Origin of the sequence: Halorussus vallis (assembly GCF_024138165.1) — an archaeon.
GTDB classification, from domain to species: domain Archaea; phylum Halobacteriota; class Halobacteria; order Halobacteriales; family Haladaptataceae; genus Halorussus; species Halorussus vallis.
In genome coordinates, this window is the sequence record NZ_CP100000.1 from 105,962 (window position 1) to 329,476 (window position 223,515).

A 223,515-nucleotide genomic window follows, 5' to 3' on the forward strand; every position below is an offset into this window, starting at 1 on the left:
AACACGAACGCGTTCGGCACGTCGTGGACCTCGAGTTCCTTGTCGGGGTACCGGTTGGTGAGGTCGTGGTCGAACTCGGACGTCGGAATCAGTTCGCCGTCCTCCTCGATGACCCCGCGGAGGATGTTCGTCTCCTCCTCGTCGTACTCGTCGCGGTCGCCGACGACCTCCACGCGCTGGAGGTGCCGGTAGCCGACGGCCACGCCGCCCTGGTGTTTGGCGTGGTCCTTCCCCGACGAGAGGACGGCGTCGGCCTCGAGTTCGAGGCGCTGGTCGTCCTTCAGGTCGATGATGGGGACGTTGTCGTCGGCGGGCCGGACCATCTCGTCGGAACTGACGAGGTCGCCCGAATAGGCGGTCCCCGGCCCCTTCACGTCGAGGCTCAGGGTCACCGTGTCGCCCTCCTCGAACTCGCCCAGCGGCGTCGTCAGCGGCACGAGGCCGAGACGAAGGCCGATTTGCTCGTCGAACATCACCGACGAGTTTTCGACGAACCGGACGGTGTCGATCGACAGCGTCGGCACGTCGGCGACCATCGCCCGGCGGATGCCGTTGGCGAACGCCGGGGTGGCACCCCGGACGAGGAACCGGGACTCCCGGTCCCCGCGTTCGATGAACTCAACTTCGAACTGTTCGGTCATTGTGTGTTAGAATCCGCCCTTACCCTTCGGAGCGCGGGTGCCGTCGTGCGGGATGGGGGTCACGTCTTCGATGCGACCGATCTCCAGACCGGCGCGGGCGAGCGCGCGAATCGTCGCCTGCGCACCCGGGCCCGGGTTCTGCTGGAGGTTCCCGCCGGGGCCTCGCACGCGAACGTGGACGCCCTCGATTCCGGCGGCCTTGACCTCCTCGGCGACCGTCTCGGCCATCTGCATGGCCGCGTACGGCGAGGACTCGTCGCGGTTCTGCTTGACGACGGTCCCGCCGGAGGACTTCGCGATGGTCTCGGCGCCGGTCAGGTCGGTGACCGTGATGATGGTGTTGTTGAACGATGCGTGTACGTGGGCGACGCCCCACTTGTCGTCTTGCGTTTCGCTCATTCGTTACCCTCCGCTCGTTCCGGGTGCAGTTCGTCCGCCAGCGGGCTGTTCTCGTCGAAGGCGACGCTGTCCTGCTCGGCGACCTCGACCTTGTACGAGGGCGCCTGGACGCGCTGACCGTCGACTGTGACGTGGCCGTGGACGACGAACTGGCGGGCCTGATTCGGCGTGTGGCCCAGGCCTTTGCGGTAGGCGACCGTCTGGAGACGGCGCTCCAGCACGTCGGTGACGTCCAGCAGCAGGACGTCGTCGAGTTCGTCGCCGTCGTCGAGCACGCCGATGCGCTTGAGTCGCGCGACGAACTCCCGGTCCTCGCCCTCGGCTTCCTCGCCCTGCGCTCGCTCGGCGAGTAGATTCCGGGCTTCGCGGCGGTAGCCGCGAAGTTCGGACTGGGCGCGCCAGAGCTCTTCTTTGTTCTGGAGGCCGTAGCGGTCCAGCAGACTGGACTCCTCGGCGATGCGCTCGCCCTGGAAGGGGTGGTTCGGCGTCTCGTAGAACTTGGTGTTGCTACCGAGCGCCATTATTCCTCACCACCTTCTTCGGCCTCTTCGGCGGCCTGTTCTTCTTTGATCTCCTCGACGTTGACGCCGATGGTGCCCTCCGTGCGGCCGGTCGAACGGGTTCGCTGCCCGCGGACCTTCTGGCCGCGCTTGTGGCGGACGCCCTTGTAGGAGTTGATCATCTTCATCCGGTTGATGTCCTGCCGACGGGTCATCTGCAGGTCGTTGCCCGTCTCATGGGTGGTTTCACCGGTGAAGTAGTCGTTGCGGTGGTTCGCGAGCCAATCGGGGACCTCCTCGGCGAAGTTCTCGACGGCCTCGACGACGTCGTCGATGACGTCGTCGTCGAGCCGACCGAACGTCGCCGTGCGGTCGACGCCCGCCTTTTCGGCGATGAGGCGCGCCGCTCGGCGGCCGATCCCGTTCATCTCGGAGAGGGACCGTTCGACGGACTTCGTCCCATCGAGGTCGGTTTGCCCGATGCGGACGAAGTATCGAAGGTCCTCGTCGTCCTCCTGTGGTTCTTCCGTGCTCATGTTTTGTGTGTTGGAAAGCGTCGAGGGAGGGATTCGAACCCTCGAGGCTTGACGCCACAGAGTTAGCAACCCTGCGCCGTGGGCCAGACTAGGCTACCTCGACACTGCTTTCATTTACTGTCGCCCTTCCGGACTCGGGACCCGACGCCCCTACAGGTGTTCGCAACTCAACGTACCGGGGGCGGATATATAAACGTCACGAAACCCGGACACGGCCACTGGACCGCGCGAGCAAGGACGAGGCGGGAGAAAGCGGCGAATCGAGACGACGCCTACGCCGGTTCGTCGGTGACCGTCGCATCCTCGACGGTACCGAGTTCCTCCCAGTCGGCGTTCGGTTCGTCGACGGCGACCCGCCGAACCGCCAGTTCGTCCCACCCGCCGTCGTACTCGCTCCGTATCTCGTAGCGCTCAGTCGGTTTGTCCGGGGGTCGGATTTCTAGTCGCAGCGACTCCTCGGGGTCGTAGTCGATGGGGTCGGCCTGCCCCTCGAACGTCGTCCCGTCGGTCAGCGTCACTCGAACGTAGTCGTTGACGTCCATCCCTCCGAGCATCTCGGCGAGGTCGGTCATAGCGTCGATGCTTCGGCACAGATTCGAATAAGCGTGCGGGCCGACCGACGGCGAACCGGGGGAGCGAGTCGGTCAACTGTGGAAGACGCACGCCGGCCGACTCGCGGGAAGTCGACGGTTCGCGGAAGCCTTCTCAAACTTCACCCGCCGTGGTCGTCGTCCATCTCCTGGCTCGTTTCCTCGGCGCCCGCGGTTTCCCCCTGTATCTCGCCGCCGGACCCTCGAATTTCGACGCTCCGGACGGTCCCGACGTCCTCCCACTGCGCGTCCGGGGCGTCCGCCACGACGTGGCGCACCGTCACGTCGCTCCACCCCTCGTCGTACGTCGCCCTGAGTTCGTATCGGTCGTTCTCCCCCTGCGGTCGGACCTCGATGCGCAGGGAGTCCTCAGGGTCGTAATCGACCGGACTTGCCCGACCCTCGAACTCCGTTCCGTCTTCGAGCGCGACCCGGAGCCTGTCGTCGACTTCCACCGCTTCGAGATTCTCGACCACTTGGTTCACGCCGGTACAGTTCGGCTAGCGACCGGTTAAGCGTGCGGGCCGTCCGCTCACGGCCCGGTCGAAGCGAAGCTGAGTCCGCCGATTCGAGAAAACGTGGGTCAGGCGACCCGCGAAAGATGCGTCATACCTCCGCGTAGTCTTCGTCCGGATTCACGTAATCGTCGTTGATCTCCCACTCGCCGTCCTCGCCCTTCACCATGTACTCGCCGTAGTACGGGACCCGGTTTTCGACCGTCTCGCGGAACGCCTCGCGAATCTCGTCCTTCGTCATCTCGCCCATCGACCGGAGGTCGTCGTTGCGATTCAGACATCCCTTGAGATATCCCTCGTGCGTGACGCGCACGCGATGGCAGTTCGCGCAGAAGTTCGCGTTCTCCACCGGGTCGACGATTTCGACCATCCCCTCCGAGCCCTCGTCGCCGACCCAGTAGCGCCGCCGGCCATGCATCTCCCGAATCTCCACGCGGTTTGCCTGCTCCTCCAGCCAATCGTGGACGCGCTGGATGTCGATGTTCCACTCGGGCTTGCCGGTCAGTTCGGGCATGTACTCGATGAGTTGGAGTTGGAGTCCGTCGTTGTCGGCGACGTGGTCGACCATCTGGGGGACGTACCCGGCGGTCTTCTCGAAGACGACCATGTTGAGCTTCACCGGGTCGAGTCCCGCGTCGAGAGCGGCCTCGACGCCCTCCATCACCCTATCGTACGCGCCGCTCTTGGTGACCTCCGCGAACGCTTCCGGGTCCAAGGCGTCCTGGGAAACGTTGACTCGCTCGAGTCCGGCGTCCACGAGGTCCTCGGCGCGACCGGGCAGGAAAGTCCCGTTCGTGGTCAGCGACACCTCCATCTCGTCGGGGGTGCGCCGGATGATCTCCTCCAAGTCGCCCCGGAGCATCGGTTCGCCGCCGGTGAACTTCACCTTCTCGACGTCGAACTCGCGGGCGACCTCCAGGAACCGGACGACCTCGTCGGCGGTCATCTCGTCGTCCTGAGGGTCCATCGGACCGCGCGTGTCCCCCAGTCCCTCGTTGTGGCAGTACACGCAGTCGAAGTTACACCGGTCGGTGAGCGAAATCCGAACCCCCGAGACTTCGCGCCCGAACTCATCCTCCAGCATAATTCGTGGGTTTCGCGCGGGTGCCCTTAAAATCGCGGTCGCGAACGACTCGCGCGAAACCGAATTCGGTTACGCCACGACCCCGCGCCCCCGATGTGGGGGCCGCGTTCGACCCCGACGCCTCGGGCCGCCGGCCGCTTCGAAGGACTCGGGTAACCGCCGCCAGTTACCGACTCGTTTCCCGTTCACAAGGCTTATCGCCGCCTCGGGCCGTATCCGAAGACATGGACGAATCCGCGGTACGAGACCTGTTACGGGAAGTCGAGGACCCCGACCTCGGCGAGGACATCGTCTCGCTGAACCTCGTCAACGACATCTCGGTCGAGGGCGATACCGCCGACGTTTCGCTCGCACTCGGCGCGCCGTACTCGCCACACGAAACCCAAATCGCCGACCGCGTCCGCGAGGTGCTCGGCGACAACGGCATCGAGGCGAACCTCTCGGCGCGAATCCCCTCCGACCGGTCGACGGAGGACGAAGTACTGCCGAACGTCAAGAACATCATCGCCGTCGCCTCCGGGAAGGGCGGCGTCGGCAAGTCGACCGTCGCGGTCAACATCGCGGCGGGACTCTCGCAACTCGGTGCCCGCGTCGGACTCTTCGACGCCGACGTGTACGGCCCGAACGTCCCCCGGATGGTCGACGCCGACGAGGTTCCCAAGGCGACGAAGGACGAGACGATGATTCCGCCCGAGAAGTTCGGCGTGAAGCTCATGAGCATGGCGTTCCTCGTCGGCGAGGACGACCCCGTCATCTGGCGGGGTCCGATGGTCCACAAGGTGCTCACCCAACTTTGGGAGGACGTCGAGTGGGGCCACCTCGACTATATGGTCGTCGACCTGCCGCCGGGCACCGGTGACGCTCAACTCACGCTCCTCCAGAGCGTTCCGGTCACCGGCGCCGTCGTCGTTACGACGCCCCAGGAAGTTGCCATCGACGACGCCCGCAAGGGGCTACGGATGTTCGGCCGCCACGATACCAACGTCCTCGGCATCGCCGAGAACATGGCCACCTTCAAATGCCCGGACTGCGGTTCGGAACACGACATCTTCGGCCACGGCGGCGGTGCGCGCTTCGCCGAGCAGAACGACATGCCGTTCCTCGGGTCGGTCCCCATCGACCCCTCGGTCCGAACCGGCGGCGACGAGGGCAAGCCCATCGTACTGGACGAGGACAGCGACACCGGCGACGCGTTCCGCGTGCTGACCGAGAACGTCGCCAACAACGTCGGCATTGTCAAGCGCCGAATGCAACAGTAACCATGTCGCACGACGAAGGCACCTACGGACCGGACATGGAACGCGCGAAGACGCTGCGAGAGATCGCCGAGGACGTGCGAGGCCGCGGTGAGGGTTCAGAGAGCGAGCAGGTCGCCGCGATGCTCTACCGCGTGAGCGACCTCTACGACCCTGACGAGGAGACGACGCCTCGGGACATCTACGTCAACATGCGCGAAATCCTCCGGACGAGGGAGTCGTAATCATCTCTACCGTCTCGTCATCTATTCTTGAGGATTTAGTTCAATTTTAAGAAACCATAAGTAGATGGACTGTAGTCCATTCCTCATATGTCCGGAAAGGAAGAGGAAGGGATTGGAAAATTCATAGATGATTACTATTCTTAATTTGCAGTGATGGGGATATTTGGGACCGTATCTGTGTTCCTTATTGACAACTTCCCGGGATCAAGCCAATTGCTAAAAAGAATCGGTATCACAGCAAGTCTCGCAATATTTGGGTTAGTTGCGCTTTGGATAGCAATTCGTGCTTTTGGTGAATTAGTCGAAAATCACGGTGAAAAGCAATTCCTAACGGAAATTGGATTTGCTGGAATTATTCTCTGTACAGTATCTTTAGCTGTTACAATCCTTGTCCCTGTCTCAAAATATACGGAAGCTACAGAACTTCTTGGGAAGTCCTTCTTGGTTATGATTTTCATCATCGGATATGCCCGGGTCTACGAAAAGAAACGGTATTCGGAAGGACTTCTCTCACCGGACACTGCTCCGCTAGCGTCGGCCTACGCTACGATGGTTCTTTATACATATCTTAGTACAGGCATTGAGCACGCTATCGTGAATCTTCTGAACTTCCCGATGAATAAGCTAGTGGGGATGTTACTGGCACTGGCACTTTTCCATTTAGGCTTTAGTGAGATTTCTCGCTCTTTCGGGGCGTTTTTCAGCATCAATCCAACCAAAGATTGGGAGATTAAAGGTATCTGGAGAAAAGAACCCTCTATTCTCATAGGGTCCTTTTCATTGGCTATACTAACTGTAGCTGTTCACCTCTTAGCCCGAAGTCCTCCCCAAGGATACTACGCTATTTTTGGTTGGTACTGGAAATCATTCCTCTTCTTCAATTGGGTGATAGCCTTCTTTGTTATTCTTCTAACACCACTTGTTGAAGCAAAACTAGAAGAAAAGGAGATTGTGCAGGGCACCCTTATGGGAATAGTAGCTTTTTGCTTGATATATACGGTGTCTATTTTGATTTTCTTACATAGAGTTGACAGTCACGTTATTCCGATGTGACGACCAACCCCTTTCTTACAATCTATCGTTGGGTGGCAGATTATCTGCTCATTGCCACAGTTAATCTTCAAGAATTCCGCCGTTTCCCGGTGTCTGTCATGAACATTCCTTGTTAATCTATAGCAAAGGCTTTACTGACTCCCCCACCAATTTCGAACCACTGGGCCTAACGGCCGTGAGCTACGAATATGACTGACGACGAACTCATCTGGCGAATCGCGGGCGGTTCCGGCGACGGAATCGACTCGACGAGCCAGAACTTCGCGAAGGCCCTGATGCGGTCGGGGCTGAACGTCTTCACGCATCGTCACTACCCGTCGCGCATCCGAGGCGGCCACACGTACGTGGAAATTCGGGCCAGCGATAAGCCCGTAAAGTCGCGCGGGGACAACTACAACTTCCTGCTGGCGCTGGGCGACAGTTTCGCCCGGAACCCCCAGGAGGAAGCTTACTACGGCAACGAGGAGATCAAGCCGCTGTCGGAGAACCTCGACGAACTCCGCGAAGGCGGGGTCATCGTCTACGACGCCGGCCTGCTCGACACCGACGAGATCGAGAACTTCGACGAGCGCGTCGAGGAGAACGACTGGCACGTCTACGACCTCGACCTTCGTGGGCTGGCGAAGGAACACGGTCGGGAGGTCATGCGGAACACCGCGGGCGTCGGCGCGACCGCCGCCCTGCTGGACATGGACCTCCAGTACATCGAGGAGTTGATGGAGGACGCGATGAGCGGCGACGTGCTCGAAGCGAACCTCCAGATCCTCGAGGAGGCCTACGAGTCAGTGAAGAACGACTACGACCACACCCACGACCTGCGCGCCCCGACCGGCGACCACGACGAGGAGCAGGTCCTCGTCTCCGGTTCGCACGGCATCTCGTACGGCGCGCTCGACGAGGGCTGTCGGTTCATCGCGGGCTACCCGATGACCCCGTGGACCGACGTGTTCACCATCATGACCCAGCACCTGCCGGACATGGGCGGCATCTCCGAGCAGGTCGAGGACGAGATCGCCGCCGCGTCGCTCGCCATCGGCGCGAGCCACGCGGGCGCGAAGGCGATGTCTGGGTCCTCGGGCGGCGGGTTCGCGCTGATGTCCGAACCGCTCGGCCTCGCCGAGATGACCGAGACGCCCATCGTGCTCGTCGAGTCGATGCGCGCCGGCGGTTCGACCGGGATGCCGACCAAGCCCGAGCAGGGCGACCTCGAACACGTCCTGTACACGAGCCAGGGCGACTCCAACCGCGTGGTGTTCGCGCCGGGCGACCCCGCGGAGTGTTACGAACAGACCCGCAAGGCGTTCGAGATCGCCTACAACTACCAGATTCCGTCCATCGTCCTGTACGACCAGAAGCTCTCGGGCGGCCACCAGACAATTCCGGAGGCCGTCTTCGACGAGGAGCCGAACCCGGACCTCGGCAGCATCGTCACCGAGCAGGACCTCGAGGAGGCCGCCCACGAGGCCGGCCGATTCAAGCGGTACATGTACGACGCCGAGGGCGACCGGGAGGGCGTCAGCCCGCGGTCGCTGCCCGGCCAGAAGGGCGGTAACTACCTCGCGTCCGGCAACGAGCACAACGAGGTCGGCCACATCAGCGAGGACCCGACGAACCGCGTCCTCCAGATGGAGCGTCGGATGGCCAAGCTCGACTCCATCCGCGAGGAGCTCGACGAGACCACCGACCACCAGCCGGTCTACGGTCCGGAGGACGCCGACTACGGCATCCTCAGCTTCGGTTCGACGAAGGGCGTCGTCGAGGAGGCCGTCGACATCCTCAACGAGGAGGGCCACTCGGTGAAGGCGATGAACGTCAGCGACATCATGCCGTTCGCCAAGGCCGACGTGACCGAGTTCCTCGAAGGCGTCGACGAGGCGCTGGTCGTCGAGATGAACGCGACCGCGCAGTTCCGCCGGCACATCCAGGGCCAGCTCGGCCGCTTCGGCGAGAAGCTGTACAGCCTGCTCAAGTACGACGGCAACCCGTTCGAGCCGTCCGAAGTCGTCTCCGGCTTCCAGACTCACCTCGAAGGGAACGCCGACGTGAGCGACTACAACGTCCGCATCGAATCCGCGACGGGTGACTAACCATGAGTGCATTCAACGCAATCGGCGAGGAGCGAGACATCGACAGAGACGAGTTCACTCCGGCCATCGAACCCCAGGCGACCTGGTGTCCCGGCTGCGGTGACTTCGGCGTCCTGAAGGCGCTGAAGCAGGCGATGCCCGAGGTCGGGCGCACGCCCGAAGAGACCCTGCTGGTCACGGGCATCGGCTGTTCGGGGAAGCTCTCGAGCTACTTCAAGAGCTACGGTTTCCACTCCATCCACGGGCGCGCGCTGCCCGTGGCTCGCGCCGCCAAGCTCGCCAACCCCGGCCTCGAGGTCATCGCGGCCGGCGGCGACGGCGACGGCTACGGCATCGGCGGGAACCACTTCATGCACACCGCCCGCGAGAACCACGACATGACCTACATCGTCTTCGACAACGAGATCTTCGGGCTGACGAAGGGACAGACCTCCCCGACCAGCCCCAAGGGTCACAAGTCGAAGACCCAGCCCCATGGGAGCGCCAAGAGCCCGATTCGACCGCTCTCGCTCGGCCTGACCTCCGGCGCGACTTACGTCGCTCGCACGGCCGCGGTCAACCCGAACCAGGCCAAGGAGATCCTCGCGGAGGCGATGGAGCACGACGGCTTCGCGCACGTCGACTTCCTGACCCAGTGTCCGACGTGGAACAAGGACGCCAAGCAGTACGTGCCCTACATCGACGTCCAGGACAGCGACGACTACGACTTCGACATCCACGACCGCCGCGAGGCGGCCGAGATGATGTACGAGGCCGAGGACGCCCTCTACGAGGGCACCGTCCTCACGGGTCGGTTCTACGTCGACGACGAGCGCCCGTCCTACCAGCAGGAGAAGCAGCAGTCCGGCGACATGCCCGAGGAACCGCTGGCCGAGCGGTACTTCGACGAGGACTACGAGTGGGAGCGTAGCTACGACCTGCTCGAACGCCACAAGTAATCGGTCCGCGGTCCGTCGGTTTCGGCCACGCTCGTTTTCCGGCCGCATCGCCGTCGTCGACGGCGGTGCGGCCGTCCCATTTTGCGCGGAGATTCATCCGTCGCAGTTGTGCGTAGCGACGCGCACGAAGAAACCGGATGGCCGGAGGGCGGCGCAAAGCGCCGCCCTTCGGCCGACTGTCCTCAATTTCCGTCGGGACCGAGCGGCGCGGCGCTCCTGTCGTCGCCACCTTCTCCGCCTTCGCCTCCTCCACCTTCTCCACCCTCGCCTCCTCCTCCGCCTTCGCCACCTTCTCCGCCCTCCCCACCTTCGCCTCCTCCACCCTCACCGCCTTCTCCGCCTTCTCCGCCTTCGCCGCCCTCGCCGCCACCGCCCGGCATCCCGCACCCCGCGAGGGCCGTGGCTCCGACCGTGAGTGCGCCGCACAGGAACCGTCGCCGCGACTTGTTACGACTCATGGCGGAGACGAGGACGCGCGGCTCCGAAAAGGCGACGGCCGGGTCGGTCGCGGACGGCCGGACCGGTTACGGAAGGGCGAACCGGGTGAACGCCGGGCGGTGTCCGCCCGCCGGGACGCGCTCGTCGACCGGCGCCGTGAGAGCGCCGGAGAGGTCCCGAGAGCCGCGAACGCGGGGCTCTCCGACTTCGTTGCATCAGCGAACAAAGCGTTTACCGATTCGGAAGGTATTTTTTCGTGTAACCGAAATAGTTCGGTAATGAGCGCCCAGTCGACCGAGGATAGGATACTTTCGGTCCTCGAGGAGGACGCCCAAGCATCGTACGCCGAGATCGCCGACCGGGCGAACGTCTCGAAGCCCACGGTCCGAAAGTACATCGAGAAGCTCGAAGACGAGGGGGTCATCGTGGGCTACTCCGCCGAAATCGACCCGAAGAAGCTCTCGAGCCAGAGCATCGCGCTCGTCGGCATCGACGTGACCAGCGAGGAGTACGTCGAGGCGACCCGCGGCCTCAAGGCCCTCGACGAGATAGAGACGCTCTACACCTCCAGCGGCGACCACATGCTGATGGCGGAGGTCCGGGCGGCCGACGGCGACGCGGTCGGCGAGGTCATCAGCGAGAAGATTCTCGAAATCGACGGCGTGACCGCCGCCCACCCCTCGTTCCTCCAGGAACGACTGAAGTAGTCGACACCGTCGCCCTTCTCACTCCGTCGCCGCGAGAACCTCGTTGGCGTCCGCCTCGAAGCGTCTCTATGTAGAACGGTTCGCTCGACGCGGTCGACCGGAGCATCCTATTTCTGCTCCAGCGCGACGTGAGACACAGCATCATCGACATCGCCGAGGAAAACGAACCGTCGGGGCTGTCGGTAACCTGCAACTATCTGACTTGCGAGAACGACCGGAAGGTCACCTTCTGACCGCCTCGGCCTCTCGTTCGCCGGACGGGCGTCGAGTGTCGCGGCCGAAACGACGGCCCTCGACTCAGTCGGCGGCCGACAGTTCGACCGATTCGAGCGCCTGCTGAATCCGCTCGGAGGCCTTCTCCAGTTGTTCGGCGCTGTTCGCGTACGACACCCGCAGGCAGTCGCGGGCGTTCGACCCGAAGTCCGGACCGGGGGTCATCGCCACGCCCGCCTCCTCCAGGAAGAAGTCGGCGGCGTCGAAGGCGTCTCCGGGCAGTTCGCTCACGTCGATGAGCAGGTAGTACGCGCCGCCGGGCGTGTAGCCCATGCTCATCCCCCAGTCCTCGACCGCGTCGACCAGGTAGTCCCGGCGCTCGCGGTACGTGTCGCGCACGTCGTCCAGCGTGTCCGTGGCTTCCTCCAGGGCGGCCACGCCGCCGGACTGGACGAAGTTCGGCGCGCAGATGAGCGTGTTCTGGGCGATGCGGTTGACGTACTCGGCGTACTCCGGCGGCGTGACCATCCAGCCGAGTCGCCATCCGGTCATGGCGAACCGCTTGGAGAAGCCGTCGAGCACGAACGCGTCGTCGGTGTACTCCAGCACGGAGTGGTCCTCGCCCTCGTAGGTCAGGCCGTGGTAGACCTCGTCGGAGACGACCGTCGCGTCGGCGGCGTCGGCCAGGTCGACGAGTCGTTCGAGCGTCTTGCCGTCGTACACCGCGCCGGTCGGGTTCGACGGCGAGTTGAGCAGCAGTGCCTCGGTGTCGGCGTCGACGGTCCGGGCGAAGGCGTCGACGCTCGGCCGGAACCCCTCGTCGGCCGACAGCGACACGGTGGAAACGGTGCCGTCGGCCTGCCGGACGAAGTTCGGGTAACAGGCGTAGTAGGGGTCGGTCAGCACCACCTCGTCGCCGGGGTCGACCAGCACGCTGAACGCGAGCCAGAGCGCGGGCGACGAACCGGAGGTCACGATGATGCGCTCGGGCGGCACGTCGACGCCGTACTGGCGGTCGTAGTACGCCGAGATGGCGTCCCGGAGTTCGGGCTTGCCCTTCGAGGAGGTGTAGCTCGTCTCGCCTGCTCGGAGCGCCGCGATTGCCGCCTCAGTGACCGCTGTCGGCGTCTCGAAGTCGGGTTCGCCCACTTCGAGGTGTACCACGTCGTCCATGCGGTTGGCCCGTTCGAGCACGTCCATCGCGGTGAACGGGGTCGTCCTGGTCGCGCGCTCCGAAACCATGTACGAATGCACGTGGGGACGGGGATATAAACGTTCGATGTGACAGTCAGTATTTGCCGTCGAAACGTGGCACCCGGTCGGGGTGTTCTGGTGGCTGGACGACAGATTAGTTAGCACGAAACCATAACTAACGTACGTTATCTTCCTCTCACCTCGCGGCGTCGATGCTAATCTTACGTGCCAGATGTTGACACTGGCCGTGGGCATTAACAACGATGACCTCGTATCCGGTTGCGGGTTGGGGAATCCATGCAAGAGACACGCAGAAGCTTTTTGAAAGCGACAGGAGCAGCGGGTGTGGCCGGCGTCGCGGGTAGCGCGTCCGCGCTGGCACAGAACAAGTCCATCACGTTCTACAACGCCGGGAGCCTACAGTACGACCCCGGGACAGAGAAGAACATCCAGCGGTTCGAAGATCAGACCGGTATCACGGTCAACGTCAACGAGGTGCCGTGGTCGAACCTCAAGACGACGCTCATCACCCAGTGGCGCAACCAGGGGAGCAAGGTCGACGCGTTCAACGGCCCGACCTGGTGGCTCGCCGACTTCGTTGCGGCCGACTGGATCGTGCCGCTCGACCTGCCGAAGAACCACGTTTCGAAGTATCCGCAGAACCTGCAGGAACTCATCCAGTTCGACGGGAAGGCGTACATGGCCCCGCAACTGGGCAAGTGGGGAACCTTCCTGTACGACAGGCAGGCGCTCCAGCAGAACAACATCCAGCAACCGCCGCAGAACTGGGACGAGATCATCCAGAAGGGCAAGAAGCTGAGCACAGGCAACCAGTCTGGGTTCGCGTTCACGTGGGCGAACAAGGACGTGTTCACGTTCAAGCAGTTCCTCTATCAGGCCGGCGGCCAGCTGTTCAACGAGCAGAACGAACCGACGTTCGTCAACAAGGGCGTCGACGTGTTCAACAACCTGCTGTTGCCGCTCCGCAAGCAGAACGTCGTCCCCGACGGCATCTCGACGATGGGCGAGGGGCCGGTCGGCGACGCCTTCATCGGCGGGAGCGTGGCGACCGTCGAATCGTGGACGCCGCTGGCGAGCCGCGCGTGGGAGTCGAAGGACTGGAGTCAGCAGCGCCTCGGCGTCGCCAAGCCGCCGAAGGGACCCCAGAGCCGCGCGACGTTCCAGGACACCAACGGCATCGGGGTTTCGAAGTTCTCGAAGAACCAGCAGGCCGCCAAGCGGTTCGCCCAGTTCATGTCGACCACTCAGTCGCTGAAGACCGACATGCTCACCGAGGGCAACCCCGCGCCGGTGCCGGACGTCTACGAGATGTCCGAGGTCAAAAACCAGTTCCCGCAGAAGTGGCTTGACGTCCAGAAGTACAACCTGCAACACGCCAAGAGCGAAACCTACCGGGCCCAGCCGCAGGTCGACAACTACCTCTCGAACCAGATTACGCCGGCGCTCCTGGGCAAGAAGCCGCCGAAGCAGGCGCTCCAGACCGCCGCGCAGAACATCCGCCAGCTCTACAAGAACCTCGGCATCCTCTAAACTGAGCGTCCATGTCCACCTCGACGGATTCGTTGCGCCGAACGCTCGACCGGCTGTTCGTCCCGCTGACGGTCGGGCCGACGCTGCTGTGGATAGCCGGCATCATCGTCTACCCGACGGCTCAGCTGTTCTGGTCCAGCCTGTTCTGGACCAACCCCATCACGGGCGCCAGGGAGTTCGTCGGCCTCCGGAACTTCAAGGACCTGCTGGTGGGCGACGCCGGGGGCTGGCTCGGCGTGGTGAATCCGACGTTCGTGAACTTCACGTGGAACACCATCGTCTACGTCGGGTTCAGCGTCACCATCTCGTTCCTGCTCGGCCTCGGCGTCGCGCTCCTGCTGAACAAGGACCTCGCGGGTCGGGGGTGGCTCAGAACCGCGGTGATCGTGCCGTGGATTCTGCCGTACGTGATGAGCGGGCTGATGTGGCGCTGGATGTTCCAGGCCCAGTACGGTGCGATAAACGGCGTGCTCGCCCAGTCGGGGCTGATAGAGAGCAAGATCGCGTTCCTCTCGGACGGGACGCTCGCGATGATGGCGCTCATCATCGCCGACGTGTGGGTGTTCACGCCGTTCATCATCATCATCCTGCTGGCGGGCCTGCAGAACGTGCCCGAGCAGTTGTACGACGCCGCCGAGGTCGACGGTGCGAGCCGATGGTCGCGGTTCCGGAACGTCACGTACCCGTTCCTGAAACCGTCGATTCTGGTCGCGCTGACCATCCGCATCATCTTCGATATCCGCGCGCTCGACCTCGTCTGGGTCATGACCCAGGGCGGACCGGGTAAAGCGACCGAGGTGTGGGCCTCCTGGCTGTATCGAACCGCGATGGTGTTCGGCCGACCCGGCGAGGGCGCCGCGCTCGGCGTGGTGCTGCTGGCGGTGACGTTCGCCATCGTCGCGGTGCTGTACAAGGTATTCGGCGAAACCCCCTACGCAACATGAGCACCGAAACGTCCTACTTCGACCGAATCGTCGACGGGTTCGGCCTCGACACCGACAACGAGTGGCCGAGCGTGGTCCGCGAGCGCCTGGTGGCCTACGGCTTGCTGGGGGTGTACGTGTTCGTGGTGTGGTTCCCGATCTACTACATCCTCATCACGAGCATCCAGCCGGCGTCGGAGGTGCTCTCGCTCCCGATCAACTTCATCCCGCAGCAGATCACGGCGAGCAACTACGTCGACATCTTCGCCAACCGGCCGTTCGAACTGTACACGTTCAACAGCCTGGTGGTCGCGAGCGTCACGACGCTCATCTGCGTCACCCTCGGGACCGTGACCGGCTACACGTTCTCCCGCCACGACTTCCTGGGGAACAAGGCGCTGTTGCTCTCGATCGTCGGCGCGCGGATGATTCCGCCCATCGCGCTCATCGTGCCGTTCTTCTCGATCATGAGCAACCCGCCGCTCATCGGCTGGCTGACCGGGAGTCTGTACGACACGAAGATCGCACTGATCCTGACGTACACGTTCTTCAACCTCCCGTTCGCGGTGTGGATAATGAAGAACTACTTCGACGGCGTGCCCGAGAGCCTCGACGAGCAGGCCCAGGTCGACGGCTGTTCGCAGTGGGAGGGGTTCGTGAAGGTCATCCTCCCGGTCGCCAAGCCCGGCATTGCCGCCACCGCCATCCTGGCGTTCATCTTCTCGTGGAACGAGTTCGTGTTCGCGCTCGTGCTCACGTCCTCCGAGCAGGCCCAGACGTTACCGATCGCGGTGTCGCTGTTCGTGGCCGACGACTTCGTCGACTGGGCCCACCTGGCGGCCGGCGGGATGATCGCGGCGCTGCCGGGCATCCTGTTCGGCCTGTTCTTCCAGCGCTACATCGTCAGCGGACTCACTCAAGGAGCTGTCAAGGAATGACGAACGAAACGATTCACCGCCGACGGAGGTACGGGCGATGGCGCAAGTAAGGCTCGACGATCTGGTCAAGGAGTTCGAGGACGTGGTCGCGGTCGACCACGTCTCGCTCGACATCCCCGACGAGAGCTTCACGGTGCTGGTCGGACCGTCGGGCTGTGGCAAGACCACCACCCTGCGACTGGTGGCGGGGCTCGAACGCGCGACCGACGGCACCATCTCGATCGGCGACGAGGTGGTCAACGACCGGCGGGCGTACGAGCGCAACATCGCGATGGTGTTCCAGAACTATGCACTGTACCCCCACAAGACGGTCGAGGAGAACATGCGCTTCGGCCTCGAACAGCAAGGCACCGACGAGGACGTCATCGAGGAGCGGGTGGCCGACGCGGCCGAACTCCTCCAGATAGAGGAGTTGCTCGACCGGCGACCCTCGGAACTCTCGGGCGGTCAACAACAGCGGGTCGCGCTCGGCCGCGCCATCGTCCGGGACCCCGACGTGTTCCTGATGGACGAACCGCTGAGCAATCTGGACGCCAAACTTCGTGTCCAGATGCGCGCCGAACTCAACAAACTCCACGACGAACTCGACACTACGACGGTGTACGTCACGCACGACCAGATCGAGGCGATGACGCTGGCCGACCAGATCGCGGTGATGGACGCCGGGGAGATACAGCAGGTCGGCCCGCCCACGTTCGTCTACGCGAATCCCCGGAACATGTTCGTCGCCGACTTCCTCGGCAGTCCCTCGATGAACTTCCTCGAAGGCAAGTTGCGGCGAGGCGAATCCGGCCTCGTCATCGACTACGGCACCTTCGAACACGACGTCCCGGAGGCCCACCGCTCGGCGGTCGAGGGTCACATCGGCGAGTCGCTCACCCTCGGCGTCCGGCCCGAGAACGTCTCGGTCGCACGGACGGGGTATCCCGCGACCGTCGAGGTGGTCGAACCCCAGGGCGAGAAGACCGTCCTCGAACTCACGCTGGGCGAGGACCGCTCGCTGAACGCCTCGGTCGAACCTGACGTGGACGTGAGCGTCGGCGAGGAGATCGGCGTGGAGTTCGACCGGTCGAAGCTCCACTACTTCGACCCGGACACCGGCGAGTCGCTGACGTTCTCCGAACGGGCGGTCGACACGACCGACGCGACCGACCCGATGGCGACCGAGCGATGAGGACGAGCGCGTTCGTCCGGCGACTCCGAACCGGCGCGTCGCCGCTGCTGGTCCTGGCGGTCGCGCTCGCTGCGGTCGCCGCGTACGGCTACCTCCGGGGCGCGTACGCCATCGCCATCCCGGTCGGCGTCGGCGCGATACTGGCGAGCCTATTCGTCCTGCTGACCCGCGAGTGACGCGGTTTCGACTCCGGCCCGACCCCGGCGGCGCGCCGCCGGGGTCGGGCCACCGCAAGGATTGACCCGCTGGAAGCCGAACCTTCGGTCGATGCCGACGTACCAGCGCGAGACGCGAGTCCGCGCGCCGCTCGACGACGTGGTGGCGTTCCACGCCCGAATCGAGGGCCTAGAGGCGGTCACGCCCGCGTGGCTGAACCTGCGCGTCGAGGCGGTGCGCGGTCCCGCGGGGGAAGCCGACCCCGAAACGTTGGAGGTCGGAGCCGAAGTTCGACTCTCCCTCCGACCGTTCGGCGTCGGTCCCCGCCAACGGTGGGTGTCGCGAATCACCCGCCGCGAGGAGGGCGACGGGTCGGCCGTCCTGGAGGACGCGATGGTCGACGGTCCGTTTCCGACGTGGCGACATTCCCACCAGTTCTACGCCGTCTCCACCGACGAAACCGTCGTCAGAGACCGCGTGGAGTACGAACTCCCGGTGGTCGGCGGGTCACTCGGACCGCTCGGGTGGCTCGGCTTCGAACCGATGTTCCGCGAGCGCCACCGCCGGACGAGGCGAATCCTGGAGGGCGACGAGCGGGACGCCGCCGGTGGCTCACGCGCCGACTATCAGCGGTCCGAGTAACACCCCCATCAGGTGGACGCGGCGCGCGCCGAACTGCGCGGGGACGAGGCCGACCAGCGCCGCGACGCCGAAGACGGCGACGCCGACGACCCCGGCGAACAGCCAGCTTACTCCGACCAACAGACAGAGGACGCCGACCGACAGCCGTCGGTTGTCCAGCGCCCCGACGGTCCGGAGGTAGCGGTCGCCGACGCCGACCACGAGCAGGAACCCCGCCACGCCGGCGAGCGCGGTGCTGGCGAGCAACAGCGGGAGGGCCACGGGTGCGCCCGCTTCCTGCAATGCGACCATCACGCCGGTCCGGGGCGTTCCCAGCGTCGCGAGCGCGAACAGCGCGAAGACGGTGTTGGCGGTGTTGACGCCGCTCGTCGCGACGACGAAGCCCCGCGTGTCGGTGTCGCTCGGCACGAGGACGAGCGCGAGTACCGCCGCGATGGCGCCCGAGACGCCCGGCAGGTAGCCCACGACCGCTCCGGCGAGCGCGCCGGCGAAGGCGGTAACCGCGACGGTGCGGGGGTGCGACGCTATCGTCGGGTCGTCCTGGCGCGGAACGCCCGCACCGCCGAGCGCTTCGATGAGAACGGGCGCGCCGAACAGGCCGGCGAACAGCGGGGTGAGCATCCCGCCCGCGTCGAGCGGCGCGACCGGGGTCAGGTCCAGCGTCGCGTGGCCGAGCGCTGCGCTTCCCAGGAATCCGGCCGCGCCACCGAGGGCGCTCCGGCACGTCCCCTCCGTGAGCAGGAGGAAAGCCACCACGCCGCCGAGGACGAGCGGGAGGTGGGCGCGCAGGACGGGGTAGGCGGTCGTCATCGCGCGGGTAACCGGCACCGCCAGCGGGACGGCGAAACAGACCGCGAGTCCGCTTCCGAGCGCCGAGAGTCGAACCGCCTCCCGGCCGCGCCCGGCGAGGACGAGTCGGTGGCCGGGGAGCGCGGCCGCGGCCATCGCCGGGTCGGGGACGCCGAGCGCGAGCGACGGCACCACGTCCAGAAACGAGTGGACGACGCCAGCGGCGAGCATCGCCGCGCCGACGAACCGGGGCGGGCCGGGCACCGCGGGTGCGGCGGCCGCCAGCAGCAACGCCAGGTTGTTGACGTGGAGGCCGGGGGTGAGTCCGCTGAGCGCGCCGAGGGCCACGCCGCCGAGGACGAACGCGAGCGCCGTCGCTGACGCCGCGGGTTCGAACGCGACTCGCACACCGAGCGCCTCCATCGACCCGGTTTGGTCCCGGTTTCGGACTTAAACGTTCGGCACGAGTCGTCGGTCTGCGGACCGCGATGCTGTCGCAGCCGGCGACCGGCGACCGCCCGCGCCGACCGTGCGGCGTGGTGGCAATCCGAATCGTATACTACTTTCGAGCACGTCGGCTCTCGATATGGTTCGGTGGTCGCGTCCGCTCCCCACGAACGGAGGGGCACGCGCGATACTCGCGCTCGGCGGGGCGCTCTTGGCGTCCGCGGTCGGACGGGCGGCGTTCGCCGTCGCCGCCGGCCGGTCCCCCATCGGCGTGCTGATCAACTTCGTCCTCGTCGCCGTGCCGGGTGCGGCGATACTGTACGGCGGTTACAGACTCCCCCGGTCCGGACTCGACCCCGACGTCTACCCCCGAATCGTCGGCTGGTGTTTCGGCGGGTTCGCGTCGCTGCTGGCGGTCGTCGGACTGCTCGTCGCCCATCCCGACGTGGACGTCAGCCAACTGTTCTGGTCGGCCACGCTCGCGTCGGCCATCGGCGCGCTCGGCGGCCTCGCCATCGGGACGAACGAGGCGAGGGCCGTCAGCCGCGCACGGGAGGCCGAACGCCACGAGCGGAAACTCCAGCGCCAGAACGAACGCCTCGAATCGTTCGCCGGCATGCTCGCCCACGAACTCCGGAATCCGCTCTCCATCGCCCAGATATACCTCCAGTTCGCCGCCGACGGCGACGAGGAGGCGGCCGAGGAGGTCGAGACCGCGCTCTCGCGCATCGAGGAGATGATCGACGTCCTGCTCATCACCGCCCGGAACGCAGACGCCCACGTCGAACGGGAGGCGAGCGCCCTCGCCGACATCGCCGCCGAGGCGTGGGACGAGGTCGCCCCCGAGTCGGCGACCCTCGTCGTCGAGTCGAAGCCGGTGGTCCACACCGACCCGGTCCACCTCCGGCACCTGCTGGAGAACGTCTTCCGGAACGCCGTGGAGCACGGCGGTTCCGGCGTGACAGTCAGAATCGGTCGCCTGCCGACCGGGTTCTACGTGGCCGACGACGGGCAGGGGATTCCGGCCGACCAGCGCGGTCGGGTGTTCGACGCGGGCTACACGACGGAGGCGAGGGGTATCGGCCTCGGCCTCACCTTCGTCGCCCGACTCGTCGAAACCTACGACTGGAACTGCGAAGTGACCGAGAGCGAGGCGGGCGGCGCGCGCTTCGAGTTCACCGAAACCGAGGTCGTCACCCGCGACGATGGGCGCGTGCGCGAGTCGGTCGAGTGAGGCGGTCTGGTGCGCGCCGAACGCCCGAACGGCGGCGAGTCGGTCGCGTCCTCGGAAACGGTCGTTTCGACCGGCCACAACGGCTTTGCTGACTTGAACTGTGGTCGTTGTGGGGGAAATGATGACACAACAACAAGTACTGGCTCTCGTACTGGGGGGAATCGTGGCGGTCAGCTTCGCCGGCGGCGCGGTGTTCGGTGTTGCAGCGACCGCCTCCGGCGATAGACACTCCGTAGTCGGGTCTGACGACTCGGCGGCTATCCAAGACGGGACGACGAACCAGACGACGCAGGGGACCCAGACCACGCAAGCGGGACAGGCGACCACGACGACGCAGGCGGGTCAAGTGAACCGGACGGTTCCGATAACGGCGGCGTTGAACGCCGCGGCGAACGCGACGAACGGAACTCCGGTCGGTGGGTCGCTCGGACAGCAGGACGGCGGTCTCCTGGGTGACGGCGGTTCTCTCGTGTACACCGTCGACGTGCTCCTGGACAACGGGACGCACATCGAGGCCCAAGTCAACGCGACGAACGGGTCGGTCGTCCAGACCCAGCAGACCGAGGGATTCCTGCAAGGCATCTTCGGACAGGACAACGTCCCCGACGAACCGCTCAACCTGAGCTCGTACTACAACGCGAGCGAGGCGGTTCAGCTCGTCCAGAACCAGTCGAACGTCGACGGGACGGTCACACAGGTCAACCTGAACTCCAGAGACGGCGACCTCGTCTACGAGGTGCAGGTGAACGCAACCGGCGGACAGCAGACCACCTACGTCGTCGACGCCCGTAGAGACGGCCAGGGAATCATCCGACCGCCGGGCGGAACCACCGGCACCGCCACGACGACCGGCGCCGGAACGGCCACGACGACCGCCGCGCGCACCACCGCTGCGACCGGGGGTTGAGAGGCCACCGAAACCGTCGAGGTCACCGAAACCGTCGGGGCCGTTCGAACGCGCGAGACGGACTGGACCGGCCATGTTCGCGTACTGCGGAATCGATACTTTTCGTCTCCGTCGGATAGTTCGTGTCTGACTTCCGGCGTTCGCCAGACGACTCCCCGAATCGAGTCACGCCGTAGCCGTCGCTGACCGACTTGCGTCCGAAAGAAAATCGACTCGAGTGGAGTGCGGATTTAACCGAAGAGTTCGCCGAGGCCCTCGCCGCTGGCCTCGTCGTCCTCGTCTTCTTCTTCTTCCTCGGCGGCCTCTTCCTCTTCGGCTTCCTCTTCGCCGCCTTCCTCGGCAGCGCCACCCTCGGCGGCCGCGCCGCCCGCAGCGGCACCGCCCGCGGGGACGGCCGCGGCCTGTTCGACGGCCTCGTCGATGTCGACGTCCTCCAGCGCGGCGACGAGCGCCTTGACGCGGGATTCCTCGACGTCGACGCCGGCGGCGTCGAGCACGTTGGTGAGGTTGTCTTCGTTGATCTCTTCGCCCGATTCGTTCAGGATGAGTGCGGCGTAAACGTATTCCATTGGTAGCAGTTTGTGAGTTGGTGGTTATCCGAACATCGCGCCGAGGCCCTCGGCACCGCCGTCGTCGTCGTCTTCGTCGTCATCGTCGTCTTCGGCTTCGGCCTCGTCGGCTTCGGATTCGGTGTCTTCGTCGGTCGGTTCGTCCTCGGCGCCGCCCGCGGCCGGAGCCTCGATGTCACGAAGTTCCTCGGGCAGCGCCTCCTCGTCGTCGATCTGCGCGGCGAGCGCGCGGACCTGCGCGTCGGCCTTGCTCACAAGGTCGTCGGCGAGGTCCGGGCTCTCGATGGCCGCGGACAGGCCGAGACTCTTGGCCTCGCCGGTCGCCTTCTGGAGAAGGGTCGGCGTGGTCTGGGCGGTCGGGAAGACCGCGTTGACCGAGAGGTTGCGCGCGCGGGCCGCGGCGGCCTCGACGTCGGCGCGGTACTCCTCGACGTCGATGGCCAGTTCGTCGGCCTCGAAGAGGACGCCGTCGGAGTAGACGCCCTTGAGGTCAAGGCCCACTTCCTTGGGCTCCACGCCGAGTTCCGCTAGAACGTTCGCGACGTCGGCGGAAACCTCCTCGCCTTCCTCGGCGACGAGGCTGTCCTCGGTCACTTGGATGGAGCCTTCCATGATGCGGGCCTGCGCTCCGATGCTCTGGAGTTCGCCCACGAACGGACCCGGGTCGACGCCCGTGTCACCCTCGGGGATAACGATGTCGTTGGGCGCGATCTCCCCCTCGCTGATGGGGGCCGGGCTCTTGGACTCCTCGAGCTGTTTGTACAGTCCGAAGGGGTTGTCGTTCGTGCCGATGAGGCCGACTTCGCCTTCGACGTACTGGGTCAGCTCCTCGACGCCCTCGTCGACTTCTTCGAGGGCGCGGTGGAGGAGCGTGTTCCGGCTGATCCGGAGTTCGGCGCTCCCGTGGAGGTTGCGACGCATCGTCTGGAGCTGGCGCGACGGGATGCCCGTCACGTTGACGATGCCGACGCTGCTGTAACCGCTGATGAGGTCGACCAGTTCGTCGACCTCCTCTTGCTTCCACTGGGGAATCGTTTCGGTCTTGCGTTCGGCTTCTGCCGACATGTTAGGCTACCTCCACGGACGGTCCCATTGTCGTCTTGACGTAGACGCTGTCGACGTTGAGCGGCCCCTTCTCGAGGTTCGCTTCGAGACGACGGAGGATGACGTCGATGTTGTCGGCGATCTCCTCCGCGCTCATGTCTTCGGCGCCGACGCGAGTGTGGAAGGTCCGCCGGTCGCCGCTCCGAAGCTGGACCGTGTTCTTCATCCGGTTGACGGTCTCGACGACGTCGTCGTCGGGCTGGAGCGGTTCGGGCATCTTCCCGCGAGGGCCGAGGATGGTACCGAGATACCGACCGATGTCTTGCATCATCGACGCTTCGGCGATGAAGAAGTCGGTATCGTCGGCCAGGTCCTTGGCCTCGTCGTCGTCGTCCCCGAGGTCTTCGAGGGCGTCGCCGTCGAAGACTTCGTCGGCGACTTCTTCGGCGCGCAGGGCGGTTTCGCCCTCCGCGAACACGACGATCTTCGTCTCCTGGCCGGTGCCGGCCGGGAGAACGACACTCTCGTCTACACGATTCGACGGTTCGTTAAGATCTAGATCGCGCAAATTGATCGCGAGGTCCACCGTTTCGCGGAAGTTCCGCTCAGGGGAGTCCTCGAGTGCGCTGGATACTGCTTGCTCTATCTCCTGATCTGCCATTGTTCACCTCCGTAGTACGCAGGATGCTCCTACGGGTCAGTGAAACAGGCTACGCCTGTCTCGTCCGAAACGACGGCCATGCCAAACTTAAACCCGTCGAAGCAGTACGAGTCCGGCGACAGGTCGCCCGAATCGGGCGTTCGCGACCGGGCGTCACTCAGCCGTCGCGTCGCTCCGGCGGTCCGTCGCCGCCATCTCGAATGTCGCTCGCGGCGTGACGTGGCCGTAACCCGTTTTGACGGATGTGCCGAAACGACGGGTATCCGTGGCAACTTCGTTTCCCCTGGTCGTCGCCGCGTCGGGTCTGGCGCTGGCCGCCGTTCACGCGGCCGCGGGAAGGCTCCGGTTCCGGACCATCCCGCGTAGCTACTGGCTCTCCGGAGCGGGCGGCGTCTCGGTCGCGTACGTGTTCATCCACATCCTTCCCGAACTCGACGCGGGTCAGGCGGCCATCGAAGCGTCCGTGCTCGGCTTCCTCGAACACCACGTCTACCTCCTCGCGCTGTCGGGGTTCGCGCTGTACTACGGCGTCGAACGCCTCGCACAGCGGTCGACCGACGACGGGGAGGGCGGCGAGCGCCCGGACCTCGAAGAATCCGACGGCGTCTTCTGGGTGCACGTCGGGTCGTTCGCGGCGTACAACCTCATCATCGGCTACCTGCTGGTCCACCGCGAGCGCCCGGGCCTGGACAGCCTCCTCTTCTACGCCTTCGCGGTCGGACTCCACTTCCTGGTCAACGACCACGGCCTCCGCGAGCACCACCACGACGCCTACGACCGGGTCGGTCGGTGGGTTCTGGCGGCGGCCGTCCTGACGGGGGTCGGCGTAGGACTGTTGACCTCCGTCGGGGAGCCGCTGGTGATGTCGCTGTTCGCGTTCCTCGCCGGCGGTATCATCCTCAACGTCATCAAGGAGGAACTCCCCAAGGAGCGCCGGAGCAACTTCTGGGCGTTCGGCGTCGGCACGGCGGGGTACGCCGCGCTGTTGCTGTTGGTGTAGGTTCCGCTCGCGACCGCCGACGCCTGCAGGCGTCGGCGGTCGCGTCGGTTCGGTCAGGTGGTCGCGTCGGTTCGGTCCGATTCGGCCGACTCACGCGCACGCGCTAGAAACAGCAAGCAGGTGTCCCGTCGGAGTACAGCCAATCGGTACGCCTACTCGGAGTTCGAGCGGTCGCTCACACCGAGCGATGCCGCTGTCGGTCGTGGAAAGCAGTGAGAGAAAATCGCGTTCAGGCCGCCGCTTCTTCTTCGCCGAGCACGTCGTCGTACTCGCCGGCATCGACCTTTTCCTTGAACTCGCGAGCGTCGACACCTTCGATGGTGACGCCGAGCGAGGCGCAGGTGCCGACGACTTCCTTCGCGGCGTTGCGCGTGTCGTAGGCGAGCAGGTCGGGGGCCTTCTGCTCTGCGATGGTCTTCACTTGTTCGATGGAGAGGTCGGCGACGAAATCCTTCTGGGGTTCGCCGCTCCCGGTGTCGAAACCGGCCTCGTCCTTGATGAGCGCCGCCGTCGGCGGCACGCCAACTTCGATCTCGTAGCTCCCGTCCTCTTCGACGGTGATGGTCACGGGGACCTCGGTGCCGTCGAAGGCTTCGGTCTGCTCGTTGATGTCATTGACGACCTCCTGCACGTTGACCGGGGTCGGTCCCAGTTCCGGACCGAGTGGCGGGCCGGGGTTGGCCTGACCGCCGGGTACGAGCACTTCTATCGTCTCAGCCATACCTAAACGAACCCCCGCGTCGGTTTTAAGGCTTGCTAAGTCGCCCGCCGGCGTGCGAGGGCGTCTCGGTGTTCGATGACGCCCACCGCTCGGACCGGAGCGGACCCGCTCGGGGAGAGGACTCGCTCAGGGAAGGCTCACGCCGCGGCGCGCGAGGAAGTCGCTGGCGGCCTTGATCTCGACCGGACTGCCGATGATGCGGACGTGGTCCTCGTCCATCCCGAAAATCGTCAGCGTGAACTCGGCTTCGAGTTCGTCGCGGACCTCCTCTAGTTCGTCCACCGGGAGGACGATCTGCGTGCTGTCTCTGAGTTTCGAGGGGTCCGGCATCCGTCTGGTTTATCCGTGCCGATTACCCGCACATTAACGTATCGAAGTCGTTCCCCGGGCGTTCCCGGCGGTAGCGGCCGCGAACGGACGTTCGAAGGCGTCCGGCGACTCCTGGGTGACGCGGCGATGGGCAACGAAAGGGTTTTTCGGCGCGCACGCCCCACGAACGGGTAATGGGACTGGAGGAAGAAATCGAGGACCTCCGCGAGGAGATAGCCAACACGCCCTACAACAAGTCCACCGAGAGTCACATCGGACGGCTGAAGGCCAAGCTCGCGGAGAAGAAGGAGAAACTCGAGAACCAGTCCTCGGCCGGCGGCGGCGAAGGCTACCACGTCGAGAAGTCCGGCGACGCCACCGTCGCGTTCGTCGGCTTCCCGAGCGTGGGGAAGTCGACCCTGCTCAACTCGCTCACCGCGGCCGAGAGCGAGGTCGGCGCCTACGAGTTCACCACGCTGAACGTCAACCCGGGGATGCTCCAGTACAACGGCGCGAACATCCAGTTGCTCGACGTCCCGGGGCTCATCGAGGGCGCGGCCCAGGGCCGGGGCGGCGGTCAGGAAGTCCTGTCGGTCGTGCGCGCGGCCGACCTCGTGGTGTTCGTGCTCTCGGTGTTCGAGATCGAGCAGTACGACCGCCTCCGCAAGGAACTCTACGAGAACAAGATTCGCCTCGACCAGACGCCCCCGAGCGTCAAGATTGCGAAGAAGGGCAAGGGCGGCATCCGGGTCACCTCCAGCGTCGACCTCGAACTCTCCGAGGACGTCGTCAAGGAGGTCCTCCGGGAGTACGGCTACGTCAACGCCGACGTGACCATCCGCGAACAACTGAACGTCGACCGCCTCGTCGACGGCGTGATGGACAACCGGGTCTACCTCCCTTCCATCGTCTCGGTCAACAAGGTCGACCTCATCGAACCCGACTACGTCGAGACGGTCAACGAGGACCTCCGCGAACACGGCATCGACCCCGAGGAGGCCATCTTCATCTCCGCCGAGAAGGAGAAGGGCCTGGAGTCGCTCAAGGAGACCATCTGGAAGGAACTCGGCCTGATGCGCATCTACATGGACAAACCCGGCCGCGGGGTCGACTACGAGGAACCGCTCATCCTCCAAAAGGGTAGCACCATCGAGGACGCTGCGGAGAAACTCGGCGGCGACCTCAAACAGCGGTTCCGCTTCGCCCGGGTGTCGGGGCCCAGCGCCAAGCACGACGAACAGCAGGTCGGCATGGGTCACGAACTCTCCGACGAGGACGTGCTCCGACTCGTCGTCCGGAAGTAACCCGATGGGCGACGCCCGGCGTCGAACTTCGATTTTCGCACTCCTCGCAACTCTCGCGCTACTCTTCGTCCCGTGGACTATTCTGGGCGGCCGGGACTTCGTGTTCCTCTGGGGATTGGCTACCCTCGACCCGGTCCACGTGACCACCATCACCGACTACCTGTTCGTCTACACCGCGGGGCTTCCCCGGCGACTGCTCGCGTGGCCGGTGAGTTCGTTGCTGTACCTGCTGGCCGTCGGGAGCGCCGCCGGCGGTTTGCTGGTCGGCCGAGAGGACCGCCGGGTCACCGCCGGACTGCTGGTGCTCTCGGGGGTGAGCCACCTCTGGTTCGCGCTCGGAATGGTCCGGCGGTCTACTCTGGTGGCGATTCCGCTCGGAACGGTGCTGGTCTGGGCGGTCGCGTGGTGGTTCTACTGGCCCGACCTCCGTGCGATGGTCGTTTTCGACGATTCGCGGGCGTGAGGGTTCCGGGTTTCGTGAAGGCGAGGAGTTCCGTCTCACGGACGACCACGACTGCATCTCGTACGAACCGCCGACCGCTACTTACACGGTACACCGAGTATCCTACGAGGAACTGTGCCGAGAGAACGACCGAACTGCAGACCGCCGCTCGCACGAATCAACTGAAGACCGCACCGCGACCGCCGTCGGACCGAAGGTCCGACGAGCCTGCACTCGCTTCGCTCGCGCAGACGCAGGCCACGTCCTCCCCAGACGACTGCGCGCGCCGGGGTGGCTACGTCGATGCGGGAACTGGCCTTCGGTTACGGTACGCGCTGGTACGACCTTCTGTCTCGCCCCCGCGCGTGCGAGGGGAAAACCTGAGCGACCGGAGTCTTCGTGAGCGGAGCGAACGAAGTCGTTCCAAAGGCGGTGTCTTTCGTGATGCGAAAGACGTGGCTCGATTGTGACGTGATTCATGCCGTTCTCCGTCTCTCGCCTCCTCTTGTCCTCTTCCGCCGCGGAGGAGTCTATTCTCCAACTTAGTCCACGACGTCCGCCGCCATGCTAATCTGTCCGAGTGTCCCCTCTTCGTTGACCTCGACGCCGTAGACGACCGGCGTTCCGTTCACGTCCGACGGGTACTCGAAGTCGAACCGGAGTTCCGAACCCCGAACCACGACGTCCAGGCCGTACGCCCCCTGTTCGTCCAGCACGCCGGAGAACGTCCGCGACTCGCCCGCTTCGAGGGAGACGGTCGCGGTCGCCTCGACTTCTCCGCCGCGTTCGGTCGTCTCGCTTTCGGTCGCTCCGTCTTCGGTTCGTTCACCTTCGGTCGTCTCGCTCGCACTGCCGAGGTACCGCAGGGTCCACCCGACGTCGTGCGGGAGCGAGTCGCTGTTCCGGAAGACGAGCGCTCTCGTCCCGACCTTCGCTTCGTCGTCGCTCCGAGATCGACTGCACCCGCTCAGGGACACGGCCATCAGGGCGCTCGTCGTCAGTAGCGTTCGTCTCCGCATTTCCCAAATATCCGCTCGAATCGGCGCGATATTTATCTTCCTGTCGAAGGTCGGAACTTTCACGGCGCCGTTCGCACCCTCCGCTTTCCGCGAACCGTAGCCTTTTCGCGCGCAATCACCAATAACGCGAACGCCATGAACGCGACGCTCGACCACGTGATGATGCGCGTAGAGGACCTCGAGGAAACCCTCGACTGGTATCAGGGCCACCTCGACTACGAGGAGAAGGGCCGCTGGGAGGCCGACACCTTCACGAACGTCTACCTCGGCCCAGAGGACCTCCACGAGGAGGGCGCGATGCTCGAAATCACGTACAATCACGACGACCGGAGCTACGAGATGGGCGACGCGTGGGGCCACATCGCCGTGCGCGTCGACGACGTCTACGACGCCTACGAGGAGTTGATGGACGAGGGCGTCGAGGACTACCGCGACCCCGACTCCTGCGGCGGAAGCTACGCCTTCGTCAAGGACCCCGACGGCCACGAGGTCGAGATCGTCGAGCGCGACCACGGTGCACGCTGGAGCCTCGACCACACGATGATCCGGGTCGAGGACGCCGACGAGGCGCTCGGGTGGTACACCCGAAAACTGGAGTACGAGCACACCGGCCGCTGGGAGTCCGACACCTTCGCCAACTACTTCATGAAACCCGAGGGCGCGGCCGACGAGGCGATGGCGGTCGAACTCACCTACAACTACGACGGTCGCGAGTACACGCTGGGCGACGCGTGGGGCCACCTCTGCATCCGCGCCGACGACCTCGACGAGGCCTGGGAGACGCTGATGGAGCGCGACGCCGAGGACTACCGCGACCCCGAATCCTGCGACCACCGCTACGCGTTCACAAAAGACATGGACGGCCACGAAATCGAGGTGCTCGTCCCCGACGAGTGAGGGGGGCGACGACCGAAACGGAGCGACGGAAGGAAATCGAACGACCGCCCGACCATTTCTCGCATCGTTCGACCGCGATTTCTCGACCGGTGATGGGACGTTTCGAGTTCGAGCGGACGCAGTAAGCTACCTTTCGGGGCACCGTTCCGAACGCGAAACCGAGTATACCGTCGTTTCAGGCCCTGAAACCCTGCGTTTCTACACAAGGCATATCACCGAGGCGACTGTGTATCCGGTGGTCTTGGCGCAGTGAGAAACCTGCGTTTCGAGGAGGTGTGGGGCACCGACGGGGCGTCGGCGTAGACGGAGAGCGTATCCATGATTCGAACAAACAGAACTCTGAGCGTACTGACCGTAGTCTTGCTAGTCGCATCGACCGTCACGGGGAGCGTCGCGTTCGTCGATCGCGCGAACGGGCGTCAAGCGCAAGCGCAACCCGATGCAGCCACAGTCGTCCCGCTCGATTCGGGCGAGACGTACTGGCAGGGACAGATTATTCGCGCCTCGGCCGACCAGACCAACGCCAGCGCGACGTGGCAGCTTCGGGAGTGGTCGAACGGGAACGTCGGGTCGCTCGTGACCGAGTTCACGTTCAACAACACCGGCGTCGCGCGGTTGCAGACGAGTAACCTGCAGGGCCAGTACGTCGTCGTCAACCAGAACGGGAACCCGGTCGTCTTCCGGAACGGGACGGCGGTCGGCGTAGGAACGGAAGCCAGCCCGAGCTTCGAGATCAACGCCCAGGAGCTGAACGCGAGCTTCGTCGACGAGACGGTGACGAGCGGAATCGGCGAGGGCGCGGTGACCGACCTCGAACTCCGGTCGAACAGGGGTTCGTACCGAGTCGCACTCCGGTCGGACAACCTGAGCGCGTCCCAGTTGACGGACATCTTCGCCGCGACGCGGACCGACATCGACGGCGACGGCCAGCCCGAAGTCGTGCTAAACCGAACCGTGACCGGACCGCGGGACGCGCTCGACGCCAACTTTAGCGGCGTCTCCCCGGGCCAGTACGAGATCGTCGTGAGCCCAGTGAGCGCGGCCGTGACCGCCCGGGCGACCATCCAGGTTCGGGAAGCCGGGCCGCAGAGCGCCAACCTCGCCCAGAGCGTCGTCAGCGAACAGCAAGGTGACAACGCCACCTTCACCGTCGACCTGCAGAACACGCAGAACGCGACCCTGACCGTCGGTTCGCAGGACGTAAACTACTTGGCCCAGGTCGGGGTCCGGGACGCCGACGGTGACGGGCAGGTGACGCTCCGACTCAACACGTACGTCGCCGGGCGCAACGTGGCCCCCAACGGCGGGTTCACGGCGGTCGGCGAGGACCGCATCACGTCGTACACGCTCCAGACCGACCCGCTCCAGACGCCGCTCGACACCGGCCAGTACCCCGTGACGGTGCTGCTCGACGGGGAGACAGCCGACGTCGGCAGTCTGGTGCTCAGCGAGCCGTCGATCGGGTCGGCGCAGGTATGGACCGCGCCCGACGCGGCTCAGCCAACCGACGAGAACCTGCTCGACGTGGTCAGCCAGTCCTCCACCGTCGCGCGCGAGGACTGGGCCATCGTGCAGGTCGAGGCGTCCGGCCTCTACGGGTACATCAACTCCTCGGCCGACCTCGACAACTCGACGTTCGGCCTCTCGCTGAACATCTCCCGGACGGACGTCGGCCCGAACGCGGAGGCCGAAACGATTCCGCTGAACGAGGTCGAGTTCGTCCCCGACCCCGAGAACAACCAGTTCTTCCTCGTGATGGACACCAACGGGTTGGAGACGGGAGCGCAATACCGCGTCAACTTCACCGCGACGGAGGAGAACCCGTACTTCGCGCAGAACCAGTCGGCGTCCGCGAACTTCTCCATCGTCGAGCGGCAGGTGACCCTGCAGAACGCCACCGGCGACCAGCCGCTCCAGCTCTCGACCGGTAACGCCACCGTCCGTGGTGATTCGACGCTCGCACCCGGGAGTCAGTTCCTCCTCCAGGTCCGCAACCGAGGCGGCGAACCGTTCTTCGAGGAAACCGAAGTGACCGTCGGTGACAACGGCACGTGGACCGCGAATCTGGACATCCCGAGCGTCTCGAACCGGACCAACGCCACGGTCCAGATTCGGGACTACAACGTGAGCAGCGACGCGGTCATCGTCACGGGCGCGCAGACCGGCGGCGCCCAGCAGACGACGGCGGCGGGCGGCGCACAGCAGACCGAGACGACCGCAGCGACCGAGACGACCGTTGCAGAGACGACGCCTGCTGAGACGACCACGGTCGCCGGGGAGACGACTACGACGACCACCACTACTACGACGCCCACGACCACCACGGAAGGCGGCGGTGGCGGGGGCGACGGCGGCATCCCCGGGTTCGGAATCGCCGTGACGCTCGTCGCGCTCCTCGCGGCGGCGTTCCTGGCGATTCGCCGAGGACAGAATCGGTAGTTAGTCGGTCGCATCGCCGCGAAAACGCCCGATTTCTTTTATAAGCGATACGGCACGGCAGAGTGTCGGCTGGGTCGAAAATCGTCAACTGCCGTATTTCCTGCCTTGAGGGCGCCTCTGTCCAATTTACTGTGTTGGTTGGGGAAGCCATCAACCCATTATACTGTTTTCTCCCCGAGGCGTTCATCGGGTGTTTCGAGGCTTCAACGCTCCGTTTATCGAGGGATGGCAATCGTTGGCGAAGCGGATACCAGACCACAAAGCACTTATAATCGGGCCCTAAGTTTTCGTCTGTACCCCTACCCATGGTGGCAGCAGTGAATACACGCGGTTCGCACCCGGAAATACCGGGTTACGGTAACGGAATCGCGGCGAAAGGTGCTGTCGCCGACCGAATAAACAACCCAATCAAACCATGACAAACGATAAACTTCGCAGCGTCTCCCTCGCTGCACTCGTCGTCCTCTCGGTGTTCGCAGGCAGCATCGCCTTCGCTGGCTCGGCTGCCGCCGCGAACCTCGACGACGGCGAGCGCTACTGGCAGGGACAGACTGTGACGGCAGACTCGCTGACCACGGAAGGTGGCGACACAATCGGAAGCGGCGTCAAGCTTGAAGTGATGAACGTCGTTAACGACGGTTCCAACACCCTCGCGAAAGAGGTTTTCACTGGCGACAACGGTGGCCTCACGCTCGAAACCACGAACCTCGAGGGTAACTACGTCCTTCAGCGCGCCTCGGACGATGCGAAGATCGCTTCGTTCTCGGTTGCGTCCCAGGACCTGAGCGCGTCGTTCGACCCCGCTACGGTCGACAACAAGTTCAGCACGACCTCGGACCTCAAGCTGGACTCGAAGCGCGCAGGCTACGACATTACCGTCTCGGCTGACGGCCTCAGCCAGAGCGAACTCAGCAACATCTTCGGCAAGGACGACCAGGACCCGAACACTGACGGCTATCAGCTTACGGGCATCACGTCCGACACGATCTCGACCGACTTCGAGAAGGTCAACGCCGGTAACTACACGGTCGAACTCGAAGTCGTCGACACTGGCGCCACCGCCGAAGCCACCATCAACGTCACCAAGGGCGGCGACGCGACCGCGTCCTTCGAGGACAGCGATGTTGTCGCCCAGGAACGCGGTGACGTCGCGAACTTCACGGTCGACCTCGACAACAGCAACCAGGGCACCGTGACCATCGGTAGCTCGGAAGTCAACTGGGTCACGAACTTCACGGTTCACGACGACAACGACGACGGCAACGTCACGATTGACTTCAACACCTACCAGACTGGCAGCAGCACCTGGAGTGAGGACCCTGAGTCGCTGAGCGCGAAGCAGAAGGTCCAGAAGTTCATCACCGTCGAAGAGGGCGACAGCATCTCCCTCTCGTCGGTCGATGACGACAGCAACAGTAACAACGCCAACAACGACCAGGGCGTCCACTACGGTAGCAACCTGGTCGCGGGCACCACGAACAACCCGATCGCTGACGGCGACTACGAACTGACCGTCGGCGTCGGCGGTGAGGAGACTGACGTCAACCAGCTCGTGCTCAGCAAGGGCTCGGTCGACGGTGCTCAGTCCTGGACGTACCCCGAAACCGCCACCAACATCGACGGCCTCAACACCCTCCTGGACAACGTTGCCCAGGACAACTCGGTTGCGATGGACGACCTCGCGGTCGTTCAGATCGACGCGTCCGGCCTCTACGGCCACCTCGGCGCGAGCAACGCGAACGGCATGCTCGACCAGGCCGCTGGCAACAGCCAGGACTACTACTCGCTGAACTTCACCCAGACGAACGCCGGTGCGAACGCCGACGGTAACTCGTTCGACGGTAGCAGCGACGACGTCGAGACGTACTTCGACGCGCAGAACAACACGTTCTTCGCTGTCGTCAACACCGCCGGTAGCAACGCTGGCATCCAGGCTGGCGACGAGTACAACGCGACGTTCACGCTCCACAAGGGTAGCCCGGTCACGAAGAAGGCTCAGTCGGCTACCACTGAGTTCAGCGTCGAACAGCGCACCCTCGAATTCACGGGTCTGAACGAGAGCGACGTGCTCGAACTCGGTGCTGGCAACGCCACCGTCAAGGGCGACACCAGCATGGCCGCAGGCAGCGAGTTCTCCGTGAAGGTCAAGTCCGACAGCTTCGTCCGAACCTCGACCGCCACGGTCAACGAGAACGGCACGTTCACGGCTGACTTCGACTTCAGTAACGTCAACGTCGGCACGAACGTCGAGGTTTCCGCGTCGAACGGCGACGCCAGCGACACGGTCGAAGGCGTCATCGTCGAGTCCACTGGCGGCAGCCAGGAGACGACGACGGCCACGACCAACGGCACCTCGACCATCACGACCACCACCACCACCACGACGTCGGTTGGTGGCACGGAAACCACGACCACGACGACCGAGACCACGACGACGGACACGACCACCACGAACGGTGGCAGCAGTGGCATCCCCGGCTTCGGTGTCAGCGTCTCGCTGGTCGCGCTCGTGGCTGGTGCGCTCCTCGCGCTCCGCCGCAGCAACTAGATAGCGAAGTAACCATCGGGACTCCCCCGATTCGACATTCCCTTTCTTTCGAAACACCGACCCACCAGCGGCGGCCACGCCCCCCGCAGAAACGCCGCGTTTCCGTACCGATAAGCCGACGATAACCCCCTCGACCGGAGGCGTCAACTCTTTGTACGGGGGACGCTTGCTTCCCCATAACCGTGACCAGTGCCCTGACAGACGGACTCGCGTGGCTCACCGTCGGCGTCTTCGCCGGGAGCCTCGTCCTCGACTGGTACGACCGCGATTTGGCCCGCTACCTCGCGGCGGGCGCGTGGGGTGTCTTCGGCGTCTTCTGGCTGGCGCTGTTCCCACACTTCGCGTTCGAACAGAAGAGCCTCATCGAGGGCGTGCTCAGCCTCGCGGCGTTCCCCGCCAGCCTGTACGCCGCCTACCTCCTCGTGCAGGGACGGGAAACCCTGTTCGTCCTCTCGCGGGCGGTGGCGCTGATGGGACTCATCTACCTGCCGTTCACCATGATTCCGACCGCGAAGGAACTCCTCATCGAAACCGTCGCCGCGCAGGGGCACCTCGTGTTCCAGATGACCGGTCAGGACATCGCCCTGGTCGAGCGCGAGGGCGGTATCTTGGGGACGTACTCCTACATGCACCCCCAGAAAGGGGAGTTCACCACGAACGTCCTGCTCGCCTGCACCGGCCTCGGGAGTATGGCCATCTTCGGCGGCCTCATCGGCGCGGTCCGCGCGCCGCTCGGCCGCAAACTCCGGGCGCTCGCGGTCGCCATCCCGATCATCTGGGTGCTCAATCTCGGACGCGTCGTGTTCATCACGATGGCGTTCAGCTACCAGTGGTTCCAGGTGTTCGTCGACCCCATCTCGGGGCTGGTCGGCTACCAGAACCCCAACATGGTGTCGTACTTCATCTCCGACCGCGTGCTCGCCCAGAGCCTCTCGGTGGTCGCGCTGGTCGGCATCGCGTGGGCGGTCGCCCGCGTGCTCCCCGAACTCCTGACCGTCGCCGAGGACGTGATGTTCATCGCGACCGGCGACGAGTATGACCTCCACGGCGCGGTGGGGACCGACCGGCCGATTCGCGCCGACGGCGAGGGCGAGACGCGATAAAGCGGAGAACGAGCGTTTCTATTCTACTTCGAGCAGTTCTCGGGGCGCGTCCGCCAGTTCGGCGAGCGCGTCGGCCTCGATGTGATGGAGGTCGCCGGGCACCACCAGCAGGTGGAGCAGGTCGCCGAAGTCGCGGTCGGCGAGCGCCGACACGCGGTCGGCCGCCACGAGCGGGTCGGGACTTCCCGCCCGCGCGACGACGACGGCGAGTGCGTCGCCGTAATCGTCGCTGAGCAGTTCCGCCGCGTGATCGGCGGTCATGTACTCGTCGTTCTGGACCTTGATGTCGAGGTAGACGAGCGTGTGGAGGCCGCGCTCGCGGTTCTCGTCTATCGCGTTCGTGACGCTGGCAGGCACGCCGTCGGCGCCGTGGGCGTAGTCGAACGGGAGCGTCGTCGCCTTGCCGAACCGGTAGTTCTGGAGGCCGGTGAGTCCGCTGGCCGCGGATTCGGCGGTCGGCGCGTGAATCACACGGGTGTCGATGCCGCGCTCCTCGGCGCGCAGACGCAGGTCGACGTGGGTGGTCGAAATCATCGTATCGCCGGCCGTGAGGAAGACGGCGTCGCCGTCCTCGGCGGCCCGCAGAATGTCCTCGGGGTCCTGTTCGACGCCCGCGCGGTCCCGCACTTCGATCTCGATTTCGTGGTAGGCTTCGAGGTCCGCGACGCTCGCGCCGAGCAGTTTGCTGGTGTAGAACTCCGCGAACGCGCGGTCGGCGTCGCGCAGGGCGTCCCGGCCCTCGACGGTGATGGACCGCTCGTCGTAGAGGCCGAGGCCGACGAATGTGAGCATGGGCGAGTGTAGGTTCCGGACCGGGGTAGAACCTTTCGAGTCCGAGTCGCTCTCGCCCCGGCGCGTCCAGTCGAACGTAGTTGGCTCGACGCACCATCGAGGGATGCGGACGCGAAATACGCCAGTGGACCTATAGGAGAAAACGCAGTACGAACTACCGTGGCGACCTACGAACTCGTCCAGATACTCGTCGGTATCGCCATCCTTGGAGCGGCCGTGCTCCCCCGAGTCCTCTCGGACAAGCCGATGTCGTTTCCGATGATATACGTCGCCGCGGGGGTCGTCCTCTTCTCGCTCCCGTTGGGCGTCGAGATACCGGACCCGGTGAAGCACTCGGACCTCGCCGAACGGTTCACGGAGTTCGTCGTCATCATCGCACTGATGGGCGCGGGTTTGAAACTCGACCGCCCGTTCGACCTGCTCTCGTGGACGCCGACGTGGCGACTACTCGGCGTCACGATGACGCTGACCATCGCACTCACCGCGCTGGCCGGGTGGGGCGTCCTCGGCGTGCTCCCGCCGACCGCGATTCTCCTCGGAGCGGTCGTCGCTCCGACCGACCCCGTGCTCGCCTCGGACGTCCAGGCGTCGCCGCCAACCGAGGCCATCGACGAGGAGGTCGACCCGACGGACCAGGAGGGCGAGATCCGGTTCGCGCTCACCTCCGAGGCGGGCCTGAACGACGGGCTGGCGTTTCCGTTCACGTACCTCGCCATCGCCGCGGCCGCGGCGAGCGGGTCCTCGCTCGCGTGGCTCGGCGAGTGGTTCCTCGTCCACGTCGTCTACGAGATCGTCGTCGGCGTCGCGGTCGGGTACGCGGGCGGACAACTGCTCGCCCGGTTCATCTTCAACGCTCCGGCCACCACCGGCCTCGGCCGAGTCATGGCGGGCACCGAGGCGCTGGCGGCCACGCTCATCACGTACGGCGTGGCCGAACTCGCCCACGGGTACGGCTTCCTCGCAGTGTTCGTGGCCGCGCTCGTCCTCCGTCACTACGAGTGGAGCCACGACTACTACATCCAACTCCACGACTACGCCGTCATGGTCGAGCGAATCGTGATGGCGGGGGTGCTGGTGCTGTTCGGCGGGACGCTCGTCGGGGGCTTGCTCGCCCCGCTGACGCTCGTCGACGCCGCGCTCGGCCTCGTGCTCGTCCTCGTCGTCCGACCGCTGGCCGGACTCGTCGGCCTGCTCGGCACCTCGATACCGTGGGTCGAACGGGTGATCATCTCGTCGTTCGGCATCCGCGGCGTCGGGTCGTTCTACTACCTCGCCTACGGTCTCAACGAGGCGTCGTCCGGCGAGTGGGAGCTCCTGATCGCCGCCGACAAGCTCTGGGCGCTGGTCGGCTTCGTCGTGCTCACGTCGATAGTCGTCCACGGCGTCGCCGGCAATCCGGTGATGAGCTCGCTGGACAGAATCCGCGGATTCGGCGACGCCCCGGGCGAGTCGCCCGAAACGTCGTAGGCGGACGACGCCGACGGCACGTGGGAATTTGGACAGCTGGGGCGGCCGGGGCGGCCATGACGGCCGCGACGGGCGCCCCGAACGACTCCGCCGGAAACGTGTTCCGCGAGGCCGCCGTCGGTGGACTCGATGGTCGTCGAACGTCGAGGGTCCTCCCCGTTCGCCGTCGGCGCGCTGGTGGTCGCCAACTTCGTGCCGCTCGTCGGCGTCCTGTGGTGGGGGTGGAGCGTCTTCGAGGTGCTGGTACTCTACTGGGTCGAGAGCGGCGTCGTCGGCGCGTACAACGTCCCGAAGATACTGCTGGCCGCGGGAGACGACTTCGGAGTAGACGGGGAAGTCGACGACTTCGGTGTCGCGCCGGGTGCCGATGGACGTACGGGCGGGGCGGGCGAAGCGGGCGAGGCGACCGACGGGCGACGGACGTCGCCGTCGGTCGCCTGGCAGGCCGGGGACCTCCCGTCGTGGCTCACCGAGGCGGGCGGCCGGGCGGACAACCTCGGCGTCGCGGCGTTCTTCGTCCTCCACTACGGCATCTTCTGGGTGGTCCACGGCGTCTTCGTCTTCGCACTCCCGCTATTCGCGTGGGGGTTCGGCCTCGGCGCGGGGACGACGGTCACCCCGGGCGGTCCGTTCGCACCCGTCGGGGCGTTCGGGTGGGGGTTCCGGCCGCCGGGCCTCGCGTTCGGGGTCGACTTCGGTGGGGCGTGACGGCCCGGCGCTTCCGTTCGGTCCCGCCGCCGCGCCGAAGCGTCACGGTTAACGCCGCACCGCCACAATCGGCGGGTATGGAAGTGCCGTGCGTCCGCGTCGAGCGCGAGCGCGGCGAGGAGATCCGCCGGCGACTGGCGGACGCCGACCTCGTCAGCGACGAGTACGAGATCGAAGTCGAGGACGGCTGGCTGTACATCCCCGTCGAGGACGCCGGCGCCGTCCCCGACGACCTGTCGCTCGTCGACCGCGAGGCCGACGAGCGCGCCACCCGGGACACGCCCGCCGACCTACTGGGGTTCGAACCCACCTACGAGCGACTCGGCGACGTCGTCATCGTCGACGAGGACGACCCCGACCGCGCCCGCGAGATCGCCGACGCCGTGATGGCCTCGGACCTCCCGGTCCGGACGGTGGTGAACCGCGCCTCGAAGGTCAAGGGCGAACTCCGGGTGCGCGACTGGGAGGTGCTGGCGGGCGACGGAACCGACGTCGTCCACCGCGAGTACGGCAACGAGTTCGCGCTCGACCTCGCGGAGGTGTACTTCTCCCCGCGCCTCGCCACCGAGCGCCACCGCGTCGCCGAGCAGGTCGAGTCTGGCGAGCGCGCCTTCGACATGTTCGCTGGCGTCGGCCCGTTCGCGATTCCGTTCGCCGAGCGCGGCGCCGAGGTCGTCGGCGTCGACCTGAACGAGCGTGCCGTCGAATTCCTCCGGGAGAACGCCCGGCGCAACGGCGTCGAGGACCGCGTCACCGCGATTCACGGCGACGTCCATGAAATCGCCCCCGACTACGCCGACTGGGCCGACCGGGTGGTGATGAACCTCCCCCACAGCGCCAACGAGTTCCTCGATTCGGCCGTCCTGGTGGCCGGCGACGACTGCGTCCTCCACTACTACGACATCCAGCACGACGAGGACCCCTTCGGCCCGGGCGAGGAAGCGATTCGCGCCGCGGCCGAGCCGGAGTACGACGTCGAAGTGGAGACGCGCCGCGTCGTCCGGTCGTACGCGCCCCACGAACTCAACGTCTGTCTCGACGTGCGACTGACTCGCTAACGGCGTGCGATTTCGCAACCCTTATGCCGGTGCTGGCGGGTATATTTGATTGCAGCACGACGGCAGACCGCCGCCTGCCGGTGTCTTACCGAGTGAAGCGAGGTAAGGCTTGGCAGACGAGCGAAGTGAGTCTGCCGGTGTAGCTCAGACTGGCTAGAGCGATTCCTTCGTAAGGAATAGGCCGAGGGTTCAAATCCCTCCACCGGCTCTTTCTACCGAACGCAACGAGGCCGAGAGCGTTCAGTACCTAACTTCTACGGGACGAGTCGCGTACCTCAACGGACTAGCGAGACAGTCGGGTACTCTATAGCCGAACCGAATCGAGGCTCTCCGGTAGGGCCGTGTTCGCGAACCCCATACTAAAATTTACTTTTCACCTTTCGCAACTGTTTTACTACCCAGACATAAATATGCGCAACGAACATGGTACGAATACACCGCTCAGCGGTCCTCGTAGCGATTCTCCTCGTTGCAGCGACTACCCCGGTCGCTGGCGCCTCCCCGGACGCGACGTTCGAGTCCGAGCGAGTCGTCGTAACGGCCGGCGAAACGGCGAACGTCACCGTCGAACTCTCTGACACCGACACCGCGACCGTCACGGTCGGTTCCGAAGAGGTCAACTACATCGCGACTGTCCTCGCCCGAGACGGAAACGGCGACGGCACCGTCACGGTACGGTACAACACGACCGCCGCGGGACACGGCGGCGCGTTCGCCGCCGCCGGCGATGCGGACAACGTGACCGTCGAGAGCGAAAGCGAGTTCGACGCCGACCACCTGCTCGCGGCGGGGGCGTACGACCTCTCGGTCGCTCCGGGTACGAACGCGAGTAACGCGACCGACGCCGGAACGCTCGTCGTCGAAGCGCCGCCGGAGACGTCGACCGAACCCGTCACCGAAACGTCGACTCCGAGTCCGTACGTGGGGCACGTCGACGACATCGAGAACGGAGTCGTCGTGGCGCCCGCGCGGAACCAGACCATCACCGGCACGCTCAACGTGAGCGAGGGAACCGAGATCGTGGTCACTGCCAAGAAGAGCGGCGAGTTCCTGAAGACGCAGGCGACGACCGTGGGGAAGGACGGGCAGTTCCGCGCCTCGTTCGACTTCGACGACGTTTCGACCGAGGACCCCGAGTTTACCGTCGAAATTCGGGCGAACGACGAAGAAGTGGCCGAGATAAACGGAGTCCTCCAGACGCCGCCGACCACGTCTACGACGACCGAGCAGGCGTTGCAGGACGGGACGACCGGAGAGACGACGGACGCCCCTCAGAGCGGCGACATCCCCGGCTTCGGCCTGTCGACCGGCGTACTCGCACTCGCGGCGTCCGGACTGCTCCTGTTCCGGCGGCGCTGAACTCCGCAGTTCACCTTCTCGCGGTCGAATCAAAGGCGAATCGTCACCCGACTGCTTTTCAGACGCCGAGGCTCCGCCCGGCGCAGATGACGCTCGTCGCTGGCCACTTCCGGACGTAGCGGAAGCCGAGCGTCTGACGTATCTTCAAGGACCCGGCTACCGTCAGCAGTGTCGATGGCACCACGTGCGTCGCGTGGCGGGGGTTCCCTACGACAGTGCTATGAGGAGACGCTCCTCCCGCCCGGACTCCGACCCGACCTCTCTCGCGACAGACTGCGAACCGCGCTCGTCTCGCTCTCGCCGATCCACTACCGCGACGGCGACATGCGCCGGGACTACGGCTGGACTCGGGCCATCTGCTCGGCGCTGCTGGTCGCCGGGGCGCTCGCGCTCGGCGTCCGCCTCGTGTTGACGTTGCTGTTCGTCGCGCTGGTCACGACCGACGCGCCGGTGGTCGCGCTGTTCAACTTCTGTCTCAGCCTCGTCGTCGGTCGCCTGCTCCTCGACGAACACGCGTTCCGACCGAACGAACCGCGCCGAAGCCGCCGTGACGTCTGGCGAGCGAGCGCGGTCGCGCTCGCTCGCCGCGTTCGTTCGCGCGCGGCGTCGGCCGAGCGAGAGCGACTCTGACGGCGACTCAGAGTCGAATCACGGCTCTACAGACGGCATCGGCGCTCTCTGCGGGACGATTTTGCGGAAACGGCGTCGGTGGCCGGTGTCCACCGGCCACCGACGACCCCGTCAGTACCAGCGGAGGTGCAGATACCCTAGAAGCAGACAGAGCGAGAGCGCCACGACCACCCACCCGACCATCAGTCGTCGCTCCCGTTTCGTCGATTCCAGCGACATTATTTTCTCGTACCGTTTCGGAAAGGGGCCGTCGTTCTAAAGATTACGTATGACGGCAAGTTACAAACGCGAGGTGCATGACTACGAGTGGTTAGATTTCGAAACGCGTCGGGGAGGGCGGCCCGGACCGACGAACGCGGCGCGAGCGACCCACCGACGACGCCGTCAGTCCAGCGCCGCTTCGAGCGCGTCCATCGTCCGCTCGACGCGTTCCGGGTCGGCGTTGTAGCCCATGTGACCCACGCGGAGCACGTCGTCTGCCCGGTCGCCCAGACCGGTCGCCAGCACCACGCCATGGTCCGCTTCGAGTCGGTCGCGCAACTCGCCCGCTCGGCCGTCGACCTCGAAGGCGGTCACCGTCGGCGAGGAGCGCGCCTCGTCGTCGGCGAACGGTTCCAAACCCAGTTCGCGCCCGCGTTCGCGGCACCGCCGCGCGACCGACTCGTGGCGGTCGTAGACGCTCTCGAGTCCCTCATCGAGCAGTCGGTCGAGCGACGCCTCAAGCGCGTAGAGGTTCGATACCGAGTGGGTGTACGGGAGGAACAGCGGTTCGCCCGCGGACGCGCTCTCGGCAGCGTCGGCGGCCGCGTTCCGCCAGGGTTCGAGGCTGGTGTAGAAGGTGTCCTGGTCGGTGTCCTCGACGGCCGCCCACGCCCGGTCGCTCACCGAGAGCGTGGTGAGTCCCGGCGGCGAACTGAAACACTTCTGGGAGGCACCGAGACAGACGTCGATTCGGTCGACGGGGACGGGCGTCCCGCCCAGCGAGGAGACGGCGTCGACGATGGTGAGCGCGCCGGCGTCCTGGAGTATCGCCAGAACCTCGTCCAACTCGTTCAGCACGCCGGTCGGGGTTTCGCAGTGGACCATCGTCGCCGCGGCGAACTCCCCGTCCTCGACCAGCGACTTCACCGCCTCGGGGTCGAACGTCTCCTCGGGCGGGACGGCGTGGACCGTCGGGTCGCCGCCGTGCATCTCCACGAAGTCGGCGAACCCCTCGCCGAAGAGGCCGTTGGCCAGACAGAGCACCTCGTCGCCCTCGGAGAGCAGCGACGCGACGCTGGCTTCGAGGCCGAGCATCCCCTCGCCGGCGAGCACCGCCACGTCGTCGTCGTCGGTCCCGTAGACGGCGGCCAGTTTCTCCAGCAGGGAGTCGTAGAACGTCGCGAACTCGGCCTGCACGTCCGGGTTCGAAATCCGTCGACCCGCCGCCTCGCGCACGTCGGGCGGAAGCGCGGTCGGGCCGGGCGTCATGAGCAGTTCGTCGCGGTCGTCCATGGAGGGGTCTTCGCGACCCCGGTCCTAAAACTGACCGAAGCGGCGTCTCGGACGGTCGCCCGCGAAAAGTGTCGGCCGGAGATGTCGGCTCGCGTCGAGTTCCGACGCCGGACGGCGTCCATCGGAGAATCGCGCACTGCTCCCCACCTCGGCGCGTCTCCCGCCGTCGCTCGGACCGCTCCGAGGGGTAACAGGAACTACCGCCGGAAGTCCAACCACCTACCACTCGGGCCAATGAGCGTGTGCGTTTCGCGTAGGTCTGTCCGGACCCGGTCGGTAGCGGCGTCGACCTGCGCCCCGTAGCGGGTTTCCCGGCGTCGGGTGATAGTTCCTCAGCGGACATATGCAAGCAATTTAAGTGATAGACCGTAACCGACGTCGACGCGCCGGCGACGCCGCGCTCGTCACTCGGAATCGCGCGACGCGCTCATCCGGGCCGCGAGCGTCCGGGAGACGCCCGCGAGGTACGCCCCGCCCCAGATGGCGACGACGACGCCGCCCACCGCGTCGAAGACGATGTCGGACATCGTGTTCGCGAGGCTGTACTGGGAGAGCACGCTCTCCGTGCCCATCCACGACGCGAGGCCGTCGAACCCGAACTCCAGCAGTTCCCACAGCACGCCGAACGCCAGCGTGAACAGCAGGATGAACCCGGCGACGAACCGTCGCGGGAGGTAGACCTCCGCGTCGTGGACGTCGAACGCCCGGACCGTCGTGTAGCCGACCGCCGCGACGAGCGACGACGACAGCGCGTGGGTGAGGTTGTCCCAGAGGCCGACCGACCGGTAGAGTCCGAGCGTCCCCACGGCGTGGAGGAACACGGGCACGCAGATCCACAGCGTCAGTCGAGCGTCGATCGGCAGTTTGTAGTTGCGCTCCAGCAGGCCGGGCAGTTCCATCACGACCAGCGCGACGGCCGCGTTGACGATGACGCCGATACTCCGCTCGTAGAGTCCGAGAAGCAGCACCACGACGACCGCGGCCTGGAGCCCACGGACGAGCAGGTTTCGCTGTCGCTCGGAGAGGTGAAGCCAGTCGCCCGAGTCGGTTTCGCCGGCGGTCTTGTGGTCGCTCGCGGCCGTCGCCCGGCGAGCGCGCGCTCCGTCTCCGGTCGACCGGAAGCCGAGCCGTCTGGCGTCGACCCGGCGGAAGTACGCGACGAACAGCAGCGCGGCGACGACGCCGATGCCGGTCGCGTACGCCATCGACCACATCACCGGCTGGAGTCCGCGGAGCATCCGCGTCCCGAGCAGGGAGTCGGACAGCCACTGGACGACCGCCCACGTCCCCGCGGTCGCCATCGTCGCCATGAACACGAACGAGACCGCGAACGCCGGCGACATCTCGACCTCGGTGAAGGCGTCGAACTCCACCGCCAGCGCGAGCGCCAGCGCCGGCACCACGAAGAACGTCGCCACCGGTCGGGCCAGCAGGTCGAACGACTGGCCGACGAACGGCACCGCCGCGAACAGCACCACCTCCCACGGGAGCATCGCCTCGGGTTCGCGATAGGCCGCCACCGGGACGAGCGCGACGACGACCGCCGCACCGCCGAGGCAGGCCCACAGGAAGTCCCCGTCGGCGGCGCTCCGCGCGACGCCGACGGCGACGACGGCGACCAGCGCCCACGCGGCCACGGCGTTGGTTCGTCGCCGGACGATGCTCTCGTCGCTCCGCGTCTCCGTCCCCCCGGACATGCCAGCGTCTACGCGCGGCGCACACAAAACGTGGACGGGCGAAGGGACGCGGAACCCCGCCGCGTCAGTCGCGCCGCCGCCGGACGAGTCCCGCCTCGACCCGGGCGAACGTCTCGCTCTTGCGGTCGTAGCCGTCGAGGTCGACGCCGAGTCGGTCGGCGGTTTCGACTACGACGGGGAGCGGGTCGGGGTCGGCCTTCTTCCAGACGGTGCGGAGTTCCCGGAGGAAGATGTTGGTCGTGACCGGGCCGACGCCGTAGAAGTCGTCGACCCTGGCTTCGAGGTCGTCGGAGTCGCTCGCGGCGTCGTGGAGGGCGTTCAGGCTCCCGCCGTACTCGGCCTCGAGCGTCTCGCAGTCCCGGAGGACCTGGCGCGAGCGCCGGTTGTCGTACCGGACGTAGCCGCCCTCGCGCATCACGGGGTCGACCAGGAACTCGAAGCCCGCGTCCGAGATTCGCTCGGGCGAGAGCAGACCGTGGCGCTCGAACGCCCGGTAGGTGTTCCGGGCGATCTCCTCGGAGATGCGCGCGCCGAAGAGCAGACTCGCCAGGAACCACGCGAACAGCGCGTCGTCCTCCCCGGTCGAGAGGTCGATGTCGAGTTCCTCCGAGTAGAGTTCGGTCCGCTCTAACTCCGCGACGTCGATGCTCATGGTTCGGGGACGGCCCGCGCGCGGGTGGCTCTTTCGGCGGTCGCTCTCCCGAGAAGGGTCGACGAGCCACGACGGCCGACCCGGCGGGTCGGCCGTCGTGGCTCCGACCGTCCTCAGTCGGCGCTCGCGTCCTCTTCGTCGGTTCCCGCGGCTTCGGCGTCGGTCGCTTCGCCTTCGCCGGACTCCTCGGAGTCGGCGGCCGTCTCGACCTCGTCGGTATCGGCCACGTCGCGCTGGTCGACGTCCTCGGCGTCGACGTCGCTGTCGACTTCCGGCGCGGTGTCGCTCTCGTCGATGTCGGCGTCGGTGGTGTCGACGACCTCCTCGCCGGTCGCGTGGTCGGTGTCGCGCTCGCGGGATTCGACGTTCTCGTAGTCCGGGCCGGTGTCGACCACGTCGGACATCTCGGTCCCCGACGGCCCCGAGTTCCCGCGGCGCTGGGCCACCGCGACGCCCACCCAGAAGAGTCCGGCGAGCGCCTGGAGGAGGCCGCGCTTGCGGTTGCCTTTCAGGAAGGTTCGGCCCGCCCGGAGCAGCGAGACGACGCCCGTCGCCGCCGTCAGCGTCCCCGACTTCGAGTGGCGGGTGACGCGGGGTTCGAGCGCCGACAGCAGTCGGGCGGCGCGGCCCTTCGCTTTCTCGGCGTCGATGCTCTCTGTCGCGTCGGAGGCGACGTCGGTGGGATTCATGCGTCGGAACGACGGCGCGAACGTAAAAAGTAGTGGTGGGCGCGCACGAGAGCCGCGGGAGTCGGTCGCGGGTGGACCGCGGCGACCGACCGTCGGGTCGGTCGCCCGGCGACGGCGTTCGCCTCGTGGGCGCTTCTGGCCGCCGATACCGGCCTTACCGGCCGCCTACCTAAGTGCGTCCGGGGCGTCTCCCGTGGTATGAACGTCCGAGACGCCTTCTTCGCGCTGTTGCTGGGCGCGCTGGCCGTGCTCGCGGCGCTCGTCGTTCGGCCGTTTCTGAGTTACGTGCTCGCGGCGGGACTGCTGGCGTTCGTCCTCCACCCCGCCCACCGACGAATCGCCCCGCGAATCGGCGAGCGCCCTGCCGCGCTGGGACTCACGACGCTCGCGGTCGCGGCGATGACCGTTCCCTTCGCGCTCCTCACGATGAGCGTCCTGCCCGACGCCGCTGAAACCGCCGAGGAGGTGACCCGCCGTCCGATTCTCGACCGGGTCGAGCGACTGTTCCGGTCGGTCGGCGTCCAGGTGGAACTGGGCGACGTGAACTCGCTGTCCCGGCAGTTCGCCGACCTGTTCGTCGGCAACATCTCCGAACTCCTCGGCGCGACCGTGAAGGTGGTGCTGGGGCTGTCGCTGCTGGTGTTCGTGCTCTACTACCTGCTGGTCGACGGCGAGCGGTTCGTCCGGTGGGTCCGGGACCTCACTCCGCTTCCGCCGGAGGTCCAGGACCGGCTCTACGACGAGACGTACGAGGTGACGTGGGCGGTGCTGAAAGGCCACGTCTTCGTCGGTGTCGCCCAAGGACTGCTCTGCGGCGTGGGCTTCTTCGCGGTCGGACTGCCCGACGCGCTGTTCTGGACCGTCGCGACGGTGCTGTTCGCGTTCGTGCCCGTCGTCGGCGTGGCCGCCGTCTGGGTTCCCGCCGGAGTCTACCTCCTCGCGGTCGGGAACGTCGTCGGCGGCGCGGCCCTGATAGTCTACGGCGCGACGGTCGTCAGCTGGGTCGACAACTACCTCCGGGCGTACCTGGTCGACCTCGGCGCCGGCCTGCACCCCGCGGTCGTCCTCGTCGGGGTGGTCGGCGGCGTCTACTTCGTGGGCGCGCTCGGCCTGTTCGTCGGCCCCATCGTGCTGGCGGTGTTCAAGGCGACCGCGACAGTCGTCGACGACTACTACGGGCTTTGAGCGGCCGAAGACCGGTCCCGAACTCGGCTTCGTCGGTCGGCCGTGACCGCTCGCGGGCGCTCCGCGGCGGGGTCGTATCACCCGAAGAACTAACACGTCAGCCGAACGACTAGCGGGCGATGTCCTCCACGGCTTCCACCGTCCTGTTCGGCAGACGGCGAATCGACCGGCGTCCATCCGTCCCGTTGATTCTCGCCGTCGGCGTCTTCGCACTCACCTTCGTGGGGTACGCGCTCGGCGTCTTCTCCGTTTCGGGCGGCGTCGTCTTCGTCCCGTACTACGCCGCCGTCGTCGGGATGGTCGCCGCTGGCGCCGCCGGGTACTCGCAGAACGGGGTCGCACTCGCATGGTTGTTCACCTACGCGTCACTGCTCGGATTCGACGCCGACCACGTCTTCCTCGGCCTGTCGGGGCGGTCGCTCGGGTCCCGACTCGCGGCCTTCCTCCAACCCGACGGACTGGCGTTCTTCGCCGTCCTCGCACTCGTGCTGGGGACGCTCGCGTTCGGTTTCGGCTCCCTCGCACGACTCGGCGTCGAGTTCGCCCGGCGGTGAGCGCTCGACGCGACTCGACCGACTCGGCTTGACCAGGCAGGCGACGTTCCCGGAAGACGCTTACCGGAGCGACTCGTCGCAGTTGGTACACCGCACTTCCTTCTTCCCGGTCGGCGCGCGTTCGACGGTGAGCGCGCCGCCGGTGTTGCAGTTCGGGCACGCGCCGTTGCCGGTTTCGGCGGCCTGGTGGCGGGCCATCCAGGTGACGTTCCCTTCGAGGTCCGAGAGGCGCCGGGTCAACGTCTCGACGGTCTCTTCGAGGGACTCGACGCGCGCTCGGAGCGCTTCGGAGTCGCCGCCGGATTCCTCGCGGTCGGTGCGGTCGACGGACACGTTTGCGTCGTCGGACATGGTGGAAACGAGCTTGCGCTTCGTTACCGAATGACGGTGTCGAGCGGCAAAAAGGTGTCTGCGCCGAGGGGTCGGCGCGACGACGGGTTCGCCGAGTCGGGGGTCGCCGGAACGCGGCCGCTCGACCCCACCGATGGACGCTCGGACCGTCTCGTTCAGCGGCGCCAACAATTAACATCGTGGGTGGCGTACCCGGTTTGGCGCGGAGTCGCCGTACGGCCGGACTCGCGGACATCGGGGGATTCCATGGTCACCGACCGACAGCTACGACGGAGCAAGACGATTCAGCAGCGGACGGGTAGAACCTTCTACTTCGCCACGCGGCTCCTTCCCCGGCGGGTGCGTCGACCGACGTACGTGCTGTACGCGTTCTTCCGGGTCGCCGACGAGGTGGTCGACAGCGCGGACAGCGGGCCGCCGCCGGAGCAACGCGAGCGACTGGAGCGACTGCGCGCGGAGGCGCTGGGACGTGTCGAGACGGACGACCCCGTGCTCGCGGCCTTTCAGGACGTGAAAGTCGAGTACGAGATGCCGGACGCCGAAATCGAGCGGTTCGTGGACGCGATGGAGGCCGACATCGACAAGAGCCGGTACGACACCTACGACGAACTGGAGTCGTACATGCGCGGCTCGGCCGCCGCGGTCGGACTGATGATGCAGGCGATAATGGACGTCGAGAACCCCGAACGGGCGCGACCCCACGCGGTCGCGCTCGGGGAAGCGTTCCAGTTGACGAACTTCCTGCGCGACGTGCGCGAGGACGTTCGCGACCGCGACCGCATCTACCTGCCCGCCACGACCCGAGAGCGACACGGCGTGACCGAAGCGCAGATTCGGCGTTGCGAACCGACCGAGGGCTTCCGGGCCGCGCTGGCCGAGGAGATTCGGCGCGCGGAGCGACTCTACCGCAGAGGCGTCGCGGGCATCCAGCACTTGCCCGCGGACTGCCGGTTCGCGGTGCTGTACGCCGCGGTACTGTACGCCGAACACCACCGACTCATCCGAGCCCGCGACTACGACGTGCTCTCGACGACGCCAGAACTCGGCGCGGCGCGGGCGGCGTGGCTGTTCGCCAGGACTCGGTGGCACTGGCAGTGGTCCCGCGACCCGGTGACGGTGTTTCGCAGGGTCAGCGCGATACCCGACCGCGAGGAGTCGCGGGTGAGCGCCGACCCCGAGCGCCCCGGTCGCGCTCCGCACGTGGAGTAGTCCCGTACTCCGCCGGGACGCTCCGCGGCGCGATTCGCCCGAGTTTTCGAACGGACCGCGGCCGAAGCGAGGCCGCCGGACACCGCAGACCGCAGACCTCCGAAGCGGTGGCTTCAAATTGGCCACCCGACTTTTCTGTCCGGCGGTGTTGTCTGTATTCGTCCCCGAGGGACAACCATGTCGGATTACGAGAACACCGAAGAGCGGCACGAGGGTGAATCGACGCGACGATCGGTCTTGAAGAAGGGTGCGCTCGCAACGGTCGCGAGCGGAATCGCGGGCTCTGCGGTCAGTTCGGTCGCGGCGCAGGACGACGGTGGCGCCGGCGACGGCGACCAGTTCGACGACGACCTGTACGTCGAAGCGGAGGGGATGAAGGGGCTGATGTGGCGCGACCACTGGCACCCCGACGACCTCTTCACCGTCGCCTCGCCGATCATCGAAACCAACCCGGACATCGAGGAGGTCAACGACAACATCTGGAGCGGGTACAACACTCGGATCGTCCGGTACCTCGACTCCGACGAACACGTCCTGATGTTCGTGGCCAACGAGGCCGAACTCGGCCCGTACGACGACAACTTCGGCTACGTCGTCGACGACGACTTCGTCGACAACGACGAGATCGTGCTCGACGGGTCGCCCATCGGCGACGACGGCGGCGTCGACGACCAGGAACTCAGCCAGCTCCGCCCGACCATCTTCGCGCTGAACCGCGAGAACAACCTGTTCGGCGACACCGAGAACCTCGTCACCGTCCAGTTCAGTCCGATTCCGGAGGACCAGGAGCAGGCGGTCTGGAACGAGTACGGCGACGAGTTCGGCGTCTGACCCGCGGGGGTGAGACGCAGACTCGAGGGAGCGGAAGTTCGCGTTTTCTCTTCTTTCGGCCTAACTCGACCGTCGGCGGCCGAACACGTCGAAGTCGAATCGCTCGGTCCGGACCAGACCGACGAACAGCGCGAGCGCCAGCGCGACGGGCACCCAATTGCGGAAGTAGGCGTTCATCGCGCCCCACAGGACGATGAAGCTCACCAAATCGTCGAGCATGAACGGGCAGTCGGCGAGTCGCCCGAACAGCGCCCGGCGGTCGAACGCGAACTCGACCAGCGACACCGCGACGAGGCCGCTGAGGAGCCAGCCGAGGTAGTTCGACACCGGCACCCCGTAGTAGGCCCCGGCGGCCTCGTAGCGCCAGAACCCAAGCGCGACCGCCGCGGGGTCGAGGACGAGGTCGACCACCAGCACCACCCCGAGCGCGGCGAGTGCGCGACGCGCCCGCAATGCGGGCGCGTCGCGCGGGCCGACGAACAGCAGGACGAGCAGGTAGCTATTGAGCACCAGCGGGAGGAAGAACACGGGGAGTCCGACCGGCACGCCCGCCAGCATCGGCCCGAGTTCGAGGAGGTAGCGAAAGTCGCCGTAGGGAATCCCGTAGGTGACGCCGACGTACTCGATGGCGTAGGTGTAGGCGGTGAGGACGGCCAGGCCCGCGGCCGCCCGCCGGGTCACCAACGGCGCGAACCCCGCGACCAGCGGTAGGCGCATCACCAGCGTCCCGAACAGCACCAGCAGGGGATTCATCGCCAACCACCCGGGGAGCACCCCCTCGTGGCTGGCGACGAACAGCGCCGCGCCCACCAGCGGGAAGACGACCGCGATGGTGAAGCGGTTCTCCTCGACCGCCGCGTCCAGGCGGGCCTCGACCGCGCGCCTGACCGACCCCGACGACCGCCCGCCGGCCCGGGCCGGCGGGCGGTCGTCGCGGCCGGTTCCTCGGTCGGAATCGCTCGCTTCGCCGCGTTCGCCTCCGTCACCCCGCTCGCTTTCCTCACCGCACACTTCGTCTCCCTCCGGCGAATCCGTCGGACTACCCATGCATCAGCCTCCACAGCCCACCGAACGTCAGCGCCATCCCGACGAGGCCGTTGATCGCCGGGAACCACCAGTAGGCTCGTTCGACGTTGACGCCGGCCGCGGCGATTCCGACCGCGAAGACGGGATAGAGCCCGAGCAGGAGGCCGGCCCGAACGTCGAGCAGGCCGAACGCGACGGCGGCGAGGCCCCAACAGGACGCGCAGTACGCGAGGGTACGGCGCTCGCTCAGGACGGTCGCGGTCGTCCGAATCCCGGCCCGGCGGTCGGGTTCGACGTCGGGAATCGCCGAGAACGTGTGCATCGCCATCGTCCAGAGCCACCCGGCGACCAGCGCGAGCGCCGGCGGCTGACGCCCGGCGAGCGCGACGTAGGCCGCCGCGCCCGGCAGGACGTAGAGGCCGTTCGAGACGGAGTCCAGCGGCGGCGTCGTCTTCAGGCGGAACGGCGGCGCGCTGTAGGCGTAGCCGAGGACGAGGAAGCCCGTGACCCACAAACCCGCCGCGGGCGCGAGCGCGGCGGCGAGCGCCGCGCCCGCAAGACCACAAACGACGACGATAGCGAGGACGGTTCTGCCGCCGCGGTAGCGCGCCTCTCGGCCCTCTTTCTTGGGATTCTCGGCGTCAATGCCGGCGTCGAAGACGTCGTTGACGCCGTAGAGGTAGACGTTCGCGGGGACCAGGAAATACGCGAACAGCGCGAGCGCGGGCGGGGCGAACAGTTCGGCGACCGACGACGCGCCGTAGGCGACCCCGACCAGCACCGGCCCGGCGAGGTAGAGCCAGAACCGGGGTCGCGAGAGCGTCAGGAGGTAGCCCAGCGCGGTGTCGGTGCCGACGCCGACCGCCTCCCCGACGTCGTCGAACATGTTATCGGTCGAAGCCCAGTCGCGCGAGCGCGGCGGCGGCCCAGCGGCGGGTCGTCTCTCGCGCGCGAGTCCGACCGCGGCCGCGGTCGGACCCGCCACTCCCTCGGTCGGTACCGCCGTCTCCCCGCTCGAAACCGCCGCCTCCCCGGTCGGGAACCGGACCGTCGCCGTAGTCCTCCAACACGGCGTCGGCGGTGTGTTGGCCGGCGATGAGACACATCGGCACGCCGATGCCGGGCGTCGTGTACGACCCGGTGAAGTAGAGGCCGTCGACCTTCGGCGAGCGGCGACTCGGCCGGAGCGGGCCGGTCTGGCGCAGGGTGTGAGCGAGGCCGAGCGCGGTCCCCCGCATGCTGTTGTACCGCGAGGCGAAGTCCGACACCGAGAACGTCTCCTCGAAGACGATGCGGTCGCGCAGGTCGACGCCGGTGTTCTCCGCGACGTCCGCCAGTACGTGGTCGCGGTAGCGCCGGCGGGTTTCCTCGTCGTCGTCCAGGCCGGGCGCGACGGGCACCAGCGCGAAGAGGTTGCTGTGGCCCTCGGGCGCGACGGCGTCGTCAGTTTGGCTGGGCGCGCAGAGGTAGTAGGCGGGGTCGTCGGGCCAGGCGGGTTCGTCGAAGATGCGCTCGAAGTGGCGGTCCCAGTCGGTCGGCAGGACGAGGGTGTGGTGGGCCAGCGGGTCGACGTCGCCCTCGACGCCCAGGTACAGCAGGAACGCCGAGGGTGCGTAGGTCCGGGATTCCCAGTAGTCGGCGTCGTGGGCGCGGTGCTCCGGCGGGAGGAGGTGCTGTTCGGTGTGGGCGTAGTCGGCGTCGCTGACCACGAGGTCCGCCCCGATTCGCTCCTCGCCGACGTGGACGAAGAAGTCGCCCGCCGACCCGGTGATGGCGGTCACCTCGCTGTCGGTGCAGTATCCGACGCCGAGTTCGGTGCCCAGTTCGGCGATGCCGTCGACGACCGCACCCATGCCGCCGGCCGACGAGTCCGAATCGTCGGCCGGGACCGGGTAGTGGACGCCGAGGTTGAAGTCGACGTGGCTCATCAGGTTGTAGAGCGCGGGGGTGTTCCGCGGCGACCCGCCGAGGAACACGAGGGTGTACTGCATCACCTGGCGGAGTTTCGGGTGCTCGAAGTACCCCGAAACGTGGTCGCGCATCGACCCGAGGAACGTCAGCCCGCGGGCGTGGCGGGCGACGTCCCGTGAAACGTAGTCGCGGAACCGCGGCCGGTCCTCGTAGACGAAGTGCTCCATGCCGATCTCGTATGTTTCCTCGGACTCGGCGAGGTACTCGTCGAGTTTCGCGCCCGCGCCGGCCTCGTACTCCTCGAAGACCTCCTTGGTCGCCTCGCGGTCGGCCGTGACGGTGACCCGGTCACCGTCCTTGAAGAAGATGCGGTAGTGGGGGTCGAGGTGCTCCAGTCCGTAGTACTCCTCGGGGGACCGGTCGAAGTGACCGAAGAACCGCTCGAACACGTCGGGCATCAGGTACCACGACGGTCCCATGTCGAACCGGAAGCCCTCGGCTTCGAGGACGCTCGCCCGGCCGCCCAGTTGCTCGTTCTTCTCGACCACGGTGACGTCGGCGCCCGCGTCGGCGAGGTAGCAGGCCGTCGCCAGCCCCCCGAAGCCGCTCCCGACGACGACCACCGACCGGCCCGCGAGTGTCATGTCGTCGTTTCGGGCCGCTATCGACATAAAACGCCTCGCCGAACGGCGGTTCACCGCGGCGACGATCTTCGGGAGGCGCGCCGACCGAGACGGCGTACGGCCCGCCCGCGTTCCGTTCGCGCCGCGTCCGAATCATGTAAAAATCAGAACCTATCATCGGTAGGTTTATATCCGTCTGCTTACCTTCTCCGGGCGAAAGCGATGAACGTGGCGAAGTTCGCGCTGTTGCTCGGTGTCGGTCTTCTGTCGTTCCTGTTCGTGACGGCACTCTACGTCGTCTGGACCAGAATCGTTGGGCTCGACCCGACGCTGGCCCAGCGGTGTGCGAAGTTCTCCCGCCCCGTCCGGTTCTGCATCGCGGTGGGTTCGGGGGCGCTCCTCGGCACCGGAAGCCTGGCCGCGCCCTCGGTCGAACTGGGCGTCGCGGGGGCCGTGATGCTCGCCGCCAGCACGTTCGCGGCGCTGATGGCGTTCGAACTGGTCCAGCACCGCCAACACGCCCGAGCCTAATCGAACCCGTCGCGTTCGGTTTCTTCGACTTCCGACTCCCCGACTTTCGACTCCTCGACTCCCGATTCCTCGACCGCGTCTTCCACGGCCGACAGCACGCCGTCCGGACCGACGACCCGGCCGCGCTCGCACAGTTCGCGGTACAGCACCGCGGCCTCGCTGCCGGCGAAGTTCCGTTCCTCGAAGGGGCGCTCCTCGACCACCACCACCGAGTCGGCCTCGCGGGCGACCCGGAGGTTCGCCACGTTGCCCGCGCCGACCTCCACGTCGGCCAGCACCGTCGCGTCGGCCGCCCGGACGCGCTCGGCCGCCTCGCGCCGGGCGGCGTCGCCGACCGGCGCGAACGGTTCCTCGGCGACCGCGTCGAGGCCGAGCGAGCGCGCGGTTTCGAGGTCCGAGTCGCCCTCGTTGAGCACGCCGACCGACACGTCGTAGCCCGCCGCCGACAGCAGGTAGAGGATGCGCGAGACGGTGCCCCCGCCGCCGACGACGTGGACGCGCCCGGAGCGTTCCGTCGGGCGCTCGGGGAGCGCGGTGACGTAGGTCGCGCCGGTGACGGGGTGGCTGGTGACGACCGCGCGGGTGTCGAACGCCGATTCGAGGTGTTCCTCGGCGAGCACCGCCGCGGGGTCGCCGGCGGCGGCGATACCGCCGCCGGCGAGCAACAGCAGTTCGTCGCAGTAGTGGGCCGCGAGGTTCAGGTCGTGGATTGCCGCCACCACGGTCTTGCCGTCCTCGTCGACCAGTTCCCGGACCAGTTCGAGCGTCCGGACCTGGTGGTTGATGTCGAGGCTGGCGGTGGGTTCGTCGAGCAGTAGAACGGGCGTGTCCTGCGCGAGCGCTCGCGCAAGCAGGACGCGCTGGCGCTCGCCGCCCGAAACCGCGGTGACCGAGCGGTCTGCGAACGCCGCGACCTCGGTGCGCGCCATCGCCGCCTCGACGTGGTCGGCGGTCGACCCGGGCGCGTCGGGTGCGGCCTCGTCGGCGCGAGCGCCGACGAGGCCGCCTCGCGCGGCGGAGTCGTCGCGGCCCAGACCGCCGCTGAACCGCGACCGGTAGGGGTGGCGGCCCATCGCCACGACCTCGCGCACGTCGAAGTCGAACGACAGCGAGGTGTCCTGGGGGACCACCGCGACGCGCCTGCTCACCTGCTTCGAGGAGAGGTCGGCGACCGAGTCGCCGCCGACCCGGACCTCCCCGGAGTCGGGCGCGAGGACGCCGCTGATCGTCCGGAGGAGGGTGGTCTTGCCCGCGCCGTTCGGCCCGACGAGTCCGACGAATCTCCCCGCGTCGACGGTGGTGGACACGTCTTCGAGGATTCGATTATCGCCGAGTTCGACGGTGACTCCGTCTATCTCTATCATCGTTTTCGGGCCTCCGTTGATTCGCTATTTCTGGGGTGAGTCGAGTGTCTGTGTTCGCCTCGAACGCTCCTGCCCGCTCGCCACGGAACACTGCAACGATCGTGACTGCGAACACCTCGAAAGCCCCCGCCCGCTCGCGGTCGCTCTGCAGGATATTCGGTTCGCGCCTGTCGGCGCTCACCGAACAGTGGCCTGCAGAGGCGACCACGTAAACGCGAGCGGGCGGCCCCTTTCAGTCCCACCCTGTCGGACGTTTCACCGGGCTCTATGTCGGTCGGTTGGCCGAGCGCGTCCCGCTTCCGAATCGTTTTCACAGCGAACGCACCTCCCGTTTCCGGAGGAGGTAGAGGAAGAACGGCGCGCCGAGGAACGCCGTGACGACGCCGACTGGGAGTTCCGCCGGGCCGGAACGGGCCACCGTGTCGGTCGCGACCAGGAAGGTCGCGCCGGCGAGCGCCGAGGTCGGCAAGAGGATTCTGTGGTCCGGGCCGACCAGCAGGCGCATCACGTGCGGGACGACCAGGCCGACGAAGCCGATGACGCCCGAGACGGCCACCGCCGCGCCGGTGACGACGCTGGCGACCGCCAGCAGGAGTCGCTTCGTGCGCTCGACTTCGACGCCGAGCGTGTGGGCGTCCTCCTCGCCGAGCAGGAGGACGTTGAGGTCGCTCGCGTAGGCGTAGAGTATCGCGAATCCGACGGCGGTGACCGGGAGCGCGAGTTCCACGTCGTCCCACCCCGCGAGGTGGAGGTGGCCCATCAGCCAGTAGACCGCCCGGCGGAGGCTCTCGCCGCTCTGGAGCAGGAGGAACGACACCACCGCCCCGAGGAACGTCTGGACCGCAACGCCCGCGAGCAGGAGGGTCGCGACCGGGGTCCGGCCCTCCTCGGTGGCGAGCAGGTAGACCCCGAACGCGGCGACCATCGCGCCGAGGAACGCCGCGACGGGGAGCGAGAGCGGCATGAGAGTCGGGAGTGCGATGGTCGCGACCGCCCCGACCGCCGCGCCCGACGACACGCCGATGATGGAGGGGTCGGCCATCGGATTCCGGAAGAAGCCCTGCATCACGACGCCCGCGGTGGCGAGTCCGAAGCCGACGACCGCCCCGAGCGCGATGCGCGGGAGCCGGAGCGAGGTGACGATGGTCCGGGCGGTGTCCGGGACCGCGAAGTGGAAGAGGGGCGCGAACTCGACCGTCGGCGCGGGGACCGACACGGCCGCGCCCGCGAGGTGGACGGTCCGCTCCGCGAGGCCGAGGCCGACGGGCACCGCCAGCGCGTTCAACAGCACCTTGGCGACGACGACGTAGCCGAGGCTCACGGGACCGACCGCGGCGCTTCCGACGACGACGGCGAGCAGGGCCGCCGTCAACCCGACCGACCAGACGGCGACCCGCGCGTTCGCGCTTCGCTGCACGGTCGAAAGCTAACTTGCTTTAGGCAAATACTTATTGGATACGGTCGGACGTGGAGACGCATGAGACGCAAGGCAGTTCTCCTCGCGGTCCTCCTGGTCGTCGCGGCGACCCCTGCGGGCGTCGCCGCGACCGCCGGTGGCGCGGGGAGCGCAGGTGTGGCGAGTGGCACAGATGCGGCGAGTAGTACAGGTGCGACGGGGAGCGCGGCGAGCGTCGCCGGAACGGCGGCGACGCTCCAGACGAACTGTTCGTTCCCGGTCACCGAGACGGACGCGACCGGAACCGAGGTCACGGTCGAGCAGAAACCCGAGCGCGTCACCACCCTGGGTCCGAGCGCGGCCCAGACGATGTGGGAGATCGGCGGCAAGGCCCAGGTCGTCGGCGTCACCCAGTACGCCGACTACCTCGACGGCGCGCAGTCCCGGACGAACGTCTCGGCGGCGGGCCAGGGCTTCGTCAACGTCGAGAAGGTCGTCGGCACGAACCCCGACCTCGTGCTCGCGCCCAACATCATCCCGAACGAGACGGTCCGAAAGCTCCGGGACGCCGGCCTGACCGTCTACAGGTTCGAGGACGCGGCCTCGGTCGAGGACATCTACGCGAAGACGAACCTCACCGGCCGACTCACGGGCAACTGCGCGGGCGCGGCCGAGACGGTTTCGTGGATGCAAGACCGCATCGGCACGGTCCGGGAGGCCGTCGAAGGCGAGCCGAAACCCCGCGTGCTCATCTCGCAGGGCGGCGGCTGGACCGCCGGCAACGGCACCTTCCTCGGCAACCTGGTCGAACTCGCGGGCGGGACGAACGTCGCCGCCGAGGCCAACGTCTCGGGCTACCAGAAGATAAGCGGCGAGGTCGTCGTGAAGCAGAACCCCGAGTACATCGTCCAGGTCGGCCAGTTCGGCGTCTACCCGAAGACCGACGCCTACAACGCCACCGACGCGGTGAAGCAGGGCAACGTGGTCACCATCGACGACAACTACGCCAGCCAGCCCGCGCCCCGGGTCGTCTACCCCATCGTGAAGATGGCCAAGGCGTTCCACCCCGAGGCGTACGCCGCGGCGAACGCCACCACGACCGCCAGCGGAACCACCGCGGCGGCCATGAACGAGTCGACCGAAACCGCCACCGCGGGCGGTGCCGCCGGCTCGATTCCGGGCTTCGGCGTCGGCGCGGCGCTGGCGGCGCTCTCGGGCGCGGCGCTGTTGGCCGGCCGGCGGTAACCCCTCCTCTTTTCGAGCATTCTAACTGAAAAGGTGTTTAACGGGCCGGGACGCACCGTGGAGTATGGTCGAGAAGGTGCTCTGGCCCGCGTACTTCGACGCGGCCAAAACCCGCAGCGATGGACGTCGGGTCGCGACGGAGATGGCCGTCGAGGAACCGACGGTCGACGAGATAGCGAAGGCGGTCCAGCAGGTCGGCTACGACGCCGTCATCGAGCGGGACAAGGCCTACTCCCGCGAAGGCTGGGAGGAGTCCGGCCGCGTGCTGGTGAAGAACGCCGACGACTCCTCGAAGAACGACCTCATCCAGGCCGTGGCGGCCTACGTCGCCGCGCTCCGCGAATAATGCCGATGCAGCGACTCGGCGAGGTCGTCCGGACCGCCCAGGGCCTGGCCATCGTCCGGACGCCGGACGACGCCCACCCGGACATCGGGACGATGGCGGTCGACGAACAACTCGCGACCGTCGGCCGGGTCGTCGACGTGTTCGGCCCGGTCGCCCGGCCCTACGTCGCGGTCACCCCCGACGAGGGAACGAACCTGGCGACGCTCCTGGGCAAGAAACTCTACGCGCGATAGCGAAAATCGAAATCGGAATCGAATTCTGTGGGCCGAGTTCCGGGGCGGGCGAGCGCTCAGCGCCGCGCCGAGCGCCCGACCAGCAGGGCCGCGCCGGCGAACGCGGCGACCGGCCCGGCGCGAAGCGGTCCCGCACGGGTCGGACTCGCGTTACTCGAATCGCCGCGGTCGCCAACGACGGTCGGGAGCGTCGTCCCGGTGACCGTCTCCGTCGCCTGCCCCTCGAACGCCACGACGGCCGCGTCGAAGATCGGCCGGCCGGTTTCGTTCACGTACGGCGTGTCGGCCTGCCCGCCGCTCTCGACGAACTCGAACGACTGGTCGCCGTCGGTGTCGCGGTGGGGCACCGCCACCAGCAGTTGCTGGCCGGACGGCGACGCGTTCAGCGTCACGGTCACGTCCTCGTACTGGCCGGGTTCGAAGTAGTCCGAGACGCCGACGAAGCTCCCGTTCTGGTCGTAGACGGCCACGAAGCCGCCTTCGGGCAGCGTCGCCGACGAGACGGTGACGTTGTCGCCGTCGGAGGCCTGGTCGTCGAAGGTGACGTTCGCCGCCGCGGCCGTCTCGGTCGTGGTGGTGGTAGTCGTGGTCGGTTCTTCGGTCGTCGTGGTGGCCGGTTCCTCGGTGGTGGTCGTGGTGGTCGGCTCCTCGGCCGTGGTCATCGTGGTCGGCGCGACCGCCTCGGTCGCAGTTTCCTCGGTCGTCGTCACCGCGTCCACGACGGTCGTCTCACCGACCGCGACCGTGGTCTCCGGTTCAACCGCGGTCGTCTCCTCACCCGCGGCGGCCGTGGTCCCGGGCGCCCGGACGTAGACGGCCGCACCGTCGGCGACAGCGTTGCCGTCGGTCGTGTAGAGAGTGTCCACTTCCCCGCCCGTGAACTCGAAGCTCTCGTCGTCGTTCGTGTCGCGGTAGGCTATCGCGTACAGCGCCTGGCTCTGGGAGATGGGTTCGTCGAGCGTGACGGTGACGTTCTCGTAGGTGCCGGCTTCGAGGTACTCCGAGGCCCCGACGACGCTCCCCGTGAGGTCGCCCTCGATGACGCCCCCGTCGTGGATGACGACGAAACCGCCGTCGGGCAGGGTCACCGAGGAGACGTTGACGGTCGCGCCCTCGGTGCTCTGGTTCACGAACGTGAGGTTCGCCTCGCCCTCGACGGTCGTCGTGGTCGGTTCCGCGGTCGTGGTTTCCTCGACCGCCGCGGTCGTCGTCGGTTCGACGGTCGTCGTTTCGGCCGCGGTCGTCGTGGTCGGCTCCGCGGTCGTGGTTTCCGGTTCCGCGGTGGTCGTCTCCGGTTCCGCGGTCGTCGTCGCTTCGACGGTCGTGGGTTCGGGTTCCGCAGTTGTCGTCTCGGCGGCCGTGGTGGTCGCCACCGCCTCGATGGTCACGACCGCGTTCTCGGCGACCGCCTGCTCGTCGACCGCGTACGCGGGGTCGGCCTCGCCGTTGGTTTCGAGGTAGTCGAAGCTCTCGTTGTCGTTCGTGTCGCGGTGGGCGACGGCGACCAGCGCCTGGGTTTCGGAAACCGGTTCGTCGAGCGCGACCGTGACGTTCTCGTAGGTGCCGGCTTCGAGGTACTCCGAGACGCCGACGACGTTCTGCGGTTCGGTCGCGTTGCCCGCCGGGACGCTCTCGTTACGGACGACGACGAAGCCGCCCTCGGGCAGTGTCACCGACGCGACGGTGACGTTCTCGCCCGCGGAGGTCTGATTCCGGAAGGTGACGTTCGCGGCCGCGGGTTCGGCGGTCGTGGTTTCGGCCGCCGTGGTCGTCTCGGCTTCCGTCGTGGTTTCCTGGTCGCCGTCTCCATCCGCTTCTTCGGTCGTCTCCTCGACCGTGACCTCCTCGACGGTCGTGGTTTCGGGGACGGTCGTCTCCGTGGCGGTTTCCTCGACCGTCGTCTCCACTTCGATGGTGGAGGCGACGTCCGTGGCGATGTCGCGGAGTTCGTCCGGGTCGAGGTCGGGATTCTCGTTGATCGCCTCGACCGCCTGAACCGCCCCGCTTTCGGCCGCGTCGGCTATCTCGCTCGCGTCGGTGACGTTCTGCGCCGCCGCGGCGCCAGCGGCACCTGCGGCCGCGCCCTCCGTGGCGGCGAGCGTCTGTTCGAGGGTCGCGTTCTCGACCGCCGCGACTCTGTCGACCCCGCCGGCGGCCGCGCCGGTCGCGGCGGCCTGTATCTGGGTGACCGACGCGACCTGACTCTGGGAAACCGCGCCGCTGGCGGCGCCTTCCGCGATTATCTGTATCTGTGTGACGTTGACCTCCTGGCGCTGGACGACCCGCACCGCGCCTTCGCACGCGCCGCGCGCGGCCGCCTGAATCTGTTCGACGCTGGCCTCCTGGGACTGGTCGAGCGCGCCGCCCGCGGCCCCCTGGCAGGCCGCCTGAATCTGCTTGACGTTGACGACCTGCGTCTGGGTGACGCCGCCCCGGGCCGCGCCGTGGGCGGCCGCCTGGACCTGCCTGACGTTGACGACCTGGTTCTGCACCGCGCCGTAGGCCGCCCCGGCGGCCGCGCCCTCGGCGATGTACTGTATCTGGACGACGTTGACGACCTGAATCTGGACGACGGTCAACTGGGCGAGCACGCCGCTGGCGGCGCCGCGACAGGCCGACTGTATCTGCTCGACGTTCACCTCCTGGACCTGGATCAGACCGCCCTTCGCGGCACCCTCGGCGGCGAGTTGGATCTGTTCGACCGACACCTTCTGCACCTGGCGAACCGAAATCCGCTGAATCTGGGAAACCGCGCCGGCCGCCGCGCCCTTACAGGCCGCCTGGACCTGCTCGACGTCGACTTCCTGGACCTGGGTGACGCCGCCCTTGGCCGCGCCGAGCGCGGCGACCTGAACCTGCTTGATGTTCACGCGCTGGACCTGGGTCAGCGCCCCGTCGGCGGCGCCGCGCGCGGCGGCCTGGACCTGCTTGACGTTCACTTCCTGTAGCTGAGTGAGCGCGCCGTAGGCGCTACCCTGGGCGGCCTCCTGGACCTTTCCGGGGACGGTCACGTCGTTCCGGACCGCCGACTTCGCTGCGCCGGTCGCCGCGCCGAGCGCGGCGACCTGGATCTGGCGGACGTTCACCTTCTGGCGCTGGGCGAGCGCGCCGTGGGCCGCACCGTAGGCCGACCCCTCGGAGGCGACCTGCGTCTGCTGGACGTCCGCCTCCTGTATCTGGGTGATGCCGCCGCCGGTCGCGCCGCGGACCGCCGCCTGAATCTGGTTGATGGTGACCTGCTGGGACTGGATGAGCGCGCCGTGGGCCGCCCCGCGAGCCGCGAACAGGATCTGGCCGACGTTCGCGGCCTGGCGCTGGTTGACGGCCGTGACGGCGGCCCGGACCGCGGCCTGCCGTTCCCGTTCGCTCACGCTCGCGCCCTGTATCTCGGCGAGTTGCGCGCCCTGCCTCGCGCCGAGTTCGGCCGCCTCTCGCGGCGTGAGGCCCTGTACCCCCGCGACCGAGGCGTTCACGTCCGCGGGACCGAGCCCGGCGACGCGATAGGGCGTCTTCGCGTCGATGCGAGCGGGCGACGGCGTCCGGAGGACCTCGGGCGCGTCGAGGCTCGCGGCCGACGCGTCAGTCGAGGACCCGTCGCGGGCGGCGGTCGAGGGGGCCGCTCCGACGGTCGAACCCGCGGCGCTGGTGAGCAGTACGACGACGAGAATGACGGTTTCGAGGCGCTGGAGGTTCCGCATGGCTGGTGTCCCACCCACGCCGAGGCCGCCTTTGAACCCCGAGAACGGTTGAATTCCGTTCGCCGGCACCGGCCGATTACAACGTCCCGTGTCGGCGGTCCGCGGTCGGGCCTAGGCCGACCTTACTCGCGGTAACGCTCGTTACGGACGCGGAATCCACAACCGCAAAGGCCCCCCACACCCACGTGCCCGACATGGAAGACCGAACGCGCGTGTTCGCGGCGGCCGGGTTCACCGTCGCGCTGTTCCTGCTCGTCCAACTCGGGGCGCTGGCGCTGGTCGAACCGTTCCAGCGGGCGGGCTACCAGCAGACGCCGGACCCCTCGGACCCGACCAACAGCCTCGTCTACGTCGGGGCGGTGCTGGTCCTGACCGGCGTGATGCTCGCCATCATCAAACTCGAAGTCGAGTGGATACTCCGGGCGATGATCATCCTCACCAGCGGCCTGCTGTCGTGGTACGTCTTCTCGGTCGTGATTCCACCCGCCGCGACCGTCGAAATCGGCGGCACCGCGTTCAACGTCGTCGCCCTGGCGGCCGCGGCGCTCGTCTCGCTCGCGCTGGCGGTCCACCCGGAGTGGTACGTCATCGACGGTGCGGGCGTCGTGATGGGCGCGGGCGCGGCCGGCCTGTTCGGCATCAGTTTCGGCCTGTTGCCGGCCATCCTGTTGCTTGCGGTGCTGGCGGTGTATGACGCCATCAGCGTCTACGGCACCGAACACATGCTGACGCTGGCCTCCGGCGTGATGGACCTGAAGATTCCGGTCATCCTCGTGATTCCGCTCACGCTCTCGTACTCGTTCCTCGACGGGGGCGAGGAGGTCGGCGAGTCCGGGGGCGACGAACCGGCCAGTGCGAGCGCCGAGGCGAGCGCGCCCGACGGCGGCGAGTCGCTCGAAGACGCGGTGGGCGACGGCGAAGCTACCGCCGGGGACGCAGCCGAGCGCCCCGGCATCACCGACCGTGACGCTTTCTTCATCGGCCTCGGCGACGCGGTGATGCCGACGGTGATGGTCGCCAGCGCGGCCTTCTTCGCGCCCCCCGAGCCGCTGATTTCCGGGTTCGCGATGAACCTGCCCGCGCTGACCTCGATGGTCGGCACCCTCCTCGGACTGCTCGTGCTCCTCTGGATGGTGCTGAAAGGTCGCGCCCACGCCGGCCTGCCCCTGCTGAACGGCGGCGCCATCGGCGGTTACCTGCTCGGCGCGCTCGCAAGCGGGATGACGCTGATGCAGGCGCTGGGGCTGTGAGCGAGGCGTAGGCCCCTTTTCCCGCGGTTGCTCAGAACCACTCTCGGACCGGCGGGACGAGTTCGAGTATCACCGCGCCGAGGTAGAGTCCGAAGAGAGCGACGCCCGCTCCCAGCGCCATCCCCAGCAAGTTGGTCGCTCGCATCAGCACCGTCGCGCCGCCCCAGGTGACGGCGAGCGAGACGCCGACGAGCAACAGCGTCCCGATGACGCCGAGGATGGCGTCCTCGACCGCCTCCCGAACGACGCCGTAGAGGGCGGCCTCGTCGAATTCGGCGGTCGCTCCGCCGTCGGTCATCGTGGCGGTTTCGGTCCTGGTTTCGGTATCGGAGGGGCGTGGAGAGCTGTCGGAATTGGAGACCATACGTACTCCCCGGGACGCCGTGATAGAAAAGTGTCGGTGGTTCTGAACGAGGGCGTTCCCGACCCGAATCGCCCCTGTCGCGGTTTTTCCGCAGTTTTTGGCCACGTTCCGTTCGTCCCCCGTTAGACCGTGCTTCCGTTCTCCGTCCGTCCTCGACTCGCCAGTCTTCCGTTCTTCGTTCGTCTCCACCGTCTCACCTCGACCCGGAACCGCCGACCGCTCAGTGCGCAACGCTTAACTACTGGGTCATAACACTAGGTGATATGTCGTTCGACGGATTCAGCGACGTGGACGAGGCACAGGTCACGAACGCCATCGCGAGCGAGTGGAGCGAGGAGTTCCTCGGTCGGACCGACACCGACGTCATCGTCGTCGGCGGCGGTCCATCGGGACTGATGGCGGCGAAGGAACTCGCCGAGCGCGACGTCGACGTGACGGTCGTCGAGAAGAACAACTACCTCGGCGGCGGGTTCTGGCTCGGCGGCTTCCTGATGAACAAACTCACCGTCCGGGACCCCGCCCACGAGGTGCTCGACGAACTCGACGTCCCCTACGAGGAGAGCGACGAGGCCGAGGGCCTCTACGTCGCCGACGGTCCTCACGCCTGCTCGGCGCTCATCAAGGCGGCCTGCGACGCCGGAGCCGAGGTGCAGAACATGACCGAGTTCACCGACGTGGTGGTCCGGGAGAACCACCGGGTCGCGGGCATCGTGATGAACTGGACGCCGGTCCACGCCCTGCCCCGGGAGTTGACCTGCGTCGACCCCATCTGCGTCGAGTCCGACCTCGTGCTGGACGCGACGGGCCACGACGCCGTGGTCGTCTCGAAGCTCCAGGAGCGCGGGGTTCTCTCGGCGCCCGGCATCGAACACGCCGAAGAGCACAACACGGGGATGGACAAGACCGAGGAGGGCCAGTACGGCGCGCCGGGCCACGACTCGCCGGGCCACGACTCGATGTGGGTCAAAGAGAGCGAGGACGCCGTGGTCGAGGAGACGGGCAAGGTCCACGACGGCCTCGTCGCCACCGGCCTCGCCACCGCGACCACCCACGGCCTGCCCCGGATGGGACCGACCTTCGGCGCGATGCTGCTGTCGGGCAAGCGGGCGGCCCAGGTCGCGCTCGACGAACTCGGCTCGGACGCGCCGGACGTGCCGCTGACCCGGTCGCCCGTCGTCTCCGACGACGACTGAGATGGCGCCCGAGATGCCGGTCGCGCTGACCGTCGCCGGTTCGGACAGCGGCGGCGGCGCGGGAATCCAGGCCGACCTCGCGACGATGGCCGCCCGCGGGGTCCACGGGACCAGCGCGCTCACCGCCATCACCGCGCAGAACACGACTGGCGTCGCCGCGAGCGAACTGCTCGACGAGGACCTCGTGACGACCCAGATTCGGACCGTCTTCGAGGACTTCGACGTGGGCGCGGTCAAGACGGGGATGCTCGGCGACGAGCAGACCGTCCGGGCCGTCGTGGGCGCGCTCGCGGACGCGAGCGCGCCCGCGGGAGAAAGCAAGAGTGCGCTCGCGAGAGAACGCGAGAGTGCGCCTGCGGAAGAGGAGAGCGGGACGGCGGGCATGCCCGCCGTCCCGCTCGTCGCGGACCCCGTGGTTGTCGCCGAGAGCGGCGACCGCCTGCTCTCGCCCGAGGGCGTCGCGGCCGTCCGCGAGGAACTGCTCCCGCTCGCGACGCTGGTGACGCCCAACGTCCCCGAGGCCGAACTCCTCGCCGACGCCGAAATCGACGGTCCCGCGGCGGCCCGCGAGGCGGGCCGCCGCCTCTGCGAACTCGGGGCCGACGCCGCGCTCGTGACCGGCGGGCACTTCCGGGGCGACCCCGCGGACGTGTTGGTCGTCTCCGACGGCGCGGGTTCCCGCGCCGTCGGAGACGCGGGCGAGGGCGAGGACGACGGAGACGGCGTCCGAGTCGAAACCTTCCGGAGTCGTCGCGTGCCGGACGCGAACACCCACGGGAGCGGCTGCACGCTCTCGGCCGCGGTCGCCGCCGAACTGGCGAAGGGCGCGCCGGTCGCCGAAGCGGTCGCGCGCGCGACCGACCACGTCGAACGCGCGATTCGCCGGGGCCGGTCGGTCGGGCGAGGAACCGGACCGGTCGACCACCTCGCGCCGACGAAGGCCCGAGCGGGGACCGTCACGGCCTGCGAGGCGGTCCGCGAGGTCGTCCGAACGTTCGAGCGCGAGGACGTCTCGCGCCTGGTGCCCGAGGTCGGGACGAACGTCGCGGTCGCGCCCGCGTACGCCGTCGACCCCGCGGACGTGGCCGCGGTCGCCGGGCGACTCCACCGAGTTCCCGGCGGCGTCCGCGCGACCGGCGGCGTCTACCCGGGCGCGTCGAGCCACGTCGCGCGGTTCCTGCTCGGCGTTCGGGAGGCGAGCGACCGCGCCGGAGCAACCGATGTATCCGACGAGAGCGTCGCCGCGGCCTGCAACGTCCGCGCCGACGAGGAGACGGTCGCCGCGGTCGAGGAACGGTTGGATACCGCGACCGTCGACCGCGCCGACGAACCCGAAGACGCGCCGGGAACGATGGACTGGGTCGCGAGCGAGGCGATGGCGGGCCGGGCGAGCGCACCCGGCGCGGTGGTCGACCGGGGCGCTGTCGGCAAGGAGCCGATGATTCGACTGCTGGCCGCCGACGCCGAGGCGCTGGCCGTGACGGTGCTGGAACTCGACGCGGCGCTGGCGTGACTCGGCGGCGTCTCCGCACCGCGAGACGACGTCCGCCGAGGCCCCCGTGCCACGTCATCACGAGTGATTTGCGAACCGTTCACGACCTCTTGCCGAGACGACATACTCAAGTGCGAGTAAATATTTAGTAGAGGTATGAACTGGGAACACCGACGCGACCTCCCTAAGGCACAGCGCAAGAAACAGGAAGCGAAGGCCGGCACCGACTCGAACTTCATCGCCGCGATGCTCATCGCGGCCTGAGAACGGTTCGAGAACGCGAACCTCGATTCTCGCCCGCCGATTTCTGCGCGGACGACCGGCGACGCGTCGCCGGTCGTCCGCGCCGTCTTTTCCGCCGCTCGTACGCTACTCGCCCGTGAGCGCCTCGCTCGCGGGTGCGAACGACACCGTCGAGCCGAGGCCCTTCTCCTCGGCCCGTTCGTAGAGCATGTGAGCGGCCGCCACCGTCTCGATGGCGGTGCCACCGCTGTCGAACAGCGTGATTTCGTCGTCGGACTCCCGTCCGGGGGCGTTGCCCGCGACGACGTCGCCGAGTTCGGCGTGGACGTGGTCTTCGGTTATCGCGCCCGCTTCGAGCGCCGCGATGAACGACCCGGCGTCCTGCGCGACCCGCGCCCGGAGGTCGGGGACGTACTTCGCTCGCTCGACGGTGGTCGCGTCGAGTTCGCGCTTCTCGGGGTGGTACTGTCCCATTGCGGTGACGTGCGCGCCCGGCGCCAGCAGGTCGCCGTCGAAGACGGGGTCGCTCGCGGTCGTCGCCGTGACGACGATGTCGGCCTCCTCGACCGCGGCGGCGCTGGACGCGACCGCCGCGACCGAGGCGTCGAGGCGCTCGTTCATCTCGGCCGCGAAGTTCTCGCGGTTCTCCTTGGTCGGCGAGTAGACCCAGACGCTGTCGAGGTCCCGGACCGTCGCGGCCGCTCGGAGCTGTCCGCGAGCCTGCGAGCCGGTGCCGATGAGCGCCAGCGTCGCGGCGTCCTCGCGGGCCAGCGCGTCGACGCCGACCGCGCCCGCCGCGCCGGTCTTGAACGGGTTCATGCTCGCGCCGTCGATGAGCGCGAGGGGTTCGCCGCTCTCGGCGTCGTACAGCGGCGTCACGAACCAGGCGTCCTTCTCGCCGAAACCGGCGGCGTACATGTACCCGCCCATCGCGCCCGTCTCGGGCAGGATGGCGGTGTAGCCCGTGAGCATCCCGGGCGGGTCGGCGTTCGTGAGCTTCGTACGGGGTTCGGCGGGTGCGCCTTCGCCGCGCTGGCGGTAGCCGTCGCGGACGACCTCGACGTACTCCGCCGGCGAGGCCAGTCCGGACACGTCGTCGCTGGTGAGGAATCGCGCGTCGGTCATGCGCGTGACAACGAAGTCCAGCCCCAAAAGCCCAGCCCCGATCCTGGCGAGGCGACGGAACGTCGGCCGACGACCCGGCGGTCCCGATCGCGGAACACTGCAGCAGGAGGGGACGAGAATCGGGAGCGAAAACGCAGAAGAGAGGCGGAGAGCCGTCGTATCAGAAGGGCGTTCAGTCGGCCGCTTCGAAGGAAGGAGAGTCGACAGCCTCGGTCGTAGACTGGGTATCCTCGACCGGACTGTTGACGAACAGGGCGTGGCCGATGAGCGCGACGGGAACGGCGGCGGCCAGCGGGACGGCCGACGTGATGGAGAACCCGGCGACGCTCAGCACGGCGGTTGCACCTATCAGTGAAAGCGGAATGAGTCCGAGGATGAGGTCGTAGTACCCAGTCATAATCCATTACAATCTATGCGGCGTGGGTATATAGTTCTTTCTCATAGTTGAAGGAGCCGATATCGATAGGCGTGTTCTATGAACGTAGTTACATCCCCATAACTTATGAGAACCCAATGGATATACATCCGCAGTTCTCAGGGGTGAAAGGAGCCTGTACGGGCGGCTCAGCGCGGTTTCCGATATTCACGTCGGTAATCCCGATTCTCGTCTGACGGGCGGCGAGTCGGCACGTCCGTTGATTTCGACACGACCGAACGACAGGCGTTAGAGCGAATGGCGAATCGGCGGTCGTGGTGGGTCGTCGCCGCCGCGACCGCGCGGTCGCGCTCGTGCCGTCAGGTTCGCACCGTCGTGCTCGACGCCCCGTCCATGTACGCAGCACGCTTATACCGAGAGCGTGTCAAGGTACGACTATGTCCCTCCGACGCAGCTACGCGGTCGGTATCGCGCTGGTGGCGCTCGCGGCGGCCGCCAGCGCCCTCGCCGCCTCCGAGATGCCCGCCCGAATGGTGACGACCTGGAACGGCGCCGGCGAGGCGACCGGCACGACCTCCCGGACCGTCGGCCTCGTCGCCGCCCCCGCGCTGTCGGCGCTGGTGCTCGTGCTGTTCGCGTTCCTGCCGAGAATCGACCCGCTCGGCGAGAACGTCCGGCGGTTCCGCCGCCAGTACGACACCTTCGTCGCGCTGTTCGTCGGCTTCCTCGTCTACCTCCACCTGCTGGTGCTGGCCTGGAACGCGGGCTACCGCTTCGAGATGGTTCAGGCGCTCGCGCCCGCGGTCGGGGTGCTGTTCTACTACGTCGGCGTGGTGGTCGAACACGCCGAGCAGAACTGGTTCGTCGGCGTCCGCACGCCGTGGACCCTCTCGAACGAGGAGGTCTGGAAGCGGACCCACCGGCGGGTCGGCCCGCTGTTCAAACTCGCGGGGCTGGTCGCCGCGCTGGGGGCGCTGGTCCCGGCGTACGCCGAGTTCCTCATCGCCGCGCCCGCCGCCGCCATCGCGATTTACTCGTTCGTCTACTCGTTCGTCGAGTACCGGCGCGTGACCGCCTGAAAACCGTCGAGCTACCGGACCGCCGAAACCGCGACGCGCCACGCGACGAGGCTGACGACGCCGATGCCCGTCACGACGAGCGCGAACGTCCACGGCGACTCGCCGTGGAACAGCGAGGTAGCGCGCAAGGCGAGTCCGATCGCGGCGGCCCCGACCCAGGCCCCGGCCGCGCGCACGGCCGCAACCCGGGACGACCGCATCGCGCCGGGCGCGTACGCGCCGACCGCCAGCGAGGCGACGACCCATCCGAGGAGGAACGGCGCGACGGTGTCGGCGACGACCAACGGCTGGGTCACCGGGTTCACGCCGTGGCGGAGTTCGCCGACGGTCAGGAACGCCAGGATGACCAGCAGGTCGCCCACGGCGAGCAGTCCCGCGTCCGGCGAGCGCTCGAACCGAGAGCCGAGGAACCCTTCGGCGTTGCTCATGATTTCCGATTGGAACCCGGCCGTCATGAGTGGCGCGGTCCGTCGCGGGTGAGCGAGTCCGTCGCGAGTGTCCCGGCGTGCGACCGCGCCGGGGCGCGGTCGCACGCCAGAAAATTTGCCGTCGAATCGCCGGCGGGCACTCACTCGCTCGGGACGCGTCCGACCGCGGTGTACCCCGACCCCGACCCGCGGACGAAGCCCTCCAGTCCGGCATCGGTGAGCATCCCGAGAATCTCCTCGCGCGAGAAGAAGGTGGAGTCGAAGCCGAAGAGGCGCTCGCCGGCCTGTGCGAACCGACCGGCGAGTCCGGTCGGGTCGAAGTCCCGAATCACGAGGACGCCGCCCGGGCGGAGGACGCGGGCCGCCTCCGCTATCGCACCCGCGGGGTCGCCGAAGTGGTGGAGTGCGTCCACGACCAGTACCGCGTCGGTCGACCCGTCCCCGAACGGCAGGGTCGCGGCGTCGGCCCGGACCGCCTCGTAGCCCTTTCGGCGAGCCTCGCGGGTCATCCCCTCGGCGGCGTCGACGACCACGCGGTCGGCCCCCTCGACCGCGCTCGCGCCGCGGCCCGCGCCCCCGCCCACGTCGAACACGCGTTCGACGTCGCGCTCGGCGAGGTCGAGTCCGGCCCGTAGCTCCGCGGCGTCCGGTCCCGGCCCGAGCAGGCCGTAGACGCGAGCGATTCGGTCGAAGAACGCGGTGTCGCCGACGCTCTGGCTCATGGGGGATTCGACGGTTCGAAGGCCCAAAAAGCCGGCCGCGTATCGGGCGAAGGACAGTTGTCGGGCCGGTCCCAAGCGGACTCATGGAGTTCGAACTCCTCGGCTGGCCCGAGGACGGCCCCCAACTCAGACTCGACCACCGCGAGTTCAGCTACGCCGGGAAGTTCGTGATGTCCAACACGGGGAAGGCGGTCGTGCGGGAATCCGAAGCGACGTCCGGAGGCGGAGCGCCGGAAGACGCGACCGAGTCACCGGAGGCGGATTCGCCGCACGGTGAATCCGCCTCCGGCGAAGACGGCGAAACCCCCGACTACGCCGACGACGTCGTCGCCGCCGTCGCGTTCAACGAGGACCGCACGGACCCGGCGACGGCGTGGCTCCGGTACGTGACCGTTCGGACCGGCCGCCGCGGCGACGGCATCGGCGCGCGACTCACGGCCTTCGCGGCCGACCGCCTCGAATCGACGGGGTACGACCGGGTGAAGATCGCGGTCAACAACCCCTTCGCCTACCGGGCGCTCCACAAGGCCGGGTTCGGCTACACCGGCGAGGAAACCGGCCTCGCGGAACTGGTGCTCGCCCGCCCCGGAGACCGCTCGCCCGAACGCTACCGGGCCGGCCTCGACGCCTACCGCGAGCGCGACGACCTCGCGCCGGAGGAGCGGTCGTTCCTGGACGAGCAGTCGGGTGCGGGACCGCCCGAACGAATCGACCCGCCGTCGGGGTGACCGATTCCCGGAGGCGGGGCGGCCACCGCGGTTAAGCGAGGCGGCGTCGAACCCGTATCGGATTGGGGGTTCGGGGAATGAGCGAACGAGAATCACCGGAGGGCCAACACGAATCGATCTGGACGGACACGACGCCGCGGACCGACTACCCGGCGCTCGACGGCGACCTGGCGGTGGACACCGCGATAGTCGGCGGCGGCATCGTCGGCGTGACCGCGGCGCTCCACTGCAAGGAGGCCGGCCGAGACGTGGTGCTCGTCGAGTCGGACCGAATCGTCGAGGGCGTCACCGGCAAGACGACGGCGAAGCTCACCGCCCAGCACGCGATGAAGTACCACCAGTTGGTCGAGAACTTCGGGACCGAACCGGCCCGGCGGTACGCCGCCGCCAATGCCGCCGCCATCGAGGAGGTCGCCTCGCGGGTCGAGGAACACGACATCGACTGCGACTTCGGCCGGACGCCGGCGTACACCTACGTGCCCGACCGCCGGAAGATGAAGCGCGAGGCCTCGGCCGCGAAGTCGGTCGGCCTGCCGGCGTCGTTCGAGGCCGACGCACCGTACCCCGCCGACGACACCGGCGCGGTCAAGTTCGAAGACCAGGCCCGGTTCCACCCGCGGAAGTACCTCCTCGACCTCGCCGACGAGATTCCCGGCGACGGCTCGCACGTCTTCGAGGAGACGAAGGCGAACGACATCGAGGACGGGACGCCCTGTCGGGTCGAAACCGACCGCGGCACGGTGACCGCCGAGAACGTCGTCGTCGCCACCCACTTCCCCATTCAGGACCCGGCGTTCTACTTCGCCCGGATGTACCCCAAGCGGTCGTACGTCCTCGCGGTCGAACTCGCCGACGAACCGCCGGAGGGGATGTTCTACCGGAACGAGTCGCCGTACTTCTCGGTGCGGCCGCACCCGCTGGGTCCCGACGGAATGACGCTCGTCGGCGGGCAGAACCACAAGACCGGACAGGGCGGTAGCACGGCCGACCGCTACCGGAAACTCGAACGGCAGGCCCGCGGGCACTTCGACGTGGAGTCGGTCGAGTACCGGTGGTCGACCCAGGACTACACGTCGGCCGACCAGGTCCCGTTCGTCGGGAAACTCGGCCCCGGCGCCGAACACGTCTACGGCGCGACCGGGTTCGGCGGGTGGGGGATGACCAACGGAATCGCGGCCGGGATGATGCTGGCCGACATGGTCCAAGGGAAGTCGAACCCGTGGGCCGACGTGTTCGACCCCGAGCGCGTGACGCCGAAGGCCTCCGGGAAGAAGTTCCTCAAGGAGAACGTCAACGTCGGCAAGGAGTTCACGAAGGACTGGGCGGAGGCGCTGCTGGCCGAGGAGGGCCACACCATCGCGCCCGGCGAGGGGATGGTCGTCCGACGAGGCGGCAAACCGCTGGCGGTGTCCCGGGGCGACGACGGCGAGATTCACGCCGTCTCGGCGGTCTGCACCCACATGGACTGCATCGTCCACTGGAACGACGGCGAGCGGTCGTGGGACTGCCCGTGTCACGGCTCGCGGTTTTCGATGGACGGCGAGGTGCTGGACGGCCCGGCGGTCGAGAACCTGCCGAAGCGCGGCGAGTGAAACTCGAATCTTCACAGTCCGCGGTCGGCGCGCGCTGGCGTGACCCGGCGGTCACGCGAGCGAACGCGAGGCGGCGAAGCCGCCTCGGAATAGCGAACGGCGGAGCCGTGAGCGACGCGAGGGTGACCTCGGAAGATGCGGTTTGTCTTCCGGCGGTTTCGGGTCGCGCCCTCATGCGCGAGGGACGAGGACCGCAGTCGGTTGGGGAGGGTGTGGCGCTGTGCTGTCACGGGGGTGGACTGAAAGGGGCCGCCCGCTCGCGCCCGGAGGGCGTGGTCGCTTCCGACGGGCCACTATTCGACGCTCGCCGATGGCGAGCGTCGAATATCCCGCGGAACGACCGCGAGCGGGCGGGGGCTTTCGAAGCGGTCCCGTTTTTCGAGGCGGTCACGTTAGTAGATTCGTGGGGAGAACCAGAGTTTCCGTCCTCCTTCGGGGCATCTCCATCTATCGTATCCCCTTCGATACTCTAGCACGGACGCGAAAGCAGTAGCTTTCAAACCCTCGGAACGCCTACGCCCCGACAGTAATGGGAAACGCCGACCTACGCCAACTCGCGGTCATCTCGGAGGTCCCCTTCGAGGAACTCGACGGGACCACCGTCGCCGTCGACGCCCACAACTGGCTCTACAAGTACCTCACGACCACGGTCAAGTGGACGAAGGACGCCGCCTACACCACCGACGACGGCACCGAGGTCGCCAACCTCGTCGGGGTCGTCCAGGGGTTGCCGAAGTTCTTCGAGAACGACCTCACGCCGGTGTTCGTCTTCGACGGCGCGGTCACCGACCACAAGTCGGCGGAGATCGAACAGCGCCGCGAGGAGCGAAAGAAGCGCGAGGAGCAACTGGAGGAGGCCCGCGAGGAGGGTGACGCCATCGAAATCGCTCGCCTCGAAGCCCACACCCAGCGGCTCACCGACACGATTCAGGAGACCACCCGCGAACTGTTCGACCTGCTGGACGTGCCCTACATCGAGGCCCCCGCCGAGGGCGAGGCCCAGGCCGCCCACATGAACCGGACCGGCGCGGTGGACTACTGCGGGACCGAGGACTACGACGCGCTGTTGCTGGGCGCGCCCTGCACCCTGCGACAGCTAACCAGCAAGGGTGACCCCGAACTGATGGATTTCGAGGCGACGCTCGAGAAACACGACGTGACCTGGGAGCAGTTGGTCGACGTGGCCATCCTCTGTGGCACCGACTTCAACCCCGGTATCTCCGGCATCGGGCCGAAGACCGCGCTGAAGCTGGTCAAAGAGCACGGCGACATCTGGGCCGTCCTCGAAGCCGAGGGCGAGAGCGTCGAGAAGGACCTCGACGTGATTCGGGAACTGTTCTTGAACCCGACCGTCAGCGACGACTACGAGTTCGACGCCGCGATGGACCCCGACGTGGCCGCGGCCCGCGAGTACGTCGTCGAGGAGTGGGGCGTCCACGCGGACGAGGTCGAGCGCGGCTTCGAGCGCATCGAGGAGTCGGTCGTTCAGACCGGCCTCGACCAGTGGACCTGAGAGCCGAACGAAGCGAAAAGGGACCGCGGCGATTCCGTTTCTACTCGCCGTCGAAGTCGACTTCCGCGATTCGCGTGGCGTAGGGGTCGCGGCGTTCGGCACTCGGCGGTACTTCCACGTCGGGCGAGTACTGCGCGACGGTCCAGAAGCGTCCCGAGAGCGGGTCGACCGAAACGCCGTTGTAGTCGCCCCAGCGCATCACCGTCGAGCCCTCGCCGTAGTCGTAACTGGACTCACCCTCCTGGACCACGACCGAGTCTTCGAGTCGCCCGCGCGGGAAGTCGGCGGTCCGGCCGGCCACGTCCATCCGGGGGTACGTCTCGGGACCCGAGACGTTGTGCGCGAGGACGGTACGGCCGTCGTCGGCGCCGACGGTCGGGATGAAGTACGACGTGCCGGGCGCGCCGTAGACGCCGCTCTGGACGAGCGTCTTCGTCTCGACGTCGATCTCGTACCACCGGACCGCCGCGACGGGGGTGCCGTCGCCGTTCCAGTCGTACAGCACCGAGTGGGCGGTCCAGAGCGACCCGTCGTCGTAGTCGGCGTTCATCAGTCGCGTGCCGAGGGTGTCGACGAGCGCGTCGGTTCCGGGTTGGCGGGCCGCGGGCGGGTAGCTGTACGGGCCGACTTCAACGGTGTGGCAGGTGAGGCTCGGGTCACTGACCGGGTCGGTCAGTTCCCAGAGGGTGAGCGCCGACGAGTCGAAGCCGCTGTTGACGAGGTAGAAGCGCCCCGAACTCCCGCCGGAGAACGGCTGGAGCGCCGGCTGAGCGGTGAACGTGAACGGCGCGTCCGCGTCGGGGTTGTTCATCTTCGTGAAGTGGTGGGCGGTCACGTCCTCGCCGGCGTACAGCGCCGCCTTGTCGAGGGTGGCCATCGTCACCTCGAAGTTATCGCCGAAGAAGTTCTGGGTGAGGTAGACCGCGTCGCGGTCGAGTCCGAGCGCGGGGTAGTCGACCAGCCCCTCGTTGTCGAGCGGCGGGACCCGGTAGACGTGCCAGTTCCCGTTCGGGTTGCTCGTCGCGGAAACGGCGATCATCCACCAGCCGCGGGGCGGGCGACGGAGTTGGGTTTCGGCGGCGGTGTCGCCGGACCCGCCCTCCTCGCCGGGTTCGGCGCCCTCCTCCATCTCCTCGCGGTCGACGAGTTCGCCGTCGGTCGTGATGCCGGGTTCGTACTGGACCGCACAGAGCACGAAGCGGTCGGCCGCGCGGTCGTAGCGCGCTCGGGGGTCGAACACGAACGGGTAGCCGTAGGCGAATCCTCCCTCGGGTTCGGGGATGACCGGTTCCCAGAGCCGTTCGAGGTCGAACATGTGCTGGCGGACTCCCGCCCGCTTGTCGAAGAACGCCACCTGCTGGTTGAGCGCGTGGACGACGTGACCGCTCCCGGCGGCGACCTGCGAGTCCGAGGGGACGCCCCCGCGGGTTTCGGCGGCGCCGACGCCGTCGTACTCCGCGTGGACCGAGAGGGGACCCTCCTCGCCGACGTTCGACTCCTGGGCCGCCTTCCGCGGCGGTTGGCGGCCGCTTCGGGTCGTCGCGGCGCCCTTAGGGGTCGCCGCGCTTACGTCGTCGGGCGTTCCGCTCCGGGCCTGGTCGGCGCGAATTTCGCCGGTGTTGACGGTCGCGCCCGAGTAGGTTCGCTCGAACGGGCCGTCGGCGCAGTCGCTCGCGGCGGTGGCGACGTCGCCGCCGAATCCGACCAGCGAGAGGCCGCCGAGGCCCGCGCCGGTCGCCTGCAGCAGGCGGCGTCGCTCCATCGAGAGCAGGTCGGCGGCGTTCTCCGGTTCGCCTTCGCGTTCGCGGTCCGTGTCTTCTGTTGGGGGAGTCATGGGACGTTCCGGGTTAGTACTGCTACCGTCGAAGGTTAGTTAATGAGATACTACGAGAGAATACACTGGTGAAAGAACATGCAATTTTATCACGGAGGCCGGGGGATGCTTTCGAAGTCACGGTGGCAGAATCGGCCGAGCGCGACCGACCGCGTGCGGCCGAAGTCTTGAGGGCCGACGACGACCACGTTCGAGCCGTGTCCGACACCATCCGACCGAACGACGTGGAGGAGGAGACGACGGTTCGACTCGAATGGTCGCCGCGCGGCGGGCCGGGGAACGGCGACAGCGCCGAGGGCCGGGTCACGCGGGTCTGGCGCCCCGACGACGTCCAGCAGTTCACCGTCGAGGCCGACGACTCCCTGTTGAACGTCTACGCCGACTACCGGAACCCGGTGGTCGAACGCGTCGCGAATCCGGACGCCGAGGACCCCGACACCGAGACGGTCGGCCGCCTCGACGCCATCACGCCCGTCGACGGCGCGTAGCCGACGCCCGACGCGTCGCGTCGGGCGTCGGCTCGGGCGAGAAACAGCCGACCAGCCGCCGGCGACGCTCTGTGACACACACCACTGGAAGCGCTCGGTCGACCGGCCGGCGAGGCGCTCGGTGAGACACACCACCGGGTGGTTCTCGTGAGCGAAGTCGTTCGAAAGGCGAAGCTTTTCGTGGTTCGAGAGAGCGAGGCTCTCTCGAACCACGAACGAGAGCTCGTCGGACCTTCGGTCCGACGGTGGACTGAAAGGGGCCGCTCGGTCGCGGCCGCAGGCCGTGGTCGTCTCAGCAACCCCTGTTCCGTGAGCGGCGGAGCCGCGAACCGAATATGTCGCTGAGCGACCGCGACCCAGCGGGGCTTTCGAGGCGGTTCCAGTAGCTCTGTATCTTCGGTCTATTGGAACGAATAGTCGTTTTCGAAGCGGTCGCGCACATCCACGAAGCAATACGACCGAACTTTCCACACGCATTTTACGCCCGCCCGCCAACGGTGGCCCATGAACGCCGACGAAGTGAAGCGACTCATCGAGGAGAACCTCGACGGCGCCGAGGCGACGGTCACCCACCCGCGCGGGGAGCACGACGAAGACCACCTCGCGGCCACCGTCGTCTCGCCCGCGTTCGAGGGCGAGACGCTGGTCCAGCAACACCAGTTGGTCTACGACGCGCTCGGCGACCACATGACGACCGACATCCACGCGCTCGAACTCAAGACGTACACGCCCGAGGAGTACGAGGAACGCGGCGAGTAGCCGCTTCTCGAAGAGTTACCGACCGGACTCTAGGGCGGCCGCCACGTCCTCGACGGCGGATATCGGTACGCCGTGAGCCTCGGCGAGTTCCTCGGCCCGGGCGGGCGAGAGGCCGTCGACCTCCGTCCTGTTCCCGTTCGCCGTCGCCCCGCTTGCGCGTTCGCCCCGACCGACGTGAGCACCGTCGCCCGAACCGCCGTGGCCGTGACCGTGGACCGGTTCCAGCGTCGCGTCGCTGAGTTCGAGGTTTACGGCGTCCCACCGCGAGTAGTGGCCCATCGCGTCGAAGTAGGCCTTCACGGCCCGGCGCTCGTCGCGGTCGAACTCGGCGGTCAGCAGGGTCTCCTCGCCGACCGCGGGGCCGGCCTTCACCACGCCCGCGGGGTTGACCAGCATGCTCCCGCCAGCCCCGAGGTCGTAGCCGAGTTCCTCGTCGTACTCCGCTGGCGGGTCGCCCATGTAGGCCGAGCAGGAGACGACGAACGACTGGGTCTCGAAGGCGTACTCGCGCATCGCGGGGTAGATGTCGCAGGTGTCCCGGTCGGCCGCCGACTCGGCCCGCGACTTATCGCCCGGGTGGTCGTTCTGACTCCAGAACCCCGGCCAGGCGGCGACGTGAATCTCCTCGCCCATCGCGGTCAGCGCCGCCTTCGAGAGGGTCATGTGGTTCTCGTAGCAGACGAGTCCGCCGAGCGTCCCCAAATCGGTTTCGTGGGTCGTCAGACTCGACGGGTCGCCCCGGCCCCAGATGGAGCGCTCGCCGTGAGTCGGCATGAGTTTCCGGTGGCGCCGCACCAGTCGCCCCTCGCGGTCGAAGAAGAAGATGGCGTTGTACAGCGTCTCGCTCCCCGGCCGGTCGTCGAGTTCGTTGGTACCGAGCGCGACGTGTAGATTCGCGTCTCGAATCGCGTCGCCCAGCACGTCCAGCGCGTCGTCGCCGACCGAGAGGCTGTTCTTCTGGAGTTCGACCATCAGTTCGGTCCACCGCGGGATGGAAACCTTTCTGCGCCAGTACGGGTAGCCGGGGAAGTACGTCTCGGGGAACACCAGCAGGTCGACGTCCTCGCGGCCCGCGCGCTCTATCCAGCGACACGTCTTGTCGAGGGTCGCCTCCTTGTCGTGGTAGACCGGTTCGACCTGCGCCGCGCCGACGGTGAACGATTCTGCTGGCGCGTCCGGCGAGTCGGTTGGCATCGGCGAACCGTGAGATACGGAAACACATAACTTGGCGGGTCGCCCCCGCCGCGTGCCGGTTTCGTGTTCTGACACCCGAGTTGACTCGTCGTCCATCGTCGGTCGGTAGCTAAATCGTCAGCAGAATCGACGCTACTTATTTTCGAGATGAGCGGAACAGTTATCCTCCGTGCAACCTTGGATTCATCGTGAACACCACGACAAGTGAACGACGTGCGAGCGGCGAAGCGGACTACGAGTACAAGGTCGTCGACGCGCCGACCAGCCTTCTGTGGTTCCGAATCAAGCGCGATGAAACCGAACGACTGTTGAACGACCTCGCGGCGGACGGATGGGAACTCGACGAGGTCGTCGTCAACTGGTGGGGCGGTGCCGAACTGTTCCTTCGACGGTCCCGCTGAGCGACGACGGTTCGTCGTTCACTAGCACGATTCGATCCACCGCCCAGCAGTCCGCCTGCACACGTTTCGCGGTAGATGGCACGAAGTCCCGCGAGAAATTCGCATCACGTACCGAGCGAAACCTGACCGGGTCCGGAATATAGACTAGGCACAGAGACTGTATTCCTAACAACGGAAAAGAGCGCACCGAAAGCCGAGGTTCGCCGCTCGAACGCCGAACCGTCGCTCAGACGTTCGGCGTCTCGACTTCCAGGGTTTCGAGGACGCGATTCCGGAGCGCCTCGCCCGTGTCGGCGTCGAAGACGTGAATCGTGTCCTCGGGAATTCGGGCCACGACGCGCTGGCCCTCCTCGACGCTCCGCATGCCCGAGATGGTGGCGACGAAGGTGCCTTCGCCCGTCCCCTCCGCGGTTTCGCTCGCCTCGTCGAAGGTGAGGTAGACGTTGTTCTCGTCGCCCATCGGTTCGACCACGTCGACGGTCGTCGGGAAGTCGTGGTCGGAATCGGGGTCGGCGGCGCCGACCAGTTCGACGTCCTCGGGTCGGACCCCGAGGACGAGGCGGTCGGTGCCCTCCACGGCCCCCAGCGTCTCCTCCGAGAGCGGGTACTCGAAGCCGTCGCCGACGAGCGTCCCGTTCTCCAGGGTGACGTCGAAGAAGTTCATCGACGGTTCGCCGATGAACCCCGCGACGAACTGGTTGGCGGGTTCGTGGTAGCACTCCAGGGGCGTGCCCACCTGCTGGAGTTCGCCGTCGTTCAGGATGGCGATTCGGTCGCCCATCGTCATCGCCTCGGTCTGGTCGTGGGTGACGTACACCGTCGTCACGCCCAGGTCCTCCTGGAGGCGCTGGAGTTCGGTCCGCATCTGGGACCGGAGTTTGGCGTCGAGGTTCGACAGCGGTTCGTCCATCAGGAACACCTCGGGATCTCGGACGATGGCGCGGCCGAGCGCGACCCGCTGTTGCTGACCGCCCGAGAGTTCGCGCGGCTTGCGTTCGAGCAGGTCCTCGATGCCCATCATCGCGGCGGTCTCCTCGACCCGGTCGCGGATTTCGGCGTCGGCCATGTCGGTCGACTCCTCCAGTCCGAAGCTCATGTTCTCCCGCACCGTCATGTGGGGGTAGAGCGCGTAGGACTGGAACACCATCGCGATGTCCCGGGTCGTCGGGGGTTCGTCGCGAATCGAGTGTTCGCCCAGGCGGATGTCGCCCCGCGAGACGGTTTCGAGGCCCGCGATCATCCGGAGCGTGGTGGACTTCCCGCAACCGGACGGACCGACCAGCACGAGGAACTCCCCGTCGTCGATTTCGACGTTGGCGTCGTCGACCGCGACGATGCGGTCACCGTCGTCGTCGAACCACTTGGTGACCCCGTCGAGCGTCAGTTCGGCCATCAGCTGTACCTCCGAGTTCGAGTTGCATACACTTTCCTCATGGTTACGAAGCCACTCCTTTCGCGAACTGTTCGCCGAACAGCACGTAGACGATCAGCGTCGGCAGCGCCGCGACGAACGCGCCCGCCATCTGGGTGTTGAACGTCGTGATCATCCCGCCGGTGAGGCTGTTGAGCGCCAGCGTGATGGGGGCGGCCGCGCCGCCGCCCGACGGCAGGATGACCAGCGCGAACAGCAGGTCGTTCCAGATCTGGGTGAACTGGTAGATGAGCGTCACCGCGAACATCGGCTTCGACAGCGGCAGGACGATGTTGCGGTAGATGCTGAACACGCTCGCGCCGTCGAGTCGCGCGGCCTCGATCATCTCCTCGGAGAACGACTGGTAGTAGCCGCGGAACAGCAGGAACGTGATGGGAATCCCGTAGGCGACGTGGGCCACGATGAGGTTGATGATGGACGCGTAGTGTTCGTGCATCAGCGGCAGGCCCCACAGGAACGACAGCAGTTCCGGGGTGTTGACGATGGCGAACAGCCGCGAGAGGGGCACCAGCACCGCCTGGTACGGGATGAAGATGCCCGCGACGAACAGCGCGACGATGGGCATCTGGTACTTCCAGTCGATGGTCGTCAGCCCGTAGGCCGCGATGCTCCCCAGGCCGGCCGACAGTATCGTCGCCGGAATCGCCAGCAGCATGCTGTTGATGAAGCCGTTCCAGAGCGTCTCGAACGCGATTATCCACGGCTCGATGGTGAACCCGCCGGTTATCGGCGGGAGGAACGGAATCGTCCGGTTGAACGCGTCGGTCGTCTTGAAGGCCGTCATCAGTCCGGCCTCCAGCGGCGCGAGGTAGAACGCGACCAGACCGGCGAGGACGGCGTACAGCGCCACTCGACTGCGGTCTGCGTTCACCACGGCGTAGCGGAACCGCTCGCGCCGCGACTGCTGTTCGGGGGTCGGATTCGCCGGCGGACTGCTCATAGTTCACCTCGTCTGTATTCGCTGTAGAGGTACGGCGCGACCACCGCGAGCGCCATCCCGAAGAGGACGATGGCGATGGCCGACCCGTACGCCCAGTTGTTCGACCCGAACGCCTCGCGGAACATCATGGTCGCGAGGATGTCGGCCGCCGGGCCGGGGTTGTTGCCGAACATCACGTAGAGGAAGTCGAACGCCTTGAGCGCGAACACCATCAGCACCACCGCCGCGCCCATCGTCGACGCCCGGAGTTGGGGCAGGATGACCCGCCAGTACATTTTCAGCGTGCTCGCGCCGTCGACCCGGGCAGCCTCGTAGTGTTCGGTCGGAATCGCGCGCAGTCCCGCGAGGTAGACGACCATCGCGTATCCCGAGAACTGCCAGATGAGCGCGAAGATGACCGCCGCCAGTTTCGTCTGAGGGTTCGAAATCCACTGGGTCGTCAGGAAGTCGAGTCCTAACTGGCGGAGCGTGACGTTGACGATGCCGTACTGGGCGTTGTACATCCACGCCCAGAACTTCGCGGTCACCACGAACGAGAGGCTCATCGGGAGCAGGTAGATGGTTCGGAAGGTGTTCTCGAACCGGATGTCCTGGTCGACCAGGATGGCGAGCAGGAGCCCGAACACCAGACAGATTCCCGTGAACGCCACGAGCAACACGAAGGTGTTTCGCGCGGCCGTCCAGAACGAGGGGTCGCCGAACGCCTGTCGGTACATCTCGAAGTCGAACGCCGATAGCTTGTACTCCGGCAGGAGCAGGCCCTCGAAGTCGGTCAACGAGATGACGAAGTTCCACCCGATGGCCCCGTAGACGAAAAAGCCCATCAGCAGGAACGGCGGGAGCCAAAACGGGAGGCTCTGGACGAAGTCGCTCGAGAGGAGCGACCCGCGGGTGCCCGTCTCGGATTCGGCGCGTTCTCCCGTCACCGTCGCGCCGCCGTCGGTGCGGGCCTCGCCGTCCGCACGATTCTCGTCGCGGACTTCGCCGCCGTCGGCGCGGAGTCCCCTCCCGGGTTCGCGTTCGCCGGGTCGTATCCGTCGAAGTACGTCTTTGAGTCGTTGCATGTCGAAAAGGAACGTGGGGAACTGCTTCAGTTGAACGCCTGTTCGAGCTGCGAGTAGGTGTCGTCGACGTTCCAGTTCGAGATGAAACTGGACATCGCGTCACTCACCGCAGTCTTCTGCTCCGGCGGAATCGCCAGTCCGTGTTCGATGGACTGGACCTGCGACTTCGAGTTCTTGAAGTCGTCCATCTGCCGGCTGAGGAACGGCCCGAAGTTCTCCTTCGAGACGTCGGTCCGGGGCGGAATCGACCCCTTCTTCGGGTTGAACCGCGCCTGGGCGTCCTTGCTGCCGACGTACTGCAGGAACTTCTCGGCCGCCTTCGGCGACGGGTTGTTCTTCGGCATCGGGAACGAGTCCATGTTGAGCGCGTAGACGCCCTTCGTGCCGGGGAACGGCACGTGGCCCCACTGCTTTTCGAACTCGAAGCTCTTCGCGCTGCGGTACATGCCCGCCGCCCAGTCGCCCTGGTGGAAGAACGCGGCCTTGCCGTTGATGACCTTCTTGTTGGCGTCGGTCCAGCCGAGCGAACCGGCGTCCTTGTTGAAGTGGGCCTTGTACTCCTTGACGATGCTGAGCGAGTTCTTGATGGCCTTCTTGTTCTGCGAAACCTTCCCCTGCGTGAAGGCGTCGTAGGTGCTCTTGCCGTGCTCGCCGAGCAGCACCTGCGCCCAGAGCTGGGTCGTCGACCACGCCGACTTGGTCTGCTGGGCCATGCCGACGGCGTCGGTCTTCGACTCGACCTTCTTCATCGCCGCGGTGAGGTCGCTGGGCTTCTTGATGGAGGCGGGGTCGACGCCGGCCTTCTCGACGACCTCGACGTTGTAGAAGAGGTTGTTGAGCCGGTGGATGTTCAGCGGCACCGTGACGAACTTCCCGCCGGGTTTGGCGGCGTCCTTCGGACCCTGTTTGTAGGCGTCCTTCATCCCGTTCTTGGACCAGACCGACTCGCCGATGTCCTTGAGTTTGTTCGCTTCGACGTAGGGCTGGAGGTTCGCGCCGGGCCACGCCTGCCAGGTGCTCGGCGGGTTGTTGTTCAGTACGCGCTTCTTGATGACGGTCTGGAGGTTCTGTCCCGCGCCGCCCGAGACGGGGTTCTCGTTGACCTTGATGTCGGGGTGCTTCTGCTTGAAGCCCTCGAACAGCGCCTTGATGGCGGGTCCGCCGTCGCCGCCGGTCCACCAGTGCTGGACCTCCAGCGTCTCGTAGTTGGTAGAAGAGTCGCCCGACTGAGTCGTCCCCTCGCCGCCGGACTCGGTCGTGCTGTCGCCGCCGGATTCGGTCGTCCCCTGGTCGCCGTCGTTCCCGCCCATGCACCCGGCCAGTCCGGTGATGCCGATTGTTCCTGCACCGGCCACTTTCAGATAATCGCGCCGCGAAACGTCGTCGTTAGCTCCTGTCATGCTCTGTGACCTACGGTAAACCTTCTCAACTGCGCACTTAAACGTTTGTGATATTAATCCGTTACCGAGTAAAATGCTAACCACTGTCGTAGTGGTTCGGAACCCGCATTGACCCCTCCGCCTTCCTGTGGTTTCGGCAAAACAAGTAAAAACTTCTCAGGAGTTTATTTCCGGCATTTATACGTCGCACCGATTCCCGCCGTCGGTCGAGTTCGGGGCGACCGACGGCGTCCGTCGGCCCGCCGGTTCCGAGGGCGTTTCGGTGGGTTTTACGCCCGGCCTCGCGAACTTCCAGGCGCATGAGCGACGACGAGGACTACCGGATCGAGGAGGACAGCCTCGGAGAGATGCGGGTGCCGACCGACGCCTACTGGGGCGCCCAGACCCAGCGCGCGGTCGAGAACTTCCCCATCAGCGGCATCACGTTCGGACGTCGGTTCGTCCGAGCGCTCGGCGTCGTCAAGAAGGCGGCCGCCCAGGCCAACAAGGACCTCGGCATGATCCCCGAGGACAAGGCCGACGCCATCGTCGAGGCGGCCGACGAGGTCATCGCGGGCGAGCACGACGACCAGTTCCCCGTGGACGTGTTCCAGACCGGGTCGGGCACGTCCTCGAACATGAACGCGAACGAGGTGGTCGCCAACCGCGCGACCGAGATATACGGGGGAGAGATGGGGAGCCGCGAGATTCACCCCAACGACCACGTCAACTTCGGCCAGTCGTCCAACGACGTGATTCCGACCGCGATGCACGTCGCCAGCCTCGAAGCCGTCGAGAAGGACCTGCTCCCGGCGCTCGACACGCTCCGGGAAGCGCTCGAAGCCAAGGAGGAGGAGTTCGACGGCGTGGTCAAGACCGGCCGGACCCACCTTCAGGACGCCACGCCCATCCGCCTCGGCCAGGAGTTCTCGGGCTACCGCACGCAGGTCGAGAAGGGTCTGGCGCGTGTCGACCACGTCCGCGACCACCTCTCGGAACTCGCGCTCGGCGGCACCGCGGTCGGCACGGGGCTGAACACCCACCCGGAGTTCCCGGAGAAGGCGGCCGAGTACATCTCCGAGGAGACCGGCGTGTCGTTCCGCGAGGCCGACAACCACTTCGAGGCCCAGGCGGCCCACGACGCCATGTCGGAGGCCCACGGCGCGCTCCGGACCATCGCGGGGTCGCTCAACAAGATCGCCAACGACCTGCGCCTGCTGGCGTCGGGTCCCCGGAACGGCCTCGGCGAACTCGAACAGCCCGAGAACCAGCCCGGCAGTTCCATCATGCCCGGCAAGATCAACCCGGTGGTCGCCGAGGCGGTCAACCAGGTCCACAAGCAGGTCGTCGGTAACGACGCCGCCGTGAGCGCGGGCGCCGCCGAGGGCCAGATCGACCTCAACCTTTACAAACCCGTCCTCGCGCACAACTTCCTCCAGTCGTCCGAACTGCTCGCGAACTCCTCGGAGGTGTTCGCCGAGAAGTTCGTCGCCAAACTCGAAGCCAACGAGGAGCACTGCGAGGAGCAGGTCGAACAGAGCATGGCGCTGGCCACCGCGCTCAACCCCCACATCGGCTACGACAAGGCGAGCAAGGCCGCCAAAGCCGCCCTCGCGGAGGGCAAGACGGTCCGGCAGGTCGTCGTCGAGAAGGGTTACCTCACCGAGGAGGAGGCCGACGAGGTCATCGACCCCGAGGCGATGACCCACCGCGGCATCCTGGGCGACGACGAGTAAGCCGACTCGGATTCTACCTTCTTCTCTCGATGTACGCAGACGCCGGCCTGCCGCCAAGCCGGCGGGAGCGCTCGGTGATACAGACCACCTAAAACGGCCGGCGAACCCAGCTACCGCAAACGCTCGGCGAACCAACCGCTGGGTGGGACTGAAAGGGGCCGCCCGCTCGCGGGCCGGAGGCCCATGGTCGTCTGGGCGGGCTACTATTCGGGGAGGGCCGCAGGCCCGACCCGGATATCCCGGCCAGCGACCGCGAGCGGGCGGGGGCTTTCGAGAACACGTCGTTCGATGTGGTCGTCGGTGCCACGTTCGTAGTTTCTGATGAGCGGACAACCGCTTCCAAAGCGATTCCAGCACCTAGTTCGCCCATCACACGTTTCAGGCGGGCGACCGTAATCGTTCGGCGAAGGACCATGGACGACCGAGACACCGATGCGAGCGACACCGCGACGTTCGACCTGTCGAGAGCCGAGGCGCGCGAGGTCATCGCCGCGCTCTCGGACGCCGAGATGACGGCGTCCGGCGACCGAGAACGCCACTACCGCAACGTGGCGAGCCACCTCGCCGCCGAGTTCGACTTCGACGAATACCGCGGCCCCGAGAAGGGCGAGATGGCCGCCGGCGACGACGAGGGGTGGATAGACAACGACGCCATCTTCGGGAGCGACGACGAGGACGACGAGGAGACCATAGAGCTCTCTCGGCGCGAGGCCGACGAGGTGACCGACGCGCTCGCCCACCACGAACCGGGGGCCGACGAGAACGCCGGACAGGTCGAGGACGTGCGCCGGCGAATCGAGGACGCGTTCGGCGACTGAGGCGGCGACGCGGTGGGCGGTCCTGCCCGCTCCGGGCGCACTGCGGCAACGGCCGCGACCGAACCGCCCGAACTTTTCGGGTTGCGGATAGTTCACCCGCACATGGAGACACTGAACCCGCGAGTTCGACTCGTCTGGGCGGTCAGTTCGGTGGTCGTCGCCGTCCTGCTGGGCGTCGGCGCGGCCGTCGCCGACCGCTTCGCGCTCGGCGTCGGCGTCTGGGTCGCGGTCGGCGTCGCGGCGCTCGCGTTCGCGCTCGGCGTCGGCTACGTCGCGCTCAAGTACCGGGTCTGGCGGTTCGAGGTCCGCGACGACGACCTCTACCTCGAACGGGGCGTCCTCACCCGGGTCAAGACCGTCGTGCCGTTCGTCCGGGTCCAGCACGTCGACACCCAGCGCGGACCGGTCGAGCGCGCGGTCGGACTGGCGAGCGTCGTCGTCTACACCGCCGGGTCGCGGGGCGCCGACGTGACGATTCCGGGCCTCACCCCCGAGCGGGCCGACGCACTCCAGGAGCGCCTGCGCCGCCTCGCCATCGAGAGCGAGAGCGAGCACGACGCGGTATGAGACTTCACCCGCTCTCTGTTCCCTATCGGGCGGCGGCCCGCGGCCTGAGCCTCGGGACCACGCTGTTATTCCTCGGCCTGACGCTGGCCGGCACCGAGGCGCTCCCGATTCCGCTGACCCGACCGGTCCTCGTCGCGGCCGCCCTCGCCGGGTTCTTGCTGGCGGCGCTCTGGCAGGTCGCCTACTACCGGCGGTTCGACTACGGACTCTCGGACGACGGCCTCGAAATCGCCTCGGGGGTAATCTCGCGGCGTCACCGCGAGATTCCGCTCCGGCGGGTCCAGAACGTCGACATCTCGCGAAACGTAATCCAGCGCGCGCTGGGGCTGGCGGCGCTCGACCTCGAAACCGCCGGCGGGGGCGGTACCGAGGCGAGTCTTCGGTACGTCTCCTACGAGGAGGCCAAGCGCCTCCAGCGCGAGATACAGCGCCGAAAGCGCGGCGCGGCCACCGAGTTCAGGGGCGCCGAAGGGGTCGGGGAACGCGACACCGACGCGGAGGGCGAGCGACCCGCCGGCGGCGGGTCGCTCGCCGACGAGGGAATCGCGGAGCGCGGGGAGGAACTGTTCGCGCTCTCGGCCGGCGAACTCGCGCTGGTGAGCGTGCTGTCCTTCGACCTGCGGTACTTCTCGCTGCTGGCGTTCGGGCCGGCGCTGTTCCCGTTCGTCCCCGGCGTCGCCGAACTCGCGGTGTTCGGCGGCGTGGTGCTGGCCGCCATGCTGGGCGTCGGCCTCTGGGCGCTGAGCGCCGCGGTGACGTTCGCCCGGTACTACGGCTTCCGACTCGCGCAGGTCGGCGACGAACTCCGCTACGAGCGGGGCCTGCTCGAACGCTACGACGGGTCGATTCCGATGGCGAAGGTCCAGACGCTCTCGATGGGCGAGAACGTCCTGATGCGGCGATTCGGCTACGCCACGCTCGCGGTCGAAACCGCGGGCTACGGTCCGGGCCAGTCGCCCTCCCAGGGGTCGGAGGCGGCGGTTCCGCTGGCGGCGCGCGAGCGCGTCGTCTCGCTCGCGCGCGAGATAGAACCGTTCGACGGGGCCGAGTTCTCCCGACCGCCGAAGCGCGCGCGGACGCGGTACGCCTTCCGGTACGTCGGCGGGTCGGCGCTGCTCGTCGCAGTACTGTACATCGCCTGGTCGCTCGCCGGCCGACCCCTCGTCTGGTACGCGCCGTTCGCTCCGCTGGCGTTCGTCGCCGTGGCGCCGCTGGCGGCCCACCTAAAGTGGGCCAACCGCGGGTACGCGACCGGAGAGAACCACGTCTTCACCCGCAACGGGTTCTGGAATCGGACGACGAAGGTCGTCCCCTACTACCGGGTCCAGAACGTCATCGAGACCCAGACCGTCTTCCAGCGCCGCCGGCGACTCGCCAGCGTGCTGGTCGACACCGCGAGTTCGGCCGGCATCGGCGGGCGGGTCGCGGCGGCGGTCGACCTGGACGCCGAGGACGCCGCGGAATTGCGGGAGTTGGTGGGCGAGAAGTTGCAGGCGAGTCTGGCGGCGCGGCGGCCCGACGACGGCAGTCGGCGACCCGACTCGGCGAGTTGATGGCGGAAGTCGGAGAAGTCGGGAGTTCCCGAGCGCCGGGCGCTCGGGAACTCCCAACCTCGCCGCCGAGGCCAGACTGAACGGTTTTTTACCCTTCGCGGTCTGACCTTCGAGCAATGACCGACCACGATTACGAGGAACTCGGCCTCGTCGCGGGGCTGGAGATTCACCAGCAACTCGACACCGAGTCCAAGTTGTTCTGCGCCTGTCCAACCGAGTTGCGGGAACCCGAGGACGCCGACCGGCGGTTCACGCGCTACCTCCACCCGACCAAGAGTGAACTCGGCGAGATAGACGAGGCGGCCCTCGAAGAGAGCCAGGTCGAACGCGAGTTCGAGTACCTCGCCTACGACACCACCTGCCTGGTCGAGGAGGACGACGAACCGCCCCACCGACTCGACGACGAGGCCCAGGAGGTTGCGCTCGAAATCGCCCAGTTGCTCGACATGGACCCCGTCGACCAGGCCCACGTCATGCGCAAGATCGTCGTCGACGGCTCGAACACCTCGGGCTTCCAGCGCTCCATCCTGTTCGCCAACGACGGCGAGATAGACACCGGCGAAGGGTCGGTCGGCATCGAGGACCTGATGCTCGAAGAGGAGAGCGCCCAGCGCATCGAGGAGCGAGAGGAGGGCGTCCTCTACAGCCTCGACCGCCTGGGCATCCCGCTGGTCGAGATCGGCACCAAGCCCGACATCCGCTCGCCCGCCCAGGCCCGCGAGGCCGCAGAGACCATCGGGATGCTCCTGCGCTCGACGGGCAAGGTCAAACGAGGCCTCGGCACCATCCGTCAGGACGTCAACATCTCCATCGAGGAGGGCGCCCGGGTCGAGGTCAAGGGCGTCCAGAGCCTCGACGACATCGACGACCTGGTGCGAAACGAGGTCCACCGGCAGGTCCGCCTGCTCGAACTCCGAGACGAACTCCGCGAGCGCGGCGCCGAGGTCGGCGACGTGCTGGACGCGACCGAGGTGTTCGCCGACACCGACTCGGGGGTCATCCGCGGCGCGCTCGATTCGGGCGGGAAGGTCACGGCGGTCCCGCTCTACGGCTTCGACGGCCTCGTCGGCGCCGAAATCCAGCCCGACCGCCGCCTCGGCACCGAACTCTCCGACCACGCCAAGCGACACGGCGCGGGCGGCATCTTCCACACCGACGAACTCCCCGCCTACGGCGTCACCGAGGACGAGGTCGCCGCGCTCCGCGACGCCGCGGGCGCGGGCGACGACGACGCGGTCGCCATCGTCGCCGCGAGTCCGGAGGTCGCCGACGGCGCCATCGAGGCCGCCGCCGAGCGCGCCCGAACCGCCCTCGAAGGGGCCCCCGAGGAGACTCGCGGCGCGAACGAGGAGGGGACCACGCGCTACCTCCGACCGCTGCCCGGCGCGGCCCGGATGTACCCCGAAACCGACGTGCCCCCGGTCGACCCCGACCCGAGCGAGGTCGAGATACCCGAACTGCTCACCGAGAAGGTCGAGCGCTACCAGTCGGAGTTCGGCCTCGATTCGGGACTGGCCGAGCAGGTCGCCTACGGCCAGCGGTGGGACGTGTTCGAGGAGGCGGTCGACTCGGGCGTCGACGCCACGCTCGCGGCCCAGACCGTCGAGAGCACCGTCACGGAACTCCGCCGGGACGACGTGCCGGTCGAGAACCTGACCGACGAGCACTTCCTGCAGACGCTCGACCGAGTCACCGAGGGCGAGACGGCGAAGGGCAACGTCGGCGAACTCCTGACCGCGCTCGCCGAGCACCCCGACTGGACCGCCGCGGAGGCCATCGAGCGCGAGGACCTCGGCAGCGCGGGCGAAGACGAAGTCCGCGACGCCATCGTCGAAGTCGTCGAGCGCAACGAGGCTCAGGTTCAGGAAGAGGGGATGCAGGCGTTCTCCGGGTTGATGGGCGAGGCCATGGGCGCGCTCGGTGGGAAGGCCGACGGCGACCAGGTGAGCCAACTGCTCCGCGAGGAGATTCAGAAGCGAGCGTAGACCGTCTCGGACGAGCGCCCTCCTCGAACTAGTCGTCCTCGGTTATGTGGAAGTTTGGGGACTCCGACCGCGGGGCCGCCACTTCGAGGAACCGCACCGACGGACTCGCACCGAACGCGACGAGCGCCGCGAGGAACACGGGGGTGATGCTCGCCCCGTCGGTGAGCGCGATGGCGATGAGCGCGGAGGAGAGCGGCGTCCCGGTCACCACCGAATTGAAGGCGGCCATCCCGGCGATCATCGCCAGCGCGGGCGGAAGGCCCGGAACGACCAGCGCCGTCAGTTGGCCGACCACTGCGCCCATGAACATGTGCGGGACGATGAGACCGCCGATCCAGTTGCCGTGAATCGTGAACGCGGCGGCGACCATGACCGCCCCGAGGGTCACCAACAGCGTCTCCAGCGAGAAACTCCCCGCCAGCAGGACGCTCATCTTCGCCCCGCCGTAGAAGTACGACAGCGGGACCAGCCACCCGAGAACCCCGATGACGGCGCCGGCGACGGTCGTTCGAACGTAGACGGCCGGCGACAGTCGGCGAAACGCCCGCCCGACGAACGAGAACGTCCGGGAGTACACGATACCGAACGGGATGCAGACGAAGCCGATGCCGACGGCCCACCCAAGTTTTCCGGGCGTCGGGGGAACGAGCGACGCCGTCTCCCAGACGGGAAACAGGCTCATGCCGCCCAACGCGACCTCGGTGAGGTAGCCGGCGAACGACGCGACGAACGTCGGCACGACGGCCTCGTAATATTCGAGTCCGCGCTCGTGGGGTAGCTCCAACCAGAGGAGCGCTCCGCCGATGGGGGCGCCCAGAATCGTCCCGAACCCGGCGCCCATGCCCGCGAGCGTCAGCAGTTTCGTGGAGTTCTCGAACTCGAACAGTTCGGAGACGTACGTCCCGAACGACCCGCCGACGATGGACATCACGCCCTCCGGACCCGCGTTCTGTCCGGCGATCAGTCCGAGCAGGCCGACCGGGACGACCGGGACGTTCTCTTCGAGTTCGACGCGTCCCTCGGCGTGGAACTGCTGGACCAGCGCCGAGAGCGCCCCGGGGTAGAACGTCGCGTAGAGGATGGCGCCGATGAGGATGCCCGCTCCGATGCTGACCGGAACCCGCCAGTACGGCGCGGCCAGCGCCTCCCACAGGTGGTGTTTGAGAAAGAGCCAGACGACTCGGAAGGCCGTGGCGACGAGGCCGACGCCGACGCCCAGGATGGCGGCGACCACCAGCATGTGGTGGAACTGCCGTTCGTTCAAACGGACGGTGTTCATCAGGTAGAGGTATGGGTGAGAGCGGGACGTGATTTACGTTCCTCCTGTCGCGTCGTCCGTTCGGAAGGCGTTATACTGGACTCGTCCGAGACGTTCGGACTCGAAACGGGTCATGTTCGGCGTCCGAACTCACTCGCTGGAGTTCTCTGTTTCGAACTCGACGTCGTGTTCTTCCCCCGCCAGCGCGACGTGACCGTAGTTCAGCAGGGCGACGAACACGCTCCCGCCGAGGACGTTCCCCAGCGTCGTCCACGCGATGAAGTGGCCGTAGTCGCCGAACGTGACTCCCTGCCCCAGGAGCATCGCCGAGAGTAGCTCCGTCGTGCCGAGGATGCTGTGATGGAACGGTCCACTACCGATGACCGCCGTCACGAGGACGACGAAGAAGATTCGGCTGACCGTGTCGCGGCTGGCGGCCGAAAGCCACGTCACCAGTCCCATCAACCAGCCGGCGACCACGCCGCTGAGGAGTATCAGCCACCACCGAAAGGGGATCAGCGCGGAGGCCAACACCCCGAACGCGTCCGGGTCGACGATTCCCATCGGCGGACCGATGGCAACGATGAGGCCGGCGAACAGCGCACAGCCGAGCAGATTCGAGACGTACGTCACTCCCCACACGCGGGCGAGGTCGCCCACCGACGCGCGCCCGTCGAGAACGGGGAGGACCGCCATCGTCGAGTGGGCGGTGAACAGTTCCGTCTGGCCGATGACCACCAGCAGGAACGCGATGGAGGAGACGCCGCCGAGCAACGCCTGCTGGACGAGCTTCGACTCGAATCCGCCGGAGAAGGTCAACACCATCGCCATGAGCAACGCGCCGTAACTCAGATTGAGGCCCGCCGTCAGTCCCGAGAGGAACACGCCCTTCGGCGGTCGGTGGATCTCCTTCAACGCGTTCTCTATCTCGCGCTCCAGGATGCGCCGGTAAGAGAGCGACGCGCCGGACGGCTCGGTTCTCGACTCGGAACTCATGTTCTATCTTCATCGTCTCGTCGCCTGAACGTTAACTCCGGTGGGCGAACGGTGCGACGACGGACCGAAAGCAAAGTCCTCCGGAGAAGTCGATTCACCGCTGGACCGCGAGCACGGGGATGTCCCCGTCGCGGATGACCTTCTCGGTCACGCTTCCCATCAGGAACCGCCCGACGCCCGACCGACCGTGGGTACTCATCACGATGACGTCGATATCGTGGTCGGCGGCGTACCGGAGTATCGTCCGGTCCGGATTTCCGACCTCGACCGCTCCAACCGCGTCGACGTCCCGGGCCAGCGCTTCGTCGACGATGCGCCGCGTCGATTCGGTCCCCTCCTCGCGGAGCGTCCCGAGTTTCTCCTCGCCCTGCCCGACGATGGAGGCGCTCTCGCTCTTCTCGACGACCGACAGGACGTGAACGGTGGCCTCGTACCGCTCTCCGAGGCTGTAGGCGTGTTTCGCCGCGTCGGTCGCGGCCTCGCTGCCGTCGGTCGGAATGAGGATTCGGTCGTACATCGTCTACCTGGAATCGTTCACCGACGACTATGCTATCAGTCCTCATGTAATTTCGCCCCGCGCTCGCTAGTGGGGGACGGTGTCGTCCGGCAGGGCGGCCGCGGTGGGCGGTCGTAGCGGGCGGTGAAGGAGAGGGCAGTTCGGGGGACCGAAGCGCCGACGTCACCGACTCGCGTACCGGCGGACGCCCGAGCGCACGCCCGACAGCAGTTCGCGCGAGACGACCGACCAGCGGGGTTCGCTGACCCGTCGCGAGAGGTGGTAGGCGAGTCCGACCAGCAGGACCGCGAACACGGCGTCGGTCATCCAGTGGACGCCGAGGTAGAGCGTCGAGAGGACGATGGCGACCGCGAGCGCCCCGACGGTGTAGGAGTAGCGCGTGTCGGCCTTCCGGGCGTAGAGCGCCGCCAGCACCGACAGACCGGTGTGGAGACTCGGGAACGCCTTGACGAGCGTGTCGGTCGAGTAGATGCCGTAGTGGATGGCCGGACTGAGGTTGTACATCAGCCCCTCGACGCTGGAGAGGTACAGCGACGACACCTTCACCGGGAAGAGGACGAAGAACGGCACCGCGAACACGACCAGGCAGATGTACGCCAGTGCGTAGCGGTGGGCCTCCTCCTCGTCGTGGGCCTTCAGCTTGAAGTAGGTGAACAGCACCACGAACGGGAATCCGACGAGGTAGACGCCGGTCGCGAGCAGGGTCAGCGGCGTGGCCACGACTGCCTGGAACACCGCGACTGTCGCGCCCTCGATGGCGTAGATGGCGTCGGTGAACGTCCGGGAGGCGTGGAAGTGGAAGGCGAGTTTGTTCACGATTTCGGTGACGACCCAGGCGACGCCGAGGTACTTCCAGTCGGTCCGCAGGAAGTCCTTGAACAGCGTTCGGAACCGCTCGTCGGGGATGAACAGCCGCTTGCCGACGAGTAGGGCCGCGATGCTCGGAATCGCTACGAGGAGGGTAAACTGCGTACCCAGAGGGAGGGAGGGGAACATAGGCGTACGTTGTTGTCCGTTACGGGCTCATCTTATTAACTATTTGACTATCGGTTCGCGCTGTGCCACTGAAACGCACGACCGGTGCGGTGGCGAAGGCGTTCGACACGCTTCTGGACACCCCGTTCGTCACGTCGCGCCGGAAGCCGACCGACGGGCCGCACCCATGGCCCGCCCGTCCGGTCCGCGACGTGTTCGCTTCGTGCGAAACACTTCCCCGGCGTTCCGTAAAACGGTTCCGGCGGCCAGCGGTTTCGTCACTTCGAGGAGCGGTCGGCCGTCGCCTCTCGCCCCGCGCTACTCGCGGGTCGTGTTTCGCTTCGCCCGCCCGCTTTCGCGGAATCCGCGAACGCTTCCACTTACTCCTGCGGAATTCGCCGAGTCGCCGATGGCAACTCGGCGAGTCCCGTTGCTCGCGGCTTCGCCGTTCGCGTCAGAGGGTCGCTCGGCTTGCGCCTCACGACCCTCGCTATTCGCGGCTCCCGCCGCCCGTATTCCGCGGTTCCTCCGGGGTTTCGTTGGCGTGATAGCTGGCCCGCCGAAGCACGCCCCGGAGCGTCCGGACCTCCCGCACCGTCGGGTGCGCACGGCCGACCAGTCGACGCATCAGTCGGACCGTCTTGTCGCGCTTCTCGACGGGATGGTCGATGTCGCCCAGGAACTCCGCGAAGTGGTCGTAGAAGCCCTCGATTTCGGACTCGGCGGCGCGCTCGCGCTCGACGTCCGGGTGCTGGGTTTCCTCGAGGGTGAGTTCCCGGAGTTCGTAGAGCGTGACGGTGGCGGCCTGCCCGAGGTTCAGTGAGGAGTACTCGGCGCTGGCGGGGATGGAACACACCTCGTCGACGCGGGCCATCTCGTCGTTGGTCAGGCCATTGTCCTCGCGACCGAATATCAGGCAGGTGTCGGCCTCGACGTCCCGGAGGCTGTCGGCCAGTTCCACGGGCGTCTTGAACGGGAACCGGCGGTGTTTCCGGGCGTCCTCGTTCGTCGTCGCGGTGCAGCCGACAGTGTGGTAGTTCGCGACGAGTTCGTCGAAGGTCACTTCGTCGGCGTTGGGCAGTACGTCCTCGCGGGCCTGGCCGGCGAAGCCGTAGGCCTCGCTGTCCCGGCCGAACTCGGGCGGGTCGACCAGTTTCAGGTCGTCCATGCCGAAGTTCTTCATCGCCCGCGCGATGGTTCCGATGTTGCCCGGCGTCTTCGGTTCGACGACGGCGACGGCGGGCTTCATTTCGAGGGGTAGTCCCGGCTCAGGTCGAGGTCGGGGTCGTCGGCCGCCTCGTCCGACTCCTCGCGCCGGCGGTCGGCCTCGGCGACCTCCTCGCCCTCCTGAATCTCCATGTTCCGGAGGTCGATGCGCTTTCGCTCCTCCTCGGGCACCTCGACGTCCAGCGCGTACTGGTCCGGTTCCGGCGGTTCCGGCAGGTCGTCGGGGTCGGTGTCGACGTGTTCGAGGCCGCCGTAGCCGTCGGGGGCGCGCCCGCCGTCGGCGAACCACTCGTGGAACTCGTCCTGGAGTCGGTCCTGGCCCTTGAACCGGTCGCCGCCCGCCTCGGCGAACCAGTAGAGGAAGTCGGCCTCGTGTTCCCGGCAGAGGCCGACCTCCGCGAGCGGTTCGCCGTAGACGACCTCCGAGACGTTGCACGCCGGCAGGTCGTCGTCGCCGTGAATCAACCAGCAGGCGTCGCAGGGTGACCCGACGAGCGCCGACAGACGGACGAGTCGATTGCGCGTGTCGGCGGGCATCTCGTCCATCGGTCGGAAGTCGCCGTCCTCGGTGAACACTTCCTCCTCGTCGAAGCGCCAGCCGCGAAGCCCGATGCTGACCTTTCCCATATCTGTCGGGTGTAGTCGTTCGGGAGTGAAAAAGAGCGCGTTCCGGGGTTCGGTGTTCGGAGTTCCCGATGCGCCGACGCGTTTCGGTCGGAGGTGGCGAACGACGCCACCTCCATCCGGAGCAAAGACGGACGGACAAGGACTCCCGTAAGAGGGCGAGTAGCAGCATGAAAGCTTATTACCGATTTAGCACATCCGAATACTACGAATGAACCGTAGGAAATATTTGGCGTGTCTCGGGGGAGGACTCTCGCTGAGCGGCTGTCTCGGGTTCGGCGGTGCCCTCGGTACGGGAGGCGGTGCGCGAGTGGAGCGGAGATACACGTTCGTCTCCGCGAAGTCGTTCATCGCAGAACAGCCCTCCTTGGATAGTCCGATCGGCACGACGTACGGCGCAGTCGCAACGACCACGGAGGAGGCCGAGCGCCTCTTCGATTGGAAGCGATGGAACGATTCCGGCCACTCGAAACCCTATCGGATTCTCGAAGAAGGCGAAGCGTGTCTGTGTACGCTCGTGGTGGTCGTCCATCCGGAGGAGCGGCTCGCGACCGAGGAGTCTGCCATCGAAAACGGAAGCGCGGAGTACACCGTCAAAATCGAACGGAAAGACCAGACGCCCGACCCTGACCTCCCCGACCCGGTCTTCTCCTACGCGCTCGACAAGTGGGAACTGAACGGAGCGAAGCCGCCGAGCGACGTGTCCATCACGACCGAGTGAACCGGCGTGCAACCACCGCTACCGTAGCGGTTTCCGTCCGCCCACTGAACCTATCGGGCGTCCCGAAGTGCAATCGTCGGGCGACGACCAAACCTTGATTACGTGCGGCCGTCCCGTCCCACACGGTACATGTCGAACGGTTTCGGGGCGGGCGGCGACGAGGACCTTCCGCGAGCGCTCGCCGGCGCCGACCCCCGTCGGGGCGTCGCGGTCCTCGTCGGAACGGCCGTGGCGCTGGTTGCGACCACGGCGTGGGCGATTCCCGGCTACTCCGCGACGGCCCTGGTGGTGGCGCTCTGGCTACTCGGCCCGGCGGCGGTCGTCGCGACGACTGCCGCCGTCCTCGTCTGGACGTTCGGGAACGAGCGGGTCGCCGCGCACGTGCTTCACGTCTCGGAGTGGTCGGTCGCGGGCACGATAATCCTCGGACTCTCCGGCGGACTCGCGATGTACGTCCAGCACCTCAGCGGACTCCTCCTGCGGTTCACCTTGATAGAGCCCATCGAGTGGGCGTGCGGCGGGTTCGTCATCGGCTCGCTCGTCGGCGTCTACAGCGCTGGGCGCCGAGTGCAGGAACGGCGTCTCGGCGACGCGCGTCGAGAGGCCGAGAACCTCGCCGAGACGCTGAGCGTCCTGAACCGCGTCCTCCGTCACGACATCCGGAACGACGTGAACGTCATCGAGGGGTACGTCGACCTCATCGCGGCCGACGCCGACGGCGACGCCGACGAGCACGTCGAGGTGGTCCGCGACCACACCTCGCGAATCGTCCAACTCGCCGACTACGCCCGTGATACCGAACGACTGGTCGCGGAGGGCGGCTCGAACGTTGAGCGGATGGACGTCGTCGAGCGACTCGACGCCGTTTGCCGCGACGTTCGGGCGGCGTTTCCGGACGCGACCGTCGTCACCGACTTCCCCGACCGCGCGGAGGTGCGGGCCAACCGACTCGTCGGCTCGGCCTTCGAGAACCTCGTCGAGAACGCGATAGAACACCACCCCGACCCCGACCCGCGCGTACGGGTTTCGGTCGACCCCGGAGAGGACGCGACGGCGGTCGTCGTCGCCGACGACGGGCCAGGCATCCCCGACGACGAGGTGGCCGTGCTCGAATCGGGAGCCGAGTCGGCGCTCGACCACAGCGACGGGATGGGGCTGTGGCTGGTCAACTGGATCGTCACCTACTCCGGGGGCGACGTCGAGTTCGCCGAGAATGACCCGACGGGGAGCGAGATCACGGTCCGACTCCCCGCCGCGGCCGACGAGTGAACTCGGTCGTTTCCTTGGTCTTCGTTCTCCCCCTTCCCCGTCGTCCTCTCCCTTCGTTCTCCTTCTCCCTCGACTTTCGCACTCTTCCCGCCTTCGCGCGGCTCTCGGCCGACGTTTCGTCGCCCCGTCGCGACTCGGGGGAGCCGCTCCGCCCAACCTACTTATGAGTTAAAGCTATAGCATTTGAATGTGAGCGGGCGTCCGTACCATGGATACGGCACGCGACGCGCGGACGCTGGCGGTTCTCGGACTCCTCGCAATCCTGACGGTCGCCGCGGTGGCCCCGACTGCCGGGACGGCGAGCGACGGAGCAAACCCGAAATCGAGTTTGGCCGGGTCGGCGGGACCGGCGACCACCTGGGTCCCGTCCGGTCCGACGACGACCGCCGACTGGACTACCATCGAGACGGCGACGGGGTGGACGACGACCCGAACGACCGCCGTCCGAACGACCGACGAAACGACGGCATGGGAGACGACCGAATGGACGACTGCGGAGTGGACGACCGCAGAATGGACGGCGGCGACGGCGACCGCGACGACTGCGCCGTCGCGGTCGCAGTCGCCGGGCGAGGCGGCGTCCCCGTCCGAAGGCTCCTCGGCGACGACGGTTCGTCCCGCGACCACCGCTCGACCGGTCGACGACTCCGACGACGCGACGACGCGGGCCGGAGCGCTTCCGGCGACCGGAACGCCGTCCGAGTCGACGGCGACCGCCGAAGCCACTGCGACCCGAACGGCCGGCGGCGAAACCGCCGACGAGTCTGCCAGGGCGGCACAGTCGACCGCCGAGAGCGAGAACGGAACCGCGGACTCGCGCACCGACGGCTCGGAGCGTCGAAACGACGCGTCCCAACCGGGGTTCACCGCGTTCGCTGCGGTCCTCGCACTCTTGCTCGCGCTGGTCGCAGGACGGCGTCGGGCCTGAGGCTGGCGACCGAGTGGGTGCGACCCTCGCTCGACGAACCTTTTGGTTGAGGGAACCGTAGCTCGGGTATGGCCGACCGCGGACGCGCCGACCCGGTCTCCGTCGAGAGCGAGGTCGACCCGCCGACCGGAACCGAGTATCTCCCCCGCGATCACGCCGTCCGATACGTCGCGGTCCGAGCCGCCGGCGATTCGGACCCGCCGGAGCGCGAGTCGGCGTACGACACGGTCGCGTTCGAAGACTGGGCGCGGGGCAAGTGCGGTAAAGCGGCGACCCGCCGCGTCCGGGAGGTACTCGGCGAGCGACTGGGCGAGGAGCACACCCCCGGAACCGCCTGGAGTCGGCGAGACGACGGTTTCGCGGTCGAGGTGTCGTTGACGACGACGTACGACCGAGACGGAAACCGCCTCTCGGAACCGACGGTCGAGTACGAGGAGGTTCTCGACGCCGCGCCGAGCGAAGTGACGGCGACCGTGCGATACGCCGGACAGGAACATTCGGAGACGTTTCCCGTGTGTGTAGACACGAGGGAGAGCCACCTGCTGTGAGCGCCGGTCCGGCCGACGAACTCGCCGAGAGCGGTCGGCCGCGACGGAGTGTGGAAGCCGGACCTATCGCCAATCGACCCCATTTTTATCCCTCGGGCACCGGCGTCCGAACATGCAGAACGTCACCGCCGCGGGGTTGGGCATCGGCGACGACTACCCGCCGCGAATCATGGGGGTGTTGAACGTCAGCGAGGAGTCCCCCTACGACCCGAGCGTCTACGACGACCCGGGCGAGGCGGCCGAGTACGTCGACTCGGCGCTCGTCTCCGAGGGCGCCGACATCGTGGACGTGGGTCTGGAGTCCGCGAACAAGCGCTTCGAAGTTCTCTCCGCCGAGCAGGAACTCGACCGCCTCGACACCGCCGTCGAGGCCATCGAGAGCGTCTCGGGCGACGCCGTCTTCTCCATCGAGACGCGCTACGCCGAGGTGGCGGACGAGGCGCTCTCGCGCGGGTTCGACATGGTCAACGACATCTGCGGGTTCGCCGACCCCGAGATGCCCGCGGTCTGCCGGGACCACGACGCCGCGGTGGTGAAGATGGCGAGTCCGCCCGACCTGAACCGGCCGGGCGCAGTCGAGGACGTCGACGACATCTACGAGGCGCTGAAACGCGAGGGCCTGACCGACAAGACCATCGTCGACCCCGCGTTCGGCGGGTGGTCCGAGGCCAAGACCCTCGACGACGACCGCGAGACGTTCCGGCGCCTCCGGGAGTTCCGCGGCCTCGACCGGCCGATTCTGGTCTCCATCAACCGCAAGAACTTCCTCCGGGACCTCGCGGGCCGGTCGACCGAGGAGGCCCTGCCGGTTTCGCTGGCGGCGACCTCGATGGCGGTCGAACGCGGCGCGCACGTGATTCGAACCCACGACGTGGCCGAGACGAAGGACGCCGCGACCGTCGGCGCGGCGTTCGCCCGCGAGCGGGTTCGCGACGCCGACCTCGGCGTCGAGGAACTCGACGTGACGACCCCCCGCGAGGCGGCCCGGCACCTCGACCGAATCGACGCGGCGGCCGCCGACCGCGAGCGCGACGCGCTGGCGGCACGGACGACGACCCGGACCTTCGAACTCTCCGGACTGACCGCCGCCGAGCGCGACGCGCTGGCGGCCGCCGCGGCCGACGCCGCTGTCGTCTTCGCCGCCGGGCGCGACGCCGCGCTCCTCTCTGGGTCGCCGGCCGCGCTCGCCCGACTCCGGGACGTCGTGGCGGGCGGTTCGAAGGCAGAATCGGGCGAACTCGACCGCCTCGCGGCCGTCTGCCGGAAGCTGTCTCCGGACGAGGAGTAAGAGAAAGCTTATGCCGGGTGAGCGATAAATCGGTCCTGGGAAGCCGGGAGGGCGCCACGCCGGGTAGGGGTACTTGGCGGCGTACTTCCGGCTCGAACGGTTCTTATATGAACTACGAAACGTGGAGTCCCGTCTATCGGGCGATACTTCGAGACTTCGGCTTCGACCGCGCCGCCGACGAACGAGCGCGGGACGTCCTCGCCGACCTCGCGGGGTCCGACGAGGAGACGCCGGCGTTCGACTCAGACCGCCTGGACGTCTCGGGCGAGACGGTCGCCGTCGCGGGCGCCGGGCCGTCGCTCGTGGGGGAGAGCGACCCGGACGCCCGGTCGGCGGCCCTCGCCGCGGCGAGGGCCGCCGACGGCGTGTTCGCGGCCTCGACCGCCGCCGACGCCCTCCGGGAGGCGGGCGTCGAGGTAGACTGCATGGTAACCGACCTCGACAAGAATCCCGGGACCGCCAGGGAACTCACCCGCGAGGGGACGCCGGTCGCGGCCCACGCCCACGGCGACAACGTGGCGGCGGTCCGGGAGTGGATTCCGCGGTTCGACCTCGAACATATGCTCCCGACAACCCAGGCCGAACCGGTCGCCCGCGTCCGGAACTTCGGCGGGTTCACCGACGGCGACCGGGCGGCGTTCCTCGCCGACCACTTCGGGGCCGACGAACTGGTGTTCGTCGGCTGGGACTTCGACGACCCGAGCGTCGACGCGATGAAGGCGAAGAAGCTCCGGTGGGCCGAGCGCCTGCTCCGCTGGCTGGAGGTTCGTCGGGGTGAACGGTTCCCGGTACTCGACGGACGGCGCGAGTCGCTCGACGTGGACGCGTTTCCCGAGTGAGAATTTTTCCGGCGAGCAGAGTCTCGACGACGCCTCCGGACGCCGAGCAACGTTAAGGAACGGCGGAACGTAGCGGGTGCGATGGGACGCCTCCTCGAACTGCCGCCGCCGGACGGCGACGTCGACCTCGCGAGCGGGTCGATATTCTTCGTCGGGAACGCCACCGTGATACTCCGCTACGCCGGATTCACGGTTCTGACCGACCCCAACTTCCTCCACGCCGGCGACCACGCCCACCTGGGATACGGCATCACGACCGAACGGCTGACCGACCCGGCCATCGACGTCGAGGACCTGCCGCCGGTCGACTTCGTGGTGCTGTCGCACTACCACGGCGACCACTTCGACCACGTCGTCGAGGAGAAACTCGACAGAGACCTCCCCGTCGTGACGACGCGGCACGCCGCCGAGAAACTCGCCGAGAAGGGGTTCCGCAGGACCTACCCGCTGGAGACGTGGGACGAGATTCGAATCCGCAAGGGCGACGCCGAACTCGCCGTCACCGCGACGCCGGGGACCCACGCGCCGGGCGTCCTCTCGAAGGCGCTCCCGCCGGTGATGGGGAGCGTTCTGGAGTTCCGTCGGGGGGACGCACGCCCGCTGGTCCGACTCTACGTGACCGGAGACACCCTACTGTTCGAGGAACTCGCGGAGATTCCGAATCGGTACCCGGACATCGACGTCGCGCTCGTCCACCTCGGCGGGACGAAACTCTTCGGCGTCCTGCTCACGATGGACGCCGAGCAGGGCGTCGAAGCCGTGAAGCTATTCGACGCCGACACCTCGATTCCAATCCACTACGACGACTACGACGTGTTCGCGTCGCCGCTGTCGGACTTCCAGCGGGCGGTCGCCGAGGCCGGCCTCGGCGACCGGGTCGCGTACCTGGACCGCGGCGACACCTACCGGTTCGAGGTGCCCGCGGAGCGCCGGCGGTAGCTCGAACGCCGCCGGACGGCGTTCACGGCTTCAACACGACCTTGCCGACCGTCTCGCGGTTCTCGACGGCCTCGTGGGCCGCGGCGGCGTCTTCGAGCGGGAACGTCTCGCCGACGACCACTTCGAGGTCGCCCGCCGCCAGCATCTCCTGGAGTTCGGGCACCGCGGCCATCACGCGCTCGGGGTGGCGCGCGACGGCGTTGCCGAGGTGGAAGCCGACGACCGACTTGTTCTCGAACAGCAGGCGGTCGGTGGTCGCCGTGCCGGGTTCGCCGCTGGCCGCGCCGTAGGCGACCACGCGGCCGAAGTGCGCCAGCGCGTCGACGGTCCGCGAGAACGTCTCGCCGCCGACGCCGTCGAGCGCGAGGTCGACGCCCTCCTCGGCCGTCTCGTCCGAGACGACTCCGCGGAAGTCCTGCTTCTCGTAGTTGATGGGATAGTCGCAGCCGAGTCGCTCCGCGAGGTCGAGTTTCTCCCGGGTGCTCGCCGTGCCGAACACCTCCGCGCCCGCGGCGGCGGCGAGTTGGACCGCGGCGGTGCCGACCCCGCCAGCGGCGGCGTGGACGAGCACCGACTCGCCCTCCTCCAGGCCGCCCCACTCGTGGAGCACCGAGTGGGCGGTCAGGAACTGGACCGGGAAGCCCGCCGCCTCCTCGAACGACATCGCCTCGGGCACGTCGAACAGCGACGCGGCGTCGGCGACGACGTACTCCGAGTAAGCGCCCCTCCCGGTCATCGCGACGACGCGGTCGCCCACCTCGCGGTCGACGTCCTCGCCCACGGCGTCGACGGTCCCCGCGGCCTCCATGCCGGGCACGTAGGTCGGCTGGGGGCCGCCGTGGTAGTGGCCCCGGCGCTGCATGATGTCGGCGAAGTTGAGCCCCGCGGCCTTGACCCGAATGCGGACCTGCCCCGGTCCGGGTTCCGGCGCATCCGCGTCGATGACTTCGAGCACGTCGCTGTCGCCGAATTTCTGGACTTCGATTGCTCGCATGAGCGACCCTACGCGTCCCGGTCCCAAAAGTGGCGGTTCCTCGGCAGCCGATGCGGCGGCGCCCCGGCTCTCGGTCGCGAGGTCGCGCGGACGCCGGTTCGTGACTCGCTACCGCGACTCGACAACTTTCAAGGGCCTCCCGAAATTACCACCGTCGACTCGCGGGAGAACCATGAGGGGGAACGAGGACGCACTGTTCGAACTCGGCGTACTGCTCGGTCGCGTCGGCGCCGAACTCAATGCCCAGCACGACGACACCGGCGGCCGAACACTGTTCGGAACGGCGCTGCTCGCACTCTCGGTGGCGACGCTGGCGCTGGAGTCGGCGCGGAACGGAGAGCGAGAGTCTGAGCTCTCGACGCCGATCGTCGGCCGATAGCTCGCCGTTTCGGCGTTCCACCGACGTGAACCTCCGGCGCGGTGAACGCGGTTCCTCGACTCCAAAGTTGACACCGGAACTATGGTGGGCGACTCCGTTGGGAGTCGCATGGCCGAACGAACCGTACACCTGCCGGTCGCCGCACAGCCGAGCATCGACGACATCGTGGCGCTCGCCCAGCGGAGCGAACGACGGGGGTACCGCCGGGCGTGGCTCCCCGAGACGTGGGGACGGGACGCCACGACGGTGCTCTCGGCCATCGCCGAGCGCACCGACGACATCGGCATCGGGCCGAGCATCTTCAACGTCTACTCGCGCTCGCCCGCGCTCGTGGGGCAGACCGCCGCGACCCTCCAGGAGCTATCGGACGGCCGGATGCGACTCGGCCTCGGGCCGTCGGGGCCGGCCGTGATTCGGGGCTGGCACGGCCAGGACTTCGACCGACCGCTCCGCCGAACCCGCGAGTACGTCGATATCGTCCGGAAGGTCGTCTCGGGCGAGACCGTCGACTACGACGGCGAGGTGTTCACGCTCGGGGGCTTCCGCCTGCGGAGCGACCCGCCCGAGACGCCGGTGCCCGTCGACGTCGCGGGGATGGGTCCGAAGTCGGTCGAACTCGCCGGTCGGTTCGCCGACGGCTGGCACGCACTGATGCTCACGCCCGAGGGCCTCCGCGAGCGCCTGGACGACCTGCGCCGCGGCGCGGAGTTGGGCGAGCGCGACCCCGCAGACGTGCGGGTCACGCTCTCGCTGAACTGCTGTGCGCTCGGAGACGGCGAGCGCGCCCGCGAACTCGCCCGCGGCCACCTCGCGTTCTACGTCGGCGCGATGGGCACCTTCTACCGGGACTCGCTGGCCCGCCAGGGCTACGAGGAAACCGCCCACAAGATAGCCTCGGCGTGGGGCAACGGCGACACAGAAGGCGCGCTCGCGGCCATCGGCGACGACCTGCTCGACGACCTCGGCGCGGCCGGCACGCCCGAGGAGGCCCGCGAGGAACTCCGGAAGTTCGAGGACATCGACGGCGTCGACCGGGTCGCGGTGTCGTTCCCACGTGGGGCCGACCGCGAGGAGATAGAGGCGACCATCGACGCGCTCGCACCCGAGTCGTGAAATCTAACTCAGTCGTTCGTGGCGCTCTCCGCGAGGCCGGCAAGCAACCCGACGAAGCCGACCGGTAGTCCGACTCAGACAAACTGTCCGAGACTCGAACTCCATTCGTGATCTACGACACCGCCGAAGAGGACGAGCAGGATGCCGAACTGCAGAATCGGGTACGAGTCGGTACATCCTCGCCGACAGAGGCGGTGGAAACACCGAAAGCGACCGCGGTGGGCGAGCGCCGCCGTCATCAGGCAGAATCGAGGTGTGCTCCGACCGCCCAGAGGAACCCGAAGACGCCGAAGAACAGGCCGACCCAGACCAGTCCGCTCATCCACGCGATTTCGCTCAGGGTGCCGACCAACGCGAGCAAGATTGCGAACGACTGCATCGAAATCGCGAGCATCTCGTGAGACATCTTTCTCTCGTCTGTCGTAACGGTGCCGAAATAAATACTTCGTCTCGGGCGACTCCGCCCACGCCAACAACTAACACGCTCGGCCGCACACACCGTTACCATGGCCGAACTACCCGACGTTCGCGTCGACCACGTCGGCATCGCCGTCGAGTCCGTCGCCGACGCCGAACCGCTGCTCGAACTCCTCGGCGCGGAGCGACTCGTCTACGAGGACGACCCCACCGGCGCGTTCCGGTGGGCGTACTACCTGCTTGGGGACGCCTCGCGCGTCGAACTCGTCGAACCGGTTCCGGGCGAGGAGTCGTTCCTGACCGACTTCCTCGACGCTCGCGGCCCGGGGTTGCACCACGTCACGCTCGAAGTCGCGGACATCGACGCGACCATCGAGGCGCTCGAAGCCGAGGGAATCGGGGTCGTCGACCGGACCGAGTACGACGCCTGGGTCGAGGCGTTCGTCTCGCCGCGGAACCCGACCGGCGTCCTCTTCCAGTTGATGGAGTACCGCGCACCGTTCGAAGAGGGCCGAGTCGGCCCAGAGCGACTGTACGTCGGCGGCGAGCGATTGAGCGCCGAGGAGTGACCGCCGAGAAGAGACGCTAAGGAGTGACCACCAAGGGCTGACCTCCGAGGGCTGACCCCCGAGGAGCGACGGCCGACGTCCGAGGCGAACGCGGCCGACCCGCCGCTCCGAAACGGGAGGGACGGACTGGCCGCAAAAACGGCTAAGGGTGCGGCGATGCTACGTTCTCCGGGGGCATCTATGAGCGACTCGGAGGCACACAGTCGGGCGACGACCGACCACGAAACCATCCGGGAGTGGGTCGAGGACCGGGGCGGCGACCCGGCGACGGTCGCCGAGACGGCGACCGACGGCGAACCGGGCGTACTCAGACTCCAATTCCCGGACACGAAGGACGACCACGACCGCATCGAACAAATCGACTGGGACGACTTCTTCCGGAAGTTCGAGCGCGAGCACCTCGCGTTCGTCTACCAGGAGCGGACCGAGGACGGCAACACGAGTCGCTTCTACAAGTTCGTCGACCGGACGACCGTCGGCCGCGTGTAGCGGTCGAAGCGCGGGTCGTTCGTGCACCGTCCGGAACGTAACTCCTATCGGTTTCGTAATCCGCTCACATACCCGGTTTCGGTTTCTCAGTAAACCTAAGTCGGTTACCGCCGAGTTAGTCTCGTATGGAGCTTCCGGTCGTCGGTGCGACGGCGCGACGGGTCAAGTTCTCCGTCGACGAGGTCACCGGCGCCGTCGGCGACTCGGTGACGGTCCTGCCGGTCGTGGTCGCCGCCTCGGCGCTCACCGACCTCCGACTGCCGGTGCTGTTGGTCTGGTTCGGCGCGTTCCAGGTCGTCTGGGGACTTCGGTAAGGCGCACCGATTTCGGTCGAACCGATGAAGGCGCTCGCCGCGCTGGTCGTCGCCGGGTCGCTGTCGGTGGCCGAACTCGCGGCGGCCGGGACGCTCGTGGGCGGGGTCCTGCTCGCGCTCGGCGCCGCGGGCGCGCTCGGCGCGCTCGCGGCGCGAATCGACGTCGCCGTCGTCCGCGGGGTCCAGTTGGCAGTAGCGCTCGTCCTCGCCCGGACCGGCCTCGAACTCGCGGCGGGCGCGCCCGGGACCGCGCTGGCGGCGGCGCTCGTCGGGGGTGTCGCCGTCGCGGTCGGGTATCGCCGCGCGAGCGCGCTGGCCGTCCTCGCCGTCGGCGTCGGACTCGCGGCGACCGAAACCGGCGCGTCGACCGTCGCGGTGCCGGCGTTCGGGGCCGCGGTCGCGTTCGACGGCGGCCTCGCGGCGGGGTTCGCGCCGACCTCGGACGCGCTCGCCGCGGCGTGGGCGCAACTGGCGATGACGGTCGGCAACGCCGCGGTGGCGACCTCGCTGTTGCTGGACGACCTCTACGACGTCGACGCCTCGCCGGACGACCTGGCGACCAGCATGGGCACGATGAACCTCCTGGCGGTTCCGCTCGGGGCGTTCCCGATGTGTCACGGGAGCGGCGGCGTCGCGGGCAAGCACGCCTTCGGGGCGAAGACGGCGGGCGCGAATCTCGTCCTCGGGGTGCTCTACGTCGCGGCCGCGCTGTTCGGCGCGGGACTGGTCGCGGCGTTCCCGATGGCCGCGCTCGGCGTCGTGCTCGCGCTGGTCGCCGCCGAACTGGGCCGGGCCGCCCTCGACACCGACACGCTCTGGCTGACCGCGGGCGTCGGCGTCCTCGGCGTCGCGACGAACGTCGGCATCGCGTTCGCCGCGGGGGTCGTCGCGTCCGTCGCGCTGGCGCAGGTCCGCGACGCGGAGTGAGACGAGTTCCCGACCCGGATATTTCGGTAAGCTATAACGTCCCACGCCGCCACCGACGAACCATGGACGACCCCTCCGAAGCCTACGGCCCGAACCGCCAGCGCGAAGTGTACGCCTCGGGGATGCTCGCCGACCTCCGTCCGGACCTGCCGATTTCGCCCGACGAACTCCGCGAGGCGGCGATGGCGGCACTGTCAGAGGAGGCCTACGCCTACGTCGTTGGGAGCGCAGGCGGCGAGGACACCGCCGCGCGAAACCACGAGGCGTTCGGTCGCTGGCGCATCGTCCCGCGGATGCTACGGGGCGTCGCCGAGCGCGACCTCTCGGTCGAACTGCTCGGCCAGGAACTCCCGGTGCCGGTGGCCCTCGCGCCCGTCGGCGTCCAGTCCATCATCCACGAGGGCGGCGAACTCGCCTCCGCGCGCGCCGCAAAGGACCTCGAGGTCCCCTTCGTCTCCAGTTCCGCCGCTTCGGCGACGATGGAGGAGGTGGCCGAGGAACTCGGCGACGCGACCGGCTGGTTCCAACTGTATCCGAGTAAGGACTCCGACGTGACCGCGAGCTTCCTCGACCGGGCCGAGAACGCGGGCTACGAGGCGGTGGTGATGACCCTCGATACGCCCACGATGGGATGGCGAGAACGCGACGTGCAGAACGCCTACCTCCCGTTCCTCGACGGCGAGGGCGTGGCGAACTACCTGTCGGACCCGGCGTTCCGCGACTCGCTCGACGCGCCGCCCGAGGAGGACGAACGGGGCGCACTCTGGCGGTTCGTCGAACAGTTCGGCGACCTCGGGATGGACTGGGAAACCGTCGAGTTCGTCCGGGAGCACACCGACCTCCCGGTCGTGCTGAAGGGAATCCTCCACCCCGCCGACGCCCGCGAGGCGGTCGAACGCGGTGTCGACGGAATCGTCGTCTCGAACCACGGCGGCAGGCAGGTCGACGGGGCGATTTCGGCCATCGAGGCGCTCCCGAGAGTGGTTTCGGCCGTCGAAGACGAGACGGCGACCGGCGACGACTTCGCCGTCCTCTTCGACAGCGGAATTCGCCGAGGTGCGGATGCGATAAAGGCGATGGCGCTCGGGGCCGACGCGGTGCTCCTCGGACGGCCGTACGTCTACGGCCTCGCCATTGACGGCGAGGACGGCGTGCGTGAGGTCGTGCAGAACTTCCTGGCCGACCTGGACCTGACGCTGGCGCTCTCTGGGCTGGATTCGGTGGCGGAGTTGGACGAGTCGGTGCTGGTCGATACCGCGGCGTCGAACTGAGGGTTCGATTCGCTCGTGGCTCGGTGAGGATCGACTCCGCGCGTGACGATTCCCCGATTCCTACCGACTGTGTGAACTTCCACTAGCCTCGCCGGGACCTCGGGTCGCGTCCATGCTCGACGCCCTCGAATCACTTCGGAGCGATTGCTGCGAACTCGGCGGTGACCTGCTGGCGGCTTGCGGTAACCCCCGCGAGGAACTCTCCCGTATCGCCGAGGCGTTCGGTGCCAATGCAGTCCTCTTGCACCGCGACTACTCGGGTTTCGCCGCCGAACGCGAGGCGGTCGGGCCAGACGATCGGTTCGACGGTGGACCGCCCTACCGGCAGAACCCGCCGTCTCTCCGCGAACGGGCATATCGAGGTTTCGACCACTGGCTTAACGCTTAACAACGGTGGCGTTGTCGAGGGTGACGGGGGTACCAGTAATGGCAACTTACGAGCTACCGGAACTACCGTACGACTACGACGCACTCGAACCGGTCATCGACCAGCGCATCATGGAACTGCACCACGACAAGCACCACCAGGGCTACGTGGACGGCGCCAACAGCGCGCTCCAGCAGTTAGAGGAGATGCGCGGTTCGGGCGACTTCGGCGACACCCGCGCGGTCAAGCGGAGTCTCGCGTTCAACCTCTCGGGCCACGTCAACCACACCGTCTTCTGGCAGAACATGCACCCGGACGGCGGCGGCGAACCCAGCGGCGACCTCGCCGACGCCCTGAGCGAGAGCTTCGGCGGGTTCGACCAGTTCAAGCAGGACTTCTCGCAGGCCGCCAAGAACGTCGAGGGCTCCGGGTGGGGGATGCTGGTCTACGACCACATCTCCGACCAGCCCATCGTCGCGGCCGCCGAGAACCACCAGAACCAGCACCCGCAGGGCGCCACGCCGCTGCTCGTACTCGACGTGTGGGAGCACGCCTACTACCTGCAGTACGAGAACAACCGCGGCGACTACGTCGACAGCTTCTGGGACGTCGTCAACTGGGACGACGTCGAACAGCGCTACCAGCAGGCCCAGCAGGCCGACACCATCCCGAAGGACACGGGAACGCACTGACGGGACTCTGACTGGCCGGAACCGTTCGTGCACGCACGAGCGGCGCGTCGAACGAGCGACGAGCGACCGACGCGACGCGACTCCGCGCTCGCACCGCCGGAGGCGACGAAGCCCGAACTTAACACTTTCCTTACTGTAAAAAATTTCACCGACGGGTTTCCGAAGCCTGCGCGGAGACGGTCGGAGAAGGGCGTTTTCCGGCCCACCCTAGAGCCGTGCTACCGAACGACTTCTCAAACTTTAACACCGATTAGTGACACGTGTTAGACGGAGGAACCTACCAATGCCCGAGCGATCCAACCCCGAACTGCCACCGCTTCCGTACGATTACGACGCACTCGAGCCCCACATCAGCGAACAGGTGCTGACCTGGCACCACGACACCCACCACCAGGGCTACGTCAACGGGCTCGACAGCGCCGAGGAGACGCTCGCCGAGAACCGCGAGAGCGGCGACTTCGGCAGCACCGCGGGCGCGCTCGGTAACGTGACCCACAACGGTTCGGGTCACTACCTGCACACGCTGTTCTGGGAGAACATGGACCCCAACGGCGGCGGCGAGCCGTCCGGTGACCTCGCCGACCGCATCGAGGAGGACTTCGGCTCCTACGACGCCTGGAAGGGCGAGTTCGAGGCCGCGGCGTCGGCCGCCGGCGGCTGGGCGCTGCTGGTCTACGACTCGACGGCGAACCAGCTCCGCAACCTCGCGGTCGACAAGCACGACCAGGGCGCGCTCTGGGGCAGTCACCCCATCCTCGCGCTCGACGTCTGGGAGCACTCGTACTACTACGACTACGGCCCGGACCGCGGCGACTTCGTCAGCAACTTCTTCGAGGTCGTCGACTGGGACGCCGCGGCCGCCCAGTACGAAGACACCGTGTCGACGTTCGAGTAAGTCGGCTCCCGCGCCGTTCGACGTCGTTTCGGAATCACTCTTCTTTGGACGTTCGGCCGGTAGCGACGGCCGTGTCTCTCGTCCATCTCCGTGCTGATATGTCGGGGTCAGAGCAGTACGGTCGTCAATGGTTACCAAAGCGTACCGAATCCCTGCCAACGTGTCCCAATCGAGAGCACTATATAGAAAATAGAATAATATATATTTTCTTCGACACCTTTATGAGCAGGTCGCGGGTTCGTTCAGGTGATGGCACAGAAATCGACGCGCCGGAAGTTCCTGACCGCTGCGGGTGCGAGCGGAGCACTCGCGCTCGCCGGTTGTACGGGTGGCAACGACGGGCAAGAGACGACCGAGGGCGGCGGTGGCGCCGGCACCACCGAGAAGGACATGCAGGAGACGACCGGGACGAAAACCGAGAGCGGGAGCCAGTCCCAGAGCTCCGGTCCCCTGAAGGGCGGCGGTTCCTCGACCGTCTACCCCATCGCCAGCACGGCCGCGTCCGTCTGGTCGTCGAACCCGCCCGCCGACGACAAGGAGTACTGGGGTCCGGGCCAGTACGGCATCGACACGAGCAAGGCGCTCGCCGACTACTGGGCCGGCCTCTACGGCTTCGAGAGCGGCCAGGGCGGCGACCCGCCGTTTCGCGTCTCCATCGGTCTGAGTCACTCGGGGACCGGCCTGGAGAAGCTCAAGAAGGGCCTGCTCGACATGGGCAACGCTAGCGCGCCCGTCGATGCCGAACTCCCCGACGCGAGCCAGTCGGAACTGAACAAGTTCAAGGACCACGTCGTGGGCGTCGACGCCCAACCCATCGTCGTCAGCAAGGAGATCTACGAGGCGGGCGTGAAGAAACTCACCGCCGACCAAGTCCGGAAAATCTATACGGGCAAGATCAAGAACTGGTCCGAGATCAGCTCCTACAGCGGCGAGGAAAAGGAGATTCAGGCGGTCGGTCGCGCCCAGGGTTCGGGTACCGACACCGCGTTCAGGCTCAACATGCTCGGGTCGGCCGACGCGAAGATGCCGGGCGTCGACGTCCGGAAGGGCCAGAACCAGCAGGTCAAGACGCTGGTCAGCAAGTCCAACAACGCCATCGCCTACATGGCCCTCGCATTCGTGACCGGCGATGTGCCGGCCATCAAACTCGAGTTCGACGGCAAGACATACGCGCCCGGCAAGAACCTCGCCGACGAGAACTATCCGCTGTCGCGCGACCTCCACATGTACACCTACGAGGGCACCTCGAAGAAGGAGGCCGCCTTCCTCCGGATGGTCGTCAGCAAGTTCGGCCAGGAGAACTACGTCAAGACCCAGGGCTACGCCGCGCTCACCAAGGCGCGCCGCCAGGAAGAACTGAACAAACTGCCGAGCACGAATTGAGTCGCCGGTCGCGCCCCGGCACCACTGTCATCCGACCTCGCCCTCGTTTTCGTCGGCTCCGCCCGCGTTCTACCGACTTTCCCGTCGATTTCGACCGCGTTGAGTAACACAGACACTGCCGCGGTCAGTTCGGCGTTGGCCCGGCCGGATTCACTCGCCGTCCGGCGCGAACGCCGCGTCCGGATGGTCGGCGACGACGGTTTCGACGTCGGCGTAGAGCCTCGCGAAGTCGTAGCCGCCGTCTCGTCGGTCGAAACTGGCGAACACGCCGACCTTGCGGTCGTCCTCCGCGAGGAACGTTCGGAACTGTTCGTAGCCGTCGAACCCCCGGACGGTGTACTCGTAGGACGTGTAGTAGAGGTCGCCGTAGGTCTGGCGGGTGACGTAGCCGTACCGCTCGTTGTCGACGAACCGCTCGACGTCGAGGTCGGCCACCTTCTCGGCCACGTCGTCCCGGAGGTACATCGACTCGTGGTCGTCCCGGTCGAACAGCCACACGTCGCGCAGCGCCTCGCCCCCGAACGTCGAAAACGCCTCGACGAGGGCCGCCTTCGCACCCCGTCGGGACTCCTCGGTAGCGTCACCCATGAGATACGGTAGCTCCGGAGCCATATCACATAAAAATTAGGACTCGTTTCGCGGGGAACGTCCGGGACGCGCGGCATCACGAGCGGGCGTCCGACCCGCGCCTCGGCCATCGCCGCCGACTCGCCTTCGTCCGACCGGGACCGACGCGGCCGAGACGAACGATTTACCCCGCGGTCCCGCGTAGTTCAGCGCATGCCCCGACCGAAGGAAACCTTCGAACAGCTCTACCCCTGCGACTTCTACGAACCCGACGAACTGCTCGACCCCGAGGAGATGTACACCGTCTACGAGATCGCGCGACTCCTCCAGGGGCTCGACCCCGACGAGGAGATAGACGTCGAAACCGAGGAGATCCTGCTCGATTGGGCCATCCCGTGGGTCATCGTCAACGCCGAGGACCTCGTCGTGGGCGAACCGGAGAGCGACGACGAACCGGGCTACTACGGACTGAAGACCGACGAATGACGCTGCTGGTCGCCGGCGGCGACCGGGTCGACGCCGGAAAGACGACGTTCACCACGGGACTGCTGGCGCGCCTCGGCGGCGTCGGCTTCAAGCCGCGGGCGGGCAACGACTACTGGTTCGACCACGACGACTACCGCCGGGCGGTCGACGCGGGGAGACTGTACGGGAAGGACGCGATGCGCCTCGCGGCCGCGAGCGCTGGCGACCTCTCGCCCGAGGAGATAAACTCCGTCCACCGACTCTGGCGGCCCTCGCCCGGTCCCGACGCCGGTCTGGTCGGCCAGAGTCGCCGGGAGTTCGTCTGCGACCGCGTCGGCGAGGCGTTCGTGGTGAACGCCCGGGCCGACGTGCCAGCCTCGGCCCGCGAGAACCTCCCGCTGGACGACGCCGACCGCGTCCGGACCGTCGACGAACTCGACGAGGCGACCCGACGGCTCCACCTGCCGGCGTTCGAGCGACTCGGCGAGCGAATCGAGGCCGCCGACGCGGCGGTCGTGGAGTCCTACGGCGACGTCGCGGTGCCGATTCGCGGCGTCGAGTTCGACGCCGTGGCGGTCGTCGAACCCGGTCGGATGCGGGTCTACCGCGGCGACCGCTACTTGAAAGCCCGGAGCGTCGCCTCGGGGAGCGCCCGAGACGGCCGACTCGAAGAGCGGGTCGCCGACGTGGTCGAACTCCTCGACCCCGAGGCGACCGCCGCGCTCCCGGCGCTCGGGAGCGCGGCGCGGACCGACCCCGACGCGGTCGCCGAGGCCTACGCCGACGCCTACGACGCGCTCCTGGACGTCGCCTGAAACCCAGGACGACGGAGCATCAACCCATCCGGGCCGCCTTGGCGGCGAGTTCGACGTCGTGGTACGGGTTCGTCTCCACGCTCGGGCCGTGGCCGGTGTGCATCGCCCGGAGGCCGTCGGCGCCGCCGACGACCTCGCGCACGCGGTCGATGCTCTCGATGAGGGTGGGCCGGTCGCCCTCTTCGAGGTCGGTCCGGCCGAAGCTTCCGTTCTGGAAGATGAGGTCGCCCGCGAACAGCACGCCCGCGTCCGACGAGTAGAAGCAGAGGTGGTCGTCCTTGTGGCCGGGCGTGTGGAGCGCGACGTACTCGTGGTCGCCCATCCGGACGGCGTCGCCGTCCGCGATGGCACGGTCGACGCCCGGTTGGTCGGTGTCGAAACCCCACGCCTCGACGTCGAAGGCGTCCGTGACGGTCTGGAGGTTGCCGACGTGGTCGGGATGCGTGTGGGTCAGGATGACCGCGTCGAGGTCGGCGTCCCGGTCGCGGACGGCCGACACCGCGTCGAAGTTCGACCCGGTGTCGACCAGCACGGTCCGGTCGCCCTCCACCAGGAACGCGTTGCTCGTGAACGCTTGGACGCCGCGCGCGATGTTGAGTATCATGACTGGGAGTACGGCCGGGGGTGGTTTGTGGGTGTCGTTGTGGGCGAATCCGGCGATGAGGACGATTTATGTAGCCGGGCGCTACTCGTCACACCAATGGAAGTCGAACTACTGCGAGCGACGGAGGACCCGGAGGAGGTCATCTGCATGGGGGCCAGGAACGACTACATGAGCGACTTCGTGGGCGAGAAGTCGTTCGAAGAGATCATGGCGTCCATCGAGGGCGACACCTTGGAGGACAAGAAGCGGACGCTCATCGGCCACCTGATGAGCCACGGCCACTTCGGCCCGTTCGAGCACGTCCAGGCGACCTTCGCGGTGAAGGGCATCAGCCGTTCCTGCATGGCCCAAATAACGCGGCACCGACACGTCAGCTTCGACGTGCAATCGATGCGCTACGTCTCCTTCGACGACGTGGACCCCGAGAGCGTCGCCGCGGGCGAACTGGTCGTCACGCCGCCCTCCGCGAGCGACCCCGACTGGATCGGCCGGAACCAGAAGGGAGGCGCGGTCGACGAGGGGACCGTCGAGAAGCGCGAGGAGGTGTTCCGGCGCTCCGTGAAGCGGTCGGTCGAGGACTACCAGGAACTGCTCGACCTCGGCATGCCGCCCGAGGACGCCCGGTTCGTCCTCCCCATCGGCACCGGCGTCAACATGGTGATGTCACTCAACGCCCGGATGCTGATGCACGTCGCCGACATGCGAGCGGCCGCCGACGCCCAGTGGGAGATTCGGGAGATGACCGAGGAGATTCTGGACCTGGCGGCCGAGTGGTGTCCCGTCACATTCGACTACTACGAGGAACACATGAAGAACCGGAAGAACCGCCTCGCGCCCTGACCTGTCGACCGCCGGCTCTGACCCCGTCCGACCACGACAGAACCCGCGGAAACCCGGCGTTCGCGCGGATTATTCTCCCCCTACGGGCGTTACCCTCCGTCTAGGAACGAACTTACGCCGTGCGAAATCGCGGTCGGCGAGTCTCGCCGACCGCGATTTCGCTTCCGCCTCGGCCTCGAAACGAGCCACCGTTTCGCATCTGCCTGCAACGGAGACAACCGTCGGGAGCGCCGGCCGCCTTTAGCACCGCTGACGTCCTCTATTCGAGTATGTCCGGAATCAGCACCTCTCCGACCGACGACACGGGTCCCTCCGCTTCCGCGCTCGACTTCGAGACGCGGTTCGACCTGCTGAGCAGTTCTATCCGCCGCCGGATCGTGGTCCTGCTCGACGAGTCCGGGACGCTCGCCCGCGAGGAGTTGACGGCGAACCTCGCGCCGAGTTCCGAGGACTCGGAAACCGACGTCGGGGCGGAGAACGAAACCGCGGGGACGCGGCGGGTACGCATCTCGCTCGAGTACAACCACCTCCCGCGATTGGCCGAGGCCGGCGTCGTCGAGTACGACGACGAAACCGTGACCGCCACGCCTCAGCTCGCGTCGCTCGCCGAGGCGCTGAAGGGCACCGCGACGGCCGGCGCGAACGCCGGCGTCGAACCGGCCGGCAAATCGGCCGACGACTGACCGTGGTGTACCACTCGCTGCGGTGCGCCAAGTGCGGCGAGAAGCGGGTCGGGCGGGACACCGCCGACGGCCTCGAACCGATTCGGCGGTCGTGTCAGGACTGCGGGGAGACGGAGTTCGTTCGACCGTCGGCCGTATCCGCCGATTGAGCGCCGCCTGACGTGTCTATCGCCGTATCTGTCGGTTTCGAAAAGCACAAAGTACTCAAGGCGGCCGCCGAGCGAAAGCAGTATGGTCCCGGCCGACGCTCGTGCTTCGACTCCTCACTCGTCCCGAACGCCTCGAACCGCTCGACTCCGCCGACGGAGGACGTCACCGTGAACTTCGACCGCGGGATGCTCCACCAGTTGGGCGGGGTGACCGGCCTCGGATGGACGACGTCGATGCTGGGCTACGCGAGCGCGGTGCTCGGCGTCGGCGGCGGCTACCTCGCGCGGTTCTCGACCGACCCCCAGTCGTTCCTCTACGCCGGCGGCGTCCTCTTTCTGGCGACGCTGGGCCTCGACAGACTCGCCCGGTCGGCGTCGGACGACTGACCGCCGGACACTGAAAGTTTAACTGTGTCGCCCGCGGCATTCGACGTAGTGCCGACTGCATCAGGCGACTTCGAAACCGACTCGGTCGTCGAGGTCGAATTTCAGGTCGAAGACCGGCGCTACCCGCTGGTTTCGATTCCCGCTCGCGCGGGATGCCGGACGCAGGTCGAGCAGATAGTTCCCCAGAGCGACGACACCTACACGATATTCCACCGCTTCACCGGCGCCGACCCCGAGCGCGTCCGCTCGCTGGTGAACGAGTACGACGGCCTCCACGCCGAGTTGCTCGCGACCGACGACGACGGCGGGACCGCGAAAGTCCACGTCTCGAACCCGCGGGACCACTTCGTGGTGACGCTCACCGACGCGGGCGCCATCCCGCGCCACCTCTGGAGCGAGGACGGAACCGCACACATCACCGCGGAGGTTCCGGGGACGTACTCGGTCGGGGCCGTCGTCGCGCGGTTCCACGAAACTCACCCGTCGGCCACGGTCGCCGCGAAGCGACAGCGCGACCACGAGGTGCCGCTGTTCACCCGCCGCGAGTTCCAGGACGCCATCGAGGCCCTGCTCACGTGCCGCCAGCGCGAGGTGCTCGCGACGGCGTACACCGCGGGCTACTACGCCTCGCCGCGCGAGGCCACCGGCGAGCAGGTCGCGGCCGACCTCGACATCTCGCCCGCGACGTTCTCTCAGCACCTCCGCCGGGCGGAGTACAAGATCCTCTCGGTCCTGTTCGACGACCGACTCCTGGACCCGTAGCGGCGTCGGCTCACTCGTCGACCAGTTCTTCGACGAGCGTCTCTAAACTGTAACTCTCCAGCGGTCGGACCGCGTCCCGGAGCGTCGAGATGACGAACGTCGAGTTGGTGCGCTCGACCTCGTCGATGGCCTCGAACTCGCTGATGAGTCGCTCGACCGCGTCGCTATCGGGGAGTCGCGCGACGACGATGAAGTCGGTTTCGCCCATCGTGAAGTGCGCCTGGGTGACCCCCTCGATGTCCAGCAGTTTCTCGCCGAAGTCCTCGTAGGACCCGCTGTAGTCGACGAGGACCTCGACCAGCACCGTGACGCCCAGGCCCGCCTTCTCCAGGTCGACGTCGTAGAGGTCGTTCTCGATGATGCCCTCCTCGCGGAGGTTGTTGAGTCGGTAGTGGATGGTCGAAACCGGGATGCCGGTTTCCTCGCTCAGTTTCTCGGGGCTCCCGGTCGCGAGGTCCGAGATGGCCTTCAGGATGGTCACGTCGCGCTCGTCCATTTCCGCGTACGTTCGGCGGTCGCACTAATTAATCTCGGTGACTGGCGCGTCGCCAGGCGACGCTGGCCTCGCCGACCGACCCCGCGTCGACCGACGCGGGCGTGGAGGACCACTCGCGGCACCGGTTCCGACCGCCGCCGGACTCTCGTTCGGACTTCATCCGGACACGTCTCGTGACAAACAGACACAAACGGGAAATTGGGAAAATCCTGCAACCATTTCCACTCAACACCGAGTAGTTAGAGAAACCTTTAACACACCGTCGGCCACTCGTTTGAAACAGAATCATGATTCCGTCTCTAATCCGGAGTTATCTCTCACGGACTTCGGTACTGTTCGTTCTATTAGCAACGTTCTGGGGTGGGTCGTTCGTCGCCATCGAAGTCGGCCTCCACCACTTCCCACCGCTGTACTTCGCGGGGATACGCTACGCGGTCGCCGGCGCGGTGGTGCTCGGCTACGCCGCGGTCACGACCGACCGGTGGCGACCGGCCCACCGCGAAGACTGGCTCTCGGTGACCGTCGTCGGCGCGCTCATCATCGCGGCGTACCACGGCCTCCTCTACGTCGGCGAACTGCACGTCTCGGGCACCGTCGCCGCAGTCGTCGTCAGCCTCTCGCCGGTGTTGACCGCGGCGTTCGCGGCGGCGCTGCTCGACGAACGACTCACGCTCGTGAAGGTCGCCGGGTTCGGCCTCGGCGTCGCGGGCGTCGCGGTGGTGGCGGGCTTCTCGCCGTCCAACCTGCTCGCGACCGACGCCGTCGGCGTCGGCCTCGTCTTCCTCGGCGGCGCGTGCTTCGCGCTCGGCGCGGTCCTGATTCGGCCGCTCCGGACCGACTTCTCGCTGGCCGCGATGGAAGGGTGGGGGATGGTCGGCGGCGCCGCCGCGCTGCTGGTCGGGGGCGCGTTCCGCGGCGAGTCGCTGGCGGCCATCGACCCGACGCCGACCGCGCTGGCGTCGCTGGCTTACCTCACGCTGGTTTCGGGCGTCGTGGCGTTCCTCGTCTACTTCGCGCTGTTGGACCGCGTGGGCGCGACCCAGATCAACCTCGTCGGCTACGCCGAACCCGTGGTGGCGACCCTGGTCAGTTGGGCCCTGCTGGGGCAGTTCGTCGGCGCACGGACCGCCGCGGGCTTCCTCGTCATCTTCGCCGGGTTCGCGCTGGTCGAGGGCGACGCGCTCGCCGGCCTCGTCCGGTCGGCGCTCCCAATCGGCGACGCCGAGGACTCCGCGGCGTGGTCGGGCGACGCCGGGCCGGCCGACGACTGACGGCGAACCGTCTCTTCTCTTCGGCTCCGTCGAAACCTTCGGGCCTGACAGTAGCCGATTTTCGCTTCACCCGCGTTTCCGAGGCACGTAAATTTATAATCACGTTCACCCTCGTCGAAGACGAGAGCATCGATGGCGAGAGACCGATTTCACATCTGGGACTCCGAGTGCGATACGTCGTTCGACGACGACTTCTCGGACTTCCTCCACCTCCTCAACGAACTGAAAGCCATCGGCTGTAACATCCTGGTGGTCGGCGAGGCGCCCCGGTGCGTGTTCACGCGCGCGAGCGCCCACCTCCTCGGCGGGCCGGAGACGGTCCGCCACCACCTCCTGGCCGTGACCGACGTGGCCGCCCGGAGCGTCGCCGACCGACTCCCCGACCCCGAGTCGACGCCGCGACCGCTCGGCGAGACGACCCACGTCGTCAACTACGCCGCCTCGGTCCGGTCGGTCACGTCACCGACCGACCCCGCGACCCCGCCGGAGGTCGCGGGCGTCCCCGAGACGCGAATCGAGGAGTCGGACCTCGAACGCCTCGAAGCGACGCTCGTCGAGTCGATAGACGAGTTTACCGCCCGCGCGGTGAGTCCCCGCTCGGCGGAACTCCGGGTGGCCGTCGACTCGCTCGAACCGCTGGTGGCCCGACACGGCGAGGCGGCGGTCGGGCGTCTCCTCCGAGCGGTCGGCGCGTCGGTCTGCGAGGCGAACGCGATGGCCCACTACGTCCTCCCCGAACCGTACGACAGCGAAACCGTCCGAGCGCTGGCCGAGGAGGTCGACGCCGTCGCCGAACTCCGCGCGGTCGACCCCGCCGAGTACGGCCACGACGCCCAAGAGCGGTGGCACGTCCCGGGTCGAGACCTCACGATGGACTGGACGCCGCTCTGAAACCTGGACAGAGTTATGTTCCGGAAGAGACAACCCGACGGACGAACCGTGCGAGGAATCCGCGACCGACCCTCGTCGGCGACGACTCTGTCGACCGGCGGCGTGACACCATGAACCCCGCGTTCCGTCCGCTGCCGGACGACTCCGGCCTCGAAGTGGTCGACCCCATCGAGACTCGACGAGTCGCGATGGTCACCGACGACCCCGTGACGCCGACGCCGACGTCCGCCGAGGCGTTCCCGGCGCCGGTCGACGCCGCCTGTCGAATCAGCACCGACGGGTTCGCGATCTCCGGCGGCATCCGGGTCGACGTTCGCAGGCCCGACTTCGCACACCGGGACACCCTCATCTCGTGCGGAACTCGGACGTTCCCGGCGGCCGAGCACGTCGTCGAACTCCACCTGCCCGTCAAAGTGTACCTGCGGGTCGACGGTCGGCTGACGGTGGAGTCGAGGACGAGCTCGGTTCGGTTAGACTTCGGGGCGCCGACCGACGTGCGGGTCGGCGCCCGGTCGTACCACAGTTCGCCCGCCGGAACCGTCACGGTCCCCGACGACCCGGAGGCGGTCATGCGGGCGGTTTCGACGTTCTCCTCGGCACTGAAGACCACCTCGCCGGAGCGGTCGTGGGCGACGTTGCGGGGCCATCCGCCCAGGGTCGAGCGGGGGGACTCCCTCCGCGTTCCGGACGGCCTCGAACCGCCCGAAACCGGCGTCACGATTCGCGTGCCGCCGGACTACGGCTCGATTTACGCGGTGACGCCGCTGTCGTACTACCTCGGCGCGGCGGTCCGTCCGGGCGAAACGGCGGCCGTGACCGCCGACGCCGGCGTCGAGTTCCGTCTCGGCGACGACCCGACCGAGGTGGCCGACGCCGCGAGACGACTCCTCGAACGCGCGTTCGTCCTCGACTGCGTGACGCGAACCGAAGGACTGTACCCTGACAACTTCCACGAGCGCGAGGTGCTCGAACGGTACGTCGACCTCGACTTCGCGGCGCTGTACGACGCGTCGCTCGCCGAGCGACTCGCCGCGTACCTGTCGGTGCCCGACGAGGCGGTCGACGCCGTCAGGCCGACGTGGCACCGGGTCACCTACGTCCGGCCCGACCCGCAGGCGGTCGAACTCCTCCCCTACGCCGTCGACGCCCTCTCGCACGTCCTGGTGAAAGACACGAGCGAGACGACGTGGTCGGCCACGGAGAGCCAGGTTCGCACCGAGAACCTCCTCGGCGAATTCAAGCGCGACCCCGAATCGGTCGACGACGGAGACGCCGACTCGAACGGGGCGTCGATTCGGTTGAAGTCGGGCGCCGAATCGTCGGAGCGGGGGACCCGCGACGACGCCGCGTTCGTCCCGCTCCCCGACGAGGACGCGCTGGTCGGCGCGTGGATCGGCGACGAGACGCCGCTGAACGGCGCGAAACTGCTTCCGGCCGCGTTCGAGCGCGACGCGACGCCCTCGACCGACGGCGTCGTCGACATCGCGGTGGTCTGCAACGACACCGAGATGCGCGAAGAGTGGGCGGCCGTCACGGAGATATACCAGAGCCGCGACGACGTCCGGGTGAACGTGGACTGCGAGTTCGACGTCTCGCGCGACCGCCTGCGCGACGTCCTCGGTCGGGAAACCGACCTCCTCCACTTCGTCGGGCACATCGACGGTCGGGGGCTGAAGTGCGACGACGGCGTGCTCGACGCCGAGACGCTGGACGACGTCGGCGCGACGACCGTCCTGTTGAACGGCTGTCGCTCGCACGACCAGGGGGTCGCGCTCGTCGAGGCCGGCACGAACGCCGCCGTCGTGAGCCTCGCCGACCTCTGGAACGCCGGCGCGGTCGAGGTCGGTGAGACGTTCGCGCGCCTCCTCCGCTTCGGCTTCGACGTGGGGAGCGCGATGGCGGTCGTCCGCGAGTACACGTCGCTCGGCCGCGACTACGTGGTCGTCGGCGACCCCGGCGTCATGGTCGCCCAGTCCCGGTCCGGCGTCGTCACCGTCGTTCACCTGCTCGACGCTTCGGACTGCGGTGGCGAGTCGTGGGACGGCACGTCGTTGGAGGGCGAGGTGACCATCGAGTTGTGCGCCTACCCGACGAGCCAAATGGGACTCGGCGGGACCAGCCGCCCGAACGTGCCGGAGGCCACCGCCCAGCACCTCAGCGTCGGGCGGTGCGGTCGGACCACCACGACCGCGGCGTCGCTCCGCGAGGCGGTCGCCGACGACCCGACGCCGATGGTCGTCGACGGCGAGTTGGTGTGGAGCGACGAGTGGTTCGCCGACGGGTGACTCAGAAGCCGCTGAACTTGTCGCGCCGGTAGATGTCGAGTTCGCTCACGGTCGAGTTCGTCTGGCGGGCCGCGAACGCGACCGCATCGGCGACCTCCTCGGGTTCGGTGACTTCGCCCTCCTCGAACCGCTCGGCGAAGGACTCGCCGTCGGCCGACCCGAACTCGCTCCGGACCTCGCTGGGGTTGACGACGGTGACCGCCACGCCGTCGGACCCGACGTTGCCCTCGACGCTGTGGGCGAACCCCCGGAGCCACCACTTGGTGGCGGCGTAGACCGGGTTGAACGGTCGGGGGAACTTCCCGGCGAAGCTTCCGACGAAGACGAGGTTGCCCTCGGCTTCTCGGAGGTGCGGGAGGGCGGCCCGGGTCGCGTAGAAGACGCCGTCGACGTTCGTCTCCATCATCGTCCGGTACTGCTCGGTCGACAGTCCTTCGACCGACTCGCCGCGGGCGAGTCCCGCGTTGTTGACCAGCGCGTCCAGGCCGCCGAATTCCGAGACGACCGCGTCGACGGCCTCCTCGACCGAGTCTTCGTCGCGCACGTTCGTCGGGACGACCAGCGTCTCGGCGTCCCACTCGCTCTCGACCTTCGTCGCCACGTCGTTCAACACCTTCTCGCGCCGGGCCGCGAGCGCGACGGCCGCGCCGTCGCGCGCCAGCGCGTGTGCGGTGGCCTCGCCGATACCCGAACTCGCGCCCGTGACGAGCGCGACCTTCCCGTCGAGCGGAGTGTCTTCCATGTCCTCGTCCGCGACGGGAATCGGGATGGTTCTTTCGCCGGGTCGCGGGCGAAACCGAGTGCGGAGCGATGGCCGACGGCCATCGCTCTGCGGGCGCTCAGTGACGCCGATTGGTGGAAACGCTCGGCGAACCGTATCATCGGAAGCGCCTGGCGGACCGTACCACCGGAAACGCTCGACCGACCCGCCGACGATAACGCCCGGCGAACCGACCGACGGGAGCGCCTGTCGATACGTGGGCAGTCGCGCGAGCGTAGCGACCGGGAGTTTTCGAGACGTGTTGCTCCCCGTCGTCGAGGTTCCGGCGAGAGAGGGACTCCGAGGTGGCCGCAGTCGTATCTCTCCGACGAGCGTCGTACCGACACGCGACCGGTCCCACCGACGGAACCCCGAAACTTAGGACCTGGACCGTGAAGAGATACCGATGCACGTACAGCGACGCGGGACGGTGACCGGCGGAGACGGTTCACGTAAGTCGAATTCGGGGAGAGCGTCTGTCGGGTTCAGGGCCGGCCGCCTCGTTCCGGACGCGAACCCGCTCGGAACCGTTCGAGCGTGTCATTCGCCAGCACGGGTCGTGCCTACTGGGACCGTGACCCGGTGACAAAGCCACGTCAAAAGGACTTTTATACCGGACAATGGAGGAATAACGTACATGAGACGGCTGCTGGCAGTCGGTCTGGTGGTCGCCTTGCTCGTCGGTACGGTGCCCGTAACGTCTGTTTCCGGGACACCGACGGCGCGCGACGCGACCGCGGCGCCGAAGACACTGGGTGCCGCCGAGGACTTCGACAGCGTCGAGTTCCACGTCACGGTCTACGAGAACGGGACCGCCGAGTGGACGTTTATGTACCAGCGGACGCTGAACAACGAGTCCGAACGCCAGCAGTTCCATCGGTTCGCCAACGAGTTCAACAACAACTCGACGAAGCTCTACACGCAGTTCAAAGCGCAGGCTCAGCGACTGACGAGCGCCGGCCAGAACGTCACCGGACGCGCGATGAAGGCCGAGAGCTTCTCGAAGAACGCCGAGGTCGGCGGACTGGTCAACAACAACCGCGGCATCGTGCAGATGTCGTTCCAGTGGACCGGGTTCGCCAGCGCCGACGGCGACACCCTCGTCATCGGCGACGTGTTCGAGGGCGGCCTCTACATCGGCCCGAACCAGTCGATGGTCGTCCACTCCGGCCCGCAACTGCGGTTCCAGTCGGTTTCCCCGAACGTCTCGTCGATGGCCGGCGACGACCTGGCTTCGAGCGAGTCGGTCACGTGGCAGGGCGAGCGCGACTTCACCGACCGCCGGCCGCGCGTGAAGTTCGAACCCGTCAAGACGACCCCCACCGTGACGACCGAGACGGGGGACGCGAACGAGACGACGCCGGGCAACGCGTCCCAACCGCCGGCCAACGGCGGGTCGCCGCTGTTCCTGTTCGTCGCCGCCGTCGTCGTCCTTCTGGGACTGGCGGCGGCGTTCGCGTGGCGGCAGGGCGACTTCGGCTCGCTCGGCGGGACGAGCGACAACCCCGGAAGCGGCGGGGCGGGCGGCGCCGGCGCAGCCGCGGTCCAACAGCGAGACGACCCCGCACCGGAACCGTCGGTCAGCGACGAGGAACTGCTGACCGACGAGGCCCGGGTGAAGAAGCTACTAGACGAGAATGGCGGCCGGATGAAGCAGGTCAACATCGTCGACGAAACCGGCTGGTCGAAGTCGAAGGTGAGTATGCTCCTCTCGGAGATGGAGGAGGAAGGCGACATCAGCAAGCTCCGGGTCGGCCGCGAGAACATCATCAGCCTCGAAGGTCACGAACCCGACGCCGCCGGGTCGCCGCTTGAAGGCGAGTGACGGTTCCGTAAACTATCGGTTTTCTTTTACGTAACTCGCTCTATCGCGTTCTAGAACGGTGGAAAGGCCGTCTTTCCGTCGTGTGAACCGTTCATGTGATAGTTCGTGAACGTGATACCGGTCGGCACGGAGGCTTTGAAACGCAATCCTTAAACGGTGCCTGGCACTACGAATGAGTGCAGGCGCTCCGTTGGTGTAGTCCGGCCAATCATCTTGCCCTCTCACGGCAAGGACCAGGGTTCGAATCCCTGACGGAGCATTTTCACATTCTCAAGCCTTCTACCGGCGATTTTCTCACCTCAAAATCCACTATCTTTGCCCTCCTGAGCAACGGGACTCGTTCCTATTCATTGGGTTCTCCAAGCCACGAAATCGGATTCAATCACTATAGGGATTAGCAGAAGTTCCTATACATTCGATCGACATACTTCCCTGTGACTGATCGGTGGGTCGTCCTGAATACAGGGCGTGTATCGGGCATGGACACTATCCTAGCCTGTACCGCCAGAATCGACACGAACAAATGATGAAACGCGACCAAACGAGAACACCCAGTTCATGTACGTTGCAGTGTCTTCATGAACGCGGCCACGTTAGAAGGCTCACAGTTTATGACTGAACAGAAAGTCGCAGTCGTTACCGCTGCGGGAAGCGGTATCGGGGAAGCCTGTGCGCGGCGATTACACGAAGATGGATACACGCCGGTTCTGTTATCACGGTCAGGGAGCGCTGTTGAGGTTGCGAAGGAACTCGGCGGAGACGGGTTCGAAGGGTCAGTGACGAATCCCGATGACTTGGCGGCGCTCGTCGAGACGACATACGATCGCTACGGGCGTATCGACGCGGTGGTGAACAACACGGGCCACCCGGCGTCCGGCGGCCTGCTCGAAATTTCGGACGAGGAGTGGCACGAGGGAATAGACCTCGTGCTTTTGAATACGGTTCGGATGGCGCGACTCATCACGCCTCTCATGGACGAACAGGGTGGCGGGGCGTTCGTGAACATCTCCACGTTCTCGGCGTTTGAGCCGTCGGCTGAGTTCCCGGTGTCGTCAGTGCTTCGGGCCGGACTTGGGAGTTTCACCAAACTCTACGCCGACCAGTACGCCGCCAGCGGCATCCGGATGAATACAGTGCAGCCGGGATTCGTCGATAGTTACGAGGTAGACGAGGAGACACGATCGCAAATCCCAATGGGACGACCGGCACAAACCGAGGAGATCGCGGACGCAGTTGCGTACCTGCTCTCCCCCAAGTCAAGTTACATCACTGGACAGAACATCCGTGTCGATGGCGGTCTTACAGAGTCCATCTAGCCAGTAGAGGCACTTTTTATGTCCTATTTGTCGGTGAGATTCCCCCTGCTGTACTCACCCTCTGTATCTGGCACGACGATTTGACCAGTTCGGCCATCCGTGATATTGGTGAGTACGAAGACTTTCACTGATCTCTATATTTGACCGTCCCCCGGACTAGGAAATCTTGTTCAGGTCTCAAACTGACGTAACAGATTTCGTCCACTTTGCCGCTTCTGGAGATTCCTGCCACCTTTTTCGATTCAATAGCAAATGAACATCGGAACCATAATCGTGCCCCCGAGAGGACTATCTCTAGTTGATGGCTGGTTACAAAAATACGTTCGACAAGTTCGCCGATGTCGAAGCTCGCGGTTCCTCTCCTCTCTACGAATCGCTCTCACACGGTATTGCTGACGACGAAGAACTCCTCACCCTTGCTGAGGAAGTTCCCGATGACCAGCCTGCACCGAATCTACTCTTCGCCGCAGTACAGTACCTCCTCTTTGAACGCCCTGATGAGGTTCTTGCAGACTACTTCTCAAGCATTACTGCATCCCCGAAATCCGCGAGAGAAGGAGCGTATGGAGCGTTTCGGAGATTCTGTCTCTCCAATCGAGATGACATCATTTCCCTCCTACAGTCGCGGCGTGTCCAAACGAACGTGATTAGACGGAGTTCCATTTTACTCCCCATATTTGAGTACCTCTCCCGCCGATGCAATCGGATTCCTCTCGGGGTCGTCGAAATCGGCCCGAGTGCAGGTCTGAATCTCCTGTTGGACAAGTATGGCTATCAGTACGGACAATACGGGCAGTACGGCGACTCGAAGTCCCCTGTACAACTCTCGTCTGAAATTCGTGGTGATGAGGAACCACCACTACCGGAAGAACTACCGCCAGTAGGAAAGCGACTCGGAATCGACCTCACCATACTTGACGTTCGGAATGAAGACGATGTTCGCTGGCTTCGCGCTCTCATCTGGCCCGAACACGAAGAGCGACGGAGTCTCATCGAAGGTGCCGTTTCTGTGGCGCGTGAGTCACCGCCAGAACTCATCGAAGGAAATGCGCTGACTGACCTAGAGAACGTTTGTAGCGAAGTTCCCGAGAAGGAACAGCTGTTCATCTTCAACACGCACGTTCTCTATCAATTTACAGTCGAACAGCAAGAGGAGTTCGCGGAGTTAGTTGACGGAATCGGACAGTCTCGTGACCTGTTCTGGGCGAACTGTGAGTGGCATGGAGACGAACCAGAGGTGCGACTCGTGGAGTACAAAGATGGAGTCAAATCAACCGATACGGTCGCGCTGTACGACTCACACGGACAGTGGATAGAGTGGTGTCAGTAGTAGTCGACTATAATATGAGGATTTCCAGCTAGATTGTTAAGGTTTCAAACTGACTAACAGATTTCGTCTACTTTGCCGGTTTGTTTGTCGCCCACCGGTGAGAGACTGGTCGGCGGGGCGATTTAAAGATGAAACCTCTACGCGCCCGTCCGCCACTCGTCTTCCAAGACGCTCATCTGAACCAGCGTCCAGTACTCGTCTTCGTACCGTCGTGCCTCCCGGAGTGTACCCTCACGGGTGAAACCGACCTTCTCATAACACGTAATTGCAGACTCGTTGAAGTCGAAGACACGTAGTTCGATACGGTGGAGACCAAGTTCCTCGAAGCCGATTTCGAGCAGACGGTGGAGCATCGACGTTCCGTGACCGCGCCCGCGTTCAACCGGGCTCACGATGACCCGAGAGACGCTCGCTGAGAGATTTCGTCGGTCAATCGTGTTCAGTTCGACGTACCCGACCATCTGTTCCGTCGAATCGACGGCTTTGAACGCCAGTCGACTTGGTTCAGGGTCGTTCGTAGCTTCGAGATGTTCTCGGAGTTGCGACTCGTCGAGCGGATACGAAAATATCGGGCCCGCCCACTGGAGGAGAAACGACGGAGAGTCCACCCAATCGATTAGCTTGTCGAAGTAGTCTTCAGTGAAGGGACGAAGAGTGATGTCGGCAGTCACGTCCCGAAGGAGAAAGCGTCGGAGAATAGCTCTTCTGAAGTTCCTTCCAAGAACAGTTCGCTCACCTTTTGTTTGAAGCGCGACGGAATGCCGATTTCACCGACTCTCCCGTTTCTCAACCTTCTTCAGTGTGGGAGCTGCGAAATCGCTGCGGGTGCTAGAGCCTCTACTGCCGGATTTGCCTTTACACGGCCCATTGAGAAACATAAAATACCCGAAAATATCAGTAGGGTGCTGAGGTTTAAGTCAGCCCGTTCAACAACCAAACTTGCCGGTCGGCAACACAAGAACGCGCCGACCGTCGAGAATACATGAAGGACCACGACAAACCAGTCATCATCACAGAACCGGCTGCAAAACTCTTGAACTCCCGCGAACAGAGCCTCTACCATACCCACCGTGAAGACATGGCCGAATGGCTCCGCAGTCGCGGAAAATACCCGGATAACTACGAGGGGTACAGCTCTCGCACGGTCAAACAGACCCTCTACCGCCTCGACCACTTCTACCGTTGGGTGTGGCAAAACCTGACCAACGGATACACCACTCACATCACTCACGATCACGCGGATGCTTTCGTGGATTTCCTCAAACGGGACGATGATCGCGGTAACGCGGACAAAAAGAAGCACGTCATGGTCCTCAAACGCCTGTTCAAATGGCGGAACCATGAACACGACTTCGATCTGTGGGACACGGACGCCACCTTCAGAACTCCCACGTCGAACCCGCAAGACAAACTTGACGAAGAAGAACGGCGTAAAAGTTGGTGGGTGAATCAAAACGGAGAACCAGCATACAGTTTGGAGGTCGGCAATGAGTGAGTTGGACGATTTGACGCTCATGACCGAACCGGCAAAGGAACAACTGAATCAGCGCCAACTTGTCGACTACGAGTCCCAGCGGACCGACTGTTTACAGTGGCTGTTGCACTTCGGAAAGAACCCAGACAAGGTAGAGGGATACGCGTTCGAGACAGTCCGAGCACGGGCAAGCCGCATGGATATGTTCTATCGCTGGGTGTGGGACCAAGAGGAGCGGTACGTCGCGGATGTAACGCACGACCAAGCTAACGAGTACATGAAGTATTTGGCGTATCGCGACACGAGTAACGTCGACAAGGCCAATCACCAGAAGGCAGTAAAGATGCTGTTCAAGTGGCGGGAACACGAACACGGGTTGGACCCGTGGTCCCCGTCAATCACCTTTTCGACTGACAACGGAGCGAGCCAGCCGCGTGACTTCTTTACCCTTCCAGAACGCCGGAAGCTCCGCGAAGCAGCATTGGAATACGGCAGTATTGGGTGAGATTTGAATAGACCGACCTGTACTCCTCGTTTGGGACTTCCGCCACAGGTACACCCTCTTCCTCTGCGACAATCTGTTTAGCCAGCTCCCGAGCAGTGACGGTTTCATTGAAGTCCACTTGGGACATACACCTGATGACCTGCTGCCGCCGTTTAGAGCTAAGTAGGTGAAACTCCTCGGCGAGATTGCCGTTGTGAACACTTTCCTCGTCCACATTCGGTGAGACGGACACAGTCACCCCTTCTCACCTCCAAGTATGATGCCACAGCGTTCAATACAGGTGCGTGCGTTTTCTTTCATGGGTTGATCAGGTATTGCTGAGAAACCCAGGGCAGGTGCTGGCATACCTGTCCATCCTTCGAATGGTAGTTCTGGGCTTCTACAGGTCAAGCGACTCAGCCTTCGGATATAAAACTAAAGACCAGAACAGTGAATAGAGACGTTGTTCTCTGAGGTTCAAAATTGAACCATAGTCTCAGGTCTGAGAAAGCGGTGTCAGTGGAGTGTGAATTAGACCGTTAGAGCTGTGCAGACTGGTGTCCGAGTGAGAACGACAGGATGGCGATTGTGCCGATGCATACGGTGAGGAGGGTGCTGCGGGTGGTGAGTGAGTCGGTAAGTCCCATGTATCCGATGGCGATCATGGTGGCGCTGAGGATGAGTAGACCGAATTGACGGACCCCGAGAGCTTTATTCATGGTCGATTCTTTCCCCAGGTTTTCATCTTTCGGTGGAGGAACCGGGACAGGGATGGTGCCTTCCATTTCTGGACAGTATTTGACCGGATATGGGCGTCTTTAGTCGTTGGAGTCGGTGTGTCGCTGTCATCCATAGATATGGTATTGTCTGGCAATGTCAATAAGAGTGTGTGCAGGACTGCCTGGAATCGGTGAACTTGCTTCCACTATGATCATAACGGTGGGTAATCTAAGTTGCCGTCCCAATTGATTGCACCCCACCGATAGGTGCATTCACCTTCGCTGATGGCTACCTGGAAGAGGTAGTCGGTAGAGCATCTTCCGTCTGATTATCCATATTGTTCAGGTAGCTGAAATCCGTAACACATCTTCGGGATACAAACTCATTCTTGAGGACTCAGACCCCCGAAAACAACCGATATAGGCACTCATCTGCCCCCGCATATAAGGGACTGAGTGAGTATACTGATGGTTTCTGGTCAGGGAGTTTCCACCATCCGTCGGTGTTGTCCGAACGTTGATTGACCTGGCCGCCTTCCTCGAAGCATGGCCGAACTTCCTGACGAACGCCACCTCGTCGTACGGGCGCGTTCCCAGTTGGACGACTGGACGAGAAGTGCCCGGACAGAGGCGTACACTGAACTGTTTGAGGGTGCCGATTCGATCCTCTCCCCCGAGGAGGTGCGACTCCTCGATGCACTTGACTCCGAACTAGAGCGACAGGGCGGCGATGGGGTCTGGGGGACGGACCAGTACGGCATCCACACTGCCGGGGCTACGAGTGCAGACACTTCACTCGGAGTCGTCTGCGTGTATCACCCACAGATTACCACCGACTCCGTGCTTCGAGGGGCCGACGATTTAGACGACGAGACCGAGGAGCGACTCAACGCGGCACTCTGGCAATACAGCGAGCGTGTCGCAACCCTCGTCGAAGCAAAACTCGATGAGTTCGTCCGCCAGACGCAGGACTAACCGCTCATTCACGTGCACTGAACGGATGTTTCACAAGGAATTATCTGAACGCTACCTCTTTACAAGGCCAGCGGGTTCTGAGTCCACCAGACGGTGTTTCTTTGGCAACGTCTCCACTAATCCCCACCACGGACGACGTGGCCGTACTTCAACAGCGAAACGAACACGACTCCACCGACTGCATTTCCCATCGTCGCCAGTGTGATGAACGTTACGTAGTCCAATACTGACACCATGGGCGAGAGAAAGACGCCGAACAGTACCTCAACGTTACCCGCGATCGAGTGCGGGAGGTGGAGGATACCGATTGCAGCCGTGACGATCCAGATGATAAGCAGACGGCTTGTCGTCTCCTGCGCAGCGGTAACCAGCCACGCGAGTAGTCCCATCAACCAGCCCGCAAGCACGCCAGCGACGAACAGCCACGTGAGATCGTGGTCAACTAGTGAGAGGGCGATAGTTTCGAACGCTTCCGGTGAAGCAACGCCCAAATCGGGCAGCAGCGTGACCACGAGCGCGGCGAACGTCGCACCGCCGACGATGTTACTGGCGTAGACCAGGCCCCAAAGACGGGCTAGTTCCCCGAGTGACGCCTGTCTATCGAGAACAGGCATCACAGCTATGGTCGTATGTTCAGTGAACAGCTCTAATCGCCCCAAGATGACGAACATGAACCCGACGGAGTAGGTACTTGCGAGCAGCAACTCTGTCCCCAGATCGCCGTAACCACCCGGTGAGAGGGTGAGCATCACTGCCATCAATAACGGTCCGAACCCAATATCGAGACCGGCTGAGAATCCAGAAAGTAACAATCCGTTCGTCTCGCGGTTGATTTCGTGGAGCCCGCCTTCGATCAACGAATTGAGGACATCCGTTGCTCTCATCGGGTCAACCGTGTTCGCACTCTCCGATCCTGATTCGTTCACGTTACCTCCCCTATGTATCCGTCGCTCCAAAGGCATGTTGACAGAGGCCAACCAGACACGGCCAAGACTCACGCGCGACGATGCGGTATTGCCAGCACAGTGGAGAGGAATTCCTGCCGCGCAAGGAATGGTGACGTACCGCATCCCCAAAGAGCCCCGGTTTCACATCCGCCGTTCATACCCGACTAACTGCGAGTACAGGAAAAAGACACCGCTGACGGACCGAACCATTCATTTCGCATTATATGTATGTTCTATTATGTTTAGGGTGGCCCTCATTGGCGGAGTCAGATATACCGTTATCAGATGGGACGAGGACGTACTCGACGGATTTTGAATCGTCTGTAAATTCGGCCTACGGGAGCAGGATACGATTGTCAGTCATCGTGTGGAACGCTGGTGTTTCTTAGTGCCCCACCACACTTGGGACACGCACTCGTATTTTCGGGATTCTCGACACCCTGTCCACATTCTCGGCACGCGTATACGGTCGCGTCAGCGCTATCCGGGGCTGGTTCAACCATTTACAATCATTAAGGACGGGGAGGGATAAGGTACGTGGCCGCTGCCATCACTACGGCCACCGCAGAAACCTAGCTACGCTCCGACCGTAACATCGTGTCGAACGTGACCTACGCCTAACGATCGCAGGAGGCAAAGCCACCGGAGAGAATAGGTCCGGGTTGGGTCACAGCAGACGGTGACAAGGTTCGCCACTGGTTAGGCCGACTGTGCAGCGAGGACCGTCGACAAACGATCTACGAACGAGACTATCGATACGGAGTAAGTCAGTAAGCGTATACGGGGTTATATGAACGAGGGGCGTAGACACCGGCATGACCGACTCGGACAGCGATGAGTTCGATTCGACAGCACGTGAACAGCGCGAAATCGGGCGCGAGATGGTCGACCAGAGTACGGGTCTCGGCTCGGTGATGGCCCACGCCTACCGGGGCGAGATGGACGAGGCAACCACGTGGCGGCAACGTCTCGATCAGGCGACCACGTGGGCGGTGACGGTCATCGCAGCAATTCTCACGTGGGCGTTCTCGAATGCGGACAACCCGCATTACATTCTGCTTATCGGGATCGTGATTGTCACTATCTTCCTGGGCATCGAAGCCCGACGGTACCGGAATTACGACGTCTATCGATCGCGCGTTCGATTGCTCCAGCAGAACCTGTTCGCAAACGCCCTCGATCCATCACAGGGCGTCGAACATCCCAACTGGCGAGCGGAACTCAGCAAGGACTACCGGACGCCGACGCTGAAAGTCACCTTCGGCGAGGCACTGGCAAACCGACTTCGACGCATCTACCTCGCCTTGCTCGGGGTGCTCCTCGCCGCCTGGACCTTCCGGATTACGGCATTCACGCCTCGGCAAGACTGGCTTGCGACTGCTGGAATCGCTGCCGTTCCCGGTCCCGTTGTGGTCGGCGCTGTCGCGACGTTCACCGTGGCCGCATTCGGAATCGCGTTCTGGCCCCGGGAACGACATGCAAAGGGAGAGTTTCGTGAAGGTGACCCGGAGACGTGGAAGGATTCCGAGAGCGAATAGTTTCGTTCGCGTGAGATGCCTAGAAATGACGGCGCGCATCGATGAGCTCGTTGAGTTGGTCGCCCCATATGTGATTGACTTCGGCGGTGGTGACACCATCTGTCCACACATCGGTCGTTCAGCTCGATAACTCACGTAATACGAGTTCGTGCATTTTTCGCTTCCTCTCTGAGTCTGTGACAATTATCTTGCGGAAGACGTGTACGGTTTCGTTCTCGGTTACCATATCGTTCAGAACGATTCCCTGTCACCGGCAAGGTCCACTCTCCAGTTGGGGAGACGAGGTTCGGCAGCGACTGACTCAAAGGGCTGGACGACTAGTCGGTGTCTATGGCCATCGAAGCCTCCTTCACTATCGATGAGGCCGATTTCCCGCTAAGCGCCGTTTTTGCCCAATTGACTGACGCCACCATCGACCTCGACCGAATCGTCCCCACGAGTAAGGCCGTCATCCCCTACTTCTGGATTTACGCCGATGACACCGCCAACCTCACCACCGACTTGAGCGACGATATCGGGATTGATCAGGTGTCGGTAATCGACGAAGTAGAGGGACAAATGTTCGTTCGTGTCGATTGGAACCTCGACCACGAGAGCGTTCTCACAGCAATCGTCAACACCGATGTCACGCTCCTCTCCGGGATGGGAAATCAGGAACAGTGGACATTCGAAGTGCGCGCGAACGAACAACAGGAACTCTCCGAGTTCCAAACGTACTGCCAAGACCACGACATTCCGATCGAACTCACCCAGCTTCACGCGATTTCGTCACTCAAATCGGATCGGGAGTACGACCTAACGGAGGGCCAACGTAAAGCGTTAGTCCTGGCGTATTCCAAAGGCTACTTCGACGCGCCGCGCACCGCCTCTCAAGATGATCTTGCAGACGAACTGGGAATCACCCGGCAGGCGGTCTCCTCACGGTTACAGCGCGGCCTTCGACGACTCGTGGCAAGTACACTCATTACCCCACAGGAGTGACCACTTAAACGCTGCATAAAGGAATGTTGCGCACGCAATAGCCACCCTCAACCAGTTGTGAGCCCTGTACTAGGGTAATGAGATCACCTCAAGATACACGCGGATGTCTCGAAATCGTAGACTCAATGTCGACCGTTGAATTCGATGTGGATCGAGAACTGTTCCAGGCTGAGTACGACAGACATCAAGATCCAGTAAGTCTAGCAGTGGTTGCACTGGTAGCGACCGTCCTCGACAAAGAACCGGACCATCTGGCTCCACTGTATTCCTCAATTGATGTAGATGAATTTGAGGGACTATCCCAAGAGACAACCAACACTCGGCGGGGACAGGGACACATTTCATTCAACTATGAGGGGTTCGAGGTGACCGTGTTCGGTGACGGAAAGATGGAGGCTGACCCACTGGAGACCACGTAGGTGGCATCGATGGAGAGAATGAGGAAGACTGAGCGGGAAACAACGAGTGACGGAGACTTCGAGATGGCTCTCCAAGAACAACAACAACGAGTGTTAGCTGGGTTGGACAAGGAGAAGACGCTGGACGCGACACCAATCGTCCGGCGATGAGAGCCTGAGTTGCGAGGAGTAGCTCACTCTTGTCTACGAACTCCACCATGTCCATCTTCCCGAGCTACAATCAAATGGGCTTGGTTGAGTTTGACCGACAAGAGGACGAGGTGACACGAGGCGCCAAATTCAAGAAAAAACGCCTATCCCTCAAATCTGGGGTCAAAAGATGAAAAGGAATCCGATCTGGATGTCGGGACGCAAGAGGTCTACTCACTCGATCTATCAGTACAGATCGTATAGTTATCATCCCAGGTGATAGTCACGTATCCATCTCTGGGATTTCACTCTTGGCTTGTCTGTACGGACGCCAGCCCTTTACTGACGGAGCGAGACAGACCGACAATGGCTGCCGAAGCGACGTTTACGGTCCCGTCCGACCAGTTCCCCCTCGGTACCGTGTTCGAACAATTACCGGGCGTGACAGTTGAACTCGAACGAATCATCCCGGCCCAAGACGTTGTGATTCCTTATTTCTGGGTGCACGGGACCGAAGTCGACGACATCGAGGGTGCGTTTCTGGACCATCCGGGCGTGGCGACCATCCAGTTTGTCGATTCCGTCGAAGACGAGTACCTGTTGCGCGTTGAGTGGACACTGGAGTATGACGGCGTACTGAGCACGCTCATGGAAACGCAGGTGCCTCTCATTGAGGCCGTCGGCACGAACGAACAGTGGACGTTCGATATTCGGGGCGACGACCGACGCGACATCGCGGCGTTTCAAGACCGCTGTCGGGAGTTAGATATCCCGATTACGCTCACCAAATTGCACGCGCTCACACCCATCGAGTCGGAGGCCCAAGCTGAACTCACCGACACCCAACAGGAGGCACTGGTACTCGCCTACGAGCGGGGCTACTTCAATACCCCACGCGACGTGACGATGGCCGACCTCGGCGACGAACTCGGCATCTCACAGCAGGCGGTCGCATCCCGACTTCGACGCGGAATCAGTTCGATTCTCGGCAATACATTGGCCGAACTCCGCCCAACAGAGTGAACACTCCTTAAAAACGGGTTGTCTACCCAAAAGCAGCGGTGAACCATGTAGGCAGATTCTAGAAGCGTATGGGTGGGACACCTGAACTCGACACGGCTCTTGACGTCTGTGAACACAAGCTCGAAACTGAACTTGAGGGTGCTTGCTCATGACGACTAACGAGGAACGTGAGGTGGTTAAGCAGGTAGAGCAGGTGATTATTACGACGGAGGCAAAACACGGTGACGACAGCTATTACCACCTCCTGAACGAGGGGGAGACTGGGAGTATCTGTGGGGCGGTCAAAACGGAGAGTCTGTTCAGCGGAAACGACCATGCGAACGAGATTCTCTCACGAGCCGAGGCCGAACAGCGCAGTCTCCAATCGTGTGAGCACTGCATGACCTACACTGGCGAGCGATAAGGAGTACGGAACGATGGCCCAAAGACACGCAGTTCAGTGTATCGAGTGTAAGCACGTGTACGCGGCGAAAGTCTCCGAGGAGGCAATTCTTCTCCCAACGGATACTGGGGCGTGCCCCTGTGGAACAGCTCAGTTCTGGGATTTAACCACGGAGACGCATATTGAGTCCAGAGAGTCGGCCACTGTCGCTGAACGGGGAAAGAGCAGACAGACCCAGTAAGGTCGTTCAATTCGCTCACCAAATTGCACGCGTCCATACCCATCGAGTCAGAGTCCGAGATTGCACTCACCGACGCCCAACAGGAGGCACTGGTACTCGCCTACGAGCAGGGCTACTTCTACACCCCACACGTGACGATGGCCGACCTCGGCGACGAACTCGGCATCTCACAGCAAGCGGTCGCATCCCGGCTCCGACCCGGGATTAGTTTGATTCTCGGTAGTACGCTGGCCGAACTTCAGCCACTAGAGTGAGAGCCGCTTATAAACGGCTTGTACACCCAAAAGTAGGGGTGAACCGCTTAGGCAATTTACAGAAGCATATGGTTGGGACACCCGAGCTGGACACGGTTCTTGACGTCTGTGAACACGAGCATCGTCGCATCGTCCTCGCGGCACTCGCAAATCAGCACCAGTCGCTCTCGATAGATGACCTTACAAACGCAATCGTCAAACACAATCACCACACGCCACCGGCAGAGGCCAGTGACGAGACAGTCACACAGATTCAGACCGGCCTGCATCAGGTCCATCTTCCGAAGTTAGCCGAGGCCGGACTTATCCAATACGACTCCGAGCGACAGTTGGTGGAGCCAACAGCCCAGCTTGGTCAAGCAGAGTCCCACCTGTCGGCGATTCTCGCTGTCGATTCCGAGCTTCCAACACCACTTGAAGGACGCTAACCAGCACACGATGTCGACCAACGACCCCACACGCGTCGATGGCACGCACGTAATCGAACAGAAACGAGCGGTCGAAGCACTCACCAAGGCACTCGAAACCGAAGATCTGGGCGAAAAGGACTACCAGATTCGAGAAGCACTCCAGCTACTCGCATTGAAGAAAGAGTAGAGTAGTATCGGTGATAGATCCGCATCATGTACCCTGCGATTCAGAGCGTATATTGCAAAAGGGTTGTTCCTTCTGTAGTCTCGAATTAGTTCAGTAGCATCGAGAACCAACCATCGATTGCAATGATCGAATCGAGTAAAAAATCACGGGAGGAACAAGGAGCAATTCAACATCTCGAAGAGGGATTGAAAGCAGAGGAACTGGACGAGGTTCACTATCATATTTGTCAGACGCTCCAGCTCCTTGGTGTAGAATAAACACCACGTACTGAGCGATGTAGAGGAACTATCTAACGGACTCAACGGTCGGACTCAGATTTCACCATTGGTGGAGTTCCAGTCCCATCTTTTCGTCATTTCTTCTGGTCTGAGACAGACGTCATACCTAGCGGCGTGCCAAAATGGCCCCCAGACAGGCCGTTGATTACTCCGCTCACAACTGCTACCCGGGAAGAAAGATGCTAATGACCGCAACGACGATACCAGCAAGTCCCATTCGGATTCCAGCAATGTACCACCGTTGGCGCGAAATTGACGCCATATACGCACCGAAGGCGAACAGCACGCCGACCGCGACGGCGACCGACAGGATGGTGGCCTGAAACAGCGAAAGTAGCCCACCCTCAAAGAGAAACGGCACGAGTGGTAACACGAGCCCGAACAGAGGCCCAAGCCCGCTCATAAGTGCGTTCACGACCTGTGTACTGGTTTTCTCACGCTCAACCTGGGTCCCACTCAAGTCGGTGAGCATTGTATCCTCAATCTCGTGCAGTTCGGCCTGCATCTCGGCGCGTTCGATCTCCCAGACACTCCACACGCCGGAAGTCGTGAGGCCAACAGCACCCCCGAGACCGATCTTGATGACGGTGAGCCCGTCCGGTACCCCAGACAGGTACGCACCGACGGTGATTCCGACACCGGTGAGAGCACCGTCGAACCCGTTCGAGACGAAGTACCGCCGTGCAATCGGCCCAATTTTGTCAACCCCGATTCGCTCGAGAATCGATTCCGAGTCAGATTTCGCTCCCATCAGTCCTGTGGGGTTGGTGCATCCTCAACGATGTATTCGCCACACGCAACCTGGTCGACTGAGTGAATCGTTCCGCCTGCATCCTGTATAATCGCCTCTACGGCATCGTAGTCGATCGATTCGCCTTCGAGAGTGAGCTTCACGTTCTGAACCTCTTTATCCAGTTCGATGAGCGTCGCGTTGATTCCGGCGACGCTTTCAGCTTCCGCCACCTGTTGAGTGAAGGTCAGCGTGGTTGGTTCGTGGGGTTTCAACACGTCGACAACCAAACGTCGTATCTGGGCCATAGGTCTGTCTACTCTTGGTTGCTCCAAAGTAGTGATGGTAGGACTCACAGAGGGGAGCGCCGACGATACCTGACCGATAGATTCGCACCACGAATTGAGTGCTGGTAATCCTCTCAACCGACCAAACTTCTCAGGAATTGAGGCGGTCAATGCAGAGCGTCAATTGAGCGATAGACCGATTTTCGTTGCGCTGGTAGTGAGGATATGGTTGACAGGCAACTCGCATTCAGCATCCTGCAATTAGTGGCGCTCTCACTCCCTGCGTTCGCCATCCTCCTACAGATAGTGGTAGAAACGGAGATGGCATATACGCACTGGGCAGTTCCGATAACGACCGCCGGACTGGGGCTAGTTCTCATCAGCGGTGCTGTCGTTATCGGGGAACTCATACTTGCCACGACGACAACCACCATGATGATTGCATTGGGGTTCCTCTTCCTTGGGGTACTCAGTATGCTTATCGGAGCCAGTCTTATCGGTTTGCAAACCGGAGCGAAACAACGCCGGCTTCGAGACGGTGAGGACTGACCGAAGGAGTTCACTGAGCAATTTGCACCACGCATCTATTACGCCCAGCAGTGCCGCAGAAGTACCTATTTGGAAAATGACTGTTCGATACAGAGCGTATATTGCTCGGAAGTCACTACCATGAGTTTGCGGTGGTACCCTGCCACCATACTTAGCTAGTCGAGACTGGTACCCTGTTGGGTATGGCTTCCAACGAGCCGCCCGGCTGGGAGTATCGCGTCGTCGAACCGCCACGCGAACCCTCGCAGAAAGAAGCGCGTGACCCGACGAGTCTGCTCGACGAGGTTGCCGACGACGGCTGGGAACTCGACGAGACCATCGACTACGTCGGCGGTGGGACCAAGTTCCTCGTCTTCAGGCGACCCACTGCCGAGGCCGACACGGAGGGCTACCATGAGTGATTCCGGCGGGTCGAACGAGGTTCGGACCGCGAACACGCTTCGGGAACGCATCGAGTTGAATCGGCCATATAGCTGGTTCCTGTTCGGCGGCCATCGGCTAGTCGTCGCCAGCCTCGTCGCAGTGAGCGTCTTCGTCGCCTTCATTCTCATTAGCATCGTCACCTTCCCCTCGTTTCGGGTCCTGCTTCGGTCGGCAGACACCATCGAAACCATGTTCGCAGCCACGATCGGCACCATCGTCACCGGGACGACCCTCGTGGTCACGATCAGCCAGCTCGTCATCTCGCAAGAGAACGGACCGTTGGGCGACCAGCGCCAGCGGATGAGCGACGCGATGGATTTCCGGACCTACGCCGCCAACCTCTTCGAGGACCCGCCCGAAGCCAACCCGGCGCAGTTCCTCGGGCAACTCCTCGAAGCGACCGAGCGTCGGGCCGACGCCCTCGAAGCTCAACTTGCCGACAACGACGACGAGGACCTCCGCCAGCAGGTCGCGGAGTTCCTCGACAGCCTCCGGAACAACGTGGACACAGTCGTGGACGAACTCGACGAGGCGCAGTTCGGCACGTTCGACGTGGTGGCGTCGGCGCTCGACTTTAACTACGACTGGAAGCTCTACCAGATCGAACGCCTCACCGACGAGTTCGCCGACAGCCTCGATGGGGACGACCAGGAGGCGTTCCACAACCTGGAGACGGCGCTGACCATGTTCGGGCCAGCCCGCGAGCAGATCAAGACGTTGTACTTTCAGTGGGAGTTGATCGACCTCTCGCGGTACATCCTCTACGCGGCGGTCCCGGCGCTGGTCGTGGCCGGGTCGATGACCGCGTTCGTCGGCGGCGAAACGGTTCCGGGTGTGACGCTCGGTGTCCCGAATATTACATGGGTGGTTGGAGCGGCCTTTACCATCACGCTCGTGCCCTTCTTTACGTTCCTCTCGTACATTCTCCGCATCGTGTTCGTCGCCAAGCACACGCTTGCGGTCGGCCCGTTTGTCCTCAGGCAATCGTATACGAGCGATTGAGGAATCGACGCCGGAAGTAACAGATTTCAACGGTTCAAAAGACGGCGAAATCGAGGGGATACTGTCGTCCCATCACCACTCACAGGTCAGTTAGTCTTGGACAACCGTTTTCGCATTCTATTACGCATAATACGCACCACGCATCTATTACGCCCAACAGTGTCGCAGAAGGACCCTGTTTGAGAACCGACTGTTCGATACAGAGCGTGTATATCTCATTGCCACCGACGACTTAACCTACAGCTATCAGAAGTGACGTGCTGGATAGAAAGCGCGCATCTTGCAGGAATGATGCTGCGCCCGTTTTACTCTCCGTCAACTGCTGAGCCCCCGGAGCGGTCCGAGACTGTTACCCAGCCGTCCGCCCCGACGCTTATTTTGTAGTCGTTGTACCGAAACTCGACCGTCGAGTTCGTGCCGTTTCGGTTGGCCTCTGGCCGGTCGAACAAGGTGTCGTCGATGCCTGCAATGTCTATCACGTCAGTATACCCCATATCTGTAAGGAAGTTTTCTGCAGATGGCGTCGCCTGAAACGTGACGAACGACCCGTCAATATTGCTCTTCAAATAGATCCCTGAGCCATCTGCGTAATCGTGTACAACGGGCATCATCACTCGGATGCTAAGGAAATCCTATAATTGTTTCTAAGAACATGTGTCGTTCTAGCGGTCTTACTTGGTGAAGCCGGTTAGACAGACCAAACAACACTACTCAGATGAGCGGCGATAAACTGTCTGTCACTCGGTGAAACCCTCTCCAAGGACTCTCCTCGCACTCCAGGCTAACCCTGCGCCGAATATGAACGGAGCAATCGCTATTGGCGAGCAAGTAAGAATACGAAGGAATTCCGTCTATCGAGGTATCTCCCCCGGCGATTCAGTTAAAGGCCCGCAAGCAACGAGTCGCTCTCAACCTCGGCCGTCGACCGATTGGTTGCCGTGTCTTGCTCGACTGCTATGCGCTCGTCCGCAGAGTCCACGATCTCGCGCGAGTGACTGACGACAATTTGTCTGATCGACACCGAGTTCGCGCATCCGCTGTGCGAGGTCGCTGATGCGGCCAACATGGGTTTCATCGAGATGGACGGTCGGCTCGTCAAGGATGAGTGGCGGGAGTGGCGCCTCCCCGTCGATGCCCTCCGCGAGAAGCTGGTAGATCGCACAGCGGAGGGCGAGATTGAACAGCGCCTGTTCACCACCGGAAAGTTCGTCCGGGTCAAGGGTCTCACCGCTTTTCTCGTGGATGGTCACCGCATAGTTGCGGTCGAGTTCGATGCGGGCATACGAGTCGTTCTCGTAGACGAGGCTGAAAACATCGTTCACAAGCTGCTCTAAGTGGACGACGTTCGCCTCGCGCAGGCTGGCACGCAACCCACCGTACATCTGTTCGACCGCCTCGCATTGCTCGACGGCAGTCATGAGCTGCTTTCCCTCTGCCTCGAGAGTCTCCTGCTCCTCACGGAGTACCTCAAGTCGCTCGAGGTCGCCCTCGATCTGGCCCTTCATCCGCTGTTGCTTGTTGCGCTCAGTTTCAAGCTCGGCCTTTTCGGACTCTATATCTTCCACTTCGTTCTGTGCCTTGTCACGCTGCTGTTCGAGGTCGCTAATCCGCTCTTCATCGATAGCGTCCTCGAGCTGCGCCTGCTCGTCGATGAGGCGATCAACACGTGATTTGCGGTCCTCCTTTAGCGCCTCAGCCGGGCTGAGGTTGGACTCTGTCTGGGCCAGGGTCTGGTGTGCATCACTGAGATCGTCAGTCGCCTCGCCAACGGCTTCGAGGTCGGCGATTGTTTGCTCGCTAGCCTCAAGTGTCGCATTTCCTCGTTCGACAGCGAGATGGCAGTCCCGGCAGAGACAGACGAGATTCTCGAGTGTGTGGGCGTCACGTGGATCCTCGAACGTCCGGACTGGCCGGATGTGATGGACGTCGGGATTCTGGCTGAGCGTATCTCGGTCAGCACCACATTGCTGGCAGGCGTGTCCATCCCGTTCAAGTGTTCGACGTCGTGCTCGTGGCCAGCCGTCGCCGTAGAACTCCTCACTGTCCACACCGCCGTTCCAGTTGGGGTTGTCTGAGCCACACCATTTGTCGTCTGCTCGTTGCATAGCCGAGAGCCAAGCACGGTAACAGGTGCGGTCACAGAAGTGGTCCGTCTGCGCATCGGCTTCGGAGGCGAACACGTGCTGGGACTCCCCGCAGCGCGAGCAGGAGACGGTCACCTGCTTCGTCGAGTTGAGATGGACGGTGCACGAGATCGCTTCGTCAGCGACGCAGTCGGGACAGTAGTGGCCGGCCTTCTCCGAGGCGTAGTATGTGAACGTGGCATCGTAAATGAGACAGACACTGGTGGTATTTCCGCGCGTTGAATCGCGGGGACTACTCCACTGTGGACGATTACAGTCGTCACAGCGAGTTCGGTCTTGGTACGGTGCATAAAACGGAATCTCGCAGACTGCACACTGCTTGTTCGGAAGTCGTTCATCGTGAACGGTCGTGTGGTGGACGCGCATCCCTCGTGGAGAAGCGAATTCCCGGTTACAGGTTGGACAGACGTTACTCTCGGGGAGTAGTTCCGTAGTGGACATGGCCCTCGCCCGTCAGGGCCAGAAAAAACGGCAAGCTGATTACACTCCTGTATCCACCGCCGATGCTGACGAATCGAAGTCGTCGGTGTTCCTCGGCGAATCAATTCGAGGTCCGTCAAGCGTCAGCTCAATCCTCGATGGACGAACGAGCGGGAGAATCCAGTTGACGGGCGCTTCTACACCCCCACTTCCTGGCGATTCCCCGTCACCGTAATAGATTTGCGGCAGCAAACAGCAGATACAGAAGCAGCGTCTTTCCGGGAGAGTGACTGAGTAAGGGGGTGTAGAATCCCGAATTCGGAAAGAGGGATATCGGGGCAAAGCGGCGTATCGCGAGAAATCGCTCCGCGCCCGAAAACGGGCGCGGAGCGAGGGTGTGCACGCAGTTTCGGTGACTGGGATAGCGAGCGAGCCCGTTGACTGGGGCGTTCAGTGAGCTCAATCGTAAGCGCCGGAATCCAGATTCGACGGTACATCCCCGTTTTCTATGTCGAATATCGGGGTTTCACCGATTTCATACCTGGGTTCGAGACGGCGAATTGAACCGGCTGTACCCCGCTCTGAAGTCCGCAGAGCGTGATGAAAGCAGAATATGATCATATTCTCGCTGCGAACCGGTACGACCGCACGTCCGAGTTGAAATGCGAAAACGCTGGATACACCCACGTTCCTACGTCGAATTCGGTGATTCAGGCGATGACTCACGCGACACGCTTAGATTCCAGACGTCGTTTCCAAGTGCTCTCTGTAGTGTTTTCGACCTCCTCTCAAGCCATGCCGTGCGCCTGATGGCGCACTCTCCCCCTCGTTTTTCTACACCCGTCTACCACAACCGTTCTCCCGGAAATATTCGAGGGTGTAGCGGAATCCTGTTCGAACGAGGAAGTCTCTCGTCGGTTCTGAGCGCCCGAAACGATGTCGGAAGGGGTGTAGCCGACTCGGCTTGTCGAGCCGAGTCGTCCGGCATTTCCGCTTGTGGCTTCCTCACCAGCGTCCTCGCCCAAGTGCTTTCTCGCACCTCCAAGTAATCGGACTACTGGTGGACTGTCTACAGGGCCACAGAGTTCGTTGTTCCGGTCCATACTCACTAAAGAGGGTTCGGGGTGGCAAATCTCCTAGTGAATGGCAGATTGTTACGGGGCTCAGCCTCTATCGTTCGCCTGTATCGCCAGAGAACAGGCTACGTCGTAGAAAAGACGAGTAGCCGTCCGCTTAGATACGTGAAGTGCAGAATCACGAGGTAAGCTCACCCGCTGGTCGAACAGCCGATTAACCGCTTTCAGTAGTTAAGTATAGATTCACGTTTCTTCTCTCGCTGCTTTGAGCGAGCAACTAAATCGACCACTATCACACCAACCACTTTCGAGCGCCTTGATCCCAGCGACTCCTAACTGGCCTTACGAAGGACGAGACAAATGTCATCGCCGTAGTTGCAGGAATGTCGAAAAAACCTGTAAGCCACAGTCGGGCGATTACCGTGTATGAACAAACATTCCAGACACGGTAACGACGAGTCCGAACCGCACGACAGAACTCGTGGCTACGGACCCGCCGAACACGCTACGTTGGGCGGGCTGACGGTGGCGTCCGACGGACTCCGTCTTGAACCCGATTTCACTCGCGTAGACTCGGGAGTGGAGTTGGAGTGGACGTATCAAATACATGGTGAGCAAGGGGTCGTCACGGAGTTCGAGGAAACCCACGACCAACTCGCTCACCTGATACTCGTCCGTCGGGACCTCACCCGGTTTCAGCACCTGCATCCAAAACTCGACCAGGACGGAGCGTGGTCGGCGGAGTTTACCCTTCCCAATCCAGGCGTCTATCGCGCGTTCGTCGACGTACTCGTCGACGGTCAGCCGACGACCTTAGGGGTCGACCTCCTCGCGTCGGGAAACGCTGAATACGAACCGAACCCCGGGTCGACGCACGAAGCCACCGTTGAGGGGTACGACGTTACGCTGGACCCGGTGAGCGTGTTTCCCGGCGAGAGGACCACCCTCGAATTCGAGGTCCGTCGCGATGGTGAGCGTGTTCGTCTCGATCCGTATCTTGGGGCGCTTGGTCACTTGGTCTCGTTACGCGACGGCGATCTCGCCTACCTCCACGTCCATCCCGAAGAGACCGACCCCGCAGACGGGAACGTTCGGTTCGCGGTCCAGTTTCCGACTTCCGGTCGGTATCGACTCTTCATTCAAGCGAAGCCAAGAGGCGAACTGATCACCGCATCGTTCGACGTCATCTCGGGGAACTGTGAATAGCGTATTTCCACTGTAACAAACGATAACGGGGAGCACGAAACCGCTCTTACTCTATCGGCATACCACCTCGTGTCGGTAGAACGAGGTGATTTCAGTTCGCTCTCACCGACGGGTTCTTCGGTCGAGCGGTCGGCTCGCAGTGGTGGGCCACCGTCATGAGGTTGTAGACTGCCGACCGCCCCGCAGACTCCTCGATGTATCGAAAATCGTCCTCGTCGAGATTGCCCGCGACCTTGAACTCTACTTGGAGGTCACCGAACATGTCCACTGGTTCGCCGTCCTCACCCTCAATGGCTCTCGAAGTCGAACAACGCTATCGTTAAGCCCATCCTCGGTACGGTCGGTGTCTGTACACCGAGACGGATTTTGCGGAGGGCTGCACGCTCTCCACGGGAGGCGAACAGCGACACGTAAAATCCGGCAGGAGTGATCGACGCGACGCACGTAATTGCCTTGAGAGCGAAGAAAACCTATGGCATATCAAACGACGATCGGATGGTCGCTCGTTACGTCTGGAATCGTGAGCCTCGTTCTCTGGTTGATTCCCGGCGACTCGGTCTGGTGGGGAGTCGGCCTTCTCATCCTTGGAATTGTAGTCCTCTATATTCGCCGTGACGACGTCTCTGAGGCTATCTCGGCACTGACTGGTTCGTGAGCGTATTGCGTAGGCCCTGGTATCACGCGACTTGTAGACAATTCTCCCTGAAATCTCTGCGCACTCGGACGAACTGAGTCACGCCGGCTCCGTTCGCTTCGGAATCTGTCGTACCGCCGGTTATGTGAACGAGGGGCGTAGACACCGGCATGACCGACTCGGACAGCGACGAGTTCGATCCGACAGCACGCGAACAGCGCGAAATCGGACACGAGATGGTCGACCAGAGTACGGGCCTCGGCTCGGTGATGGCGCACGCCTACCGTGGCGAGATGGACGAGGCGACCACATGGCGGCAGCGTCTCGGTCAGGCTACCACGTGGGCGGTGACGGTCATCGCAGCGATTCTCACGTGGGCGTTCTCGAACGCGGACAACCCTCATTACATTCTACTCATTGGAATCGTAATCGTCACCATCTTCCTGGGCATCGAAGCCCGGCGGTACCGAAACTACGACGTCTATCGTTTGCGCATTCGACTGCTTCAGCAGAACCTGTTCGCGAACGCCCTCGATCCGTCGCAGGGCGTCGAACATCCGAACTGGCGAGCGGAACTCAGCGAGGACTACCGGACACCGACGCTGAAAGTCACGCTCGGCGAGGCGCTCGCGAATCGGCTTCGGCGTATCTACCTCGCCTTGCTCGGCGTGCTTCTCGCCGCCTGAATATTCCGAATCACCGCATTTACGCCCCGGCAGGACTGGTTCGGGGCTGCCGGAATCGCTGCCGTTCCCGGTTCCGTCGTGGTCGGCGCTGTCGCGACGTTCGCCGTGGCGGTACTCGGAATCGCGTACTGACCCCGGGAACGACACGCGAAGGGAGAGTTTCGCGAAGGTGACCCGGGGACGTGGAAGGACTCTGATGGCGAGTAGACCCGTGCGATCGAGAAGGTGAAACGACGACGAAATCGCTACCGTCCGTGCGGCAGTTCTTGCAGTCCAGTACTGAGGCCTCGTCAATACGGGACGGTGCTCGCGCGTCGTCTGTCATGCGGTCGTCGCGTTTCGGACGAGTGCGGTCACTGTGATTCCTCGTTCTTCTCCACTTCGGTGACGATTCCGTTCCAGTCCGGATGTTCGGCACCATTCCGACACTCCCAGCCTCCTTCGACGTCGATTCCGTTGGCGTACGCCCGCCGAAGGAGCACTTTCAGCTCCGCGTACAATGCATCGTCGGACGTGAGCGGGGTTTCTTCGGTCACCTCCCGAAACTGGACGCGTGTGGGGTGATCGTCTACGATACCGAAACGGAGCAGGTCCGAAACGTGACCGATGAACTGGGCCAGGAACTACTGGCGCTGATTCAATGGTTCTCAAAAGCAAGTCGGACTATTAGCATCTAGTTCCGCAGAGGCGGTTTTGGTCGATGGTACCGCACAATTAGGCGGGCTTAAACGAGGGCAAGCACGCTTAATGTCTTCCGAACCATGATTGCGTATCCACGTGGTAATCCATGCTATTGTCCCGCCTGATTCAGTCGTCGGACTTCAGGTGAGTTTGGAGCCGCTCATGCCGTTACAAGCCACGGGAGGTGTGCGGTTCCTGTACACGCTCGTTGGTATTGGTGTTCTCCTGGTCACGACGATCGACGTCTTTTGGACCATCTTGTGGACCAACGGCGGTGCAGGTCTGCTCACCTCACCGCTGATGAAAGGGACGTGGCGCGGGCTCAGAACGGTAGACCGTCAGGAGTCCCTGGTACTTACGCTGGCCGGACCGCTCATCCTCGCGTTCACGCTCACGATGTGGGTCGTACTGCTCTGGGCGGGGTGGACGTTACTCTTCGCTGGCGATGTGAACGCGCTCAACTACACGCGCGGTCCCGGACCCGTCCGATGGGTCGGACGGGGGTACTTTGTAGCGTACACCATGTTCACGATGGGCAACGGAGACTTCAGTCCGACCAGTCCAATCTGGCGGATAGTCACTGCATTCACGAACGCAAGCGGCATGATATTGATCACGCTCATCGTGACGTACGTCGTCTCCGTCCTGCGAGCCGTCGTCAACAAGCAATCGTTTGCGAGCAGCGTTATGGGAGTGGGCGAGACGAGCGAAGCGTTCGTCCGTTCGGGATGGGACGGTGACACCCTCCGGCAACACGACCTCCCGTTAGAGTCGTTCGCGTCGAGTCTGAGTACCCTGGCGGCCCAGCACAAGGCGTATCCGATCCTTCACTACTACCGTAGCGAACGGAAACAACACGCTGCCCCGGTCGCAGTCGCCGTCTTCGACGACGCACTGACTATCATCCGCTTCGGCGTCGACCCTGAGCGACGTCCTAACGAACCCGTTATCGAAACCGCTCGATCGGCTACTGAAGACTACGTCCGGACGGCCATGAGTCCACCCGCCGGTCACACGCCGCCACCGCCGAACCTTAATCGCCTCCGCGACGCGGACATCCCCGTCGCATCCGACGAGGAGTTCACCGACAAGTTAGCCGACCTGGCGGAACAGCGCCGTGAACTACTCGGTGTGGTCGAGGCCCAAGAGTGGGAATGGCCCTCAGAGCGACAGCAGTGAACGAATCTCGTTCCTCGGAGATCGTTTTGTTGCCAGTCCAGTCAGACACTCGACCCTCAAACGTTAACCCCGTTGGTGTTTTGATTTTCTGAAGAGTATCTTCCTTAACCTTCTACTACCGTCCTCCCGGGTAAACTCGAAGGTGTAGCGGAATCTCGATTCCACTAGAACGCCTTTCGTCGATTCTGTGCGCTCGAAACGTGTTTCGACGAGGCGTAGCTGACCAACCCCTTGTGAGTTAGTCCGTCGTTCTGTCAGTCAACACGACCCCTCCCAGCCAGTCGGAACTATCGACTCGCTCCTCGGGTTTGTTATATGCTAGCAAACCTTATAGTGGTCACGGTCATATCCTCACGACAGACGCATCGGTATGTCGACGCACACCCAATCGTCACGGTCGATAAGGCTGGCGCTTCCGCCGGACGAACAGTGGACGCTCCACCACGTCCTCCTGCACCGAATCGAGCGAGAACGAACCGCCGAGAACCCGACGGGAATCGACCCGCCGCCGCTCGAAGTCTACCGGGCGTTCGAAACGCTCGACGCCGGCGAGTCGCGCTTCACCGCCGGGCAACTGGAAGCGGTGCAGGACGTCCTCGGGACGTACCAGCGGTCGACCGACTGGTGGGAACTCGAACGGTCGACGCTCGAACAACTGCTACACCGCGTCGCGACGGCGCTCGAACACGCGGACGGCGACACATCCCGATAGGCCGCGACCGCGGTCGGCGTCGTTTACTCCGTCCTGCTCGACTGAAGTTCGGCACGTGCGCCGACATCGCTTGGCTCCCCACTGCCCGAAAGGGATACCCCGCTCGACGGTCTAGGTCCCGCCTCCGGACGGGGACTGGCCACGTGATACCGAGAATACTCGACGGCGCGCTCGAAACCGGTCGCGGCATCGGCGTCACCGAACTGCTCCACGCGCAGGCGGGTTGGCCGCTGGTCGTGGTGTTCGCGGTCGTCACCCAGTTGGGCGACGTGTGGTTCCTCTTCCTGCTCGGGAGCGTCCTCTACGTCGCGGGCGACGAACTGCCCCGGTGGGGAATCGACCGGCGGCGTGGGCTGTTCGTGCTGTCGCTCGTGGTCGTGTACGTGGCGCTCATCGGCGTACTCAAGACCGTCTTCGTGCTTCCGCGACCACCGGGAGCGGGTAACCCGCCGGCGCTACGGTGGATTCCGTCGGCGTTCGGCGGGCTGTTCACCAGTATCACGACCGCGGACGGTCCGGGGTTCCCGAGCGGCCACGCCCTCGGGACGACGATGGTCTGGGGCGGACTCGCGCTCGTCCTCGACCGAGGCACGTCCCGGACCCGCGCAGTCGTGGCCGGAGCGGTCGTGACGCTGGTTTCGCTCGCGCGCCTCGTTCTCGGCGTCCACTACCTCGTCGACGTGCTCGTCGGTGCCGTCGTCGGCCTGGCGGTCCTCGCGGGACTCTACTGGCTGGCCGACCGGGGGACGACGCCCGGTCTGGCCCTCCTCGCCGCAGTCGCAGTCGGACTTCCCGGACTGGTCCAACACGTTACCTTCGACAGCGTGGCCGCCGTCGGAAGCGCGGTCGGCGGCTGGGTCGTGTGGCGCGGGGTCACGGATTCGACGGCCGCCCATCCGACGAACGGCCGGGAGGTGTTCGCCGGATTCGCCGTGGTCGGGGTCGCCGGAGCGCTCTTCGGGGCGGTGTACACGTTCGAACCGTCCTATCCGCTCACGTTCGTGGGGAGCGCGCTCACCACCGGCGTCGTCGTGGCGGCGCCGCTGCTGGGCGAGCGACTGGCCTGAAAGAAATCGAGAACGATGCCTCCGGGACGGTGGACGGTATCGGACGACCGGAACCGGTCGACGGCGGAGGGAGTCGGGGTTCGAACTAGTCCTGTTCGGTCGTCGGTTCGTCGGCGGCACCCGTCGCGGCGGCGCGGCGGCGCCGGCCGACGAACCATCGCAGTTCGAAGCCGCCCCAGGCGAGGAGGGCGACCAGACCGAGCGCAATGGCGAAGACCTCGGGGACGCCCATCCAGATGGGCGTGATGTACATCAGCCCGTTCAGGTACTTGCCCGGAATGAGCCCCTTCGCGTTGATCCAGAACCGGTTGACGAGACTTCCCGACCGCGAGGCGATGTTGGCCGAGCGTGCGCTCGGACCGTTCGTCGACTCGTCGCCGGTTTCCAGTCGCTCGACCTCGTACGGGAACGCGATGTTGAGACTCCAGACGACATCGCCGTTCTCGTCGACCTCGAACACGCGGTTCCCGTTGGAGTCCGCGATCAGGGTGTGGCCGTTCGGCAGACGGTCGGCGTCGCGGGGCCACTGCATCCGGGCGTCCCGCCAGATCCACGACTGGGTCCAGTTCCCGTCGCTACGCTGGTACTCGACGACGCGGTTGTTCTCGCTGTCGGCGACGATCGCCGCGGGGCCGCCGTTCGACGCGTTGACGAAGTCGGGGTTGTGCTGCTCGTAGAGGATGCCGTAGTTGTCCTCCTTCCCGAGGGTCTGGGCCTTCTGGACGGTGTGGTCGTCGGACGACAGGAAGAGCACGCGGTCGAGGTTGCGAGCGCTCACCATGATTCGACCGTCCTTCAGCACCTCGACGTCGTTGATGTGCGTCCAGTCTTCGGGGAACGGGCCGCCGGTCTTCCCGGGGTCGTAGGCGTCGGTGGCGTTCCAGCGCCAGACGAGTTCGTCGGACGTGGTGTTGACCACGAACACCCCGTCGAGGAAGATGTCGGCGACGGCGAGGTGCGTGTCGTTGATGCGGTCGACGTCGTGGTACCGCGTCGCCTCCTTGCCCGGCGTGAGGTGGCCCCACACCTTCTCGACCGTCCCGGTCGTGAGGTTCACGCGCTCGACGCCGTTGTACGTACACGCGTTCGCGTCGGCGTGGACCTCGTAGTAGGTTTGCCATGTTTCGTTGGAGACGCCGTACTGGCTCGCGTTCCACTCGCCGGCGTCGGGACACTCGTCGCCGCTCCGGTGGTCGGCGTACGAGTACTCGACGGTCGCGCGGGTTCCCGGGACGGGGTCGACGTCCCAGTACCGCGTGTGGGTGTCGTTGTAGTAGCGGACCGTCCCGTTCGGGTTGAACGCGACGAGTTCGGCCCGTGCGCGCGGACCCTCGCTGGCCTGTCCGCGCCAGGAGTTCGAGTCGGTCGCGACGACGGTGATGCCGTCCGCTTCCGGTGCAATCTTTGCGCTCCGGTTTTCGACCCCGTCGCTACCGAGGTGGGACTCGAACGTCGTGTCGGTCACCGACGTCGCGAATCCGTATCCGACCGATACGACGGAGAGCGTCAGGAGCGCGGCGAAGAGAATCCGGACGTGCCGCTTCGAGAGCGACGTCATCGGTTCGAAAGCCCTCGCACGTGAAGCCTGCAGTTAGCGGCTACGAGTCCGATATGTCTATGGAGGAGACACATATCGTCGTCGACGAACATACCTACACTTCACCGTTCCCGAGCAAATAGGTTTTCCTCGACGGCGTCGCACGTGGAGTTCGAGAAACCGTCGGTATGCCGGACCGACGTCTCACTCTGCGGGGTATTCGACTCGGTGGCGTCTTCCGCTCGCCGAGGAACCGTGTTCCGCTTCGCGGACGTCGCTATCGTTCACGAAGGGCTGGAGTAACATCGTCGAAGGGAGTCGGTGTACGTTATCGAGCCACGTTCTGCCATTCGGCTTTTGAGTGTCGACACGCAACTGTGAAGTTACAATGGGCGGGGAATCTCCGGAGAACACGGCGACGACAGGAGGACAGGCCGAAGGTGGTGGAGGAGACGTGGAAGCGGAACTGTCGCGGGACATGAGCCTCTCCGACGTGACCTTCATCGGCGTCGGCGCGATGATCGGCGCGGGCGTGTTCGCATTGACCGGGTTCGCCGCCGGCCTGGCCGGTCCGGCGCTCACGCTCGCGTTCCTGCTCAACGGTTTCGTGGCGATGTTCACAGCGGTGTCGTACGCCGAACTCGGCGCGGCGTTCCCCGAAGCCGGCGGGGGTTACCTCTGGGTGAAAGAAGCACTGGTCGACCCGAACGGTTTCTACGCGGGGTGGATGAGCTGGTTCGCCCACGCCGTTGCGTGTTCGCTCTACGCGGTCACCTTCGGGGCGTTCCTGCTCGAACTGATTCACTACGCGGGATTCCTTCCCGCACCCGGTCCCGGCGGCAGTCACATCCAGCTTCTCGGGTTCATCAACGGTCACATGCTCGAGAAGTTGTTCGCGGTCGGGATGATCAGTCTGTTCGCGTACATCAACTACCGCGGGGCCGAAGAGACGGGAACCATCGGTATCGTCGTCACTGGCATCAAAGTCATCGTCCTCGGCGTCTTCGTCGCGTTCGGCATCCTCGCCACGCTCAACACGCCCAACTGGCCCTCGCAGTTCCTCGCCAGTCCGACGTTCGCGCCGAACGGCCTGTTCGGCATTGCGGGCGCGATGGGCTTTACGTACATCGCGTTCGAGGGCTACGAGATCATCGTCCAGTCCGGTGAAGAGGTCGTCGACCCCGGTTCGAACATCCCCAAGGCGGTGTTCTACTCGATGGCCATCGTCGTTCCTATCTACATTCTGGTCGCGTTCGCGTCCATCGGCGGCATCGACGTGACCCAGAACCTCGTCGCGGCCGCCGGCCTCGGCGGTCAGGAGGCCGTCTACACGTGGGAACTGATGGGCGCACTCGGCGAGATGGGCATCATTCGAGCCGCGGGGCAGTTCGTTCCGTACGGCGTGCCGCTATTGTTGTTCGCGGGGCTGGCGGCGACGATGAGCGCGCTCAACGCGACGGTGTACTCGTCGAGTCGGGTGTCGTTCGCGATGGGCCGCGACCGCGCGCTCCCACAGATATTCGAGAAGATCGACGACGACCAGAAGACGCCGTACTTCGCCATCTTCGCCTCGGCGGTCATCATCGCGGTGATGGCGGTCGCGCTCCCGATCGAAGCGGTTGCCGCCGCCGCCGACATCATGTTCATCCTGCTGTTCGTGCAGGTCAACTGGACGGTGGTGCGAATGCGCCAGACCCACCCCGACCTGCCGCGGACCTACAAGGTGCCGTTCATGCCGTGGCCGCCGCTCATCGGCATCGGCCTCCAGATGCTACTGACGCCCTTCCTCATCTACACCCTCGGACTGGAGGCGTTCGGCATCGGGACCAGCAACCACGGCCTCATCGCGCTTGTGACGGCGGCCGTCTGGATGGGCCTCGGTCTGGTGGTGTACTACGGCTACTCCAAACAGCAGGAGGCCGAGCAGATCGAAGAGGAGACGCCGACGCTAATCAGCGAAGAGACGCCTCGGGAGAGCGAGAACCAGATCGTCGTCCCGGTTTCGAACACGGAGAACACCGAGCAACTGATGCGGTCGGCGGTCGACATCGCCCGGGAGAACGACGGCGAGATCCTGGTGATGAGCGTCGTCACCGTTCCGCACCAGACGCCGCTCTCGCAGGGCCGCCAGTACGTCGACCAGGAACGTGACGTCGTGGACGCGGCGATGGAGATCGCGGAAGCCGAGGACGTACCCGTAAGCGGCGTCGTCCGGGTCGGCCACGACGTCTCGGACGCGATTCTCAACACGGTCGAGCAGTACGACAGCGAGACGGTGTTGATGGGCTGGGAGGGCCAGCACAAGAGCCAGCGCCGCGACATCGTCCTCGGAAGCAACGTCGACGAAGTGGCGACCGAGGCCGAGGCGGACGTGCTGGTCGAGCGAATCGGTCGGGACGCGACCGGGGAGGCCGACGACATCCTCGTCCCGGTCGCCGGCGGCGACCACTCGAAGTTCGCCGCGGAACTGGCCGACGACATCGCCAAACAGCACGACGGGCGCATCGATATCGTCCACGTCGTCGACCCCGACGCTGACGAATCGAAGCGGCGGGAGGCCCGAGAGATGTTCGAGGAGGTCACGGCCGACCTCGAAACCGAGAACGTCGACACCGAGGTAATCGAACACGACGACGTGGTCGACGCCGTCGTCGAGCGCTCGGGCGAGTACGACGTGTTGCTCGCGGGCGCGACCCGCGAGGGACTGCTCCAGCAGTTCGTGTTCGGTTCCATCCCCGAGAAGATCGGCTGGGGCTCGAACGGGACGGTCATCATGGCGAAGAAGAACCGCGGTATCACCTCGAAGGCCAAGGGATGGTTCGGTAGCTAAGCCCGCGTTTCCCCCTTCGACGAAGGAGCCGCGAACGCCGCTCGGACCGAATCGAACCGCGTCGAATCGATGTCGTTCGAGTTTCCACGGGGTTCACCGCGATTTCCCTTTCCGGTCGCTCTCCGATTTCTCCGAGTCGTAACCTACTAATGATACACCGTCAACCCGTTCGTATGTCAAACGGTTTTCTGAAAGAGGCGGCGGGGACGTTCGGTGCCGCGTTCGCCATTCTCGGACTCTTCTACGTCACCCAGGTCGGGTTCGAGTTGAGCGAACGTCTTCGCGCCGCGTCGTTCGCACTTCTGTTGTTCGCCGGGATTCTGGCGCCGCTGCTCTGGGTAACCGTTAACAAGCGGCGGCGGTCCTGAGCAACAACCGGGAAACATCGCGCTGGTACTTCGCATCGCCGACTCGCTGTAACTACCCTCCGGAGTCACTCCCCGATGACGAGTCCGCCGACTACGCCGATGAATCCGAAGAAGACGCATGCGTACCCCAGAAGCAGGGACGTCGACCACAGCGGTGCAATCGCCAGCAGTATCCCGACGAGTGTCAATTGGATGCCGAGTAACATCGTTTTGATGCCACGAACGTCTTCCGAGCGCATGCATTCCTATTTTGGATATGCGAGAAATATCTTCCTATAGTTACAGAACACCGGACGAAGGGAGGACCATCGAACGGTAACCGATACTCCTTCGGCCACTGTCTCGTTATCGAAAGTGGAATAATAAGCGTAATAGCGATTCGAATCGGTAGCGGGTTCAAGTAGGGGGATTGCGGTAGCAGGTTCTTTTATTACCTCAGAATCTGTACGTTGGTGCAATGGCAGAGGACTCGTCGCACGACGTAGCGGCCGGTGAGGGAACCGGGGAAGGTGAAGTCGAGACGGAACTGTCGCGGGACATGAGTCTGTTCGACATCACCTTCATCGGCGTTGGCGCGATGATCGGCGCGGGCGTGTTCGCGCTGACCGGCTTCGCCGCCGGCCTCGCCGGTCCGGCGCTCACCCTCGCGTTCCTACTCAACGGTTTCGTGGCGATGTTCACGGCGGTGTCGTACGCCGAACTCGGCGCGGCGTTCCCCGAAGCCGGAGGCGGCTACCTCTGGGTGAAGGAGGCGCTCGTCGACCCCAACGGCTTCTACGCGGGGTGGATGAGTTGGTTCGCCCACGCCGTCGCGTGTTCGCTTTACGCGGTCACCTTCGGGGTGTTCTTGGTCGAGTTGATCATCTACGCTACCGGCCTACCGCATGAGTTCCACCTCCTCGGATTCATCACGCCGATAATGGCCGAGAAGGGGCTCTCGGTCGTCATGGTCGCGGCGTTCGCGTACATCAACTACCGCGGGGCCGAGGAAACCGGGAAAGCGGGCGTCATCGTCACCGGCATCAAGGTCGTCATTCTCGGTGCGTTCATCGCGTTCGGCGTCTATGCCACCGTCACCGCGCCCCAGTGGACGGACAAGTTCTTCAACAGCCCATCGTTCGCGCCGAACGGCCTGTTCGGCATCATCGGCGCGATGGGCTTTACGTACATCGCGTTCGAGGGCTACGAGATCATCGTCCAGTCCGGCGAGGAGGTCGTCGACCCCGGCAAGAACGTCCCGAAGGCCGTTTTCTACTCGATGGCCATCGTCGTGCCCATCTACATTCTGGTCGCGTTCGCGTCCATCGGCGGCATCGACGTGACCCAACGTATCATCGGCCTCGCGGAGGTGAGCGGCCAGCAGAACATCTACACGTGGGAGCTACTGGGCGAACTCGGCGAACTCGGCATCATCCGGGCGGCGGGCCAGTTCATGCCCTACGGCGTGCCGCTGTTGTTGTTCGCGGGGCTGGCGGCGACGATGAGTGCGCTGAACGCGACGGTGTACTCGTCGAGTCGGGTGTCGTTCGCGATGGGCCGCGACCGCGCGCTCCCCGGGTCCTTCGACAAGATTCACCCCGAGAAGCGGACGCCCCACTGGGCGATCTTCGTCTCTGCGATCCTGATCGCGGCGATGGCGGTCGTCCTTCCCATCGAGGCCGTCGCGGCCTCCGCCGACATCATGTTCATCCTACTGTTCGTGCAGGTCAACTGGACGGTGGTACGGATGCGCCAGACCCATCCGGACCTGCCACGCACCTACGAGGTACCGTTCATGCCGTGGCCGCCGCTCATCGGTATCGGCCTCCAGATACTGCTGACGCCCTTCCTCATCTACACGTTGGGCCTCGAAGCGTTCGGCATCGGCGAGAGCAACCACGGCCTCATCGCGCTGGTCGCCACGGCCGTCTGGATGGGCCTCGGTCTGGTGGTGTACTACGGCTACTCCAAACAGCAGGAGGCCGAGCAGATCGAAGAGGATACCCCGACGCTCCTGACGGAGGCGACCCCGTCGAACGCGGAGAACCAGATCGTCGTCCCCATCGCGAACCCCGAGAACGCAGACCAGTTGATGCGGACGGCGGTCGACCTCGCGAAGGACAGGGACGGAGAGATTCTCGCGATGAGCGTCGTCACCGTCCCCCAGCAGACGCCCACCAGCGAAGGGCGGAAGTTCGTCACCGACGAGCGCGAAACCCTCGACCACGCGATGGACATCGCCAGAGAAGCCAACGTCCCCGTCAGCGGGACGATCCGCATCGGCCACGACATCGCGGAGGCGATCCTCAACACCGCCAATCAGTACGACAGCGACGCGATACTGATGGGGTGGAAGGGTCAACACAAATCCCAGCGACGCGACATCATCCTCGGGAGTAACGTCGACAGGGTCGTCCAGGAGGCGCACTGCGACGTGATGGTCGAGCGAGTCGCTCCCGACGCGACCGGCGAAGTCGACCGGATTCTCGTCCCGACCGCCGGCGGCCCGCACGCCGAGTACGCCGAGGAGATAGCGGACGCCATCGCCTACGCACAGAACGCCGAGGTCGACGTGGTCCACGTGATCGAACCGGGTGCCAGCGAGCAGGACCGAAACGACGCCCAGGCGCTCGTCGACGACGCCGCCGACACGTTCCGGGAGGACGTGACGGTGACCGGCGAGGTCGTCGAAGGGTCCAACGTCGTGGATACCATCATCGAACGGTCGGCGAGTTACAATCTCGTCGTCGTCGGCGCGACTCGCGAAGGCCTGCTCGACCAATTCGTCTTCGGTGCGATTCCGGAGCAAATCGGACGCCAGGCGCAGGACACGGTCATCATGGCCAAGCGGAACTTGGGCATCACGTCGAAGGTGCGCAGGTGGTTCGGAAGCAAGTAGAACCTAACTTCTCCGCGTCCCTGTCCGTCGTCCGTTCGTCTTTCTCGACGAGTACTCCGTGTGCTTCCGTCACGTCATGCGGAAGGAGTTGAGAACCGATGCCGCCCGCACTAACGATAAGCAGGCCGGGCACAGTTTATGATTAGGAAGTAAATAGGAGGTAGAATTTCGGAACCCGTGGTTCTAAATAGATGGCTGAAACATATACTACGAGATGACGCCGAGTGCCGAGGACGGTGCGGAGGAAGTAGCCTCGCCCGACGCTGAACTTCCGGGCGAGTTGACTTCCCGATTGAACGACCTCGACGAGGAGTCCCTCCGCGCGGTTATCGTGTACGCCCAGTCGCTGTTACCGTCACCGCCCACGGTGACAGATTTGCTCGCCGAACGAGCGGAAGACGACCTCGTCGAGATAATCGAACACGAGGGGTACACGACCGTGAAGAAGATGCAACCGTGCGCCGAAGGCTGCGAAGACTGTCCGCACGGTCCCTACCTCTATCGCGTCCGTGCCGAGCGGTCCCCCGAAGACGGCGCACCGTCGTTGCGCTGGGACTTTCTCGGAAGGGTGAACGAGTAGATTCGCCGGACGGGTCGGCCGCAGAACGAGCGCGGCCGTGAGGGGTCGTCGAGACGCGAAACCGCCGAAGCTCGTCTCCGCGGGAACCGGGATGATTTTCGGGGTTCGCCGCCCGAAACGGGATCTGACGACTGCGAACCCCAACGCTGCTGAAACCGGTCGTTTTAAACCGCTCGTCTCCATCCGCGTACGTAATGCCCTTTTGCCGTTTGGAGACTCCCAGAGGTGGATAACGGATGCCGAAATCGCTGGAGCGCGACCTCGGACTGTACGCGACGATCACCATCAGCATCGGCGCGATGGTCGGCAGTGGTATCTTCGTCCTTCCGGGACTGGCGGCCGGGAAAGCCGGACCCGCCGCGATATTCGGGTATCTCCTCGCCGGATTCATCGTCCTCCCGGCGGCGCTGTCGAAGGCGGAGATGGCGACGGCGATTCCGGAGTCGGGGGGAACGTACCTCTACATCGACCGCGCGATGGGGCCGCTTCCCGGAACGATAGCCGGAATCGGCGCGTGGTTCTCGCTGGTATTCAAGAGCGCGTTCGCGCTGGTCGGCCTCGGCGCGTATCTCCTCCTCTTCGTCCCCGTTTCGGAAGGTTCGCTCGTGTTCGTGAGTCTCGGCCTCGGTCTGCTTCTCGTCGTCGTCAACGTGCTCGGCGCGAAACTCACCGGCGGACTCCAGGCCGCAGTCGTGAGTCTGGTCCTTCTTGTGCTGTTGCTGTTCGTCGGAGACGGGATGATCTCCGTCGATAGCAGTCAGTACCACCCGTTCTTCACCCACGGAGTCGACGGACTGTTCGCCGCGACGGGACTCGTCTTCGTCTCCTACGCCGGGGTGACCAAGATCGCCAGCGTCGCCGAGGAGGTAGAGAACCCCGGCCGGAACATTCCCATCGCCATCCTCACCTCCATCGTCGTGATGATGGCGGTGTACACGCTGACCGTCTACGTGATCATCGGCGTCTCGCCGACGGACGCGCTCACGGCCAAGGACATGCTGACCCCGATGGCGCTGGCGGCCGGCGGTACTCTGGGTCGCGTCGGAGTGATCGGTATCTCCGTCGTGGCGGTTCTCGCGCTGACGAGCATGGCGAACGCGGGCATCCTGTCGTCGTCGCGGTATCCCCTCGCGATGAGCCGAGACGACCTCGCACCGGAGTCCGTCGGGAGCGTCAGCGAGCGGTTCAAGACGCCCGTCGCTTCGATTCTGTTCACCGGGACGATTCTCCTGGTCCTCGTCGCGTTCGTCCCGGTGCTCGAACTCGCCAAACTGGCCAGCGCATTCCAGATACTCGTGTTCGCGTTCATCAACGTCGCGCTGATCGCGTTCCGGGAGAGTTCGCTGGACTGGTACGACCCGGAGTTCACGGCTCCGGGGTATCCGTTCGTCCAGATCGGCGGCTTCCTGGCGAGTCTGCTCCTCCTCACCCAGATGGGGGCGATTCCGCTGGTCGGCGCGTTCGGCCTCGTCGTACTGGGTGCGGTCTGGTACCGGGTGTACGGGCGCGAACGGACGAAACGCGAAGGAGCGGCGGTGGACGCCGTTCGCCGGTCGACCGATAGCCGGTCGCTAGAGCAGACCGAGCGGACCTTGACCAGCGAGTCGAAGCGCAACATCCTCGTTGCGATGGGCGAAGACACCTCCACGGAGCGAGAGCGGACGTTGCTCACCATCGCCGCGTACGTCGCCGCGTCGACCGACGCGCGAGTGTACGCGGTCCGATTCGAGGAAGTCCCCGAACAACTGACGCTATCGTCGGCGACTTCGATGGACGAGGACGACCGGGAGTTCGAAGCCGCGACCGAGCAACTGGCCGAAGAACTGCCGGCCCGAATCGAACCCCGGGAGATCGTCTCGCACAACACCGGCCGGGCGGTCGTCAACTTCGCGACCGACATCGACGCGAGCCTCCTCCTCGGGGAATGGCGATCCGAGGGACTCCGGGCCGAGTTGCTCGACCGCGACGTCGACTGGTACATGAACCGTGCGCCGTGCGACGTCACCTTCGTCCGCGACCGCGGCTTCGGTTCCATCGACGAGATCACGGTGTTGACCCAGCGGGGACCGTACGGCCCGACCAAGGTTCGACTCGCCAACGCGTTCGCGGAGCAAGCGGGCGCTTCGCTGCGGTTCGTCACCGCGGTCGGACCCGACCCGACGCAGGAACAGATCGACACGACGGAGGAGTTCCACGAGGAACTCGCCGACCTCTGTACGGTACCGGTCGAGCTAGATATCGTTCGGAGCGAAGATCGGCTCTCGGGGGTTATCGATGCCGCGGTGGGGAGCGACTTCGCGGTAGTGGGGGCGGTCGCGCACTCGAAACTCCACGACATCTTCCTCGGCGATCCGGCCGTGACCATCAGTTCGGGCCTCGACTGTTCGGTTCTCTTGGTCCATCCCCAGGACTCGCGCGGCCAGTCGTTCCTGAACGCCCTCATCAAGCGAGTCGCCTACTGAATCCGGTTTCCCGTCGTCGACTCTCCCGAACGACATCGCCGGTCCGTCGTCAGCGTCGAGACGAGGCGGAGTCGGCAGTCCGACGGAGCGTCGACGCGCCGTCGCCGTGCGACGGCCCCGTCGCGGAGTTCAGTTTCCCCCGACGGCCTCACCGACGAACGGACTCGTGGTCCTCGTAGTGACCGAACGCGTCGGTGACGTCGGGCGTCGCGCCGGACGCCGAATAGACGGTGAGAACGTCGCCGGCTTCGATTCGGGTCTTACCCTTCGGGGTGAGGGGCGGTTCGTCTCCGGGTTGTTCGATGGCGACGATCAGCGTATCTTCGCCGAGCAAATTCTGCTCGTCGGCTTCCTGGATTGTCTTGCCCGCGATGGCGGCGTCTTCGGCGACGGCGATTTCGAAGACCTCCGCGTCGCCGCCGAGGTGCATGAAGTCGATGATCGCCGGTCGCTTGACCGCGCGGTAGAGGTAGTCGGCGATGAGCCGTTGCGGGTTCTCGATAGTGTGGACCCCGATCTGGCGAAAGAGGCTCATGTGGTCGGGGTTGTGGACGACGGAGACGATTTCGGGAATCTCTATCTCCTTGGCGAGCAGACAGACCATCGTGTTGGTAGCGTCCTGGTCGGTCGTGCTAATGATGGCGTCGGCCCGCTCGGCGCCGGCGTCGTAGAGCGTTTCTTTGACAGTGGCGTCGTCGTTGATTACGAGAGCGTCGAACGCGGTCGCGGCCCTGTTCGCACGTTCCTCGTCGTACTCTATGACGGCGACGTCGTTACCCTCCCGCGTAGCCGCCTCGATGAGCGGCGTACCGATCTGGCCGGCGCCGACGATGATGATGTACATACTGATTCAGTACGGCGCTACCCCCTTGAGACGTGCGGCTCGACACCCGGTCGTCCGAGGAGTGTAACGTTGTTCAGCGCACATCATTGCAGAGCACGTGTATGATGAAAGACGGGATGCAGTGCCCGGTAATCATCGACCTTGCCGACACTTCGGCGGCCTAATCGTTGTCTACGCGAGTCTGACGGTTTCAGGGACCGAGTTAGCGAGGCGCCGTTCCCCGCGAGTGATACGTCGAGAAGACGTTCGGGAACGGAATCACAGACAGCCCCTCTCCGAACGCGGACGCCGGAGCTAGGACCGCCAGTACGTCGGCGTCAGCAGGACGAGAACGGGCAGAATCTCCAGTCGGCCGATCCACATGAGAAACACCATGAACAGCTTCGTGGTCGACGGGAACGGGAGGTAACTGTTCATCGGGCCGACGATGCCGAAGCCCGGCCCCACGTTACCGAGGGTCGCCGCGACCGCGCTCATCGCGTCGAGCGCGATCAGGTCCATGCCCGTCCGGGCGGCGTCGACGTAGACGACCAACGCCGCGACGAAGAAGATGACCAGGTACAGCAGGGTGAACGCGTAGATACCCCGGACCGCCTGTTCGTCCAGGGCGCGACCGCCGAGGCGGACCGGCCGGACCGCCTCCGGGTGGACCGTCGTGAACAGTTCGCGCTTGATGGACTTGAGGACGACCAGCCAGCGGACGATCTTGACGGCACCGCCGGTCGACCCCGCAGAACCGCCCACGAACAGCATCACGAACAGCACGTACTGGGCCGGTGTGCCCCAGGTGTTGAAGTCCATGCTGGCGTACCCCGTCGTCGTCACCAGCGAGACGACCTGGAATATCGCGTGGCGCAGCGCCTTCTCGACCTCGCCGCCGATGGGGCCGACGGCAGTCTGTTCGGCCGTTCCGCCAGCGAACAGCAGCACCGTGACGAGCGCCGAGAACGTCGCCAACACGCCGACGTAGAACCGGAACTCGGTGTCCTCGCCGAACACTTCGACTTCGCCGTTCAGCGCGTGCCAGAACAGCGCGAAGTTGGTCCCCGCGGCCACCATGAACGGAATGATGAGCCACTGAACCGCCGCCGAGAAGGCCTCGATGCTGCGCGCGGCGGGCGAGAAGCCGCCGGTGGCCATCGTGGTGAAACCGTGTGCGACCGACTGGTAGAGGGTCATGTCCGGCGCGAGGCCGGCGAGGTGAAGGCCGTACAACAGGGCCATCTCCACGGCGGTGATTCCGAGGTACGCCTTCCAGAGCGCTCGCGCGGTTTCCGCGATGCGCGGCGTGAGCTTTTGGATGCCGGGACCCGGCGCTTCGGCGTCCATCAGTTGCGCGCCGCCGACGGAGAGTTCGGGCAGGATGGCGACGGCGAGGACGACGATTCCCATCCCACCGAGCCACTGGGTCTGCTGGCGCCACATCATCAGCGCCCGCGAGTGTCGCTCGAAGCCGATGCTCCCCATCACGGTCGCCCCGGTGGTCGTGAATCCGCTCATCGACTCGAAGATGGCGTTGACCGGCTGTGCGACCGTTCCCTCTCCGGCGATGACGTAGGGGACCGCGCCGACGAGCGAGACGGCGAGCCACGTCAGCGCGACCATCAGAAAGCCCTCGCGTGCGCCCAGGTCGGGGTCGTCGTCCAGTTGTTCGAGCCCCCAGCCGATGGCGACCGCGATTACCATCGACGCGATGAACGTCGTGACTCCATCGCCGTAGTACGCGGCGAGCGCGAGCGGAAACGCCATCGCCACGGAGAGCCACTTGACGACCGTCCCGACGAGGCTACAGCTCGCTCGCCAGTCCACGCGGAGTTTCTCGCTCAGCACGGTTCGTCACCGTTCGCGGGCGATGTGCTCGCTCGCACTCCAACTCGACTCGTCATAGTTTCGCACTTACGTCCGTCAGGGCGCCTCGTTCGACGAACGCGACGACGTGGTCGCCCGGTTCGACCACGGTGTCACCGCGCGGGACGACGAACTCACCGTCGCGGGTGATGGCGCCGAGGACGAACCCTTCGGGCATGTCCGCGACGGCTTCGCGAATCGGTCGGCCGACCAGCACGCTCTCGCCGTCCACCTCTATCTCGAGGACCTCCGCCCTGTCGTTCTCGATGAGCGCGACGTTCTCGGTGTGAAGCTCGCGGGTGAACCGAGTGATCTCCTCGGCGGTGACCTCGCGGGGGTTGATGCCGACGTCCACGCCGACCGTCTCGAAGAGGCTGACGTACTCGGTCGTCTCGACCACGGCGACGGTCCGGCGCGCGCCCAGCTGTTTCGCGAGAATCGACACCAGCAAGTTCTTCTCGTCGTTCTCGAGGGTGGCGACCACGGCGTCGGCCTCGCCGACGTGTTCGCGGGCGAGGAACTCGGCGTCAGTCGCGTCGCTCTCCATGACGACCGTGTTCGGCAGTTGCTCGGCGAGTTCGCGCGCGCGTTCGGCGTCGCGTTCGATGAGCCGCGGGTGGAGTCCGCGCTCTTCGAGCAGGCGGGCGGTGTGATACCCGATCTCGCTCCCGCCGATGATGACGAGGTCCTCGTTTTGGGAGGGCGTCTCGGTGGGCGCGACTTCGCGGGCAAATCCCTGGACGCTCTCCGGACTCCCGATGACGATGACCTTGTCGCCGGCCGCGATTCGCGTCTCGCCGCGGGGAATCGTCACGTCGTCGTCCCGGAGGATGGCCGCGAACGTGAGCGAGTCGAAACGGTCGGCGTCCCGGACGGTCAGGTCGGCGATGGGGCTCTCCTCGCTCACCTCGAACTCGGCCATCTGGACGATACCGCCCGCGAACGGGTCGACGTCGCGGGCCGCCGGCAGTCCGATGACTCGGACGATGTCCTGTGCGGCGAGCAGGTTCGTACAGACCATGAAGTCGACGCCGAACGCCCGCTGGTCCTCGGCGTGCTGCCACGTCTCGAGGTAGTCGACGTTCTTGACCCGCGCGATGGTGAACGGGTCGTCGACGGTCTTGGCGGTCCCGCAGGCGACCAGATTCGTCTCGTCGTCGTCGGTGCTCGCGATTATCATGTCCGCCTGCTCGACGCCCGCCTGCCGGAGCGTCGAGAGCGACGTCCCGTCGCCTTGGATGGCGAGAACGTCGAGCGAGTACGTCAACGCATCGACTCGCTCGGAGTCGGTGTCCACGACCACGACCTCGTGGAGATCCGCGAGACTGGCCGCGATGGACGAACCGACCTCACCTGCGCCGACGATGATGACACGCATCTGATCCCTCCCTCGTCATTCTTGACTGTCTTTACTAGCCCGCAGGTATGATTATTTCCTTTCTCGGGCGTGACGGCCGGCGGAGGACCGTCGAGCGTCACCGATACCGAGGCCTCGCGCTCGTCGGACGGACGTTCGTCTCGTCGTCGAGTTACGGAGTCGAAAGCCGCCGAGGGGCGGTCGAATCAGTCGGTCGCGGGCGACAGCGGTTCGTCCGCGCCCTCCCGCGGGAAGTGGTCGATGGTGTCAGCGCGGAACGCCTCCTCGTCGAACTCGTAGTCCTCGTCGAAGAACTCCATCAGCGTTCGGGTGTCGCGCATGGCGTTCTTCAGACTGGTGGAAGCGCCCGGCGACGGCGTGATGTTGAAGATGATGTCGTCGCCGACGATCTTCGCCTCGCCCATGTCGAGGGACTTCGCCGACGTGTCGACGATCTGCGGACGAACGCCGCCGTAGCCCTTCGCGCGCTCGATGTCGTCGAGTTCGGCGCTCGGGACGACCTTCTGGACGTGGGGCAGGAACGCCTTCGGGCCGACCTCCGGGAGGTCGTAGACGAGGTTCCGCAGGACGTACGGCAGGAGGATGCGGTCGGAGAGGATGTTCGCGTAACTGAGGAAGGCCGCGACGTTCAGTCCGAACACGTCGAGGAAGTCCCCGACGGTCGAGAGTCGCCCGCGTTCGAGCGTCGGGACGAGTTTCGCGGTCGGACCGAACCGGGTGATCGAGGGGTCGTGGACGTCGGCGTCGCCGTGGACCGCCGCGAACGGGAGTTTCTTCATCTGGAGCGTGTACACCTTCCCGTTGAGGAAGTCGTCGGCGAGGAAGAAACTCCCCGCGATGGGGAGCAAGACCTTGTCCTCGCCGTAGCCGAGTTCCTTGGCGATCTGGAGGCTGTGTGACCCCGCGGCGACGACCGCGACGTCGCAGTCGAAGTTGCCCTCGCTCGTATCGAGGGTGTAGCCGTCGAAGGTTTCGGAGATATCCTCGACCTCCGTGGATGTGTAGACGTCGACGCTGGCCTCCTCCGTCGCCTGCTCGACGAACGACTTCGTGGTCGCGCCGTAGTCGACGACGTACCCGTCGGGGGTCTGGAGGGCCAGCAGATCGTCGGACGGGTCGCGCCCCTCGACGACCTTCGGTTCGAGTTCCGCGATCTCCTCGCGTTCGATGGCGCGGAGTTTCGGGAACAGGTCGCCGAACCCCTCCTCGTGGTACCGGTGTTCGAGTTCCGCGACCTCCTCGTCGCCGACGGCGAGGACCATCTTGCTACGTCGGTCGTGCATCTCCCTCTCGGGGTCGTGGTTCTCGAGGTAGCCGGCGAGGATTTCGGCGCCCTCTTTGACCTTCTCGGCCTTCTCCAGGGTGTAGTTCGTCTCGATGTCCCCGAAGTGGAGCGTCTGCGAGTTGTTCGTGTGGTTGGAGTTGATCGCCGCGATTTCGGGTTCCTTCTCGATGAGCGCGATCGACTCGATGTCGGTGAACTTCGCGGTCGTGTACAGAAGCGATGCACCGCTGACGCCGCCGCCGACGATAACGAGGTCGTATTTCCCAGACATGTCTGATGGTAAGGAGTCTACTTCCCCGTTCGTGCTTTAGACCTTTAACTCATGTTTTATCGGCAGACGAGCCATCGTCGATCGCTACAAACGACATCGACAAACGCAGAATAATTTAGCGCTAGTGAATGTCTCGCTAGACACCGTGTCACTCGCGAAAGTTTCTACACTCGCTCTTTCCGGTACCTCCCCGCCGACGAGGTGACGACGCCGGATGTTCATCCGGCATTTCCGTTCGCCGTCGTTCCGCCGGCCGACTCGTAATATCCCGAACGTTCGTATCCTTATTATTCTTAAATCCTCCTTGCCGCAACCCTTTTGCCGGTAATTCCCGTTGTACGAGAGAGATGGCCGGGCGAAGCGCGACGTACGTTCAGAAAGCCTGCGCGTACATCACGCGCGACGGCGGCGAACTCCTCGTGTTCGAGGGGCCGGAACACGACGGACTCCAGGTGCCGAAGGGGACCATCGAACCCGGCGAGGACCCCCGCGCGGCGGTGTTCCGCGAGATCACCGAGGAGAGCGGTCTCAGCGCGGTCGGCGACACCCGACACCTGACGACCGACGTGTGGACGCGCCGCCGGTCGCCGCCCAAACGGTACGTCCGGCACTTCTTCCACGCGACCGTCCACGAACCGCGCGACGAGTGGACCCACGTCGTCACCGGCGAGGGCGAGGAAACCGGCCTCGAATTCGAGTTCTCCTGGGTCGACCTGCCGGCGTCCCGCGAATTCGCGCTGGCACTCGACGACTACGTCCACCTCCTGGGGACCGACGCGTAGCTTGGCTTTCCTTCCGGGCTTCCGTCCCGCGATGCCGACGCCACCGAAGCAGTGTTGAGTCCGCCGACCGTCACCGAGGATATGAACCGCCGCCGCGGCACACCAATCGTCCTCGCCGTCCTGCTCGTGTTCGCGGGTTGTCTCGGCGGGGCCGTCGACCCGCCGGCCGAGACGACGAACTCGCCGTCGGCCGCCGTCGGGACTGCCGACGGAGAACTCTCGGTCCACTTCATTCACGTCGGTCAGGGGACCAGCGTCCTCGTCGTCGGCCCGACCGGCGAGACGCTCCTGTACGACACCGGCAACTGGGACGACGACGGCGAGCGCGTCCTCGACTACCTTCGGGCGCGTGGCGTCGAGCGGATCGACTACCTCGTGACCTCCCACGCCCACGCCGACCACGTCGGCGGCCACGCCGCGGTCATCGACCACTACGAGACTCGGGCGAACGGCGTCGGCGCGGTCTACGACCCCGGTATCGCGGCCTCGTCCCGGACCTACGAAGCGTACCTCGACGCGGTCGAGGAACACGACGTCACCCTCTACCGGGCGCAGGCCGGTGACGTGATTCCGATGGAAGGCGCCGACGTCCGGGTGCTCGCGCCGCCGGAGGGGTACCTCGCCGACCGCGACCGCAACGAGAACAGCCTCGTCCTCCGGGTCGGCTACGGGAACGCCAGCGTCCTGTTACCCGGCGACGCCGAGAGTCGGGGAGAGCAGTTCCTCCGACAGCGGTACGACGGACTCCTGAACGTGACGATGCTGGCGGCGGGCCACCACGGGAGCAACTCCAGCACCGGCCCGGGGTTCCTCGCGGCGACGACGCCCCGCGCTGTCGCCATCCAGAGCGCCTACGACTCGCCGTACGGCCACCCCCATCGGGAGGTCCTCGCCCGCCTCGCCGAGCGAGGGATTCCGACCTTCTGGACGGCGGTCCACGGCACGGTCGTCTTCGAAACCGACGGCGAGCGCGCGGCGATCTGGACTCGGCGCGACGCGCCGACCGACCCGCTCGAACTCCGGAGCGCGTCGCCGGTTCCGCCCGGTGCGACCGGCGACCTCGAACGCCGGATGACGTTCCGAATCGGCGGCGGGGCCGTCAGCGCCAGCGGCGCTGACGGCCCCGCGGGAGGGTCGGGTGGGACGGTCGCTCCGGACGGCGGAACGACGACTGATGACGCGAATGCGACTGCGAGCGCGCCCGATGCGGGCGCGCTCGCGGTCGCGGACGTCCACGCCGACGCGCGGGGCGACGAGGACGCGAACCTCGACGACGAGTACGTCGTCTTCCGCAACGACGGCAGTGAGCGCCTCGACCTCTCGGGGTGGACCGTCGCCGACGAGGCGGGCCACATCTACACCGTCCCGGCGGGTACCGCACTCGCGCCCGGCGAGACGCTGACCCTCCGCACCGGAGCGGGAACCGATGGTAGCGGCCAGCTCTACTGGAACGCCGGCCGGCCGGTGTGGAACAACGACGGCGACACGGTTTTCGTCCGGACCGACGAAGGCCGACTCGTGCTGGAGGAGTCCTATGACGAATGACGGACGCTACGTGGGCGTGGTCGACCGCATTGAGGACGACCTCGCGGTCGTGCTCCTGGAGGAGTGCGAGGGCGTCGCCGACGAACTGGTCGTCCCGGCGTCCGACCTCCCCGAGGAGGCCCGCCACCCCGACGCCGTCCTCGGGGTCTCCGTGCGGGACGACTCGCTGGTTTCGGCAGAGTACGACCCCGAGGAGACTGAGCGACGGAACGCGGCGGCCCAGGCCCGGTTCGACGCACTGGCGAAGCGACCCGACGAGGAGAGCGGGGACGAGGGCGAAAGCGAGGCCGACGACGGACGCGGCGACGATTCCGCCGAAGACGAGTGTTGAAGGGCACGCCTCTCGGAAATCGACGCGGAACCGCTCGGAACCGACGAGTCGGCGAGTCGCGGCGTTTGCGCACGCTTAAGTACGCCCCGAGTAATATCCTGATATGACCGAACGCACATCGGAGTCCTCGCTCTCGGACGCCGGGCCGCGGACCCTCCACGTGGGTCGCGACCGGCCGATTCGCATCAGCGCGGGCCACCGAATCCTCCACCACGACGGCAAGTGCAGCCGTCCGCACGGTCACAACTACGAGATAACCGTGAAGGTCGTCGGCGACCTCACCGAGGAAGGGTGGGTCGTCGACAAGGGAGATATTACCTCGGTACTCTCCGAGTGGGACCACAGGTTTCTCCTCGAAGCGGGCGACCCGCTGGTCGAGGCGTTCGAGGCGAGCGGCGACGCCGACGCCGCGGTGGTGCTCGACGCGCCGCCGACCGCCGAGGTGATGAGCGTCGAACTGGAGCGCCGCCTCCGCGAGGAACTCCCCGAGAACGTCCGCGAGGTCGCGGTCCAGGTGAGCGAGACGGCCGAACTCTGCGGCGGGTCGCCGTTCTGACCATGCCGGTGTCCAGCGACGCGTCGAACCGAGAGCGGTCGTCCGACCCGGACGCAGACTCCGCCTCCGACGAACCCGCGCTCCCCGTCAACGAACTGTTCGAGTCGCTCCAGGGCGAGGGAAAACTCGCAGGCGTGCCGAGCGTCTTCGTCCGGGCCAGCGGCTGTAACCTCCGGTGCTGGTTCTGCGACTCGTACCACACCTCGTGGGAACCGACGCACGCGACCATGAGTGTCGCCGAAATCCTCGCGGAGGTCGATTCGTACGACGCCGACCACGTGGTCGTGACCGGCGGCGAACCGCTGATTCACGACGCCGTGACCGACCTGCTCGAAGCGCTGGCCGACCGGGGCTACCACACCACCGTCGAAACCAACGGCACCGTCGTCCGCGACGCGCCGGTGGACCTCGCCAGCGTCAGCCCCAAACTCGCCTCGAGCACGCCGACGCCCGAGAAGGACCCGAAGGGCGACGGCGAGTGGGAAGCGCGCCACGAGGCCCGGCGAATCGACGTGGACGTGCTGGCGGCCCTCGTCGAGAACTACGACTTCCAACTCAAGTTCGTCGTGAGCGACCGCGAGGATATGACCGAGGTGACCGACCTCGTGGACCGAATCCGGGCGTCGGCCGACGCCCGGATTCGCGACTCGGACGTGCTGTTGATGCCCGAGGGCGCCACGAAGGACCGAATCGAAGAGACGCGTCCCCTCGCCGCCGAACTCGCCCGCGAGTACGGCTTCCGGTACACGCCGCGACTCCACGTCAACCTCTGGAACGACGCGCCCGAAACCTAGCGGTCGCCGCCGACGAAGGCGTCGTCGCCCGTCGTCGGTTCGTCGGCGACGCTCGGTTCGCCGCCGGAACCTTCTGTGCGCTCGACGAGGTCCTCGTAGAACGCCACCTGGTAGGTGTAGAAGAACCCGCCGAACAGCGTGCTGAGGACGACGGTCGCGACCAGGTAGCCCGCGACCGCCGTCGAGTCGAGGGTCGCCAGCGGCGTGAAGGTGCCGTCGGACGAAACCAGTGCGTCGAACCGCGTGGCGTACAGCCAGACGGTCGGCGCGCTCCCGAGCAGGCCGAGGACCAACGCGACCACGTCGAATCCGAGCGTCGAGAGGAGGTTGCGCCGGACCAACCGGTAACTCTGCTTGATCGAACCGATGGCGTTACGGTCGGAAACCACGACCGCCGGGCCGTAGAATTGGAGGAGGAACATCGGGAGGAACCCGAGCAGGTATATCAGGCCCACGCCGGCGAGGTAGGTGCCAAACGACCCGCCGCCGCCACCGAAGACGACGCCGAGGACCACGACGATGGCGACCATGCCGACCGCAATGAACGTCGCCATCGTCACGCCGACGAGCAGCAGGGTCGCGCCGAGCAGCGAGAGGTAGTTCTCCGTGCCGCCCGAGACGAGCGTGCCGAACCCGGTCCGACCGTCCAGTGCCTCGGCGGCCATCGCGTACGCGCCGCCGACGAAGAACAGCGCGACGAACTGGACGAGGAACGAGAGGACCGACACCACGATACTCGCCACGCCGGGTTCGAGGGACAGTTGCGCGAGCAGCGTCGCGCTGCCGACGAGCGAGACGAGGAACGCGGCGACGAACATCACGGGGTTGCGCTTCAGCGCGTCGAGGGTGGCCGATATCGAGGAACGTACTCCCATACGGTCGTGTCACATGTACGTCGAATAATTCTGTCGGTTAGCGAGGCTCGGCACAGTCTCTTTAGACGCCTCGAAGCGTGACGCTAAACCGTAGTCGCTTCGTTGCGTTGTTCGGCGCTGCCCGGATCGACGCGACTCCACATCAATCTCTGAAACGATACTTCGGAACGTAGGAGAAAGTCCGAAAAAGCGTGGGAATTACGCGGTTCTCCAGTAGTAGATTACGCCGATGGAACCGACAATCGCCCCTAGTAGCAAGACGTAGAATGCCGTCAGTCGTGAGGCACGATAGGCGAGTCCCGCACTGACCAATACCGCGCTCGTTGCGAGTGCCAGCGCGTGCCACCTGAACGCGGGACCCTTTATCTCCACGACGGCGATTGCAACGATACCACCGACGATGAGAGTCAGTCCGACTTTGTCGGCAGCGAACACTGGCAAGACGACCAACAACGTCGTACCACCGAGTAGCAGTACCGCTCGTCGCTTTCGTTCTTCGGACCGCATCGGAACGGCGTTGAGAAGCGCGACACCGAATAGCGTAGATGCTAATAGGAGGTGCACGATACTCATATTTAGAACGTAGACGGTAACAAGAATCAGCCCCGACAGGAGTGCTATCGCGGAATCCTTCATACTCAATTTCCGTTATTATTCACCGTGAAAAATTAAGCTATTTTTGTTTTATACTGCCGCGCTCCCTGCAATGAAGAGGAGATAGATGAGCGCGACGATCAGCCCAAGCGCAACGACGTATGCTGCACTACCGGGAGAGAGATATATGCTCGTGTTATCGTTGAGCCAATCAATGACATCTTCGGCGATTGGCGTGATTTCCTGACGTGCCGAAAACAAAGTCGAAGCAGGAGACGGATCCCAGGGACACCGAATCGCGACGCAAGCATTTTGGCCTGCACTACTAACGCCTAACTGCAAGCAACCTTGCTCGTATACACCTATCCAGGCACTTTGTTTGAATTCGGCCTGTAGATTCCCATATATGTCGTACGTTTGCTTTGTCACGGTAAACGAAACGGTCCGAATTTCTTTACTTGCACAATCGTAGTAAGAAGTCTTTGTCTGCGTTCCAGTAGCAACGCATAAGCGTCCTTCAGGGAACGTCCCGCAAACATCGAACCCAAAATCAACTGGGTTGGGAATGGAGATGTCTGAGGGAGTAATTACACGCTCTGGACTAACGACAGAGGAAGTGCTAGTAGATCCGAGTTCGTTCTCCTTCACGTATTGTTCGTAATCTTGCCAATCAGGGTCGTCAATGGTACCCGAAGTAGAAATTGGGTACCGAGCCGACGCAAGTCCCGGCAGCAGGGAAACACTGACACCAGCACCGGCAGCTGAAACCGCAAGTGACTGGAGTACGCTCCTCCGCTTCTTGTGATTTTCTTCCGACATCATTACCACGTTGTAATCGACGATATATAATTTACTACTTTATCTAATATGATTTTATTCTGCGTTTTCGTTGTGGCGTTTCCTCATACTGCTGATTTCGAAATCATACGACTCATGGTCGGGTCGGCCCTCCCTTCTCGCATGAGCGACGATTCGTCCGAGAGGCGCGCCGTGGTGCTCGCCTCCGGCGGGATGGACAGCGCGACCGCCGCCTACGAGGCGGCCGACCGCGGCTACGAACTCTACCTGCTTCACACCTCCTACGGCCAGCAGACCGAGGACAAGGAGTACGAGTGCGCTCGCCGCCTCGCCGAAGCGGTCGACGCCGCCGACTTCCTGCGGGTCGAAACCGGTCACCTCGCCCAGATCGGCGGGTCGAGTCTCACCGACGCCGAGATGGACGTCGCCGACGCCGACCTCGAAAGCGACGAGGTGCCGACCTCCTACGTCACGTTCCGGAACGCCAACCTGCTCTCGATGGCCGTCTCGTACGCCGAGGCCAACGACTGCGAGGCGGTGTTCATCGGCGCGCACAGCGAGGACTTCTCGGGGTACCCGGACTGCCGGCCCACCTTCTTCGAGGCGTTCCAGCGGGTCGTCGACGTCGGCACGAAGGACGACACCGATATCGAAATCGCCGCGCCGTTCGTCGAGTGGTCGAAGACCGACATCGCCGAGCGCGGCGTCGAACTCGGCGTCCTCTACGAGCACACCTGGAGTTGCTACCGCGAGGAGGCCCCGGCCTGCGGCACCTGCGACGCCTGCGCGTTCCGCCTGCAGGCGTTCCGGAACGTCGGGGTCCGCGACCCCATCGAGTACGAGGAGCGCCCCGAGTACGCCGACTGAGTTCGCGCCGACGAAAGAACGATTCGGCGGTCGTTCGACCGGGCCGCGGCCCGGTCGAACGACCGCGAAGAACGACCTCAGGCGCCGGACCCGCAGTCGTAGCGCCCGAGTTCGACCCGGTGGGTCGGTTCGGGACCGTCGAACCGGGTGGGCTGTTCGACGTAGTAGAAGGTCAGCGATTCGAGGTCCGAGTCGTGGCGGGCGTCCCACCGACCGCAGAGGTACGCGCCGAAGTTCGCGGTGAAGTCGGCGGCGAGTTCGGTGTCGCGGGCGCGCTGGAAGTCCATCAGGTAGGAGTACCACCTGACGCTGGGGTAGGTCAGGGCCGCGTCGGACGGGTGGTCCCACTGGACCGGCGCGTCCCGGAAGGCGTCGACCTTCTCGCCGGATTCGAGTCGACCGGGGACGACGTACCAGCCGTCGGCCTTCGCGGGTTCGGCGAACATGTCCCAGCGGTGCTCGCCGGGGTCGGCGACCGCCGCCGACCCGGCGGGCGCAGCGACGACGCCGAGCGTCGAGGCGTTCCAGACCAGCACCAGCGCCAGGAGTGTGACCACGACTCCCGTGCCGAGGCGGCGCTTCCACCGGCCGATGACCGCGGGGAGGGCGAACGCGCCGGCCGACGAACCGCGCGGGCGATTCGACCGCGAGCGGTCGAATCGCCCGCCGAGTCCCGTCGCGTCGACCAGTCTCCGGACCCGCGGCGACGCGCGCCGCTCGACGGCGTCCCAGACCGAAGGCGGCAGGAACGCCAGGAGCGCGGCGGCCGACACCAGCGGGAAGATGCCGAGCCGCATCGTCAGCGCCATCCCGAGGTGCATCCCGACGAACAGCGAGGCGAAGGCGGCCCGGGCGCGTCCCGTCAGGACCACGAGCAGGACCGACGTGACGAGCAGGCCGAGCCACACCCGGTCGGCGAACCCGAGCAGGGTCGGGTACTGGGCCAGGTAGTCGCCCAGCAGGACGGTGAGTCGGTCGAGGCTGAACACGTACCGAATCGCCTCGCCGCTCTCCCAGGAACGTCCGACGCGGAGCTTGAACGCGGCGTTGACGGCGTATATGATGACCACCTGAAACAACAGCGCGGCCGACGCCGCGCTCGCCACCCGCGGGCCGGAGTCGGCGTCGCGTCGGTCGCTCGCGTTCCCGCGCACGCCACCGCGACGGAGCGCGTCTATCGACCACCGGTGGCCGAGCGGGAGAAAGAGCCCCCAGAACAGCAGGCGGCGGAGGATGGAGTCGCCGGCGTTCAGGACGACGGGGTTCCGGGCGTGTAGCGACACCAGCAGGACCCAGGAGGCGACGGCGACCGGCGTGGTCCGGTAGCCGACCAGCAGCGCGAGCGCGAACGCGGCGGCGATCAGGAACAGCGCGACCTGCACCCACGCCGCCCCGGAGAGGGCGTGGAGTGAGAGGCGGGCGAGACCGGGCGCCTGCTCGCGGAGCACCGCGGTCGGCAGCACCCCGGCGTCGGTGTAGAAGGCGACGAGGTGGCGCGACCGGAGCGCCAGGTCGGCGAGCAGGAGCACGCCGAGCGAGATGCGGAGGGCCGCCAGCGCCCGCGCGTCGATGCCGAATCTGCGGGCGAGGGCGTCCCGGCCACCGGCGCGGAGTTTCGAGAGGAGGGCGGAGGCGTCCATGGACTGGGAGACTGCTTGAGCGGAATGACTTGTAAAGATGACGAAGTGAGCGACCGCGTCGGTCGGAGCGAAGGCCCCGTCGGCGCCCCGCGGAGCCCCCCGACGAGCACGGCCGGAAACCGGAGAAACTCGGAAGAAGGAGTGGTTATCGTGGCTAACGGGTTACCGCCGCCGGCGCGCCGCGAACGCGACCGCCAACAGCGCGGCCAGTGCCGTCACCGCAGTCCCGAAGCCGAATCCGGGGACCGCGATGCCGCCCGGCCCCTTCGCGGTGGTTTCGCGCGCTTCCACCGACAGTTCGACGGTTTGGTTGCCGACCTTCGCGGTGTAGTCGCCGGTCGCGTCCACCCGCCGGACGAAGGTGACCGTCTTCGACTCGCCGGCCGGGACGGTGACGTTCTTCGTCGCCAGGCGCTCGCCGAACAGCGTCAGGTCGACCTGCCGGGTCGCGCGCACCGCCCCGCGGTTCTCGACGGTCGCGCTGAGCGCGACCGTCTCGCCCGCCGCGAACGTCGAGGCGTTCGCCGAGAGGTCGGTGACCGACAGCGCCGACCCTTCCGTCACCGTCACGGACCCGACGCGCTCGCCCGCGACCGCGACCCGGTGATTGCCGACCGAGAGCGTCCGCCGGAAGCGGACCTGTTTGGCCTCGCCGGCCGGCACGGTGACGTTCTTCGTCGCGACCACCGACCCGTCGACCGAGAGGTCGACCGCCAGTGTCGCGCGCTTCGCGCCGTCGTTCTCGACCCGAGCGTCGACTCCGACCGGTTCGTCGGCCGCGACCGTCCCCGAGACGAGGGACGCGCCGGCCACCGCTACCGGCCGGTTCGCCCCGACCGCGACCGAGGTGAGGTCGGCGGCGCTCGCCCGGACGACCGCGGTCCGGCCCCGCTGTTGGACGGTGGTGTTCAGTTCGGTCCAGGTGCCGTTCCGCAGTCCGTACAGCGTCAGGTCGCCTGGCGCGAATCCCCGGTCGGCGAGCTGACGCTTCTCGACCGCGACGACGTACGTCGCGCCGGAGACGTCGGCGGCGTCGAGGTACTTCGTGGACACCGACAGCGTCCCGAGCGTCGCGTCGGCGGGGACCGCCCGTTCGGACGCCGGGGCGACGCCGCGAGCGGTCTCCACGACGAAGTGATTGTCGTCGTTCGCGAGGTCGACCGCGACGGTCCGGAACCGCACGCCGGTGTCGTTCGCCGCGGCCGATTTCGGCAGTGAGGCCCGGACGGTTTCGTCGCTCCGGGCGTTGCGCACGTCCACGACCGCGGCGTCGGCGCCCCGCTTCTGGACGTCGGTCACCAGCGACGGCGGTTCGGTCGCGCCTCCGCCGCCTCCGCCGGCGGCTCCGCCGCCGGTTCCGCCACCGTTACCGCCTCCGCCGCCGTCGCCCGGACTCAGCGCCCGCTCGTCGGGGTCGACCCGCACCTCGGCAGTCGCCGACTCGTTGTTGCCGCCGACGTCCGAGACGATTACTCGCGCGGTGTAGTTGCTCGCGTTCCGATAGCTGTGTCGGGCCGTGGGTTCGTCGGTCGTCGTGTCGACGGAACCGTCGCCGTCGAAGTCCCAGTGGTACCTCTCGATTCCGCGGTCGTCGGAGGCGTTCGCCTCGAACGCGACCGTCCGACCGACCCTGGTTTCATTCGGATTCGCCGACAGCGAAACGGTCGGCGGCGTCGTGTCGGGTGCGGCGACGTTCACAACCTGCGAGGTCCGGTTCCGGTTGCCCGCGGCGTCGACCACCGTCAGCGTCACGGTGTGGTTGCCCGCCGAGGGGAAGGCGTGTTCGACGCGCTCGCCGGTCGCCGATTCGCCGTCCTCGAACTCCCAGCAGTACTCGGCGATACCGCGGTCGTCGCTCGACGCGCTTGCGTTGAACACGACCGACGACTCTGCGACGGGGCCGGTCGCGCCGGTTCCGTTACCGACTTCGAAGGCGGCCGTCGGCGGCGTCTCGTCGGGCGCTTGCACCCGGATAGTCCGGGTCACCGTCGCGTTGTTGCCGCCGTCGTCGCTCGCCCGGAGCGTGACAGTGTAGGTCCCCGGTTCGCTGAAACTGTAGTCGACCTGTTGGCCGGTCGCGGTGGCGTTGCCCAGCGTCCACCGGTACTCGGCGACGCCGAGGTCGTCGCTGGTGTTGCTGGCGTCGAAGACGAGGCGCTGGCCGGCTATCGTCGACCACCCCTCCGAACCGTTCGACGGTACGGCACCGTCGACCGCGAAGGCGGCGTCCGGCGGGTCGTCGCTTCCGATATCGACGCTCGCGGTCGCAGTATCCGTGTTGTCGGCACCGTCGGCGACGGTCACGCTCGCCTCGTAGGTGCCGGTTTCGTTGTAGGTGTACTCCGTTTCGGGGTCGTCGGTCGTCCGGTCGACCTCGCCGTCGCCGTCGAAGTCCCAGCGGTACTCGGCGATTTCGTGGTCGTCGGAGGACTCGCCGGCGTCGAAACTGACGGGGTGGCCGGCCACGCCGCCTTCGGCCGAGAGCGCGGCCGAGGGCGCGGTTTCGTCGGGACCGCAGGTGCCGGTCCGAACCGTGACCGCGCGGTCCATGTCGAGCGAGACGGTTTCGGGACTGTCGAGGTCGCCCGTGAGGAACTGCCAGCTACGGATGTGGCCGGTTCGGTCGTAGTCGTCGTAGAGGGCGGCATCCTCGTTCCAGCGCGGTTCTATCGTGACCTCGACGCCCTCGCGGTCCATTCCGCGGAACGCGCCGCCGTCGGTCCGGTCGCCCCGCATCATCCAGTCGATGCTGTCTCGGGAGACGCGGTCGTCCTGGTTGCGGTAGGTGTCGTCGACCACGGCCCACTCGCCGCCGCTCGGGAGTCCGGCGAAGTCGAACGAGACGGCGTGGCCGCCGCCGTCACCGCCGAGCCGGTTGTGTATCATCACGAGGCTGACGCCGTCGGCTCCCTCGTAGAGGAAGAGGCGACTGCCGTCCTCGTCCTGGAGACTCCGCGGGCGCATGTGCGAACTGTAGTCGTACGACCCGCCGCTGTCGGGGTTGCGGTAGTCGTAGAGGTCGGTGACGTCGTCGCTCCCGCGGAGCGGCGACACCTCGACGCACCGGTCGCCTTGTACGACGACGAACGAGTTCTCGGCCGCGCTCGCGGTGCCGACGGACGAGGGCAACGGCGCGAACGAGGGGACCGCGATCGCCGAGACGACCAGCAGGAGGGCGATACCGACGACGAACGTCTTCCGGGTGAGTTGGCTCCGGGTCATGGATGAGTCGGTGGCGCGGCCGGGCGGGCGACCCGCCGGAGGGCGGCACCGGCGGGTCGCCGACTCGGCCGCAGATGTTCGGACCGCCGTCGCGCGGCGGCTCATCATGACTTCCGGCGATTCGACCCTTTGTTATACGTCGGCTGTGCGAGGATAGTCCGAGCGGGACGCGAGATAGTCCGTGCCCAACGTTCGCCGGCGGCGACGCTTAACCGCGGCTATTTCGACGCTTAACTTCGCCGGACGCGGGGGTTACTTCCGACCAAACTGGCGTTCGAACTGACGCGGCGCCGCGGTTTCGTCGGGCGTTCGTCGGTTTCTCGCGGGAGACTTGGTCCGGAGTTCGAGACAGTTCGCGCTCGCGGCGACGCGGCGCGTCGCCGCGAGCGCGGAGTTCGAGTGACGAGAAACGCGAAACGCCGAGAAACGCGAAACGCTGAGAGAGTCGGCGTCCGGAAAAAAGGAAAACCGCAATCGCGTCAGCGGGAGACGGACCTCAGTCGCGGTAGCGCGCGAGGAGCGCGGCCGCGACCAGGGCCGTCAGGGCGACCGTGACGCCGAAGCCCGGAACGGTCGACGAGGAACCCTCGTCGTCGGGGACGGTCGTCGCGGTCTGGTCGTTCGTCTCGACTGCGGTGGTTTCGAGGCTCTCGACCGTCACGGAGGCCGTCGCGTCGCCGACCGACGCGGTGTAGACGCCCGCCGCGTCGATGGCCGCGTCGAAGCTGACCTCGCGAGTTTCGCCGGCCGCGAGGGTCACGTTCTTCGTGGCGACGACTTCGCCGCCGACCGTGAGTTTCGCCTCGTAGGTTCCCTCGGCGTGGCCGACGTTCTCGACGGTGGCGACGACCGTGGCGGTCTCGCCCGCGTCGACCGAACTCGGCGACAGCGTCAGGTCGGTCACCGCGAAGGCGGGTCGGGCGAAGCCGACGGCGAAGGTGCCCGACTCCGAGACGTTCGCTCGGAAGCGGTAGGCGTCGTCGGTTTCGTTGACCCGCTCGGTCGGGACGGCGTTCCACGACCCGTCGTCGTAGCGGAATAGACCGACCTCGGCGGCCGAGGCGTCGCTGGCGTTCAGCGTCGCCTTCGAGACGGTGAACGTCGCGTTCTCGACCGACGTCGCGCCGGAGACGGTGAGGTACGAGAGCGGTTCGATGCCCACGTTCTCGGCCGTCGGTGCGGTGACGTTCTCGGGGGCCGTCGCGTTCGCGACCACTTCGAGGTCGGCGTTCGCGTCGGCCGGGGTGATCGCCGCGGTGCCGATTCCGTCGCCCATCTCGGCGGTGACGGCGGCGTCCTTCGCGGCCTTCTGGTCGTTCGAGTTCGAGGGGTCGGCCGCGGGGACCGAACCGCCGGTCGAACCGCGGTTCGGGTCGGGGTTGTAGGGGTTCTCCCCGTCGTCGCCGTCGTCACCATCATCGCCGTCGTCGTTGCCGTCGTCGGCGACGACCGTCACGTTGGCGCTGGTCGTGAAGGTGTTACCTGCGCGGTCGGCCAGTTCCAACTGAATCGTCTTCTCGCCGGTCGAGTTGAACGTCCACGTCTCCGAGATTCCGTCGTCGCCGTACTGGGGTTCCGTCGAGTCGACGGGACCGTCGTAGAACACCCAGCAGATGTTCGAGAGCTGGTCCACGTCCTCGGAGAGGTCGACCGCCTCGACGGTGAACTGCTCGCCGACTTCGACGGTGTCCTGCACGTCGATGTCGGCACTCGGTTTCGTGTGGTCCTTCTTCTCAACCGTCACCGTCTTCGTGACGGTGTCGGTCTGGCCCGTCGAGTCGACGACGGTCAGCGACACCTCGTAGGTGCCGGCTTCGCCGAAGACCTTCCACGGGCGCGACCAGAGGTACGACTGGTCGGTGCTTCGCTCGTAGTCGCCGTCGCCGCCGAAGTCCCACTTGTACTTCTTGACGGCGTCGTCGTCCGCGGACGCGGCGGCGCTGAGTTTGAACTTCTCGCTGAGGCTCACCGTGCTCGGCACGTCGAGGGCCGCCGTCGGCGGTTCGTCCCCGGGCGAGTCGTCCGGTTTCTGCTGGACGTCGACGGTCACCGACGCGGTGTCGGTGAGGCCGTTCGCGCCGTCGTCCTGGACCACCACTTCGACCGTGCGCTCGCCGGCGGACGAGAACGTGTAGGTCGTCGTCGCCGTCTCGGTTGTCCGCTCGAACTCGCTGTCGCCGTCGAAGTTCCAGTGGTAGCGGGCGATGCCGCTCTCGTCGCTGGAGTTCGAGGCGTCGAACGTCACCGTCTGGCCGACGGTGACGTTCGTCTCGGAGGCGGTCACCGCGGCCTCGGGGGCGGTCACGTCCTGCTTCCGAACTTCGACGGTCGCCGTGGCGGTGTCGGTGTTGCCCGCGGCGTCGGTCACCGTGAGCGTCACGTTGTGCTCGCCGGCGGTGTCGAAGTAGTGGTGGACCTCCTCGCCGGTCGCGTTCTCGCCGTCGTCGAACTCCCAGCGGTAGCTGACGATCTCCGTGTCGTCAGAGGAGTTCGAGGCGTCGAAGTGCGCGCCCTCGTCGAGGAAGGCCCAGTCGGGGGCGTCGATTCGAGCGGTCGGCGCCTCTTCGTCGGACTTCAGTTCGTACACTGAGATGTGCGTCGTCGCGTCGTCGGTGTTGCCCGCCGCGTCGGCCACGGTGACCGAGACGTTGCGGGAGCCCGGCGTCGCGTACTCGTGGGTGACCGTCTGGTTCGCGGTGGTCTCGTCGACCTGACCGTCGCCGTCGAAGTCCCAGCGGTACTCCACGATGCCGGTGTCGTCAGTCGACTCGTTCGCCTTGAAGGTGAACGTCGTGTTGACGTTCGCGAACGACGGACTCGCCACGATGGAGGCGTTCGGCGCGGTGGTGTCGGTCCCGTTGCCCCGCTCGCGGAGTTCGCTCGCGGTCGGGGAACTGGCCGAGACGGTGCCGAGGTCGAAGTTGCTCTGGTTGACCGTCCAGGTCACCTGGTCGTCGGGACTCTCGGGGTGCCACGTCACTCCGACGGTGTGCGTACCGGGCGCGAACTCCGTCGGACCCTCGGTGGAGCTGTTTTCGTCCTTGAAGGTGTTGTTGAGGATGAGCAGGGTCTCCTCGTTCGGGTTCGTGTACGTGAAGTTCACGTAGTACGTCTCGTTGTCGAACTTCTCGCTGTCGGCCTTCGTCGCGTTCGCGAACGAGACGTCGACCGGAGCCGGCTTGATCTGCTCGAAGTAGTAGTCGTGGCGCGGAATCTCGGCGCCGTGTTCAACCGTCGAGTCCGACGTGTTCACGTCGGCGAACGCCGAGAGGATGAGCGACCCGTTCACGCCGCCGTCGTCGGGCGCGGTGATGATCGTCGTCCCGGAGACGTTCTCGACGTAGTGAGTCGAGGTGGCGTAGCCGTCGGTGGCGAAGTACTCGGTCTTGTACCCGACCAGTTCGTACGAACCGGTCACCTTTATCGCCGACTTGTTGACGTACTCGATGGCGGGCGCGTCGCTCGATTCGACGGTGACGGTCGTCGTGGCGCTGTCGAAGTTGCGCCCGTCGCTGACGACGACCGTCACGTTGTGCTCGCCGGGCGTGGCGAACTCGTGGGTAATCGTCGACTCGTTCGTCGTCTCGTCGGTGGTGCCGTCGGAGTCGAAGTCCCAGTTGTAGGCCTCGATGGAGCGGTCGTCGGTGGACTCGCTGGCGTTCAGCGTCACCGTCTCGTTGACCGCCGCGGTCGACGGCGACGCCGAGAGCGCCGCTTCGGGCGAGGTCACGTCGGCCGCCTCGACGGTCACGTTGACCGTCGTGGTGTCGCTGTTACCGGCGGCGTCGGTCACGGTCAGGGTCGCGGTGTGCTCGCCCGCCGATTCGAACGAGTGCATCACCAGGTCGTGGCCGGTCGACTTCGTCGTGCCGTCGTCGAACTTCCACGTGTAGTCGACGATGCCGACGTTGTCGGTGGAGTTCTCGGCGTCGAAGTAGACGTCCTGGCCCGTCACCGCCGGGTCGGGCGAGACGTTCGCCTTCGCGGTCGGCGGCGTGGTGTCGCCGTTGTCGGCGTTCTCGACGGTGACTAGCTCCGTCACGCTGTCGCTGTTACCGGCCTCGTCAGTCACCGTGAGCGTGATTTCGTAACTACCGGTCTTCGTGTAGGTGTGGTTCGCCGTCACACCGCCCGTGAGGACATCGCCGGAGAAGTTCCAGGCGTACTCCGCGATGCCGGTGTCGTCGGTGGAGGCGCTCGCGTTCACCTGGAACGACTCGCCGACCGTGACGTTGGCGGGCACGTCGGCCTTCGCGGTCGGCGGCGAGTCCTCGCCGGACTGCTCGATGGTCACGGACACGTTCGCGCTGTCGGTGTTACCCGCGGCGTCGGCGACCGTCACCTCGGCGGTGTACGTCCCGGCGCTCGCGTACGCGTGGGTGACCGTTCCGTCGGTCGTCGTATCGTCGACTTCGCCGTTGCCGTCGAAGTCCCAGCGGTACTCGGTGACGCCCTTGTCGTCGGTGGACCCGGTGGCGTCGAAGGTTATCGACTCGCCGACGTTACCCGTCTGCGAGGAAACCGAGAGGTCGGCCTGCGGGGCCGTCTCGTCACCGCAACTGCCCTTCTCGACCGTTATCGACGAGTCCATGTCGAGCGTTCGCTCGGAGTCGGCGCCCAGAAGCTTCCAGGCGTCGGTCCGGTTCGCGCTGTCGCCCGAGTACTTCCAGTCGCCCCAGTGGGCGGCGTCCTCGTTGAAGCCGGGCGTGACGGTGATGGTGTCGTCGGCGATGCCGCGGAACGCGCCGCCGTCGGTGCGGTGTTCCGCCCACATCCAGTCGATGACGTGTTTCGAGCCGCTAATGTCCCAGTTGTCGTCCTGGGGTTGGCCGTTTATCGTGTAGTTGTCGTCGCGGACGACCCACTCGCCGTCGTCCATGTTCGAAAGTTCGAACGTGATGGTGCTGGCGTAGGGGGCGTCCTGGTCGCCCTCGTCCAGTTCGTCGTGGAGGAAGACCAGGCTGTAGCCCTCGCTCCCGCGGTAGACGAAGACGCTGCTGTTCTGGTTCTCCTGGAGGTGCTTCGTCCCGTGGGAGGAGTAGGTGTACTCCGGCGGTTCGGTGTTGTTCGGCTTGCGGTAGTCGTAGAACGCCGAGACGTTCTGATCGCCCGAACCGAGCGGGGCGACCTCCATGCACTCGCCGTTCTGCGTGACGGTGAACGTCGTCGTGCCGCCCGCCGCGGTGGCCGCACCGACGCCGGCGGTCGACAGCGTTGAGAGGACCAACAATCCGGCGAGCAGGACGCTCCGGAGTCGGTCGCGCGTCACGGGGCACCTCCCGTACGCGCGCGTACCGGTGGTCGTCCGGGTTCGTTTGTGGGCCGATACTGTCCGTCGAAGCCGCCGAGGCTATCTGCGGGCCGCGTCGAGGGCGGCTCGCGGCGTCTGCGGCGGGGATTCGTTTCGGGCATGGTGGGGTGGATTTGGATGCGTGGTTTCGCGATTTCCGGGCGTTTCGGTCGTCTTAACTTCCGAATCGGTCGTCACGGCATCGTTACTCGAACACATCCGACTCCACAGCCCTTTGTTATCTGGCGTATGTACCGGTTTCAGGGCCTCTCTGTCGTGTTCGCAGGACGTGTCTGCTAGGTGTACAGTTGACGATTACTAGATGCGTAAGCACGGCCTGCGCTCGGTCGACTCCTATTCTCGGCGATGAAAAAGAGACGGCCCTTCACGCGTAGGCGGTGCCTACGCGTCCGAATCGGGTCGGCCGGTGGCGGTGACGTAGATGCCGGCGAGCACGACCAGGCCGCCGGCGACCGTGAACGCGTCGGGCACCTCGCCCAGAAGCGCCAGCGCCAGCAGGGTCGAGCCGACCGGTTCGCCCAGGAGCGTGACGCTGACCACGCTCGACTCGACGTACTTCAGCGCCCAGTTGATGGCGGTGTGGCCGAGGATTCCCGGACCGACCGCCATGCCGACGAAGAGTAGCCATTCCCGAGGCGGGTAGGCCGACGGCGCGACCGTCGCGCCGTCGGCCAGCGCGACGCCGAGCAGGACGACCGCACAGACGCTATAGACGACGGTGACGTAGGGAACGAGCGCGACCCGCTGGCGGAGCGACCGTCCGGCGAGCACGTAACCCGCGGCCGTGACCGCGCCGACGAGCGCGAGCGCGTCGCCGTAGAGCGGTCGCTCGCCGGCGAGCGCAGCCCCCGACACCAGCCCGCCGAGCGACATCGCCACGATGCCGGCGACGGCGACCAGGATGCCGACCATCATCCAGCGGTTGACCCGCTCGTCGAGTAGCACCGCCGCGCCGACCGCGACGAACAGCGGTTGGGACTGGACGAGCGTGACGCTCGCCGCGACGGTGGTCCACTCCAGGCTCTCGAACCACGTCGCGAAGTGGGCGGCGAGCGCGACGCCCGTGACGACCGCGACCCCCAGATCGCGGCCCGACAGCGACCGGAGCTGGCCGCGGTAGCGCGTCGCGGCCAGCGGTGCGAGCATCGCGGTGGTGAACAACACCCGGTAGAACGCCTTGACGACGCTCGGTGCCTCGCTGTACCGGACGAGGATGGCGCTGGTGCTGACCGCCGCGATGGCGACAGCGAGCGCGGCCATCGGCGGCGTCCGGTCTTCGAGCGCCGTCAGCGTATCCATCGTCGGAGACGTCGGACGGCCGGCGTTTATGCCAACCGGTTCGCCGCGGTACCGAAGCGCTGCCGGAACGCCAGCCGTTTTTCCGTCGGGGCGCGAACGGAGGCCATGGACGACTGGGTCGGGACCGCGCTGGTGGTGGCGTCGGCGGTCGGGTTCGGGACGCTCGGCATCTTCGGGAAACTGGCGGCCGCCGAGGGGATGACGATTCCGACGCTGCTCTCGTTCCGGTTCGTGCTCGCGTCGGTGGTCGTGTGGCTGGCGCTGGGCGTCCGCGGCGAACTCCGACCGCTGGGCGGCCGGGACCTCGCCGCCGGACTCGCGCTCGGGGCGCTCGGCTACGCGGTGATGAGCGGCCTCTACTTCTGGGGGCTGACGTTCATGACCGCGGGGCTGGTGGGCGTAATCCTCTACACCTATCCGGTGTTCGTGGTGGCGCTGGCGGCGGCGCGACTCGGTGAGCGCGTGACCCGGCGGACGGCGCTGGCGCTCCTGGCGGCGCTCTCCGGTGTCGCGCTGGTGACGGGCGCCGACCCCGCCGGTGCCGACCCCGTCGGCGTCGCCGTCGTCCTCGGCGCGGCGGCGGTGTACGCGGGTTACATCACCGCGAGTCGCGCGACGCTCTCGTCGGTGGACGCGTCGGCGTTGACCGCCCACGTCCTTCCGGCGGCGGCGGTCGCCTACGTCGCCTACGGGGCCGCGTCGGGACGGTTGGCCGTCCCGGCGACCGGCCGCGAGTGGGCCATCGTCGTCGCCATCGCCGTGGTCGCGACGGCGCTGCCCATCCTGGCGTTCTTCGCGGGGATACGCCGAATCGGCGCGAGTCGGGCGAGCATCGTCAGCACCGTCGAACCGGTCGTGACGCTGGCGCTCGGCGCGGCCGTCCTCGAAGAACCGATAACCGCGGCGACGGTGGCGGGCGCGGCGCTGGTGCTCGTCGGGGTGACGCTCGTCCAGACCGACCCCGGATAGCCGTCCCGACGACCCGGACATCTTGGCTTACGAGCGTGGAATGTCGGTGAACCGCTTCCCTGCGGGATACCTCCGGCGCGATTTGGTGCCGTTCTCCTACTTCAACGTTCGCGTCGGCGGAGGGCTACGCCGGCGCGACGCCTAGGATGGCTTCGAGGAGCGCAACGACGTCGACAGAGAACTGGAGGGCGGCGAGCGCGAGCACCGGGACCCAGACCGAACGCGTCCGCTCGTAGCCGAAGGCCCCGACCGCGAACGTGGCGACCCAGAGGAGGTCGCGGGTCCCGCCGACAGGGTCGGCGAGGTCGGCCAAGACGGCGGAAAGAGCGAGCAGTCCGACCGCGAAGACGGGGGCGTAGCGGACCCGGAGGACGCTCGTCAGCGACTCGTGAACTGCTCCTCGGTAGAGGTGTCCGACGCAGAAGCAGAACGCGGCACCCGCGAGGACGGTCGCCGCGAACCCGGGGACCGCGTTCGGTTCGAACCGCGTCACGCTCGACGTAATTGGGCGGCCGACCCAGTAGACCCCCGCGACGACGGTCGTCAGGACCGTGGCGTGGCTGGGGCCGGTCAGCGCGCGGAGGCGCTGCTGGACGACCCCGAAGAACAGCAGTCCGTATCCGACCGCCGCGAAGGCGGCGGGGACGAACGCCCGCACGACGACGAACGAGGGCCCGACCTGCGGGCTGTAATGGGTCTGCACGAGCGTGGCAAGCGAAGCGTCGAACGCGACGTTGGCAGTAACGGCGACGGCGCAGACGAGCAACACGGGCGCCGAGACGACCGCGGCCGCCGCCGGGAGGCGGTCTACCGCCGGCGGTCCGAGCGGCACCTCGATGTCCAGTATCCGGGCGAGCGCCGCCGCGCCGACCGCCAGTCCGAGGCCGTGGGTCAGAAAGAGCGAGAGGACGAACGTCGAGAGTGGGCCGTCGCCGACCAGGCCGTCCGCCGGCCGGAACGCGTACGTGACCACTAGCGCGGCCCACAGGTGTGCCGCGGTGAGCGCGAGGAACAGCGAAGAGAGCGCGATGGCCTCGGGGTGTCGGTTTCGGAACGAGAGGCCGCAGGTTCGGACGGGATTCATATCGACGACTCCGAAACGGGGTGTAAAAAAACATCCGGCGAGCCGTCGGGTTCCGGTGGTTCCGGAGGTTCGAGGGCCTCGGGTTTCGCTGTCGAGTAGTCGAGGGGGAATCGCCGGACTCAGATGTACTCCTCGCTCCGGAAGTACACGACCAGGATGACGGTCACGGCGGCCATCCCTATCATCACCGCGGGGTAGCCGAAGGTCCAGCCGAGTTCCGGCATGTTGAACGGTCCGCCGTCGAAGTTCATCCCGTAGACGCCAACGACGAAGGTGAGCGGGAGCACGACGGTCGCCACCACGGTCAGACGCTTCATCACCTCGTTGGTCGACAGCGACAGCGTGTTGAGGTAGATGTCGCGCGCGCCGCTGGCGAGGTCGCGATAGGTTTCGGTCAGGTCGACCAGTTGGACCAGGTGGTCGTAGACGTCCCGGTAGTACTTCTCGGTCGTCACCTGTATCTGGTCGGGGTCCCCGCGTGCGAGGTAGCCAACCGCCTCCCTGGAGGGCCACAGCAGTTTCCGAAACGACAGCAGGTCCCGCCGGACGTCGTTGATGGTTTCGAGCGTCTCGATGTCGGTGGCGGTCGTCACGTCCTCCTCGACGCGCTCTATCTGGTCCTCGATGTCGTCGAGCACCTCGAAGTAGCCGTCGACGATGCCGTCGATGACGCGGTAGGCCGCGAAGTCCGGACCGTGGCGGAGGACTCGACTCTCCTCGTGGGAGACCATCTCCCAGACGCGCTCGACCGCGGGAATTCGCTCCTGCGAGAGGGTGACGAGCCAGTCGTCGCCGACGAAGATGCCGACCGGTTCGCGGCGGATCTCCTCCTCGAACGTCGTCTCGCCCCGCCGGAGGGTGGCGGTCTTCAGCAGGACGAACGTGTGGCCGTCGAACTCCTCGGTCTTCGGCCGGACGCCGTTCTGGAGGTCCTCTATCGACAGCGGGTGGATGTCGAACGCCGCGGCGACGCGCTCGAACTCGACGGGCGTCGCCGCCGAGGCGCGAATCCACGTCGTTCCGGCGGCGTCGCGGGCGGTTTCGAGGTCGGTGTAGGTGGTCACTCCCTCCTCGGTGTACACCACCGCTTCGACGGTCACGGCTCGGCCCTCTCCGCCGACCCGATGGCGAGGAGCGTGATTCCCACCATGACACCGGTCACCGAGAACGCCCGACCGGGGTACGGCGCGAGGATACCGACGAGGTAGCCCACGAGTCCGGCGGCCGTCAGGGCGACCCCCGCGGCCAGCGCGCTGTTCATGTCACTCGCTCGTACCCGGACCGAGAAAAACGTTTATCGGTACCGCTACCGGTGGTTCGGCGCTACTGCTCGTGTTCGACGCCCTCGATGAGCGTGTCGACCTTCGACTGGTGACCGCTGAGCCGCTTCGGGTGGACGGCGATAGCGACCACGTAGTCGTCGCCGTGTTTGACCTTCGTGACGTGGACGTTCGCGTCGAACTCCAGTCCGCCGACGGTGGTCACGGTCGCCTCGAACTTCGTCACGGTCGTCGTCTTCCCGAGCATGGTCGCCTCACGCTCGCCGACCTTCCGGAGGTTCCCGACGCTCTTCAGTTGGGCCGTGAACTGCTCGGCGAGTTGGCGGTTGTCGTACTTCGAAAGCGGGTTGAACGACTGGCCGAGCACGTCGACCTGCGGGCTGGCGAACGTGACGAACGCCGCGACGCGCCGTTCGCCCACGCCCGGGACGCCCACGCTCCGGTGGTACTCCGAGAGCTTGTTCGTGACCTCCACGCGCTTGGACTGGCCGGCCACCGAGAAGTTCCGGGTGACGGTCAAATCGCGCGTGCGGTTGTGCTCGTAGCCCGTCTGTTCGAGCGCCGCGTCGTTCACCGTCGCGGCCGAGGCGCTGAACGAAACCGGCCCCGAGAGGAAGCCCACGCATCCGCTCGTCACCACGAGGAGCGCGAGGACGATGCCAGCAGCTACGTTGCGTGCCATGAGTGTCCGGGCGTTGACCGCCCCGCCTTATCAAACGCGCGGGTCGTCCCGGGCGCTCGCGTCGATTTCACCGGCGGCGTTTTGCCGTCGGGACGCGTCTGAGTCGCATGGCGTTCCGTATCCTCGTGCCGATGGACCGCTCGAAGATGGCCGAGAAGGCCCTCGAATACGCGCTCGAAACGCATCCCGACGCGGCGGTCACCGTCCTCCACGTCGTCGGCGTTCCGAGCGCGTTCATGGGGGAGGCGGCGAGTCTCGCCCTCGACGACGACATCGAAACGGCCGCCGAGGCGCACGCCGAAGACGTGTTCGACCGCGCCCGCGAAATCGCCGCCGACCGGGGTGTCGAAATCGCGACCGTCGTCGACGTGGGGAAGCCAGCGAAAGCTATCGTCTCGCGCGCGGCGGACTTCGACGCGGTGGTCATCGGCAGTCACGGGAGCGACTTGCTGGAGCGAATCCTCATCGGGAACGTCGCGGAGACGGTCGTCCGCAGGTCGCCGGTCCCCGTGACCGTGGTTCGATGACGTCTTTCGACCGATGACGCCACTCGACCGGCTCAGAACGACACCAGCCCGCCCCAGACGGCGAGTTTGAAGCAGACGAACGAGAGGACGGCGGCGACCGTCGGCGAGAGCATCCACGTCACGACGACGTGGCGAGTCGTCTCCTCGCTGAACAGGTCGTCGGGAGTCGGCTCCGCCGCCGTTCCGCCGTCGGTGGCCGGCGGCCGGTCCAGTCCGATTCCTTCCCGGAGTTCGACGTGGCGAGTCGCCCGGCCCCAGCCGAGGCCGATGACGCATGTGACGGCGGTGATGGCGAGGCTCGCCGGAATTCCCGCCTGGCTCAGGAGCGTAATGATGGTCGCCGCGATGAGTTCGACGACGAGCGCACCCTCCAGCGAGAGCGACGTGAGCTCGTTTCCCACCGTCTCCATCGTCCGCGGTCCGATGAGGAACGCACCGACGGCCATCGCCCCCGCGCCGAGGAGGACGCCGGGGGCCATCGGGAGGACGCCCGCGCCGACCAGCGGGGCGATGGCGTTGGCGACGTTGCTCGCGCCCGCCGAGAAGCCCATGTAGCAGGCGATGACGACGACCAGCGCCTTCCCGGCGGTCGAGCGCGACCCGCCCGAGAGGTCGAGGCGGTCCTCGATGCGGTGGTACCAGTAGCGGCCGACGACGGCCGACAGCCAGAACGCGACGATGGGCGAGACGAGCCACCACGTAACGACGACGCCGATAGTCTCCCAGTCGAGCACGCCGAACGCCGCGCCCATGCCGGCGACGGCGCCGACTGCGGTTTCGCTCGTGCTCACCGAAACCTCCCGGAGATTCCCGAGCAGGATGCCGAGGCCGGTGAACAGCAGGACGCCGATGGCCGCGGGGAGGGTGAAGTACGCCTGGGGGACGAAGCCGTGACCGAGCGTGTCGACGACGTGGCGGCCGAGCGTGATGCCGCCGAGCAGGACGGAGACGGACATGAGCGCGGCGGCGACACGCGTCGAGAGTACGCCGCTGCCGACCGACGGTCCGAAGGACTCGCCGATGGAGGAGCCGCCGGTGTTGATGCCGGCGAACACCGAGGTGAGGAGGCCGACCGCCAGCAGACCGCTGATCATCGGCTATTCACCTCGGTTCGGAGGGAGAATCGCTGCATCATACGCGTTCAGCTCCTCCGTCATCGGTAATAAAAATCAGTGGTACTGGATATCACTTGGTACTCCATTAGCGCTATGGAGTACAAACTTTGGTTTGGCATAAGTTATGAAAATATACGCCACGCTCGGCGAACGACGTGGCAAGTCGGCCAGATTGCCGGACGACGGAAAACGGAGTCGTCGAGGCGTCTCCTTAGAGGTTCGCGATGCCGACGAACGCGAAGAACGAACCGGCGACCACGAGGACCACGCCCACCGGGTCGACAAGCGCCGCGCCGACGCCGAGGAGGGTGAGTTGGATGCCGAACAGCGTGGCTTTCAGTTGCTGGCGGGGGAACTCGGACATGGTATCGGTCCGGGATTCCCTCCCGAACTGACATGAACGTTCGTATCTCCCGGCGCCGTGATCGAGAAAAAAGAGGAGACGATGGCGATTCGGACGGTCGAAGCGGGCGCGGCGTCGACTACTCGACCCGGAACGTCGGCCCCTCGTCGGTGTCCTGGACCTCGACGCCGCGGGCTTCGAGTTCGTCGCGGAGTTCGTCGGCCTGCTCGTAGTTGCCGGCTTCTCGCTCCTGTTCGCGCAGTTCCAGCACCAGTTCGACCACGTCCTCGACGAGTCGGACGTCGCCCTCGGGTTCGCCCGCGAGGGTGAATCCGAGGACGTCCTCGCCGTACTCCTCGAAGGTTTCGACCGCGTCGCACAGCGCCCGGTAGTCGTACTCCTCGCGCTCGTCGAGGTGCTTGTTGACCGCGCTCACGAGTTCGAGCAGTTCCGCGATGGCCTCGCGGGTGTTGAAGTCGTCGTCCATCGCCGCGGGGAACCCCTCGCGGGCGTCGGCGACCGCGGCGCGAAGGTCGTCGCCGACGACCTTCGTGCGGGCGGCCTCGCTGTCGGCCGCTTCGACCGCGCGCTCGTAGCCCCGCTCCAGGCGCTCCCAGCGCTCGACGGCCTCCTCCAGGGCCTCCTCGCTGTAGGTCTGGCGGTTGTTGTAGGCGGTCGACAGCAGGAACATCCGGACGGCGTCGCCCCCGAACTCCGAGACGGCGTTGCGGACCGTGAAGTAGTTCTGGAGGCTGGAGGACATCTTCTCGCCGCCGGTTTCCAGCAGGCGGACGTGAAGCCAGTAGTCGACGAACTGCTCGCCGGTCGCGGCCTCGCTCTGGGCGATCTCGTTCTCGTGGTGGGGGAACACGAGGTCCTGGCCGCCGACGTGGATGTCGAGCGTCTCGCCGAGGTGGGTCATGCTCATCGCCGAGCACTCGATGTGCCAGCCGGGACGGCCCTCGCCCCAGGGGGACTCCCAGGTTTCGCCGCCGGACTCGCCGTCGTCGGGGTGGGCCTCCCCGGCCTTCCAGAGCGCGAAGTCGGCGGGGTGGCGCTTCTCGGCGCGCTCGTCCTCCTCGCCCTGGGCCTCCATCTCCTCGACGTCCTGGTTCGAGAGCTTTCCGTACTCCTCGAACGTCGTCACGTCGAAGTAGACGGACCCGTTGGACTCGTAGGCGTAGCCCTTCTCGACCAGCGTCTCCACCAGATCGATGATCTCGGGGACGTGCTCGCTCACGCGGGGGTAGACCTCCGCTCGGAGGAGGTTGAGCGAGCGCATGTCCTCGAGGGTTTCGGAGACGAACGTGCGGGCAACCTCGCGCTCGCTGTCGCCCAGGTCGTCCTCGCCGATGCGGGCGACGATCTTCTCGTTGACGTCGGTGAAGTTCTCGACGTGGCGGACGTCGTACCCGGAGTGTTCGAGCCAGCGGTGCATCGCGTCGACGTGGACCCACGACCGGGCGTGGCCGAGGTGAGCGTAGTCCGAAACCGTCAGGCCGCAGTAGTAGAGCAACACCGAGTCGGAGTCCTGCGGTTCGAACGTCTCACGCTCGCCGGTCAGCGTGTTCGTCACCTGAAGCGTCATTACCCACTTCTACCGCCAGCGTCGGTTTGAAAGCGTCGATAGGGACACTACGCGCCGACTCGCTCGCCCGGGGTCCGCGAATCGACTCCGTCTCCGGACTTCGATTTCCGGCGGCGCTTCCGAGATAAACGGTTCGAAGGGTGGTGAACGGTCCGAACGGCCGCCGACGTTTATCGGCCGGCGGTACCCACGAAAAGTCGGGTGAGGCGGCGCGAACCGCCTCCACCGCTGGCACTCGGACGAGCGTGCAGGCGCAGGCGACGGGTCACTCCCTCGGCGTCGGGACGCGCTCCAGCGCCGACTCGACGGCCCGGACCGCGTCCGGACCGTCGCGGCGCTCGACCGCCACGCAGAGCGCGTCGCCCCCGACGCCCGCCGCGACGACGTCGATTTCTTCCGCGAGCAACCGCCCGAGCACCGCCGAGAGCGCGGCGGCGTCCACGTCGCCCGCCGCGAGAACGCCGGTCAGCGAGCCTTCGCCGGGCGCGAGCGCGGCGCCGCCGACCGCCAGTAGCGCGTCGTCGGGGTCGTCCGTCTCGCCGAGGCCGCTCCGCATCGAGACGCGGACCCGCCGGTCGTCGGCGTCGTACTCGGACAACGACTCGGCGAACCGCCGGAGCGCGGTCGCGACGGCGTCTCGGTCGGCGTCGCCGCCGACCTCATCGTCGAGGAATCGCGCGGCGGCGGTGTAGTTGACGACGCCCGCGCGGAGCGCGGTCAGCAGGAAGGGGTGACGGCGGACGGCGGCCCGCGCGTCTTCTGCCAGTGACATGCGGGACCCGTCGAACCCGATTGCGAAAAACGATGCGGTCGCCCGCGCGTGAGCGCGGGCGACCGCGAACTGCATCGCGCTGGCGGCGACGCGGGCTACCGAACGAGCAACACCGCGGCCGCGACGACGCTGGCGAGGACCGCCAGCGCGCCCAGCAACACGGTGGCGCTGTTCGCGACCGAGGCGGCGCTTCCGGCGGCGACGACGGCCAGCAGGCCCAGAACGAGCACGGGCGCGTTCCGCCGGACCGCGTCGAGTCCCGGAAGTTCGAAGCCCGCCTCCTCCTGGTCGTCACCGTCGCCGGCGTTCCGACGTCGGGGCGCGGAGAGCGACTCGTCGACCGCCACGGCGTCGGCGCGTTCGTCGGGTTCGACCACGTCGACGTCGACGTAGTCGGTTTCCGCGCCGTGGCCGGTGACGATCTTCAGTCGGCCCTCGACGGGTCGGGGACCGTCGCGGACTTCGACGGTCACCTGTCGGGTCGTGTCGGCGGCCACGTAGTGGTTGTTCGCCGGAATGGTGGCGACCCGCGAGAGCGCGTCGTCCAGGTGGAGGTGGACGTGGACGGGCGCGTCGCCGTTCTTGAGCAGGATGGGAAAGGAGTCCGTCGTCTCGAACGTCGCGGGCGTCCGGATGTCGTGAAGGCGCTCTTCGTTCAGGTCGACGGACAGACTCTCTGACACGGCTATCGAGTACCTCAAACGGAGAGTAGAAAAAACTTCACCTCAGGCTTCGGCGTCGCGCATGTCCGGCGGCAGGAGGTTCGGGATGCCGTCCTCGATGGGGTAGGTTTCGCCGCACTCGGTGCAGGTGAGCGTCCCGTCGAGGACTTCCTCTTCGTTCGACTCGACCACGTCGAGTTCGAGTTCGTGTTTGTCCAGCGGACAGCAGATGATGTCCATCAGCGACTCCTTCATGGCCTCACGTGTGGGCGGCCGGGTCAAAAGCGTGACGGGTTCGACCCTGACCGCGGGCGAATTCGGACGACTCCCGACGAATACGAGACGCCTCGTGTCGCCTCGTCCGACCGCCCGGACGTTACGCCTCCTGAAGCTCCGCGTCCCGGTCGGACTCCTCGCCGTCGCGGACAGATGCCGCGATACCGCCGGCAAGGAGGCGTATCGCCGCCTCGTGGTCGTCCTTGGGCAACTGAATCTGGTACGGACCGACCTCGCTTCGCTCGTACTCCGCCAGCGAGTCGGCGGCGAGGTCGCGGCGCGCATCTAGGTGTTCGTGGACCGTTGCGAGCAGCGCGTGCAGGTAGATGAGCTCGACTTTGCGCATGCTTCGTGGCGGGTTTCGCCGGTGGACTCCGACGGAGCCGTCGCTCCGCGCAAGACCGTCACCACTCCCCGACAACCCCGACTACCATGGTGGGGCCGCAGGTCCTTAACGTCTGTTGGACGAGCAAGGACAAGTTCGGGTCGCAATGAGAGTCCAGGTTTCTGACGGAAGTTCGAAGAACGGCGGAAGATTCGGAAAACGAGCGAAGAGTGGGGACGTTACTCGAAGGGGTCTTCGACCACGACCGACTCCTCGCGGCCCGGTCCGACGCCGACGGCGTAGACGTCGGCATCGAGTTCGTCGCTCACGTACTCCAGGTAGGCCCGGGCGTTCTCGGGGATGGCGTCGTAGCCCTCCTCGACCACGGCGCTCCAGTCGGTGTCCTCCCACCCGTCGAAGCTCCGGAAGTTCGGTTCACAGCGGCTCCAGCGCTCGGTGGTCGCGGGAATCGTGAATATCTCCTCGCCGTCGAGGTCGTAGCTGTGGCCGACCTTCACCTCGTCGAGGCCGGAGAGCACGTCGACGTGGTTGACCGCCAGGCCCGTGAACCCGTTCGTGCGCGCGGAGTGGCGGAGCATCGGCATGTCGAGCCATCCGACCCGCCGCGGGCGCCCGGTGACGGTGCCGTACTCGCCGCCTTCCTCGCGGATGTACTCGGCGAGTTCCTCGTCCTCGCCGCCGCCCTGCTCGTCGTAGCCGGGGGTGTCGCCTTCGACGCCGCCGAGTTCGGTCGGCAGCGGGCCGCTGCCGACCCGGGTGAGGTACGCCTTGACGATGCCGACGATTTCGCCGCCGCCGACGACGCCCGGCCCGAGGCCGGTGCCCGTCGCGGCCCCGCCCGCCGTCGGGTTCGAGGACGTGACGTAGGGGTAGTTGCCGTGGTCGATGTCGATGATGGTGCCCTGCGCGCCCTCGAACATCACGCCCTCGCCGGCGTCGATGCGGCCGGCGAGGAACTCGCCCGCGTCGACGGTCATGTTCTCCTCGGCGAGGCGTTCGCCGTAGCGCTTGTACGTATCGTACAGCGTGGCGATGTCGAACTCCTCGCCCGTCTCGACGCCGAAGACGTCCTCGGCGAGCGCGCGCTTCTGGGGGACGACGTACTCCAGTTTCTCACGGAGCACGTCGGCGTCGAGCAGATCGCCGACGCGGATGCCCCGGCGACCCATCTTGTCCTCGTAGGTAGGTCCAATGCCCCGGCCGGTGGTCCCCACCTTCATGTCCGAGTCGCTCTTGACGTCCTCCTCGATGCCGTCGAGGACGCGGTGGTACGGGAGGATGACGTGCGCGCGCCGGGCCACGCGCACGTCGGGGTTCAGGCCCCGCTCTTTCAGGTCGTCTATCTCGTCGAACAGCGTCTCGGGGTTGACCACGCAGCCGTTGCCGAGGACGCCGACTTTGCCTCGAACGGCGCCGCTCGGAACGAGCGAGAGTTTGTACTCCGTACCGTCTTCGACGACGGTGTGGCCGGCGTTGTCGCCGCCCTGATAGCGCGCGACGACGTCGGCGGCGTCGCCCCAGAGGTCGACGATGCCGCCCTTCCCCTCGTCGCCGAGTTGCGAACCGACGATGGTTACGGTCATTACGGCGAAGGGTTCTCGGGCGCTCCCTAAACCGATTACGGTCTTTCGGCCGAATGAATACATGAACGTGTACACTTTCTGGGACGCGTCCGTCGTCGTTCTGCATCTTCGAGTACACTTCCGGCCGAGACGTAAGCCAGAACTGTTAACTACTATCATCAGTAACACTCGTACACTGTCTCGCGGTTCACCGCCGACCGACAGCAACTTTTAAAAGTCTCTAAGACAAGTTAACACGTGCCATGATAGATAGACTTGAGAAGGAAGTCGATATGTTGGAGCGTCATCTGCAGGTGCTGAAGATGGTCATCGAGAGCGAACCCATCGGCATCGTGAAGATGTCGAACGAAACCGGCTACCCCCACCACAAGGTTCGGTACTCCCTCCGGGTCCTCGAAGAGGAGAACCTCATCGAGCCCTCGAGCCAGGGCGCCATCACGACCGAGCGCACCCAGGAGTTCGTCGAGGAACTCGACGGCAAGATCGACGAGATCAACGCGACGCTCGGAGAGATGAAGATCGGCGAGTCCCCGGAAGCAGAGAGTTAAAACGCCGAACGCGCGGAGTCCTATAGCTCCGGAACGTTCAGGTGGAAGCCGCCGCTGCGCGATTCGACCAGACAGAGGTGGTACCCCTGTTTGCGGGAGAGCTTCACGAAGCTTTCTCTCTTCTCGCGGCTGAGTATCCCGCCGCTAGTCGCGCTCTCGGCGGTTTCGAGCGCTTCGGGTTCGAAGAAGCTCTCGGTTACCTGGAACGAGCCGGCGAGTTCGCCGTGAGCGCTGGCCACGCCGGTCGAGGCGTCGACGAGCGACCCCATCATCTCGCCGGTCGTCGGGTCCCGACTCCCGTTGAGGTCGGCGACGACCAGCGGGTTGCCCATCCGGTCGCGCATGATGACGTCGAAGGACTCCTGGCGAGTGCCCTCCTCTTCGTCGCCCGCGCTCACAGCCCCGTGGAGGTCGACGCGGTCGATTTTCGGAATCGACTCGTAGAGGTCGCGCAGTCCGCCGCGGTGGCCGGTTTCGCGTATCTCGTACAGCAGTTCCTCGACCACCCACGAGGCGAAGCGGTACTCGAACGAGTCGTGGAGGAACGCCTCGAACTCCTCGCCGTCCACGGCGACGTCCTCGGCCTCGAACTGGGTGTGGTGTTCGAGACGGAGGTTCTCGTTCACGTCCGACGCGTCGACGTGGCCGGCGGCCGCCTCGTCGAGCGTGGCCTCGCCCTTCGAGCGGTAACGGACGAAGAGGTTGGTCCCGTCGAACGCCTGCGCACGGCTGAGTTGCCGGGCCGCCCCGCCGGCGGCGTCGGCCTCCGTGGCCTCGAGTCGGGATTCGAGGCGCGAAACCTCCTGGCGGAGCGCGTCGCGCTCGCGTTCGAGTTCGTCGCGCTCGGACTGGACCTTCGAGACGCGGGCCTGGAGCTGTTCGACCTGCTGTTCGCGCTGCTGGAGTTGCGAGCGTAGCTGTCGGCGCTTCTCGTCCGACGCGTCGTCGTTGGTCGAGCGGGCCGACGCGGGTCGGTCGTCCGGCCGCGACGAACGCCGGTCGTCGCTCGCCGAGCGCTCGCCGCCGGAGTCGGCCGTGGTCGAGCGCCGTGCGCTCTCACGTTCGGCCGCCCGACCGGTTGCGCCCGACGACCGTCCGGAGGTCGACCGACCGTCGCGGGACTGCCGGTCGGTCTGTCGGCCCTTCGTACTCGTCGCGCTCGCCGCGCTCGCACCGGCCGCGTCGCCCGACGCGCCCTCGGACTCGTCCTTCGACGCGCTCCGGTCGGGGTTCAGCGACGGGATGGTGGTCGTCTGGCGCCACTCCTCCTCCTCGTCGAAGGCGCCGGCCGCGGCGTCGTCGTCCTCGGCGACCGCCTCCTCGGCGGTCGCCGACTCTTCGACCGTAGTCGTCTCGTCACGGGCCGGCGCTGCGGTCTGCTCGGCGGCCGTCTGGACCTGGGCACTCGCGCCGGCGCTCGCGTCGGCCGTCCGCGCGTCCGACGTACTCGCCTCGCTCGCGCCCGCGTCAGCCGACTCCGCGCCCGTTCGACTCACCTCGGCGGGTTCGCGCCGGGGCGATTCGGTCGCCGAGTCGGCGGCGTCGGTTCCGACCGGCGTCGTTTCGGCCGCCGGGTCGGACTCGGCCTCCGCGATGGCGTTCGTCGCGCCGGCCGACGGGTCGGGGTCGGCCGTCGCGGCGGCGGGCGAAGACGACCGGTCGCGCGTCGCGCCCGGTCCCGAATCGCTCCTCGCCCGCGGTTCCGGGTCGGCGTCGGGTTCGAGGCCGTCGGAGGCGGGTTCGGACGCGGGGCCGGACGGCGCGGCGCGGTCGTCCGAAGCGTCGGCGTCGGGGTCCGCCGCGCCGGTCGGTTCGGGGTCGTCTTCGGTCGCGTCTTCGGGTTCGGGTAGGTCGAGCACTTCGAGGTCCACGTCCCGGACCTCGTAGATGCCGACCTCGTCGTCGGCCCGGTCGAAGGCTTCGTCGCCGGTGACCACCTGCTCGCTCGCGCCGACGAACGCCACGCTCATCGAGCGCCCGCCGTAGTAGGCGACGTAGTAGTCGCCGCTGAGGACGTTCTCGCTGAGTTCGACGTAGCCCGTGAAGTTGCCGTCGGTCAGCGTCCCGTCGGCCTCCGACAGCGGCGTGTCGTTCGTGTAGTACTTCGCCCGGGTGTCGCCGCCCCGTTCCTGCATGCTGAAGAGCAGCGGGAGCGAGGGGTGCGGCGCGGCGTAGGCGGTGCCGTCGGCGTCCTCGAAGTCCTCCAGCGAGCCCTCGTGGACGCCGATGACCCGACCGTTCAGCATGAAGAGCCACGCCCCCGCGGCCTGCACCGCCCCGGAGAACTCCCCGTCCGAGAGTTCTCGGAGGCCGGCGTACCCCCCGGAGACCGGTCGGGAGTTCCAGCTATTTATCTGTTCGACCGTGCGCGTTTCCATAGTACGAGGGTATCACAACCCGTTCAAATATCTTACGCCCCAAACGGCCCGAATCGCGGGCGAACGGTCTACAGAGTCGAAATTTTCACAAACGAGAGTGGTCTGAAAAGCGTCAGGTTGCGAAACCGTACCGTGCTACCCGTTCTCCCGGCCTACGGGGTGCGAACGTGCCGGATTCGCGCGAGAGATAGCAGACGTGTATGCGAAGACGAACTCGGACGCGGAGACGAGAGTGACGAACCGCGGGCGCGATGCGCCTCGCGCCCGCGTGGACCAAAGGTCCTCGCGGAGACGGCGCGCTCTCGGTCGTCTCCGTCGCGGGGTCGAAAAATCGGATTCAGATCTTCTGCTCGGCGTCGTCGGCCAACTCCTGCATCCGCTTGCCGATACGTCCCGCCTCGCTGAACTCGTCGTCGCTCATCGCCGTCGCCAGCGCGTTGCCGAGGACGAAGACGGCGTGCTTGTGCTCGCTCTTGGATTTGTGGACGTGCGAGGGGTCGACGTCGAGCTGTTCGTACGGGTCGAAGAGGCCGTCGGTCACGTCCTCGCGGTCTTGGAAGTACTCCATGATGAGCACCATCTCCTCGTGAAGCTCCAGAAGTTCGTCTTTGTGCATGTTCGTGGGTAGGGAGGTATCGGGTTTAAGGATTTCTGAGAACGGTTCCCAAGCTGAGATGAGAGGTGTTAGAAGACGTACTCGTCCTCGTGGCCCATCATGCCCTCGTCTTCGAGGCCGGGTTCGCGGTCGTCGTTATCCATCGGGCCGCTGGTCTTGTAGGCTTTGAGTCCGGTCGAGAGGAGGTCCTCGATGGCCTCTTCTCGGTTGACGAACTCGCCCTGCTCCACCATCTGGGCGATCTGCATTTCGAGGTGCTCCGGAATAGTTATCTCTACCTTCGGCATTGGAACATTGGACGCTTCGGGAGGGGTGTTCTTAAGTCTGACGGGGTGCAATATCCGTCTAGAAAAACGATTTCTTCCACTTTTACAACGAAGTTTCTACGAACACTATTTTTTGCTCGCTGAACGCGAAGTACGAAGGGCGCTGAAACCCCGTCAACGAACGGTTACGCCTTTTACTTCGCACTTCGAAAACGACGGTAGTTCCGCTTCGGCGCGCAGTCTACCGACTGCGGAGCATCTTCTCGATGGAGTTGACGATGTTGCTCGGGCCGACGGACATCATCTTCTGCTCCATCCGCTTCTGGTTGAAGTAGCTGGCGAACGCCAGAATCGTCGGCGGCCACAGGCCGACGAAGATGCCCTGCATCCTGTTACCGCGGACGAAGAACTGGTACCACGACAGGAGCACCGACCCCGCGGCCGCGAGTATCGCGGGGTCCGTGGTTGACTCTTCGGCCGCCTCGACGCTCGCCTGCTCGTTCGCCGTCCGCTGTTGTTGCATTGCCATTGCGGCCCGTGATTGGGGTAGCGCGTCCTTTGTTATTCAGTCGATGGATTCGGGTATCGTGGAGTTCGGGGAGTACGACGTCGTTACCGGGACCGAAACGAGTCATTGGACCGGACGACCGGGGGTCGCTATCGTCCTCCGGCGACGGTCGTCGCCCGCAGTCGACACACCTACTTGCGTCGGTCGCCCACCGTGTGACATGAGTGTCACGGACGTTACCGACCTCTACGAGGAGTTCGGCGACGAGCGCCTCCCGCCGGGTCAGCGAGAGACGAAGAAGTTCCCCGTCCTCTCGAAGGGTGGAACGCCCGAGTGGGACCCCGAGACGTGGGAGTTCACGGTGACCGGCGCGGTCGAGAACGAACTGTCGCTGTCGTGGGAGGAGTTCACCGACCTTCCGAGCGAAACCCAGCGCCAGGACTTCCACTGCGTCACCGGGTGGAGCAAGTTCGACTGCGAGTTCACGGGAGTCACCTTCCCGACGCTCGCGGAAGAGGCGGGCGTCGCGGACGACGCGGTCCACGTCATGTTCTCCGCGCTCGACGGCTACACAACGGACCTCCCGCTCGATGACTGCGACCGCGAGGAGGTCGTGTTCGTCTACGACTTCGACGGCGAGTCCCTCCCGCGCGAGCACGGCGGGCCGCTCCGGGCCGTCACGCCCCACAAGTACGCCTACAAGGGTGCCAAGTGGGTCGACGGCGTGGAGTTCCTCACCGAACCCGAACGGGGCTACTGGGAGAAGCGCGGCTACTCCGACACCGCGAACCCGTGGAACGAAGAGCGGTACAGCTGATATCGCGCCAGCGACGATATAGTTAGACTGAAAGCCACCGCGTCCGGAGTTCGACTGAATGGAGTCACCGCCCCGCGACGGACAGGTGTCGGCCGAACCGACCGGCTCCGCCCTCGTGAGTCGGACCTGCGAGTTACCGGAACACGCGGCGCAGACGACGCGCGCGTTTCTCGCGTCCCGGGAGTCTCCGCGGATCTTCTGGGCGAGTCCGTACGGTCCCGAACTCGCCGGCGGCGGGACGGCCGCCCGCATCACGGCCGACGGCTCGGACCGCTTCGACGAGATTCGGGCGGCCGCCGCCGACCTCTTCGCCGGTCTGGACTACGACGGGCCGGACCTGGCCCGCCCGCGACTGTTCGGCGGCTTCGCCTTCCACGACTCGCACCGGGCGGCCCCGCCGTGGCGGGGTTTCCCCGGCGCGACGTTCCTCCTCCCCAGAATGCAACTCGTGCGCGCCGACGGCGAGGCGTGGCTGACCGTCTCGGCCCGCGACAGCGCGCCCGAGGAGGTCGAGGCGGCGCTGGAGAACGCAAAACGGTCCATCGAGGGGAGTTCGCCGTCCGGCGCGTCGGCTTCCGACGCGCCGGACGGCGAACCGCCGGGCGTGGTCGGGACCGAACCCACCACCTCCCGCGAGGAGTGGGCCGAACAGGTCCGCGCGGCGGTCGAGCGCATCCGGGGCGGCGAACTGTCGAAGGTCGTCATCGCGCAGGCGCTCGCGGCGACGCTCGAAGCCCCCGTCTCGGTCCCCGACGCGCTCGAACGCCTCGGCGAGTCGTACCCCGACTGCTTCCGATTTTTCGTCGAACCGACCGCCGAGGCCGGGTTCTTCGGCGCGACCCCCGAGCGACTCACCACGCTCCGCGGCCGAACCGTCGAGACCGAGGCGCTGGCTGGGTCGGTCGGCCGGGGCGGGACCCCCGAGGAGGACGCCGAACTCGAAGCCAGCCTCCGGGAGAGCGAGAAGATGATACACGAACACGAACTGGTCGGCCGGACCATCCGGGACCAACTCGCGCCGCTGGCCGGCGAGGTCCGAGTGGGCGACCGCCGGGTGCGAAAGCTGGCGAACATCCAGCACCTCTGGACGCCCATCGAGGCCGACCTCGCCGTCGACGACCACGTCCTCTCCATCGTCGAGGCGCTCCACCCGACGCCCGCAGTCGGCGGCGTCCCGCCGAGCGCCGCCCTCGACGCCATCCGGGAGACCGAGACGTTCGACCGTGGGTGGTACGCCGCGCCGGTCGGCTGGTTCGACGCCGCGGGCGACGGCACCTTCGCGGTCGGCCTCCGCTCGGGCGTCGCCGAGAGCGACCGGGTGACGCTGTTCGCGGGCAACGGCATCGTCGGCGACAGCGACCCCGACGCCGAGTACGAGGAAGTGCAACTGAAGTACCGGCCGATTCTCGACGAACTGGAGCGGCGGTGAGACGATGACGGGCCCAGCGGAGGGAGTTGGACGATGACCGCTCCGAACCGCAACACCCTCTGGGCGCGGACGTTCGTCGCGGAACTCGAAGCCGCCGGAATCGACGCGGTCTGTCTCGCGCCCGGCAGTCGCTCGACGCCCCTGACCGTCGCGTTCGCCGAGAGCGACCTCGCCGTCTTCTCTCATCTCGACGAGCGCTCGGCCGCCTTCTTCGCGCTGGGACGGGCCAAACGCACCGGGAAGCCGACGCCGGTGGTCTGTACGTCGGGCACCGCCGCCGCGAACTTCCACCCGGCGGTCGTCGAAGCGAGTCAGGCCCGCGTGCCGATGCTCCTGCTGACCGCCGACCGGCCGCCGGAACTCCGGGACAGCGGCGCGAACCAGACCGTCGACCAGGAGAAACTCTACGGCGACGCCGTGCGCTGGTACGCCGACCTCGCAGAACCCGAGGCCGACGACCGCAAGTTGCGGTACCTCCGGACGACCGCGGCCCGTGCCGTCGCGGAGGCGACCGGCGTCCCGGCGGGGCCGGTCCACCTCAACTTCCCGTTCCGGAAACCGCTCGAACCGACCGAGGTACCGGGCGACGTGCCCGAGGACTTCGCCGACGCACATCCGCTCGCGGCCGAGGGCCGCGACGGGCCGTTCGTCCGGACCGCGCGGGGTGCGGCGGAACTCGACGCGGCGGACCTCCAAGAGGTCCGCCGCGCGCTGGCCGACGCCGAGCGCGGCCTCGTCGTCGTCGGCCCCGCGGACAACCCCGCGCCCGACCGCGACGCGCTCGCGGCGCTCGCCGACGCGACCGGCTTTCCGGTGCTGGCCGACCCGCTGTCGGGCCACCGGTTCGGTCACGGGAGAAACGGCGACGGCGCGCCTCTCGCGGTCGGAGGCTACGACGGCTACCTCGATGCGGTCGCCGATGCGTGGCCCGACCCCGACGTCGTAGTGCGCTTCGGCGCGTCGCCGACCTCGAAGGTTCTGCGGAACTACCTCGAAGCGGCCGACGCCCGGCAGTTCCTCGTCGACCCCGCGGGCGGGTGGCGCGAGGCGACCTACACCGCGACCGACCTACTGGTGGCCGACCCGACGCGACTCGCCGAGCGAGTCGCGTCGGAACTGGACTCGGCGGGGTCGGCGAGTGCCGGAGACGCGGCCGACGCCGGAACCTCGACCTGGCGCGACCGCTTCGCCGACGCCGAGGAAACGTACTGGTCGCTCGTGCGCGACGCGCGCGCGGAGCGCCTGTTCGAGGGCGGCGTCCTCTCGACCGTCGCGGCGCGACTGCCGGACCCGGCGACCGTGATGGTCTCGAACAGCATGCCGGTCCGGGACCTGGACCGCTTCGGCGAACCGCGCGCGGCCGACGTGACGGTGCTCGGTAACCGCGGCGCGAGCGGCATCGACGGCATCACCAGCACCGGCCTCGGCGCGGGGAGCGCCACCGACGACCCGCTCGTAATCGTCACGGGCGACCTGGCGTACTACCACGACATGAACGGCCTGCTGGCGCTGGCGCGATGCGGCGTCGACGCGACCATCGTGGAGGTGAACAACGACGGCGGCGGCATCTTCCACATGCTCCCCATCGAGGAGTTCGACCCGCCGTTCACCGAGCAGTTCCGAACGCCCCACGGCCTCGACTTCGAGGCGACCGGCGACCTCTACGACTTCGACTTCGAGCGCGTCTCGGACCTCGACGCGCTCGCCGAGGCGTTCGACGACTCGGTGGCGAGCGACGGGACGCAGGTGCTCGAAGTCCGGACCGACGCCGCGGAGAGTCACGGGTTCCGCGACGAACTCGCCGAGCGCGTCGCCGACGCACTCGGCGAGTGAGTCTGCGGTGTAGTTCGGCGTCGCGAATCCGCAGAGGTGCCTGCGCGGTAAATCTGCGCGAAGAGAACCGCCACACCGCAGGTCGAAACCGACCGGACCGCCGCCGGGCGGCGGTCCGGTCGGCCTGATTATGACGGGTGATAATTCGGCCAAGATTGATATTTTCCGACCGTCAACCGGCAACGAGAACGATGTCACCGAGTCGCTCAGAGACGTTGACCGACTTCCTCCGAAACCGCGTCGGCGACCACCTGCGAAGCGTCCTCTACTACGACGAATCGGGCGGCGAACTGCTCTACATCCGCGACGACGTCGCCGACCGCTACTCGAAAACCGAGGTCGCCGACGTCGAACGCGACGTCCGCCTGGAGGCGGTCGACAAACCCCACCAGGAGGACCTCTACGACCACGGCGCGCTGAACGCGACGGTCCGGTGTTTCGACGACGCCGTCGAGATGCACTTCCCCCACGACGAAACCAGCGGGACCGCGGTGGCCCTCGACGGCGAAGTGTTCGCGATCCACAACACGTTCGTCGGCAAGTGCATGGAGCTGATGGACGACGAGGAGTAGCGACGACCGGAACTCGGGGAGCTACCGGCGCTCGTCCCGGACCATCTCCTCGATGCGGTCCATCCCCTCCTCGATGCGGTCGAGCGAGTTGGCGAAACTGAGCCTGAGGTAGCCCGACCCCGCCTCGCCGAACCCCTCCCCGGGCACCGCGACGACGCCGTACTCCGAGAGCAGGCGCTTCGCGACGTCGAAGCTACTTCCGGGCAGGTCGCTCACGTCGAGGAAGGCGTAGAATGCCCCCTCGGGCCGCGCGCACGAGACGACCGGCGCGTCGGCGACCCGCTCGACCACGTAGTCGCGGCGCTCCTCGAACGCCGCCTTCATCTCGGCGGTCGGCTCCTGCGGACCGGTCAGCGCGGCGAGCGCGGCGTGCTGGCTCACGCTCGACGCGCAGGCCGACATGCTCTCGCCGAGGTGGGTGACCGCCTCGACCACCGACTCCGGGCCGGCGAGCCATCCGAGTCGCCACCCGGTCATCGCGTAGGTCTTCGAGCAGGAACCCACGGTCAGCACGCGCTCGGGGTGGTCGACGTAGGACGCCGCGCCCCTGAACTCGCGGTCGTAGGTCAGTCGGCCGTACACCTCGTCGGCGATGACGTAGGCGTCGTGGTCCGCCGCGGCGTCGACGACCGCCCGAACCGCGTCCTCGTCGAACACGCGCCCGGTCGGGTTCGAGGGCGAGGTCAGTACCACCGCCGCGGTGTCGTCGGTGATGGACTCGGCGACCAACTCGGGGTCGAGGTCGAACCCCTCGTCGGCGGGCAGAGGGACCTCGACCGGCGTCGCGCCGGCGATCTGGGCCTGGTTGACGTAGTTGGGCCACGCAGGCGTCGGGACGACCACCTCGTCGCCCGGTCCCGCCAGCGCCAGAATCGTCAGCGCCAGCGCCTCCATCGCGCCGTTCTTCACCGTCACCTGCTCGGGCGTCACCTCGACGTCGTCCTCTCGGGCCAGCGTCTCCGCGATGGCCTCGCGGAGTTCGGGGATGCCGGCGTTCGAGGTGTAGTGAGTCTCGCCCTCGCGCGCGGCGCGCTCGGCCGCGTCGAGGACGTGTTCCGGCGTGTCGAAGTCGGGTTCGCCGACTTCGAGGCGTACGATATCGCCGGTCTGCTCCTCGGCTAACCCGAACATCAGGCGGATGGTCGAGCGGTCCATGTTCCGGGCGCGGTCGGCGAGTCGCGCCGCGGAGGTCTGCCGATTGGCGTCGGTCATGGAGATACGCACGGAACGTTCTCTCAAGTAAGTTCGTCCCCCGGAAAGGGAGAACTCTCTGAAGCGGATCGATGGAAAACGGTAGATATGGCTTTCGAGGAGTTTTCGGTTACTGTTGCTGCTGTCGTTCTTGGTAAGCAGGTGAGGGCAGTCCAAACGTTCTCTCCCAGTTCGCGACTTCACTCGGGCGATATCCGGAAGCGTTCTCCCACCGTCGGGTCGTTCGGGAATCTTTTTCCTCACACCGCCCCGACTCCGACGCATGGTATCCGAACTCTTCGACCCCGAGGCGTGGACGCCCGTCGAGGACTGCGACTTCGACGACATCACGTACCATCGCGCGGTCGACTCGGGCACCGTCCGAATCGCGTTCGACCGCCCGGAGGTCCGCAACGCCTTCCGACCCAAGACCGTCGACGAACTCTACGACGCGCTCGACCACGCCAAGCGCCAGACCGACGTCGGGTGCGTGCTGCTGACCGGCAACGGCCCCTCGCCGAAGGACGGCGGGTGGGCGTTCTGCTCGGGCGGCGACCAGCGCGTCCGGGGTGACGAAGGCTACGAGTATCAGGGTGAGGACGGCGAAACCGACCGCGCCGCGAAGGGCGGCCGCCTCCACATCCTCGAAGTCCAGCGGCTCATCCGCCACATCCCCAAGCCCGTAATCTGCGTCGCGCCCGGGTGGGCGGTCGGCGGCGGCCACAGCCTTCACGTCGTCTGCGACATGACCGTCGCCAGCGAGGAGCACGCCGTCTTCAAGCAGACCGACCCGGACGTCGCCTCCTTCGACGGCGGGTTCGGTTCCGCGTACCTCGCCCGGCAGGTCGGCCAGAAGAAGGCCCGCGAGATATTCTACCTCGGGAAGAACTACGACGCCGAGGAGGCCGCCGAGATGGGCATGGTCAACGAGGTCGTCCCCCACGAGGGCCTCGAAACCGTCGCGCTGGAGTGGGCCGAGGAGATAAACGGCAAGAGTCCGACCGCCATCCGGATGCTGAAGTACGCCTTCAACATGGCCGACGACGGGATGGTCGGCCAGCAGGTGTTCGCGGGCGAGGCCACTCGCCTGGCCTACATGACCGACGAAGCCAAGGAGGGCCGCGACGCCTTCGTGGAGGGACGGGACCCCGACTTCGACGAGTTCGACTGGCACTACTGAATCCGATATCTAACCGCAAACCCGACCACGGCGCCCGGCGCTCCGCCGCGGCGGAGCGCCGGGCGCCCGCGCCTCTCCCGCTCACCAATTCTCTCACTCGTCCATTCTCTCACTCGCCCAGTTGCTCGCGCGAGCGGTGCAACACGGCGTTGAGCGTCGCTCCCAGCAGGAGGACGAACCCGCTGAAGTAGAGCCACGTCGCCAGCACCAGCACGCCGCTGACGACGCCGAACACGTTCGAGCGGGCCACGAACGTGACGTAGAACCGGAACAGCGCCTGGAGGGCGGTCCAGCCGACGGCGGTGAACACCACGCCGGGGAGCACCTCGCGCCAGCCGAGCGAAATCTCGGGAAAGACGTAGAACATCGGGTGGAACGCCAGGGTGAGTCCGACTACAAGCGCCGCGGCGCGGATGGCGCCGACGAACGGCACGCCCTCGGGGAAGACCACCGAGGGCCACGTCGCGGCGATGGCGAGCACGGCCGTTCCGAGCACCGCCAGCACGACGAAGGCGTCCCGGAGCTGGTTCGGGAGGTTGCCGCCCCGCTCGACGCCGTAGAGTTCGGTGAACGCCTTGTCGAGGCCGTTGAACACGGCGAACGCGCCGAACCCCAGGACCAGCACCCCGACGACGGAGTTGCCGGTGTTCTCGACCGCGTTTCGAACGGCCTCGCGGACCAGGCCACGGGCGTCGGCCGGGACCTGGTTCGCGGTAACCGCGAGGAGGCGGTCGGTCAGGTTCGGATTTCCGACCACGGTCGCGACCACTGCGAGCAGGAACAGTAGCGGCAGGAGCGAGACGAACGCCTGGTAGGCGATCGCGCCCGCCATGAACGGGACGTCGGCCGCCAGCGCGCGCCGAACCACCGACCGTCCCAGCGCGACCGGCCGGCGGAGCGAGGCGGTCGCGGTGCCGGTTTGGCTCGCGTCGCTCATGTCGTTCCGTACGGTCGCGCGCTCCTTCCGAGTTGTGCCCGCTCGCCGGTCGAGGAGTCCTCGGGTACCGCGACCGACCGACGCCCGCGGGCGGTCCCGGCCCGCCGAAACCACAGACGCTATTGTCTCCGTTTCGTAACGATGGGACAATGAGCGACGTCGCAACCCACTCCCGCCGCGAGGCGTGGCTGATGGCCGCCCGGCCCCACACCCTGCCGGCGGCGGCCGCGCCGGTCGTCGTCGGTACCGGCCTCGCCGTCCACGCGGGGAAGTTCGCCGCGCTGCCGGCGCTGGCCGCCTTCGTCGGCGCGGCACTCATCCAGATCGGGACGAACTTTGCGAACGACTACTACGACGCCGTCAAGGGCGTCGACACTGACGAGCGCGAGGGGTTCACCCGGGTCACACAGACCGGCCTCATCCCGCCGAAGGAGGTCAAGCGCGCGATGTACGCCACCTTCGCGCTCGCGATACTCGTCGGAACGTACCTCGTCTGGGTCGGCGGCCTGCCCATCCTCGTCATCGGACTCGCGAGCGTGATTTCTGGCGTCGCCTACGCGGGCGGTCCCTTCCCGCTCGGTTCGCACGGCCTCGGCGACCTGTTCGTCTTCGTCTTCTTCGGCGTCGTCGCCGTGATGGGCACCTTCTACGTCCAGGCGGCCTCGCTCGTCGCGGGCGTCCCGGCCGGGATTCCTGCCGGCACGGTCACGCTCGCGGCGTTCGCCGCCAGCCTCCCGGTCGCCGCAATCTCGACGAACATCCTCGTGGTGAACAACGTCCGGGACCTCGAAACCGACCGACAGGCGGGCAAGAAGAGCCTCGCGGTCATCGTCGGCTACCGGGCCAGCAGGGTCGAGTTCGTCGGGATGCTCGCGCTGGCTTACGCCGTCCCGTTCTGGTTCTGGCTGAGCGAGGGCTACTCGCCGGCCGTGCTCCTGCCGCTCCTGACGATACCCTACGCCGTGCGCGTCACGAAGACCGTCCTGACCGACGCCTCGGGCGAGGCGCTGAACCCCGCACTCGAACGGACCGGAAAACTGCTCGCGGCCTACTCGTCGCTGTTCGCGCTCGGCCTGGCGGTGTGAACGTGCGAGCGACCACCCGACCCTTCTCGCTCCCGCTGGCCGAACCGCTCGGGACAGCGAGGGGTCCAATCGAGCGCCGGGAGGGCCTGCTGGTCCGCCTCGAATCGGAGGGTTCCGCGGCGGTTCCGGCGGGCGTCGGTGTCGGCGAGGCCACGCCGCTCGCGGGGTGGACAGAGTTGCGCGAGGCGTGCGAGCAGGCGCTCGACGCGGCCGCGAGCGACGTCGAGTCGGGCGCCGACCCCGACGACCTGCTGGCCGACCTCGACGACGCCCCGGCGGCGCGCCACGCGCTGGACCTGGCGCTGGCCGACCTGTGCGCCTCGGCCGAGGGCGTCCCCCTCTACCGGTATCTCGGCGCACCGTCGCGCGTCGAGTCGGTCCCGGTCAACGCCACCGTCGGTGACGGGTCGGTCGAGGAGACGGTCGCGGCCGCGCTCGACGCGGTTTCGGCCGGCTTCGACTGCCTGAAGCTGAAGGTCGGCGCGCGCGACCTCTCGGCCGACATCGCGCGTGTCGAGCGCGTCTGCGACGCGCTCGACACGCGCGCTAATGAGGTCGAAGGGGACAGCGAACCCGAACGCGAAATCGAACTCCGCGCCGACGCCAACGGCGCGTGGTCCTTCGGGCAGGCCCAGACGTTCCTCGACGCGGTCGGCGACGACCTCTCGTACGTCGAACAGCCCTTGGCCGCGACCGACATGGCGGGACTGGCGGCCCTCGACGGTCCGGTCGCGCTCGACGAGACGCTCGCCGAAGTCGCCTTCGAGGACGCGCTCGACGCGAATCCCGCGGCGGTCGTGCTGAAGCCGATGGCGCTGGGCGGCCCGCGCCGGGCGGTCGAACTCGCCGAGCGTGCCCGCGAGGCGGGCGTCGCCCCGGTCGTCACGACCACCGTCGACGCCGCGGTGGCTCGGACCGCCGCGGTCCACGTCGCGGCCGCGATACCGGACCCGCCGGCCTGCGGCCTCGCCACCGCCGAACTCCTCGAATCCGACCTGGTCCCGGACCCCGCGCCGGTCGGCGACGGCCGCGCCGCCGTCCCTCAGGGAAAGGGCAATGGAACTCCGGACACCCTAAGCGAGTATGAGTAACGAGCCACCGAACGACACCGCCGTCCCGCGCGGGCCGACGCCGGAGTCACCGGCCCGCGAGTGCGCTCGCGACTGGCTGACCCACCAGACGCGGTCCTCGCCCGACGCGACCGCGCTCGTGGAGGCGTCCGACGGCCGCGAGTGGACGTACGCCGAACTCGACGTCGCGGTGGAGGAGACCGCCGGACTGCTCGCCGGCATCGGCGTCGACGAGGGCGACCACCTCGGGGTGCTGATGGAGACGCGGGTGGCGTTCGTCAGACTCGCCCACGCCACGATGCGCCTCGGCGCCGTCCTCGTCCCGCTGAACGCGCGACTCGCCCGGCCCGAACTGGCCCGGCAGGCCGAGATAGCCGACTTGGACGCGCTGGTCTGTGGACGCGACACCGAGGACGACGCGGTGGCGGCAGTCGAGGCGGAGGAGATTCCGGTCGCGTCGGTGGACTCGGCCCACCGGGGGAACGTCGTCGCGCTCGCCCGCGAGAGCACCGCCGACTTCGACCCGGCAGAGTGGTCCCGGGACGACCCGCTGGCGATGCTGTTCACCTCCGGGACCACCGGCGACCCGAAGGCGGTCGTACTCACGATGGGCAACTTCCGGGCGAGCGCGACCGCCTCGGCGTTCCGACTCGGACTCGACCCCGACGAGCGCTGGCTGCTCTGCCTGTCGATGTACCACATGGGCGGACTGTCGGTCGTCCTCCGGTCGGCGCTGTACGGCACCACGGTCGTCCTCCAGGAGGGCTTCGACGCCGCGGCGGCGGCCGACGCGATAGGCGAGTACGAGGTCACGGGCGTCTCGCTCGTGCCGACGATGCTCCGACGGATGCTCGACTCGGCCGGGCGACTCGCCGACTCGCTACGGTTCGTCCTGCTCGGGGGCGCGCCCGCGACAGAGCAGTTGCTCGACCGCTGCGAGGAACTTGGCGTGCCGGTCCACCCGACCTACGGCATGACCGAGGCGACCTCCCAAATCGCGACCGCCCGGCCCGCCGAGGCGTTCGACCACCCCGGCACCGTGGGGCGGCCGCTCCTCTGGACCGACCTCTCGGTCGTCGACGACGACGGAAACGCCGTGTCTGCGGGCGAGGTCGGCGAACTCGTCGTCTCCGGCCCGACCGTGATGCGGGGCTACTACGACGACCCCGCGGCCACGGCGGAGGCGTTCGGCGAGTACGGACTGCACACCGGCGACGTCGGCTTCCGCGACGAGGGCGGCCGGGTCTGGGTGCTGAATCGGCGCGACGACCGCATCGTCACCGGCGGGGAGAACGTCCACCCCGGCGAGGTAGTCGAGGCACTGCGCGACCACCCCGCCGTCAGGGACGCCGCGGTCGTCGGCCTCGACGACGACGAGTGGGGCGAGCGCGTCGCCGCGCTGGTCGTCCCTGCTGGCGACGCGGCCCTCACCGGCGACGACCTCGTCGCGCACTGCCGCGACCGACTTGCAGGCTACAAGTGTCCGCGGACCGTCGCCTTCGCCGACGAACTCCCCCGGACCGCGTCGGGCACCGTCGACAGGGAGACGGTCCGCGAGCGCCTCCGAGAGTGAGCTTCGAGCGTTCGGTGGTTTCGCCGCCTCGATTTCGATTTCCCGCACGTCGAGGTCCGGTCCCGCCGGCAGACGCCGGCGGGACCGGACTCCGGCAACCGCGACCCGGGCCGCGACTTTTTAGCCTGACAGGTTCGTAGGGCCTACCGTGTGCACGCTCATCCTCGCCTGGCGGGTGTTCGAGGGGACGCCGATAGCCGTCGCGGCGAACCGCGACGAGGCGCTGGGTCGACCCTCGCGCCCGCCCGGCGTCCTCGACGACGACCCGCGGGTAATCGCGCCCCAGGACGCCGAGGCCGGCGGGACGTGGGTCGGCTACAACGACGAGGGGCTGTTCGTCGGCGTGACTAACAGGCTCACGGACCGCGAGGGCGAGCGCTCGCGAGGACTGCTCACCCGCGACGCGCTCGCCCGGCCGACGGCCGCCGACGCCGTCTCGTTCGTCCGCCGGGAACTTGCCGAGCACGAGTACGCGGGGTTCAACCTCGTCGTCGCCGACGCGGAGGAGGCCGCCCTGCTGGAGTGGGACGGCGTCCTCCGGACGACGTACTTCGACCCGGGCGTCCACGTCGTCGTCAACGAGGGGTACGACGCCGCCTCGAAGGCCGAGCGCGTCCGCGAGGCCGTCCGTCCCGACACGAGCCCCGAATCCGGCGAGAAAGCCCGGGACGCCGACGTCGACGAGTGGTTCGAGTTGGCGAAGTCGGTGTTGCGCGACCACGACCTGGGCACCTGCGTCCACGGCGATGGGTACGGCACCCGGTCGTCGTCGCTCATCGCGGTCGACGACCGCGGGCGCGGCCGCTACTGGTTCGCCGACGGCAAGCCCTGCGAGACCGACTACGAACCGGTCGAAATCCGGGACGATTAGCTTTAAACGGCTCCCGCCCCCAGTGGCGAGTATGGCTGTATCCGAGGAGGACCTCACCGAGGAGGAGCGTGCGGGCCTCGAACTCGTCCGGGAGACCGGCGGCATCCACCAGAGCGACTTCTGGAAGGAACTGGGCGTCGACTCGCGCAAGGGGAGTCGCATCGTCGACTCGCTGGCCGACCAGGGTTTCGTCCAGCGGGAGGAGACGGTGTACGACGGGCACAACACCTACCTCGTCACGCCCGCGCCCCGCGACCTCGACTTCTCGCTACTGATGGCGGGCGACATGCTCTCGCCGTTCATCGGCGAGGAGGAGATCGACCCCGAGAGCGACGCCTTCTCGCAGTGGATTATGAACCTGGCGTACAGCGAGTAACGTAGTCGTCTCGGCCGCCGGCTCTTCTCGCGGCGGTTCTCTCTGCCGACCGGAGTCGCCCGCCGAACGCCGACTTCCGACCGGCGCACCGGGGTTCGGACAGCAGAGATATGCTTCTCGCGAGAATCTACTCCGTCCATGGTGAGCGAGACGCCGCCACCGCCGGGGGGAACCAACATCGAAGGACAGGCCCCAGAGGCCGAACCCGCGGTCGAGACGGACGAGGCGACGATCACCGAGGACGCCGAACTGGAGCGCACGCTGGGACTCTCCGGCGGCCTCGCCATCGGAATCGGGACGATGATCGGCGCGGGCATCTTCGTGTTCCCGGGGCTGGCGGCCGGCCGCGCCGGTCCCGCCGCGGCGGCGTCGTTCGCCATCGGGGCGGTCGTCGCGCTGCTGGTCGCGCTTCCCGCCTCGGAACTCGCCACGGCCATGCCCAAGAGCGGCGGCGGCTACTACTTCATCTCCCGGGGGCTCGGGACGCTAGCCGGTGCCGTAGTCGGCCTCTCGCTCTGGTTCGGGCTGGTGTTCGCGACCGCCTTCTACCTCGTCGGCTTCGGCTACTACGCTGTCGACACGCTCGCCGAACTCGGCGTGGCGGTCGGCGAGGACTTGGTCGTTCCGCTCGCACTGCTGTTCGGTGCAGGATTCACCGCGCTGAACGTCACCGGCACCGAGAACGCAGCGAAGCTCCAGAACGGCGTCGTCGCGCTGCTGCTGTCGATTCTCACGGTCTTCCTGCTCTACGGGTCGTTCGACGCGCTCGGCGTCGTCGGTCGGCCGAGCGCGCCCGAGCAGTTCGCGCCGTTCGGCGCAGCGCCCGTCCTGACGACCGCGGCGCTCGTGTTCACGTCCTACCTCGGCTTCGCGCAGGTGGCGACCGTGGCCGGCGAGATGAAACGTCCCGGACGGAACCTCCCGCTGGCGATGGTCGGGTCGGTGCTCGTCGTCGGCGTCATGTACGTCGCGACCATCTTCGTCGCGACGAGCGCGTTCGGCAGCGAGCGACTCTCGGCGCTCGGCGAAACCGCGATGGTCGAGGTCGGCAGGGAGTTCCTCGGTCCGGTCGGCGCGCTCGCCATCGTCTTCGGTGGACTGCTCGCCACGATGTCCAGCGCTAACGCGTCGGTGCTCAGCACCTCGCGTGCCATCTACGCCGTCTCGAAGGACGCGCTGCTCCCGCGGTGGGCGAGTCGCATCAACCTCAGATACGGCACGCCGCACGTCGCGCTGGGGATGGCCGGGGGTCCCGTCCTCGTGCTGGTCGCGACGGGCCGGGTCGAGATCCTCGCGGAGGTCGCGTCGTTCCTCCACCTCGTCATGTACGGGCTGATGTGCGTCGCGCTGCTCGCGCTCCGGCGGGACGAACCGGAGTGGTACGACCCCGACTTCCGGGTGCCGGGCTACCCCGTCGTCCCCGCTGTCGGCGCGCTCGCGAGCTTCGCGCTCATCGGATTCATGCAGTTGCTCTCCCAGGTCGTCGGAATCGCCATCATGCTGGCGAGCGCCGGGTGGTACTTCTATTACGCTCGGGACGTGACGCTGAAGGGGGCGTTGTGATGACGCGCGTGCTCGTTCCGGTGGCGGTGCTCGAAGGAGAGTCGGTTTCGACCGGTCTGGTTGACCTGCTCTCGACGGTGGACGTGACGGTGCTGGGCTACCACGTCCTCCCCGAACAGACGCCGGCCGACCAAGCGCGCCTCCAGTACGAGGAGCGCGCCACCGAGGCGCTCGAAGCACTCACAGAGGAGTTTCGGCAGGCCGGCGGCAGCGCCGACCACCGACTCGTGTTCACCCACGACCGGAACCAGACCGTCGACCGTGTCGCCGACGAGGTCGACGCACGAGCGTACGCCATCACCGGGACGACCCGTCCAGTAGAGCGGTTGCTCGTGCCGCTAACCGGCGACGTCAACGCCGAGCGCATCCTGTCGTTCGTGGTCGATATCGTCGGCGACCGCGACGTCGGCGTGACGGTGTTGCACACCGCCGACGCGGAGACGACCGAGAACCGCGAATCTCTCGACGCCGCCGCCGAAATCCTCGCCGAGGCGGGTATCGACGTCCGAACCGAACTTGCGACTGGCACCGCCCCGTTCGAGGCGCTCGTCGACGCCGCGGCGCCCCACGACGTCGTCGTCATGGGCGAACGAGCGCCGTCGCTCCGGTCGCTGGTGTTCGGCGACGAGTCGGAGCGAGTCGCCGCCGAGACGGTCGGCCCGGTGCTCGTGGTTCGTCGGGAGGAGTAGGCTCGGCGTACGCATCGTCGGTCGCTGCGCGACCCCGCTCCCGAACTACTGTTTCTGCCGACTCTCGACGACTACCACGCTTCTCGAAGCACTGCCTCGATGGCTTCCGCGGTCGGGTCCAATCCCTCCGGCGCGCGAGCCATCGGCGGGTCGTCGACGACGAACTCGGCTATCGCCGGCAGGTCTTCTCTTTGCGTCTCGGGCAGGTCCCGGAGACGCGCCGGCGCGCCGAGCGCGTCGCGGAACTCCGCGACGCGCTCGACGACCGCTTCGGCCACCTCGTCGGAGCGCCCCTCCGGGTCGATTCCGAGTCCGGTCGCCAGCAGGTCGCGGCTCGCGTCCACCTTCGAGAACAGGTACCGGAGGACGTGCGGGACGACCGCGGCGTGGACCGCGCCCTGCTGAATGTCGTACCGGCGGGCGAAGCCGTGACCGAACGCGTGAACGACCGAAACCTTCCGGTCGAGTTGGACGAGCAGGGAGCCGACGACCGCCCGGTCCATCGCTTCGGGGTCCGACGCCTCGGTACCGCCCGCGTCATCGCCCACGACCCGGGGGAGCGCATCGGTCAGCAGTCTCAGTCCGTGGACCGCCGTCGCGTCGCTGACCGGGTCGGCGTCGCGAGCGTAGGGCGTCTCGATGCCCTTGTCGAAGCCGTTCATCGCCGACCCGGCGAGCGCGCTCGTGGGCGTGGTTTCGAACAGCTCCGGGTCGGCGAAGTCGGCGACGGGCATCGCCGACCCGCGGGCGCTCACGGGGTGGCCGGTCGGCGATTCGTCGGCCGGGAGCACCTCGATGGACCCGCCCGCGGAGACGTCGGCACCGGCGAAGGTCGTCGGAATCACGACCACCGGCGGCCGGTCGTCGGGGTCGCGGTCGGCGGCGAGCGAGTCGACCTCGCCGTCGCGGGCCGCCGTCCGGAGGTCGGCAAGCGAGCGACCGTCGGCCGCGAAGGCGCTGGCCTGCCGGGCGATGTCGAGGCTGCTTCCGCCGCCGACGCCGACGAGCGCGTCGGCGTCCCGGTCGCGCATCGCGTCGATCACCTCGAAGGCCGACTCGGCCCGCTTGTCGGGGGTCGTCCCGTCGAAGACGCCGGCGAGGCGGTCGCCGAGGCCGTCCCGTATCGGTTCCATCAGGTCGTCGTTCGCGCCGACGTTCGACCCGCAGACGACCAGGGCGCGTTCGAGGCCCCGGTCGGCGAGGTACGCGCCGAGTCGGTCGACGCATCCGCGACCGTAGACGATGTCGCACCCGCGGTACTCGTACTCGAAGTCGTCGGCTACCGGGAGCATCGTGTCCGTCGGGGTACGTCGCCGACCGGGTTAGTGGTCACGACGCGAGCCGAACGGCTCGCGGCCGCAGAAAGAGCGTCGTCTACTGCTCGACCGCGCTGCCGACTCGGACGATGGTTTCCTCGCCGAACGCCGGCCCCATGAACTGGACGCCGACCGGGAGGCCGTCGACCTCGCCCATCGGCACCGAGATGGCGGGCAGGTCCGCCAGGTTCGCGGGCACCGTGTTGGCGTCGGCGAGGTACATCTGGAGCGGGTCGTCTAAGCTCTCGCCGACCTCGAACGGCGGCACCGGCATCGTCGGACTGGCGAGCACGTCCACGTCCTCGAACGACTCGTCGAAGTCCTTCCGGACCCACGCGCGGGCGTCCTGAGCCTGTTTGTAGTACTTGTCGTGGTAGCCCGCCGAGAGGGCGTAGGTGCCCAGCAGGATGCGTCGCTTGACCTCCTCGCCGAACGCCTCCTCGCGGGCCTCGCCGAAGACCTCGTTCCAGTTACCGTCGAAGCCGCCGGAGTGGCCGTATCGCACGCCGTCGAAGCGCGCGAGGTTCGAGGAGGCCTCGGACATCGCGATGACGTAGTAGGCCTCCACGGCGTGTTCGACCGAGGGGAGCGAAACCTCCTCGACGGTCGCGCCCCGTTCGCGGAGGTCGTCCAGCGTCGCCTCGAAGCGCTCGCGGACGCCCTCGTCTGCTCCCTCGACGAGTTCGGTCGGGACGCCGACGGTCGTGCCCTCGACGTCGCCGTCTGCCGCGGCGGCGTAATTCGAGTCGTCGCCGGCGTCTCGGGTAGTGGCGTCCCGGTCGTCCTGCCCGCTAATGACGTCGAGCAGTTCCGCGGCCTCCTCGACGGTCGGCGCGAGCGGGCCGATCTGTTCGAGGCTGTTGGCGTAGGCGACCAGGCCGTACCGGGAGACCAGGCCGTAGGTCGGCTTGATGCCGACGACGCCGCAGAACGCCGCGGGGTTGCGGATGGAGCCGCCGGTGTCGGAGCCGAGCGCGAGGTCGGCCTCGCCCGCCGCGACTGCCGCCGCGCTCCCGCCGGAGGACCCGCCGGGGACGCGACCCGGCGCGGCCGGGTTTTCCGTCGCGCCGAACGCCGACGTCTCGGTGGTCGAGCCCATCCCGAACTCGTCCATATTGGCCTTGCCGACGATGGTCGCGCCGGCGTCCTTCAGTTTCCGGACGACCGTCGCGTCGTAGGGCGGCACGTAGTCTTCGAGCATCTTCGACCCGCAGGTGGTCCGGACGCCCTCGGTGCTGATGTTGTCCTTGACGGCGACGGTGCGGCCCGCGAGCGGGCCGTCGCCGTCGCCCTCGATTGTCTCGTCGGTGATGAAGATGTTCGCGCTCATGGTCACGAGACGTTCGGTCCCTTGAAGTAGCCGTCCTCGGTTTCGGCCGCGTTGGCCAGCGCTTCCTCCTGGCTCAGGCACTCGTGCTCCTCGTCGGGGCGCATCACGTTCACGAGGTCCTCCTCGCGCTCTACCTCCGGGACCTCCTCCAGCGTCTCGAAGTAGCCGAGGATGTCGGCGAACTGCTCGGTGAACCGCTCGACCTCCTCGTCGTCGAGACCGACGCGAGCGAGGTCGGCGACGTGACGGACCTCCTCGGGGCCGGGAGACGTATCGCTCATGGGTATAGGGTTCTCCGGGCCAGCGGTAAGGGTTTCGATACGCCGACTTCCGGGAGGACACAATAAAGAGCGAAAATTGCGGAGTATCTGCAAAACAGCTGAGATGCCGAATTGAAGAGCGAGAACGACGAAGTTGGCACGTATCCAGAATCGATATAGAAGCCAATCGCCAAAGTATTTAAGTTACTTCGGGCGCTAGCGTATAACGTCTTCTACGAATCTCGACTGTCGCGCCGTGTGCTGACGATTTTACGTCTCCGTATCGACTCGGCGATGCCCGTCTCGATGACCACCGATACCGTCCCGTCTCAGACCCGACCATGACAGAAACACGAATTCGGAATCAGACCGACGAACGAACGAACGACGAGGGGGAGCGCGAACAGGAGCAACACCGGTGTCCCGAATGCGGCGGGAACCTCGTCAACGACGAGGAGCGCGGCGAAACCGTCTGTGCGGAGTGCGGTCTCGTCGTCGACGAGGGCCAGATAGACCCCGGTCCGGAGTGGCGCGCGTTCGACTCCAAGGAGAAGAACGAGAAGTCGCGGGTGGGTGCCCCGACGACGAACACGATGCACGACAAGGGGCTGTCGACCAACATCGGCTGGCAGGACAAGGACGCCTACGGCAACTCGCTGGGCTCCCGCCAGCGCGAGAAGATGCAGCGCCTTCGCAAGTGGAACGAGCGCTTCCGGACTCGCGACAGCAAGGAGCGTAACCTCAAGCAGGCGCTCGGCGAAATCGACCGGATGGCCAGCGCGCTCGGCCTGCCGACCAACGTCCGGGAAACCGCGTCGGTCATCTATCGGCGCGCGCTCGACGAGGACCTCCTGCCGGGACGCTCCATCGAGGGCGTCTCGACCAGCGCGCTCTACGCCGCCGCCCGACAGGCGGGGACTCCCCGGAGCCTCGACGAGATTACGAACGTCTCGCGGGTCGACAAGGACGAGATCGCCCGGACGTACCGCTACGTCGTCCGCGAACTCGGCCTGGAAATCCAACCCGCCGACCCCAAGAGCTACGTCCCGCGGTTCGTCTCGGAACTCGGCGTGAGCGAGGAGGTAGAGCGCCGCGCCCGCGAACTGCTCGACAACGCCACCGAACAGGGCATCCACAGCGGCAAGTCGCCGGTCGGCCTCGCCGCGGCCGCCGTCTACGCCGCCGCCCTGCTCAGCAACGAGAAGGTGACCCAGAGCGAGGTCAGCGAAGTCTCGGACATCAGCGAGGTCACCATCCGCAACCGCTACCACGAACTACTGGACGCGAAGGAAGACGCGGTCGCTCCCTGATTCTCTTTCCTCGACCGACGACGAGCGTTCCGACGCCGTAGCCGAACCGACACGGCCGTTCGTCGGGCGCCGCCCGCGCCGCGGTCGGTGGGGCGCCGCGTCCAACTGCGGTCGTACAACTGCTCCGAACAGCCTCGTTTCCGCGTCTGGAAGCGGTCGAATTCCGACGGCGACCGCGACCCCGTTGTCACGGGCGTAGTGACCCGCCCGTCACGTCGTTCAAAGTGTAATTCTACTTAAACGTTTGGCGGGACTACTGTGCGTCGATGAGCCAAACTCGCTATCGGTCCACCGTCGGTGGACCCGACGAATCTCGAGGCTCGCTCGACACGCAGTTCGACGTTCTCCGAAACCGCCGACGTCGATACGTCCTTCGCCACCTGCGCGACCGGACGCTCCCGGTCGCGGTAGCCGACCTGGCGAGGGTGGTGGCGGCGGACGAGGAGGGCGTCGAACCCGGCGATGCGTCCGAGTCGGCGGTCGACCGAGCGTACGTCTCGCTCTACCACAACCACGTCCCGAAGATGGTCGACGCCGGACTGCTCGTTCGCTTCGAGGAGCGGAACACCGTCGCGCTCGCTGATGACGCCCCGACCGTCGACCGGTTTCTCCGGTCGCTCTCGGCACTGGAGTAGCGACGGGCACACGATACAAGTTCGTCGCGTTCCAAGGGAGTGTTCATGGGTGGGGAACGCGACGCCGTGGAGGCGCTCGAACGGCTAGGGCTGACCGAGTACGAGGCCCGGTGCTTCGTCGGACTGGTCCGGATCAGTAAAGGAACCGCCAAGGAGACGAGCAGGGTCGCCGACATCCCCCGCTCGCGCGTCTACGACACGCTCGACCGGCTCCACGACAGGGGGCTCGTCGACATCCAGGAGTCCGACCCGCGGGAGTACCGGGCGGTCGAGTTCGACGAGGCGCTCGGACTGCTGCGGCAGGACTACGAGTCGAGCATCGAAACCGCCCGGAGCGCGATGGCGGACGTCGAGACGGTCGAAACCGAGGAGGACGAGGGCGTGTGGGCGGTCGCGAGCCAGGACCACGTCCTCGACCGTCTGACGGCCGTCTGCGAGGACGCCGAAGGCGAGATCCACTACCTGTTCGCCGACACCGTCACCCCGAAAGACGCCGTCCTCGACCGACTCGCCGCGGCGGTCGACCGCGGCGTCGCCGTCACCGTCGAGGTGCCCACCGAGGGCGTCCGGGACCGAGTTCGAGACGCCGTCCCCGGCGCGACGGTGCGGGTCGCGCCCGACCTCGACCGCACGGAACCCGTCGTCGAGAAGCGGCCGGGACAACTGGTGATGGTCGACGAACACGCCATCGTCGCGACCGGCGTCGAGGAGGGCGACCTCCCCGGGTTGGAGCGGGAGACGGCGGTCTGGACCAGCGGCAAGGACCACGGGTTCGCCACCTGGACGCGGGAGTTGCTCTCGAACAGACTCGACGGCTGACCGGTCCGGCGCCGAGCGGGCGCTGCCGGGCGTGTCGACGCGGCCCGCCGCGTCGACACGCCCGGTATGAACCGCAACTCGAAAGCCGCGTGGGCCGGATTCCTCGCGCATGGAAACCACGCGCCACTTCACCGCCACGGTGTACGTCGTCCACGACGGCGCAACCGCCCTCCACGATCACAAACGCTTGAACATCCATATCCCGCCGGGCGGCCACGTCGACCGAGACGAACTTCCCCACGAAACCGCCGTCCGCGAGTGCCGAGAAGAAACGGGCCTCACACCGACGATAGTTACCGATAACGGACGTATCGAGATGGACGCGGGCCGGTCGCTTCCCCGTCCGCGTCGGCAGATGCTCTACGACATCGACGTTCTCGGTGGCGAGGTCGCGCATCAACATATAGACCACATCTACTACGCAACGGTCGAAAATTGCAAGATCGACCCTGCTGACGGGGAGGAAAGTGCCGACGTCTGGGACTGGTACACACCTACCGATCTCCGAGAGGGGGACTTCGATTCGGATGTCGTCGAAATCGGAACCGAAGCCATCCGGGTAGTGGAAGACGACTCGAATTAGCGATTGTCGGCTCTCACGTCGGGCTCAATCGAACTACGGAAGGGGGTCGCTCCGGTTGCGCTTGCAGTCGCCGGCGGCGGCGCGCCGATTTCGGGCGGAACCGGCGCGCTAGCGACTATCGTCCTTCGGGTACTTCAATTATTCTCGCTATCTTAAAACCGAAAAACATTAATTACGCCGAGAAACGAATACTCACCTATCATGAGCGGCGGAACGCTCGGTGGCGCGCTCACCGCGGGCGAGGAGCAGTTGCTCTCGTGGACCTCCTCGACGGTGCACTGGGCGGGCGACTGGGACGACGACCCCCAGACGCCCACGGCGTTCGCCGCCACGGACCGCCGCATCGTCTTCTCGAACGGCGAGTCGACCACCTCCATCGGCTACGACCACGTCCGGGCGGTCGAAACCGACGGGGTCAGCGGCGGCCTGGACGCGTACCACGCCTTCGTCGCGTTCGGCGGTCTCGGCCTGCTGGCCGGACTGGTCGTCGCCACCGCCGACCCGCTGAACGGGGTCGGCC

Annotated in this window: 220 protein-coding genes, 3 tRNA genes and 3 pseudogenes (2 of these 226 only partly in view); 130 read left to right on the plus strand and 96 right to left on the minus strand. The window is 66.0% G+C overall.

What is annotated here, in order from left to right; all coding sequences use genetic code 11:
• From NGM07_RS00700 to moaA, 8 genes are all read right to left on the minus strand, one after another.
• Window positions 1-641 carry the 5' portion of a DNA-directed RNA polymerase subunit D gene (locus NGM07_RS00700; RefSeq protein ID WP_253515172.1) on the minus strand. Its footprint begins 106 nt before the window's first position, so 641 of the gene's 747 nt are visible here — the first part of the coding sequence; the start codon lies at window positions 639-641; its stop codon lies off the left edge, out of view.
• A 6-nt stretch (window positions 642-647) separates the two neighbouring features.
• On the minus strand, window positions 648-1,040 hold the full coding sequence (locus tag NGM07_RS00705; RefSeq protein WP_253515179.1) for a 30S ribosomal protein S11: 393 nt from the start codon (window positions 1,038-1,040) through the stop codon (window positions 648-650).
• Complete coding sequence (locus NGM07_RS00710; RefSeq protein ID WP_253515181.1) at window positions 1,037-1,561, minus strand: 30S ribosomal protein S4; 525 nt, start codon at window positions 1,559-1,561, stop codon at window positions 1,037-1,039. Before NGM07_RS00710 ends, NGM07_RS00705 begins: the two co-directional genes overlap by 4 nt.
• A complete protein-coding gene (locus NGM07_RS00715) occupies window positions 1,561-2,076 on the minus strand; it encodes a 30S ribosomal protein S13 (RefSeq protein WP_253515183.1) in 516 nt (171 codons plus the stop codon). The genes NGM07_RS00710 and NGM07_RS00715 overlap by 1 nt, the downstream gene beginning before the upstream one ends.
• An 18-nt stretch (window positions 2,077-2,094) precedes the next feature.
• A tRNA-Ser gene (locus tag NGM07_RS00720) sits at window positions 2,095-2,179 on the minus strand.
• Between the two features lie 169 nt (window positions 2,180-2,348).
• A complete protein-coding gene (locus NGM07_RS00725) occupies window positions 2,349-2,648 on the minus strand; it encodes a hypothetical protein (RefSeq protein ID WP_253515185.1) in 300 nt (99 codons plus the stop codon).
• 140 nt (window positions 2,649-2,788) lie between these two features.
• Window positions 2,789-3,151: a hypothetical protein gene (locus tag NGM07_RS00730; protein ID WP_253515187.1), complete on the minus strand. Its 363-nt coding sequence runs from the start codon at window positions 3,149-3,151 to the stop codon at window positions 2,789-2,791.
• Window positions 3,152-3,272: 121 nt separating this feature from the next.
• A complete protein-coding gene (gene moaA, locus NGM07_RS00735) occupies window positions 3,273-4,265 on the minus strand; it encodes a GTP 3',8-cyclase MoaA (protein WP_253515188.1) in 993 nt (330 codons plus the stop codon).
• A gap of 224 nt (window positions 4,266-4,489) precedes the next feature.
• Here moaA and NGM07_RS00740 point away from each other — a divergent pair, with 224 nt between their 5' ends.
• The 5 genes from NGM07_RS00740 (at window position 4,490) to NGM07_RS00760 (ending at window position 9,823) form a co-directional block, all read left to right on the plus strand.
• Entirely contained in the window at window positions 4,490-5,524 is a 1,035-nt protein-coding gene (locus NGM07_RS00740; RefSeq protein WP_253515189.1) for an Mrp/NBP35 family ATP-binding protein, read from the plus strand.
• Window positions 5,525-5,526: 2 nt separating this feature from the next.
• Window positions 5,527-5,745, plus strand: a complete 219-nt coding sequence (locus NGM07_RS00745) for a DUF7976 family protein (protein WP_253515191.1) — start codon at window positions 5,527-5,529, stop codon at window positions 5,743-5,745.
• Between the two features lie 150 nt (window positions 5,746-5,895).
• Entirely contained in the window at window positions 5,896-6,798 is a 903-nt protein-coding gene (locus tag NGM07_RS00750; RefSeq protein WP_253515193.1) for a hypothetical protein, read from the plus strand.
• A 188-nt stretch (window positions 6,799-6,986) separates the two neighbouring features.
• Complete coding sequence (locus NGM07_RS00755) at window positions 6,987-8,885, plus strand: 2-oxoacid:acceptor oxidoreductase subunit alpha (RefSeq protein WP_253515195.1); 1,899 nt, start codon at window positions 6,987-6,989, stop codon at window positions 8,883-8,885.
• Between the two features lie 2 nt (window positions 8,886-8,887).
• Window positions 8,888-9,823, plus strand: a complete 936-nt coding sequence (locus NGM07_RS00760) for a thiamine pyrophosphate-dependent enzyme (RefSeq protein WP_253515197.1) — start codon at window positions 8,888-8,890, stop codon at window positions 9,821-9,823.
• A gap of 182 nt (window positions 9,824-10,005) precedes the next feature.
• Here the strand turns inward: NGM07_RS00760 and NGM07_RS00765 are convergent, their stop codons facing one another.
• Entirely contained in the window at window positions 10,006-10,281 is a 276-nt protein-coding gene (locus NGM07_RS00765) for a hypothetical protein (protein WP_253515199.1), read from the minus strand.
• A gap of 258 nt (window positions 10,282-10,539) precedes the next feature.
• Between NGM07_RS00765 and lrpA1 the strand changes: the two genes are divergently transcribed.
• Window positions 10,540-10,968, plus strand: a complete 429-nt coding sequence (gene lrpA1 / locus NGM07_RS00770) for an HTH-type transcriptional regulator LrpA1 (protein ID WP_253515201.1) — start codon at window positions 10,540-10,542, stop codon at window positions 10,966-10,968.
• A gap of 297 nt (window positions 10,969-11,265) precedes the next feature.
• Here lrpA1 and NGM07_RS00775 read toward each other — a convergent pair whose 3' ends face one another.
• On the minus strand, window positions 11,266-12,423 hold the full coding sequence (locus NGM07_RS00775; RefSeq protein WP_253515203.1) for a pyridoxal phosphate-dependent aminotransferase: 1,158 nt from the start codon (window positions 12,421-12,423) through the stop codon (window positions 11,266-11,268).
• Window positions 12,424-12,672: 249 nt separating this feature from the next.
• Here NGM07_RS00775 and NGM07_RS00780 point away from each other — a divergent pair, with 249 nt between their 5' ends.
• From NGM07_RS00780 to NGM07_RS00805, 6 genes are all read left to right on the plus strand, one after another.
• Window positions 12,673-13,926, plus strand: coding sequence for an extracellular solute-binding protein (locus NGM07_RS00780; RefSeq protein WP_253515205.1), 1,254 nt, complete (start codon window positions 12,673-12,675; stop codon window positions 13,924-13,926).
• Between the two features lie 11 nt (window positions 13,927-13,937).
• On the plus strand, window positions 13,938-14,870 hold the full coding sequence (locus NGM07_RS00785; protein WP_253515207.1) for a carbohydrate ABC transporter permease: 933 nt from the start codon (window positions 13,938-13,940) through the stop codon (window positions 14,868-14,870).
• Complete coding sequence (locus tag NGM07_RS00790) at window positions 14,867-15,787, plus strand: carbohydrate ABC transporter permease (RefSeq protein ID WP_253515209.1); 921 nt, start codon at window positions 14,867-14,869, stop codon at window positions 15,785-15,787. The genes NGM07_RS00785 and NGM07_RS00790 overlap by 4 nt, the downstream gene beginning before the upstream one ends.
• Window positions 15,788-15,824: 37 nt before the next feature.
• Window positions 15,825-16,961, plus strand: coding sequence for an ABC transporter ATP-binding protein (locus NGM07_RS00795; protein WP_253515211.1), 1,137 nt, complete (start codon window positions 15,825-15,827; stop codon window positions 16,959-16,961).
• Window positions 16,958-17,137: a hypothetical protein gene (locus NGM07_RS00800; protein WP_253515213.1), complete on the plus strand. Its 180-nt coding sequence runs from the start codon at window positions 16,958-16,960 to the stop codon at window positions 17,135-17,137. The genes NGM07_RS00795 and NGM07_RS00800 overlap by 4 nt, the downstream gene beginning before the upstream one ends.
• A 91-nt stretch (window positions 17,138-17,228) precedes the next feature.
• Window positions 17,229-17,759: an SRPBCC family protein gene (locus NGM07_RS00805; protein ID WP_253515215.1), complete on the plus strand. Its 531-nt coding sequence runs from the start codon at window positions 17,229-17,231 to the stop codon at window positions 17,757-17,759.
• Here the strand turns inward: NGM07_RS00805 and NGM07_RS00810 are convergent.
• Window positions 17,730-18,971: a tripartite tricarboxylate transporter permease gene (locus NGM07_RS00810; protein ID WP_253515217.1), complete on the minus strand. Its 1,242-nt coding sequence runs from the start codon at window positions 18,969-18,971 to the stop codon at window positions 17,730-17,732. The genes NGM07_RS00805 and NGM07_RS00810 overlap by 30 nt on opposite strands.
• Window positions 18,972-19,134: 163 nt before the next feature.
• Between NGM07_RS00810 and NGM07_RS00815 the strand changes: the two genes are divergently transcribed.
• Window positions 19,135-20,229, plus strand: a complete 1,095-nt coding sequence (locus tag NGM07_RS00815) for an ATP-binding protein (protein WP_253515219.1) — start codon at window positions 19,135-19,137, stop codon at window positions 20,227-20,229.
• A gap of 118 nt (window positions 20,230-20,347) precedes the next feature.
• The gene (locus NGM07_RS00820; protein ID WP_253515221.1) at window positions 20,348-21,136 is read left to right on the plus strand and encodes a PepSY domain-containing protein; all 789 of its coding nucleotides are present in this window, start codon (window positions 20,348-20,350) and stop codon (window positions 21,134-21,136) included.
• 230 nt (window positions 21,137-21,366) lie between these two features.
• Here NGM07_RS00820 and rpl12p read toward each other — a convergent pair whose 3' ends face one another.
• The 3 genes from rpl12p to NGM07_RS00835 are packed head-to-tail and all read right to left on the minus strand — an operon-like array spanning window position 21,367 to window position 23,410.
• Window positions 21,367-21,705, minus strand: coding sequence for a 50S ribosomal protein P1 (gene rpl12p, locus NGM07_RS00825; RefSeq protein ID WP_253515223.1), 339 nt, complete (start codon window positions 21,703-21,705; stop codon window positions 21,367-21,369).
• Window positions 21,706-21,729: 24 nt separating this feature from the next.
• Window positions 21,730-22,770 carry a 50S ribosomal protein L10 gene (locus NGM07_RS00830; RefSeq protein WP_253515225.1) on the minus strand — a complete coding sequence of 347 codons (1,041 nt, stop codon included), beginning with the start codon at window positions 22,768-22,770 and terminating at the stop codon, window positions 21,730-21,732.
• A gap of 1 nt (window position 22,771) precedes the next feature.
• Window positions 22,772-23,410, minus strand: coding sequence for a 50S ribosomal protein L1 (locus tag NGM07_RS00835; protein ID WP_253515227.1), 639 nt, complete (start codon window positions 23,408-23,410; stop codon window positions 22,772-22,774).
• 265 nt (window positions 23,411-23,675) lie between these two features.
• On the opposite strand from NGM07_RS00835, the gene NGM07_RS00840 reads away from it, so the two are divergent.
• Window positions 23,676-24,410 (plus strand): hypothetical protein, encoded by a 735-nt coding sequence (locus tag NGM07_RS00840; RefSeq protein ID WP_253515239.1) that lies wholly within the window; start codon window positions 23,676-23,678, stop codon window positions 24,408-24,410.
• Between the two features lie 229 nt (window positions 24,411-24,639).
• Here NGM07_RS00840 and NGM07_RS00845 read toward each other — a convergent pair whose 3' ends face one another.
• Window positions 24,640-25,131: a 50S ribosomal protein L11 gene (locus NGM07_RS00845; RefSeq protein WP_253515240.1), complete on the minus strand. Its 492-nt coding sequence runs from the start codon at window positions 25,129-25,131 to the stop codon at window positions 24,640-24,642.
• A 126-nt stretch (window positions 25,132-25,257) separates the two neighbouring features.
• The gene (locus NGM07_RS00850; RefSeq protein ID WP_253515241.1) at window positions 25,258-25,461 is read right to left on the minus strand and encodes a VNG_1110C family protein; all 204 of its coding nucleotides are present in this window, start codon (window positions 25,459-25,461) and stop codon (window positions 25,258-25,260) included.
• Window positions 25,462-25,634: 173 nt separating this feature from the next.
• On the opposite strand from NGM07_RS00850, the gene NGM07_RS00855 reads away from it, so the two are divergent.
• Both NGM07_RS00855 and NGM07_RS00860 read left to right on the plus strand, forming a co-directional pair.
• On the plus strand, window positions 25,635-26,744 hold the full coding sequence (locus tag NGM07_RS00855) for an OBG GTPase family GTP-binding protein (RefSeq protein WP_253515248.1): 1,110 nt from the start codon (window positions 25,635-25,637) through the stop codon (window positions 26,742-26,744).
• Between the two features lie 4 nt (window positions 26,745-26,748).
• The gene (locus NGM07_RS00860) at window positions 26,749-27,207 is read left to right on the plus strand and encodes a TIGR04206 family protein (protein ID WP_253515250.1); all 459 of its coding nucleotides are present in this window, start codon (window positions 26,749-26,751) and stop codon (window positions 27,205-27,207) included.
• 521 nt (window positions 27,208-27,728) lie between these two features.
• On the opposite strand, the gene NGM07_RS00865 is transcribed toward NGM07_RS00860, so the two are convergent.
• Complete coding sequence (locus NGM07_RS00865) at window positions 27,729-28,169, minus strand: hypothetical protein (RefSeq protein WP_253515252.1); 441 nt, start codon at window positions 28,167-28,169, stop codon at window positions 27,729-27,731.
• 171 nt (window positions 28,170-28,340) lie between these two features.
• Between NGM07_RS00865 and NGM07_RS00870 the strand changes: the two genes are divergently transcribed.
• The 4 genes from NGM07_RS00870 (at window position 28,341) to artA (ending at window position 35,192) form a co-directional block, all read left to right on the plus strand.
• Complete coding sequence (locus tag NGM07_RS00870; RefSeq protein ID WP_253515255.1) at window positions 28,341-29,102, plus strand: VOC family protein; 762 nt, start codon at window positions 28,341-28,343, stop codon at window positions 29,100-29,102.
• Window positions 29,103-29,462: 360 nt separating this feature from the next.
• Window positions 29,463-31,541 (plus strand): DUF7827 domain-containing protein, encoded by a 2,079-nt coding sequence (locus tag NGM07_RS00875; protein ID WP_253515267.1) that lies wholly within the window; start codon window positions 29,463-29,465, stop codon window positions 31,539-31,541.
• A 415-nt stretch (window positions 31,542-31,956) separates the two neighbouring features.
• Entirely contained in the window at window positions 31,957-34,089 is a 2,133-nt protein-coding gene (locus NGM07_RS00880; RefSeq protein ID WP_253515269.1) for a DUF7827 domain-containing protein, read from the plus strand.
• Window positions 34,090-34,271: 182 nt separating this feature from the next.
• A complete protein-coding gene (artA, locus tag NGM07_RS00885) occupies window positions 34,272-35,192 on the plus strand; it encodes an archaeosortase A (protein WP_253515271.1) in 921 nt (306 codons plus the stop codon).
• A gap of 18 nt (window positions 35,193-35,210) precedes the next feature.
• On the opposite strand, the gene dph5 is transcribed toward artA, so the two are convergent.
• Entirely contained in the window at window positions 35,211-35,984 is a 774-nt protein-coding gene (dph5, locus tag NGM07_RS00890) for a diphthine synthase (RefSeq protein ID WP_253515280.1), read from the minus strand.
• 159 nt (window positions 35,985-36,143) lie between these two features.
• Here dph5 and NGM07_RS00895 point away from each other — a divergent pair, with 159 nt between their 5' ends.
• The 6 genes from NGM07_RS00895 (at window position 36,144) to NGM07_RS00920 (ending at window position 41,206) form a co-directional block, all read left to right on the plus strand.
• A complete protein-coding gene (locus NGM07_RS00895) occupies window positions 36,144-37,451 on the plus strand; it encodes a cation:proton antiporter (protein ID WP_253515305.1) in 1,308 nt (435 codons plus the stop codon).
• A 129-nt stretch (window positions 37,452-37,580) separates the two neighbouring features.
• On the plus strand, window positions 37,581-38,159 hold the full coding sequence (locus NGM07_RS00900) for a DUF6498-containing protein (RefSeq protein ID WP_253515307.1): 579 nt from the start codon (window positions 37,581-37,583) through the stop codon (window positions 38,157-38,159).
• Window positions 38,160-38,236: 77 nt separating this feature from the next.
• Window positions 38,237-39,217, plus strand: a complete 981-nt coding sequence (locus tag NGM07_RS00905; protein ID WP_253515309.1) for a class I SAM-dependent methyltransferase — start codon at window positions 38,237-38,239, stop codon at window positions 39,215-39,217.
• A 133-nt stretch (window positions 39,218-39,350) separates the two neighbouring features.
• Window positions 39,351-39,425, plus strand: a tRNA-Thr gene (locus tag NGM07_RS00910).
• 215 nt (window positions 39,426-39,640) lie between these two features.
• Window positions 39,641-40,576 carry a DUF7827 domain-containing protein gene (locus NGM07_RS00915; protein WP_253515311.1) on the plus strand — a complete coding sequence of 312 codons (936 nt, stop codon included), beginning with the start codon at window positions 39,641-39,643 and terminating at the stop codon, window positions 40,574-40,576.
• A 174-nt stretch (window positions 40,577-40,750) separates the two neighbouring features.
• Entirely contained in the window at window positions 40,751-41,206 is a 456-nt protein-coding gene (locus tag NGM07_RS00920; RefSeq protein WP_253515312.1) for a hypothetical protein, read from the plus strand.
• A gap of 384 nt (window positions 41,207-41,590) precedes the next feature.
• Here the strand turns inward: NGM07_RS00920 and NGM07_RS00925 are convergent, their stop codons facing one another.
• From NGM07_RS00925 to NGM07_RS00940, 4 genes are all read right to left on the minus strand, one after another.
• Window positions 41,591-42,700: a pyridoxal-phosphate-dependent aminotransferase family protein gene (locus tag NGM07_RS00925; protein WP_253515319.1), complete on the minus strand. Its 1,110-nt coding sequence runs from the start codon at window positions 42,698-42,700 to the stop codon at window positions 41,591-41,593.
• A 404-nt stretch (window positions 42,701-43,104) separates the two neighbouring features.
• A complete protein-coding gene (locus tag NGM07_RS00930) occupies window positions 43,105-44,397 on the minus strand; it encodes a DUF2238 domain-containing protein (protein ID WP_253515320.1) in 1,293 nt (430 codons plus the stop codon).
• A 64-nt stretch (window positions 44,398-44,461) separates the two neighbouring features.
• Window positions 44,462-45,049, minus strand: coding sequence for a hypothetical protein (locus NGM07_RS00935; RefSeq protein WP_253515322.1), 588 nt, complete (start codon window positions 45,047-45,049; stop codon window positions 44,462-44,464).
• A gap of 113 nt (window positions 45,050-45,162) precedes the next feature.
• Window positions 45,163-45,738 (minus strand): hypothetical protein, encoded by a 576-nt coding sequence (locus tag NGM07_RS00940; RefSeq protein WP_253515323.1) that lies wholly within the window; start codon window positions 45,736-45,738, stop codon window positions 45,163-45,165.
• A gap of 198 nt (window positions 45,739-45,936) precedes the next feature.
• Here NGM07_RS00940 and NGM07_RS00945 point away from each other — a divergent pair, with 198 nt between their 5' ends.
• A complete protein-coding gene (locus NGM07_RS00945) occupies window positions 45,937-46,923 on the plus strand; it encodes an AI-2E family transporter (RefSeq protein WP_253515325.1) in 987 nt (328 codons plus the stop codon).
• Between the two features lie 119 nt (window positions 46,924-47,042).
• Entirely contained in the window at window positions 47,043-47,477 is a 435-nt protein-coding gene (locus NGM07_RS00950) for a hypothetical protein (protein WP_253515333.1), read from the plus strand.
• A 60-nt stretch (window positions 47,478-47,537) separates the two neighbouring features.
• On the opposite strand, the gene NGM07_RS00955 is transcribed toward NGM07_RS00950, so the two are convergent.
• Window positions 47,538-47,828 (minus strand): zinc ribbon domain-containing protein, encoded by a 291-nt coding sequence (locus tag NGM07_RS00955; RefSeq protein ID WP_253515335.1) that lies wholly within the window; start codon window positions 47,826-47,828, stop codon window positions 47,538-47,540.
• 246 nt (window positions 47,829-48,074) lie between these two features.
• Here NGM07_RS00955 and NGM07_RS00960 point away from each other — a divergent pair, with 246 nt between their 5' ends.
• Both NGM07_RS00960 and NGM07_RS00965 read left to right on the plus strand, forming a co-directional pair.
• The gene (locus tag NGM07_RS00960; RefSeq protein WP_253515337.1) at window positions 48,075-49,037 is read left to right on the plus strand and encodes a phytoene/squalene synthase family protein; all 963 of its coding nucleotides are present in this window, start codon (window positions 48,075-48,077) and stop codon (window positions 49,035-49,037) included.
• A gap of 177 nt (window positions 49,038-49,214) precedes the next feature.
• Window positions 49,215-49,868: a hypothetical protein gene (locus tag NGM07_RS00965; RefSeq protein ID WP_253515339.1), complete on the plus strand. Its 654-nt coding sequence runs from the start codon at window positions 49,215-49,217 to the stop codon at window positions 49,866-49,868.
• A gap of 60 nt (window positions 49,869-49,928) precedes the next feature.
• Here NGM07_RS00965 and cruF read toward each other — a convergent pair whose 3' ends face one another.
• Genes cruF through crtID form a run of 3 tightly spaced genes read right to left on the minus strand, consistent with a single transcriptional unit; the run spans window position 49,929 to window position 53,449 of the window.
• The gene (gene cruF / locus NGM07_RS00970; protein ID WP_253515341.1) at window positions 49,929-50,915 is read right to left on the minus strand and encodes a bisanhydrobacterioruberin hydratase; all 987 of its coding nucleotides are present in this window, start codon (window positions 50,913-50,915) and stop codon (window positions 49,929-49,931) included.
• Window positions 50,908-51,780 carry a prenyltransferase gene (locus tag NGM07_RS00975; RefSeq protein ID WP_253515344.1) on the minus strand — a complete coding sequence of 291 codons (873 nt, stop codon included), beginning with the start codon at window positions 51,778-51,780 and terminating at the stop codon, window positions 50,908-50,910. The genes cruF and NGM07_RS00975 overlap by 8 nt, the downstream gene beginning before the upstream one ends.
• Before the next feature lies 1 nt (window position 51,781).
• The gene (gene crtID, locus NGM07_RS00980; protein ID WP_303657239.1) at window positions 51,782-53,449 is read right to left on the minus strand and encodes a bifunctional phytoene desaturase/3,4-desaturase; all 1,668 of its coding nucleotides are present in this window, start codon (window positions 53,447-53,449) and stop codon (window positions 51,782-51,784) included.
• Between the two features lie 201 nt (window positions 53,450-53,650).
• Between crtID and NGM07_RS00985 the strand changes: the two genes are divergently transcribed.
• Window positions 53,651-53,959 (plus strand): hypothetical protein, encoded by a 309-nt coding sequence (locus NGM07_RS00985; RefSeq protein ID WP_253515355.1) that lies wholly within the window; start codon window positions 53,651-53,653, stop codon window positions 53,957-53,959.
• Here NGM07_RS00985 and NGM07_RS00990 read toward each other — a convergent pair.
• Window positions 53,956-55,323 carry an ATP-binding cassette domain-containing protein gene (locus NGM07_RS00990; protein ID WP_253515357.1) on the minus strand — a complete coding sequence of 456 codons (1,368 nt, stop codon included), beginning with the start codon at window positions 55,321-55,323 and terminating at the stop codon, window positions 53,956-53,958. The two genes, NGM07_RS00985 and NGM07_RS00990, sit on opposite strands and share 4 nt — an antisense overlap.
• 310 nt (window positions 55,324-55,633) lie before the next feature.
• The gene (gene btuC, locus NGM07_RS00995) at window positions 55,634-56,740 is read right to left on the minus strand and encodes a vitamin B12 ABC transporter permease BtuC (protein WP_253515359.1); all 1,107 of its coding nucleotides are present in this window, start codon (window positions 56,738-56,740) and stop codon (window positions 55,634-55,636) included.
• 60 nt (window positions 56,741-56,800) lie between these two features.
• Between btuC and NGM07_RS01000 the strand changes: the two genes are divergently transcribed.
• The 3 genes from NGM07_RS01000 (at window position 56,801) to NGM07_RS01010 (ending at window position 58,543) form a co-directional block, all read left to right on the plus strand.
• Window positions 56,801-57,964: a PGF-CTERM-anchored ABC transporter substrate-binding protein gene (locus NGM07_RS01000; protein ID WP_253515361.1), complete on the plus strand. Its 1,164-nt coding sequence runs from the start codon at window positions 56,801-56,803 to the stop codon at window positions 57,962-57,964.
• A gap of 64 nt (window positions 57,965-58,028) precedes the next feature.
• Window positions 58,029-58,310 (plus strand): signal recognition particle subunit SRP19, encoded by a 282-nt coding sequence (gene srp19, locus NGM07_RS01005; RefSeq protein ID WP_253515381.1) that lies wholly within the window; start codon window positions 58,029-58,031, stop codon window positions 58,308-58,310.
• 5 nt (window positions 58,311-58,315) lie between these two features.
• Window positions 58,316-58,543: an H/ACA ribonucleoprotein complex subunit GAR1 gene (locus tag NGM07_RS01010; protein WP_253515382.1), complete on the plus strand. Its 228-nt coding sequence runs from the start codon at window positions 58,316-58,318 to the stop codon at window positions 58,541-58,543.
• A gap of 56 nt (window positions 58,544-58,599) precedes the next feature.
• Here NGM07_RS01010 and NGM07_RS01015 read toward each other — a convergent pair whose 3' ends face one another.
• Window positions 58,600-62,310: a DUF7282 domain-containing protein gene (locus NGM07_RS01015; protein WP_253515384.1), complete on the minus strand. Its 3,711-nt coding sequence runs from the start codon at window positions 62,308-62,310 to the stop codon at window positions 58,600-58,602.
• 125 nt (window positions 62,311-62,435) lie between these two features.
• On the opposite strand from NGM07_RS01015, the gene NGM07_RS01020 reads away from it, so the two are divergent.
• Window positions 62,436-63,491, plus strand: coding sequence for a presenilin family intramembrane aspartyl protease PSH (locus NGM07_RS01020; protein WP_253515386.1), 1,056 nt, complete (start codon window positions 62,436-62,438; stop codon window positions 63,489-63,491).
• 31 nt (window positions 63,492-63,522) lie between these two features.
• Here the strand turns inward: NGM07_RS01020 and NGM07_RS01025 are convergent, their stop codons facing one another.
• Complete coding sequence (locus NGM07_RS01025) at window positions 63,523-63,855, minus strand: hypothetical protein (protein WP_253515388.1); 333 nt, start codon at window positions 63,853-63,855, stop codon at window positions 63,523-63,525.
• Between the two features lie 263 nt (window positions 63,856-64,118).
• Here NGM07_RS01025 and NGM07_RS01030 point away from each other — a divergent pair, with 263 nt between their 5' ends.
• Both NGM07_RS01030 and NGM07_RS01035 read left to right on the plus strand, forming a co-directional pair.
• Complete coding sequence (locus NGM07_RS01030; protein ID WP_253515395.1) at window positions 64,119-65,048, plus strand: sulfide-dependent adenosine diphosphate thiazole synthase; 930 nt, start codon at window positions 64,119-64,121, stop codon at window positions 65,046-65,048.
• Between the two features lies 1 nt (window position 65,049).
• Window positions 65,050-66,561 (plus strand): bifunctional hydroxymethylpyrimidine kinase/phosphomethylpyrimidine kinase, encoded by a 1,512-nt coding sequence (locus tag NGM07_RS01035; RefSeq protein WP_253515397.1) that lies wholly within the window; start codon window positions 65,050-65,052, stop codon window positions 66,559-66,561.
• A 348-nt stretch (window positions 66,562-66,909) separates the two neighbouring features.
• Here NGM07_RS01035 and NGM07_RS01040 read toward each other — a convergent pair whose 3' ends face one another.
• Together NGM07_RS01040 and NGM07_RS01045 are read right to left on the minus strand one after the other, a co-directional pair.
• Window positions 66,910-67,908, minus strand: a complete 999-nt coding sequence (locus tag NGM07_RS01040) for an ornithine cyclodeaminase family protein (protein WP_253515405.1) — start codon at window positions 67,906-67,908, stop codon at window positions 66,910-66,912.
• A gap of 172 nt (window positions 67,909-68,080) precedes the next feature.
• On the minus strand, window positions 68,081-68,305 hold the full coding sequence (locus NGM07_RS01045; RefSeq protein ID WP_253515414.1) for a DUF8015 family protein: 225 nt from the start codon (window positions 68,303-68,305) through the stop codon (window positions 68,081-68,083).
• A gap of 416 nt (window positions 68,306-68,721) precedes the next feature.
• Between NGM07_RS01045 and NGM07_RS01050 the strand changes: the two genes are divergently transcribed.
• Complete coding sequence (locus tag NGM07_RS01050) at window positions 68,722-69,363, plus strand: SdpI family protein (RefSeq protein WP_253515416.1); 642 nt, start codon at window positions 68,722-68,724, stop codon at window positions 69,361-69,363.
• Window positions 69,364-69,374: 11 nt separating this feature from the next.
• Here NGM07_RS01050 and NGM07_RS01055 read toward each other — a convergent pair whose 3' ends face one another.
• Entirely contained in the window at window positions 69,375-69,791 is a 417-nt protein-coding gene (locus tag NGM07_RS01055) for a DUF3054 domain-containing protein (RefSeq protein ID WP_253515424.1), read from the minus strand.
• 140 nt (window positions 69,792-69,931) lie between these two features.
• On the minus strand, window positions 69,932-70,513 hold the full coding sequence (locus NGM07_RS01060) for a class I SAM-dependent methyltransferase (protein ID WP_253515434.1): 582 nt from the start codon (window positions 70,511-70,513) through the stop codon (window positions 69,932-69,934).
• 83 nt (window positions 70,514-70,596) lie between these two features.
• Between NGM07_RS01060 and NGM07_RS01065 the strand changes: the two genes are divergently transcribed.
• The 3 genes from NGM07_RS01065 (at window position 70,597) to fen (ending at window position 74,346) form a co-directional block, all read left to right on the plus strand.
• The gene (locus NGM07_RS01065) at window positions 70,597-71,241 is read left to right on the plus strand and encodes a GNAT family N-acetyltransferase (RefSeq protein WP_253515436.1); all 645 of its coding nucleotides are present in this window, start codon (window positions 70,597-70,599) and stop codon (window positions 71,239-71,241) included.
• Window positions 71,242-71,318: 77 nt separating this feature from the next.
• A complete protein-coding gene (locus NGM07_RS01070; RefSeq protein WP_253515438.1) occupies window positions 71,319-72,833 on the plus strand; it encodes an FAD-dependent oxidoreductase in 1,515 nt (504 codons plus the stop codon).
• A 529-nt stretch (window positions 72,834-73,362) separates the two neighbouring features.
• Complete coding sequence (gene fen / locus NGM07_RS01075) at window positions 73,363-74,346, plus strand: flap endonuclease-1 (protein ID WP_253515443.1); 984 nt, start codon at window positions 73,363-73,365, stop codon at window positions 74,344-74,346.
• A 40-nt stretch (window positions 74,347-74,386) separates the two neighbouring features.
• Here the strand turns inward: fen and NGM07_RS01080 are convergent, their stop codons facing one another.
• On the minus strand, window positions 74,387-76,180 hold the full coding sequence (locus NGM07_RS01080) for a hypothetical protein (protein WP_253515446.1): 1,794 nt from the start codon (window positions 76,178-76,180) through the stop codon (window positions 74,387-74,389).
• A 197-nt stretch (window positions 76,181-76,377) separates the two neighbouring features.
• Here NGM07_RS01080 and NGM07_RS01085 point away from each other — a divergent pair, with 197 nt between their 5' ends.
• Both NGM07_RS01085 and NGM07_RS01090 read left to right on the plus strand, forming a co-directional pair.
• Window positions 76,378-76,668 carry a hypothetical protein gene (locus NGM07_RS01085; protein WP_253515454.1) on the plus strand — a complete coding sequence of 97 codons (291 nt, stop codon included), beginning with the start codon at window positions 76,378-76,380 and terminating at the stop codon, window positions 76,666-76,668.
• Window positions 76,669-77,172: 504 nt separating this feature from the next.
• Entirely contained in the window at window positions 77,173-77,427 is a 255-nt protein-coding gene (locus tag NGM07_RS01090) for a BolA family protein (RefSeq protein ID WP_253515455.1), read from the plus strand.
• 15 nt (window positions 77,428-77,442) lie between these two features.
• On the opposite strand, the gene NGM07_RS01095 is transcribed toward NGM07_RS01090, so the two are convergent.
• Window positions 77,443-78,621 carry a carbon-nitrogen hydrolase family protein gene (locus NGM07_RS01095; RefSeq protein ID WP_253515463.1) on the minus strand — a complete coding sequence of 393 codons (1,179 nt, stop codon included), beginning with the start codon at window positions 78,619-78,621 and terminating at the stop codon, window positions 77,443-77,445.
• 188 nt (window positions 78,622-78,809) lie between these two features.
• Between NGM07_RS01095 and NGM07_RS01100 the strand changes: the two genes are divergently transcribed.
• Window positions 78,810-79,022, plus strand: a complete 213-nt coding sequence (locus NGM07_RS01100; RefSeq protein ID WP_253515465.1) for a DUF4177 domain-containing protein — start codon at window positions 78,810-78,812, stop codon at window positions 79,020-79,022.
• A 226-nt stretch (window positions 79,023-79,248) separates the two neighbouring features.
• Here the strand turns inward: NGM07_RS01100 and NGM07_RS01105 are convergent, their stop codons facing one another.
• From NGM07_RS01105 to NGM07_RS01120, 4 genes are read right to left on the minus strand one after another with little or no spacing between them, the layout of a single operon-like run.
• Complete coding sequence (locus NGM07_RS01105) at window positions 79,249-80,415, minus strand: ABC transporter ATP-binding protein (RefSeq protein WP_253515474.1); 1,167 nt, start codon at window positions 80,413-80,415, stop codon at window positions 79,249-79,251.
• Window positions 80,416-80,458: 43 nt separating this feature from the next.
• Window positions 80,459-81,394, minus strand: a complete 936-nt coding sequence (locus NGM07_RS01110) for a carbohydrate ABC transporter permease (RefSeq protein ID WP_253515476.1) — start codon at window positions 81,392-81,394, stop codon at window positions 80,459-80,461.
• Complete coding sequence (locus NGM07_RS01115) at window positions 81,391-82,458, minus strand: carbohydrate ABC transporter permease (protein WP_253515478.1); 1,068 nt, start codon at window positions 82,456-82,458, stop codon at window positions 81,391-81,393. The genes NGM07_RS01110 and NGM07_RS01115 overlap by 4 nt, the downstream gene beginning before the upstream one ends.
• A 26-nt stretch (window positions 82,459-82,484) precedes the next feature.
• Complete coding sequence (locus NGM07_RS01120) at window positions 82,485-83,858, minus strand: ABC transporter substrate-binding protein (RefSeq protein ID WP_253515480.1); 1,374 nt, start codon at window positions 83,856-83,858, stop codon at window positions 82,485-82,487.
• A gap of 299 nt (window positions 83,859-84,157) precedes the next feature.
• Between NGM07_RS01120 and NGM07_RS01125 the strand changes: the two genes are divergently transcribed.
• The 5 genes from NGM07_RS01125 to gatE all read left to right on the plus strand — a co-directional run bounded on the left by NGM07_RS01125 (window position 84,158) and on the right by gatE (window position 90,496).
• Window positions 84,158-85,573, plus strand: a complete 1,416-nt coding sequence (locus NGM07_RS01125) for a class II fumarate hydratase (protein ID WP_253515482.1) — start codon at window positions 84,158-84,160, stop codon at window positions 85,571-85,573.
• Window positions 85,574-85,986: 413 nt separating this feature from the next.
• Window positions 85,987-86,391 (plus strand): hypothetical protein, encoded by a 405-nt coding sequence (locus tag NGM07_RS01130; protein ID WP_253515484.1) that lies wholly within the window; start codon window positions 85,987-85,989, stop codon window positions 86,389-86,391.
• A gap of 102 nt (window positions 86,392-86,493) precedes the next feature.
• Window positions 86,494-86,958: a PH domain-containing protein gene (locus NGM07_RS01135; RefSeq protein ID WP_253515492.1), complete on the plus strand. Its 465-nt coding sequence runs from the start codon at window positions 86,494-86,496 to the stop codon at window positions 86,956-86,958.
• Window positions 86,955-88,511, plus strand: coding sequence for a PH domain-containing protein (locus NGM07_RS01140; RefSeq protein WP_253515506.1), 1,557 nt, complete (start codon window positions 86,955-86,957; stop codon window positions 88,509-88,511). Before NGM07_RS01135 ends, NGM07_RS01140 begins: the two co-directional genes overlap by 4 nt.
• Window positions 88,512-88,627: 116 nt before the next feature.
• Complete coding sequence (gene gatE / locus NGM07_RS01145) at window positions 88,628-90,496, plus strand: Glu-tRNA(Gln) amidotransferase subunit GatE (RefSeq protein WP_253515508.1); 1,869 nt, start codon at window positions 88,628-88,630, stop codon at window positions 90,494-90,496.
• A gap of 28 nt (window positions 90,497-90,524) precedes the next feature.
• On the opposite strand, the gene NGM07_RS01150 is transcribed toward gatE, so the two are convergent.
• The 6 genes from NGM07_RS01150 to NGM07_RS01175 all read right to left on the minus strand — a co-directional run bounded on the left by NGM07_RS01150 (window position 90,525) and on the right by NGM07_RS01175 (window position 96,096).
• Window positions 90,525-91,775 (minus strand): chloride channel protein, encoded by a 1,251-nt coding sequence (locus tag NGM07_RS01150; protein WP_253515510.1) that lies wholly within the window; start codon window positions 91,773-91,775, stop codon window positions 90,525-90,527.
• A 129-nt stretch (window positions 91,776-91,904) separates the two neighbouring features.
• Window positions 91,905-92,750 (minus strand): formate/nitrite transporter family protein, encoded by an 846-nt coding sequence (locus tag NGM07_RS01155; RefSeq protein ID WP_253515520.1) that lies wholly within the window; start codon window positions 92,748-92,750, stop codon window positions 91,905-91,907.
• Between the two features lie 94 nt (window positions 92,751-92,844).
• A complete protein-coding gene (locus NGM07_RS01160) occupies window positions 92,845-93,267 on the minus strand; it encodes a universal stress protein (protein ID WP_253515522.1) in 423 nt (140 codons plus the stop codon).
• A 162-nt stretch (window positions 93,268-93,429) separates the two neighbouring features.
• Entirely contained in the window at window positions 93,430-94,263 is an 834-nt protein-coding gene (locus NGM07_RS01165) for a phosphatase PAP2 family protein (RefSeq protein WP_253515524.1), read from the minus strand.
• A 469-nt stretch (window positions 94,264-94,732) separates the two neighbouring features.
• Complete coding sequence (locus NGM07_RS01170) at window positions 94,733-95,491, minus strand: RNA methyltransferase (RefSeq protein WP_253515526.1); 759 nt, start codon at window positions 95,489-95,491, stop codon at window positions 94,733-94,735.
• Window positions 95,488-96,096, minus strand: coding sequence for a DUF8114 family protein (locus NGM07_RS01175; RefSeq protein WP_253515535.1), 609 nt, complete (start codon window positions 96,094-96,096; stop codon window positions 95,488-95,490). Before NGM07_RS01175 ends, NGM07_RS01170 begins: the two co-directional genes overlap by 4 nt.
• A gap of 307 nt (window positions 96,097-96,403) precedes the next feature.
• Here NGM07_RS01175 and NGM07_RS01180 point away from each other — a divergent pair, with 307 nt between their 5' ends.
• The 7 genes from NGM07_RS01180 to NGM07_RS01210 all read left to right on the plus strand — a co-directional run bounded on the left by NGM07_RS01180 (window position 96,404) and on the right by NGM07_RS01210 (window position 102,625).
• Complete coding sequence (locus tag NGM07_RS01180; RefSeq protein WP_253515537.1) at window positions 96,404-96,814, plus strand: hypothetical protein; 411 nt, start codon at window positions 96,404-96,406, stop codon at window positions 96,812-96,814.
• Between the two features lie 129 nt (window positions 96,815-96,943).
• Window positions 96,944-98,083 carry a sensor histidine kinase gene (locus NGM07_RS01185; RefSeq protein WP_253515545.1) on the plus strand — a complete coding sequence of 380 codons (1,140 nt, stop codon included), beginning with the start codon at window positions 96,944-96,946 and terminating at the stop codon, window positions 98,081-98,083.
• Window positions 98,084-98,291: 208 nt separating this feature from the next.
• A complete protein-coding gene (locus tag NGM07_RS01190; protein ID WP_253515555.1) occupies window positions 98,292-99,011 on the plus strand; it encodes a hypothetical protein in 720 nt (239 codons plus the stop codon).
• 68 nt (window positions 99,012-99,079) lie between these two features.
• Entirely contained in the window at window positions 99,080-99,559 is a 480-nt protein-coding gene (locus tag NGM07_RS01195) for a hypothetical protein (RefSeq protein WP_253515557.1), read from the plus strand.
• A 112-nt stretch (window positions 99,560-99,671) separates the two neighbouring features.
• On the plus strand, window positions 99,672-100,847 hold the full coding sequence (gene folP / locus NGM07_RS01200; RefSeq protein WP_253515558.1) for a dihydropteroate synthase: 1,176 nt from the start codon (window positions 99,672-99,674) through the stop codon (window positions 100,845-100,847).
• A gap of 107 nt (window positions 100,848-100,954) precedes the next feature.
• Entirely contained in the window at window positions 100,955-101,686 is a 732-nt protein-coding gene (locus NGM07_RS01205; protein ID WP_253515566.1) for a 6-hydroxymethylpterin diphosphokinase MptE-like protein, read from the plus strand.
• 81 nt (window positions 101,687-101,767) lie between these two features.
• A complete protein-coding gene (locus NGM07_RS01210) occupies window positions 101,768-102,625 on the plus strand; it encodes an MBL fold metallo-hydrolase (protein WP_253515568.1) in 858 nt (285 codons plus the stop codon).
• 22 nt (window positions 102,626-102,647) lie between these two features.
• On the opposite strand, the gene NGM07_RS01215 is transcribed toward NGM07_RS01210, so the two are convergent.
• Entirely contained in the window at window positions 102,648-103,619 is a 972-nt protein-coding gene (locus NGM07_RS01215) for a quinone oxidoreductase family protein (protein WP_253515570.1), read from the minus strand.
• A 172-nt stretch (window positions 103,620-103,791) separates the two neighbouring features.
• On the opposite strand from NGM07_RS01215, the gene NGM07_RS01220 reads away from it, so the two are divergent.
• Entirely contained in the window at window positions 103,792-103,998 is a 207-nt protein-coding gene (locus NGM07_RS01220; RefSeq protein WP_253515572.1) for a hypothetical protein, read from the plus strand.
• A 108-nt stretch (window positions 103,999-104,106) separates the two neighbouring features.
• On the plus strand, window positions 104,107-105,111 hold the full coding sequence (locus NGM07_RS01225; RefSeq protein WP_253515573.1) for a TIGR04024 family LLM class F420-dependent oxidoreductase: 1,005 nt from the start codon (window positions 104,107-104,109) through the stop codon (window positions 105,109-105,111).
• A gap of 238 nt (window positions 105,112-105,349) precedes the next feature.
• Here the strand turns inward: NGM07_RS01225 and NGM07_RS01230 are convergent, their stop codons facing one another.
• Window positions 105,350-105,517, minus strand: coding sequence for a hypothetical protein (locus NGM07_RS01230; protein WP_253515575.1), 168 nt, complete (start codon window positions 105,515-105,517; stop codon window positions 105,350-105,352).
• Window positions 105,518-105,617: 100 nt separating this feature from the next.
• On the opposite strand from NGM07_RS01230, the gene NGM07_RS01235 reads away from it, so the two are divergent.
• From NGM07_RS01235 to NGM07_RS01270, 8 genes and pseudogenes are all read left to right on the plus strand, one after another.
• Window positions 105,618-106,097, plus strand: a complete 480-nt coding sequence (locus NGM07_RS01235; protein ID WP_253515582.1) for a VOC family protein — start codon at window positions 105,618-105,620, stop codon at window positions 106,095-106,097.
• 180 nt (window positions 106,098-106,277) lie between these two features.
• Entirely contained in the window at window positions 106,278-106,586 is a 309-nt protein-coding gene (locus NGM07_RS01240; RefSeq protein WP_253515584.1) for a hypothetical protein, read from the plus strand.
• Between the two features lie 125 nt (window positions 106,587-106,711).
• Window positions 106,712-107,827: pseudogene (locus NGM07_RS01245) on the plus strand (putative sulfate/molybdate transporter).
• A gap of 62 nt (window positions 107,828-107,889) precedes the next feature.
• Window positions 107,890-109,098, plus strand: coding sequence for an alpha-hydroxy-acid oxidizing protein (locus NGM07_RS01250; protein ID WP_253515586.1), 1,209 nt, complete (start codon window positions 107,890-107,892; stop codon window positions 109,096-109,098).
• A gap of 112 nt (window positions 109,099-109,210) precedes the next feature.
• Window positions 109,211-109,486, plus strand: a complete 276-nt coding sequence (locus NGM07_RS01255) for a deoxyribodipyrimidine photo-lyase (RefSeq protein WP_253515587.1) — start codon at window positions 109,211-109,213, stop codon at window positions 109,484-109,486.
• Between the two features lie 38 nt (window positions 109,487-109,524).
• Window positions 109,525-110,157 carry a superoxide dismutase gene (locus NGM07_RS01260; protein WP_253515588.1) on the plus strand — a complete coding sequence of 211 codons (633 nt, stop codon included), beginning with the start codon at window positions 109,525-109,527 and terminating at the stop codon, window positions 110,155-110,157.
• A gap of 283 nt (window positions 110,158-110,440) precedes the next feature.
• Window positions 110,441-111,052, plus strand: coding sequence for a superoxide dismutase [Mn] (gene sod, locus NGM07_RS01265; RefSeq protein ID WP_253515595.1), 612 nt, complete (start codon window positions 110,441-110,443; stop codon window positions 111,050-111,052).
• A gap of 249 nt (window positions 111,053-111,301) precedes the next feature.
• Window positions 111,302-112,435: a PstS family phosphate ABC transporter substrate-binding protein gene (locus tag NGM07_RS01270; RefSeq protein WP_253515596.1), complete on the plus strand. Its 1,134-nt coding sequence runs from the start codon at window positions 111,302-111,304 to the stop codon at window positions 112,433-112,435.
• A 150-nt stretch (window positions 112,436-112,585) separates the two neighbouring features.
• On the opposite strand, the gene NGM07_RS01275 is transcribed toward NGM07_RS01270, so the two are convergent.
• Entirely contained in the window at window positions 112,586-113,023 is a 438-nt protein-coding gene (locus NGM07_RS01275) for a DUF7522 family protein (protein ID WP_253515598.1), read from the minus strand.
• A gap of 192 nt (window positions 113,024-113,215) precedes the next feature.
• Here NGM07_RS01275 and NGM07_RS01280 point away from each other — a divergent pair, with 192 nt between their 5' ends.
• Together NGM07_RS01280 and NGM07_RS01285 are read left to right on the plus strand one after the other, a co-directional pair.
• A complete protein-coding gene (locus NGM07_RS01280) occupies window positions 113,216-113,488 on the plus strand; it encodes a DUF5827 family protein (RefSeq protein WP_253515606.1) in 273 nt (90 codons plus the stop codon).
• Window positions 113,485-114,282, plus strand: coding sequence for an ATPase (locus NGM07_RS01285; RefSeq protein ID WP_253515608.1), 798 nt, complete (start codon window positions 113,485-113,487; stop codon window positions 114,280-114,282). Before NGM07_RS01280 ends, NGM07_RS01285 begins: the two co-directional genes overlap by 4 nt.
• A 19-nt stretch (window positions 114,283-114,301) precedes the next feature.
• On the opposite strand, the gene NGM07_RS01290 is transcribed toward NGM07_RS01285, so the two are convergent.
• A complete protein-coding gene (locus tag NGM07_RS01290; RefSeq protein WP_253515610.1) occupies window positions 114,302-114,886 on the minus strand; it encodes an MBL fold metallo-hydrolase in 585 nt (194 codons plus the stop codon).
• Between the two features lie 96 nt (window positions 114,887-114,982).
• Between NGM07_RS01290 and thyX the strand changes: the two genes are divergently transcribed.
• The 4 genes from thyX (at window position 114,983) to NGM07_RS01310 (ending at window position 117,707) form a co-directional block, all read left to right on the plus strand.
• Window positions 114,983-115,726, plus strand: coding sequence for an FAD-dependent thymidylate synthase (gene thyX, locus NGM07_RS01295; RefSeq protein WP_253515625.1), 744 nt, complete (start codon window positions 114,983-114,985; stop codon window positions 115,724-115,726).
• A gap of 269 nt (window positions 115,727-115,995) precedes the next feature.
• Window positions 115,996-116,409 carry a DUF7344 domain-containing protein gene (locus NGM07_RS01300; protein WP_253515626.1) on the plus strand — a complete coding sequence of 138 codons (414 nt, stop codon included), beginning with the start codon at window positions 115,996-115,998 and terminating at the stop codon, window positions 116,407-116,409.
• 317 nt (window positions 116,410-116,726) lie between these two features.
• A complete protein-coding gene (locus tag NGM07_RS01305) occupies window positions 116,727-116,945 on the plus strand; it encodes a hypothetical protein (RefSeq protein ID WP_253515628.1) in 219 nt (72 codons plus the stop codon).
• 48 nt (window positions 116,946-116,993) lie between these two features.
• Window positions 116,994-117,707: a bacterio-opsin activator domain-containing protein gene (locus tag NGM07_RS01310; RefSeq protein WP_253515630.1), complete on the plus strand. Its 714-nt coding sequence runs from the start codon at window positions 116,994-116,996 to the stop codon at window positions 117,705-117,707.
• Window positions 117,708-117,717: 10 nt separating this feature from the next.
• On the opposite strand, the gene NGM07_RS01315 is transcribed toward NGM07_RS01310, so the two are convergent.
• Window positions 117,718-118,203: an Lrp/AsnC family transcriptional regulator gene (locus NGM07_RS01315; RefSeq protein ID WP_253515632.1), complete on the minus strand. Its 486-nt coding sequence runs from the start codon at window positions 118,201-118,203 to the stop codon at window positions 117,718-117,720.
• 287 nt (window positions 118,204-118,490) lie between these two features.
• Between NGM07_RS01315 and NGM07_RS01320 the strand changes: the two genes are divergently transcribed.
• From NGM07_RS01320 to NGM07_RS01330, 3 genes are all read left to right on the plus strand, one after another.
• Window positions 118,491-119,474, plus strand: coding sequence for a DMT family transporter (locus NGM07_RS01320; RefSeq protein ID WP_253515634.1), 984 nt, complete (start codon window positions 118,491-118,493; stop codon window positions 119,472-119,474).
• Window positions 119,475-119,606: 132 nt separating this feature from the next.
• Window positions 119,607-120,365: a DUF7504 family protein gene (locus tag NGM07_RS01325; protein ID WP_253515636.1), complete on the plus strand. Its 759-nt coding sequence runs from the start codon at window positions 119,607-119,609 to the stop codon at window positions 120,363-120,365.
• A 110-nt stretch (window positions 120,366-120,475) separates the two neighbouring features.
• Window positions 120,476-122,650 carry a CHAT domain-containing protein gene (locus NGM07_RS01330; protein WP_253515638.1) on the plus strand — a complete coding sequence of 725 codons (2,175 nt, stop codon included), beginning with the start codon at window positions 120,476-120,478 and terminating at the stop codon, window positions 122,648-122,650.
• Between the two features lies 1 nt (window position 122,651).
• On the opposite strand, the gene NGM07_RS01335 is transcribed toward NGM07_RS01330, so the two are convergent.
• The gene (locus NGM07_RS01335) at window positions 122,652-123,392 is read right to left on the minus strand and encodes an SDR family oxidoreductase (protein ID WP_253515640.1); all 741 of its coding nucleotides are present in this window, start codon (window positions 123,390-123,392) and stop codon (window positions 122,652-122,654) included.
• A 655-nt stretch (window positions 123,393-124,047) separates the two neighbouring features.
• On the opposite strand from NGM07_RS01335, the gene NGM07_RS01340 reads away from it, so the two are divergent.
• The 4 genes from NGM07_RS01340 (at window position 124,048) to NGM07_RS01355 (ending at window position 127,881) form a co-directional block, all read left to right on the plus strand.
• Window positions 124,048-125,235 (plus strand): helix-turn-helix transcriptional regulator, encoded by a 1,188-nt coding sequence (locus NGM07_RS01340; protein WP_253515642.1) that lies wholly within the window; start codon window positions 124,048-124,050, stop codon window positions 125,233-125,235.
• A 184-nt stretch (window positions 125,236-125,419) separates the two neighbouring features.
• A tRNA-Glu gene (locus tag NGM07_RS01345) sits at window positions 125,420-125,494 on the plus strand.
• A 352-nt stretch (window positions 125,495-125,846) separates the two neighbouring features.
• On the plus strand, window positions 125,847-126,551 hold the full coding sequence (locus tag NGM07_RS01350; protein ID WP_253515644.1) for an SDR family oxidoreductase: 705 nt from the start codon (window positions 125,847-125,849) through the stop codon (window positions 126,549-126,551).
• Between the two features lie 301 nt (window positions 126,552-126,852).
• Entirely contained in the window at window positions 126,853-127,881 is a 1,029-nt protein-coding gene (locus tag NGM07_RS01355; RefSeq protein WP_253515646.1) for a DUF2332 domain-containing protein, read from the plus strand.
• Between the two features lie 137 nt (window positions 127,882-128,018).
• Here NGM07_RS01355 and NGM07_RS01360 read toward each other — a convergent pair whose 3' ends face one another.
• Entirely contained in the window at window positions 128,019-128,552 is a 534-nt protein-coding gene (locus tag NGM07_RS01360; protein ID WP_253515647.1) for a GNAT family N-acetyltransferase, read from the minus strand.
• Window positions 128,553-128,863: 311 nt separating this feature from the next.
• On the opposite strand from NGM07_RS01360, the gene NGM07_RS01365 reads away from it, so the two are divergent.
• Both NGM07_RS01365 and NGM07_RS01370 read left to right on the plus strand, forming a co-directional pair.
• Window positions 128,864-129,376, plus strand: a complete 513-nt coding sequence (locus NGM07_RS01365; RefSeq protein WP_253515648.1) for a site-specific integrase — start codon at window positions 128,864-128,866, stop codon at window positions 129,374-129,376.
• A complete protein-coding gene (locus NGM07_RS01370; RefSeq protein ID WP_253515649.1) occupies window positions 129,369-129,860 on the plus strand; it encodes a site-specific integrase in 492 nt (163 codons plus the stop codon). The genes NGM07_RS01365 and NGM07_RS01370 overlap by 8 nt, the downstream gene beginning before the upstream one ends.
• Here NGM07_RS01370 and NGM07_RS25510 read toward each other — a convergent pair.
• The gene (locus tag NGM07_RS25510; protein ID WP_438267716.1) at window positions 129,799-129,987 is read right to left on the minus strand and encodes a hypothetical protein; all 189 of its coding nucleotides are present in this window, start codon (window positions 129,985-129,987) and stop codon (window positions 129,799-129,801) included. The genes NGM07_RS01370 and NGM07_RS25510 overlap by 62 nt on opposite strands.
• A gap of 1,117 nt (window positions 129,988-131,104) precedes the next feature.
• On the opposite strand from NGM07_RS25510, the gene NGM07_RS01375 reads away from it, so the two are divergent.
• Window positions 131,105-131,533 carry a DUF7539 family protein gene (locus NGM07_RS01375; RefSeq protein WP_253515651.1) on the plus strand — a complete coding sequence of 143 codons (429 nt, stop codon included), beginning with the start codon at window positions 131,105-131,107 and terminating at the stop codon, window positions 131,531-131,533.
• A gap of 116 nt (window positions 131,534-131,649) precedes the next feature.
• Here the strand turns inward: NGM07_RS01375 and NGM07_RS01380 are convergent, their stop codons facing one another.
• Both NGM07_RS01380 and NGM07_RS01385 read right to left on the minus strand, forming a co-directional pair.
• Window positions 131,650-132,417, minus strand: a complete 768-nt coding sequence (locus tag NGM07_RS01380) for a formate/nitrite transporter family protein (protein ID WP_368410260.1) — start codon at window positions 132,415-132,417, stop codon at window positions 131,650-131,652.
• Between the two features lie 419 nt (window positions 132,418-132,836).
• A complete protein-coding gene (locus tag NGM07_RS01385) occupies window positions 132,837-132,983 on the minus strand; it encodes a rubrerythrin-like domain-containing protein (RefSeq protein WP_253515655.1) in 147 nt (48 codons plus the stop codon).
• A gap of 312 nt (window positions 132,984-133,295) precedes the next feature.
• Between NGM07_RS01385 and NGM07_RS01390 the strand changes: the two genes are divergently transcribed.
• The 8 genes and pseudogenes from NGM07_RS01390 (at window position 133,296) to NGM07_RS01425 (ending at window position 138,044) form a co-directional block, all read left to right on the plus strand.
• On the plus strand, window positions 133,296-134,018 hold the full coding sequence (locus NGM07_RS01390) for a DUF2270 domain-containing protein (protein WP_253515657.1): 723 nt from the start codon (window positions 133,296-133,298) through the stop codon (window positions 134,016-134,018).
• Between the two features lie 330 nt (window positions 134,019-134,348).
• The gene (locus NGM07_RS01395) at window positions 134,349-134,999 is read left to right on the plus strand and encodes a helix-turn-helix domain-containing protein (RefSeq protein WP_253515659.1); all 651 of its coding nucleotides are present in this window, start codon (window positions 134,349-134,351) and stop codon (window positions 134,997-134,999) included.
• A 125-nt stretch (window positions 135,000-135,124) separates the two neighbouring features.
• Window positions 135,125-135,418, plus strand: a complete 294-nt coding sequence (locus NGM07_RS01400; RefSeq protein WP_253515660.1) for a HalOD1 output domain-containing protein — start codon at window positions 135,125-135,127, stop codon at window positions 135,416-135,418.
• 495 nt (window positions 135,419-135,913) lie between these two features.
• Window positions 135,914-136,570: a helix-turn-helix domain-containing protein gene (locus tag NGM07_RS01405; protein WP_368410261.1), complete on the plus strand. Its 657-nt coding sequence runs from the start codon at window positions 135,914-135,916 to the stop codon at window positions 136,568-136,570.
• A 148-nt stretch (window positions 136,571-136,718) separates the two neighbouring features.
• The gene (locus NGM07_RS01410; protein ID WP_253515664.1) at window positions 136,719-136,973 is read left to right on the plus strand and encodes a hypothetical protein; all 255 of its coding nucleotides are present in this window, start codon (window positions 136,719-136,721) and stop codon (window positions 136,971-136,973) included.
• Window positions 136,974-137,204: 231 nt separating this feature from the next.
• A pseudogene (locus NGM07_RS01415) lies at window positions 137,205-137,447 on the plus strand (helix-turn-helix domain-containing protein); the annotation flags it as partial.
• Between the two features lie 68 nt (window positions 137,448-137,515).
• Complete coding sequence (locus NGM07_RS01420) at window positions 137,516-137,875, plus strand: DUF7344 domain-containing protein (RefSeq protein WP_253515667.1); 360 nt, start codon at window positions 137,516-137,518, stop codon at window positions 137,873-137,875.
• Between the two features lie 10 nt (window positions 137,876-137,885).
• Entirely contained in the window at window positions 137,886-138,044 is a 159-nt protein-coding gene (locus NGM07_RS01425) for a hypothetical protein (RefSeq protein ID WP_253515669.1), read from the plus strand.
• A 441-nt stretch (window positions 138,045-138,485) separates the two neighbouring features.
• Here the strand turns inward: NGM07_RS01425 and NGM07_RS01430 are convergent, their stop codons facing one another.
• The gene (locus NGM07_RS01430) at window positions 138,486-139,073 is read right to left on the minus strand and encodes a VIT1/CCC1 transporter family protein (RefSeq protein ID WP_253515670.1); all 588 of its coding nucleotides are present in this window, start codon (window positions 139,071-139,073) and stop codon (window positions 138,486-138,488) included.
• On the minus strand, window positions 139,073-139,360 hold the full coding sequence (locus NGM07_RS01435) for a DUF211 domain-containing protein (RefSeq protein ID WP_253515672.1): 288 nt from the start codon (window positions 139,358-139,360) through the stop codon (window positions 139,073-139,075). The genes NGM07_RS01430 and NGM07_RS01435 overlap by 1 nt, the downstream gene beginning before the upstream one ends.
• A 204-nt stretch (window positions 139,361-139,564) precedes the next feature.
• Between NGM07_RS01435 and NGM07_RS01440 the strand changes: the two genes are divergently transcribed.
• The 3 genes from NGM07_RS01440 (at window position 139,565) to NGM07_RS01450 (ending at window position 141,313) form a co-directional block, all read left to right on the plus strand.
• A complete protein-coding gene (locus tag NGM07_RS01440) occupies window positions 139,565-139,888 on the plus strand; it encodes a hypothetical protein (RefSeq protein WP_253515674.1) in 324 nt (107 codons plus the stop codon).
• Between the two features lie 182 nt (window positions 139,889-140,070).
• The gene (locus NGM07_RS01445) at window positions 140,071-140,289 is read left to right on the plus strand and encodes a hypothetical protein (protein ID WP_253515675.1); all 219 of its coding nucleotides are present in this window, start codon (window positions 140,071-140,073) and stop codon (window positions 140,287-140,289) included.
• Window positions 140,282-141,313, plus strand: a complete 1,032-nt coding sequence (locus NGM07_RS01450; protein WP_253515677.1) for a DUF7972 family membrane protein — start codon at window positions 140,282-140,284, stop codon at window positions 141,311-141,313. The genes NGM07_RS01445 and NGM07_RS01450 overlap by 8 nt, the downstream gene beginning before the upstream one ends.
• 305 nt (window positions 141,314-141,618) lie before the next feature.
• Here NGM07_RS01450 and NGM07_RS01455 read toward each other — a convergent pair whose 3' ends face one another.
• Entirely contained in the window at window positions 141,619-141,921 is a 303-nt protein-coding gene (locus NGM07_RS01455; RefSeq protein ID WP_253515679.1) for a HalOD1 output domain-containing protein, read from the minus strand.
• Window positions 141,922-142,221: 300 nt separating this feature from the next.
• Window positions 142,222-143,418 carry an HNH endonuclease gene (locus tag NGM07_RS01460; protein ID WP_253515694.1) on the minus strand — a complete coding sequence of 399 codons (1,197 nt, stop codon included), beginning with the start codon at window positions 143,416-143,418 and terminating at the stop codon, window positions 142,222-142,224.
• 1,961 nt (window positions 143,419-145,379) lie between these two features.
• Here NGM07_RS01460 and NGM07_RS01465 point away from each other — a divergent pair.
• Window positions 145,380-146,159: a DUF8832 domain-containing protein gene (locus NGM07_RS01465; protein ID WP_253515708.1), complete on the plus strand. Its 780-nt coding sequence runs from the start codon at window positions 145,380-145,382 to the stop codon at window positions 146,157-146,159.
• Between the two features lie 91 nt (window positions 146,160-146,250).
• Here the strand turns inward: NGM07_RS01465 and NGM07_RS01470 are convergent, their stop codons facing one another.
• Window positions 146,251-146,427: a hypothetical protein gene (locus NGM07_RS01470; RefSeq protein ID WP_253515711.1), complete on the minus strand. Its 177-nt coding sequence runs from the start codon at window positions 146,425-146,427 to the stop codon at window positions 146,251-146,253.
• 536 nt (window positions 146,428-146,963) lie between these two features.
• On the opposite strand from NGM07_RS01470, the pseudogene NGM07_RS01475 reads away from it, so the two are divergent.
• Window positions 146,964-147,686: pseudogene (locus tag NGM07_RS01475) on the plus strand (DUF2270 domain-containing protein).
• 146 nt (window positions 147,687-147,832) lie between these two features.
• Here the strand turns inward: NGM07_RS01475 and NGM07_RS01480 are convergent.
• On the minus strand, window positions 147,833-148,015 hold the full coding sequence (locus tag NGM07_RS01480) for a hypothetical protein (RefSeq protein ID WP_253515717.1): 183 nt from the start codon (window positions 148,013-148,015) through the stop codon (window positions 147,833-147,835).
• A 289-nt stretch (window positions 148,016-148,304) separates the two neighbouring features.
• Between NGM07_RS01480 and NGM07_RS01485 the strand changes: the two genes are divergently transcribed.
• From NGM07_RS01485 to NGM07_RS01495, 3 genes are all read left to right on the plus strand, one after another.
• Window positions 148,305-149,339, plus strand: coding sequence for a potassium channel family protein (locus NGM07_RS01485; RefSeq protein WP_438267714.1), 1,035 nt, complete (start codon window positions 148,305-148,307; stop codon window positions 149,337-149,339).
• Window positions 149,340-149,709: 370 nt separating this feature from the next.
• Entirely contained in the window at window positions 149,710-150,051 is a 342-nt protein-coding gene (locus NGM07_RS01490; protein WP_253515746.1) for a DUF7853 family protein, read from the plus strand.
• A 143-nt stretch (window positions 150,052-150,194) separates the two neighbouring features.
• Window positions 150,195-151,118: a phosphatase PAP2 family protein gene (locus tag NGM07_RS01495; RefSeq protein WP_253515748.1), complete on the plus strand. Its 924-nt coding sequence runs from the start codon at window positions 150,195-150,197 to the stop codon at window positions 151,116-151,118.
• 85 nt (window positions 151,119-151,203) lie between these two features.
• Here the strand turns inward: NGM07_RS01495 and NGM07_RS01500 are convergent, their stop codons facing one another.
• The gene (locus NGM07_RS01500) at window positions 151,204-152,676 is read right to left on the minus strand and encodes an arylsulfotransferase family protein (RefSeq protein WP_253515752.1); all 1,473 of its coding nucleotides are present in this window, start codon (window positions 152,674-152,676) and stop codon (window positions 151,204-151,206) included.
• Window positions 152,677-153,043: 367 nt separating this feature from the next.
• Between NGM07_RS01500 and NGM07_RS01505 the strand changes: the two genes are divergently transcribed.
• Window positions 153,044-155,485, plus strand: coding sequence for an amino acid permease (locus tag NGM07_RS01505; RefSeq protein ID WP_253515754.1), 2,442 nt, complete (start codon window positions 153,044-153,046; stop codon window positions 155,483-155,485).
• Window positions 155,486-155,634: 149 nt separating this feature from the next.
• The gene (locus tag NGM07_RS01510) at window positions 155,635-155,853 is read left to right on the plus strand and encodes a hypothetical protein (protein ID WP_253515757.1); all 219 of its coding nucleotides are present in this window, start codon (window positions 155,635-155,637) and stop codon (window positions 155,851-155,853) included.
• A 65-nt stretch (window positions 155,854-155,918) separates the two neighbouring features.
• On the opposite strand, the gene NGM07_RS01515 is transcribed toward NGM07_RS01510, so the two are convergent.
• On the minus strand, window positions 155,919-156,092 hold the full coding sequence (locus NGM07_RS01515; RefSeq protein ID WP_253515759.1) for a hypothetical protein: 174 nt from the start codon (window positions 156,090-156,092) through the stop codon (window positions 155,919-155,921).
• A gap of 218 nt (window positions 156,093-156,310) precedes the next feature.
• On the opposite strand from NGM07_RS01515, the gene NGM07_RS01520 reads away from it, so the two are divergent.
• The 3 genes from NGM07_RS01520 (at window position 156,311) to NGM07_RS01530 (ending at window position 161,773) form a co-directional block, all read left to right on the plus strand.
• Entirely contained in the window at window positions 156,311-158,731 is a 2,421-nt protein-coding gene (locus tag NGM07_RS01520) for an amino acid permease (RefSeq protein ID WP_253515761.1), read from the plus strand.
• A gap of 214 nt (window positions 158,732-158,945) precedes the next feature.
• Window positions 158,946-159,311: a hypothetical protein gene (locus NGM07_RS01525; RefSeq protein ID WP_253515764.1), complete on the plus strand. Its 366-nt coding sequence runs from the start codon at window positions 158,946-158,948 to the stop codon at window positions 159,309-159,311.
• A 236-nt stretch (window positions 159,312-159,547) separates the two neighbouring features.
• Window positions 159,548-161,773 carry an amino acid permease gene (locus tag NGM07_RS01530; RefSeq protein ID WP_253515766.1) on the plus strand — a complete coding sequence of 742 codons (2,226 nt, stop codon included), beginning with the start codon at window positions 159,548-159,550 and terminating at the stop codon, window positions 161,771-161,773.
• 148 nt (window positions 161,774-161,921) lie between these two features.
• Here NGM07_RS01530 and NGM07_RS01535 read toward each other — a convergent pair whose 3' ends face one another.
• The 4 genes from NGM07_RS01535 to NGM07_RS01550 all read right to left on the minus strand — a co-directional run bounded on the left by NGM07_RS01535 (window position 161,922) and on the right by NGM07_RS01550 (window position 167,399).
• A complete protein-coding gene (locus NGM07_RS01535) occupies window positions 161,922-162,617 on the minus strand; it encodes a potassium channel family protein (protein ID WP_253515771.1) in 696 nt (231 codons plus the stop codon).
• A 294-nt stretch (window positions 162,618-162,911) separates the two neighbouring features.
• A complete protein-coding gene (locus NGM07_RS01540) occupies window positions 162,912-164,444 on the minus strand; it encodes a TrkH family potassium uptake protein (RefSeq protein WP_253520130.1) in 1,533 nt (510 codons plus the stop codon).
• A 55-nt stretch (window positions 164,445-164,499) separates the two neighbouring features.
• A complete protein-coding gene (trkA, locus tag NGM07_RS01545; RefSeq protein WP_253515774.1) occupies window positions 164,500-165,843 on the minus strand; it encodes a Trk system potassium transporter TrkA in 1,344 nt (447 codons plus the stop codon).
• A gap of 185 nt (window positions 165,844-166,028) precedes the next feature.
• Window positions 166,029-167,399: an FAD-dependent oxidoreductase gene (locus NGM07_RS01550; RefSeq protein WP_253515778.1), complete on the minus strand. Its 1,371-nt coding sequence runs from the start codon at window positions 167,397-167,399 to the stop codon at window positions 166,029-166,031.
• Window positions 167,400-167,746: 347 nt separating this feature from the next.
• Here NGM07_RS01550 and NGM07_RS01555 point away from each other — a divergent pair, with 347 nt between their 5' ends.
• The 5 genes from NGM07_RS01555 to NGM07_RS01575 all read left to right on the plus strand — a co-directional run bounded on the left by NGM07_RS01555 (window position 167,747) and on the right by NGM07_RS01575 (window position 171,407).
• Complete coding sequence (locus NGM07_RS01555; protein ID WP_253515785.1) at window positions 167,747-168,181, plus strand: NUDIX hydrolase; 435 nt, start codon at window positions 167,747-167,749, stop codon at window positions 168,179-168,181.
• Window positions 168,182-168,262: 81 nt separating this feature from the next.
• Entirely contained in the window at window positions 168,263-169,726 is a 1,464-nt protein-coding gene (locus NGM07_RS01560; protein WP_253515799.1) for a lamin tail domain-containing protein, read from the plus strand.
• Window positions 169,716-170,057 carry a DUF3006 domain-containing protein gene (locus tag NGM07_RS01565; RefSeq protein ID WP_253515802.1) on the plus strand — a complete coding sequence of 114 codons (342 nt, stop codon included), beginning with the start codon at window positions 169,716-169,718 and terminating at the stop codon, window positions 170,055-170,057. The genes NGM07_RS01560 and NGM07_RS01565 overlap by 11 nt, the downstream gene beginning before the upstream one ends.
• A 103-nt stretch (window positions 170,058-170,160) precedes the next feature.
• Window positions 170,161-170,613, plus strand: a complete 453-nt coding sequence (locus tag NGM07_RS01570; protein ID WP_253515805.1) for a 6-pyruvoyl trahydropterin synthase family protein — start codon at window positions 170,161-170,163, stop codon at window positions 170,611-170,613.
• Between the two features lie 2 nt (window positions 170,614-170,615).
• Window positions 170,616-171,407, plus strand: a complete 792-nt coding sequence (locus tag NGM07_RS01575; RefSeq protein ID WP_253515808.1) for a 7-carboxy-7-deazaguanine synthase QueE — start codon at window positions 170,616-170,618, stop codon at window positions 171,405-171,407.
• On the opposite strand, the gene NGM07_RS01580 is transcribed toward NGM07_RS01575, so the two are convergent.
• The 3 genes from NGM07_RS01580 to NGM07_RS01590 all read right to left on the minus strand — a co-directional run bounded on the left by NGM07_RS01580 (window position 171,404) and on the right by NGM07_RS01590 (window position 173,695).
• Window positions 171,404-172,282 (minus strand): DUF7847 domain-containing protein, encoded by an 879-nt coding sequence (locus tag NGM07_RS01580; RefSeq protein WP_253515811.1) that lies wholly within the window; start codon window positions 172,280-172,282, stop codon window positions 171,404-171,406. The two genes, NGM07_RS01575 and NGM07_RS01580, sit on opposite strands and share 4 nt — an antisense overlap.
• Window positions 172,283-172,480: 198 nt before the next feature.
• Entirely contained in the window at window positions 172,481-172,918 is a 438-nt protein-coding gene (locus NGM07_RS01585) for a hypothetical protein (protein WP_253515813.1), read from the minus strand.
• A gap of 48 nt (window positions 172,919-172,966) precedes the next feature.
• Window positions 172,967-173,695 (minus strand): hypothetical protein, encoded by a 729-nt coding sequence (locus tag NGM07_RS01590; protein WP_253515815.1) that lies wholly within the window; start codon window positions 173,693-173,695, stop codon window positions 172,967-172,969.
• A gap of 141 nt (window positions 173,696-173,836) precedes the next feature.
• Here NGM07_RS01590 and queC point away from each other — a divergent pair, with 141 nt between their 5' ends.
• Window positions 173,837-174,541 carry a 7-cyano-7-deazaguanine synthase QueC gene (gene queC / locus NGM07_RS01595; RefSeq protein ID WP_253515817.1) on the plus strand — a complete coding sequence of 235 codons (705 nt, stop codon included), beginning with the start codon at window positions 173,837-173,839 and terminating at the stop codon, window positions 174,539-174,541.
• A 77-nt stretch (window positions 174,542-174,618) separates the two neighbouring features.
• Here queC and NGM07_RS01600 read toward each other — a convergent pair whose 3' ends face one another.
• The 4 genes from NGM07_RS01600 to NGM07_RS01615 all read right to left on the minus strand — a co-directional run bounded on the left by NGM07_RS01600 (window position 174,619) and on the right by NGM07_RS01615 (window position 186,013).
• Window positions 174,619-176,181, minus strand: coding sequence for an HTTM domain-containing protein (locus tag NGM07_RS01600; protein WP_253515819.1), 1,563 nt, complete (start codon window positions 176,179-176,181; stop codon window positions 174,619-174,621).
• Between the two features lie 162 nt (window positions 176,182-176,343).
• Window positions 176,344-179,403, minus strand: coding sequence for a COG1470 family protein (locus NGM07_RS01605; RefSeq protein WP_253515821.1), 3,060 nt, complete (start codon window positions 179,401-179,403; stop codon window positions 176,344-176,346).
• Window positions 179,404-179,899: 496 nt separating this feature from the next.
• Window positions 179,900-184,672: a PKD domain-containing protein gene (locus NGM07_RS01610; RefSeq protein WP_253515823.1), complete on the minus strand. Its 4,773-nt coding sequence runs from the start codon at window positions 184,670-184,672 to the stop codon at window positions 179,900-179,902.
• A gap of 423 nt (window positions 184,673-185,095) precedes the next feature.
• Window positions 185,096-186,013, minus strand: coding sequence for a DMT family transporter (locus NGM07_RS01615; protein WP_253515826.1), 918 nt, complete (start codon window positions 186,011-186,013; stop codon window positions 185,096-185,098).
• 105 nt (window positions 186,014-186,118) lie between these two features.
• Here NGM07_RS01615 and NGM07_RS01620 point away from each other — a divergent pair, with 105 nt between their 5' ends.
• Window positions 186,119-186,982: a DMT family transporter gene (locus tag NGM07_RS01620; protein WP_253515829.1), complete on the plus strand. Its 864-nt coding sequence runs from the start codon at window positions 186,119-186,121 to the stop codon at window positions 186,980-186,982.
• A gap of 124 nt (window positions 186,983-187,106) precedes the next feature.
• Here the strand turns inward: NGM07_RS01620 and NGM07_RS01625 are convergent, their stop codons facing one another.
• From NGM07_RS01625 to NGM07_RS01640, 4 genes are all read right to left on the minus strand, one after another.
• On the minus strand, window positions 187,107-188,066 hold the full coding sequence (locus NGM07_RS01625) for a hypothetical protein (RefSeq protein ID WP_253515831.1): 960 nt from the start codon (window positions 188,064-188,066) through the stop codon (window positions 187,107-187,109).
• A 119-nt stretch (window positions 188,067-188,185) separates the two neighbouring features.
• Window positions 188,186-189,166, minus strand: a complete 981-nt coding sequence (gene corA / locus NGM07_RS01630) for a magnesium/cobalt transporter CorA (protein ID WP_253515834.1) — start codon at window positions 189,164-189,166, stop codon at window positions 188,186-188,188.
• Entirely contained in the window at window positions 189,163-189,327 is a 165-nt protein-coding gene (locus NGM07_RS01635) for a hypothetical protein (protein WP_253515837.1), read from the minus strand. Before NGM07_RS01635 ends, corA begins: the two co-directional genes overlap by 4 nt.
• A gap of 62 nt (window positions 189,328-189,389) precedes the next feature.
• Window positions 189,390-190,028, minus strand: a complete 639-nt coding sequence (locus NGM07_RS01640; RefSeq protein ID WP_253515840.1) for a DUF6517 family protein — start codon at window positions 190,026-190,028, stop codon at window positions 189,390-189,392.
• Window positions 190,029-190,135: 107 nt separating this feature from the next.
• Here NGM07_RS01640 and NGM07_RS01645 point away from each other — a divergent pair, with 107 nt between their 5' ends.
• Window positions 190,136-190,555: a universal stress protein gene (locus tag NGM07_RS01645; RefSeq protein ID WP_253515842.1), complete on the plus strand. Its 420-nt coding sequence runs from the start codon at window positions 190,136-190,138 to the stop codon at window positions 190,553-190,555.
• A 32-nt stretch (window positions 190,556-190,587) separates the two neighbouring features.
• Here the strand turns inward: NGM07_RS01645 and NGM07_RS01650 are convergent, their stop codons facing one another.
• The 8 genes from NGM07_RS01650 to NGM07_RS01685 all read right to left on the minus strand — a co-directional run bounded on the left by NGM07_RS01650 (window position 190,588) and on the right by NGM07_RS01685 (window position 197,240).
• A complete protein-coding gene (locus tag NGM07_RS01650) occupies window positions 190,588-191,649 on the minus strand; it encodes an inorganic phosphate transporter (protein WP_253515844.1) in 1,062 nt (353 codons plus the stop codon).
• Between the two features lie 232 nt (window positions 191,650-191,881).
• Window positions 191,882-192,034 (minus strand): hypothetical protein, encoded by a 153-nt coding sequence (locus NGM07_RS01655; protein WP_253515846.1) that lies wholly within the window; start codon window positions 192,032-192,034, stop codon window positions 191,882-191,884.
• A 118-nt stretch (window positions 192,035-192,152) separates the two neighbouring features.
• A complete protein-coding gene (gene cysS, locus NGM07_RS01660; protein WP_253515861.1) occupies window positions 192,153-193,601 on the minus strand; it encodes a cysteine--tRNA ligase in 1,449 nt (482 codons plus the stop codon).
• A 265-nt stretch (window positions 193,602-193,866) separates the two neighbouring features.
• Entirely contained in the window at window positions 193,867-194,373 is a 507-nt protein-coding gene (locus NGM07_RS01665) for a DUF7523 family protein (RefSeq protein ID WP_253515864.1), read from the minus strand.
• A gap of 95 nt (window positions 194,374-194,468) precedes the next feature.
• Window positions 194,469-195,056 (minus strand): DUF7524 family protein, encoded by a 588-nt coding sequence (locus NGM07_RS01670; protein ID WP_253515867.1) that lies wholly within the window; start codon window positions 195,054-195,056, stop codon window positions 194,469-194,471.
• Window positions 195,057-195,098: 42 nt separating this feature from the next.
• Entirely contained in the window at window positions 195,099-195,290 is a 192-nt protein-coding gene (locus NGM07_RS01675) for a methytransferase partner Trm112 (protein ID WP_253515870.1), read from the minus strand.
• Window positions 195,291-195,411: 121 nt separating this feature from the next.
• On the minus strand, window positions 195,412-195,657 hold the full coding sequence (locus NGM07_RS01680) for a UPF0058 family protein (protein ID WP_253515872.1): 246 nt from the start codon (window positions 195,655-195,657) through the stop codon (window positions 195,412-195,414).
• A 218-nt stretch (window positions 195,658-195,875) separates the two neighbouring features.
• Window positions 195,876-197,240 (minus strand): adenylosuccinate synthase, encoded by a 1,365-nt coding sequence (locus NGM07_RS01685; RefSeq protein WP_253515874.1) that lies wholly within the window; start codon window positions 197,238-197,240, stop codon window positions 195,876-195,878.
• Window positions 197,241-197,482: 242 nt separating this feature from the next.
• On the opposite strand from NGM07_RS01685, the gene NGM07_RS01690 reads away from it, so the two are divergent.
• Window positions 197,483-197,788, plus strand: a complete 306-nt coding sequence (locus NGM07_RS01690) for a hypothetical protein (protein ID WP_253515876.1) — start codon at window positions 197,483-197,485, stop codon at window positions 197,786-197,788.
• 20 nt (window positions 197,789-197,808) lie between these two features.
• Here NGM07_RS01690 and NGM07_RS01695 read toward each other — a convergent pair whose 3' ends face one another.
• The 4 genes from NGM07_RS01695 to NGM07_RS01710 all read right to left on the minus strand — a co-directional run bounded on the left by NGM07_RS01695 (window position 197,809) and on the right by NGM07_RS01710 (window position 201,577).
• The gene (locus NGM07_RS01695; protein WP_253515878.1) at window positions 197,809-200,166 is read right to left on the minus strand and encodes a DUF7527 domain-containing protein; all 2,358 of its coding nucleotides are present in this window, start codon (window positions 200,164-200,166) and stop codon (window positions 197,809-197,811) included.
• A 337-nt stretch (window positions 200,167-200,503) separates the two neighbouring features.
• A complete protein-coding gene (locus NGM07_RS01700) occupies window positions 200,504-200,782 on the minus strand; it encodes a UPF0058 family protein (RefSeq protein WP_253515890.1) in 279 nt (92 codons plus the stop codon).
• A gap of 68 nt (window positions 200,783-200,850) precedes the next feature.
• Window positions 200,851-201,069 carry a ribbon-helix-helix domain-containing protein gene (locus tag NGM07_RS01705; RefSeq protein ID WP_253515893.1) on the minus strand — a complete coding sequence of 73 codons (219 nt, stop codon included), beginning with the start codon at window positions 201,067-201,069 and terminating at the stop codon, window positions 200,851-200,853.
• A 220-nt stretch (window positions 201,070-201,289) separates the two neighbouring features.
• Window positions 201,290-201,577, minus strand: a complete 288-nt coding sequence (locus tag NGM07_RS01710; protein WP_253515897.1) for a hypothetical protein — start codon at window positions 201,575-201,577, stop codon at window positions 201,290-201,292.
• Between the two features lie 199 nt (window positions 201,578-201,776).
• On the opposite strand from NGM07_RS01710, the gene NGM07_RS01715 reads away from it, so the two are divergent.
• The 4 genes from NGM07_RS01715 (at window position 201,777) to NGM07_RS01730 (ending at window position 206,207) form a co-directional block, all read left to right on the plus strand.
• The gene (locus tag NGM07_RS01715; protein WP_253515900.1) at window positions 201,777-202,373 is read left to right on the plus strand and encodes a sulfite oxidase-like oxidoreductase; all 597 of its coding nucleotides are present in this window, start codon (window positions 201,777-201,779) and stop codon (window positions 202,371-202,373) included.
• 58 nt (window positions 202,374-202,431) lie between these two features.
• Window positions 202,432-203,802: an isochorismate synthase gene (locus NGM07_RS01720; protein WP_253515902.1), complete on the plus strand. Its 1,371-nt coding sequence runs from the start codon at window positions 202,432-202,434 to the stop codon at window positions 203,800-203,802.
• A gap of 33 nt (window positions 203,803-203,835) precedes the next feature.
• Window positions 203,836-205,635, plus strand: coding sequence for a 2-succinyl-5-enolpyruvyl-6-hydroxy-3-cyclohexene-1-carboxylic-acid synthase (menD, locus tag NGM07_RS01725; RefSeq protein WP_253515905.1), 1,800 nt, complete (start codon window positions 203,836-203,838; stop codon window positions 205,633-205,635).
• A 191-nt stretch (window positions 205,636-205,826) separates the two neighbouring features.
• Window positions 205,827-206,207 carry a DUF7522 family protein gene (locus tag NGM07_RS01730; protein ID WP_253515913.1) on the plus strand — a complete coding sequence of 127 codons (381 nt, stop codon included), beginning with the start codon at window positions 205,827-205,829 and terminating at the stop codon, window positions 206,205-206,207.
• A 21-nt stretch (window positions 206,208-206,228) separates the two neighbouring features.
• On the opposite strand, the gene NGM07_RS01735 is transcribed toward NGM07_RS01730, so the two are convergent.
• Window positions 206,229-207,419 (minus strand): pyridoxal phosphate-dependent aminotransferase, encoded by a 1,191-nt coding sequence (locus NGM07_RS01735; RefSeq protein WP_253515916.1) that lies wholly within the window; start codon window positions 207,417-207,419, stop codon window positions 206,229-206,231.
• Between the two features lie 262 nt (window positions 207,420-207,681).
• Between NGM07_RS01735 and NGM07_RS01740 the strand changes: the two genes are divergently transcribed.
• Window positions 207,682-208,578: a 1,4-dihydroxy-2-naphthoyl-CoA synthase gene (locus NGM07_RS01740; RefSeq protein WP_253515919.1), complete on the plus strand. Its 897-nt coding sequence runs from the start codon at window positions 207,682-207,684 to the stop codon at window positions 208,576-208,578.
• A gap of 109 nt (window positions 208,579-208,687) precedes the next feature.
• Here the strand turns inward: NGM07_RS01740 and NGM07_RS01745 are convergent, their stop codons facing one another.
• Window positions 208,688-209,515: a YihY/virulence factor BrkB family protein gene (locus NGM07_RS01745; protein ID WP_253515922.1), complete on the minus strand. Its 828-nt coding sequence runs from the start codon at window positions 209,513-209,515 to the stop codon at window positions 208,688-208,690.
• A 149-nt stretch (window positions 209,516-209,664) separates the two neighbouring features.
• Between NGM07_RS01745 and NGM07_RS01750 the strand changes: the two genes are divergently transcribed.
• The 7 genes from NGM07_RS01750 to NGM07_RS01780 all read left to right on the plus strand — a co-directional run bounded on the left by NGM07_RS01750 (window position 209,665) and on the right by NGM07_RS01780 (window position 216,742).
• A complete protein-coding gene (locus NGM07_RS01750) occupies window positions 209,665-210,600 on the plus strand; it encodes a 1,4-dihydroxy-2-naphthoate polyprenyltransferase (RefSeq protein ID WP_253515925.1) in 936 nt (311 codons plus the stop codon).
• A 2-nt stretch (window positions 210,601-210,602) separates the two neighbouring features.
• The gene (locus NGM07_RS01755) at window positions 210,603-211,691 is read left to right on the plus strand and encodes a mandelate racemase/muconate lactonizing enzyme family protein (RefSeq protein ID WP_253515927.1); all 1,089 of its coding nucleotides are present in this window, start codon (window positions 210,603-210,605) and stop codon (window positions 211,689-211,691) included.
• Window positions 211,684-213,243 (plus strand): o-succinylbenzoate--CoA ligase, encoded by a 1,560-nt coding sequence (gene menE, locus NGM07_RS01760; RefSeq protein WP_253515930.1) that lies wholly within the window; start codon window positions 211,684-211,686, stop codon window positions 213,241-213,243. Before NGM07_RS01755 ends, menE begins: the two co-directional genes overlap by 8 nt.
• A gap of 148 nt (window positions 213,244-213,391) precedes the next feature.
• A complete protein-coding gene (locus NGM07_RS01765) occupies window positions 213,392-214,114 on the plus strand; it encodes an NRDE family protein (protein ID WP_253515932.1) in 723 nt (240 codons plus the stop codon).
• 31 nt (window positions 214,115-214,145) lie between these two features.
• Window positions 214,146-214,490: a helix-turn-helix transcriptional regulator gene (locus NGM07_RS01770; RefSeq protein WP_253515934.1), complete on the plus strand. Its 345-nt coding sequence runs from the start codon at window positions 214,146-214,148 to the stop codon at window positions 214,488-214,490.
• A gap of 138 nt (window positions 214,491-214,628) precedes the next feature.
• The gene (locus NGM07_RS01775) at window positions 214,629-216,053 is read left to right on the plus strand and encodes an APC family permease (RefSeq protein WP_253515936.1); all 1,425 of its coding nucleotides are present in this window, start codon (window positions 214,629-214,631) and stop codon (window positions 216,051-216,053) included.
• Window positions 216,053-216,742: a universal stress protein gene (locus tag NGM07_RS01780; RefSeq protein WP_253515937.1), complete on the plus strand. Its 690-nt coding sequence runs from the start codon at window positions 216,053-216,055 to the stop codon at window positions 216,740-216,742. Before NGM07_RS01775 ends, NGM07_RS01780 begins: the two co-directional genes overlap by 1 nt.
• Before the next feature lie 71 nt (window positions 216,743-216,813).
• Here NGM07_RS01780 and NGM07_RS01785 read toward each other — a convergent pair whose 3' ends face one another.
• From NGM07_RS01785 to gatC, 3 genes are all read right to left on the minus strand, one after another.
• Window positions 216,814-218,034, minus strand: coding sequence for an iron-containing alcohol dehydrogenase family protein (locus NGM07_RS01785; protein ID WP_253515939.1), 1,221 nt, complete (start codon window positions 218,032-218,034; stop codon window positions 216,814-216,816).
• A gap of 82 nt (window positions 218,035-218,116) precedes the next feature.
• Window positions 218,117-219,388 (minus strand): Asp-tRNA(Asn)/Glu-tRNA(Gln) amidotransferase subunit GatA, encoded by a 1,272-nt coding sequence (gatA, locus tag NGM07_RS01790; RefSeq protein WP_253515941.1) that lies wholly within the window; start codon window positions 219,386-219,388, stop codon window positions 218,117-218,119.
• A gap of 2 nt (window positions 219,389-219,390) precedes the next feature.
• Window positions 219,391-219,669 carry an Asp-tRNA(Asn)/Glu-tRNA(Gln) amidotransferase subunit GatC gene (gene gatC / locus NGM07_RS01795; RefSeq protein ID WP_253515943.1) on the minus strand — a complete coding sequence of 93 codons (279 nt, stop codon included), beginning with the start codon at window positions 219,667-219,669 and terminating at the stop codon, window positions 219,391-219,393.
• A 320-nt stretch (window positions 219,670-219,989) separates the two neighbouring features.
• On the opposite strand from gatC, the gene NGM07_RS01800 reads away from it, so the two are divergent.
• From NGM07_RS01800 to NGM07_RS01820, 5 genes are all read left to right on the plus strand, one after another.
• Window positions 219,990-220,958: a transcription initiation factor IIB gene (locus NGM07_RS01800; protein ID WP_253515944.1), complete on the plus strand. Its 969-nt coding sequence runs from the start codon at window positions 219,990-219,992 to the stop codon at window positions 220,956-220,958.
• Window positions 220,959-221,224: 266 nt separating this feature from the next.
• The gene (locus tag NGM07_RS01805; RefSeq protein WP_253515947.1) at window positions 221,225-221,593 is read left to right on the plus strand and encodes a DUF7344 domain-containing protein; all 369 of its coding nucleotides are present in this window, start codon (window positions 221,225-221,227) and stop codon (window positions 221,591-221,593) included.
• Window positions 221,594-221,638: 45 nt separating this feature from the next.
• Window positions 221,639-222,412, plus strand: a complete 774-nt coding sequence (locus NGM07_RS01810; RefSeq protein WP_253515950.1) for a TrmB family transcriptional regulator — start codon at window positions 221,639-221,641, stop codon at window positions 222,410-222,412.
• A 109-nt stretch (window positions 222,413-222,521) separates the two neighbouring features.
• Window positions 222,522-222,995, plus strand: coding sequence for an NUDIX hydrolase (locus NGM07_RS01815; protein ID WP_253515953.1), 474 nt, complete (start codon window positions 222,522-222,524; stop codon window positions 222,993-222,995).
• Window positions 222,996-223,196: 201 nt separating this feature from the next.
• Window positions 223,197-223,515: the 5' portion of a hypothetical protein gene (locus NGM07_RS01820; RefSeq protein WP_253515956.1), read on the plus strand. 170 nt of this gene lie beyond the right edge of the window; only the first 319 of its 489 coding nucleotides appear in the window; its start codon is at window positions 223,197-223,199; its stop codon lies off the right edge, out of view.

Bases quoted from the DNA above. Each gene is read 5' to 3' on its own strand.
- rpl12p (WP_253515223.1), bottom strand. From the start codon at position 21,705: ATGGAATACGTTTACGCCGCACTCATCCTGAACGAATCGGGCGAAGAG.
- NGM07_RS01675 (WP_253515870.1), bottom strand. From the start codon at position 195,290: ATGAAGGAGTCGCTGATGGACATCATCTGCTGTCCGCTGGACAAACAC.
- NGM07_RS01250 (WP_253515586.1), top strand. From the start codon at position 107,890: ATGGACGACCCCTCCGAAGCCTACGGCCCGAACCGCCAGCGCGAAGTG.
- NGM07_RS01160 (WP_253515522.1), bottom strand. From the start codon at position 93,267: ATGTACGACCGAATCCTCATTCCGACCGACGGCAGCGAGGCCGCGACC.
- NGM07_RS00745 (WP_253515191.1), top strand. From the start codon at position 5,527: ATGTCGCACGACGAAGGCACCTACGGACCGGACATGGAACGCGCGAAG.
- NGM07_RS01335 (WP_253515640.1), bottom strand. From the start codon at position 123,392: ATGGAAGACACTCCGCTCGACGGGAAGGTCGCGCTCGTCACGGGCGCG.
- menE (WP_253515930.1), top strand. From the start codon at position 211,684: ATGAGTAACGAGCCACCGAACGACACCGCCGTCCCGCGCGGGCCGACG.
- NGM07_RS01575 (WP_253515808.1), top strand. From the start codon at position 170,616: ATGCCGGTGTCCAGCGACGCGTCGAACCGAGAGCGGTCGTCCGACCCG.
- NGM07_RS01135 (WP_253515492.1), top strand. From the start codon at position 86,494: ATGGAGACACTGAACCCGCGAGTTCGACTCGTCTGGGCGGTCAGTTCG.
- NGM07_RS01285 (WP_253515608.1), top strand. From the start codon at position 113,485: ATGACGCTGCTGGTCGCCGGCGGCGACCGGGTCGACGCCGGAAAGACG.
- NGM07_RS01625 (WP_253515831.1), bottom strand. From the start codon at position 188,066: ATGAATCCCGTCCGAACCTGCGGCCTCTCGTTCCGAAACCGACACCCC.
- NGM07_RS00705 (WP_253515179.1), bottom strand. From the start codon at position 1,040: ATGAGCGAAACGCAAGACGACAAGTGGGGCGTCGCCCACGTACACGCA.
- NGM07_RS00960 (WP_253515337.1), top strand. From the start codon at position 48,075: ATGGTCACCGACCGACAGCTACGACGGAGCAAGACGATTCAGCAGCGG.
- menD (WP_253515905.1), top strand. From the start codon at position 203,836: ATGACCGCTCCGAACCGCAACACCCTCTGGGCGCGGACGTTCGTCGCG.
- NGM07_RS01640 (WP_253515840.1), bottom strand. From the start codon at position 190,028: ATGGCACGCAACGTAGCTGCTGGCATCGTCCTCGCGCTCCTCGTGGTG.
- NGM07_RS01165 (WP_253515524.1), bottom strand. From the start codon at position 94,263: ATGTTCCCCTCCCTCCCTCTGGGTACGCAGTTTACCCTCCTCGTAGCG.
- NGM07_RS01700 (WP_253515890.1), bottom strand. From the start codon at position 200,782: ATGCACAAAGACGAACTTCTGGAGCTTCACGAGGAGATGGTGCTCATC.
- NGM07_RS01535 (WP_253515771.1), bottom strand. From the start codon at position 162,617: ATGTACATCATCATCGTCGGCGCCGGCCAGATCGGTACGCCGCTCATC.
- NGM07_RS01065 (WP_253515436.1), top strand. From the start codon at position 70,597: ATGGAGTTCGAACTCCTCGGCTGGCCCGAGGACGGCCCCCAACTCAGA.
- NGM07_RS01230 (WP_253515575.1), bottom strand. From the start codon at position 105,517: ATGTCTCACGAGATGCTCGCGATTTCGATGCAGTCGTTCGCAATCTTG.
- NGM07_RS01210 (WP_253515568.1), top strand. From the start codon at position 101,768: ATGGGACGCCTCCTCGAACTGCCGCCGCCGGACGGCGACGTCGACCTC.
- NGM07_RS01370 (WP_253515649.1), top strand. From the start codon at position 129,369: ATGAGTGAGTTGGACGATTTGACGCTCATGACCGAACCGGCAAAGGAA.
- NGM07_RS01520 (WP_253515761.1), top strand. From the start codon at position 156,311: ATGGCAGAGGACTCGTCGCACGACGTAGCGGCCGGTGAGGGAACCGGG.
- NGM07_RS01045 (WP_253515414.1), bottom strand. From the start codon at position 68,305: ATGACTGGGTACTACGACCTCATCCTCGGACTCATTCCGCTTTCACTG.
- NGM07_RS00815 (WP_253515219.1), top strand. From the start codon at position 19,135: ATGGTTCGGTGGTCGCGTCCGCTCCCCACGAACGGAGGGGCACGCGCG.
- NGM07_RS01140 (WP_253515506.1), top strand. From the start codon at position 86,955: ATGAGACTTCACCCGCTCTCTGTTCCCTATCGGGCGGCGGCCCGCGGC.
- NGM07_RS01020 (WP_253515386.1), top strand. From the start codon at position 62,436: ATGGAAGACCGAACGCGCGTGTTCGCGGCGGCCGGGTTCACCGTCGCG.
- NGM07_RS01800 (WP_253515944.1), top strand. From the start codon at position 219,990: ATGACAGAAACACGAATTCGGAATCAGACCGACGAACGAACGAACGAC.
- NGM07_RS00920 (WP_253515312.1), top strand. From the start codon at position 40,751: ATGGCACCACGTGCGTCGCGTGGCGGGGGTTCCCTACGACAGTGCTAT.
- NGM07_RS01685 (WP_253515874.1), bottom strand. From the start codon at position 197,240: ATGACCGTAACCATCGTCGGTTCGCAACTCGGCGACGAGGGGAAGGGC.
- NGM07_RS01170 (WP_253515526.1), bottom strand. From the start codon at position 95,491: ATGAAGCCCGCCGTCGCCGTCGTCGAACCGAAGACGCCGGGCAACATC.
- NGM07_RS00820 (WP_253515221.1), top strand. From the start codon at position 20,348: ATGATGACACAACAACAAGTACTGGCTCTCGTACTGGGGGGAATCGTG.
- NGM07_RS01505 (WP_253515754.1), top strand. From the start codon at position 153,044: ATGGGCGGGGAATCTCCGGAGAACACGGCGACGACAGGAGGACAGGCC.
- dph5 (WP_253515280.1), bottom strand. From the start codon at position 35,984: ATGCTCACATTCGTCGGCCTCGGCCTCTACGACGAGCGGTCCATCACC.
- NGM07_RS01465 (WP_253515708.1), top strand. From the start codon at position 145,380: ATGAACAAACATTCCAGACACGGTAACGACGAGTCCGAACCGCACGAC.
- NGM07_RS01730 (WP_253515913.1), top strand. From the start codon at position 205,827: ATGTCACCGAGTCGCTCAGAGACGTTGACCGACTTCCTCCGAAACCGC.
- NGM07_RS01400 (WP_253515660.1), top strand. From the start codon at position 135,125: ATGTCGACCGTTGAATTCGATGTGGATCGAGAACTGTTCCAGGCTGAG.
- NGM07_RS01275 (WP_253515598.1), bottom strand. From the start codon at position 113,023: ATGGGTGACGCTACCGAGGAGTCCCGACGGGGTGCGAAGGCGGCCCTC.
- NGM07_RS01605 (WP_253515821.1), bottom strand. From the start codon at position 179,403: ATGACCCGGAGCCAACTCACCCGGAAGACGTTCGTCGTCGGTATCGCC.
- NGM07_RS01040 (WP_253515405.1), bottom strand. From the start codon at position 67,908: ATGACCGACGCGCGATTCCTCACCAGCGACGACGTGTCCGGACTGGCC.
- NGM07_RS00780 (WP_253515205.1), top strand. From the start codon at position 12,673: ATGCAAGAGACACGCAGAAGCTTTTTGAAAGCGACAGGAGCAGCGGGT.
- NGM07_RS00930 (WP_253515320.1), bottom strand. From the start codon at position 44,397: ATGTCCGGGGGGACGGAGACGCGGAGCGACGAGAGCATCGTCCGGCGA.
- NGM07_RS01655 (WP_253515846.1), bottom strand. From the start codon at position 192,034: ATGTCCGAGTTCCCCCGCCAGCAACTGAAAGCCACGCTGTTCGGCATC.
- NGM07_RS01695 (WP_253515878.1), bottom strand. From the start codon at position 200,166: ATGGAAACGCGCACGGTCGAACAGATAAATAGCTGGAACTCCCGACCG.
- NGM07_RS01225 (WP_253515573.1), top strand. From the start codon at position 104,107: ATGGCCGAACGAACCGTACACCTGCCGGTCGCCGCACAGCCGAGCATC.
- NGM07_RS01375 (WP_253515651.1), top strand. From the start codon at position 131,105: ATGGCCGAACTTCCTGACGAACGCCACCTCGTCGTACGGGCGCGTTCC.
- NGM07_RS00850 (WP_253515241.1), bottom strand. From the start codon at position 25,461: ATGCCGGACCCCTCGAAACTCAGAGACAGCACGCAGATCGTCCTCCCG.
- NGM07_RS00925 (WP_253515319.1), bottom strand. From the start codon at position 42,700: ATGGACGACCGCGACGAACTGCTCATGACGCCCGGCCCGACCGCGCTT.
- NGM07_RS01010 (WP_253515382.1), top strand. From the start codon at position 58,316: ATGCAGCGACTCGGCGAGGTCGTCCGGACCGCCCAGGGCCTGGCCATC.
- NGM07_RS01095 (WP_253515463.1), bottom strand. From the start codon at position 78,621: ATGCCAACCGACTCGCCGGACGCGCCAGCAGAATCGTTCACCGTCGGC.
- NGM07_RS00955 (WP_253515335.1), bottom strand. From the start codon at position 47,828: ATGTCCGACGACGCAAACGTGTCCGTCGACCGCACCGACCGCGAGGAA.
- thyX (WP_253515625.1), top strand. From the start codon at position 114,983: ATGGAAGTCGAACTACTGCGAGCGACGGAGGACCCGGAGGAGGTCATC.
- NGM07_RS01420 (WP_253515667.1), top strand. From the start codon at position 137,516: ATGGTTGGGACACCCGAGCTGGACACGGTTCTTGACGTCTGTGAACAC.
- NGM07_RS01635 (WP_253515837.1), bottom strand. From the start codon at position 189,327: ATGAACAGCGCGCTGGCCGCGGGGGTCGCCCTGACGGCCGCCGGACTC.
- NGM07_RS01430 (WP_253515670.1), bottom strand. From the start codon at position 139,073: ATGGGAGCGAAATCTGACTCGGAATCGATTCTCGAGCGAATCGGGGTT.
- NGM07_RS01805 (WP_253515947.1), top strand. From the start codon at position 221,225: ATGAGCCAAACTCGCTATCGGTCCACCGTCGGTGGACCCGACGAATCT.
- NGM07_RS25510 (WP_438267716.1), bottom strand. From the start codon at position 129,987: ATGTCCCAAGTGGACTTCAATGAAACCGTCACTGCTCGGGAGCTGGCT.
- NGM07_RS01255 (WP_253515587.1), top strand. From the start codon at position 109,211: ATGCTCGACGCCCTCGAATCACTTCGGAGCGATTGCTGCGAACTCGGC.
- NGM07_RS01000 (WP_253515361.1), top strand. From the start codon at position 56,801: ATGAGACGCAAGGCAGTTCTCCTCGCGGTCCTCCTGGTCGTCGCGGCG.
- NGM07_RS01205 (WP_253515566.1), top strand. From the start codon at position 100,955: ATGAACTACGAAACGTGGAGTCCCGTCTATCGGGCGATACTTCGAGAC.
- NGM07_RS01130 (WP_253515484.1), top strand. From the start codon at position 85,987: ATGGACGACCGAGACACCGATGCGAGCGACACCGCGACGTTCGACCTG.
- NGM07_RS01710 (WP_253515897.1), bottom strand. From the start codon at position 201,577: ATGGCAATGCAACAACAGCGGACGGCGAACGAGCAGGCGAGCGTCGAG.
- NGM07_RS01620 (WP_253515829.1), top strand. From the start codon at position 186,119: ATGGACGACTGGGTCGGGACCGCGCTGGTGGTGGCGTCGGCGGTCGGG.
- NGM07_RS00900 (WP_253515307.1), top strand. From the start codon at position 37,581: ATGGTCGTCGAACGTCGAGGGTCCTCCCCGTTCGCCGTCGGCGCGCTG.
- sod (WP_253515595.1), top strand. From the start codon at position 110,441: ATGCCCGAGCGATCCAACCCCGAACTGCCACCGCTTCCGTACGATTAC.
- NGM07_RS01615 (WP_253515826.1), bottom strand. From the start codon at position 186,013: ATGGATACGCTGACGGCGCTCGAAGACCGGACGCCGCCGATGGCCGCG.
- NGM07_RS01030 (WP_253515395.1), top strand. From the start codon at position 64,119: ATGTCGTTCGACGGATTCAGCGACGTGGACGAGGCACAGGTCACGAAC.
- NGM07_RS01070 (WP_253515438.1), top strand. From the start codon at position 71,319: ATGAGCGAACGAGAATCACCGGAGGGCCAACACGAATCGATCTGGACG.
- NGM07_RS00860 (WP_253515250.1), top strand. From the start codon at position 26,749: ATGGGCGACGCCCGGCGTCGAACTTCGATTTTCGCACTCCTCGCAACT.
- NGM07_RS00975 (WP_253515344.1), bottom strand. From the start codon at position 51,780: ATGTTCGACGACGTCGGGGAGGCGGTCGGCGTCGGCACCGACACCGCG.
- NGM07_RS00805 (WP_253515215.1), top strand. From the start codon at position 17,229: ATGCCGACGTACCAGCGCGAGACGCGAGTCCGCGCGCCGCTCGACGAC.
- NGM07_RS01120 (WP_253515480.1), bottom strand. From the start codon at position 83,858: ATGACAGGAGCTAACGACGACGTTTCGCGGCGCGATTATCTGAAAGTG.
- NGM07_RS01455 (WP_253515679.1), bottom strand. From the start codon at position 141,921: ATGCCCGTTGTACACGATTACGCAGATGGCTCAGGGATCTATTTGAAG.
- NGM07_RS01665 (WP_253515864.1), bottom strand. From the start codon at position 194,373: ATGTCACTGGCAGAAGACGCGCGGGCCGCCGTCCGCCGTCACCCCTTC.
- NGM07_RS01715 (WP_253515900.1), top strand. From the start codon at position 201,777: ATGAGTGTCACGGACGTTACCGACCTCTACGAGGAGTTCGGCGACGAG.
- NGM07_RS00945 (WP_253515325.1), top strand. From the start codon at position 45,937: ATGAACGTCCGAGACGCCTTCTTCGCGCTGTTGCTGGGCGCGCTGGCC.
- NGM07_RS01330 (WP_253515638.1), top strand. From the start codon at position 120,476: ATGAACCCCGCGTTCCGTCCGCTGCCGGACGACTCCGGCCTCGAAGTG.
- NGM07_RS01735 (WP_253515916.1), bottom strand. From the start codon at position 207,419: ATGACCGACGCCAATCGGCAGACCTCCGCGGCGCGACTCGCCGACCGC.
- NGM07_RS01290 (WP_253515610.1), bottom strand. From the start codon at position 114,886: ATGATACTCAACATCGCGCGCGGCGTCCAAGCGTTCACGAGCAACGCG.
- NGM07_RS00990 (WP_253515357.1), bottom strand. From the start codon at position 55,323: ATGATAGAGATAGACGGAGTCACCGTCGAACTCGGCGATAATCGAATC.
- NGM07_RS01340 (WP_253515642.1), top strand. From the start codon at position 124,048: ATGAGACGGCTGCTGGCAGTCGGTCTGGTGGTCGCCTTGCTCGTCGGT.
- NGM07_RS01500 (WP_253515752.1), bottom strand. From the start codon at position 152,676: ATGACGTCGCTCTCGAAGCGGCACGTCCGGATTCTCTTCGCCGCGCTC.
- NGM07_RS01055 (WP_253515424.1), bottom strand. From the start codon at position 69,791: ATGAGCAACGCCGAAGGGTTCCTCGGCTCTCGGTTCGAGCGCTCGCCG.
- gatC (WP_253515943.1), bottom strand. From the start codon at position 219,669: ATGAGCGATACGTCTCCCGGCCCCGAGGAGGTCCGTCACGTCGCCGAC.
- NGM07_RS01380 (WP_368410260.1), bottom strand. From the start codon at position 132,417: ATGAGAGCAACGGATGTCCTCAATTCGTTGATCGAAGGCGGGCTCCAC.
- NGM07_RS01125 (WP_253515482.1), top strand. From the start codon at position 84,158: ATGAGCGACGACGAGGACTACCGGATCGAGGAGGACAGCCTCGGAGAG.
- NGM07_RS01235 (WP_253515582.1), top strand. From the start codon at position 105,618: ATGGCCGAACTACCCGACGTTCGCGTCGACCACGTCGGCATCGCCGTC.
- NGM07_RS00905 (WP_253515309.1), top strand. From the start codon at position 38,237: ATGGAAGTGCCGTGCGTCCGCGTCGAGCGCGAGCGCGGCGAGGAGATC.
- NGM07_RS01650 (WP_253515844.1), bottom strand. From the start codon at position 191,649: ATGATCAGCGGTCTGCTGGCGGTCGGCCTCCTCACCTCGGTGTTCGCC.
- NGM07_RS01035 (WP_253515397.1), top strand. From the start codon at position 65,050: ATGGCGCCCGAGATGCCGGTCGCGCTGACCGTCGCCGGTTCGGACAGC.
- NGM07_RS01740 (WP_253515919.1), top strand. From the start codon at position 207,682: ATGGTATCCGAACTCTTCGACCCCGAGGCGTGGACGCCCGTCGAGGAC.
- NGM07_RS01315 (WP_253515632.1), bottom strand. From the start codon at position 118,203: ATGGACGAGCGCGACGTGACCATCCTGAAGGCCATCTCGGACCTCGCG.
- NGM07_RS01690 (WP_253515876.1), top strand. From the start codon at position 197,483: ATGATAGATAGACTTGAGAAGGAAGTCGATATGTTGGAGCGTCATCTG.
- NGM07_RS01365 (WP_253515648.1), top strand. From the start codon at position 128,864: ATGAAGGACCACGACAAACCAGTCATCATCACAGAACCGGCTGCAAAA.
- NGM07_RS01490 (WP_253515746.1), top strand. From the start codon at position 149,710: ATGTCGACGCACACCCAATCGTCACGGTCGATAAGGCTGGCGCTTCCG.
- NGM07_RS01590 (WP_253515815.1), bottom strand. From the start codon at position 173,695: ATGTCGGAAGAAAATCACAAGAAGCGGAGGAGCGTACTCCAGTCACTT.
- NGM07_RS00740 (WP_253515189.1), top strand. From the start codon at position 4,490: ATGGACGAATCCGCGGTACGAGACCTGTTACGGGAAGTCGAGGACCCC.
- NGM07_RS00855 (WP_253515248.1), top strand. From the start codon at position 25,635: ATGGGACTGGAGGAAGAAATCGAGGACCTCCGCGAGGAGATAGCCAAC.
- NGM07_RS01460 (WP_253515694.1), bottom strand. From the start codon at position 143,418: ATGCAACGAGCAGACGACAAATGGTGTGGCTCAGACAACCCCAACTGG.
- cruF (WP_253515341.1), bottom strand. From the start codon at position 50,915: ATGGGTAGTCCGACGGATTCGCCGGAGGGAGACGAAGTGTGCGGTGAG.
- NGM07_RS01185 (WP_253515545.1), top strand. From the start codon at position 96,944: ATGTCGAACGGTTTCGGGGCGGGCGGCGACGAGGACCTTCCGCGAGCG.
- queC (WP_253515817.1), top strand. From the start codon at position 173,837: ATGAGCGACGATTCGTCCGAGAGGCGCGCCGTGGTGCTCGCCTCCGGC.
- NGM07_RS01320 (WP_253515634.1), top strand. From the start codon at position 118,491: ATGATTCCGTCTCTAATCCGGAGTTATCTCTCACGGACTTCGGTACTG.
- gatE (WP_253515508.1), top strand. From the start codon at position 88,628: ATGACCGACCACGATTACGAGGAACTCGGCCTCGTCGCGGGGCTGGAG.
- NGM07_RS01405 (WP_368410261.1), top strand. From the start codon at position 135,914: ATGGCTGCCGAAGCGACGTTTACGGTCCCGTCCGACCAGTTCCCCCTC.
- NGM07_RS01025 (WP_253515388.1), bottom strand. From the start codon at position 63,855: ATGGTCTCCAATTCCGACAGCTCTCCACGCCCCTCCGATACCGAAACC.
- NGM07_RS01550 (WP_253515778.1), bottom strand. From the start codon at position 167,399: ATGTCTGGGAAATACGACCTCGTTATCGTCGGCGGCGGCGTCAGCGGT.
- NGM07_RS01525 (WP_253515764.1), top strand. From the start codon at position 158,946: ATGACGCCGAGTGCCGAGGACGGTGCGGAGGAAGTAGCCTCGCCCGAC.
- NGM07_RS00800 (WP_253515213.1), top strand. From the start codon at position 16,958: ATGAGGACGAGCGCGTTCGTCCGGCGACTCCGAACCGGCGCGTCGCCG.
- NGM07_RS00965 (WP_253515339.1), top strand. From the start codon at position 49,215: ATGTCGGATTACGAGAACACCGAAGAGCGGCACGAGGGTGAATCGACG.
- NGM07_RS01780 (WP_253515937.1), top strand. From the start codon at position 216,053: ATGACGCGCGTGCTCGTTCCGGTGGCGGTGCTCGAAGGAGAGTCGGTT.
- NGM07_RS00935 (WP_253515322.1), bottom strand. From the start codon at position 45,049: ATGAGCATCGACGTCGCGGAGTTAGAGCGGACCGAACTCTACTCGGAG.
- NGM07_RS00755 (WP_253515195.1), top strand. From the start codon at position 6,987: ATGACTGACGACGAACTCATCTGGCGAATCGCGGGCGGTTCCGGCGAC.
- NGM07_RS01395 (WP_253515659.1), top strand. From the start codon at position 134,349: ATGGCCATCGAAGCCTCCTTCACTATCGATGAGGCCGATTTCCCGCTA.
- NGM07_RS00785 (WP_253515207.1), top strand. From the start codon at position 13,938: ATGTCCACCTCGACGGATTCGTTGCGCCGAACGCTCGACCGGCTGTTC.
- NGM07_RS01450 (WP_253515677.1), top strand. From the start codon at position 140,282: ATGAGTGATTCCGGCGGGTCGAACGAGGTTCGGACCGCGAACACGCTT.
- NGM07_RS00810 (WP_253515217.1), bottom strand. From the start codon at position 18,971: ATGGAGGCGCTCGGTGTGCGAGTCGCGTTCGAACCCGCGGCGTCAGCG.
- NGM07_RS00830 (WP_253515225.1), bottom strand. From the start codon at position 22,770: ATGTCGGCAGAAGCCGAACGCAAGACCGAAACGATTCCCCAGTGGAAG.
- NGM07_RS01355 (WP_253515646.1), top strand. From the start codon at position 126,853: ATGGCTGGTTACAAAAATACGTTCGACAAGTTCGCCGATGTCGAAGCT.
- NGM07_RS01645 (WP_253515842.1), top strand. From the start codon at position 190,136: ATGGCGTTCCGTATCCTCGTGCCGATGGACCGCTCGAAGATGGCCGAG.
- NGM07_RS01175 (WP_253515535.1), bottom strand. From the start codon at position 96,096: ATGGGAAAGGTCAGCATCGGGCTTCGCGGCTGGCGCTTCGACGAGGAG.
- NGM07_RS00775 (WP_253515203.1), bottom strand. From the start codon at position 12,423: ATGGTTTCGGAGCGCGCGACCAGGACGACCCCGTTCACCGCGATGGAC.
- NGM07_RS00710 (WP_253515181.1), bottom strand. From the start codon at position 1,561: ATGGCGCTCGGTAGCAACACCAAGTTCTACGAGACGCCGAACCACCCC.
- NGM07_RS01570 (WP_253515805.1), top strand. From the start codon at position 170,161: ATGACCGAACGCACATCGGAGTCCTCGCTCTCGGACGCCGGGCCGCGG.
- NGM07_RS01585 (WP_253515813.1), bottom strand. From the start codon at position 172,918: ATGAAGGATTCCGCGATAGCACTCCTGTCGGGGCTGATTCTTGTTACC.
- NGM07_RS01090 (WP_253515455.1), top strand. From the start codon at position 77,173: ATGAACGCCGACGAAGTGAAGCGACTCATCGAGGAGAACCTCGACGGC.
- trkA (WP_253515774.1), bottom strand. From the start codon at position 165,843: ATGCGTGTCATCATCGTCGGCGCAGGTGAGGTCGGTTCGTCCATCGCG.
- gatA (WP_253515941.1), bottom strand. From the start codon at position 219,388: ATGAGCGCGAACATCTTCATCACCGACGAGACAATCGAGGGCGACGGC.
- NGM07_RS01115 (WP_253515478.1), bottom strand. From the start codon at position 82,458: ATGCAACGACTCAAAGACGTACTTCGACGGATACGACCCGGCGAACGC.
- NGM07_RS01155 (WP_253515520.1), bottom strand. From the start codon at position 92,750: ATGAGTTCCGAGTCGAGAACCGAGCCGTCCGGCGCGTCGCTCTCTTAC.
- NGM07_RS00985 (WP_253515355.1), top strand. From the start codon at position 53,651: ATGAACGTGGCGAAGTTCGCGCTGTTGCTCGGTGTCGGTCTTCTGTCG.
- NGM07_RS01580 (WP_253515811.1), bottom strand. From the start codon at position 172,282: ATGGGAGTACGTTCCTCGATATCGGCCACCCTCGACGCGCTGAAGCGC.
- NGM07_RS01105 (WP_253515474.1), bottom strand. From the start codon at position 80,415: ATGGCCGAACTGACGCTCGACGGGGTCACCAAGTGGTTCGACGACGAC.
- NGM07_RS00835 (WP_253515227.1), bottom strand. From the start codon at position 23,410: ATGGCAGATCAGGAGATAGAGCAAGCAGTATCCAGCGCACTCGAGGAC.
- NGM07_RS00915 (WP_253515311.1), top strand. From the start codon at position 39,641: ATGGTACGAATACACCGCTCAGCGGTCCTCGTAGCGATTCTCCTCGTT.
- NGM07_RS01150 (WP_253515510.1), bottom strand. From the start codon at position 91,775: ATGAACACCGTCCGTTTGAACGAACGGCAGTTCCACCACATGCTGGTG.
- NGM07_RS00725 (WP_253515185.1), bottom strand. From the start codon at position 2,648: ATGACCGACCTCGCCGAGATGCTCGGAGGGATGGACGTCAACGACTAC.
- NGM07_RS01190 (WP_253515555.1), top strand. From the start codon at position 98,292: ATGGATACGGCACGCGACGCGCGGACGCTGGCGGTTCTCGGACTCCTC.
- NGM07_RS01745 (WP_253515922.1), bottom strand. From the start codon at position 209,515: ATGAGCGACGCGAGCCAAACCGGCACCGCGACCGCCTCGCTCCGCCGG.
- NGM07_RS01775 (WP_253515936.1), top strand. From the start codon at position 214,629: ATGGTGAGCGAGACGCCGCCACCGCCGGGGGGAACCAACATCGAAGGA.
- NGM07_RS01080 (WP_253515446.1), bottom strand. From the start codon at position 76,180: ATGACTCCCCCAACAGAAGACACGGACCGCGAACGCGAAGGCGAACCG.
- NGM07_RS01060 (WP_253515434.1), bottom strand. From the start codon at position 70,513: ATGAGCCAGAGCGTCGGCGACACCGCGTTCTTCGACCGAATCGCTCGC.
- NGM07_RS00795 (WP_253515211.1), top strand. From the start codon at position 15,825: ATGGCGCAAGTAAGGCTCGACGATCTGGTCAAGGAGTTCGAGGACGTG.
- NGM07_RS01515 (WP_253515759.1), bottom strand. From the start codon at position 156,092: ATGCGCTCGGAAGACGTTCGTGGCATCAAAACGATGTTACTCGGCATC.
- NGM07_RS01530 (WP_253515766.1), top strand. From the start codon at position 159,548: ATGCCGAAATCGCTGGAGCGCGACCTCGGACTGTACGCGACGATCACC.
- NGM07_RS00950 (WP_253515333.1), top strand. From the start codon at position 47,043: ATGTCCTCCACGGCTTCCACCGTCCTGTTCGGCAGACGGCGAATCGAC.
- NGM07_RS01785 (WP_253515939.1), bottom strand. From the start codon at position 218,034: ATGCTCCCGGTAGCCGACGACTTCGAGTACGAGTACCGCGGGTGCGAC.
- NGM07_RS01425 (WP_253515669.1), top strand. From the start codon at position 137,886: ATGTCGACCAACGACCCCACACGCGTCGATGGCACGCACGTAATCGAA.
- NGM07_RS00845 (WP_253515240.1), bottom strand. From the start codon at position 25,131: ATGGCTGAGACGATAGAAGTGCTCGTACCCGGCGGTCAGGCCAACCCC.
- NGM07_RS01215 (WP_253515570.1), bottom strand. From the start codon at position 103,619: ATGCGAGCAATCGAAGTCCAGAAATTCGGCGACAGCGACGTGCTCGAA.
- NGM07_RS01555 (WP_253515785.1), top strand. From the start codon at position 167,747: ATGGCCGGGCGAAGCGCGACGTACGTTCAGAAAGCCTGCGCGTACATC.
- NGM07_RS00765 (WP_253515199.1), bottom strand. From the start codon at position 10,281: ATGAGTCGTAACAAGTCGCGGCGACGGTTCCTGTGCGGCGCACTCACG.
- NGM07_RS01195 (WP_253515557.1), top strand. From the start codon at position 99,080: ATGGCCGACCGCGGACGCGCCGACCCGGTCTCCGTCGAGAGCGAGGTC.
- NGM07_RS00940 (WP_253515323.1), bottom strand. From the start codon at position 45,738: ATGAATCCCACCGACGTCGCCTCCGACGCGACAGAGAGCATCGACGCC.
- NGM07_RS01600 (WP_253515819.1), bottom strand. From the start codon at position 176,181: ATGGACGCCTCCGCCCTCCTCTCGAAACTCCGCGCCGGTGGCCGGGAC.
- NGM07_RS01270 (WP_253515596.1), top strand. From the start codon at position 111,302: ATGGCACAGAAATCGACGCGCCGGAAGTTCCTGACCGCTGCGGGTGCG.
- NGM07_RS01300 (WP_253515626.1), top strand. From the start codon at position 115,996: ATGTCCGGAATCAGCACCTCTCCGACCGACGACACGGGTCCCTCCGCT.
- NGM07_RS01350 (WP_253515644.1), top strand. From the start codon at position 125,847: ATGACTGAACAGAAAGTCGCAGTCGTTACCGCTGCGGGAAGCGGTATC.
- NGM07_RS01220 (WP_253515572.1), top strand. From the start codon at position 103,792: ATGAGGGGGAACGAGGACGCACTGTTCGAACTCGGCGTACTGCTCGGT.
- NGM07_RS01385 (WP_253515655.1), bottom strand. From the start codon at position 132,983: ATGGTTGAACCAGCCCCGGATAGCGCTGACGCGACCGTATACGCGTGC.
- NGM07_RS01445 (WP_253515675.1), top strand. From the start codon at position 140,071: ATGGCTTCCAACGAGCCGCCCGGCTGGGAGTATCGCGTCGTCGAACCG.
- NGM07_RS01510 (WP_253515757.1), top strand. From the start codon at position 155,635: ATGATACACCGTCAACCCGTTCGTATGTCAAACGGTTTTCTGAAAGAG.
- NGM07_RS01705 (WP_253515893.1), bottom strand. From the start codon at position 201,069: ATGCCGAAGGTAGAGATAACTATTCCGGAGCACCTCGAAATGCAGATC.
- NGM07_RS00790 (WP_253515209.1), top strand. From the start codon at position 14,867: ATGAGCACCGAAACGTCCTACTTCGACCGAATCGTCGACGGGTTCGGC.
- NGM07_RS01435 (WP_253515672.1), bottom strand. From the start codon at position 139,360: ATGGCCCAGATACGACGTTTGGTTGTCGACGTGTTGAAACCCCACGAA.
- NGM07_RS01260 (WP_253515588.1), top strand. From the start codon at position 109,525: ATGGCAACTTACGAGCTACCGGAACTACCGTACGACTACGACGCACTC.
- crtID (WP_303657239.1), bottom strand. From the start codon at position 53,449: ATGACACTCGCGGGCCGGTCGGTGGTCGTCGTCGGGAGCGGCTTCGGG.
- NGM07_RS01325 (WP_253515636.1), top strand. From the start codon at position 119,607: ATGGCGAGAGACCGATTTCACATCTGGGACTCCGAGTGCGATACGTCG.
- NGM07_RS01410 (WP_253515664.1), top strand. From the start codon at position 136,719: ATGACGACTAACGAGGAACGTGAGGTGGTTAAGCAGGTAGAGCAGGTG.
- NGM07_RS00880 (WP_253515269.1), top strand. From the start codon at position 31,957: ATGACAAACGATAAACTTCGCAGCGTCTCCCTCGCTGCACTCGTCGTC.
- NGM07_RS00870 (WP_253515255.1), top strand. From the start codon at position 28,341: ATGAACGCGACGCTCGACCACGTGATGATGCGCGTAGAGGACCTCGAG.
- NGM07_RS01390 (WP_253515657.1), top strand. From the start codon at position 133,296: ATGACCGACTCGGACAGCGATGAGTTCGATTCGACAGCACGTGAACAG.
- folP (WP_253515558.1), top strand. From the start codon at position 99,672: ATGCAGAACGTCACCGCCGCGGGGTTGGGCATCGGCGACGACTACCCG.
- NGM07_RS01240 (WP_253515584.1), top strand. From the start codon at position 106,278: ATGAGCGACTCGGAGGCACACAGTCGGGCGACGACCGACCACGAAACC.
- NGM07_RS00865 (WP_253515252.1), bottom strand. From the start codon at position 28,169: ATGGCCGTGTCCCTGAGCGGGTGCAGTCGATCTCGGAGCGACGACGAA.
- NGM07_RS00760 (WP_253515197.1), top strand. From the start codon at position 8,888: ATGAGTGCATTCAACGCAATCGGCGAGGAGCGAGACATCGACAGAGAC.
- srp19 (WP_253515381.1), top strand. From the start codon at position 58,029: ATGGTCGAGAAGGTGCTCTGGCCCGCGTACTTCGACGCGGCCAAAACC.
- NGM07_RS01440 (WP_253515674.1), top strand. From the start codon at position 139,565: ATGGTTGACAGGCAACTCGCATTCAGCATCCTGCAATTAGTGGCGCTC.
- NGM07_RS01560 (WP_253515799.1), top strand. From the start codon at position 168,263: ATGAACCGCCGCCGCGGCACACCAATCGTCCTCGCCGTCCTGCTCGTG.
- moaA (WP_253515188.1), bottom strand. From the start codon at position 4,265: ATGCTGGAGGATGAGTTCGGGCGCGAAGTCTCGGGGGTTCGGATTTCG.
- NGM07_RS01050 (WP_253515416.1), top strand. From the start codon at position 68,722: ATGTCCCTCCGACGCAGCTACGCGGTCGGTATCGCGCTGGTGGCGCTC.
- NGM07_RS01720 (WP_253515902.1), top strand. From the start codon at position 202,432: ATGGAGTCACCGCCCCGCGACGGACAGGTGTCGGCCGAACCGACCGGC.
- cysS (WP_253515861.1), bottom strand. From the start codon at position 193,601: ATGACGCTTCAGGTGACGAACACGCTGACCGGCGAGCGTGAGACGTTC.
- NGM07_RS01815 (WP_253515953.1), top strand. From the start codon at position 222,522: ATGGAAACCACGCGCCACTTCACCGCCACGGTGTACGTCGTCCACGAC.
- NGM07_RS01280 (WP_253515606.1), top strand. From the start codon at position 113,216: ATGCCCCGACCGAAGGAAACCTTCGAACAGCTCTACCCCTGCGACTTC.
- NGM07_RS01680 (WP_253515872.1), bottom strand. From the start codon at position 195,657: ATGCGCAAAGTCGAGCTCATCTACCTGCACGCGCTGCTCGCAACGGTC.
- fen (WP_253515443.1), top strand. From the start codon at position 73,363: ATGGGAAACGCCGACCTACGCCAACTCGCGGTCATCTCGGAGGTCCCC.
- NGM07_RS01810 (WP_253515950.1), top strand. From the start codon at position 221,639: ATGGGTGGGGAACGCGACGCCGTGGAGGCGCTCGAACGGCTAGGGCTG.
- NGM07_RS01110 (WP_253515476.1), bottom strand. From the start codon at position 81,394: ATGAGCAGTCCGCCGGCGAATCCGACCCCCGAACAGCAGTCGCGGCGC.
- NGM07_RS01770 (WP_253515934.1), top strand. From the start codon at position 214,146: ATGGCTGTATCCGAGGAGGACCTCACCGAGGAGGAGCGTGCGGGCCTC.
- NGM07_RS00715 (WP_253515183.1), bottom strand. From the start codon at position 2,076: ATGAGCACGGAAGAACCACAGGAGGACGACGAGGACCTTCGATACTTC.
- NGM07_RS01565 (WP_253515802.1), top strand. From the start codon at position 169,716: ATGACGAATGACGGACGCTACGTGGGCGTGGTCGACCGCATTGAGGAC.
- NGM07_RS01750 (WP_253515925.1), top strand. From the start codon at position 209,665: ATGAGCGACGTCGCAACCCACTCCCGCCGCGAGGCGTGGCTGATGGCC.
- lrpA1 (WP_253515201.1), top strand. From the start codon at position 10,540: ATGAGCGCCCAGTCGACCGAGGATAGGATACTTTCGGTCCTCGAGGAG.